We start from the raw sequence: 226,539 nt of genomic DNA, 5'->3' as shown, positions 1-226,539 counted from the left end.
CCGCAAGCGCACGCGAACCTTCGATGATCATGTCGTTCGATCCCGTCGCGAACAGGATCGGTTGGGTCGGGGCGTTGCTTGGATCAGGGTCGACGGTGCGGGTCTGACGCATGCCCTGGGCAAGGGCGAGCAGCGAGCGCAGGTCATTGCCCGAGACGCGTTCAGTGAGTGCAATGTAGTTCTGTGTCGTCTGATCGAGCACGGGTTCTTCGTGATCGATGTATGCGCGCACCTGATCGAGGTTGAGTCCTGAGAGTGGCATGCCATCGGGTACGCCACCCAGCACGGCACGGATGATGCGCTGTGGCAGGTCGCGCACAACTTCCCAACCCACGCGGGCGCCGAGCGAGTAACCCACGTAGAACGCCTCGTCGACGAGGTACTGATCCATGACCGTTTCGATGTCGGTCGCGAGCGTTTGGATGGCGTAGGCGTCAGGCTCATGCGGCTTGTCGCTGAGCCCGTGACCGCGCTGGTCGATCGCGAGAACGCGGTACCCGGCGCCGGTGAGGTTGCGTACCCACCCGGTCAGCACCCAGTTGTCGCGCACGTTCGATGCGAAGCCGTGGACGAGCACCACTACCGGGTCATTGAGATCGCCCCAGGTGTATGTCGCCAGCCGAGTGCCGTCGGGGGCATACACGCGCTGCGGTTCGGGCATGCGGGTTAGTTCATTCAGAGGAGCGGCCACCATCCCATCATCCTCCTTGCCCTGCACCAGTTGCGTAACATCATCCTCCCGATGGATGCGAATGTCGGTGATCCCTCGTACCGTAGGAGACACGGAGGCTGACCGGGGGGTCAAAATGTCATCACTAGGGGTCTTGAACGACTTAGCGGCGTTCTTCCTGCCGATCGGGTTCATCGGTGCGGCGATCGCCGTGCTGTGTGCGTTGGTCGCGGCAGTAGCGCTCGCGCGAGGCGCAGCCGGACTCACTGGTGGCGCGGTCGGGCTCTGGATCGTCGGTGCGATGCTCAGCGTCACCGCGGGCTTCTCCGGCAACTGGCTGCTTCTTGCGATCTCGGCGGGCTCGCTCATCGCGGCACTCGTCCTGGGCGTCGTTGCGCGTTCGCTGCTTCGCCTGATTCCGGAGCGACCCGCACGGGCAGTGGTCAACGAAGAACCAGCGCCAGCGTCGGTGGCTGTGCCGGTGGCCGTCTCACGGCCCCGTTTGGCTGAGCTGCGCGTCGGCGACGCGCTCGCCAAGACCGGTCACGCGTAGGCCGCTAGCAGGTTCGTTCAGCGGTAGTCGCGGTCGAGGTGTTGGCCCGCGGCGTTCCCTGTTGCGACGCGCTCGGCTTCGCGGGCGCGGAGGTCGACCCGGCGGATCTTGCCGGAGATCGTCTTGGGCAGCTCAGGCACAAACTCGATGATGCGCACGCGCAGGTGCGCCGACAGTCGTTCGTGCGCGAAGACGTAGATAGCTCGCGCTGCGTCTTCTTCAGAGGTCGCGGCATCCGCTCGCAGGCACACGTATGCCTTCGGCACCGAGAGCCGAGTGGGATCGGGGCTCGGGATCACCGCCGCCTCGACCACGAGGTCATGTTCAAGCAGCACCGATTCGAGCTCAAACGGCGAGATCTTGTAGTCCGACGCTTGAACACGTCATCCGCTCGGCCGACATAGGTGAGGTAGCCATCAGAATCACGTGAGGCGATGTCGCCGGTGTGGTGGTAGCCGCCGGCGCGTGACTCTGCGGTTTTCTCCGGATCGCCGTAGTAGCCCGCCATCAGACCGAGCGGCGGTTGTGCGAGATCGAGAGCGATCTCTCCCTCATTCTCGGCCAACTCTCCCGTGACCGGGTCCAGCAGCACGACCGGATAGCCGGGCAGTGCCCGACCCATCGAACCGTCCTTCACAACCTGGCCGGGGGAGTTGCCGACGCAGCAGGTCATCTCGGTCTGACCGAACCCGTCGCGGATGGTGCCGCCCCACGCTTCGCGCACGCGGCTGATGACCTCGGGGTTCAACGGCTCACCGGCGCCGACGAGCTCTCGCGGAGGATGCGTCAGACGCGACAGGTCGGCTTGGATCAGCATCCGCCACACCGTCGGGGGCGCGCAGAACGTCGACACGTGATGGGTGTCCATGACCTGCATCAGGGTGTTCGCGTCGAACCGGTCGTAGTTGAAAACGAAGACGGTCGCTCCGGCGAGGAACGGTGAATAGAAACTCGACCAGGCGTGCTTGCCCCACCCCGGCGACGAGATGTTCAAGTGCACATCTCCCGGTCGAAGCCCCAGCCACCACATGGTCGAGAGGTGACCGACGGGGTACGAGACCTGCGTGTGCTGCACAAGCTTCGGCCGACTGGTGGTGCCGGACGTGAAGTACAGCAACCCGGTGTCGGATGCTGGAGTCGCGCCGTCCGGTTCAAACTCAGTAGGCGCGCTCGTCGAGTCGGCGAAGTCGTGCCAGCCCGCCGGCACCTCGCCGGTTCCGATTCGGATCACCCTGTCGTCGATGTCGCTCAAACGGTCGGCGAGGGCACCCAGAGTGATGACCGCACGGGCCTCACCGTGCTCGACTCGATATGCGAGATCGGATGCCGACAGCAGAGTGGATGTCGGAATCGATACGGCGCCGACCTTGGTGATGCCGAGCATGACCTCCCACAGCTCGATCGTGTTGTTCAGCATCACAATCAGATGATCGCTCCGACCGATGCCGAGCTCGCGCAGCCAGCTCGCGACCTGGTCAGATCGACCCGACAGGTCGGCGTAGGTCCAGCTCTGAAGCGTGAGGTCGGCAGAAACAATCTGCACGGCAGGTCGGTCGGGGTTCTCGCCCGCCACGACGTCGAACCATTCCAGGCCGAAGTTGAACTCATCGAGCTCGGGCCACGCGAACCCGGACACCGCGCGTCGTAGTCGGTGGCGTGCGCGAAGAGGAAGTCCCGCATCTCGCGGATCGCAGAAGTGGCGGCGGTGGTGGTGCGGCTCATGCGTCCATCCTGCACCCCGCGCCACAAATTCGGCGGAAGGCTTCCGTTACCGAATCGATTCGATAGAATGGCCTGTCGCTGGATTCCGGCACATCGATCCCCATTCGCCCGCGTTCCGGAAGTACTTCTCCGCATGGCCACCTCTCTCACCACGGGCCGCCCCTGGCGCGTCATCCTCGCGTTCAGCGTGCCGCTACTCATCGGCAACATCGTGCAGCAGCTGTACCAGGTCGTCGATGCGATCGTCGTCGGCCGTGAGCTCGGCGTGAATTCGCTCGCTGCTGTCGGCGCGACGGGAAGCCTGTTGTTCTTGCTGCTCGGATTCGCGTGGGGGATGACGACCGGCTTCGCAATCCCGACCGCTCAGGCGTTCGGGGCCCGTAACTATGCCGCGGTTCGCCGCTCGGTTGCCACCGGCACCATCCTTACCGGCATCACGAGTGTGGTCATTACCGCCGCCGCTCCCTTCTTGTCTGAGCCCGTGCTGCGGTTGATGCAGACCCCGCCGGAGCTCTTGGCCGAGGCAACAGTATTCACGCAGATCAGCTTCATCGGCGGCAGCACGATGATGTTCTTCAACTACCTCTCGGCGATCATCCGCGCGATCGGCGACTCCCGCACGCCGCTGGTGTTTCTCACCATCTCCTGCGCGATCAACGTCGTTCTTGTCATCCTCATGGTCGGCCCGCTCGGCTGGGGCGTAGCGGGCGCGGCGCTCGCCACCGTCATTGCACAGCTGATCTCGGTGCTGCTCTGCCTCAACTACGTCCGGCGCCGGGTGCCGGTGCTGCATATCCATCGTGAGGACTGGAAGGTCACCCGCGCCGACATCGCCGAGCACTTGCGCCTCGGACTTCCGAAGGGCTTCCAGGCCTCGATCATCGCGATCGGCACTCTGGTTGTGCAGGTCGCGTTGAACTTGCTCGGCGCCGATGCGGTCGCGGCATACACCGCGGCCACCCGTGTCGACAGTCTCGCCAGCGCTTTGCTCGCGTCGCTCGGGCTCGCCGTTTCGATGTACGTGGCGCAGAACTTCGGCGGGCGGCGGCCCGACCGCATCCGCCTGGGTGTAGTGCAGGCGACCTGGATGGCGATCGCCGTATCGCTGCTGCTTGGTGTCGTACTCATCGCTTTCGGTACGAACTTGGTGCGACTGTTCGTCGGCGAGGGCTCTGATGAGGTTGTCAAGCTCGCGCACCTGATGCTGGTGATCAACGGTGCGACCTACTCACTGCTGGGCGTGCTGTTCGTGATGCGCGGCGCGCTGCAGGGCCTCGGCCACGCGCTGATTCCCACGATTACCGGTATCGTCGAGCTCTTCATGCGCGTGGGTGCGGCAGTGGTGCTCGGCGCGGCGCTGGAGTTTGGCGGAGTAGCGCTCAGCAACCCGCTTGCCTGGGTCGGTGCGGTCGTCATCCTGATTCCGGCATACGTGCGTGCGCACCGCGCGCTGGCACGCATGCCAATCGATCCGGACGAAATGACGCTCACCACCCCGATCGCGATCATCGGACCGAGTGACAGTTCCCTCAACGTGGATGCCTTGGTCACGCAGTCCGTGCCCGTCACCATGCAGCGTCGCTGGCAGAGGCTGCTCAAGCGCTGAGCCCGTTGGTCCCGGAGCCCAACGAGCACTGTTTCTCCCGAGGTGTGCAGGGGGTTTCGCTGAGGTTCAGCGCGCGAGCAGCCCGCTGCCGTCGCGAATCTCGAACACCAGCTGCGTCTCGGTACCGCGGACGACGGGATGGATGGTGATGTGATCCAGGACGATGTCACGCAGCGCCGTGGCATCCCTCACCGCAACGTGCACGAGAAAGTCATCGACGCCGGCGACGTGGAACACCTGCAGCACGCGCGGAATCGCGACCAGCGCGTCGAAGAGCGCATTGACTTTCGCACCGGTGTGATTCGCGAGCCGCACCTTGATGATCGCCTGCAGTCCGAAGCCGAGCGCCGCTTCGTCGAGGCGGATGCGCACATCGCGGATGATGCCGCGATCGCGCAGGGACCTCACGCGGTGCGCGCAGGTCGATTCGGCAAGTCCCAGCTGCTGTGCGAGGGCCTTGTTGGTCGTGTCGGCGTGGGCGCTGAGGGCGGCGAGGATCTCGAGATCGACGTCGTCGAGGGATGCCGGGGGCTGTTGTGTTTTCGACAATTCGCACGTCCTGGTTTCGGTGGTAATTGCTGAGAAATTCTCGTTTAGCAGTAAGGGCAGCGGATGCTGTCGAATTCTTGCACTTTCATTGTGATTTCGGCAATGTTGAAGGATGACTGCACCGCTGCATCCCGACACCGTCGCCGTCCACAGTGGCCGCGCCGACCTCGCTGAATTGGGCGTGCACGCGCTCCCGATCGACCTGTCGACGACGAACCCGCTGCCGGATATCGAGCGAGGCGGCGACTCCTATGAGGCGATGGCCACCGGCGGTCGCCCACCCGTCGACGGCAGCATGGTCTATGCGCGGCTGTGGAACCCCACTGTCGCCCGCTTCGAGGATGCGCTCGCCGAGATGGAGCACGCCGAAGCATCCGTCGCCTTCGCCTCGGGCATGGCAGCGATGACTGCGGTGATCCTCGCGCACACCGGCGCTACCGGGCTTCGCCATGTCGTCGCGGTGCGTCCGCTCTACGGCGGCACCGATCACCTGCTGGGTTCAGGGCTTCTCGGAGTGGAGACCACCTACTGTCATCCCTCAGAGGTGGGCATCAGCATCCGTCCCGACACCGGACTCGTCGTCATCGAGACGCCGGCGAACCCGACGCTTGAACTCGTCGACATTGCCGCGGTCGTTGCGGCGGCAGGTTCCGTCCCTGTGGTCGTCGACAACACTTTCGCGACACCGATTCTGCAGAACCCGATCGACCATGGTGCGGCGATGTCGCTGCACAGTGCGACGAAGTATCTTGGCGGCCACGGCGACGTGATCGCCGGCGTCGTCGCGTGCAGCGAGCAGACAGCCGAGGCGCTGCGCCGGGTGCGTGCCGTCACTGGCGGGTTGCTGCATCCGCTCGGCGCCTATCTGCTGCACCGCGGACTCACCACGCTGCCGGTACGGATGCGTCAGCAGCAAGAAAAACGCGCAGCAGATCGTGCAGTGGCTTCTGGATCAGCCCGAAGTGGCCGAAGTGTTCTTCCCTGGACTCGACGGTGACCCGGACGGGATTCTCGAGCGGCAGATGCGCGGTACCGGAGCGATGATCGCCTTCCGGTTGGCTGGCGGCTATGCGGCAGCCAGTGCGGTCGCGTCGGCCGTGCAGTTGTTCACGCACGCTGTGTCGCTTGGCGGGGTGGACTCGCTCATCCAGCATCCGGCCGCGCTCACTCACCGACCGGTGCCGCCCGAGGCGCGCCCGGCGGCCGACGTGCTGCGGCTCTCGATCGGGCTTGAGAATGTCGGTGACCTCATCGCCGATCTCGCGCAGGCGCTGGCCGGGTTGCCGGGCGATGCCGCGGCCTCTGCCGACGACGCGCTCGTCCGAGCTGACGCCGTTCATAACTCCTCCAGATTGGCCCCCGGCGGCGCTCAGCCGGCGGATTTCGGGGCGATCGGCCGCTTTCTGGAGGAGTTATGAACCGAACGACTCCGCCACAGGTGTCGGCCCACAACGCCCTGCCGCGGCGCGAACAGGTACACGAGCGCGAAGACGCACCCCTGCACGACGACCACCAGACCGCCGGATGCCGCGTCGATCCAGTAGCTGAGGTAGATCCCGATCACGCTGCAGAGCGCCGACATGACAGGCGCGATCACCAGCATCCGACCGAAGCGATCGGTCAGCAGATGCGCCGTCGCGCCGGGGATGATCAGCATCGCCACGACCAGTACAACGCCGACGACCTGCAGTGCGACGACTGCGGTGAGCGCGAGCACACCGAGCAATAGTGCACCGAGTAGACGCGGCGAGAGCCCGATCGCGAACGCATGCGTGGGGTCGAACGCATACAGCGTCAGATCGCGGCGCTTGATGATCAGCACGCTGAAGGCGATGGCGGCGAGGATCACGATCTGTAGAAGATCGCCCTCCGAGACACCGAGGATGTTCCCGAAGATGATGTGGTTCAAATCGGTCTGACTCGGGGTCACCGAGATCAGCACTAGCCCGAACGCGAACAGCGTCGAGAACACGATGCCGATCGCAGCATCCTCCTTCACTCGGCTCGTGCCGCGAATGAGGCCGATCAGCCCGACCGCGAGGAACCCGAACACCAGCGCACCGAGCGCGAACGGCGCCCCGAACATGTAGGCGAGCACGACCCCCGGAAGCACCGCGTGCGAGACCGCATCGCCCATCAGCGACCAGCCCACCAGCACCAGCCAGCACGACAACAGTGCGCACACGACCGCCGCGATGACGGTGGTCACGATCGCGCGCACCATGAAGTCGTATTGCAGTGGCTCGAGAATCCAGTCGAGAATCATGCCGCATCCTCCGAAACATCCGGAGAAGAATCTGGTGAAGAATCCGGAGAAGCGTCCAGCCCGAAGGCACGCGCCAGGTTCGAGGGCTTCAACGCCTCATCGACCGAACCGTGAAACAGCACCCGTCGCAACAGCAACACGGCCTCGTCCGCGAGCGTTGGCAGCGCATGCAGATCATGCGTAGAGACGAGCACCGTGCTGCCGGCTGCGGCCAGCTCGCGCAGCAGCCGAACGATCGTCGCTTCGCTGCGTTTGTCGACTCCCGCGAACGGCTCATCGAGCAGCAGGATGCCGGCACCTTGAGCGATCCCGCGAGCAACGAAAGCACGCTTGCGTTGTCCGCCGGAGAGCTGTCCGATCTGCCGATCCGCGAGGGCGGTGAGCTCCACCCGCTCGAGCGCCTCGTCCACCGCCGCCCGATCAGCCGGGCGCGCTCGCCGCATGAACCCCTGCGTTCCGTAACGCCCCATCATCACGACATCCCGCACCGAAACGGGGAACGTCCAGTCGACATCTTCGCTCTGCGGAACGTACCCGATGAGTCCTTTACGACGGGCGGATGCCGGATCCATGCCATCCAGTCGCACCTGGCCAGCGGCGGGCCGAACCAGCGAGATGATCGTCTTGAACAGGGTCGACTTTCCCGAGCCGTTCATGCCGATGAGTCCGGTCACGCGCCCCGCTTCGACGCTGAGCGACACATCATCCAACGCCAGCACTTCGCCGTAGCGGACGGTGACTCCGGTCACCTCGATCGCGCTCATGACCGGCTCCCGTCGTCTTCAGAGAGGCCGGTCAGCCCCGCGATGATTGTGTCGGCGTCGTGGCGGATCAGATCGAGATAGGTGGGAACGGGCCCGTCGGCAGTGGAGAGCGAGTCGACGTACAGGGTGCCGCCGAACGTGGCATCCGTCGCCTCGACGACTTGCCGCATCGCCCGATCGGATACCGTCGACTCGCAGAACACGGCTGGGACATCGTTGTCTCGTACGAACTCGATCACCGCGGCGATCTGACGCGGCGTCGCCTGCTGCTCAGCGTTCACGGCCCAGATGTATGTTTCGGTGAGACCGGCATCCCGGGCGAGATACGAAAACGCGCCCTCGCAGGTGACCAGCGCTCGCTCGTTCTTCGGAAGTGCAGCGAGCGAGGCGCTGAGGTCGTCCTGCACCTGCTGCAGCTCGGTCTTATAGGCCTCTGCGTTCGCGGCGAAGTCATCGGCGTGCGCGGGATCGAGATCGCTGAACGCGGTGACCATGTTGTCGACATACCGCTGCACGTTCGCGGGACTCATCCAGGCGTGCGGATTGGGCTTGCCTGCGTAGGCATCCTCGGTGATGTCGATCACTTTGATGCCCTCGGATGCTACGACGTGAGGGGCATCGAACGCCTCGACGAACTGCGCGAACCATACCTCAAGATTCAGGCCGTTGTCGATGATGAGGTCAGCATCCGTCGCCTTGCGGATATCTCCGGGGGTGGGCTCGTACCCGTGGATCTCGGCGCCGGGCTTGGTGATCGACTCCACGCGCAGATGATCACCCGCGACATTCTGGGCGATATCAGCGAGCACCGTGAAGGTCGTCAGTACGACGGGACGGTCGTCGTTGCCGTCGGCATCCGGACCTGCACAGCCGGCGAGCAACGCAACGCCCACGATGAGGGCAGCCGCAACGACGCGGATATTTTTAGGCACACCGAAAACCTATCTTTTAGGCACGCCGAAAACAACCGCGCTGACCAGGCATTTGTGGGTTCAGTACATAAAACGCAGTGTCACAGAGTATGAAACTTGGTCTCTGATCGCAAAGGGTGGCGGTCTTCGACATTTGCGCTCATACACTCACCGTGGCAATGACGCCACTGACCTCTGGAGCCTCATGACGAGTTCTACGCCCCACGCGCACGGCAACGGTATGCGCATCACTGTCATCGTTCTCAGCTTGTTGCTGACCGCGATGGTCGTGCTCTTCTTTGTAACCACAGGAAAGATCGCAGCTGGTGCTGCGGAGTTGTCTGATGGAACAGCGACAGCACAGGAAGGCTCAGCCGATCTCGCCGCGGGTGCTGAAGAACTTTCCGCGGGTGCGGACAAGCTCGCAACCGGTGCGGACGATCTCGCCACGGGTGCGACAAGCGCTGACGAAGGCAGCCAGAAGGTCTCGGCCGGAGCGCAGAGCGCATCCGCTGGTGCTGCTTCATTGGCCGCTGGCGCGGACACGCTGGCCACCGGTGCATCGACTGCAGAAGCTGGTGCAGGAAAGGTCAGCGCAGGCGCGCATAGTGCTCTTGATGGTGCCGAACAACTGGCGACTGGTTTATCGAAGGCGGATGCTGGAGCCCAGTCAGCACTCGATGGTGCACAGCGGGTGTCTGCTGGTGCTCAGCAGGTTGATGCCGGCGCGCAATCGGCCGTCGATGGCGCACAGCGGGTATCTGCCGGTGCTCAGCAAGTTGATGCTGGTGCGCAGTCGGCCCTCGCCGGTGCTCAGCAGGTCGCAGCCGGCGCGCAGCGCCTGGACGCTGGAGCGCAGTCAGTGCTCGATGGAGTAACAGGTCTTGCCGCCGGAGTCGCCGGAGCGCACCAGGTTGCCGGCCAAGTAAACGCAGGCGCCGCGCAACTCAGCGCGCAACTCTCGGGTGCCGTGACACCGCAGCTTCAGGCTCTTGCCAGCGACGAGGCGGCAGCTGCCATTACCGCGGCCGCCGCATCCGCGCCCGCAAATTCGCAGCAGTTGGCGGATGCGCTGGCACAGCTCGCAGCGGCGAACCCGGAAGACACGCAGCTTCAGCAGCTCGCCGCGCTCGCCGCTGGCGTTGACGCGCAGGTTGACGGCATCGCGGGCGCAGCTTCGGCTGCACCCGCGCTCGCCAAGGGAACTTTGGCAGCGGTGGCCGGTGCGCAGCAGATTGCGGGTGGCACGGACGCGCTGGTCAATGGCAACCTTGCGCAGGGCTGGCCCGGCACCGTGGCTCTCGTCGATCCCGCAAGTGGAGCGCCCGCACTGGTACAGGGCGCTCAGAACATGAAGGGCGGCGCTTCGGATCTGGCTACCGGTGCCTCGGATCTGGCGATCGGGATCGAACCTTTGCAGGTTGGCGCCACGCAAGTCGCCGCCGGGGCGGCTCAACTCGCGATCGGAGTCCAGCCACTGAAGGCCGGAACCTCACAGCTTTCCACCGGTGCGGTGCAACTTGCGATGGGACTGCAGCCGCTGAAGGACGGCACCGGCAACCTCGAATTTGGGGCACGCAACCTTGCGGGCGGCTTGACGACCCTCTCGGATGGCGCAGACTCACTGCACGCCGGCTCGATGAATCTCACCTCTGGCGCAACTCGTCTGGATGAGGGTGCGACTGCCCTCGCTGAGGGTGCTGCGACATTGGAAACCGGAGCTAGCGGACTCAGCACCGGTGTGAGCAAGCTCTCGGAAGGTGCTGCCGCCGTGGCTGAGGGTTCGAGTGCTCTCGCTGATGGTGGCGGAAAGCTTGAGACTGGTGCCGCCGACCTCGCCGCGGGAAACGGGCTTATTGCAGATGGTTCCGGCACGCTTGCGACGGCGACTGCCGGCGCTGCACCGTCGATGCTCCCGTGGATGCTCGGCGCCGTTCTCGCCGGTTTGGTCGCGATCGGCTTCTGGGTCGGACACCGGGTCAGTCACCGCCGAAACCTCGCTCTCGCGGCCTGACGTTCACGCCCCCAGTTATCTCCGACGCCCCCGGTTACAGGCGAACGGCGTTCCTCACCCCGCGAGCTGCTCGGCGAGGAACGCGCCTGCTTCTCCCAGTGGAGGCCCTGCCCGCCTTCGTGCTCGTTGAACGGGTAGTCGATGATCTCGCTCGTGCCGCCCCAGCGGTTGTAGGCGGCGTAGACCGTCGACGGCGGGCACACCGGGTCGAGCAGTGCAACAGAGAACAGCGTTGGCGCGGTCGCGCGCTTCGCGAAGTTGACGCCGTCGAAGTAAGAGAGTGTCTCGAAGACGGTGGCCGAAGCATCTCGGTGCACCGCCAAATACTTCACGATCTCGTTGTACGGGTCGTTTCCGGTCATGCCGACGGCACGTTCGAAGTGGCAGAGAAATGGCACGTCCGGCATCGCCGCGACCAACCCGTTGGAGAGCCCAGCCGCTGCGATGGCGATGCCGCCTCCTTGGCTGCCGCCGCAGATGGCAACGCGCGCGGCGTCGATGCGGTCGAGCGAGCGGATGGCGTCGATCGCCAGCACCGCGTCAGTGAAGACCCGACGGTAGTAGTAGTCGTGCGGGGATTCGATGCCCCGGGTCATGTATCCAGAAACTGCGGGACCTGAGCCATGCGGGTCGGCGGTCACGCCACCGGTACCCCATCCACTGCCCTGGCCGCGGGTGTCCATCAAGAAATACGCATAGCCGGATGCTGCCCATCCGAGTCGCTCGTGGGGCAGCCCACGACCGCCGCCGTAGCCGTTGAACTCGACCACTGCGGGCAACGGCTCATCAGTGTCAGCAGGCAGGAGCAGCCATCCACCGATCGGGTCTCCACCGAACCCGCTGAAGGTCACGTCGTAAACCTCGACCGACTGCAGTGGCGAGTCGATGCGACGCAACTCGATCGGCTGAGCCAGTGCACGAGATTCCTCAAGCGTCTGCTCCCAGAAATCATCGAAGTCGGCGGGCTCAGCGACCTCGGGGCGGTAAGAGCGCAGCTCTTCTGCTGGCAGGTCAAAACGCGGCATTGCGGCATCCTTAAATCAGGGTCGAGCGGTAGTTTATCGGCGCGATGAACAGGCGCATGAGATTCACAGCGTCGGGTGGTGCTGAACGGTTCCGGTGGAGCAGGCGCGCGGTTAGGCTGAGTGGCGAGGTTCGCTCCTCTCCCCCCAATTCCGCGAACCGACTCCTCTTGTACTGACGGTTTTCGTCGCGGAGGCTGTGCGGTGAGCATCCTTTCGAAAGGCGTTCCCCCTGTGAACAACTCCGCCGAAAACAGCGTCGATGAGCAGGGTTCCGATTTCTTCGATCAACTTGCTCAGGGCCAGACCCGCGAGCAGGGCGCCTTCACTGTGGGCTTCCGCGGGTACGACAAGGGTGAGGTGGATGCCGCGATCGCAGGGCTTCGCATGCAGGTGCAGCGCGCGGATGCCGAGATCGCCGAGGCGCGGGCTGACGTGAGCCGCGATGTTGAGACGGTACGTTCCGAGGTCGAGTCGGTGCGTACCGAGAGCGACGCTCGCATCGCGGAGCTCGAGGCAGACTTGGCCGCCGCCCGTGCGCAGGCCGCCGATGCCGACCAGCAGGTGTCAACGTTGACGAGTGAGCTCGTCGATGCCCCCAAGAGCGAGGCCGACACACAGGGGTCCCGCCTGCAGTTTGAAGCCGTGCTTCGCGTTGCAGAAGAGCAGGCCACGGTACTGATCCAGAACGCTGCGGTGCAAGCCGATCGTCTGCTCGAGGCTGCCCGCGAGGAGGCCGAGTCGCGGCGCGCAGAACTCGCCACAGAGGTAGAACGCATCACCACGCAGGCACAGCACGATGCCGACCAGGTACGTCTACGGATCGACACCGAGTACACCGCCCACGAGGCGCGCCTCGAGCGCGAGTCGGCGCATGCTGCCGAGAAGGTTGTTCAGGCCGAGCAAGAGGCTGCGACCGTCCGCACTGAGGCCGAGAAGGGCTCAGCGGCGTTGCGCTCGATGGTCACACGTGAGACGACCCAGCAGCGTTCGGATGCCGAGCGCGAGGTGCGCGAGATGAATGCTCGCGTGCTGGAGTTCGAAGAGACCCTGACGCGCCGCCAGGATGACGCCCAGCAAGAGTTCCTGCTGCTGCACAATCAGGCCGTCGCGCACGCCGAACGCATCACTACCGACGCGAACGAGCAGGTCGCGGCATCCCTCGACCACGCAAAGCGCATCTCGGCGAAGGCTGATGACTACGAGCGTCTGATGCGCTCGCAGGCGCAGGCCATCGAGGCCGACGCGCAGGTGCGCGCCCGCGAAACGCTTGACCGTTCGAGGGTGAAAGCGCAGAAGATCGTCAGCACGGTCACGGGTCACACCACCGATGTCCTCCGCGACGCGGAAGACCGCACTCGCCAGCTGCGCTGGCAGCAGCAGCAGTTGAACAGTTTCATGGCTGAGGTGCGCGAGCTCATCCGCCCCGACGGCGTGCTGAGCGCGGACCTCGCGGATGAGGAAGACGCTGATGTGAAGGGCGATGCGGACACCGACGTCGTCGTCGAGGAAACAGACGACGTCAAGGACTGATCCTCCTCAACGAGGTCGGTCAGCTCACCGTGACCGTCACGCTGTGCCATCCCTCAGCGCCGTCGGGCACGACCGGAACTGGTGTTCCGCTCTGCGTCTGTCCAGTCGAGTCCGTCGCTCGGACTTCGAGTTCATGGTTGCCCGCTGCGGCGTCCCATTCGTAGACCCACTGCACCCAGGTGTCAGACGAGATAGGTGTGGAAAGTCGCGCGGGCGCCCAGGCTCCGCCGTCGACGCGGACCTCGACCCCATGAATGCCGGTGTGCTGCGCCCAGGCGACGCCGGCAACCGCGACCGTCCCGGCCTTCACGCTCGCCCTGCTGGATGGAACATCGATGCGTGAGCCGATCTTGACGGGACCTCGCTCGGACCATCCGCGATCGGTCCAGTAGGCGCTGGCGCTATCGAAGGTCGTCACCTGCAATTCGGTTAGCCATTTCGTGGCGGAAACGTAGCCGAACAGCCCAGGCACGACCATCCGCACCGGGAACCCGTGAACCACCGGCAGCGTCGTTCCGTTCATGCCGAGGGCGAGGATGCTGTCGCGGCTCTCGTCCTGGAGTATTTCGAGCGGTGTGCCTGCGGTGAACCCGTCAACGCTGCGTGAGAGAACCATGTCGGCGCCGTCGAGGGGCTTCGCTTGAGCCAGCAGCTTGTGGATCGGGTAACCGAGCCACACGGCGTTGCCGATAAGGTCTCCGCCCACCTCGTTGGAAACGCAAGCAAGCGTGACGGTCGTCTCGATGAGAGGAAGATCGAGCAGCTCCTTGAACGAGATCTCGATCTCGTTCTCGACCATTCCGGTCACCCGCAGCCGCCAGGTTTCCGGGTCGACGGCGGGTACCTGCAAGGCGGTGTCAATGCGATAGAACTGGTCGTTCGGAGTGATGAGCGGCGAGAGGCCTTCCACATCGAGCATCGAGCCGGCGGCAATCGGCGGCGCGGGTTTCGCGGGCTTCGGGAGTGAGATCGCCTCACGGATCGTGTCGACCGCGAGGCTTGCGGCGTTGGCGACGCGTGATCCGATGCCGATAACGACGGCGGCCGCCGCAGTGCCGATGAGGAGTGTCAAGAAGCGGCGGCGCGTCGGCGTCGCCCGGGGGTCAGAATTCGCCCGGGGATCAGAATTCGACGCGGCTCCAGATTTCGACGGCATGCCAGACTCGGCGTCGTTCTGTTCGGATGCCGATGACCAATCACGGAGGCGTCGGATCGAGAGGCGCAGCACAAGACACGCACCGACGGCCCCGACGACCGCGGGCGCGGCCCACAGCCCGTTGGCTTGCGCCCTGGTTGTTACCGCCACGGTGGCCACACCGCTGAGCATGAGAAAGAGCACGGCGCCCCATGGCGGTTTCTTGAGCTCGAGATACCCGGCTCCCGCGGACACGATGGCAAGAACGACCAACAGCAGCGTCAGCAGGAACACTTTGTCGCCGGTGCCGAAAACCGCGATGACGGCATCCTTTACCCATGGCGGTGCAAGGTCGATGGTCAGTGATCCGATGGCGAGAACTGGGCTGCTTTGGGGGGCGATCATCAACGCGGTGAGCTCAGCGAGAGCGAGGCCGGCCGCCGCGCTGATGAGACCGGCGAGCCCCGCCCACCGTCTCTCCACTTTCGCGTGCACGTCGCAATGATAGGCGCGCAACCTTGAGCCAGACACCCTGATCTGAGATGGGGACTTCACGTGAGAAGGTGAGGCCGTAGCCTGGGAGCATGTCGCATCTGGTGAGCGTCGCCGAACTGTCCGATTTGATCAACGCGGGCGCGCGAGTTCTTGACGTGCGCTGGCAGCTCGGTCGATCAGACGGCCACGATCGGTACCTCGAGGGCCACATCCCCGAAGCCGTTTATGTAGACCTCGAAAACGAGCTCTCCAGGCACGGACGCCCCGAGGACGGCCGGCATCCTCTGCCCGACACCGAGACCGTGCAGGCCGCGGCTCGGCGCTGGGGCCTGAACGACGGTGACATCGTCATCGCGTACGACGACTGCCGAGGACTCGCCGCCGCACGGGCATGGTGGCTGTTACGACACGGGGGAGTGGATGTGCGGGTGCTCGACGGCGGCTGGCACGCTTGGCAGGGGGCTGGCGGTGCGATCGTGACAGGTGAGGTGATTCCCGAGCCGGGCACGGTGACGCTGACGGATGTCGATGGTGACAGTCTCACCATCGACGAGGCAGCCGCGTTCCCGGCATCCGGCGTCCTGCTCGACGTGCGTGCGCCGGAGCGCTTTCGTGGCGAGAGTGAGCCGTACGATCCGATCGGCGGCCACATTCCTGGGGCGGTAAATCTTCCGACCGGCGCGCACCTCGCGGACGATGGCACGCTACGTGGCCTCGTCGAGCTGCGCAACGCCTTCGCCGGTGCCGGAATCTCCGATGACACTCCGGTCGCGGCGTACTGCGGCTCGGGCATCACTGCCGCGCACACAGCCCTCGTGCTTGCCGAGGCGGGGATCGATGCGAAAGTCTTCCACGGCTCTTGGAGCCAGTGGTCAAACACCCCGGGTCGCCCGATCGCAACCGGCGCCTAGACGATCAGCGCTCGCCGTAGCCCCAGCGCAGCACGAGCATTCCCGGACCCCAACTGCGACGCACTTGGTGAATGGATGTGGCCCCGTCAAGGAAGAGTGGCGTCACAGTCGTCTTGGTCGGCGTCTCTTCTACCTCTTCGATCCAGGTAGGGAGGGCATCCGGGTGAAACCTGGTCCATAACAAAAGCTCACGACAGTGTCGGGCAACGCCGTGCCCGGTGTCTCGTGTAGTGGGGTACTCGGATGGGTACTCCAACCTCCACTCGAGCATCGTCGTCTGCGCCGGGCCCAGTGGGCGCTCGAGCTCGAACATCGCGCCGTGCACCTCGCCGCTCGAGTGTGAGTGCAGGCGCGAGATGTGTCCGCCGGCGACGACGCTGAAGTGTGGCGCGGGCGTGCGGACATCGGGGGTGAGGTCGAGGTAGGGGACGTTCGTGATGGTCCCGGATGTCGACTGCAGGAGTGTGCGTGTTGTGCGTGAGATGACGAAGCCGTCCGCGCCGACATCGGTGACGGCATGGGTAGATACGTCACGCCCTGGATCCATCACCGGCGCTCCCAATGCGATGAAGGTCTCGGCCACTGCCCGCTCGAGGCGATTTCCCTCGAGCGGATAATGGGCTGTCCCCAGCGGGCCTACGCGCTGGCTCGGGCCGATCAGTGACACCAGCGAGCCCTCATCCAGCTCGAGCAGTATCTCGATCTGTTCGATGGTGGCGATCGACTGCGGACCCTCGGGGCGTCGCGCACCGGATCGCCAATAGCTAAGGGCGGCAGCAGATACCGGATTTCCGGTCGCCGCCAGTCGCTCTCGCAGCCACGTGAGCGTGACCTGACGCTGAGTGATCGCCGTGCGCAGAGCGGTTGCGAAATCTGGGCGGGTATCTCCGCCGATAGATTTTTTTCCTTGCATCACAGGCCGCCCCCAGGTATGTGACAAGCATCGAAGTATTCTCGAGCATAAGACCAAACACCGACATCTCGGGCCGAGATGTAGTGTGCGGTCATGTGGTCGGATCTTTGCAGCTGGGGCCCGCCTCTGCACACGATCCAAGACCTGACGCAGCACCCCCCTGCGTGCGCTGCGGGGTTCGGCCGTTTGTCTGGGGACGCGCGTCGAACCTCGCAATTGCATCGCTGTGCTCTCCCGGTGCGTGCGCTCGCTACCCACGCGTAGACTGGTGGCAACACCCCGGAGGACCGAGGAATCGTCATGTCTGCCCCAGCTCGCACGTTTACCGTGCGCAATGTTCAGCTGTTGCGCGCCCTTTTCGCGGCGGCTTCGGCGCTCATGATCACCTTCTCGCCAGACCATTCGGCGGCGGTCGGTTTCGCCGTGTTCGGTGGTTTCGTCGCAGCGAGTGGATTCGTGCTGGCGCTCGGCGCCTGGCTTGCCGTTCCTGCTGGCTCCCGTTGGCCGCTCGTGCTCCTCGCTGTCATCGACATCCTGACCGCGATCGCCAGTGGTATCCCCACCTGGCGCACCGATGCGGCGTTCTTTGTCGTCGTGATCATCTGGCTGCGGCGACGGGTCTTGTTGAGCTTCTGGCCGGGTTGCGCGCGCGGCGCACCGATTCGGCCGCGAGGGATGCCATCACGGTCGGCGTCCTCGGACTCGTCCTTGCGATCATTCTGATCGTCATTCCTGCCGACTACGCGCAGCCGTACGCGGTGGGTGGCGAAGCACTGACGCTGAGCGGAATCATCCTTGCTGTCGGTATGTTCGGCGGCTACACCGCTATCGTCGCGGTCTTCCTTGCGATCGCCGGGTTCTCGCCGCGTCGGGCCGAACCGTTGAAGGATGCTGAGACCGCTGACGCTGCGACCGCAACGGTCGAGACTGGAGGAGCCGCGTGAGCGACAACAAGCCCAACCGCCGAGAGTTGCTGCGTCCACTGCACCTGCTGGGCATCGCCTGGTGTGCGGGATTTTCGCAGCGGTCGTCACGCTGGTGAGCACGGGTGCTTTCACATCACGCGTGAACTTGGCGATTGCTAGCGGCAACTATCACGGACTGACCCCGGTCGCCCTGGGACTCGTCGTCGGTGGAGGCGCGTTCATCGTGACACTGCTGATCATGTCGATGCTGATCCTCGCCATAGATCCCCGCGAATATCAGAGCAAGACGCTCGATCGTCCGGTGCTCTACGACGAAGAACCCGGCGAGAATCCCGCCGGGCCCTCGACCCCCGAAGCCCCCCAGCGCTAGCTGTTACTTCGCGAGCCGCTCCGCAATACCGGTGTAGGTCGCAGGTGTGAGGGCGAGCAGGCGCTGCTTCGCGGCATCCCCGATTTCGAGACCCTCGACGAACGATGCCAGCTCCGCTGCTCCCACGCGGTGACCGCGGGTGAGTTCCTTCAGCAATGCATATGGATCGCTGATGCTCGAGCGGCCAGCGATGACCTCGGCGCGGATGACCGTCTGGATCGCCTCGCCGAGCACCTCCCAGTTCACATCGAGGTCGGCGAGCAAGACGTCGCGCGCGAGCGAGATCTCGTTCAGCCCGCGGCGTAGGTTATCGAGTGCGAGCAGCGAGTGGCCGAATGCGACCCCGATGTTGCGCTGCGTGGTCGAATCGGTCAGGTCTCGCTGCAGACGTGAGGTCACCAGGGTCTGCGACAGCGAGCCGAGCAGGGCTGCGGAGAGTTCGAGGTTGGCCTCGGCGTTCTCGAAGCGAATCGGGTTGATCTTGTGTGGCATCGTCGACGATCCGGTGGCGCCTTCGACCGGAATCTGTGCGAAGTACCCGAGCGAGATGTACGTCCAGATATCGGTGGCGAGATTGTGCAGGATGCCGCCGACATGCGCGCGCGGTCGTAAAGCTCGACCTGCCAGTCGTGCGATTCGATCTGGGTCGTCAGCACGTTGAATCCGAGCCCCAGCCTCTCGACGTATTCGCGGGCGATCGTGGGCCAGTCTGCATCGGGGTCAGCGGCCAGGTGCGCCGACCAGGTGCCGGTGGCACCCGAGAACTTTGCGAGGTACTCGGACCCTGCGATCTGCGTTCGCACGCGCTCGAGCCGCGAGGCGAACACCGCGAGCTCCTTGCCCATCGTGGTCGGAGTTGCTGGTTGTCCGTGCGTGCGGGACAGCATCGCAGCATCCGCATGCTCGACGGCAAGCTCTCGCAGCTTCGCGATCACGCCATCCAACGCGGGCAGCCAGACGCTTTCGACGGCGCGCTTGACGGTCAAGGCGTAAGAAACGGAGTTGATGTCTTCACTGGTGCAGGCGAAGTGGGTGAGCTCGGCGATTTCATCGAGGCCGAGGGCGGCCAGACGATCGCGCACGAGATACTCGACGGCCTTCACGTCGTGGCGGGTGACCGCTTCCTTCTCGGCGAGCCACTCGATCTCGGCCTGACCGAAGTCGCGGTAGAGGCCGCGCAGGCGGTCTTTGTCACTCTCGGCCAGTGGCGTGGTGCCGAACAGCGAGCGGTCGGTCAGAGCGATGAGCCACTCGACCTCGACCTCGACGCGGGCACGGTTCAGCCCCGATTCGGAGAGGTAGTCGCCGAGCGGTGAGACGGTGGCGCGGTAGCGACCATCAAGGGGGCTCAGTGGCTGGACAGGGAAGGCATTCGGGGAAGTCAGGGCATTCCTCCTGATCGGGGCCCTCAAATGCGGGGCGACTCAGTTCTGGGTAACGTGCGGCTCTGACGCAGGGCGGGTTCGAGCTGGCGAAACAGGCCTCGGGTCGCGGTCTCAATCATAGCCAGCACGGAGTGGAACGTTTCCATGTCCGCGTAGTACGGGTCAGGGACGTCCATGTTTTCGGTATCGCGGTCAAATGACAGCAGCAGGGTGACCTTGCCCTCCTGGTCTTCATCACGGGCCCACTCGCGGAGAATTCTTTCGTGCGAGCGATCCAGCGCGACGACGAGGTCGCTTTCGGCGAAGGATGCCGCGGTGAACTGTCGTGCGCGATGGTGCGAACCGTCGTACCCACGACTTTCCAATGCCTCGAGTGTGCGCTGATCGGCGCGCTCGCCGACATGCCACTCTCCGGTGCCAGCGCTGCTTGACGCGATGCGAGGTCCGAGACCCTGCCGTTCTGCGAGGTCCCGGAACACCACTTCCGCCATGGGCGAGCGGCAGATATTGCCCGTGCACACGAAGATGACGCGGAAGGGCTCGGGCGGGGTCACGGATCCATTCTGCCCGCCAGGGCTGGACTTGCACAGTCCGCGGGTCTCTTTCTGCACAGTCGTGCGTCGGTACGGGCTGTGCACGATTCGTGGTTACCCCGCCTCTGCACCCTCGCTTTCCGTCGCATCCTGGACGCATGTTCAACTACGACTTAGCTGAGGCGTGGAGCGCAGACTCGCTCTTGGCCTGGTTTTCCGCGCAACGCGCTGTCGCCGAGGCAATCGATGCACTGGAGGATGGGGGTGCTGCACTGCTCCCGCTTGTCTCAGAGAGCGACTGGCATGCGCAGGGTATGCGGGCGTTGCATGAGCTGATCGTCGATCTCAAAGATCGCGTGGCTGCCGAGAGCGGCCAGCTGCACAGTCGGCTCTGGGAGCTCGAAGCGATGGAGCGGCTGTGAGCGACGACGTCAACATCACCCATGGCGGGGCGATCTCCGTTGATCCAGATGCTCTGCGGGCGGTAGCGAACGGGATGAACCTGGTCGCGGTGAAGTTCACGGATGCCGTGTCAGCGATCGGCAATGCGTACCGGATCATCGTCGACGAACCCGGCTTCAGCGATCGCATCGACACCGTGGCGCTCTGGGCCAGTAGTCAGCGCACGGGCCAGCTTCACGACGAGTGTCAGCTCGCGGCGGAGAACACGCTTTTGATGGCGGACGTGTTCGAACTCGTCGAGCTGAAAGCGCAGCTGGCGGCGTTGGCGGTGCAGGATGCCGCGGGCGCTGATGCGCTCACGGCGAGGATCGCCGAACTGGAGGCCTCGGACGAGCGACTCTCGATCATGGCGGACTACCTCGTGGGAGGTTGGGAGCAAGGTCGCTTTAAGGGTTTGGATGAGCAGTTCGACTTGGCCGGCGTGCTCGGACCCTGGGGACTGGCGCCAATAATCGCTGCGGCCGCGACCCTCGGCGTCGTCGGCGGACTCGGCGTGGTGCGGCAGGGAACGAAACTTGGCGGCACCGCTGATCCGGTCGCTGTCACTCCTCTGAAGACATCGAATCCGATCACGCCGCCGGCGAGCCTGGCGGATGCGTTCCGACGCTTCCCGAGCAGTGACGGGGCGCAGTTGAAAGTTGAGCGCTACACGATGGCCGACGGTACGAACCGGTTTGCGCTTTACATGAAGGGCACTCAGTCGGGGTACTACGGCAGTGGCAATCCTCTCGATATGAAATCGAATCTTGAGCTGTACACCAATCAACAGTCGGCGTCATATCAGGCGACCATCGAGGCGCTGGAAGCGGCAGGGGCTCAGCCAGGAGACCAGGTCGATGTCTACGCCCACTCGCAGTCGGGGATGATCGCTGCGCACTTGTCGATGGAGAGCGAATTTGACGTCAAGGTGCAAGTGACCGCCGGCAGTCCGGTCACACCGACACTGGATGGGGATCAGTTGCTGATTCAGCTCGGTCACACGGATGACGCCGTCAGATCACTCGCCGGTGGTGGATCGCCCGGGGGCACGGGTTCGCCTGACAGCTTCGTCGCCACCCGAGAGGGTTCGCCGGGTAAGCAATTAGAGGATGTGACGCTCGACGCGCACATGCTCGACACCTATATCGAGACGGCCGAGATGGTCGACGCGTCCGGAGACGTGCGTCTGCACGCCATCGAAGAGAACTGGCGCGAGCTTGCTGACGCGGTCGAGATCGAATCGACGGAGTACCGAGTCGACCGCACCGGTTGGTCGACCGAGTGATCAGTCGCGACGCGACTTCTTCTTCTGCGGTCGCAGGACGGCGCCGAACACCGCGTTGATGATCGAGATGATGATCGCGGCGACAACGCCCCACCAGAATGACCCGACCGTCAGACCCCAGCCGAAGCCAGAGGTGATTGCTGCCGTCAGCCACAGCAGGAAGCCGTTGATGATGAAGCCGATGAGCCCCAAAGTCAGGATGTACAGCGGAAACGCGACGATCTTCACGATTGTGCCGATGATCGTGTTCACGAGGGCGAAGATCGCACCAACAGTGAGCAACGTCAGCACGAGCTGCAAAGTCTCGCCGGGTGCGAACGCGGTGATCTGCACCTGCAGCGCAGGGATCAGCGTCACCACCCATAGGGCGAAGGCGTTGACGACAACTCGGATGATGAAACGCATGGTCCGATAAGTCTCGCACGGCGGATGCGAGTTGTCAGCGAATGTGTGCGCGGAAGATCTCTGCGATCTCTTTCAGGTCGATGCGGCTTTGCGCTACGGCGAGAACGAGGTCGAATGCCTCGTCGTTCGTAAACGTGAGCTCGAACCCATTGAGTCGAACGAACGCGAACGAGAGATAAAGGGAGAGCCGTTTGTTGCCGTCGAAAAGCGCGTGATTCTGTGCCAGAGAACTGATGAGCGCGGCCACCTTCTCTTCGAACGTCGGATAGGCATCGACGCCAAACATGCTCGCCGACGGCCGTGCGAGCGCAGAAAAAAGCAGGCCCTCGTCTCTGACGTGGAGTCCCAGCTTCTTGATGAGCGCGAGTGCTTGTTCGGGCTCGATGTACTCGGTCACTATTAGCGTGCTTCGTCAGGCGTCTTCGAGGCGTTTGATGGTCTCTGCGTATCGATCCGAGATTTCGTCGGCGATCGCGAGCACCCGGTCGGTCTTGGATTCGGTATTCACGAACCGGGTCGCGGCCTCGATGATCACCGCGTGCTTCGACGTGTGGCGCGCGCGCGCGATCGCCTCGAGTTTTGCATCGAGTTCATCGGGGAATCGCACATTCATAGCCATACCACAATGGTACCACTGGGGTTCGGTGGCAGACAGGCCGAACGCTCGTAGACTCAGACCGTGACCGAGCCGATTCTTCCCCGCATCCGCCCCGAGATCGCTGCTCTTGCGCCGTATAAGCAGGGCAAGCAGGCCGGAGCCGATGCCTTCAAGCTCTCGAGCAACGAGAACCCGTTTGAGCCGCTGCCGTCCGTGGTCGAGGCGCTGCAGCACGCGACTCCCATGAACCGCTATCCGGATGCCACGGCCACCCGTCTGCGCGAACGCCTGGGCGCCCGGTACGGCGTGGGCATCGACCAGGTGCATGTCGCCAGCGGCAGCGTCGCCATCCTCTATCAACTGGTGCAGGCCGCGGCATCCGTCGGCGATGAGGTCATGTACGCCTGGCGGTCTTTTGAGGCATACCCTGGCATTCCCCTGGTGGCGGGCGCTACCGGCGTGCCGATTCCGCTGACCGCCGATGCGCGCCACGACCTCGATGCGATGGCGGATGCCGTCACCGAGCGCACTCGCGCGATCCTGCTCTGCACCCCGAACAACCCCACCGGCCCGATCATCACGACCGCAGAGTTCGAAGCATTCGTCTCCCGCGTTCCGGCCGATGTGCTCATCATTCTTGATGAGGCATATGCCGAATTCGTCACCGCAGAAGACGCGGTTGATGGTCTCGGCGCACGCGTATTCGAGGCGCATCCGAACGTGGTGGTGCTGCGCACCTTCTCTAAGGCCTACGGCCTCGCTGGCCTTCGCGTCGGTTACGCAATCGGGCACGCAAAGGTACTCGACGCTGCGCGGGCCACCGGCATCCCGCTCTCGGTTACCGCCGCGGCAGAGACGGCCGCAATCGCCAGCCTCGACGCCGAGTCCGAACTCATGCAACGCGTCGCCGTGATTGTGGAGCGTCGTACCGCACTGGTGACGGCCCTGCGCGCGCAGGGCTGGAAGGTTCCGGACGCCCAGGCGAACTTCGTCTGGCTTCCCGCCGGATCTCACACCGACGAGGTCGCCGCGGCATTCGTCGCGGCTGACATCATCGTGCGGCCGTTCTCTGGCGACGGCATCCGTATATCCGTCGGAGAGCATGAATCGGTGGAGAAGGTCCTACAGGTTGCGGCATCCGTTGTGCAGACCCTCCAGCTCTCGACTGACGAGCTCGGCTAGCGTAGAACGGTGACCTCGTCAGAGCCCGATATCGTCCGCATGCTGCAAGCGGACGGTCGTTTCGCGCCCAGTCCGGCAGCCGAGCAGTACCTGCCGTTGCTTGATGCGATCAGTGACAGAGAGCTCGAGCAGTTCTACCGCGACATGGTCGTCATCCGTGCCATCGATACGCAGGCCACCAACCTGCAGCGTCAGGGGCAGCTGGCGCTCTGGCCGCCGAGCCGCGGGCAGGAGGCCGCCCAGGTGGGCTCGGCCCGCGCTGCGCGCCCGCAAGACACCCTGTTCCCCTCCTACCGTGAGCACGCCGTCGCCCGCGTTCGCGGCGTCGACCCGGTGGGCATCATCTCGCTGATGCGCGGTGTCACGCACGGCGGCTGGGATCCGACTGATCCTAAGAACGGCAATACGCGGTTGTACACGCTGGTGCTCGGCTCGCAGGTGCTGCACGCCACCGGTTACGCCATGGGCCTCACTTTCGATGGCAAGACTGGCTCGGGTGACCCCGAGCGTGACGCGGCAGTGCTCGTCTACTACGGCGATGGTGCGTCCAGCCAGGGTGATGTGCACGAGGCGATGGTGTTCGCCGCGAGCTACCAGGCGCCGACGGTCTTCTTCCTGCAGAACAACCAGTGGGCGATCTCGGTTCCGGTGGCGACGCAGACGCGTGTTCCATTCGCTCAGCGCAGCGCGGGCTACGGCATCGAGAGCATCCGGGTCGACGGCAACGACGTGCTCGCCAGCTACGCAGTCTCGCGCGTTGCCCTCGACGATGCACGCGCCGGTAAAGGTCCGCGGGCGATCGAGGCCGACACCTACCGGGTTGGCGCGCACACCACCAGCGACGACCCGACCAAGTACCGCGGAAGCGACGAAGAGCAGGGGTGGGCGCTTCGCGACCCGATCACGCGCATGCGCGCCTTCCTTACGGGCAAGGGCGCGGCAGGCACCTTCTTCGACGATGTGGATGCCGAGGCTGCCGATGCCGCAGAAGACCTCCGCGTCCGCACCCTGGCGCTCGAATCGCCGGGCCCGGGAAAGATCTTCGATCACGTCTACAGCGAGCCGCATCCGCTGATCGACGAGCAGCGCGCATGGCGCGCCCAGTACGAGTCGTCGTTCGAGGCTCCCACGCAGAATGGGGGGGCTCACGCATGACGCTCGAGACAATGCCCTTCAGCAGGGCACTAAATGCCGGCCTCCGCAAGGCGATGGAAGATGACCCGCGCGTCCTGCTCATGGGGGAGGACATCGGAAAGCTCGGTGGTGTATTCCGCATCACCGAGCACCTGCAGCGCGACTTCGGCGACAAGCGGGTGCTCGATACCCCGCTCGCTGAGTCCGGAATCGTGGGCACCGCAATCGGGCTGACTATGACCGGATTCCGTCCGGTTATCGAGATCCAGTTCGACGGGTTCGTGTTCCCCGCGTTCGACCAGATCACCACGCAGCTGGCAAAGCTGACCAACCGGCACGAGGGCACGATCACGATGCCGATCGTGATCCGCATCCCTTATGGCGGGCACATCGGTGCGGTCGAGCACCACCAGGAAAGTCCGGAGGCGTACTTCGCGCACACGCCGGGCCTTCGAGTCGTCTCGCCATCAACGCCGAACGACGCGTATTGGATGATCCAGGAGGCGATCCGATCGAACGATCCGATCATCTTCATGGAACCCAAGAGCAAGTACTGGCAGAAGGGTGAGGTCGATCTCGAGCAGTCCGCAGTGCCCCTGCACGCCTCTCGTGTGGTGCGCACCGGCACCGATGTGACCCTCGTCGGCCACGGCGCGATGGTGACGACCCTGCTCGAGGCCGCCGCGATCGCCGACGGTGAAGGCACGAGCTGCGAGGTCGTCGACGTGCGATCGCTGTCGCCGGTCGACTATGGCCCCATCCTCGATTCGGCACGCAAGACCGGCCGGATGGTTTACGCCCAAGAAGCGCACGGGTTCACCAGCCTCGGCAGCGAAATCGCTGCGACCGTGATGGAGCGCGCGTTCTACGCCCTCGAGGCGCCGGTGCTGCGCGTATCCGGCTATGACACCCCGTTCCCGCCCGCCAAGCTCGAGGGCACCTTCCTGCCAGATGCCGATCGCATTCTTGAGGCCGTCGACAGGTCACTGGCCTACTGACCCACACCCATCCGCTCCCTGAGCCTGTCGAAGGGCACCAAAAAATGAGCACGCAGAACTTCAATCTTCCTGATGTCGGTGAAGGCCTCACCGAGGCGGAGATCGTGACCTGGAAGGTCGCCGCCGGCGACACTGTCGCGATCAACGACGTGATCGTCGAGATCGAGACCGCCAAATCTCTCGTCGAGCTGCCGTCGCCGTATGCGGGTGTCATCGGCGAGCTGCTCGTCGCCGAGGGGACGACCGTAGAGGTTGGTGCCCCGATCATCAGTTTCGTGTCGGATGCTACGGCTTCTGCCGCCGCTTCGCCGGCTGCTCCGGGCACAGAAGCGGGCGGCGCAGTCCTGGTCGGCTACGGCACCGGCGCCGGTGCGACTTCTCGCCGTACTCGCCCGGCAGTGCGTCCGGTACGGTCCTCGGTCGGCGTCGTTGCGAAGCCCCCGATCCGCAAGCTTGCCCGCGACCTGGGCGTCGATCTGTCATCGGTCACCCCGACCGGCGCCGACGGCGAAGTGACGCGCGACGACGTCGTGAAGAGCGCCTCGCAGGAGAGTGTCTTCCGCAACATCGAGACCCCAGAGTGGGGAACCGTGCGCGAAGAGACCGTGCCCGCACCGAAGAGTGCGCCGGTGGGGCTTGCTCGCGGAACCGCCCCGAGTCAGGCGCGAGCATCCGACCCTTCACGCACCGAGTCGATCCCGGTGAAGGGCGTACGCAAGGTCAGCGCTTCGGCGATGGTGCAGAGTGCCTACAGCGCACCGCACGTGACGGTCTGGAAAGAGGTCGACGCGACGCGCACGATGGAGCTCGTGAAGCGTTTGAAGGCGTCGCCTGACTTCGCCGACATTCGGGTGTCGCCGCTGCTGATCGTCGCGCGCGCCGTGATCTGGGCCGTGCGCCGCAACCCCATGGTGAATGCCGCGTGGGTCGAGACGGATGACGGCGCGGAGATTTCCGTTCGTCACTACGTCAACCTCGGCATCGCTGCGGCGACGCCACGCGGCCTGCTCGTCCCCAACATCAAGGACGCTCAGGACCTCAACATGAAAGATCTCGCGCGGGCGCTGAATCGCCTCACGCTCACCGCGCGCGAGGGCAAGACGCCTCCGGCGGATCAGCATGGCGGGACGATCACCATTACGAACATTGGTGTGTTCGGGATGGATGCGGGTACCCCGATCATCAACCCCGGCGAGGCCGGCATCGTAGCGATGGGAACGATCAGCCAGAAGCGTGGGTCGTCGACGGTGAGGTGCGTCCGCGCTATGTCACTACGGTCGCCGGATCGTTTGACCATCGCGTCGTCGACGGCGACGGCATGAGCCGTTTCATCGCCGACGTCGCCAGCATCTTGGAAGAGCCGGCGCTGCTCGTCGAGTGAAACAGCCGCGGCACAGCGCCATGTTGAGAATGGTTATCATTAGCGTGTAGAGTCGCAACGTGAAGAAATCCGTTGCCGCTTTTGCGCTCGCATCCGTCTCCCTGCTCGTCCTCGCGGGATGCGCGGCTGACCCTGCGACGGGCGGCTCGGGTAGCGGGCTCATTCGGGTGACCGCATCCACGAATGTCTACGGTTCGCTGGCCGCACAGATCGGCGGCGATCGTGTCGAGGTGACCTCGATCATCGACTCCGCGAGCCAGGACCCGCATTCCTACGAGGCATCCGCTCGCGACCGACTCAGCGTCACGAAAGCCGACCTCGTCATCGAAAACGGTGGTGGCTACGACGCGTTCATCGATACGTTGCTCGACGGCTCGGATGCTCATGTGCTCACCGCGGTTGAGTTCTCGCATGATTACCCAGGCAACGAGGGGCACGGCGCCGAGCACGACCACGCCGAAGAGTCAGGTGCGCACGAGGGTCATGACCACGTCGAGGGCTTCAACGAGCACATCTGGTTCGACCCGCACACGATGATCCACGTCGTTGAGGGGATCGCCGCAGAGCTCAGCGAGATCGATCCGGCCGGAGAAGCCGACTTCACGGCTTCTGCCGATGAGATCATCGCCGAACTCGAAGGCTTCGAGACCGACCTCGAGACCCTCGCGACCGCGGCCAACGGTGCTGGCACCTTCATCACCGAGCCGCTTCCCGGTTACCTCGCGACAGCCGCTGGCCTCACGAACGTGACGCCCGATGGCTTTGCCGAAGCCGTAGAGGAAGGCAATGACGTCGCACCAGCCACGCTGCTCAAAGCGCTCGATGTGATCGACAGCGGCGAGGTAAAAGTGCTGCTCACCAACGCACAGACCGGTGGCGCCGAGACTCAGCGCGTCGAGGATGCGGCCTCGGCCGCCGGCATCCCCGTCGTCGCCTTTACGGAGCTAATTGAGGACGGATCGTCGTACGCTGAATGGATGCGCGACGCGATCCAGAACCTCGCCGCTGCACTCCACCCGTGAGCGCAGGCGAGCTGGCGCGCACCCCGGTCCTTGAAATCAAGGGTGCAGCGCTTCACCGTGGCCACCGCGAACTGTGGTCTGGTCTTGACCTGACGGTTGAGCCCGGCGAGTTCATCGCTGTGCTCGGCCCATCCGGATCAGGCAAGACGACGTTGATGCGGGCGATCCTCGGGCTGCAGCCGCTTAGTGCGGGCAGCATCCGAGTCGCCGGCGCTGCCGTGCACCGGGGTAACTCGCGGATCGGGTACATTCCGCAGCAGCGCCCGCTTCCTCCCGACACCAGCATGCGCGCCCGCGACGTCGTCGCGCTCGGTGTGAACGGCACCCGCTTCGGACTGCCGATCCCGCGCCGTGGCGACCGCGCCCGCGTCGACGCGCTGCTCGAAGGTGTGGGCGCCGCGCACTTCGCCGACCGCCGAGTCGGCCTGCTTTCCGGTGGCGAGCAGCAACGGCTCCGTGTCGGCCAGGCTCTCGCTGATGACCCGATGCTTCTCCTCTGCGATGAGCCGCTGTCGAACCTCGATCTCGCAAACCAGCTGGGCGTGACCGAGATCATCGACCGGCAACGGCGAGAACGCGGCGCCGCGGTGCTTTTCGTCACTCACGACATCAACCCGATTCTCGACCGGGTCGACCGGATCCTCTACATCGCCGGTGGCCGGTTCGTGCTCGGGACGCCGGAGGAAGTGCTCCGCAGCGAGGTCCTCACCGACCTGTACGGCACGCCTGTTTTCGTGCTGCGCGCCGGCGGACGACTCGTCGTCGTCGGAATCCCGGATGCTGAACCGCACCACGACCACGCCGACCAGGGCGAGGGCCACGACCACCACGAGTTGGGGGATGGCGCATGAGCGCCCTCTGGCAGACCGTCAACTGGAACGACGTCTTCTCCTTCCAAGACTACGGCGCGCTCGTTGCCCTGCTCGCGAACTCGATCATTGCGGGCGCCGTCCTCGGCATCGTCGGCGGACTGATCGGCGTCTTCGTCATGCAGCGCGACCTCGCCTTCGCCGTGCACGGCGTCAGCGAGCTGTCGTTCGCGGGTGCCGCGGCGGCACTGCTGTTCGGCGGCAGTGTGGTCGCGGGCTCGCTCGGCGGCGCGTTGCTCGCCGCGATCCTCATCGGAATCCTCGGGTCCAAAGCGCGCGACCGCAATTCGATCGTCGGTGTGCTGATGCCGTTCGGCCTTGGCCTCGGCATCCTGTTCCTGTCGCTTTATGACGGGCGCAGTGCGAACCGCTTCAGCCTGCTCACCGGGCAGATCGTCTCGGTATCGAGCCCCGACCTCGGCTGGCTGATCGGTATCAGCACGTTCGTGCTCATCGGACTGCTGCTGATGTGGAACCCGCTGCGGTTCGACTCCCTCGACGCGGTCGCAGCCAGTGCCCGCGGCATCCCGACCAGGGCGCTGAGCCTCGCGTTCATGGTCCTGCTCGGCCTTATTGTCGCGGTCAGCGTGCACATCATCGGTGCGCTGCTCGTGATGGCGTTGCTGGTGACTCCTGCTGCTGCGGCCATGCGCGTCGCCGCAGGACCGCTCACCGTCCCGCTGCTGGCTGCCCTGTTCGGCTTTGTGTCGGCGGTGGGCGGCATCCTGCTCGCCCTTGCCGGCACGCTCCCGGTGAGCCCGTACATCACCACGATCTCGTTCCTCATCTACGCCGGATGCTGGGTTGTGCAACGCGCACGCAACCGGGTGCGCCGCTCCTCCCAGCCGTCGACTAGCCTCTCGGCCTAGACTCGGAACATGGCTCAGCGCAACACATGGCAGCGCGAGCGAGTGCGTGACGCGCTCGCCGATGCGCATGGTTTCGTGAGCGCGCAGAGCCTGCACGCCACGCTCCGCGAAGAGAACACCGGCATTGGTCTCGCGACTGTGTACCGGGCTCTCGCCGGGCTTGCGTCGGCCGGCGATGCCGACTCGCTGCAGAGCCCCGAGGGGGAGGCTCTCTACCGTGCCTGTTCGACCCAGGGCCACCATCACCACCTGATCTGCCGATCCTGCGGACTGACCGTCGAGATCGAGGCGAAGGACGTCGAGGCATGGGCGCATCGCACCGCCTCGCTGCACGGCTTCAGCGCGGCCGAGCACGTCGTCGATATCTTCGGGCTGTGCACGGCATGCACTGACCGGCGCGCGGCGGCCGGGGAAACCGTTTCCGAGTGATCACCGGTACCTCGACACGCCAGACGGCCGCTGAGCGTCACGGTGACCGCGCCCCGCACTCGCCGTGGATTGCGCTCGCTGTGGGCATCGTCATCCTCGCAGTGCTCTTCCTTATCGACCGCTTCGCGCCTGCATTGTTCCAGGACGCTCTTCCCGATCGCGCACAGGACGGGCTGACGCTCGCGCTCAGCGTGCTCATCGAGGCGCTGCCGTTTGTGGTGCTCGGGGTCGTGCTGTCGATCGTTGTTCAGGTGTGGCTGCCGCCCGACCTCATCCACCGCTGGCTGCCCCGGCAGGGATGGGCGCGCCGCGCGGTGCTGTCGCTGCTCGGGATGCTGATTCCGGTGTGCGAGTGCGGCAACGTGCCGTTCGCCCGGGGGCTGATGATGCGCGGGCTTGCGCCTGCTGAGGCGATGACCTTCCTCATGGCCGCCCCCATCGTCAACCCGATCGTGATCATCACCACCCATGCCGCTTTCGGATGGGACGGCGGGATCCTCGTCGCTCGTCTCGTCGGCGGCTACCTGATCGCGAACCTCATTGGCTGGATCTACAGCCGCCACCCTTCGCCGGATGCCCTGCTCACGCAGCAGTTCACGGCCACCTGCGAGCGCGTGTCGCACGAGCACGGCTCACCCACCCGTCGCAGCCTGACGCAGTTCCTCATTGAACTACGCGCGGTCATGCCTGCTCTTGTGATCGGCTCGGCGCTCGCCGGGGCCGTGCAGGTGCTGATCCCACGCGACGTGCTGCTGTCGATCGGATCGAACCCGGTGCTGTCGATCGTCGCGATGATGGCACTCGCGATGACCGTCGCGATCTGCTCGAACGTTGATGCCTTCTTCGCGCTCTCGTTCGCCTCGACGTTCTCTTCGGGCGCGCTGATCGCTTTCCTGCTGGTGGGTCCGCTCGTCGACATCAAGATGCTGGCGCTGCTGCGCACCACCTTCACCGCCCGCACACTTGTGGGCGTCGTGGCTGTGGTGCTGGCAAGCGCCTTCGCGATCGGGATCGGGGTGAACGTCTTTGGCTGAGAACCACACACTCTCCCGTTCGCGGACCCTCGCTTCGCGCTGGCTCGGCCTTGGCCTCGCGGTCACCATCTCGGTCGTGACGCTCGGGCTCGCCGTCACTGGCCAGCTGACGCTCTACATCAGCCCTGAGTCGATCTGGTTCGCCTGCGCAGGAGCCGTCGTCGTGCTTGCTGGAGCAATCTGGTCGTGCACGCTACCGCTCGGCGAAGAACTGGATCACGGACATGATCACGGGCAGGCTCCGGCTGGTGACGCTGTGGATGCCACGGCATCCCGCCGCCGTTCGCTGACGGTCATCGGCACCATTTCGGCGGGCGTGCTCGCGAGTGGAGTCGTCGTCGCCGCCCTCGTACTACCACCGGCATCGTTGTCCGTAGAGCTGGCGATGTCACGCGCGGATGCCGGAGGTGCATTGTTCGCAGGAGCCGACGTCCCCACCCTCGGTGTCGCCGATACGACGACCTTTGGGATTGGCGAGTGGTCGAGCGTGTTCGCAACGGCCACGCGGCCAGAGGCCTACGACGGCTCTACCGTCACTCTGACCGGGTTCGTCACCCCTGGCGGCGATGCGGATGCCGTGAACCTCACCCGCATGATCATCACGCACTGTGTCATCGACGCGCAACCCGCCACCGTGCCCGTCAGCATCGACGCGAGCGAGTACGGTACCGGTCAGTGGGTTGAGGTCACCGGTACCGTCAAGGCAGATGCCGACGGGTCGTTGCGCGTCGTGCCGACATCGGTTGTCGCGATCGACGAGCCAGGGGATCCCTATGAGTACTGAGGATCCGAACGCGGCGCCGCGCACGCGTGCTGAGGCGAGGGCAGCGCGCGCGGCGACTGAAGCCGCGGTCGAGGCGAAGAAGGTCCCCGAGATTCCGGCCGCTGAGCCGATCGACGTTCCAGCCGTCCCGCCTGTCGCGGAGCCCGCACGCTCGGTCCCTGCGCCTGTCGAAGCGCCTGAGCCTGCCACACCATCCGCACCCAAGAATCGCCGCTTTCTCTACTCGCTGCTCGCCGTCATCGCAGTTCTCGTCCTCGTCGTCGCCGGGCTCGGTATCGTCAGTCTTTTCCAGGGGCCGCGGTTGAGCCAAGTGCAGGTCGACCCTGCCGAGGCCATTGATGTCTCCGGCAGCCGCGTCATCCTGACGGCAAATCAGTCGTTGCAAGAGATCGATGCCGCACAGGTCACGGTGGAACCGGCGGCGCCTTTCACTGTCGACGCGGCCGGCCGAAACGTTGGTATTCGCTTCACCGTTCCACTTGACGACGCGACCGACTACACGGTCAGCGTCGCCGGTGTCATCGGAACCGGTGGGGGACCGGCATCCAACCTTGAGACGAAATTTGCGACCCCCGCCGCCGAGGTTTTCCTGCTCAACCGCACGGCAGACGACGACACGATCTTCCGCACCGATCTCTCCGGCAACGGAGTGCCCGTCTTCACCCACGCGCGCATCAACGACTATCGGGCCACGCGCACCCACCTCGTCGTCGCGGTCGAGGACGGCGATACGTCGAAGATCCTGGTGATGGATCGCGACGGGAAAAACGAGCGCGAACTACCTTTGCCCGGCGACGGCCTGGTCAGCACCGTGCAGGTTTCCGACCGCGGCGGCTTAGTGGCCTATACCTATTCCGACCGCAAGATCAGTGAAACCAGTGGCCGAGCGAGCGTGCTCGTCACGCAGTCGATCACTGGCAATGATGAACCGCACATCGTCGCGATTGGCGGCAAAGAAGCCAGCATCGCAGAGTGGCAGTTCGTACCCGACTCCGCCGCTGTCGTGTTCATCGACTTTGCCGGCACGCTGTCGCTCGATGACCGCGCCGGTGACGCCGGCCCGCAGAACCTGGGCATCGCGATGCGCCTGCTCGGCGTCTCGCGCGGCACTTACACCGCCATCATCGAACGTGCGGATGGCAGCACGATCGAGCTGAACCTCGCTGATGGTTCAGAGATGCAGCTTTCGGCATCCGTTCCGGATTACGGGCCCGCGACCACCATCACGCCGTACCCCGGGGGTACCCTGCGTCACGTCGTCGCGCGCGATCCCTCCGGTCTGCCCACGGGACAGGCGACCCTCCGCGTCGACGACGACGGCACGGCGACCCCGCTCCTCGAAGTCGTAGCTGGCAATGCGATTCTTCAGGCGTGCGCTTCGCCGAGCGGACAGTACGCCGCGGTCACCGTCGCGCCGAAGCTGATCGAGAACGCCTACGACGACATGCACATGCCTCTACCGAAGACTCTGCAGACGCACCTCATGGACCTGCGCTCGGGCAAAGAGTTGGTCGTACTCACCGGCTTTGACGTCTCGTGGTGCCAAATGGCGCCCGGATTCTGAGAACATGACGCACCGACGCGCGACGAGAGCAGACCTCGAACGGTTGCCGCTTGAGGTCGCTCCTCGGCTGCTCGGGGCGGAACTTCGCACCACAGTCGATGAGATCGAGGTGCGACTACGCATTACCGAGGTCGAGGCGTATCACGGGCGCGATACTGGCGAACTGCCAGACCCCGGATCGCATGCGCGGATGGGACTCACTGCCCGGAACGCCACGATGTGGGGCGAGCCTGGGCATCTCTACGTGTACCTCAGCCACGGCATCCATTCGTGCGTGAACGTCGTATGCGGGCCCGAGGGTGTGGCCGGTGGTGTGCTGTTGCGTGCCGGTGAGGTGATCGGAGGGGCGGATGCTGCGACCGCACGATCCCGCCGGAGTGGGCGCGATCTCGCGCGCGGTCCCGGCCGACTCGGCCAGGTAATCGGGCTGCGGTATCCGATGCATGACGGCATCGACGCGGTCACAGGACAAGAGTTGGCCGGTGCCCGTGCGGAGCTGTGGCTCGGCGAGCCGCTCGCCGAGGTCGCAAGCGGGCCGCGCGTCGGAGTAGCTGGAGTGGCAGGGACTGGCGCCTTCCCCTGGCGGTTCTGGGTTCCCGGCGATCGGACGGTGTCGCCGTTTCGATGGGGGCGCGGGGCACGGGAAGCATCCGTGCTAAACTGATGGAGTCTGTGCACACTCCTGTGCGCAGTTCGTGTGCCGTGGTCCCTGAGTTTTTTCAAAGGGCGGCGCGCAGACAAGGGATCTTGGGTGAGGCCGTCCGGTCTCACGGTAATGAAGGAGTAATCACATGGCAGCAGTGTGCCAGGTGACAGGAGCTGTTCCCGGTTTCGGTCACACCATCTCACACTCGCACGTCCGGACGAAGCGACGCTTCGACCCGAACGTGCAGAAGAAGACCTATTTCGTGCCGTCGCTCGGCCGTAAGATCACCCTGAACGTGTCCGCTAAGGGCATCAAGGTGATCGACGTGCGTGGCATCGAGAACGTCGTCAAGGACCTCAAGGCGAAGGGTGTGAAGCTCTAATGGCTAAGAAGTCTCAGGACATCCGTCCGATCATCAAGCTGCGTTCGACGGCAGGCACTGGATTCACGTACGTGACCAAGAAGAACCGTCGTAACACCCCCGACCGCCTCGTGCTGAAGAAGTACGACCCGGTCGTCCGCAAGCACGTCGATTTCCGCGAGGAGCGCTAAACATGGCGAAGAAGAGCAAGATTGCTCGTAACGAGCAGCGCAAGGTTGTTGTTGAGCGCTACGCAGAGCGTCGCCTCGAGCTGAAGAAGACCCTGGTTGACCCGAGCGCGACCGACGAGGCCCGCGAGGCCGCTCGCCTCGGCCTGCAGAAGCTGCCGCGCAACGCGTCGCCGGTTCGCGTGCGTTCGCGTGACGCCATCGACGGCCGCCCCCGTGGAATGCTGACGAAGTTCGGCATCTCACGCGTGCGCTTCCGTGACATGGCACACCGTGGCGAGCTGCCCGGCGTGACCAAGTCCAGCTGGTAAGCAACGCTTTCTGAAAGGGGCGAGGTTCTTCGGAACCTCGCCCCTTTCGCGTGCCCGCCGGCGCCGCGCCGCTGCGTTGGGCGGAGTTCTCACGTTTGGGCGGAGGTTATGCCTATGATGCTCCGCCCAACGCAGCGTTCTCCGCCCAAGGGCGCGGGCCCGCCCAGCACAGCGTGCTCCACCCATGCCTGCGTTCTCCGCCGATGCCGGTGAGCCGGACAGCCGCGTGACTGCTTCTGCACATATCCGGCGCGAGCGCAGTTGTGCACCGACCACGCTTCGGCGGTAGTCGGGCGTCGGCGTAAAGATCGAGTATTCAAGGATGGACCCGATCCTGGAGTTGCAGAAGCGAGACGGTGTTGCTCGCATCGATACATTGCGTCGTGTTGGCGTCAGTGCGTATGCCTTGCGTACTGCGCGCGAGCGTGGGCATCTTCGCTCCGTTTGTCGCGGGTGGGTGGCACTCGCGGGAGCGGACGCCATGCTCGTCGCCGCGGCCCGGCGTGGTGTCGTGCTCAGCTGTGTCACTCTCGCCGCGCGCAAAGACTTGTGGGTGCTTGATTCGGCGGAGCCGCATGTGGCTGCACCACCGAATTCTGGGCATGCCCGTGTCGCTCGCGGCACGATCCACTGGAACATGCCGACCTTCCCGCGTGACCCGGACTCTTGCGAGGACTCGCTGGAGAACGCACTGATCCTCGTGGCCCAATGCCAACCGTACGAGGCGGCACTCGCAGTCTGGGAATCGGCGTTGAACAAGGGGATGCTGGACCTGGAGATGCTGCGGAGAGTGCCGTTACCTCCCGCCGCGCGACGTCTCGCCGCCGATGCGCAGCCTTTCGCGGATGCTGGAACGGAGACGATCTTCCTCGCTCGTCTGCGCTGGTTGGGAATTCCGATCTTCCCGCAGGCGTGGGTGCACGGACACCGCGTCGACTGTCTCATCGGCGACCGCCTCATCGTGCAGATCGACGGTGGACATCATGTCGGCGCGCAGCGCACGAGCGACATTCGTCACGACGCGACGCTCAAGCTACGCGGCTACCACGTCATTCGGGTGAGCTACGAGCAGCTGTTCGAGCGTTGGCCCGAGGTTCAGTCGTTGATCATGGCTGCAGTGGCACAGCGCCTGCACCTCGCAGCGTGATCTTGCCTCCGGCATCCGTGACTCCGCCCGCCGCGTTGGGCGGAGTTCTCACGCTTGGGCGGAGGTTGTGCCCAGGATGCTCCGCCCAACGCTGCGTTCTCCGCCCGAGGGCGCGGGCGGGAACCCCAAAATCTGTGACTGGAGTGACTAAAGTGACACGACACGCGCAGAAAAACACCGAAACCCGCGAAATGACGCGGAAATGTGGGTGGTGGTTGATACATTCGAGGCGGTCACTCGACCACGGGGGCGTACGCCACCCGAACCACCAACTGATGCGACACTTCGTCGCTGGAGGATCACATGGCTGACAAGTCCATCACCAAGACCGAGCTCGTCGCAAGCATCGCAAGCGCCACTGGCCAGAGCCAGGCCACCGTCTCCGGTGTCCTCGACGCTCTCTTCGGCACCGTCTCCGACGCCGTTGCCAAGGGCAGCAAGGTCTCGATCCCGGGCTGGATCTCGTTCGAGCGTGTCGACACCGCAGCCCGCACGGGCCGCAACCCGCAGACCGCGCCGAGATCAAGATCCCGGCCGGCCAGCGCGTCAAGGTCACCGCTGGTTCCAAGCTGAAGGCAGCCGTCAAGTAAGACAGCTCCTTTCGAAGGCCGTCCCTCCGGGGGCGGCCTTCGTGCTTTCTCCAGACGTGCTTTCTCCACGTGCTTTCTCACAACGCAGCAAGCATAGGCTGGAGGGGTGACTTCTCCCGGCCCTCGCACCGTCCGCACTACGGGCGAAACGCGCGCTCCCGCGTACCGCCTGGCCGGGCTCACGATTCTTGCGGTTACTGCGGCAGTCGCCCTGATTACGGCGCTGCTGTTCGGCGGCGGGGCTGCAGAGCAGCTGCTGCAAGACCCCGGAGCCTTGTGCGCTGGGGGCTTCCGATCGCCCGGACGATAAACAACATCAGCGCCGCGGCCATGATCGGCTCGATCGTTCTCGCGCTGTTCGCGCTCCGCGCCGGCGACAAATCGTTCGATATCGCTCTGGACACGGCATCCATCGGCGCGGCGGTGTTCACCGTGTCATCCGGTGCGACCGGTTTCCTCACCTTCCTCAACGCATTCGGCGGCACGACGTTCAGCCTTGACCAGCAGTTCGGGCAGGACCTCGGCCGTTTTCTGCTGGCGATCCCGCTCGGCCAGGCCTGGCTGATTACGACGATCATGGGCGCGATCATCACGATCCTCGCCTTCGCCTGGCGCAGCTGGACGCCCACTCTCATCACGGCTGTCATTGCCGTGGCATCCCTGTTGCCAATGGCCTCGCAGGGGCACTCCGGTGATCTCGCGGGCCACATCATCGCGGTGAACTCGATCCTGCTGCACACGGTGGGGGCCGCGGTGTGGCTTGGCGGCCTGATCCTACTGGTCGTGCTGCGCGGCAGAGAAGGCATCACCCCCACCGATCTCGTGCGTCGCTACTCGAGCCTCGCGATCGTGTCCTTCTTCGTCGTCGCGGTGTCGGGCGTGATGCGCTCGACCGTCGGGCTCGGCGGCTGGGACGGCCTGTGGACCCCGTACGGCTCATCATCATCGCCAAGGCCGTGCTGCTCTCGGCGATGGGCGGTCTCGGCGCCTGGTATCGCACGCGGCTGATTCCGAAACTTGACGGTGAGCGACCCGCACGCTGGTTCTGGATGCTGGTGCTCTGCGAAGTCGCCCTCATGGGGCTCGCATCCGGCGCTGCCGCCGCACTCGCGCGCACGCCTCCGCCCACTGGTGAGACCGCCGCGGTGCAGCAGACGCCGGCTCAGATCCTCACCGACTCCCCGCTGCCGCCGGAGTTCACGATCGACAAGTGGTTCACCGGCTGGGACGTCGACATTCTCTGGGCAATGGCCGGCGCCCTGGGCGTGTTCTTCTACCTCGCGGGGGTCTGGCGTCTGCATCGCCGTGGCGACCGCTGGCCGATCCACCGGACAGTGTTCTGGGTCCTCGGACTCTTGATGCTCGTATGGGTCACCTGCGGGCCGCTGAACCTCTACCAGGAGTACCTCTTCAGCGTGCACATGCTCGGGCACATGATGCTGGCGATGGCGATTCCGATGCTGCTCGTCTCTGGAGCGCCGATCACCCTGGCCCTGCGTGCGATCGATAAACGGGATGACGGCACCCGCGGCGGTCGCGAATGGATCATGTGGGCGGTGCACTCGCCGTTCTCACGTATCGTCACTCACCCGTTCGTCGCGGCTGGCATCTTCATCGGCTCGCTGTGGATCTTCTACTTCACCGACATCGTGCGCTGGGCGATGTACGAGCATCTGGGCCATGAGTGGATGATCATCCACTTCCTCATCTCGGGCTACCTGTTTGTGATGACTCTCATCGGTGTTGATCCGATTCCGTACCGGCTGCCGTACGCGGGTCGACTCATCACCCTGATCGCGGTGATGGCTATGCATGCGTTCTTCGGCATCGCGATCATGATGCAGGAAGGTCTCATGGTCGCCGAATGGTTCGGGTCGATGGGACGCACCTGGGGCCCGACGCCGATGGAGGATCAGTACACCGGCGGCGGCATCGCCTGGTCGATCGGTGAGATTCCGACCCTCATCCTGGCGATCACCGTGGCAATCCAGTGGAGCCGTGACGACACGAAGGTGCAGCGTCGCACCGACCGCAACGCCGATCGCACCGGAGAAGCCGAGCTCGAGGAATACAACGCTCAGCTCGCTGCCCTTGCCGAGCGGGATCGTCTTCAGGCTGAGCGCGCGGCGCGCTGACAGGGAGCGCCCGCAATAGCCGCAGCGCGGGGTATCCCGGAATGGATGCAGCGCGGGGCATCCTTCGTCGGCCGCCTCCCGAATCAGCCAGGGTCGGCCGCTGAGCCCACCCTGATCGATGCGGAACCGTCCGGCAGAATCGCGATCGTGCCACTGACGCGGAACGGGACATCTTCCGAGACGTGCTGAATCTCCCCGTCGAAGAGCGAGCGGATGTCGACCTCGATATGCGCGACGGCATCAGCCGGGGGAATTATCCACTGCGCACCGTCAGGCTCGACGGTGACGGCGGGCTGAGCAGAGATCGACCACTCCGGCAGGCTGTCGATGCGGTTGCGCACCTCCAAGCCAAACGGGCAGGACGTCGGTTGCAACACCTGTTGCGTCGTGCACTGGGTGAGGAACTCCTCGACCCTGGTCTGCACGACCTCGACGAATTCTTTGGTTGGCACCGTTTGCAGGCTGACCGGCGTCTGGGTCAGCGGTGAGTCGGCGAGGACGCTCACACCTGGTGAAGATGAGATCGGGGTGTCGACGGTGACCGAGTACACGCCGGGCGTAAACACGAGCAGGGGCAGCGGATCGAGTGGCGCGGCTTCTGCGCCTGCCGAGGACACCTGGCGTCGGTCAACCTCAAAACCGTTCACACTGAATTGGTCTGCCCCCAAGACCGTGAGAGATACCACCGCGAGAGGGGTGCGGGTGAATTTCCAGTTCGGGGTGACTCCGGTCCAACCGTCTTGGGCCACCGTGAATGTGGTGGAGCCGGAGTGAGAACCCGCCTGGTAAGAGACCTTGACGGACGTGACGCCGTCATCGTCGGTGGTCTCGGAGACCACCTCGATGTCGGTGAGCGGTGCAAGTGCGGCTTGGCGCAGCAGCGCTTCGGATGCCGTCACCTCGATGCCGGCGCTTTGAGGGTGGCCCGATCAACCGAGACACCTGGAACGCGCAGCGCATCGGCGGCGTGTCCGGTGGCGAGCAGGTCGAGGTACCGGGTGACGAACGATGAGGGACCGTAGAACTCTTTGTAGAGAACTGCACCTGCTGCACCGAGCGCGGCAAGAAGGAGGACGCCGATCACAGCGAGAGTTGTGAGATCCACCCAGAGACGGCGACGCCGAGGCGCCGTCGTCTCAGCCTGAATCATGGCGCCAGTCTAGGAGGACGGCCTGAGACAGTGCCGAGCGTTGCGGACGATGACGGCGAACGGGCACGTACCATGAGAGTCGTGTCTCTTCCCGACCTCTCCGCCGAGCAGCAGGAGCTGTATCGCCTCATCGAGGACACCAGAGAGCACGTCTTCATCACGGGCCGCGCGGGTACCGGCAAGTCGACGCTGCTGCAGTACTTCGCCTGGCACACCGAGAAGCAGATCGCGATCTGCGCGCCGACGGGTGTTGCGGCACTGAACGTCGAGGGCCAGACGATCCACTCGCTCTTCCGGTTGCCGATCGGTCTGATCGCTGAGAGTGAGATCGAGCAGAACGATGCGACCCGTCGCATCCTGAACGCCATCGACACGCTTGTGATCGATGAGATCTCGATGGTCAACGCCGACCTCATGGACGGTATCGACCGCTCTCTGCGGCAGGCGCGTGGCAGGCGGGCTGAGCCGTTCGGTGGGGTGCAGGTCGTGATGTTCGGCGATCCCTACCAACTGGCGCCGGTTCCGCCGCGCGGTGATGAACTCCACTACGTCCGCGATCACTACCGTTCGTTCTGGTTCTTCGATGCGAAGGTGTGGGCCGGAGCGACGATGGGAGAGTCCGACGGCCTCATGGATCTCGGCAGACACGGCGCAGAGCTGCACGTGCGCGAGCTCGTGCAGATCCATCGCCAGTCGGATGACGGTTTCAAATCGATGCTGAATGCCGTCCGTTACGGCCGGGTGACCGCCGAGATCGCCCACGTGCTCAATACGCAGGGAGCGCGAACTCCGCCTGATCCCGAGCCGGGTGAGATCCCGATGATCACGCTCGCCACCCGCAACGACATCGTCAACAACATCAACCGCCGCCACCTCACCGCACTTTCCGGCAAAGAGCAGACGGCGAAGGCTGAGATCAACGGCGACTTCGGGCGCGGCGACTCCTCTTACCCCGCGGATGCTGAGCTGAAGCTCAAGATCGGTGCGCAGGTGATGTTCCTGCGCAATGACACCTCGATGACGGGCGAGCCACCACGGTGGGTCAACGGCACGATCGGCACTGTCAAACGCATCCTCGGCGGTGCGGTCCGGGTCGAGATCGACGGTGAAGACGTCGATGTCGAGCCAGCCGTGTGGGAGCGATATCGGTATTCATACGATTCGAACTCGAAGACACTCAGCCGCGACGTGATCGCCGAGTTCATGCAGTTCCCGTTGCGGCTCGCTTGGGCGGTCACGATCCACAAGTCGCAGGGGAAGACCTACGACCGGGCGATCATCGATCTCGGCGGCGGGGCATTCGCTCCAGGACAGACATATGTGGCGTTGAGTCGGCTGACGTCTCTCGAGGGGCTGTATCTGTCGAGGCCGCTGCGGCCGAGCGACATCAGGGTCGACGAGGACGTGCGTCGATTCATGCGCGAGGCATGGGAGCGTGCCTCGACACCCGAGGTCGCTGGATCCTGACGCTCCGCGACCGGAAGTTAGGCGGCTGCGCGCGCCCGGTCGAGGTCTTCGAACAGTTCGGTGTTGAACCGGTAGGCCAGAAGCACCTCGTCGATCACGCGCTCGCGTTCTGCGTCATCCCAGGGCGCGGCATCCAACTGATCGCGGTAGACGTCCTTGAAGGCCTTTGGGTCGGCGATGTCGTCGAACAGATAGAAGCCGACGCCGTTCGTCTCGAATCCGAAGCGACGCTGCATGACGCGGCCGATGAAGACGCCACCAGAAAGATCGCCGAGGTAGCGGGTGTAGTGATGAGCGACGAACCCGCCAGGCCATACGGCGCCGACCTCGTTGATCCGCTCGACGTAGCGCTGTGTGGTCGGTAGCGGAGTGATCTCGTTGCGCCAGTTCGCCCCGAGTAGAAACTCGAGGTCGGCTTCGAGAGCGGGAAGCCGGGTCAGCTTGTCGCTGATGAACGCGGATGCGGTGGGGTCGCGGCGCATCCGCTCGGCGGCCGACTCGAGGGCCTCGTAGATGAAGTAGTGCTGCGCGACGAGGGCAACGTAGTCCTCGCGAGAGCCCTCACCCTTGAGGAGATCTGCCATGAAACCCGCGTGCTCGCTGCGCGAGTGCGAGCCCGAGGATCGTTCGCGCAGAGCAGCGGAGAAGGAGAGAGGTTCGACCATACGCTCAGTGTAAGGGCAACCTAACTTAATGAGAACCCTTCGACAGGCTCAGATGGCAGGGAAGCTCAGTGCGGTCGAGGCTCGATGCCCAACTTTTCACAGGCCACGTCGTAGAGAGCGACAATCTCTCGCCGCACGGCAGCGCGCTCGTCGATCGGGCCGCCTGGCCACGGCACGCGGAGTTCCTCCGGGATGCCCGCACGGGTGATCTGCCAGACACCGCTGTGACCGTCGAGATCTGTCATCACGGCATCCGTGATCTTGAGATCGGATGCCGTGGCGAAGGCGCGCGCGATGAGGAAGTTGTCGTCCGCGTGATCGACGTTCATGTGACGGAGGATGGCTGCGACCACGTCGCTTTCGAAGATGTGAGGCACGCCAATACTGTACGTCTCCCGGGAGCGCGGGGCCTCGATGCCGATTTTCGCGGCCTGAGCTTTAGACTCGGGAAGATAAATCACCCGGGAGCCTCTTTCATGCACCTTGTTTCGTCGCGCCGCTGGCGTGCAGCGGCCGCAGGCGCGGTCGCGCTCACGCTTGTCCTCGTCGGCTGCTCGGCCGAGGAGTCTTTTTCGTATACGCCGCCAGAGCAGGTGGACCAGGCGCTGCCTGATGACACCACCGCACAGCTTCAGGCCGCCGTCGACAACGCGATCGCGGAGACCGGTGCGAGCGGTGCGATCGTCGGAGTATGGGTGCCATGGAGTGGCACGTGGGTGACCGGCGTCGGGACGCAGTCGGTCGAGGACCAGACGCCCGTCACCACCGGCATGACTTTCCGCATCGCTGACGTCACCAGAATGATGACCTGTGACGTTCTCTACGGCCTCGTCGATGATGGCGTCGTCAAGCTGGACGCGCCAGTACCGGAGTATGTTTCGGGCGTCGCAGAGCTGGGCGACATCACTCTTCTTGACCTCTGTAATGGCACGAGCGGCGTGGGATCCTCCGAAAACGCGGTTCGCGGCATGTGGTTTAACACGCCCGAACGCGTGTGGGCACCGCTGGAGCTGGCATCCTTCGGGCTCGGCCAGGCTCCCGTCACCCCGCACACCACATTCCGCGATTCAGATTCCGGATATCTGCTGCTGGGACTCGCGCTGGAGCGTGCATCCGGCAGGAGTGCATCATCGCTCATCGCCGAGTACGTCGCGAAACCGCTTGAGCTCGCGGGCACGTCGCTACCCGGCGTTACCCCGGCGCCGCCCGCCGCAGAGAACTCCCTCACCGGAAGCTACCTCCCGGCGATCGAGGGTGGTTACGATTGCACGGCGCCGATCGACATCACGACAATCTCCTCCAGCACCGGGTTCACTGACTCAGGGGTGGTTTCCACGATCGACGACCTTGGTCGCTACGTGCAGGCAACAGCGGGACAGGCCCTGCGCGGCGATGGCGCTAGGCCCGATAAGTACGCGAACCCGCTTCCGGCATCCCCAACTGCACCGTCTTGGTACCAGGCAACGGGTGGCGCTTACCTCGTCGGTTCCATGGTCGGACAGTTCGGTTGGACTCCTGGCTACGCAACCGCGGCTTACTCAGACCCCGCGACAGGATTCACTGTGGCGGTCGTGCTGAATAACGCGACGGCCGGCAGCTCTCCCGCCGCCTACCTGGCGTGGGAACTCGCGGCGATCGCGTCGAAGGCTCCGGCCGCGAGCGGGCAGACGGCGCCAGAGTTCGGACTGCCGTTCACGGCCGAGCAGTACCACCAGTCGATCACTGACCTCGCTATCTGCGCCACGCCGCCCCCAGCAGAGTAGGCGCGGCGGTACAGTCCTCTACTCTGGGGGCATGTCCCAGACGGAGAAGTCTGACCGCGTTCGACGCGTCGTCGTCGCGCTGACGGTCGTTGGCGCAGTAGTGGCGGCCCTGTTCGGCTCTGGACTGCTCGGCGGCACGTCGATTAAGGATGCCGCGGGCGGTGCCTTTGCGGCAGATGCGACGGTGCTGTCTCCGGCGGGGATCGCCTTTTCGATCTGGTCGGTGATCTACCTCGGGCTCTTTCTCTACGCCCTCTGGCAGTTGGTGCCCGCACAGGCGGCGAAGCCGCTGCATCGCACCGTGGGCTACGGCATAGCGGCATCCGCTCTTCTGAACGCCGTGTGGATCGCATGTGTTCAGGCCTGGCGCATCGCCGAATCCTTCGTGATCATCGTCATCCTGCTCGGGGTGCTGCTGGTGGTGTTCGTGCGCGCGTGCCGGCGTCCGCGCCGCGGGACGATTGCAGAAATCGTGCTGGTCGACGGGACGCTCGGCCTCTACCTCGGATGGGTGACGGTGGCTGCGGCCGCGAATCTCGCGGCGTGGCTTGCCGACATCGGGGTGAGCGCGTGGACCCAGGCGCTGGGATCCCTGGAACCCTCACCCTCATCGGAGCCGGTCTTGTCGCGGTGTTCACTGCGTGGCGCACTGGCCGCTGGGCACCCGGGCTGGCGACCAGCTGGGGTCTGGTGTGGATCGCAGTCGGACGCTGGTCCGAGCAACCTGCGGCACCCGTCGTGGCGTCGACCGCGATCGTGCTCGCAGTGATCGTGTTGGCAACCACGGCGTGGCGGTTCCGAACGCGCACTAGCGCTCGCGCCGAGCGCGACGGTGCCGGTTCCGTCGAGGCCGCTCACACTCATTGAACTCGGTCGCGTCCGCTGTCAACCCCCGTGACGTATCTGGCAGAGCCTGTTAGCGTTCCTGGCAGGAGGTTAATCATGGCAACGCAAACGCATCCACAAAGAGAAATCGCAGTGCTCGAGGGGGCGCGGGGGACAAAACCACTCGACGCCAGAACGCCGAGAAGGGTTTCGTCGCCTCGAAGGAACTCAGCGCACATATGCAAGCTGTCCTCGTTGACCTGCTGGAGTTGTCCATGCAGGGAAAGCAGGCGCACTGGAACGTCGTCGGACGAAACTTCCGCGACACTCATCGTCAGCTGGACGAGATCATCGACGCAGCCCGGGAGTTCAGCGACGTCGTTGCCGAGCGCATGCGCGCCTTGCACGCTGTGCCGGACGGCCGAAGCGATACAGTCGCTGCCACCACCACGTTGCCCGAGTATCCGCAGGGCGAGATCGATACCTCAGAGACGGTCGATCTGATCACCGTTCGGCTGGAGTCGGTCGTTCACACCGTTCGCGAGGTGCATGACGACGTCGATGAGGCCGACGCCACGACCGCCGACATCCTGCATGGGGTGCTGGAAAAGCTTGAGCAGTACGCGTGGATGGTCAGCGCCGAAAACCGAAAGCCCGCCGCGAAGGCATAACTCCACAACGGTGGCGCATGGACCGGGTTTCACCGATCATGCGCCATCACTGTGTGGGGGTGCGCTCTGTCTCAGAGGCTCGGGGCGGAGTCCTCGCCCGTCCATCCGATGCCCTGGGACCCGCTGTTCTCGGCAATGCGCTCGAGGAGCGAGTGGATCGCATCGAGGCGTTCGCAGATCGCCTTCGTGTCGTTGCTGACCGGTTCTGTCCATGCGTTGTTGGTAGCCATGAGTTGATCATGGCGTGAAGTCGCCCGTTCTGGGTAGACCGTTGATGCCGATTCCCGAGAGTGCTAGTCGATCGGCCAACCGGTGTACGCCTCGGCCAGGTATGTGCGGCCTGCTTCGGAGTCGACGACCGAGCGCAGTTCGCCGAGTTGGCGCTGGCGGTCGAATTCGTTGTGTTCGGGCTGCAGGTGCAGCATGCTCGTCATCCACCAGGAGAAGTTCTGTGCCTTCCAAATACGCTGTGAGGCGAGATCGGCGTAGCCGTCGATAAGGCGGGCATCGTTCTCGCCCAGGAGCGCGTTCAGCGCGCGGGCGAGGAGCACGACATCGGCGATGGCGAGGTTCATGCCCTTCGCTCCCGTCGGAGGCACGGTGTGCGCGGCATCCCCGACCAGGGCGGCGCGGCCGTGACGAAGTTCACTGGCGACGAAGCTGCGGAAGCGCAGCACATCGCGCTGGAAGATCGTGCCCTCTTTGAGCGTCGTTCCGGGCACACGTGACTGCAGGGTCTCCCAGATCTCAGCTTCGTTCATCGCATTCGGGTCGCGGTCGGATCACACTGGAAGTACATGCGCTGAACCTCGGGGCTGCGCTGACTGACGAGCGCGAAACCGTTGGGTGAGTTGCTGTAGATCAGCTCGTCGGCGCTCGCCGGGGCTTCGCACAGGATGCCGAACCAGGCGAACGGGTACTCACGGAAGTAGCCGCTTCTCGAGTCACCGGTTACCGCCGGTCGGACCACCGGAGCGGGACGTCCGTCGGCGCCGACGACGAAGTCGGCATCGATCTCGAGCACCTCGCCGTCAGCGGTGGTGGCGGTCACCCGAGGGCGGTCGGTATCGACGCCCTCGACATGTGTTGCCGTGACGCCGAAGCGCAGATCCTGACCTGCGCCGAGGCGCAGCGCGAGCATGTCTTTGAGGACCTCATGCTGCGGGTAGAGCCAGACGCTGCGCCCGACGAGTCCAGGAAAGTCAATGCGGTGTCCTTCGCCCTGGAACCTCAGCTCGATGCCGTCGTGGCGATGGCCGACGGTGTGCACGCGCGTGTTCGGGTCGATGGCGGTGAGGAGGTCAACGGTGCCCTGCTCGAGGATGCCAGCGCGGATGGTCGACTCGATCTCTTCGCGTGAGCGCTGATCGATCACGATGGACTCGATACCGGCGTCGGCGAGCAGGTGGGAAAGGATCAGGCCAGCCGGGCCAGCCCCGACGATTGCGACCTGGGTGCGGAATGTGTGCGGGGTTGCGGCGTTCATGGTGTCTCCTTTGACGGCGGGCTGTTCGCCACCTGCGTGCAATGACCAGTGTGGGCCGCACGACGGGAGGACTTCCCAAACTCCCGTTGAATGAGACTCAACGGCTATCGTGCAAGCTCTTCTCGATGCGGCGGGCGGCCGTTGTCAGGGCGTCGATCGCCGGTTCCGTAGCGGTCTCGCGGGGAAGCACGACCGACAGAGCGGCGACGACTTCGCCGCGGTCGCGCACGGGAACCGCGACCCCCGTGGAGACTGCTTCGATAGATCCCGGTGCGACGACGAAACCGCGCCGGCGTATCGACGTCAGGAGCGTGCGGAGAGCGGATGGATCGGTGACTGTCTCTTTGGATACCGCGCGCAGGGGCGTCGAGAGCACGCGCTCGCGCACGTCGGGATGAGCGTATGCGAGTAACACCAGTCCCGAAGATGAGGCATGCACGGGCAGGCGACCCGCGACGCGGGTGATGTTGGCACCGGCATCCGGATGAGAGAGGCGCTCAAGAAAGAGAGCCTCGTCATGCTCGAGCACCGCGAGCTGAGTGTGCTCGCGGATCAGCATCTGCACCTGTTCCATGTGGGGCAGCGCGGCTTGGCGCAGGCGAAGCGCGCTGGATCCGCGCAGGGCGAGTTCCCACAGGCGCATGCCGAGGTGCACGCGATTCTCCTCATCGCGCTCGAGAAGCCCGGCGGCGATCAGATCGTTCACGATTCGGTGCGCGGTGGATGCCGGTAATCCGGCGCGCCGGGCGATGTCAGTTGCGGTCTGCGTCGTCCGATCATCGCTGAATGACTCGAGTACGCGCACGATGCGATCGGTCATCGAGTCGCCGGACGGGGAGTTCGCCATGTGGCTACTTTCTCACGCGCAGCCTGCCATCGAGTCGACGGTCAGCGGGTGAGGCGCCGACCGATGATCTCTTTCATGATCTCGGTCGTGCCGCCGAAGATCGTGGCTACGCGGGAGTCCATGTAGTCGTTAGCGACCGGATACTCGCGCATGAATCCGTAGCCCCCGTGCAGCTGCAGGGCACGCTGGATGACGCGCTGATGAAGTTCGGTCGTCCACCATTTGACCATCGCACCGGTGACTTCATCCATCTTGTGCTCTGACGCGTCCATGATGCATCGGTCGACGAAGGTCTGGGTAATCTCGATCTCGGTTGCGAGCTCTGCGAGGTAGAAGCGGTTGGCTTGGAAATCTGCGATGCGCTCGCCGAAGGCTCGGCGTTCGGTGGCGTAGGAAAGCGCCTGCTCGAACGTCGCGCGCATGCGCGCCATGGATGTGATGGCGATGCTGAGGCGTTCGATCGCAAGGTTCTGGCGCATGTTCTTCATGCCTGCGCCCTCGCCGCCGAGAACATTCGCACGGGGCACGCGCACGTCTGCGAACGACAGCTCGGCGGTGTCCTGTGCGGGCAAGCCGATCTTCTTCAGCGGACCGGAGCGGGTGAACCCGGCGGCTTTGGCATCCACGATGAGCAGGCTGATTCCCTTGCGTCCCGCATCGGGGTCGGTGCGCACTGCGACGATGAAGAAGTCTGCGAGCAGCCCACTGGAGATAAATGTCTTGGCACCGTTGAGGACGAATTCGTCGCCATCGAGGATTGCGGACGTCTTGATCGCGGCCAGGTCCGAGCCGGTGCCCGGTTCGGTCATCGCGATCGCGCCGATCTTCTCACCCGCGAGCATCGGCGCCAACCAGCGTTCGTTCTGCTGTGGGGTGCCAAAGGTCGACAGATACGGCGCAACGAGGTCGTTCTCGCCGCTGATCGACATCGAGACGTCGGTTGCTCCCGCGCGGGCAAACTCTTCGATGATGATTGCGTTATAGCGGAAGTCGGCCATGCCACCGCCGCCGAATTCCTCGGGGGCGTTGATCCCCAGTAGTCCGGTTTCGGCGGCCTTCTGGAACAGGCTGCGATCAACTCGGCCGGCCTCGATCCAGCTTTCACGGTGCGGGGTGACTTCTCGTTCGACGAATCGTTTGACGACGTTTCGGAACTCATCGTGTGAGTCATCAAAGATCGGGCGAGGAAGAGCGACGGTGGCCATACGCAGATTATACGAAACTTCAATGATTGAAATCAACAACTATCGCGTAAAGGTGTTGCCATGGTTAGCACGAGTAGCCTCAAGACATGGTCTCTTCTGCACGCACTGCCGCGACACCCTGGGCGCCGCTCGACGCCGAGGGTGTCGCCGGGCTGCTTGCTCGGACATCCGTCCGCTGGTGGCTTTCCGGCGGAGTCGCGCTCGATCGTTGGCTCGGTCGGGCGATCCGCCCGCGCCCGAACATCGACGTGAGTGTGTTGGCCCGAGACTTGGCAGCGTTAGTGGATAATTTGCCTGCCGGGTTCAGCGCGTGGGTGCCCGCGGAGGATGACGGCGATACGGTGATCCCCTTCGAGGATGCTCCGACTGACGCCGACCTGCAGCCCGTGCTGATCCGCGATGCTGCGAAGGATGCTTGGGTCCTGCAGATCAATGTCGAGGACGGCAACGATCGGGTCTGGGTCTACAAGCGCGACCCGCGTCTGCAAGTGCCGTGGGACCGCGCGGTCATCGACGCCGACGGCATCCCGACCGGTGCGCCTGAGGTGCAGTTGGTGTGGAAGGCGCTGCGGCCTCGGCCAGAGGACGACACGGACAAGGATGCCGTGCTGCCAGAGCTGTCTGACGCGGCGCGTGCCTGGTATGAGCGCGCAATTCTGTCGATCCACCCGCACTCGAACTGGTCAATCCACGTGCGCAGCCCCTTCGCCCCGGCGAAGGCGAGCTGGAATAAGAAGCAGCGCTAGCTGGAGCGCCGGTACTCGTCTGTGGTCACGGCATCCCGCACTACCGAACGGAACCATTTCTGCGCCGGTGACAGGCTGGCTTCGCGCCGCGTGTACAGCGACACCGGCGTGCTCTGACCCGGCCAGGGAAGCTCGGCAATCTGCAACCCAGGGAACCAGCCGCTGAACACCTCGGCCACGTGTCGGGGAAGCAGGACCACGAGGTCTGTCGCCTCGAGCACCGCGGGCACCGTCGCGTATTCTTCGACGGTCAGCGCCACCTGCGACATCAGGCCGTGCTCAGTCAGCGCCTGCAACGGAAAAACGTGTCCGCCGCGGGCCGAGACTCGCACGAAGCGGCGGCCGGCGAACATGTCGGGTTCCCCACCGCGCAGCGGATGCCGGCCGGATGAGAGTGCGACATACTCCACGGCGCGCACGTGCGTGCGCCACAGCCGTGGGCTGCCGATCATCGACACTGTCATCGCCAGGTCGATGGTTCCGCGGATGAGCCCGTCTTCCACCTGATCCGAGTCCAGTCGCGCCACCTGCAGGTGGGGGCTGGATGCCGCGCGGGCAAGGGCCGCCATGATTGGCGGCAAGAACGTCTGCTCGCCGATTGAGGTGAGCCCGAGAGCGAGTTCACCGCTGAAACCCGCCGGTTCGAAGGCGTCCGGGTCACTCACCGTCGCATCGATCTGCGCGAGTGCTTCGTGGAGTGGGGCGAAAAGCGCCGTGGCCTTCGCCGTCGGCACCATGTCGTGCCCTTCTCTGCGGAATAGGTCGTCGCCGAACTTCTCGCGCAGGCGTCGCAGCGTATAACTGACGGTCGGTTGCGTGACGTGCAATCGTTCGGCTGCGGCCGTTACGCTGCGCAGTTCGTAGAGCACAACGAAGGTGCGTAGCTGGTTCAAATCAGCCAGAGCCATCTATTGATCCTCTCTATGAACAACGCTTCCAACATCTATTGGACTATATACTTTGGTCGACTTAGAGTCATGATCAAGCATTCGAGTGACAAGGACGACACGCGTTGATCATCGACATTCACGGCCACTACACCACCGCTCCCGCACAGCTGGGCGCTTGGCGCGACCTGCAGATCGCCTTCACCAAGGGCGACGGCGAGGCCCCAGATCCCGCGGCTTTGCACATCAGCGATGACGACATCCGCGAGACGATCGAAGCCAACCAGCTCAAACTCATGAACGAGCGCGGCAGCGACGTCACGGTCTTCAGCCCGCGCGCCTCGTTCATGGCTCACCACATTGGCGACTTCGCCGTCAGCGAGACCTGGGCACGGATCTGCAACGACCTTGTCGCCCGTGTCAGCGAGCTCTACCCCGACCGCTTCCTGATGGGTGCGATGCTGCCGCAGTCACCCGGTGTCGACCAGGCGACCACCGTCGCCGAGCTGACCCGCGTCGTCGAAGAGCTCGGTGCGGTCACCGTCAACATCAACCCCGACCCGTCCGGCGGCAAGTGGTCAGCGCCGGCACTGACCGACCGCTCCTGGTACCCGATCTACGAAAAGCTCGTCGAGTACGAGATCCCCGCGATGGTGCACGTCAGCACGACCTGCAACCCCGGCACCTCGCACACCACAGGCGACCACTACCTGAACGCCGACACGACGGCTTTCATGCAGCTGCTCAAGGGTGACCTGTTCCAGGACTTCCCCGATCTCAAGCTCGTCATCCCGCACGGTGGCGGCGCGGTGCCGTACCACTGGGGACGCTTCCGCGGTCTCGCCATGGCGCTCGGCAAGCCTGAGATCGAAGAGCACCTGCTGAACAACGTCTTCTTCGATACCTGCGTGTACCACCAGCCCGGAATCAACCTGCTGACCGAGGTCGTCCCCACCGACAACATCCTGTTCGCCAGCGAGATGATCGGCGCCGTGCGCGATATCGACCCGCGCACCGGCCACTACTTCGACGACACCAAGAAGTACGTCGATGCCACTCCGAACCTCGACGACGCCCAACGCGCGCAGGTCTTCGAAGGCAACGCCCGCCGTGTCTATCCGCGCCTTGACCGCGCGCTCGCCGCTCGCGGACTTTGATCTCGCGGCCCTGAAACCTGAAGGAACAAAGAATGAGATTGAACAACCTCGGCATCGTCCGTACGAACATCGAACGCCCCGATCCGGATGACGTCGCTCGCCTCTCGCAGTTCGGCGTGGCCACGATCCACGAGGCGATGGGTCGCGTCGGCCTCATGCGTCCCTACATCCGCCCGGTTTACAACGGTGCGAAGCTCTGCGGGCCCGCGGTCACCGTGCTGCTGCAGCCCGGCGACAACTGGATGTTCCACGTCGCAGCGGAGCAGGTGCAAGAGGGCGATGTCATCGTCGCTGGCTGCACCACCGAGAGCGAAGACGGTTTCTTCGGCGACCTGCTCGCCACCTCGCTCACCGCTCGCGGCTGCAAGGGTCTCGTCATCGACGGCGGCGTGCGCGATGTCGAAGACCTCGAGAAGATGGGCTTCCCGGTCTTCTCCCGCGCCATCAACTCCAAGGGCACGGTCAAGGCCACGCTCGGCTCGGTGAACGTACCGGTCGTTGCGGCGAACGCGCTGGTTAATCCTGGCGACGTGGTTGTCGCCGATGTTGATGGCGTTGTCGTCGTGCCGCGTGAGCTCGTCGGTGCGGTGGCGGATGCCAGCCAGAAGCGCGAGGACAACGAAGCGTCAAAGCGAGACAAGTTCCGCGAGGGTGTGCTCGGACTCGACCTCTACGGCATGCGTGAGCCTCTGGCCGCCGCTGGCCTCGAATATGTGGAGGACTGAGCATGGCGCACGGCGACACCACCGGCGACTTCACCAAATCAGAAGGTTGGCTGGACTGGTACGACGGTCCCACCACGCCGACGTTCCAGCTCCCAGAGGCGCCGTCGACGCGCATTGCCACGTTTTCGGCCCTGGCGCGCAGTTCCCCTACGCTCCTGAGCGCAAGTACACGCCGTGCGACGCCTCGGCCGAGCAGCTCTTCGCGCTGCGCGACCACCTCGGCTTCGACCGCAACATCATCGTGCAGGCCACCTGCCACGGCGCCGACAACAGCGCCCTCGTCGACGCGCTACAGCGCAGCGAAGGTCGCGCACGCGGTGTCGCGACAGTGCGCCGTGACATCACCGACATGCAGCTCGCCCAGCTGCATGAAGCCGGCGTCCGCGGTGTGCGCTTCAACTTCGTCAAGCGTCTTGTCGACCGGGTACCGACCGACTCGCTGGAAGAGATCGTCGCGAAGATCGCACCTCTCGGATGGCACGTGGTCATTTACTTCGAGGCCGACGACCTTCCCGAGCTCTACGACTTCTTCTCCAGCATCCCGACCGACATCGTCGTTGACCACATGGGTCGACCTGACGTGACCAAGGACCCGGATGGCCCGGAGTTCGAACTGTTCTTGCGGTTCATGCGCGAGAATCCCAACGTGTGGACCAAGGTCTCGTGCCCCGAGCGCCTCAGCGTTACCGGTCCGCGCGCCCTGCCTGAAGAAATCGGAGACAGCGAACAGCACGCGAACACCGACCCCGGCTTTTATAAGGACGTTGTGCCGTTCGCCCGACGTGTGGTCGAAGAGTTCCCCGACCGCGTGCTGTGGGGAACAGACTGGCCCCACCCCAACTTGAAAGACCACATGCCCGACGATGGGCTGCTGGTCGACTACATCCCCCAGATCGCGACGACGCCCGCTCTGCAGCAGAAGCTGCTCGTGGACAACCCTCATCGCCTCTACTGGGCCGAATCTCTCACGACCGAAGGAGCATGACATGTCACTCGACAAGCCGTACAAGAACGTTCCCGGCACCACCATTTACGATGCCGAGCAGGCCCGTAAGGGTTTTCATTTGAACCAGTTCGCGATGTCGCTGATGAAGCCAGAGAACCGTGAGCGCTTCCTCGCCGATCAGGCAGCGTACCTCGCCGAGTGGCCGCTCAATCCGGTGCAGCATCAGGCCGTGCTCGACATGGACATGAACACCATGATCGACGAGGGTGGCAACATCTACTTCCTGGCCAAGATCGGCGCCACGCACGGGCTGAGCTTCCAGCAGATGGCCGGTTCCATGACCGGGATGAGTGAGGCGGCGTACCGCGACATGATGGTCGGTGGCGGACGCCGCCCTGAGGGTAATCGTCTCAAGGATTTGGATGGGTGGACGCCTCCGTCGACGGAGAAGTCTGAGGTGATGCGTCCGGATGCTCCGGCGCGGTTCACGTCGGCGGTGTTCACCTCGCATGTGCCGGCGATTGGTGCGGCGATGGATCTTGGTAAGACGGAGGAGCCGTATTGGAAGAAGGTGTTCGACGGTTACGAGTGGACCCGCAAGTGGGTCAAGGAGAACACTCCCGATGTTGTGATCCTTGTCTACAACGACCACGCGACGGCGTTTGATGCGAACATCATCCCGACGTTCGTGCTGGGTACGGGTGAGCATTACCCGGTCGCCGATGAGGGTTATGGTCCTCGTCCGGTGCCGGATGTGAAGGGGTACCCGGAGCTTGCCGCCCATATCGCCCAGTCGGTGATCCAGGATGATTTCGACCTCACCCTCGTCAACGAGATGGTCGTTGACCATGGGTTGACAGTGCCGCTGTCGCTGATCTTCGGTGACGTGGAGGAGTGGCCGTGCAAGGTCATCCCGCTGCCAGTGAACGTGGTGCAGTACCCGGTCCCCTCCGGACGCCGTTGCTACGAGCTGGGCAAGGCAATCCGTCGGGCCCTCGACAAGTGGGACGGCCCGGAGCTGAACGTGCAGATCTGGGGCACCGGTGGCATGAGCCACCAGCTGCAGGGACCGCGGGCGGGTCTCATCAACGAGGAGTGGGACAACGCGTTCCTTGATCACCTGATCGCTGACCCGAAGGGTCTGACGGAGTGGTCGCACATGGAGTACGTCGATGAGGCGGGCTCCGAGGGGATCGAGCTGGTGGACTGGCTGATCGCTCGTGGTGCGATGGATGACCAGTTCGGCGGAGAGGCACCCGAGTTGGATCACCGGTTCTATCACGTGCCGGCATCCAACACCGCCGTCGGCCACCTCGTCATCAGCAACCCGACACGCTAAGAAGCAGGCACCCACGATGGTTACCGAAACCGCAGATCCGGCATCCGCCATGAAACCCGCAACGGAACCTACCCTTGTCCTGGTGCACGGCGCCTGGGGTGGTGCCTGGGTCTGGCGTCGCATACTCTCGCCACTGCGCGACGCGGGCTACGAAGTGCATGCGGTCACACTCACCGGCGACGGCGAGCGGGCGCACCTGCGCCGACCTGACATCACCCTGCAGAGTCACATCGACGACGTCCTCGCCCTGATCGATGCCGAGGAACTCCACGACGTGGTCCTCGTCGGCCACAGCTACGGTGGAATGGTGATTACCGGCGCCGCGGCCGCGCTCCAATCGCGTCCCGTGTCTCCGTTGCGCGGGCTCGCCTATGTCGATGCGATGGCGCCCCTTTCCGGCGAAGGGTGGGGTGTCGCACACTCACCCGAGGTCGCCGCAGCACGCATCGCGGCTGCAGCCCTGCATGGCAACGCGTTACCGCCGCCGGACCCTGCAGAGGGTTTCGCCCTCAACGACGCCGACATCGAATGGCTGCGCCGCAGGCATGTTCCGCACCCCTTCGGCATGTACCGCGAGCCCCTCCACTACGACGAGGCGCTGCTGCAACCGCTACCGCGACTGTTCGTGGACTGCAACGAGCCGGCCTACCCGACGATCAACCCGATCCGCAAACGCGTGCGAGAGTCGCCTGGTTGGCAAGTGACAGAGATCGCCACCGGACACTTCCCCATGGTCACCGAACCTGAGCAGCTCGTCCGACAGCTGCTGACCTTCACCGACAGCATCCAGAACTGACCCGCTCGGGCGCCGTCATCCTGACTGGCACCCGTCATCAAGACGTGGACCGGGCGTCGGCGTCTCCGTGGATGACGAAGAACTGCCCGGATGAGCCTTCGATCGCCCGGGCTACTGTTGTGTAGAGCCAATCGAGCGCGGCGGTGTGCTGTGTCGTCGAGCGTCGATAGAGGGCGATGTCGACGCGAGGCATATCGAACGGGAGCGGGCGGACGACGAGGGGCCAAGTGGTCGCCCATCCCTCGGCGATCGTGTCTGGCACGCTCGCGATGAGCTCGTTGCTGGCGGCAAGCACTGGTGGCAGCGTTGCGACGTGGCGGAGCGCCACAGCGGGTTCGATCGAGATTCCAGCGCGGCGCTGGGCCATCGCGAGCACCGGTGCGCCGGAGTCGCCGCCGACCGTGACGTGCGGCGCCGAGACGTACGCATCGAGATCGAGCGGGCCCTGCGCGAGGGGATTCGAGGCGGACATCGCGACCGCATACGCCTGCGACTTCAGCACGCGTCTCTGGAACACCCCGGGTATGTGGGTCGTCGTCACGGCGAGGTCGACCGTTCCGCGGGAGAGCCACTCGGGGAGGAGGTCGACATCGAGGGGAACCACTTCGAGTCGCATGTGTGGTGCCCGCGAACGAAGAGCTGCAAGGATCGCCGGCAGCCAACCGATCTCGCCGAGTTCCGACAGCGCGATGCGCACCAGGCGACGGGACTGCGACGGATCGAAATTGTGCACGGCGTCGATCGCTCGATCGATGCTCGCGATCGCTTCGCGGAAATCCGCGAACAGGCTGTCGGCGAGCGGAGTCGGACGCATGACGCGCCCCTCGCGCTCGAAGAGGGGATCGTCGAGCTCGCGCCGCAGCCTGCCGAGCGCCTGACTGACCGCCGGCTGCGTCACGAACAGTCGAGACGCTGCCGTCGTCAGACTCCGTGTTTCGTGCACTGCTACGAACACCCTGACCAGGTTCAGATCCATGCGCTGCTCAGCCCGGCGCGGTGGCTTAGAACTGCTTCGCATGTCATAAGCAGAGCTTATCCAGATTCCCACCTGAAAGAACTCATGGTTACTAGCATGAACGATGGATGCCTGCGCATCCGGTCGTCGAACGAAGGAGTTCTCATGCCCGAAACCGCCGCGGAAGCGATCGCCCGCACCGGCAGCGCCGTTGAGTTGCTGCGCAATGCACAATCGCGGCCGACCATCTTCCCCGTCACGCCGGAGTTCACGAACTGGCGTTCCGAACAGCTGTCATGGCGAAAGAGTGTTGCGCTGCTCGATCAGTCGCACCACATGACCGACCTGTTCATCTCCGGCCCGGATGCGTTGCGCCTGCTGAGCGACACCGGCGTGAACAGCTTTGGGAACTTCGCTGTCGACAAGGCCAAGCAGTTCGTCGCAGTGAACCACGATGGATATCTGATCGGCGACGCGATCCTCTTCCACCTCGAGGAGGACGTGTTCGACCTGGTCGGCTGGTTCATGGTGCTCGACTGGGTCCAGTACATCGGCGAGTCCGGCGACTACGACGTCACCTTTGAACGCGACGCGAACTCCCTGATGCGCGAGCCTGGTGTTGCGCCGAAGCTGTACCGCTACGAGCTGCAGGGACCGAACGCGCTCGCGCTGATGGAGAAGCTGACCGGCGCACCGGTACCGCAGACCAAGTTCTTCCACATGGCGACGTTCACGATCGACGCACTCGAAGTGCGTTCGCTGCGGCATGGAATGGCGGGACAGCCGGGCTTCGAACTGTTCGGGCCGTGGGAGCAGGGCGAGCAGATCCGCGACGCGATCATCGCTGCGGGAGCCGAGTTCGACCTCGTGCTGGTCGGCGCGAAGGCGTACTCCTCGGCCAACCTCGAATCGGCGTGGGTGCCATCCCCGCTTCCCGCGATATTCACCGGCGAAGGCACCGCTGAATACCTGCAATGGCTTCCGGCGAACCGCATCGGCTCGCTGGCGGGAAGCTTCACGTCCGACGACATCGAGGACTACTACCTCACGCCTTACGACCTCGGCTACGGCCGCAGCGTCGCCTTCGATCACGACTTCATCGGACGCGAAGCGCTCGAGAAGCACGCGGCCGCGGTTCAACGGACGAAGGTCACGCTGGTGTGGAATCCGGAAGACCTCGCTGCTGCGCAGCGGTCGCTGTACGAACCGGGAACCCCGGCGAAGTACATCGAGTTCCCGAAGGCCCGTTACGGCGTGTACCAGGTTGACCGGGTGCTTGCGGATGGCGTTGCCGTCGGCATCTCCCATGACGCGGGCTACATCACGGGGGAGCAGGTCTTCGCCTCGCTCGCGAGCCTCGACGCCGCCCATGCCGAGCCAGGGACCGAGGTGGTGGTGGTCTGGGGTGAGGAGCCGAACTCGACGAAACCTGCGGTCGAGCCGCACCGTCAGATCGACATCCGTGCGACGGTGTATCCCGCTCCGTATTCTTCCTTCGCCCGAGAGAACTACCGCAAGAACTGACAGTCGCGATCGGGCGGATGCTCCGGCATCCGCCCCATCCGCATCTCGGGACGAAGGAGTGTTGCACGGCGTAACCGAAATCTGGATTTGGGGAACACGGTAGGTAATATCAGCCAGATGAGCACTGACGCCTCCCTTCCCTTCCGCGCCGACATCGTCGGAAGCTTCCTCCGCCCGAGCGCTGTCGCCGAGGCGCGGATCCGCTACGCAGCAGGCAACCTCTCGGCCGCATCGCTTCGCGAGACGGAGGATGGTGCGATCGCGGACCTGGTCGCGAAGCAAGCGAATGTCGGTCTGAAGGTCGCGAGCGACGGCGAGCTGCGTCGCTCGTGGTGGCACTTCGACTTCTTCGGATTGCTCGACGGCGTCGACATCGTCGAAGTCGATCACGGCATCCAGTTCCAGGCGGTGCAGACCAAGCCTCGAGGCATCCATATCTCAAGTCCCATCCGCTTCCCCCGGGCGCACCCATTCCTCGATCAGTTCGCACACCTTCGCGTGGAGGCTGAACGGGCCGGTGTCACGCCGAAGTTCACGATCCCGGCGCCCACCGTGCTCGACTTCCGCGTCGAGCGGGCGCACATCGACAGTGACGTTTACCCCGGCGGCCATGAGGCGATCGAAGACGATTTGGTCACGACCTATCGGGATGCGCTTCAGGGCCTGTACGACGTCGGCGCGCGGTACGTGCAGTTCGACGACACGGCCTGGGCGTACCTGTGTAGCGAGATCGAAGTCGACAAGGCCCGTGAACGTGGCGTTCCGACGGACGGCATCGCGGAGCGCTACGCGCGCCTGCTCAACCGCATCCTCGAAGGCAAACCCGACGACCTCGTCGTTACGACTCACGTGTGTCGGGGAAATTTCCGCTCCACCTGGATTTCATCGGGAGGCTATGAGCCCGTCGCAGAGCAGCTGCTCGGCGCGACGAACTACGACGGTTACTTCCTCGAGTACGACACCGAGCGCGCCGGGGGCTTCGAACCGCTGCGGTTCCTTCCCGCCGGCGACAAACGAGTCGTGCTCGGGCTCATCACCAGCAAGACCGGTGAGTTGGAAGATCCTGATGTCGTGAAACGGCGCATCGACGAAGCAACCCGTTTCGCACCGCTCGAACAGCTCGCGCTGAGTCCGCAATGCGGATTCGCGTCGACGGAAGAAGGCAACACTCTCACCGAAGACGAGCAGTGGGCGAAGGTGCGTTCGGTGGTCGAGATCGCCGCCGACGTGTGGCGGTAGCTCGACCCCGCGTGAGGGCTACCGCAGCGTCACTCGGATCGGCAGAGAGTGCCATGCACGCAACGTGTTGTTGAGATGGCGCTCTGTGGGACCGGCGATCTCGATGGTGTCGACGCGTTCGACCATCGCGCCGATCAGGCTCGCGGCTTCGAGCCGAGCGACATGCTGGCCTACGCACTGGTGAATTCCCATGCCGAAGCGACGTGTCCTGAGGGATCGCGGGTCAGATCGAACGCATCCGGGGTGTCCCAGCGGCGGTGATCACGGTTGGCCGAGCTCAGGAACATCAGGATCTTCTTGCCCTCTGGGATGAGGTGCCCGTCGATCTCCACATCGCTCTTCGCCGTGCGGAAGAACGTCTGAACGGGGGATTCGAGTCGGATCGTCTCGTCGAAGGCGGTCCTGACCAGGGACGGGTCGGCCTTGAGTGCTTCCCACTGCGCGGGGTTGGTTGCCAGGGCGTAGATCATCGCGCCGATCGCGTGCACTGTCGTGTCGACGCCCGCCGTGAGCAGCGAACGCACGATCAAGGGGGCCTGGTCGATCGAGATATCTCCGCGATCGGATGCCGCCCAGATGTCCGCGCCGAAGCCTGACTCGTCAAGCTGGTCGCGTGCGCACATCTGAGCAACTGCAGCCGAGAGTTCCTGCGTGTGCGGAGCGCCTTCTGCGACCAGGAAGTTCGCGGGTCCGAATGCATTGAAGGCATGGTTGCCGTAGGGGAGCAGTGCGTCGCGGCCCTCTTCGCGCAGGCCAACGGCATCGGGGAAGACCCTCAGCGGGTAAACCTCGGCGAGAGCAGGGACAGCGTCGAACTCGAGCGGGCCGCGGAGCACCTCATCGAGAAGAATGTGCGCATCTCGTTCCCATGCCGGTGCCATGCGCCGGATCGCGCGAGGGCTGAGAATCTTCTCGAGGGTTGCGCGCGGCGCATTGTGATGCGGTGGGTCTGCTTCGAGGAGCAGGCTCGGCGGTCGCCATGGCTTCTCGTACCGGAAGTTGCTGAGCCCGACACCCGCACTCGACTGGAGGCTCTGCCAGTCGACGAGAGCGGTGTGCACGGTGTCGTAGCGCCCCATCGCATATACGTCGTATTTCTCGAGGAGGACGACGGATCCGGCTTCCCGAAGACGCTCTTGGAACGGCAGCGGGTCGCGCAGGATCTCTTCGCTGAACGGGTCGTCATCGAGAACGGGGATCGCTCGCGTGGTTGTCGTTGAAGTCATGGCAGTCTCATTCCGTCTAGAGGTCGAGGACGAGGCGGTCGCTGCGAGAGCGGCTCACGCAGGGGAACATGCAGTCGTTGATCTCGCGCTCGGCGTCGGTGAGCAGCGAGTCGCGGTGGTCGGGCTCGCCCGAGATGACTGTCGCCTCGCAGGTGCCGCAGACGCCCTTGCTGCACGACGTCAGCAGCTTGACGCCGGCGGCGCGGATCGAATCGGCGATGGTGGCCTCAGGCGGAACCGTGACGACGAGGCCCGACGCACGCAGCTCGACGTCGAATGCAGTGGTGCGAGCGGGGGCTTCCTGCGCGCGAGCGGTGAACCGTTCCATACGCACCCAGCCCGGGCGGCGATCGCGGGTGGTCTCCTCGAGGGCGTCGAGGAGACGCGACGGGCCGCAGACATAGATCTTCGAATCGGAATCAGCTTCGCGGATCCATGCCGCGAGGTCTGCACGTCCACGCTCATCCGCAGCGTGGACGTCGATGCGATCGTCGCCGGTGAGGTCGTCGAGGAAAGCCATCGAGCGTCGGCTGCGGCCAAGATACAGCAGGCGCCACTCGGTGCCGATCTGGTCCGCCATGCGAAGCATCGGGAGCACGGGCGTGATGCCGACGCCGCCGGCGATGAACGAGTACCGGGGTGCGGGCACAAGCGCGAAGTTGTTGCGGGGCCCGCCGAAGCCGACGCGATCGCCCACCTCGAGACTGTCGTGGATGTAGCGCGAGCCGCCGCGACTGTCCTGCTCTCTGAGCACGGCGACGCGATACCGATGACTGTCGAACGGATCACCGCAGAGGGAGTATTGCCGGACGATGCCGTCACCGAGCACAACATCGATGTGTGCGCCGGGAGTCCAATCCGGGAGCCTGCCGCCGTCTGCGCGCACGAGCTCGAGTGCGACGAGTGCATCGGCCACGATGTCCTTCGCCGCAACCACGAGCATGTTGTCGCTTTCGGTCTGTGATGCCGGCATCATCGGCCCCTTCCTGGTCGTCATTGACGGGATGAGGCGAAGCTACCTGCCAAGTTCAGTGCGTGGTCGAACAATTCCATTGAAGGCAAGAGTTTGCATGAATGGAAGAACACCCGTGCTATGTTCCGAGGCATGGCACGCGGATCATCGGGCAGATCGAGCTTGAGCAGGCATCTGGCGATTCTCGACGCCTTCGATGTGGATGCCGCATTCCTCACGCTCTCGCAGATCGCGCGCCGCAGTGGCATCCCGATCTCCACGGCGCATCGCCTGGTGGCAGAGCTGGAAGAGCATCGCTTCATCGAGCGCCTCGACGATCGCACCTTTCGGCTCGGCGTGCGTCTCTGGGAACTCGCGGCGCGCACGCCGGGAGCGCTCGGCCTGCGCGAAGTCGCTCTGCCTCACATGCAGCAGATACATGCGGCGGTGCGACAGCATACGCAACTGGGAGTGCTCAGCGGATCGGAGGTGCTGTTCGTTGAACGCCTCTCGATGAAGGATGCAGTCGTCAATGCCACCCTCGTCGGCGGCCGGCTGGCCCTTCATGCGTCCTCCAGCGGTATCGTGCTGCTCGCGCATGCGTCTCTCGATGCCCAGGAGGCATACCTCGGCTCAGAGCTTGAACGCTTCACTGCTTCTACGCCGCAGGATCCAGCTGGTCTTCGGCTTCTGCTCGCCAAAGCTCGGCACGACGGCTTCGTCGTCGCGGATGGGTACATTCATGTCGATGCCCGCGGCATCGCGGTACCCGTGCACGGCCCCGAAGGCGCCGTGGTCGCCGCTATCGCCGTCGTGGTTCCCAACGATGAGACTGATCCGGCGTCGATTATCGCCATATTGCACAAGGCAGCGGAGCGAATCTCCGCAGAATTGCGCACGGCATATCTCTCACCGGATGATCCCGGCGCCGAGCCTGGAGGCGGGTTCCGTTCACTCGTCCACAGTTCCACGAAGTCGATGGAGTACCTCGTGTCATCGCGCGCTCTCGGTCGTCGGTAGGTCCCTCCGGCGATATCCGTTATGCATGGTGCGCAAAATTGCAGAGAATGCAATAATACCCATGTGCAACAACCGGAAGGCCTGAGAGCCCGCAAGCAGCGGCAAACGCGTGATGCGATCCATCGTGCGGCCGTGGACCTGGCGTTCGAACTCGGGCCAGATGCAACAACGGTCGCCGAGATCAGCGCGCGCGTTGACATCTCGCCGCGCACGTTCTTCAACTACTACCCGACTAAAGAAGATGCGTTCGTAGGTCTGCACGAGGGGTTGCCGAGCGATGACGAACTCGACGTCCTGCGCTCCGGAACCTCCGACGATCTCATCGGAGACATTCTGACGCTCATGCTCGGGGTCTTCACGCCCAGTGACGAAACGCTCCTCGAACAGCGCAAGGCGCTCATGGCGAAGCATCCGCAGCTCGTCCAGCGGCAGTGGGCACGCATGATCGGCGTCGAACAGCGCATCGCCGAGGTCGTGGCAGAGCGGATGCGAGCTGCAGGCACCTTCACGAATGTGCCGGACGCGAAGACGCCGCACGCGCACTGGTCGTGACTTGCAACGCGGTGCTGCGCCTCAGCATCCGCAAAACGATCATGGACCACACTTCGACCGCAAGCATCCGACCGCACGTGGACGAGAGTCTGCACACTCTTCGAGAGGTATTGCGCACACTGCCATGACCGCTTCCTCGGCTACCCCCAGGCCCCGTTCGCACGAGTCACGCAGGGGGATCGTTCTGCTCTTCATTGGGCTGGTGCTGGCAATGCTGCTCGCCTCGCTCAGCCAGACAGTGCTCAGTGCCGCGATGCCCACGATGGTGGGTGAGCTCGGCGGGGTCGACCAGATGCTGTGGGTGATGACCGCCTATATTCTTGCCTCCACGATCATGATGCCGATCTACGGCAAGATCAGCGACCTGATCGGCCGTAAGGGGCCGATGATCTTCGCGATCGTGACGTTCATGACGGGATCCGTCATCGGGGCGCTCGCTCCAGACATGACTGTGCTCATTGCGGCGCGAATTGTGCAGGGGCTCGGCGGGGGCGGACTCATCATCCTGTCGCAGGCGACCATCGCCGATGTCGTTCCGGCGCGTGAGCGCGGCAAGTACATGGGCATCATCGGCGCGGTCTTCGCAGTGTCATCGGTGGCCGGCCCGCTCATCGGCGGCTGGCTGACGGAAGAGGTCAGCTGGCGCTGGACGTTCTGGATGAACATCCCGCTCGGGTTGATCGCGCTCACAGCTGCGATCACCCTGCTGCACCTACCGAAAGGCACGAACTCGAGGCCGAAGGTCGATGTGCTCGGCATGATGACGCTGGCGGCCGCAACAGCGTGCCTGATTCTGGTCGCATCCTGGGGCGGCAATGATTATGAATGGACGTCGCCCGTCATCCTGTCGCTCATCGCGGCCACAGTGGTATTCGCCGTGCTGTTCGTCTTCGCCGAACGGCGTGCAGCTGAGCCGATCATGCCCCTTTCCCTGTTCCGGCATCGCAACTTCAATCTTGCGACCTCGGCGGGTCTGCTCATTGGCGTAGCGATGTTCGGAGCGATCGGGTACCTGCCGACCTACCTGCAGATGGCGTTCGGTGAGGATGCCACGACGGCTGGCATTCTCATGGTGCCGATGATGGGAATGATGCTGGTCACCTCTCTCGTTAGCGGCTGGCTGGTGAGCAAGTACGGACGATATAAATGGATGCCGATCGTCGGAGCGGCGCTGGTAGCACTCGGGCTCGTGTTTCTGGGCACGATGACCCCAGAAACTCCGCTGTGGCGGTTTTGCATCGACGTGGGGTTGCTGGGAATGGGACTCGGCGTCAACATGCAGATTCTTGTGCTGATCGTGCAGAACACCTTCCCGAACAGGGTGGTCGGTACCGCGACCGCGGCGAACAACTTCTTCCGTCAGATCGGTGCGTCACTCGGTAGCGCTGTGATCGGGAGCCTCTTCGCAGTGAGGCTGGTGGGCATCATCGGAGAACGGCTTCCCTCCGGTGAAGGAACAGCCCAGCTGGGAGACATTGCCTCGCTCACCCCGGACAGCGTGCGGGAATTGTCGGCGCCAGTGCGTGAGGTCGTTGTGCACGGATACAACGATGCGCTCACTCCGCTTCTGCTCGGGATGGCGCCTCTCGCGGTTGTCGCTGTCGTGCTGCTGTGCTTCATCAAGGAAGTGCCGCTGAAGACGACGGTTGAGCGTGACATCGTCCCTGACGCTCTCGGTGAGGGGCACCTCATCGAGCATGATGATAAGCCGGCGCACGACGCCCGCTGACCCTCCCCGCAAGCAGAACACGCCATTGCTGCTCGCGCGTAACCCGGTTGCGCGCGTGGGTCAAGGTCCTGGCCGCGCGCGCCGATCGCCTGTCATAGTGAAGCCCCAATGAAAGGAGTCCATGATGTCCGATGCAAAGGATCCAACTGAGGAGCAACAGATATCTGATGTGCGGCTCGAAGAAACGCGTGAGGATGACTCGGGTTTCGAGCCGATAACACCGGACGGCGTCGACAAGGGGAAGCCGGCTGTGGCAGACCCGAAAGATTCTCAGAATCCTCCTCCGCGACGTTTCTGACCGTCTGATGCGCAGAAACCATGTCAAGAGCCGAACATGACTGTGAGCAGTGAAGCCCTCGACTGAATCGATCGTTGGTAGCGCGCCGCGAACTACTTGAGCGTCGGGCAGATCAATCTGCAGGGTGACGCGATGCTCGCACAGCCGCTCATCCGCGAAGTCCGATGCAGACGACGATTCGCGCCAGTGAACGTCGATGGATTGTCAAGGGTCGTGATCACCGATCGAGCGCACACTATGTTTGAGCGATGACGAACGAGACTGAGGCGCCCTCACGACTGCGTCGTGCGATCACCGGACCGATGCTCTTCGCGTTCATTCTGGGAGACGTTCTCGGCGCGGGGATCTACGTCCTCATGGGGGTGCTCTCCGAGCAGGTGGGCGGAATGCTGTGGGCACCGCTGGTGCTGGCATTGTTGCTCGCGCTGCTGACGGCAGGGTCGTATGCCGAGCTCGTCACGAAGTACCCACGTGCAGGCGGTGCGGCAGTGTTCGCCGAACGTGCGTTCCGCAGTCGCATTGTGTCGTTCCTGATCGGATTCAGCATGCTTGCGGCCGGGGTGGTAAGCGCGGCCGGTCTCGCAATCGCCTTCGCGGGCGCTACCTTCAAACCTTTATCCCCGTACCGCCGATTCCCGCAGCCATGGTGTTCCTCGTCATCGTCGGTGCACTCACCGCCCGCGGCATCCGCGAGTCGATGAGCGCGAACCTCGTGATGACGGCGATCGAACTGAGTGGTCTTGTGATCGTCATCGCCGTCGTGGGCTTCTTCGTGGCAGGTGGCGGTGGCGACGTGTCGCGCGTCATGGAGACTCCCGAAGGTTCCGGCGTGGGGCTGGCGGTGCTGGGAGGCGCGATCATCGCCTACTACTCATTTGTGGGCTTCGAGACGTCGGCCAACGTGATCGAAGAGGTCAAGGACCCCTCGAGGACCTACCCGAAGGCGTTGTTCGCCGCGCTTCTCACAGCTGGTGCCGTTTACGTGCTGGTGGGTCTCGCCAGCGCAGTGGCACTGCCCGCCGATGAGCTGCAGCAGTCCACCGGGCCGCTTCTCGACGTCGTGGAGGCGACCGGTATCGGAGTGCCGTCCTGGCTGTTCAGCCTGATCGCCCTGATCGCCGTCGCCAACGGTGCGCTGCTCACCATGATCATGGCCAGCAGGCTGGCTTACGGCATGGCAGAGCGAACGCTCCTGCCGAGCGGGCTCGGACGGGTGCTTCCTGGTCGAAAGACGCCATGGGTGGCGATCGTGGTAACGATGATCGTGGCGATGCTGCTGACGCTGGTCGGCGATCTTGCGACGTTGGCAGAAACTGTGGTGCTCCTACTGCTGTTCGTCTTCCTCAGCGCCAACGTGTCTGTCCTGGTGCTGCGCCGCGACCGCGTCGAGCATGACCATTTCCACGTGTGGACGTTCGTGCCAGTGCTCGGTATTGCATCGTGCATTCTGCTTCTGACTCAGCAGCGCGCAATCGTCTGGCTGTTCGGCGGTGGTCTGCTTGTCATCGGGCTCGCGCTCTACGGCCTCACGCAATGGGCGCGACGGCGAAAGGCAGCGGCGCATGTCGAGTGAGTCGGAGGTCGTGCTGTCACGGATCTCACCTGCGGATGCCGGTGAGGTGTTGACGATCCAGCGTGCCGCTTTCGTTTCGGAGGCGCTGATCTACGGCACGGCCGACATGCCTCCGTTAACCCAGACTCTCGACGAAATGCGTGCCGAACTCGTCGACGCGAATGGGTGGGTGGCCAGGTCGGGAACGCGTCTCGTCGGAGCGATCCGCGTCAGGGAGACGGATGATCTGCTGCTCATCGGTCGCATCGCGATCGCCCCCGACATGCAGCGATCTGGGATCGGCAGAGAGCTGCTCGCCGCCGCCGAACACGGCTCGCTCGCGCCGGAGGCCGAGCTATTCACCGGCAGCCTCAGCGAGGCCAACGTGCGACTGTACGAGAGTTGCGGATATCGGATCAACGAGCGCGTGGATCAAGGCGACGGAACGACGCAGCTTTTCATGCGCAAAAGGCTCGGTGCAGCGCCGCGCTGAGCCGCCGCTGTCCGGAGCGGAGCTGAGCCGTTATGCCCCCGAAGGCGTTGCCGGCTAACCCGATCGGCGTCGTCGACGGCGGAGCCTAGCGTGAGGGCATCACACAACGGGTGCTCGAACGCCTCGATGCCGAATTGGGCGAAACGGATGCCGTGTTCTACCAGGCGCTCAACGACGTCGGTTTCACTGTGCCGGCGCAGGGCTGCGTGTACTGGAATGGCGAGGCGATGCACACCACCGACTACAAGGATCTGGAGCAGACGCCCGAGAAGGTGAGCGCGTCGATCACCACGGCGTTGACCAACGCGATCCATCTGACAGGGCTGCTGCGAAAGTCGAAATACCCCGCGTCCTAACCTCGGCGGTGCGGCTCCACGATCGACTTGATCGTGTCGGGATTCGCCGTGGATTCCAGCGCATCCTTGACCTGATCCAGGGTGAACGTGCCGGTCACCATGCCGTCAAGGTCTACCTGACCCGACGCGACGAGCGCGATTGCGGCAGGCCACGTATTCGCGTAACGGAATACGCCGGTCAGCACGAGCTCCTTGTTCTGGATCTGCGTGATAGGCAGTGCCAGCTCAGGCAACCCCATTCCGACGAGCACGGCGCGTCCGCCAGGGCGAAGAGCGTCGATCCCGCTGCGCACGGCAGCCGCGGCTCCGGAGGCATCAACGAACGAATCGGCCCCGACCGTACGGATCGCATCCGCATCTGCAACAGGATCGAGCGCTGATGTCGCGCCAAAACGCAGAGCGGCTCGGCGGCGAGCGTCACTGATGTCTGAGACCAGTACCTCGGAGGCGCCGGACGCTCTGGCGACCTGAGCGACGGCGAGGCCGACCGGTCCTGCTCCTGTGATCAGCACGCGGTCACCGACCGAGAACGCGGCCTTGCGGCCGGTGGCGACAGCCACTGACAGCGGCTCGAGCAGAGCGGCAGCCCAGTCGCTCACCGAATCCGGAATCGCGAATGCGAAATGGCTCTGGATCGTGACGTACTCCTGGAACGCGCCATCGGTGCCAGGCACGGCATAGAAGCGCATATGGGGGTCGAGGTTGTAGTCACCTCGCATCGTCTCGGGGGATGTGGTGGACGGATGCTGCGGCTCGATCGAGACTCGTTCGCCAACGCGCGCGGGCGAGACATCCGTGCCAACGGCGACGATCACGCCGCCGGATTCGTGGCCGAGCACGAGCGGCTCGTTCACGACCCAATCGCCCAGGCGTCCGTCGTGGAAGAAGTGCACATCAGAGCCGCACACGCCCACCGCAGTGACCTTAACGAGCACCTCGTCAGCGGCCGGTGACGGCACGCGACGCTCTTGCAACTCGACGCGGCCGGGCTCAACCAGCACATTCGCGAACATCGTCTCTGGCAGGTGCGTCGTTGCTGTCATGGTGCGCTCTTCTCGGTGCGGGCCGTCGCGCCCGTTGTGATGGACATACGCGCGGCATCCGCATCTTGACATTCGCAGATATCGCGACGTATGGTGAATCTAACGTGGCCATGTTACATTACCCGGGAACATAACACGAGAGTAGGAACGCGAAGATGCGAGCAGTTGTATTCACGGGCGAGGGGCAGCTGTCCCTCGAAGAGCGGCCAAAGCCGACGCCCGGCTACAAAGAAATCCTGATCGAGACAGCAGCGGTCGGTATCTGCGGAACGGACACGCACGTCTTCGACGGCGAGTTCGAGGGCACCATCTTTCCGCTCGTCCCCGGCCATGAGGCGACCGGCACGATCGTGGCACTCGGCGAGGGGGTCAACAGCGGTGTCTTCGACTTCAAGGTCGGCGACCGCGTTGCGATCAACCCGAGCACCACCTGCGGCGAGTGCGAGTTCTGTCTCAACGGACACCAGAATCTCTGTCGTTTCTGGAATGGCCTCGGCGTCGTGGCCTCCGACGGCGCATCACAGGAATTCTTCACTGCGCCCGCCAGCAACGTGTACACGCTCAAGCCTGAGACCAACATCTACGAGGCCGCGCTCATCGAGCCCCTGGCGTGCGCCATTCGCGGCTGGGACGTGCTGCCGCGACGCATAGGAGACCACGTTCTCGTATACGGAGCCGGCACGATGGGGCTGCTGATGGCCCAGCTGGCCACCCGCGCTGGCGCGGCCACCGTCAGTATCGTCGACCTGAACACGGATCGCCTCGCCGTCGCGGAGGAATGCGGCATCGAGTTGCGGTACACGTCTGCCGATGACGCCGATCGCGAGAAGTGGGATGTCGTCATCGATTGCACCGGAAACCTTCGCGCCATCGAAGATGGGCTGACGCGCGTCAAGCCCGCCGGATTCTTCCAGAACTTCGGCGTCGCTCCCGCCGACGGAACCGCGAAGTACTCTCCCTTCCGCGTCTATCGTGACGAGATCTCGATCGTCGGCACGATGGCGGTCCTGAACTCCTTCGGCCGCGCTGTCGAGATGTTCGAGGCGGGCGCGATCAACGCGACGGCGATGATCAGCCACTCCTTCGTGCTCGACGACTACGAAGAGGCGCTGGAGTTGTTCCGTCGCGGCTCCGGCCGCAAGCTTCAAATTCGACCGAACGACACCGAGTCCAGGGTGCTGATCCCATGAGCGCGTCTCGCACGGTGAGTTCTCCGGTCAAGGGACCGCGGCGGCCGCTGTCCACGGGCGCTAACGCGGCATCTGGATCGGTGTGATCGTGGTCGTGATCCTCGCAATGGTGCTGGGGACGCGAGTGGTGTCCGCCGATGACCCGCTCGCGCAGGGCACGGAGAAATTCGACCCGGCCACCTACGGTGCGGAGAACTTTCCTACCGTGCAGTCCGCCATCGTCGACAGTGCCGTCGATGCCGACGTGCTCGCGGCAGACATCGCGAAGGATCCCGCGGCGGCCGCTGAGGAGTACGCGGTGCAGAGCTCTGGCGGCCCCGTCTACACCACAACATTCACCGGCGTCGTCGGTGAAGGCCAGTCCGGCATCTATGAGGTGGCGGTCGAAGGACTTCCTGAGGGCCTCCTGATCCGGGTGCAGACCGGACCCGCCATCAACGGCACTGAGCTGCGCGATGCGACGGGTGAGATCGAGTTCGGACAATTCGTCAATCAGATCGACTTCCAAAACGCGGCTTCAGCGCTGAACGAAGAGCTGAAGACGCAGGTGCTCGCCGACATCGACACTGCCGCTCTGGCAGGGAAGACGATCGAGGTCACCGGAGCGTTCACTCTGATCAATCCGAGCTCGTGGCTCGTCACCCCCGTCGAGTTGAGTGTGCAATGAGCGATGGGTTCGACGACGTCGTCCTCGAGGCACGCAACGTCGTCAAGACATACGGCGGCACCCGGGCGCTGAAGGGTGTGAACTTCGAGATCCGTAGAGGAACGGTGACCGCCCTCTTCGGCGAGAACGGCGCCGGCAAATCGACGTTGATGAAGATCCTCTCCGGTGTCGAGCAGCCGACCGCCGGCGAGATTATCCTCGACGGCGAACCTGTCGTGTTCCATTCCACGAATGACGCGCGCGACCGTGGCATCTCGATCATCCACCAGGAGTTGAGCCTCGCCCCCAACCTCTCCGTACGCGACAACATCTTCATGGGCCGCGAGATCACGGGTGCGTTCGGGATCGACTTCGCAGAGGAGTCACGTCAGACGCGCGAGCTTCTCGCCGACCTGCTCCCGGGTGTCGAGCCGGACACGCAGGTCAACGATCTCCGTGTCGGCCAGCAGCAGATCATTGAGATCGCTCGGGCGCTTTCAGTGAACTCGCGCATCCTCATCATGGATGAGCCGACGTCGGCGCTCGCCGCGGCTGAGGTGGAGATCCTCTTCGGGATCATCCACGACCTCACCGCGCGAGGTGTGGCCATCGTCTACATCTCGCATCATCTCGAAGAGGCACTCGAGGTCGCCGATCACGCCGTCGTCCTGCGCGACGGCACCATGACAGCGAAGGATGAGCGTACGAACATCGATCTCGACTGGATCGTGCGAAACATGGTCGGCGACAACTTCGACCTCGGTTCGCCGCCTACCGGTTACGAGTTCGGTGACACGATCCTCAGCGTTCGCGAACTCATCGTGCTCGATCAGGAGAACCCCGAGCGGGCGATCGTGAACGGACTCAGCCTCGACGTCCGGGCCGGCGAGATCGTCTGCTTGTACGGGCTGATGGGCGCCGGGCGCACTGAACTGCTCGAAGCGGTCGCCGGGCGGGATCGGATCGACGGCGGAGAGATTCTGCTGGACGGTACGGCGCTCGGCAATGACACGATCGCGGAGCGCATCGCGCTCGGTGTCGGGCTCGTGCCGGAGGACCGGCAGCGTGACGGGCTCGTGCAGACATTCGATGTCGGTACCAACCTCACGCTCGCCAGCCTCGGCAATTCTCTGGTGAATGGTGTGCTCTCACGTCGCACCGAGAAGAAGATCGCCGAGGACCTCATCCGCACGGTGACCGTGAAGACCCCGGGGCCTGACCTGCCGATCGGTTCGCTCTCCGGCGGGAACCAGCAGAAGGTCGTCATCGGCAAGGTCATCGCGACCGATCCGCGCGTGATGCTGCTGGATGAGCCGAGCCGCGGTATCGACATCGGGGCCAAGGGCGAGGTGTTTCGTCTTCTCGCCGAACGCGCCCGCGGGGGCCTCGCCGTCGTGTATTCGACATCAGAGGTCGGCGAATGCCTCAGCATCGCGCATCGCATCATCGTCCTGCGACGCGGCCAGATCTCCGCCGAGTTCGGTCCGGACGCCACGAAGGAAATGATCATGGCCGCCTCCGGCGAAGCCGTGGCCGCTTAGGAATTTGAGAACGGATCGACAATGACGACGACAACGACCGCCATCATCGAGAACAAGAAGAAGTTCTCCCTCGCACGTGTGCTCATCGAGGGCAGGGCATTCCTTGCCCTGATCCTGATCATCGTGGTGTTCTCGCTGATGTCGCCGAACTACCTCACCTTCAGCAACCTTCTGATCATGGCCTCACACGTCGCGGTCTACGCCATCCTCGGACTCGGGATGCTGCTGGTCGTGCTCAACGGCGGCATCGACCTTTCGGTCGGATCGACGTTGGGTTTCTCGGCGGTGATCGCCGGCTTCTTGATGCAGGGGGTGCCGATCAACATCTTCGGCGTGATCCTCTATCCGAGCGTCCCCGTGGTTGTGATCCTCTCCTGCGGCGTCGGCGCAGCAGTCGGCGTGGTCAACGGCATCCTGATTTCCAAGTTTAAGGTCGCCCCTTTCGTGGCGACATTGGGCATGCTGTATGTGGTGCGTGGCCTGGCGCTGCTCATGACCAACGGCCTCACGATCAACGACCTGGCGGGCGATGAGGCACTGGGTAACACCGGCTTCAATTGGCTCGGCTTCAACCGCGTGCTGAACATCCCCATCGGCGTCATCATCATGGTGCTGATCGCGATCGTGCTCGGTTTCCTGCTCGGACGCACTCGCTTCGGGCGCTGGTTGTACGCGTCTGGTGGCAACGAACGTGCGGCTGAGCTCTCGGGTGTGCCGGTGAACGGCGTCAAGATCTGGGTGTACGTCATCTCTGGCATCTGCGCGGCGATCGCCGGTCTCGTCCTCGCCTCGACGCTCACCAGCGCCAGCCCCACTGCGGGCAACACCTACGAGCTGACAGCGATCGCCGCGGTCGTGATCGGTGGAGCATCTCTGATGGGCGGACGCGGCAACGTGCGCGGCACTCTGCTGGGCGCGTTCGTCATCGGATTCCTGTCGGACGGACTCGTGATCGTCGGCGTCTCCGCTTACTGGCAGATGGTCTTCATCGGCGCAGTGATCGTCGTGGCCGTGCTCCTGAACAGCCTGCAGTACGGACGCCGCCGCCGTCCTGCCGCAACAGGCACGAAGCACGCGTTGGCGACCGACAAGACGTCGGAGCCGGTAGGCACGAACTGACCAGCACACAGAACCCTGTAATACCCACCAAGAGAAAGGACGCATCAAAATGATGCGCAAGAAGGCAATTGCCTCGATCATCGCCACAGGCGCACTGATCATCTCGCTCGCCGGGTGCGCCGGAGGCAGCACGGACGCTGCTCCGACGGACGATGCCAAAGGCGCAGACGCCGGCGGCCTCATCACGATCATCGTGAACGACCCGGCGAACCCGTATTGGAAGACAGAGGGCGATGTCGCCGCCGCGGCGGCGAAGGAACTCGGCTACGAGTCCAGCGTCGGCGCCCACAAGGGCGACACCAACACCGAGAACACCCTCATCGACACGGCGATCGCGAACAAGTCCGTGGCGATCATCCTCGACCCCGCCAACGCAGATGGCTCGATCGCCGCGGTCAAAAAGGCCGACGCGGCGGGGATTCCCGTGTTCCTTGTGAACGCGGAGATCAACGAGGCCGGCATCGCGAAGGCGCAGCTGGTGTCGAACAACGCTCAGGGCGCCGCGATCGGAGCCCAGGAATGGGTCACGCAGATCGGTGAAACGGCCGAGTACGTCGAACTGTTCGGCGCGCCGTCTGACAACAACGCGCAGACCCGTTCCAACGGCTTCCAGACCGTCATCAGCCAGTACCCCGGTCTAGTCAAGGTCGGCGAAGAGGTCGCGGACTGGGACCGTACCAAGGGCCATGACAAGATGCAGTCGCTGCTGCAGTCGCACCCGACGCTGACGGGTGTCATGTCTGGCAACGACGAGATGGCTCTGGGCGCGATCGCAGCTCTCAAGGAGGCCGGAAAGCTGGATGGCGTCGTCGTCGGTGGCTTCGACGGCGCACCGGATGCTGTCTCCGCGGTCATCGCGGGTGAGATGGCGTACACCGTTCTCCAGCCTGTCGCGGTCTTCTCGAAGAAAGCCGTCGAACTCGCCGACGACTACATCCAAAACGGCACTGAACCTGAGGCGGAGAAGCAGTCGTTCGACTGCATCCTCATCACGAAGGACAATGCAGACAAGATGACGGAGCCTTTCACCTACTCCGGCTGAGTCCGCAGCACACGACCGCACTTCGTGCGGTGAACGCTGGGGCGGACGCCGAACGGCATCCGCCCCAGCCCACACACTTCGTCCGTACGACGAGAGGCACCATGAGTTACGTTCTGAACGATCCCGCCGATTTCGCCGACGAGTCCGTGATCGGCTTCGTCGCCGCACACGGCGCACTCGTGCGGCGGGTCACCGGCGGCGTCGCACGCGCGCAGGCCACGCCGCCTGGACAGGTCGCAGTCGTCATCGGCGGCGGATCGGGACACTATCCCGCCTTCGCTGGTCTCGTGGGCGCCGGTCTTGCGCACGGCGCGGCGATGGGCAATGTCTTCGCGTCACCGAGCGCGCAGCAGGTCTATTCCGTCGCCAAATCGGTCGCCACCGAGGCGGGCGTGCTCCTCAGCTACGGCAACTACGCCGGCGACGTGCTCAACTTCGATCAGGCCGAGAAGCGGCTGCGCGATGAGGGCATTGCATGTCGCACCGTGCGGGTCACGGACGATATCTACAGCGCGTCGCCTGCGGAGAAGTCCAAGCGGCGCGGCATCGCAGGAGATCTCGCGGTGTTCCGCGCAGCATCCTGGGCTGCTGAACAGGGGATGACGCTCGACGAGGTGGTCGAAGTCGCTGCCCGTGCCAACGAGCGCACCCGTTCGATCGGCGTGGCATTTTCTGGCTGCACCCTTCCCGGCGCGTCAGAGCCGCTCTTCACCGTTCCGGCCGGTCAGATGGCGGTCGGGATGGGCATCCACGGCGAACCGGGCATCTCCGTCGTGCCGCTGCCTTCGGCACGAGAGCTTGCGGCGCTCCTCGTCGAGGGATTGCTCGGCGAGCTGCCAGAGGACATCACAGACGTCGACGGCGCACGCGCGGCCGTCATCCTGAATGGCCTTGGCGCCGTCAAGTCCGAAGAACTGTTCGTGATCTACGCCACGGTGGCAGAGCTCCTGGCGAAGGCCGGGGTAACGATCGTCGAGCCGGAGATCGGCGAGTATGCGACAAGCTTCGAGATGGCGGGCGTCTCACTGACCCTGGTCTGGCTTGACGATGAGCTCGCAGAGGCCTGGGCGTCGCCCGCGTACACTCCGGCGTACCGCAAGGGCGCCGTCGAAGCGGCCGTCGCGGGCGCGACAGTCAACACTGCGCAGGATGCTGCGCCTGAAGCTGACGTCATTCCCCCCGCATCGCAAGAATCCATCGAGGTCGGCGCTGTCGCCCTTGCGATCGTAGAGTCCATTCGCGACATGATCGACCGCGACGTTGATGAGTTCGGTCGGCTCGATGCGATTGCGGGCGACGGAGATCATGGCATCGGCATGCAACGCGGCGCGCGTGCTGGTGCCGCGGCAGCCCGAGACGCGGTCGCCGCAGGCGCCGGAGCGGGCACAGTGCTCAGCCGTGCGGGTGATGCCTGGGCCGACAGGGCCGGTGGCACATCCGGTGCGCTCTGGGGTGCGGCGCTGCGTGCAGCGGGGGAGCGCCTCGGCGACGAGCTTCGACCGCACGCGACCGATGTCGCAGCTGCCGTCGATACCGCGCGAGAGGCGATTCAGAGCTACGGCAAGGCCGCCGTCGGCGACAAGACCATGGTCGACGCACTCGTGCCGTTCGCCGAAGAACTGACTGCGCGCGTCGCAGCGGGCGAAGCACTGGCGTCGGCGTGGGCGGCTGCGGCCGTCGACTCCACGAATGCCGCAGAAGCGACATCCGCTCTTCTTCCTCGTCTCGGGCGCGCGCGCCCGCACATGGAAAAGAGTCTGGGCACCCCAGACCCCGGCGCGATCTCGCTCGCGCGAGCAATGACCGTTGCGGGACAGGTACTCGCGGAGCAAGACAACAGCACAGAGAAGGACTGAACATGACACGCGAATGGCGAATCGTCATCGGATCGGACGATGCGGGCTTCGAATACAAGGAAGCTCTCAAGAAGGATCTGCAGAACGACCCGCGGGTCACCGAGGTCATCGACGTCGGCGTCGACTCCACCGGAGGAACCGCATACCCGGTCATCGCGATCGCAGCGGCCGAGAAGGTGCGTGACGGCGAAGCCGATCGGGCCCTGCTCGTGTGCGGCACGGGACTCGGCGTCGCGATCGCGGCGAACAAGGTGCCAGGAATACGCGCGGTCACAGCGCACGACAGCTACAGCGTCGAGCGGAGCGTGCTCAGCAACAACGCGCAGGTGCTCACCTTCGGGCAGCGCGTGGTGGGGTTGGAGCTGGCACGCCGACTCGCGCGCGAATGGCTCGGCTACGAGTTCGACGAGTCGTCGGCATCGGCGCAGAAGGTTGCCGTCATCAACGGCTACGAGGCCACGGGGAGCTGTGGCTGACGACGACGGGCCGTCTCACGGCCCACGGGGGGAATCCGTGCGTCCGATCCTGCTCGGAGCGAGCCTCAAGCTCTACCTCGACATCGACACGAGCGTCGCGTGGGCGCGATCTCTCTCAGAGATCGCGCGTACGCACGCCGCTGTGCTCTCGGGAGACGTACGCCTGTTCATCCTGCCGTCACTTCCTGCGCTGGATCGCGTCATCGCAGCGGTTGCCGATGCCCCGATCGCTGTGGGCGCTCAGGATCTGTTCTGGGAGGATCGCGGGGCGTACACCGGCGCCGTTAGCGGCGCTGACCTTGCGCGCCTCGGATGCCGGTATGTCGAGGTCGGGCACGCGGAACGGCGGCACGTCTTCGGCGAAGGCGACACGGTTATCCGACGAAAGCTTGCCGCTGCGGTGCGCAACAGCCTCACGCCGGTGTTGTGCGTCGGTGAAGAGGAGCGGGTGGATGCTGCGCTCGCGGCTTCGATCTGCATCGCGCAGATCGAGTCAGCGATCGCGGATGCCGGAGACCTCAACGACCTCGTCGTCGCTTACGAACCGGAGTGGGCGATCGGGCAGGCTGAGCCGGCATCTCCCGACCACGTGAGCGAGGTCGTCGCACTGTTGCGCTCTCATCTCACACAGCAAGGTCTGCAGGACGCGGCTGTGATCTACGGAGGCAGCGCGAAACCCGGACTGCTGAGTACGCTTTCCTCAGGTGTCGACGGATTGTTCCTCGGCCGATTCGCGCACGATCCGCAAGCATTCGCGAGCATCATCGACGAGGCCGCCCGCTTACGTTGATCGCACTACGTTGAGAGCGAGGAGATCCGAGATGACCAGCACTTCCCCCACCGCACCGTCACGAGCGGATCGACAGCAGTCGCGCCAGCTGGCCATCAGCGAGGCGGTGATGGTCGCAGGGTCCATGCGTATCGAGCAGATCGCTGAGCATTTCGACATCAGTGTGATGACGGTGCATCGTGATCTCGACGAACTCGAAGATCGCGGGCTGTTGCGCAAGAGCAGAGGTGTGGCGACTGCGAGTTCCACTGCGCTGGTGGAATCCAGCGATGTGTACCGGGTTGGTCGACAACAGGCAGAGAAAGAGGCGATGGCGGTGGCCGCCATGGAGTTCGTTGAGCCAGGGCAGGCGATCATGCTCGACGACTCGACATCGACGATGCATCTGCTTCCGCATCTGCATACGAAGACGCCCCTGACCATCATCACCAACACGCTCACGATCATGAACGATCTGCGCGGCATGCGCGGCATCGAGATGATCGGCCTGGGGGGCGAGTACTACAACTGGTGCAGCGCGTTCATGGGGCGCATGACTGTTCGTGAGATCGCCGAGCTGCGTGCTGATCTCTTCGTCATGTCGACGTCGGCGATCGTTGATGACATCTGCTTTCACCAGACCCTTGAGACCGTCGACGTGAAGCGGGCCATGTTCGAATCCGCGAGCAAGCGCGTGCTCCTGGCGGATCGGACCAAGTTCGACAAGCGCGCCCTTCATGCGATGCTGCCGCTGGCAGACTTCGACGTGGTCGTCGTCGACGCAGCCACGGATCGGCGACACATCGACCGGATGCAGGATGCCGGGGTCAACGTTCATATCGCGCGCCGCCCGACCGGCGCTCGCTAATTCGACCGGAGGCGCTTGCGCACAGCACAGTCCGGTCTCAGGTAGTGTCTCGGTCATGGCGACCGCATCGACGCAAACTCATAAGCGTGAGGCATTCGGCTCCCGCAACGTGTTCATCCTCTCGGCGATCGGCTCAGCCGTCGGCCTGGGCAACATCTGGCGCTTCCCATACGTCGCGTACGAGGGCGGCGGCGGAGCGTTCCTCATCCCGTATCTGTGCGCGCTTCTAACCGCCGGCATCCCGCTGCTTTTCTTTGATTACGCGATCGGTCACCGCTTCCGCGGCTCAGCGCCGCTTGCGTTCCGTCGCATGAAACGTGCCGCTGAGCCGCTCGGATGGTGGCAGGTTCTCATCTGCGTTGTGATCGCTGTCTACTACGCCGTCATCGTCGCATGGGCGGCGATGTACACCTGGTTCTCGGCCCAGCTCACCTGGGGCGCTGGCAATGAGAATGACTTCTTCTTCACCGATTTCCTGCAGTCTGCCGACGTTGCCGAGGTGGGCGTCTCAACCGAGTTCGTCCCGCAGGTCGGCATCCCGCTGATCGTCGTCTGGCTCGTCGTCATCGTGATCATGGCGCTCGGCGTCAAGCGCGGAATCGGCGCAGCCAACATGATCCTCATGCCGCTTCTCACGGTCATGTTCGTGATCCTCGTCGTGCAGGCGCTGTTCCTGCCTGGGGCGATGGACGGGCTCAACGCCTTCTTCACGCCGAACTGGGAAGCACTGGCTGACCCCGGCGTATGGGCCTCGGCCTACGGCCACATCTTCTTCTCTCTTTCGGTCGCGTTCGGCATCATGGTGACGTACTCGTCGTACCTCAAGCGCAAGACTGACCTCACCGGCTCCGGCCTAGTCGTCGCGTTTGCCAACTCGGCGTTCGAGATTCTCGCCGGCATCGGTGTGTTCGCTGCACTCGGGTTCATGGCTCAGGCGCAGGGGACTGACGTCGCGGGGGTCGCGACGTCAGGCATCGGACTCGCGTTCATCGCTTTCCCGACGATCGTCTCGCAAGCCACGGCCGGCTCGATCATCGGCGTGCTGTTCTTCGGTGCGCTGGTCTTCGCCGGCATCACCTCGATGATCTCCATCCTCGAAGTGATCGTCGCGGCCCTTCAAGACAAGCTCGGCTGGGGTCGGGTGCGCACGACGCTCACCGTGTCGGTACCGCTCGCGGTCATCTCGATGGCGCTGTTCTCAACGACCACAGCGCTGACGGTGTTGGATACCACCGACGCCTTCGTAAATGCCTTCGGCATCATGGCCGTCGCGCTCGTGGCCGTCATCGTCGTCGCTTGGGTGTTCCACAAGCTGCCCGCGCTGCAAGAGCACCTCAACCGCCGCTCGAGCTTCCGGGTCGGCTTTATCTGGAAGCTGCTGGTGGGTGCGCTCGCACCGATCGTGTTGGGATACTTGTTCATCAGCGAGATCATCGCCAAGATCTCTGAGCCGTACGGTGGCTACCCGGTCTGGTTCGTCTCGATCTTCGGGTGGGGGATGGTGATTGGTCTCATCATCTTCGCTCTGCTGCTCTCACTTATCCCGTGGGGCGCGCACTCGCATGCGAAGGATGATCCGGACTACGACGAGTTCCTCGACGAAGAGCATTACGGACCAGATGGGGAGACTGACACTATCCGTCTTCCCCTGTCCGAGGAGAAGGGAGCGAGCGCATGAGCGCCGCGGCCATCGTGTTTATGATCATCGCCATGGTCACGGTGTGGGGCGGGCTGATCGCCGCGATCGTGAATCTGGCGCGCCATCCCGAGGTTGCCGAGAGCGAGCCCGCCCCTCCCGTCGAACTCTGACGCAGAAGGGCTGTTGCTCGATGACATCTCGGGGCACACTGGTCTCATCAATCAACGATGAGGAGCGGTCATGTCGTACAAGGTCGGGTATTTCGTCGGAAGCTTGTCGTCCACGTCGGTCAACCGCGTTCTGTCAAAAGCGTTGCTTGAGGTCGCTCCGGATGATCTGGAGTTCACCGAGATCATCATCGGCAACCTACCCCTCTACAGTCCGGACTTCGATGGCGACTATCCGGCCGAGGCACGCGCACTGAAGGATGCGATCGCGGCGAGCGACGCGGTGCTATTCGTCACTCCCGAGTACAACCGCTCGATCCCCGGCGCGTTGAAGAACGCGATCGACTGGGCGTCACGCCCGTGGGGGCAGAACTCCTTCGACCACATGCCGACCGCCGTGATCGGGGCGTCCATCGGCGTGATCGGCACCGCCGTCGCCCAACAGAGCCTGCGCGCGGTTCTCGCGTTCTGCAATGCGCGTCAGATGACATCGCCGGAGGCGTACATCCACTTCACCAAAGAGGTGTTCCAGGATGACGGGACCATTACGAAGCCCGACACTGAAGACTTCCTTCGGGCATACATGGCCGAGTTCCGCGAGCACGTTCAGCGTGTGTTGACGGTGCTGCCTCGGCAGTGACCACAACGCTTTGCAGTGTGCCCGGCTACTCCTGAGAGATGCTTTCGACGGTGGTCCCGGTTGCCTCCGACGACAGTGCACGCGCCACGTCGGCTTGGCTGATGATCCCTACCAGCTTTCGATCCTCCAGCACCGGGAGTCGACGGATCTGGTGCTTCTGCATCCGCTCCAACGCCACATTCACGTCGTCGGAGACGTCCACGGTCACGGGCTTTCCGCCTGCGAGATCCCGTGCGGGCGTCGTCTCCGGATCAAGCCCAGCAGAAACGGCCTTGACGACGATGTCTCGATCGGTAAGCATGCCCTTCAGCTTGCGGTCTTCGCCGCAGATCGGCAGCGCGCCGACATCGAGGTCCTTCATCACGGATGCCGCGATGCTGAGCGAGTCGTTCTCGCCGATGCAACGCGGCGCTGGCGTCATGATGTCTCGGGTGAGCGTCATTTGTCCGTTCCTCTCGTTGGTCCTGTGTAGTCCGGGCGAGCTGGCTGCGGGGGCTGGTCTTCCAGCTCGCCACCCTCGCGGCCGCCGAAAGGGCGTCCGTGGTCAGCGAACTCTTCACGTCCGAACACGAGGGTCCACGGACCCGCGGTGAAGCGGGCCCCGGTACGAAGGATCTCGGATCTGTCACCGGCGCCCGTCTCGGCGGCTCTCGAACTCGCGTTCATCTCGCCCTCGCCGTGCAGAGTGAGGACGTACTCGTCGCGATCGTCGTGCACGACGGTCGCATGCACGGGATCGGTGTCTGCAAGACGCAACTCGTTGCCTTCAGCCGATCGACGCGCACTTCGTCCGTCGTCAGCTGATGGACGAAGCGATCATCGTCGCGCGTGACGCGAAGATGCGGGTTGCCGGCGCCCCATTCGGCATGGGTCGTCGTCGGTTCATGCTTCTGCGGATCGGTCATCTTCCTCAGCCCTTCAGCGTTGGGTGGTTGCGTGCGCGTTTCGAACAGGTGGTGGCGTGCGCGTTTCGAACGCTAGCGCGACACCAAGCGGATCGGCGAGGGGGTTGACCGCACGTCATCTCGATGATCTAAGCTCTCGAGCGGCTAGGCTGGGCATCGGGCACTAACCCGAGATTGCTTACCAGTTGATCTGTGCGGGGAGCGCAAACGGATGGGTAAATTCATTTACGAGGGCGGCGTCAAGGTCGAGATCGAAGACCGCGCCCTGACACACATCCAGCTCGTCATCAGCGCCAAGCTGCGTCGCGGCGAGCCATTCGCTTTCAGCTGGCGAGAAGACGCGAGCGTGGGTGGCGGACGCACTACCGTGTGGGTGCACCCGGGTAGCTCTATCGTCTACAAGTACTACGGGGGCAGACAGCCAGCCATCAATCGGGCATGGGTCGACGCGCTCGCCTTCACCGCCAGCACACCAGCCGGTCTTTACCTTGTCCCGGAGCCAGCGGAATCCACAGACCCGGTCGCAACCATTGACCTGCCTGCGATGCCTGCGACCAGCTGACCCCCACTCCGCACCCGCGCTGGAAGTGCGAGAAGATGGAAGACATGACTTCTTCCGCGCCTCAGATGCAGCGCAACGCACTCGCACCCGGCCTGCTCGCGGCGATCGCCCTCTTCCTCTCGCCGCTGTTCACGCAGGGGCTCGTTGCGACCATCATTCTTTATGTCGTCGCGATTCTCGCGGTGATCGTCGCCTGGTTTGCGTGGCAGGCGGGACAGTGGTGGTGGACGATCGTCTTCGTCGCGGTCGCGGTGATCTGGAACCCGGTCTTCCCCTTCGGGTTCAGTGGTGTGGTCTGGACGGTGGCGCAGTTCGTCGCCGCTGTCGCATTCCTCGCCGCAGCCGCGCTCATAAAGAATGACCCCCGATGAATACGGTGCCAATGGATGTCGCCCCACTGAGCGAAGCGGAAGTCCGTCGTATCCGCGAAGACTTCCCGATCCTCAACACCGAGGTCAACGGGCATCCGCTGGTCTACCTCGACTCGGGTGCCACTTCGCAGCGCCCCCGCGCGGTACTCGATGCAGAACGCGAGTTCGCTACGACTTTGAACTCCGCCGTGCATCGCGGAGCGCACACCCTCGCAGCCGAAGCCACAGAAGCTTTCGAAGACGCGCGCAGCACTATTGCGCGGTTCATCGGCGCCGATGACGATGAGATCGTCTGGACATCTAACGCGACAGAGGCCATCAACCTCGTTGCTTACGCCCTCTCGAATGCTTCTCTCGGGCGCGGGGGAGCAGCGGCCGAAAGGCTGCGTCTCGGGCCAGGTGACGAGATCGTCACCACTGAGATGGAGCACCACGCCAACCTGATCCCTTGGCAAGAGCTCGCGGCCCGCACCGGCGCGACGCTGCGGGTCATCCCGCTCGACGACAATGGCGCACTCCGCTTGGATGAGCCGGTGATCGGCCCGCGTACCACGCTCGTCGCGGTGACTCACGTCTCCAATGTGCTCGGCGTCATCAATCCGATCGAGCAGCTCATTGCGCTCGCGCACGAGGTCGGCGCGCTCGTGCTGCTCGATGCCTGCCAGTCGGCGCCGCACATGCCGCTCGATGTGCACGCTCTCGATGTCGACTTCGCCGTCCTTTCCGGGCACAAGATGCTCGGGCCCACCGGTATCGGCGCACTCTATGGCCGCCGTGAGTTACTCGAGGCCATGCCTCCGTTCCTCACCGGCGGTTCGATGATCACGACGGTCACCACAACCACCGCGGAGTACCTGCCGCCGCCCCAGCGCTTCGAAGCCGGCACCCAGCGGGTGTCGCAGGCCATCGCGCTCGCCGCCGCGATCGACTACCTCACGGCGGTAGGGATGCCGCGGATCGCTGCTCACGAGGCACTGCTCGGTCAGCGACTTCTTGATGGACTCACATCGATTGACGGCGTGCGTGTGCTCGGCGCGAACATCGACCTGCCCCGAGTGGGACTGGCGAGCTTCGACGTTCCCGGCATCCACTCACATGACGTCGGCCAGCTACTCGACGATCGCGGTATTGCCGTCCGTGTCGGCCACCACTGCGCCCAACCGCTGCATCGTCGGCTCGGCGTGACCGCTTCCACCCGCGCAAGCACATATCTCTACTCAACCGAGGCGGAGGTCGACGCTTTCGTTGAGGGTGTTTCCGCGACTATTGACTTCTTCGGAGTGCGCTCATGACATCCGGTGACCTGCAGAATCTGTACCAGGAAGTAGTGCTCGACCACTCGCGTACCCCGCACGGGTTCGGACTGCGCGACGAGATTGCAGCGCAGTCGCATCAGCTGAACCCCACCTGCGGTGACGAGGTGACGTTGCAGGTGCATCGCGCTCCCGACGGCACAATCGAGGCCATCGCGTGGGAGGGCCACGGATGCGCCATCTCGCAGGCATCCGCATCGATGCTGGCGGTGCTCGCCGAAGGACTCACCGTCCCAGAGCTCGAGCATCGCATCGATGTGTTCCGCGAGGCAATGCGCTCGCGCGGCAAGATCGAGCCGGATGAAGAGCTGCTCGGAGACGCCGCCGCCCTCGGCGGAGTCTCCCGCTACGTCGCGCGCGTGAAGTGCGCAATGCTCGGCTGGGTCGCCGCCGAAGACGCCCTGCACAAGCTCGGCTGAGCGACGCCGCCCGAGGCACTTCGTATGTGACGTCGTGTGTCGTTACGTGAACCGTCGTGTCGCAAGAGGGTGACGACTGATCACCGGGCGCGGATGCTGGGCAGATGAGCCACCTGGTCAGTGTGGCGCAGCTGATCCATCTGCAGCGCGCCGCAGAGCACGGCACCGGTCCCGCCGTCCGGTTGCTCGACGTGCGCTGGCGGCTCGATCGTCCTGAGGGGCGGCCGGAGTACGTTCGTGCGCATCTGCCCGGCGCTGTCTACGTTGACCTCGAGCGTGAGCTCACCCGACGCGGCGACCCGCAGGACGGCAGGCATCCGCTGCCCGCCTATGACGATCTGCAGCGCGCTGCGCGCAGCTGGGGCGTCGATGACGGCGACATTGTCGTCGCTTACGACGACAATCGCAGTGTTCCGGCAGCGCGGCTCTGGTGGATGCTGAGACGCGTCGGGGTCGACGCCAGAGTTCTGGATGGTGGGATCCGCGCCTGGGCATCCGAAGGCCTTCCACTCGCCAACGGTGACGTGCTTCCGGCGCCGGGTGGGGTCCTCCTCGGCGCGGACGAGACCTCCGAGGTGCTCACGATCGAGCAGGTCGATAAATTCTCCGAACGCGGAGTGCTGCTCGACGTGCGCACGCCAGAGCAGTACAGCGGTGTGCACTCGGGCAGCGATCCGGTCGGCGGGCACATTCCAGGGGCGGTGAATCTTCCCGCGATGGCGACGGTGGGAGGCGACGGACGGCTGCAACGGCCCGAAGTTCTGCGCCGCATTTTCGCCAGCGCGGGCGTAAGCGCTGACACCGAGGTTGCCGTCTACTGCAGCTCCGGGGTGGCGGCCATGCACTCGGCGCTGGCGCTCGCGCACACCGGCATCCGTGCGCGCGTTTATCCAGGGTCGTGGAGTCAATGGGCCAATACGCGAGGTCGGCGCGTTGCGGTCGGCATCCTGCCGTCGGGGCGGCTGACCACGGTATAGCCGTCAGCGGTGAGGGAATATAGTGCGCGTGCGCACGTTGCCCTAGACATGACAACTCTAGGAATTATCGGTGCAGGACACATCGGCAGCCAGGTCGCACGCGCGGCCGTCACTGCAGGCTACGACGTCGTGATCTCGAACTCACGCGGACCGGAGACGCTCTCGGACCTGGTCGCCGAACTCGGACCGAAGGCTCAGGCGGCCATCCCCGCCGAGGCTGGTGCCGCTGGCGATGTGGTCGTGGTAACCGTGCCCCTGCATGCGCTCGCCGACGTACCTGTCGAGCCGTTGTCCGGCAAGATCGTGCTCGACACCAACAACTACTACTTCGAGCGGGACGGTCACATCGACGCCTTGGACAAGGGCGAGACGACCAGCTCGCAGATGCTGCAAGAACACCTGCCCACCTCGAAGGTGGCGAAGGCCTTTAACCACATCCGCTCCGAAGACATCACTACCGATGTGGCGCCGGCCGGAACGCCGAACCGGCGCGCTCTGGCGACGTCGAGTGATTTCCCCGAGGCAGTTGAATTCGCGACCAAGCTGTATGACGAGTTCGGTTTCGACACGGTCAACGTGGGTCCGCTCAGTGAGTCGTGGCGCGTTGAACGGGATCGCCCTGCCTACGTGGTGCGACAGAATGCCGACGAGCTGAAGGCGAACCTCGCGAAGGCCAACCGCCTCCCCTGACTGATAACCCCGTCATATGGGATACCAATCTGGCGCAGAAAACAGATGAGTGCGAGAATGCGGATATGGCGGGGGTCGGAGGCAGTGAGCTTGAGTCGGTTCGCGTGACGAGGTTGTTGCGTGATGACATTGTGGCGGGCAGGAGATTGCCGGGGGCGCGCCTGGTAGAACGCGACATCGCGGCGGAGTTGGAGGTCTCTCGACTCCCCGTACGCGAGGCGATCCGCGCACTCGTCGCCGACGGCATTGTCGTCGCCCGACCGAGGAGCTGGGCAGTCGTGCGGGAGTTCACACTCCGCGACATTCAGGACTTCGCGGAAGTGCGGGCGTCAGTCGAGACGCAACTGTTCGTGTTGGCAGCTCAGCGTCATGACGAGGCAGGGCTTGCTGAGTTGAACCAGATCGTAGAGCGCGAGGAACTCGCGGCTATTGCGGGCGACACGCGTGAAGCCCGCGTGGCTTCGGGGATGTTTCACGAGCATATGGCCGTGCTCGCTGACAACGAGATGCTCATAGAACTGGTGAGTGTCTTCGCTACCCGGATGAAGTGGCTGTTCGGCATGCACAGCGATCTGATCTTGATGGCGGCGGAGCACCGCGAACTGTATGAGGCGATCGCGATGCGTGACACGGGTTTGGTGCGGACGATGGCGACGGTTCATCTTGCCTCTGGCAGCGAGATCGCAGAGGAACATTTCCGCAGTATGACGTCGCGGCCGGGAGCCTCGCAAGACTAGATTGAACCGTGCGAAGCAGACTCCTCGCACCGGGAAGACGTATGCGAATTCTTGCATTTGGCGTAGGCGGCCTTCTGCTTCTAGGCGGAGGCGCGCTCGTTGTGCTCGCCGATCAGGAGCAGGAAGCAGGGGTCGAGCGTGCGCGCCAGAATGTCGCTGAACTCGAACAGGACCTCGAAGATGCCAGGGCAGACAATCTGGCGCTTGCCGAGACCTTGACGTCGTTGCGCGCGGCAATCGCGGCGCAAGAGAACCAGGTCGCCGACACCGAAGGTTTTCTCGAGTGAGGTTTCGACGTGCGATCGCGATCGCCATGAGCGTCATGGTGATCAGTGGAGGCGCGATCACGGCGAAAACCGAGGCAGTGGCAGTCGAACGTGCAGCCCTGGTCGATCAGGGCGAGCAGTTGGCATCGCAGATCAGGACCACGACGGCTCGCGGTGAATACATCCGCGCTCTCATCGCGCACGACCAGCCAGCGCAGGATGGACTGGATGCTGTGCTCGCAGCGCGACCGGAATTCATCTCCGCACTCGCCACCCTTCGCACTGCGCTCGTCAACGCCGACGGCAAGATCGACACGGCAGTGCACCGCGCTGCAGCGCTTGCGACTCAGGAGACCGTGCGGGCCGAGACGCGTGACGCGACGACGATCACCAACGCCACAGCGACGATCACAGCGCTCGCTACGAAGATCGACGCCGAGGTCAAAGCCTGGCAAGTTGCGCAGCAGAGCGCCGGTGATGGCCGGCTCTCCACGAGCAGCAGTTCGGATGGCTACGCCAGAGTGCGGGCGGCACTCGATCGCGTCGGAGGCGGTGGCGTGGGGCTGTACGAGTCGTCATCCTGCGCTGGAGGCTCTGCACCGGCGTGCGCGAACAGCAATGGTTACATCAAGTACCGTGCTGACGTCGGTGACTGGAGCGAGTCGCGGATCAACTGGGCCATGGCGCATGAGCTCGGCCACATCTACCAGTTTCAAGTGTGGGGCGCGCTGAACGACTCGTCGGCCTATTACTCACTCTTCGATGGCGACCCCGAGTTTCTGGCGAACTGCATGGCGCTGGTGCGCGGATACCCGGGCTCCGTCGGCTGCGACGGCGATCAGCAGATTTGGGCATCCGCCATCTGGGTCGGCTCCGTGCGCTGAGCGCCTGCGGTCGCCCGTCAGGTAACCGGAGTCGTCGTATCGGTCGCCTGGCGGAGTGGTCCGCGCATCGCGCGCCAGTAGCTGACCGGAGCAAGCCGCACGAGCGCGTCGATGAGTCCGGCCTCACGACCGACCATCGCCCTGGCTTTTCGGCGCTGAGTCGCACGGATGATGCGCGCCGCGGCATCCCTGGGTTCGGTGTGATACATCGCGGCCTGCGCTGATGCCGCCCGCGCAGCGACAGCAGGGTCGATGGTGGCGGCGTAGCGTCCGTGCAGGATGATTCCGGTGCGCACCCCGGCGGGGTAGACCGCACCGACCGAGATTGTGCTGCCTTCCAATTCGTGACGCAGCGCCTCAGAAAAGCCGCGAACAGCGAACTTGCTCATCGAGTAGGGGACGCGTCCGGCGGGCGCTGCGAGGGCGTAGACGCTGGCGAGGTGGGTGATATGGGCGGCGGGTCGCGCGCCCAGAGCAGGCAGGAGCGCCTTCGTGATTGACACCGTGCCCCAGAGGTTGACGTCCATGAGCCAGCGCATCTCTTCCATCGTGAGCTGTTCGAGGCTGCCGAGCATAGACGAGCCGGCACAGGTGATGAGTGCATTGATTCGTGGATGGGCTGCGATCACTTCCGCCGCGGCGGCAGTGACCGCATCGTCATCGCGCAGATCGACGATGTGAGTGGTGACGGTTCCGGGGAGATCTTCGGCGACGGATGCCAGTGCCTCGGCGTTGTAGTCAAGCAGGGCGAGGTGCACTCCCGCTGAGGCGAGTTGGCGCGCGAGTTCAGCACCCATACCGCTGGCGGCACCGGTGATCACCGTGGTGTTTCCTGCAAGGGTGATCTGTCGCATACATCCTCCTGATGTCTCGCCCTATTCTGACTGAGACTGGCGTCAGACGGTAACGGTATTCTTTTGGGAGGAGGTTGTGGTGGGACGAAATGCGGATGCCATCGCCGAGGGCGTTGCCATCGCCACGGCCGCGGCACGCTTGACGGTGAAGAATCAGATCCTCGTCGGCACGATCGCTCAGGGCGGCGTTTTTGACTCTTCCCGATACCTCGATGACGCGCGTGACGCGCTGCTCGCGATGGCTGCCGAGTCGGATCAGGCGGCTGAGATGGTTACTGGGCTCCGCCGACGCGCGCGCGGCCGGCACTCCGATCCTTCGGGTACGCATGACTATCGCGACCGCGATGTGCGCAACCTTCGCGCCGGGCCCGGCAATCCACCGGAGTTGCAGAGAAGCTGAAGGCGATCGCTGAAGATCCCGAGAAGCTCGGTGCACTTGTTGAAGGTGCCCGCGAAGCCGCATGGGCAGACGTGCGCGGCAACCTCGATCGTCGACTCCGCGTTGAAGGTATGCGCCCCGATCAAGACCCCGAGTACGACACGATGCGAGAGGCACGCATGCAGGCGCTCCGGCTCGTCGATTTGCAAGCGCTCTCATCCGCTCAGCGCGCCAAGCGAAAGCGCGAGGCTGCGTCCTAGTCGGTGCTTCACCGCCTTAGATCTGGTTATCCAGCCGTTCGCTTGACCCTGTAACCTTTACGTCCTCAGCCAGCCGCACTACCGCGGGGCTCGTGACTGAAGAAGGTGTACCGATGGCGAAATCCACGAAGGCGGAGAAGTCGGCGGAATCAGCGCTCGAGGCGGCCGCTGCCGCCGCGAAGGACGCGAAGAAGCTGAGCAGAACTCTCCCGAAGAAGGACGCAAAGAAGCTCCGGGCCGTGGCCGACGAGGCGAAGGACGCCGCGAAAGTCTCGAAGAAGAAGATCAAGAACAAGCCGCGCAAGGTCGAGAAGAAGGCCGTTGCGGCGATCGAGGCCGTGGCAAAAGCATCCGACAAGGCTGAGGCGCGGATTGCCGTGAAGAAGGCTGCCGCAAAGGATGTTGCTGCCAAGTCGAAGAACGCTGCTGCCAAAGTGAAGGCCGAAAAGCCCGATCCGGCCAAGCCCGCAGTCCGCAAGCCCGCTGTTACCAAGCCTGCCGATCCGGCCGGCGGTCTGGACTCGCTCACGGTCGTGCAGCTGCGAGAGCGGGCGCGTGCCGGAGGTAAGACGGGCTACTCGCGCTTCTCTAAGGCGCAGCTCATCGCGCTGCTGACTGCCTGACGCGCGCCGCCGTGCAGGAGACCCTGGACCGCGCCTCGGATGCTCCGGAGCCGCGGACTCTTATTGATATTCTGCGCGACGCAACGAAGCGTCACCCCGAAGCATCGGCTCTTGAAGATGCTGACGGGGCCCTGAGTTACGCCGAACTTCTCGCCCAGGTGTGGCGCACAGCCGCACATCTGAGCGCGCAGGGCGTGCGCCGCGGCGACCGGATCGGGGTGCGGATGCCGTCCGGTGGGCGGCAGCTGTACATCTCGATCCTCGGGATCATGGCCGCGGGCGCAGCCTATGTTCCTGTCGACGCCGACGATCCTCAGGAGCGCGCCGACCTCGTGTTTGGCGAGGCGCACGTGCGGGGCGTCATCACCGGTGATGGAACGTACACGCCTCACGATGGTGAGTCTGCGAGCGAACTCTTCGACGGCGAGGCGCCGCATCCGGCCACCAGCTCGCTCGCAATCGTTCCGCCGCCGACGGTCGACGACGATGCATGGATTATCTTCACCTCCGGCTCGACCGGCGTGCCGAAGGGCGTTGCTGTCTCGCATCGCTCCGCCGCGGCGTTCGTCGACGCCGAAGCGCGGCTCTTTCTGCAAGACGTACCGCTTGGCCCTGGCGATCGCGTGCTCGCCGGCCTTTCGGTAGCTTTTGACGCCTCGTGCGAAGAGATGTGGCTCGCGTGGCGGTACGGTGCGTGCCTCGTGCCCGCGCCGCGCGCGCTGGTTCGCTCTGGCGAAGACCTTGGACCCTGGCTTGTCGGCCACAGCATCACCGTCGTCTCGACCGTGCCGACTCTCGCCGCGCTCTGGCCGCAGGACGCGATCGAGAACGTTCGCCTACTGATTTTCGGCGGCGAAGCATGCCCGCCCGAACTTGTTGCACGACTGGTGGGCGAAGGCCGTGAGGTCTGGAACACATACGGTCCGACCGAGGCCACCGTGGTCGCCTGCGCGGCTCTCCTCGACGGAGAGGGCCCTGTGCGCATCGGCCTGCCGCTGGAGGGCTGGTCTCTCGCGGTCGTGAACGAATCGGGTGAACGCGTTGCCGAGGGCGAAGTCGGTGAGCTGATCATCGGGGGCGTGGGACTTGCCCGCTACCTTGACCCCGCGAAGGATGCCGAAAAGTACGCTCCAATGCCGACGCTCGGCTGGGATCGCGCCTACCGCTCTGGCGACCTCGTCCGCTATGACACTGAGGGGCTCCTCTTCCAGGGTCGCGCTGACGATCAGGTGAAGGTCGGCGGCCGCCGTATCGAACTTGGCGAGGTCGAGTCCGCGCTCCAAGCTCTGACAGCCGTGAACGGAGCCGCCGTCGTCGTGCAGCGCTCCGACGCTGGCATCTCGCTGCTGGTCGGCTACGTCGTACCCGCTGAAGGCTTTGACCGTCAGGCCGCGCGAGCGGAACTTGCCGAGAAACTTCCGGCGCCGCTCATCCCGCTGCTCGCCGTCGTCGACGATCTGCCCGTGCGCACATCCGGCAAGGTCGACAAGGCTGCTCTGCCGTGGCCACTCACCGACACCGATGAGTCAGACTCGACTCTCACCGGTACCAGCACCTGGCTCGCAGAACAGTGGCAGTCGGTACTCGGCATCCGTCCGGCCGACGAGACCGCCGATTTTTCGAGCTGGGTGGTGGTTCGCTCGCCGCGGCGCAGTTGGTCTCGCGCATCCGCACGCGAGCGCCCGAATTCACCATGGCCGACGTCTACGATCTGCCGCGCCTGCGGCCGATGGCGAACGCAGTGGAAGCCGAAGCGGATGAGGACCATCAGCAGACCACCTTCAGCATCCCTCGTCCGACTCCGCGGCTGATGCAGTGGGTGCAGAGCATCGCCGGTGTGCCGCTGTTCATTCTCACCGGCATCCGCTGGACGCTGTGGCTGCTGACGGCGTCGTGGATTCTGCGACTCTTCCCTGGGTTCGAGATACTTCCGCAGGTGCCCGGGTGGGCGCTGGTCTTCGGTCTCGCGATCTTCGTGACCCCGTTTGGACGGATGGCGTTCTCCGCTGTTGCCGCACGTGTACTGCTCGCGGGTGTCTTGCCTGGTGACTACCCGCGCGGCGGCGGCGTGCATCTGAGGCTCTGGCTTGCCGAGCAGATCGCCCACCAGGTCGACCCGGTGGGGTTGGCCGGAGCACCATGGGTGACGTACTACGCCCGTGCGCTCGGCGCGAAGATCGGCCCGCACGTCGACCTGCACACGCTGCCTCCGGTCACCGGAATGCTCAACATCGCCGAGGGCGCGTCCATCGAGCCGGAGGTTGATCTCACCGGCTACTGGATCGATGGCGACACTGTTCGCATCGGTGGCATCCGGATCGGAGCCGACGCCGTCATCGGCGCACGCAGCACCCTCGCTCCTGGAGCGAAGATCGGCCGAGGTGCGGAAATCGCACCAGGCTCAGCAGTATTCGGCCGTGTGCGCGCGCACCAGCGTTGGGCAGGATCTCCCGCGGTGCGCGTCGGCGGGACATCCGCTCCGCTCGCGTCCGAAGCGCCACCGAACAAGCGCAGGTGGATGTGGGCGTATGCCGGCTCCTCGGCGTCCTCGGTCTTCTACCCTTCGTCTCTTTTGCGGTAGGCGGGGCGCTTCTTGCGCAGGGCATCCGCGGCGCCGATGCGATCGCGGATGCGATCCCTGGAGTTACCGCCTGGCTGGTGCCCGCGACGCTGTCCGTCGGAATCACATTCGCCGGCGCGGTCGTTCTCATCGTGAAGCTGCTCTCGATCGGGCTGAGCGAGGGCGTGCATCCGGTGCGCGGGCGTGTCGCGTGGCAGGCGTGGACGATCGAGCGACTGCTCGACTCTGCGCGTACCTTCCTGTTCCCGATCTACTCGAGTCTGTTCACCCCCGTATGGTTGCGGATGCTGGGTGCCGAGGTCGGGCGCAGTGTAGAAGCATCCACCGTCCTGCTGTTGCCGTCGATGACGACGATCGACGACGGCGCGTTCCTCGCCGATGACACGCTCGTCGCCACATATGAACTGCGATCCGGGTGGATGCGCATCGCGCATGCGCGCATCGGCAAGCGTGCGTTCATCGGAAACTCCGGCATGGCCGGTCCAGGGCACCGCGTGCCAAGGGATGGGCTTGTCGCCGTGCTCTCGGTTGCTCCGGAGAAGTCCAAGCGCGGGTCGTCGTGGTTGGGTTCGCCCGCTGTGCGGCTGCGTCGAATCGTGAACGACGCCGATCAGGAGCGCACCTACAACCCCCCGGTGCGACTACGCATCGCGCGTACTCTCTGGGAGCTGTGCCGCCTGTTTCCCGTCATCGTGAGCTGTGCGATCGGGGTCGGAGTGCTGTTCACTCTCGCGTGGCTGATCGATGTGACCGGTGTGATCGGCGCTGTCGTGCTCTCGGGAGTTGTCGTCATGCTCGCGGGTGCTGTAGCGGCGCTGGTGACCACGGCGGCGAAGTGGGCGTTCGTGGGACGGATTCGGGTGGGGGAGCATCCGCTCTGGTCATCGTTCGTCTGGCGCACTGAGGTTTCGGACACGTTCACCGAGATGGTCGCGGCACCGTGGTTCGCGAACGCCGCTGCCGGAACTCCGGCCCTCGCCATTTGGTTGCGGACGCTCGGCGCGAAGATCGGCCGAGGTGTCTGGACCGACAGTTACTGGTTGCCAGAACCCGACCTCGTCACGCTCGGCGACGGCGCCACAGTCAACCGCGGATGTGTGGTTCAGACGCATTTGTTCCATGATCGAGTGATGAGCATTGACAACGTCGTCCTCGAGGCCGGCGCAACCCTCGGGCCGCACAGCGTGATCCTGCCCGCGGCGAACATTGGCGCGAACGCCACCGTCGGACCCGCCTCACTCGTGATGCGCGGTGAAACGGTGCCCGTCGGCAGCCGCTGGAGTGGGAACCCCATCGGCCCGTGGCGCGCCGTCAAGGTCCGCGCCTACCAGGCTGCGGACAAGTGACCGGACAGGTGAACTCCGACGCGTACACCCCGCAAAGTGGTGACCCGCACATCTCGGTCAGCCACTATGACCTGACGCTGGACTACAAAGTCACCACGAACCGGTTGAGTGGCACGGCCGTGGTGCGTGGCACCGCTGTCGCCTCGACGAAGACGATCGCACTCGACCTCGTGGGGCTTCGCGCGACCAAAGTGCGCGTCACCGGTGCGAAGGCGGCATCCTTCCGGCAGACCGATCGCAAGCTGCGGATCACGCTTCCCAGTGAGTTGGCGCCTGGGGACGAGTTCGAGGCGACGATCTTGTATGCGGGTGCGCCCCGGCCACGTCGGACCCGCTGGGGCACGATCGGGTGGGAAGAGCTCGAAGACGGTGTGCTTGTGGCATCGCAGCCCACGGGGGCGGCGACCTGGTTCCCGTGCAACGACGTCCCCGCTGATAAGGCGATGTATCGCATCAGCGTGAGCACGGATGCGGGATACACCGTCGCCGTGACCGGGCGCGAGGTGTCTCGCACGACTCGTGGCGGCAAGACGACCTGGGTGTACGAGAGCGTCGCACCGACCGCGACATATCTCGCGACAGTGCAGATCGGTCGCTACACAACCGAGCAGGTAGCGCTGGGATCAGTGTCGGCACGTCTCATCTACCCGCAGCCGCTTGCGGCTCGAGTGCACGCCGACTTCGCCGACCTCGGGCAGATGATGTCGGTATTCGAAGAGACTTTTGGACCGTATCCCTTCGAGGACTACGTCGCCATCGTGACCGAGGACGATCTGGAGATCCCGCTGGAGGCGCAGGGGATGGGCATCTTCGGAGCGAACCACATCGATGGGGTCGGGGGTCTTGAGCGTCTCGTCGCTCACGAACTCGCGCACCAGTGGTTCGGGAACAGTGTCGGCATCGCCGCATGGCACGACATCTGGCTCAACGAAGGCTTCGCCTGCTACGCCGAATGGATCTGGTCAGAGCGATCGGGTGGGCCCACAGCGCATGCGAAGGCGCTCACGCACTATGGTCGGCTGAGCTTGCTGGAGAAGGATCTGCTGCTGGGTGACCCGGGCGCTGACCTGATGTTCGACGACCGGATCTACAAGCGCGGGGCGCTCACGCTGCACGCTTTGCGGCTCACGATCGGCGATGAGGCCTTCTTCTCGGCACTGCGTATTTGGACCGAGCGCTACCGGGGCGAGGCGACGAGCACGCCGGAGTTCATCGCGCTCGCCGAAGAGGTGTCCGGCATGGCCCTGGGTGGGTTGTTCGAGGAATGGCTTGAGCAACGCGAGCTGCCTGCGCTCCCTGCGGGTGCGGTTGTGGCTCCGGTCACCGCCGCGAGGCGACGGGGCTCAGGGCGAGGCTGACCACGAATCCGGTGGGTGCGGGGGCCGGGGTTGCGATGATTCCGGCATCCGTTCCGTCGATGTGTACGCTCAGCCAGCCCGGGTTCGCAGTCTCGGGGGCTGCGAACTGGAGTCTTTCCGGGCTTACCCGCAGGCCACGGCCGTCGGCTTTGAGGGCGGCTTCGATCATCGTCCAGGTGCGGGTGTCTGGCGGCGCACTGGGCGTGAAGAGGGCTGTGAGTTCTTCCCGCGGGGCTGATTCTCCGCCTGCGGGGACGGCTTCGATGTCGACCCCGATGGATGTCGCGTGATCGGATGCGACGGCGGCAGCCACCACCATGTCACCGACGTAGCTGACACTGATCACGACGGGCGCCGTCGTGTGCGGCTTGCCATGATCGGCGCTGCCGCAGTGCGCACAGAGGGTGAAGATCTCGTACATTGGCTCCGGTCTGCCGACGATTTCGTGCACCAGAGACGCGATGAGGCTGCGGCCAGCGATGAACCGGGCGGCGCGTGCTGGGGGCAGGCTTGCGTAGCGCTGGTGTTGGGCGGCGGTGAGCGTGCGGAGCACCTCGTCGGCCGTTGCGGGGGCCGTGCGTGCATCCGCCCAGGCGAGGCGAACTACCCCGACTGTTGCGCGCCCGACGTCCATGTCTTCAGACTATTGCCGGGGCCTGCAACCGGATGCCGCGGCCGGTTTCGCGTTGGGGCACTTCGTCATGTATTCTTGCTGAGGCCCGCTTCGCTGAGAAGCAGGCCAAAAGATGCGCCCGTAGCTCAATGGATAGAGCATCTGACTACGGATCAGAAGGTTAGGGGTTCGAGTCCCTTCGGGCGCACAGAGTGTTGAGACAGTAAACAAGAAAAAAGTGCCGGAATCCCGGCACTTTTTCTTGTTTCTCGCCTGGCGTCCCTGACGCGGTGCGCCACAGAACGCCACACGTATGTGCACCAACGTGTGCACTAAAACGATCCCGACAGCGGAGCGGTGGATGCCGGCGATCAGCTACTCGGATGCCTCGGTGCGACCGAGTCGCTCAGGGTGACCGGTGGTCAGGTAACGGTCGAGCGAGAGTCCCTCGCATCGTACTGTCGGTCGACGAGGCCCTTGTACGAATGGGGGGTGCCGGTGTCACTGCAGCGATTTTGTCCCCATGAACCACTTTCGGGAGGAGCTAGGGCTCACTGTCGTGATCGCGCGCGAACATCTCACGTACGTCCGCCTGACGCTGAGCACACAAAACCTGACAAACGCGTAGCTCATACCCGCAGACGGTTTGTGTGTGCGAACTGCCACGAGCGGGTGCTGCCACGACGCCACCGCAAGTGCGAGCAAGAACAGTGCCGGAAGCAGCTCCACCGAGGAGTCTTCCACCGCCATGTGAGAGAACAGCGCTCCAGTAAGCAGGAATCCGATCCCCGCGTACGCCCATTCCTTGACGATCGGGACCTTCGAGACGAGGATCGCGATCGCTCCCTTCGCTTCGACCCGGAATAGCTGTTGGATCCCGGATCCGAGCAGCCCGGACGAGAGCATCCCGGTAGTTGCCCAGCAGGTGATTGTTTTGGTCCGTGACATCGAACGGGTGCTGCTTGGCGATCGCACTCGGTCGTCAGCTTGCCGCCGTCTTCACGAGCCGCGACCACGCGTGCCCAGCACGAACCGGCTGGTCCCGTCCGGTGTCTTCTCCCAGATCCACTCGAGCATCAGCCTTGCTTTCCTTCGTGCATGTCTGCTTGGATGTGGCGGTCAAGATCGTCGAGTTCGGCCATCACTTCGGATGCCGCCCAGACGCGGTCCTTCTTGCGTCCCGTGATCTCCTCGATGAAGCCGGCGTCGACCAGCTGGTCGATCGCCCTGTAGGCGGCCGTGGGGGAACCGGCTGTGGCTTCGATCTCGTCGGTGCTCATGACGGGGTGGTCGTAGAACGCCTGGATGAGAGCAGCCGCAGCGGAGTTCGCGCGCGGCTTCAAATCTGCAGCCCACAGTGCGGGCATCGCCTTCAGACGGGCGATGGTCTCGCGGGAGCATTCGGCGGCCGCGCGCGTAGAGAGCGCGAACAGGTCGATGAGCGGTGCAGGGTCGCCGAGTCGGTGGGAGCCGAGGGCGGCGAAGTAGTCGTCGCGGCGGGCGAGCAGGCCGCTGGCGAGGGGGACCACCGCGTTTCGGGTGACGCCTCGACGCCGCAGCACGGCAGAGACGAGAGCGCGGCCGATGCGACCGTTGCCGTCGGTGAAGGCGTGGATGGACTCGAACTGGGCGTGACCGATCGTGGCCTGCGTCATCACGGGTACGTCGTCCCGGTTGAGGTAGGCGATGAGGTCGTCCATCAGTTCGGGCACGCGCTCGGGCGCCGGGGGAACGTGGAGTGCGCCCCGAGGGGAGTGGTCGCTGCCGCCGATCCAGTTCTGCATGTCGCGGAGGTGACCGGCGTAGTCGGCTTCCTGGGGATCGTCGGCCATGAGCGCGCGGTGGGCGCTCATGAGGTAGTCGAGCTCGAAGCGACCGCTCTCACCGACCTTGGTGATCAGCTCGTGGAGTGCGGCGGAGGCTGCGACCATGCTGGTGGCGGAGGTGTTTCCCTTGTTGCCGGCGAGCGCCTTGGCGTAGTCGCGGGCGGAAGCGTTGATGCGCTCGATCTTCGACGAGGCGGCGGACTCGGAACGGACCATGAAGCGGCTGAGGGCGGCGGAGTGCCCCTCGGCGTCGGTGTCGGCCTGGGCTACAGCTAGCAATGCGCGCTCGGTGTGGAGCATCACCTTCAGTGGCGGCATGTAGTCGAGCTCGCGGATGAACGGAGGGATGGTCGCATCTACGAACCGCATCATCCGGTCTTCGCGGGTGCCACCACGAACCTGCTGCTGCCAGGGAAGCGTTTCGACGCCGTGGCGCGGCCACTGCAAGATCCGATCTTCGTCCATAACCGATAGTTTACCTGCGCAAATTCCCACTTGGAATAGCTAACCGGTGATTTGCTGGGCGAAATTACCGATTTCGGTCACCACAATCGCGGGACCGCATCCGCAAGCGGCTGCAGAACGAGAACGCTGAGCGTCGCAAGGCCAACGAGATACTCAAGGCGGCGAGCACGCTTTTCGCGAAGAAGCTCGACCGCCCTGACCGAGATGATCTGGTTCATCAACGAGCACCGGGATCGTTTCGAGGTCGAGCTGATACAGATCCAGCTGATCGAAGCGGGATGCCTCCCTGATCGAATCCGCATGAATCCGCGAGACCGAGACGGAAGTGGGGCGTATGGGTTCAAATCCCACCGTAGGTCGGCGAGCGTGGCTCATTGCACCTGCCCGCGCAATGTGTGCACCTATGTGTTCACCGGGCACCAATACTCGCGGTCGTTGGTTGGCTTCGAGTTCTGCCATTGCATGAACGCACGGCAAGATCACACACAGCCACCTTGACGCGGAACATCGTCGTCAGCTCACGCTGAAGATGTCGACGGTCACTCGGTCGGCGCGGTGGGGTGCGCGCAGACTGCCGATGCACACGATGTCGTTGAGCCAGGCGACAGGTCCATCGAGGTCGACTTCGAAGTGGGGCTGGGTGCGGCAATACCAGCTGTCCGTATTCTGCTGCTCGCCGCTGAAGACGCGTTGCATCGTCGCGTCGTCCTGGGTGCCCCACCCTTCGTTGGTGATCATGATGTGGGCGCCGTCCTCGGTGCGAAGCGTGTAGCGTGCCCACAAGTGGGTGATTCCGTCACTGCGGGCAAGATTCCAGTCTGCACCGCCGGGCAGAATCGTTCCCGAAAGGGCGGGGCCTGCGAACGTTCCACCGAGTATTGGGATGACGCGGCGCGTCCCGGCCGCGACTCGTCCCACTTCGAGCGGGGTATCGAGGTCTACCTCAAGGGTGAACAAGGGCGATAGCTCCAGCGTCATGCGCTCTTCTCCTCGGTTGTGCTCTGAGCCGCCGCAGAAGTGTGGTGTTCGGCGAGGTCTGTCTCATCGGCGGAAAGCGGCGTAGTCGCCGCTGATCCCCTCATGACGATGAGCACGATGAGTGCTGAAATGATCGACAGTCCGGCCATCGTCAGCAACCCCAGATCGAACCCGTGCTCCAGCGCAGCTGTGGCGATAGGGGCGACCGCGTCGTGGATCGCTTCCGGGAGCGGCGCGTTGGCGACGGCGAGTGGGCCGCCTTGGGTGAAGACCTCATTTGCCACACCGGCAACTTCGGCCGGGAGGTCAGCGGAATTCAGTCCGTTTGCTGTCGCCGCTGATGCGCTTCCGAGCGCGACAGCAGCAACGACTGCCGGGCCCAAGGTCTGCCCCGTTTCGCGCACGAGGCTGGTCGCACCTGATGCCATGCCGATGTGCTCGTGGCTCACAGAGTTGACAGCCGCAGCAGTCAGAGAGGTGAACATCACGATGAATCCGACGCCGAGCAGAAGAATCGGAACTGCGAGGGCAAGAAGGTCGGTCGTGCCATCCGCCAGAACAGCAAGCCACACCTGACCGATCGCAAGAATCACGAGACCGAACACCAGCAGTGTGCGCGGAGAGATGCGGTGGATGAGCCCCGGTAGCCAGCGCGCCAGCACCAGGGGAACGAGTTGGATGAGCACGAACGGGAGTGCCACCATGAGGGGCGCTGCGTGAGCAATGGGACCCAGCTTGATCGCCATCGCGTAGGCGGTGCCCATGAAGCTCAGCATGCCGAGCAGGCCCACCGCAGCGGCTGCGGCGAATGCCGGAATCTTGAACAGACGCACCTGGAACATCGGGTTCTTGCTGCGGAACTCGACCCAAGCGAACACGACGAGGGCGACGATCGCCACAGCCAACGAGATGATGACCTCAGGACTGCCGAAGCCTGCTTCTGAGCCGTGGATGATTGCGAAGATGAACGCCAACAATCCGACGATGATCAGAATCTGGCCTGGAACATCGAAAGCCCGCTTCTGCGCCGAGCGACTTTCCTGCGCGAATCGGGTGACCAGAACGAACGCGATTACCGCGGCGACCAAGACGGGCGAGAATGCTCCCCCCAAGCCTGTCTGCTGGACCATGATCGCCGACAGCAGCGGAGACACCGCCGCGCCGATGGAGATCGCGATTGCCCACCGTGAGAGTGCGTGCGCACGCGACTCCGCATTGGGGGAGAACTCTGCCGCTGACGCGAGCGTTGAGGGCAAGAGCGTGGCAGCACCGAGTCCGAGAATGACCAGTGCGATCGCGAGCATGAGAAGCGAGTCTGCGAAGATCCCGACGACGGCACCGATTGCGACAAACCCAAGGCCGATTTGCATCAGCTTCTTGCGCCCGAACATGTCCCCGAGCACGCCGAAATTGAGCTCCAGGAGTGCTGTCGGTGCGAAGACGGCAGCAGTGAGCCAGGTGAGCTGTGTCGCGCTTGCACCGTAGGTCGATTGGATGACGTCGTTCAGTGGTGCGAGTACGGTCAAACACATCTGGGCGACGAGCACCGCTGCGGCTGAGACCCAGATGGTGGGGTTGTGAATAGGGCGCGTGACCGCGCCAGGGGTGGTGGATAACACGGTGGACTACTTCCTTGTAGTGGGGGAACGAACAATGTGAAGTACGGCACTCGCTGGGGAGTGCCGTACTTGCGTCTAGAAGGGGTACCTCTCGATTTCGGACTGCACGGTCACCCACTGCACATCGCAGAAGGTGCTGAGGTTGACAGAAGATCCGAACTGTCCCCCCGAGCCCGAGGCCTTCGTCCCGCCGAATGGTGCCGTGGCCTCATCGTCGACGGTCTGGTCGTTGATGTGGATCGCACCGGACTTGATCCGATCCGCCAACTCGAAAGCCTTGAACGGGTTACCGGTGAGAATCGAGACCGACAGTCCGTACTCTGACGCGTTGATGATGTCGATGGCTTCGTCGATCGTTTCGTACGTGGTGATGGGCGCGACCGGTCCGAAGATCTCCTGCGTGAACGCAACAGAATCCAGGGGAACATCGGCCAACACCGTCGGCCGGTAGAACAGATCCTCGTGGGAACCGCCCTCGCGGAGCGTCGCACCGGCGGCCACCGTCGCCTTCACGATCGAATCGATCTTCTTGAGCTGCGATTCGTCGATGATCGGCCCGAGCGCATTGGTGGGGTCTGTCGGGTCGCCGACGGTGATACGGGCGGCAATTTCGGAGAGCTTGGCGGTATACGCATCCGCAAGGCTCTTGTGTACGAGGTGGCGCCCCGTCGTCATGCAGATCTGGCCCTGGTGCAGGAACGAACCCCATGCACCCGCGGATGCTGCCGCGTCAACATCGGCGTCCGGAAGCACCAGAAGCGCGTTGTTCCCGCCGAGTTCGAGATGAACCTTCTTGAGGAGGGGAGCTGCGGCTTCGCCGATCTTTCGCCCCGCGGCGGTGGAACCGGTGAACGAGATGCACGGCACATCGGGGTGCGCCACGAGGGCTGCGCCGACGTCAGCGCCGCCGGGGAGTACGTGGAGGAGGCCATCGGGGAGGCCAGCGTCAGCGAAGATATCTGCCAGTGCCAAGCCGCCAGAGATCGGTGTACGAGGGTCCGGTTTCAGGATCACGGCGTTTCCGAGTGCGAGCGCAGGAGCGACCGAGCGCATCGACAGGATGGCGGGGAAATTGAACGGGCTGATCACGCCGACGACACCCACCGGAACGTGACGCCCCACTGAGAGACGCGGTTTCATGCTGCGAAGGAGCTGGCCGTACGGCTGCGATGCGAGACCGGCGCCTTCGGCGAGCTCGGATGTCACGAGGCCAGTTTCGAACGCGGCCTTGCCCTGTCCGGAGCCAGCCTCGGGCACGAGCCAATCCGTCAACCGCTCCGGCGCCTCGCCGAGGAGCGTTGCGGCCTTGGCCAGGACGGCGGCACGCTCGGTGTAAGGAAGGGCCGCCCAGGCGGGCTGCGCTCGGTTCGCCGCGGCGACGGCATCATCAAGATCCTGAATGTCTGCCCAGCCCACAGTGGCGATGACGTCGCCAGTGGCAGGTGCGGTGACGTTGGTGGTGCCGCCATGGCTGGTGACGAAACCGCCGGTGCTGTAGATACGGTTATCCCAGTTGTTGCTCATTGTGATGCTCCTGTCGTGTCGGCTGTGGGTCATAGGAATAGTCAGAGGACGGATGCTGCGCGCTGGGCCGCGACCGCCGCGTCGAGATGCTCCGCTTCTGCCCACGCCCGTGGAACCCGAAGGCACGCGTGCCGGGAGCTTGACTCGCGCGAGAGGCTCTGAGTCGAATGCGTCGGTGTCATGCACCAAGAGCTCCGACAGTCCGGTTGCGCGGTTCCACCACAACGTCAGTAGATATCCGTCGTTCTCGGCGGTGGCACCGCGACGTTGCACGAATACCGGTTCGCTGGGGTTGGTCAGGCCATCGACGCCCTCGATCACGATCGTCTGACCGGTTCCGAAGTCGAAGCGGGCGAGTCCGTCCGTCATCGTGTCGGAAGTGAGGTTGCGAGTCGTAGCAAAATAGCCGAACTGCAACTCTTGCCCGAGCAGGGCATCGTTGATCTTCGGGAACTCACCGGCGACGCCACTCAGCATGCGGTTCGTCGCCTTCTTCGTGGCATGATCCAGTGTGAAACGCCAGGCCATCGCTGGCGGGAACCACGTGTGAGACCCAACCGGATCGTCGGCGTGGTCGGCCGGGTTGCCGAGGCGCGCGATGACATGGAGATCGACGACGATCCCGGTCGGCGTCTCGAACGCGTTGAAGAAGTGCGTGGGCGCAAGCATGAGACCGGTGTCGTACCAGGTCACGCGCTTTGTGCGGCGGTCGAGCACCGCGAAACGGCTTCCGTCCGGGACGGCTGCTTCATCCCACAACACGCCAGGACGCCCCTGCATGATGCGGTCCATCCGAAACTGAGTCGGCGAGATGAGGAAGATTGCGTAGTGCTCGCTGACGATGTAGTCGTGAACCATCGCCGGGCAGCCCATGTCGAAGGTGAAACTGTCGACGATTCCTGCCGTCTTCGCGTCCGCTTCGTACCAGGTCAAGCTGGTGCCGACGGCGGCGAAGAACAGCATGTTGCCGCTGTGCGGATCGAGCTTGTAGTGCGCAGTGCACAGCACATCGATACCGCCGTCGAAATCGAATGCGCCGTAAGTCTCAAGACTCTCGGCGTTCATCGACGTCGGCAGCCCACCTTCGAAATAGACGAGAAGGTGGTCGGCGAACAGGCCGACATTGGTGTTGGCGACATTCTTTGCCGGGGGTGCGCCCACCGGCAGCATCCCGGGGCCTGCGGGGCCGGAGCCATTCACGAATCCGCTGTAGAGGGCTTCTCCGGCGGCCACCTCGATCTTCATTGAGTCGGTCTCGACCCACTTCATCCGAAACGATGCCTTGCCGTCACGGATGTAGGTCGCAGCGACACCGCCGTCACCCTCCCACCAGTGATAACGATCAAGGTCACGGGGTGCGAACCGGGGGTTGTTGGCGATCCGAAAGAGCGCCCCGGCGAGGTCGTCTGGAAGCGTGCCGAGCACAGGAAGATCGAACTCCGCGGACTCGTCGGTCCAGGGGGCAAACGGGCCGTTCAAGAATTTGTTGTCCGTATCCCAACGCACATCTGCCGGCTGCTGCTGTGTCGGGCGTGCGGCCCGGGGAATGATCATCGTGGGGGAGAGAGGAGGAACATCACGCATTTGGGTGCCTTTTCGTGGGAGTGGTGCGGGTCAGCGCTGAGCTCGGGCAGTGGACGGCCAGATGCCATGCCCACCTGGAGATAAAATGCCTGCCGGGTCGATCGCGTCTTTGAGGCGTGAGTAAAAACGGGGCAGCGCATCATCACCTGCGCTATAGAGGGAGGAGATCCGATCGTGGATCGTCACGTGACCGCGGTACTCGCTCCATCCCCACTCGGCAGCGCGAGCGATCATCTCGTCGACCGCGTTTCGGGCGCGAGCCGCTTCGTCCGGATCAGCAGAGTCGAAGATGACCATGCACGCGCCGATAAGTGAGCGAGACTGCGCGATCCATCCGAAGCCGGCGACGAGGTCGTAGCGGTCGAGGATCTCCATCACCATGCTCTCGTGGCGGGCCGCAGCTTCACCGGTGAACGGGAGGATTGGAGAGAAATCGAAATGACCGACCGATGCGCCGAAGTGCTTCTGCAGCATGTCGAGGAGGAACTGATTGGGGATGCCAGCAGGCACGAGATCTAGTGGATGCACGGTGGCCGGATCAACGTCGCCAGGGTAGTTGTGCAGCTCAACCGTCGCACCCGCGATGTGAGCGACGGCGTCACGGACGATCGTCTCGCGGGCGGCCACCAGGCTTGGGTGCCCGTAGAACCCGACGCGAGCGTTCACCCGCCCAGGAGGGAACACTGCTGACATCTTGTGCTTCTTCGATCGGCCGCTGGTGTCGTCGAGAGGACCGCAGCGTCCGCCCTCCGGCTCGGGAGAACTCACGATCAGTGGCATGCCCTGGATTGTTCCGTCCTGGACCAGAGGGGCGAGGACGTCGATCAGCGTGGGGATCTCGGCTGCATCATCGAGGATGACGGAGCCGACAGTGAACATCTCCGGCTCTGGGGTGAGCCAGATTCCCATCTTCGTGATGATGCCGAAGTTGGACTGGAGGAAGAGCGAGTCGATGGATGGGCCGAAGCCACGTTTGGCGCGTGCGCCGAGAGAGTTATTAGGTAAGGCCCATAGCCCGGTTCGCAGCAAGGTCCCGTCTGGCAGGACGACTTCCATGCCAGCTACCGCTGCCGCATGATCGCCGAACTGCGTATATCCGAGACCGTGCTCCGCGGTGTTTCCGATCACGCTGCCCCAGCCCAGATCCGGCGTCGAGACCCATAGTTTCGCGCCGCGAGCCTTGATCTCTCCGTGCAGCTGGGCAAAGGAGACGCCGGGCTCAAGGATCGCAAAGCCACCCTGCTCATCGATCTCGAGCACTTGGTTCATACGACGAAGATTGATACTGATCATTCCCGCCGAAACCGGGGCTGCCCCGCCATAACCATAATTTCGGCCCTGTGACGACACACTGATCGGGAGGCCTAGCTCGTTCGCAAGTCTGACGATCGCTTGAACCTCTTCGACGTCCTTCGGCTGGACGACAAAGGCGGGTAGCGGTGTTGGCGTCTGCGCCGTCGCCCACGGGTCATGGAATTCACGCGCCCGCGTTCCGGTCAGCACGTGTTCGTGACCGATCAGCTCGATGAGCCTTATGCGAGCTTCATCGATCGACGCGACTCGCTCCTTCGTATCGTGGGCGATTGACATAGAAAGCTCCAGTGTGTTCGGGTCGGGCGCTTCCCTCTTTGGATGCCGCCGTTGAACAGTCTCGCTGTCGCTTCGCGTGGAATTCTCCTACGCTGAAGATGAAGAATAGGCGGGCTATTGTTGTCAGACGATAAAGGGCCGAGGAGTCTAGATGCGTGAGTGGCTAGCCGCGTTGAACCCGTCACGGGACGTGCCCTCGGCAGCGTCGCCGGAGTTGCGGTCCTGGGCTGCGGAGAGGATCGGTTCGGAGGCAACGGCCTGGGCGGCCGAGGTGACGGACACAGTGGTTTCTCATCTCACGGCTGAGCTGCGCACGTCGGCGAGTCCGAGTGATGTGGGCGTATATCGCGGTTGCGAAGAGTGTCTGCTGACGAGTTTGGTCGGATTGAGCGAGGGGTCGCTGCACGTCGTCACGCCTGAGGCGGCGCTCGACGATGCAAGTGTCGCAGCGAGGACCGGCATCCCCCTCGATCGGCTCCTGCGGACAGTGTGGGCGTGTCACACCGCGGTGCAGCAGGCGCTTCTCGATGTCATCGGCGCGACGGTCCCGCCCGGTTCGCTGCTGCTCGAAATCCGGAGACAGAATGACATGCTCGCCACCTTCATGGATCGCTACGTCTCTGACATCAGCGCCACCTACGCAAGAGAGCGGTTGGAAAGCGAGAGCCGGATTCTGGTCGAGCGGCGCCGGGTAGTGGACTCGTTGCTCGACGGTGATGAACCGTCCTCCGAGGGCGAGCGTATTCTCGGGATTTCGTGGCGGGAGTATCATCTCGCCGCACTGGGCTGGGCGTCCGGCGGAAACCGGACGTTCGACTCCGATAACAGTGCGTTCCGCTTTGCGGAGCGTGTAGCGCTGCGGCATCGAGCAAGCGCATGGCTGATCATCGAACGTGGAGACCATGTGGAGTTTCACTGGTCCTTTATTCACGACGCTCCCATTGACGTCGACATCATTGAGCAAGAACTCCCGTCACGCATGAGGCTCGCCCTCGGCCTCGTGCAATCGGGCGCCAATGGCTTCCGATCAACCACCGTGGCTGCGCGAAGGACGCGGGACGTATGCCTCCAAATGCCCGGCGCGCAGATGGTCACTCATTACGACGACGTCAGCCTGCTCGCACTCGTGGCCGCAGACCAGGAGCACGCGCGCGCCTTCGTTCAGCGGGAGCTGACGGGATTGCTTGGCGAGGATCCGATGTCAGTGTCCATAAGGCAGTCGCTGCGGCTGTTTCTCGTCGCCGGGCGAAGCCGGCAGCTCGCGGCAGAAGCATCGCATGTCGCACCCACCACTATCGCGTATCGAGTGAAGCGAGCCGAAGAGAAGCTCGACCGCTCTACCCTCCTGCGTCCGCAAGAACTGCTCGCGGCTCTCGAGTTGGTGCACGCCTTTCCTCAACTCAGCGTTCCGACGAGCCCACGCGAATAGACCGCAATCGCCGCGCCCGGGGCGGTCCGGCGTAGCCTGGGGTTGTGACAGCGTACGTCTCAGCCTTTGACCTCTTCTCCATCGGAGTGGGGCCTTCGAGTTCCCATACCGTGGGACCGATGCGGGCTGCGCTCGATTTCGCCCGGCGGCTGAGCGCCACAGGCGTACTCGCCGAGGTACAGCGCGTGACCTGCACCCTCTACGGTTCGCTCGGAGCGACCGGAATCGGACACGGCACACCGGATGCTGTGGTGGCAGGGCTCCGTGGGCTGGCGCCTGAGTCGTGCGACCCCGCAGATGTGCGCACCGCGTGGGGCGAGTTCCCTGTTGGTGGCACGTTGCTTCTCGACGCAGTCACGAGATTCCGTTCGCGAAGGAAGACATCGAGTTCGCGCCGCGCACCCGGTTGCCTGGGCATCCGAATGCCATGACGCTCACGGCATACGACGCCAGCGGGGCAGCGCTCACGGAGGAGACCTACTATTCGATCGGCGGCGGATTCATCCGACGCGAGGGCGAAGAAGCGCGAGTTGCGACCGGATCCTTCCCGTACGGCTACGCAGATGCGGCCTCCCTGCTCGAACTCTGCGACGAACATGGCATCTCGATTGCCGACGTCGCGCGCATGAACGAGACGGCTCTGCGCTCGGAAGAGGACGTCGCTGCCGGGCTCGACGCGATCTGGGATGCGATGGCCAACTGCGTGGATGCTGGTCTGCACGCCGATGGTGTGCTCCCCGGCATCCTCAAAGTGAAGCGCCGCGCCCTCGCAATCCGCGAGCAGCTCGAAGAGGTCGAATCGGACGGTGCGCGAGAAATGCCGGGGGAGTGGCTCGGGGCCTTTGCGCTTGCCGTCAATGAAGAGAACGCCGCCGGTGGACGAGTCGTTACTGCTCCCACGAACGGTGCCGCGGGCATTCTTCCGGCCGTCGCGATGTACTGGTGGCGGTTCCTCGCCGACTCCGGGCTCGGATCCGGCAATGCGGTCACGCCGCACGGCGAGCTGGTCGGCAGTGCGCTGTTCGGGTTCGGGCGACCTGCTGGTTCGCCTCTTGAGCGCCATTTATCGACCTCTGAGCCCGTCGAAGGTCTCGCGCCGGACGAGGCCGCTCACGCCGAGGCGAACCGCCGCCGCGGCATCCGTCGTTTTCTACTGACGGCGACCGCTCTCGGCTCGTTGTTCAAGGCCAACGCATCGATCTCAGGTGCGGAGGGCGGATGCCAGGCCGAAGTCGGCTCCGCCTGTGCGATGGCGGCCGGCGGCCTGACCGCCGTCATGGGCGGTACGAACCGGCAGATCGAGAACGCCGCCGAGATCGCGATGGAGCATCACCTCGGTCTCACGTGCGACCCGATCGGTGGACTCGTGCAGATCCCCTGCATCGAGCGTAATGCGATCGCAGCATCCACCGCGGTGACCGCAGCGCGCCTCGCCATGCGCGGGGACGGGCACCACTACGTCTCACTGGATGCTGTCGTCGAGACGATGCGGCAGACTGGCATCGACATGTCGACCAAGTACAAAGAGACCAGCGAGGGCGGCCTCGCGGTCAACGTTATCGAGTGCTGAGACGCCACATGTGGGACACGTCGCGTCATTCCCGGGCGGCGCGACGCGTGGTGTGCCGGGTAGCGCGACGGACCAGGGATCTTCCGGCCACGGATGCTTCGGGTAGCGCCCGCGCATCTCTGCGCGCACCTGTGAGTATGGACCAGCCCAGAACGAGGCGAGGTCGTCGGTCACTGCGAGCGGGTGCCGCGCGGGGGAGAGCAGGTGAAACAGCACCGGTACTCGTCCTCCGACGAGACGCGGAGTCTCTGCCCATCCGAAACATTCCTGCAGCTTCACCGCGACGACGGGGCGGCCGGTTGGATCATCAACGGGCGGGTAGATGATGCGGACGTGCGATCCGCTCGGCACCTCGAGTCGTTCCGGAACAAGAGCATCGAGCTCGACCGCGGCGGGCCACGGCAGCACTCGCCGGAGCGCCGGTGCCAGATTGATCTGGGCGGCCGGCGTGCCGGTGGCGAGGGACGACAGCTCCGGACCCAGCCACGAATCGAGGGTGGGCAGGAGCGCGGCATCCGAGACGTCTGGCCAGGGGGCTCCGAGTTCACGATGCAGCAGAGCAAGCCGGCGCCGCAGACCGTCCGCGGCTTCTGACCAGGCGAACACTCCGAGTCCTTGTGCTTCGAGGGCGCGGCGAGCGGCATCCCGCCCGCCGTCGCCCGCCTGCACGCGCACAGGGACGGACGAGCGGACGATCGCCCCGATGCGACGTTCACGGCGGGCGACAACGCGTCCGTTCACGAACTCTGCTTCGACACGATCAGTGATCAGATGCGTCGCCGCCTGCTCTACCTGGCTCTCGGAGATGATAGCGGCGGTGCGGATGATCGCTCCGGTTCCTGCGGCCGCCCTCCCCTGCGCCCGGGTGACGTCGGCCACCGCCAGCCATTCGGCGCTCGCGAGCGGGCCGGTGATTCCCGCCCGGGTGCCGGAGGCGAGGAGGAAGGTCGCACCGTGGGGCGATTGATCGACGCGGCGTGCGATCCGCTCGGGGAATGCGAGGGCTATGACGAGTCCGGTCGGATCACTGGCGCCGAGCGTAGCGCCTGTCGAGGTGAACCGTGTGAGCCGCCGGACCTCCTGCTCCCACCGCCGGGAATCGTGGCTTCGCCCGTTTCTGAGTGCGGTGAGTGTGCTCGCGGCATCCCCATCGGTGACGCGAAGATCTCCGCTGAGCAGCGCGACAACCTCGGCCGCTTCACGCCCGCCGACCAGGGTGCTGCCGTCTCGGAGCGCACGGGCGAGACGAGGATCAGTCGGGATACGGGCGAGCTGTCGCCCCTCATCGGTGGCGCGGCCATCCGCATCGATCGCGCCAAGCCCGTGCAGCACGGCGATGGCATCACGCAGGCTGTCAGCGGGAAGCGGGTCAACCAGCCGAAGACCTATGCCGCCGGGTGCACCCCAGCTGGCAAGGAGCAGGGCGGCGTCGGTGAGATCCACCGCCACGATCTCGGGCGCAGGGCGCGCGGGTGCCGCGGCGAAGGTCCGTTCATCGACGCAGCGGACCACGACGCCCGGTCCTTGTCTGGTGGCGCGTCCTGCACGCTGGATGGCAGAGGCACGGGATGTCGGACCTGTCACGAGCCCGCTCATGCCGCGCGCGGCATCCCGTTGCGGAGCACGTGACAAGCACGTGTCGACGACAAGGCGCACGCCGGGTACGGTCAGCGAGGACTCGGCGAGTGAAGTTGTGACGATGATCCGCGCGGGCTGATCGAGGGCCCGCCCGGAGATCACGGCATCCTGCTCTGCGGCGGGGATCTGTCCGTGCAGTTCGCGCACGTCGAACTCCGGGGCGAGGCGACGGATGCGATTGGCGATCTCGGCGACCTCTCGCGCACCCGGCGCGAAGACCAGAGCATCGGCGGCAGGGTCTGTGCGCATCAAGTCTTGGTGTGCGGCAACCGCGGTGCTCGCGACGTGGTCGAGGAACGCCCAGGTTACTCCGCGCTCATCCAAGCGAGGTGCAGCGCTCGGCGCCCAGCGCACATCGAGCGGAAAAGCCGGCGCCGTCTGCGTGATGATCGGCACCGGAGACGCGTCCGTGCCGAGCACCGTCGCGAATCGGTCGGCGTCGAGCGTTGCCGACATTGCGACGAGGACGAGGTCGTCACGCAGTTCGCGGACCTCCCCGAGTAGGCCGATCAGCAAATCCGTCTCCAGGGCGCGCTCGTGCACCTCGTCGATGATCACTGCGCCGATCCCGTCGAGGCCGGGGTCATCGAGCAGGCGTCGAAGCAGCACACCGGCGGTGACGAATTCGATCCTGGTCGAGTCGGTGACGTGGCGCTCGCCGCGGACGGTGAACCCCACGCGGGAGCCGAGCGGCGATCCGTCGAGTTGCGCGAGTCGTCGGGCGCCAGCGCGGGCTGCGACTCGGCGGGGCTGGGTGACGATCACACGACCTGAGACGCGGTCAGCGATTATCGGGGGCACGAGTGTGGTCTTTCCTGTCCCGGGAGGGGCGCTGATGACGACGGAGGTGCTCCGCGCGAGCGCATCCTGCAGATCATCGACCGCCGACGCGAACGCGAGCCCGCGACCGATCCTTGACAGGTCGAAGGGGGTGGGGGTCACCTCTCCAGTCTCTCGCGTTCGGAAGACGTGCGTTCGCGAGTCGCTCTTGTTGTGATGGCGCCGCGGGCGGACAATCAGCACATGATGGATGCGCCGGCAGTTGAGGTCTCGCAGCTTCGCGTGCGTCGCGGCACACTGCGAGTGTTCGATGGCCTCGATGTGTCGATTCCGCGCGGGCAGATCACCGGGCTGCTCGGACCATCTGGCTGCGGCAAGACGACGCTGATGCGCTCGGTCGTCGGCGTGCAACGGGTCGAATCGGGCAATGTCACTGTTCTCGGGGAACCGGCCGGGTCGCGACGCCTACGGTGGCGGGTGGCATATGGCACGCAGGCGCCGCGGTGTACGACGATCTCACGGTGCGCCAGAATCTTCGGTACGTCGCGACGATCTTGCGCGCGTCTCGTGACGATGTCGAGCGCGTGATCGCCGAAGTCGGACTCACGTCACAGGCTGACCAACTCGTCGGATCGCTCAGCGGTGGCCAGGGCAGTCGCGCCTCACTCGCTATGGCGCTGGTGGGGTCGCCCGAGCTGATCGTTCTCGACGAGCCGACGGTCGGTCTTGACCCCCTGCTACGGGCGGAGCTATGGGGACTTTTCCGCGGCTTGGCAGAGCATGGAGTGACGCTGTTGGTCTCGAGCCACGTCATGGACGAGGCGCTGCGCTGTGACCGGCTGCTGCTGATGCGGTCCGGCCGCATCATTGCCGACACGACGCCGCACGCACTGCTCGCCGACACGGGCGCTGACGATCCGGATGCTGCGTTCCTCACCCTGATCGAGAGGGATCAGAAGCAGCATCGACGTCTCGTCGCGGATTGCGTGAGGAGGCCAGCGAGTGAACGGCCGCAACCTCTTCGCCACCGCGCGCCGCGTGCTCGCGCAACTGCGCCACGACCCGCGCTCGATCGCGCTGATGATCGTCGCGCCGAGCGTGCTCGTCGGGCTCTTCGCGTGGCTCTTCAGCGAGCAAGACGCTGTGTTCGACCGGTTCGGAGGGGCGATCCTCGCGCTGTTCCCGTTCATCGTGATGTTCCTGATCACGTCGATCACGACGCTCAGAGAGCGTAAATCCGGCACTCTCGAGCGGCTCATGACGACCCCGCTGGGCAAGGCCGACTTCATCCTCGGTTACGCGCTGGCTTTCGGAGTCATGGCATTGCTGCAGGCCGTCATCACCGTGTGGTTCGCGGTCTGGGTCTGCGGACTCGCCGTGGATGGACCGCTCTGGCAACTGGGACTCGTTGCGGTCGTCGACGCGCTGCTCGGCACGGCTCTTGGGCTGCTGGCGAGTGCATTCGCGCAGACCGAGTTTCAGGCGGTGCAGTTCATGCCGGTGCTCGTATTTCCGCAGATCATCCTCGGCGGGCTCTTCATGCCGCGCGACCAGATGCCAGACGTGTTGCATGCGATCTCGGATTGGTTGCCGCTGAGCTATGCGATCGACACCATCAATGCCGTCGCTGCCGGCAAGGAAGGTGGGGACGTGTTCGGTCCGCTGCTGGTAGTCGTTGCGTTCATGGTGGGTGCTCTCGTGCTGGCATCCCTCACCCTGCGCCGTCGCACGCGCTAACGTGCAGTGGCGCGCACACTGACTCGTTGCGCCGCGCACGCAGAAGGCGCCGGCCGGATCAGCTGATCCATGCCGGCGCCTTCTGACTAGTTACTCAGCCGCTGCGGGCGGGGGCGGCGGAGCAGCAGTCGACGTGGCGGCCTTCTTCGCCGCACGCTTCGGAGCCTCTGGCGACGTCTGCGCGTTCGCGATTCCGTCACCGATGCCACGGCCGACGGCCTGGCCTTGGATGATTCCAGCAAGGTCGAGGCCGGTCGCCGCACTCACGCTGTCGAACACCGACTTCAGTGCCTTCGCGCTGTCGGCGCCGATGACGCTCGAGGCGCCGTCTTCGCCGGAGCCGCCGATGATCGACACGCTTCCGATCGTTGCGTAGCCCTTCGCGAACTCGCTCATGATCGAGGGGAGCACATCGAGGACTCGCTGCGACAGGAATGCTTCCTGGTTCGACGCGATAGCCTTCGCTTCGGCCTCTAGGGCAGAGGCGCGGGCGTCACCCTCGGCGCGGATGGCGTCGGCTTCTGCGTTCGCGCGCAGGCGACGTGCCTCGGACTCTGCCTCGGCCAATGCGCGCAGCGCGTTCGCGTCACCGGTCGCCTTTGCCTCGGCGGCGGCCGCTTCACCTGCGGCACGGGCGCGGTCAGCATCTGCCTGCTGCTCAGCGATGCGAGTGCGAGCTTCAGCCTGCTTCACCTGCTCGATCGCGCTGGCCTCGGCCGCACGCTCGCGCGTGTACAGCTCAGCCTGTGCGCGGGTTTCCGCCTCGTAGCGCTGAGCGTCGGCGACGCGCTTGACGTCAGCATCCAGCTGCGCCTGACGGTTCTCAGCGTTCTGCTGAAGAACGGCCTGCTCGGCCTGTGCGCGTGCGAGGTGCTCAGCCTGCTCAGCCTCGGCGCGGGCCCGGCCGATGCCGGCGTTTGCGTTTGCCGTGTTCGTGTCGAGGGCGGTCTGTTCAACCAGGTTGGATTCCTGGTTGGTGATGACCTTCTGGTTAATTGCACGGTCGGCGTTGGTCTGCGAGATCTCGGCAGCCTGGCGCTTCGTCTGGATCTCGGGAGCCCCGAGGGAGCGGATATAGCCAACGGCGTCGGTGATGCCCTTGATCTGGAAAGAGTCGAGGATCAGACCCTGTTCGGCAAGGTCTTGCGAGACGTCGGCGGCGATCTGGTCGGAGAACTTCTTGCGGTCGCGCATGAGCTCAACGACCGACAGCGTTGCGACGATTCCACGCAAAGCGCCCTCGAGCTGTTCTGTGGTGAACTGCTCGATCGCTTTGTCCTGCGAAGCGAAACGCTCGGCGGCGCGGCGCACGTAGAGCGGGTCGGAGGCGATCTTCACAATCGCGACGCCGTCGACGTTCAGCGTCACGCTGTCGAGCGACTGCGCCTCAGCGTTTAGCGATACCTGGCGCGAGCGCAGCGAGATGATCTCGTGGCGCTGCGTGATCGGGTTGACGAGCGACTTGCCGTTGACGATCACGGTGACCGGCGATTCGACCATTTCGGGCTGGCCCGAGATGCTCCCGTCGGCGTTGCGCGTCTCGACGGTGCGCTGCACCTTTTGTTTGCGACCTGAGATGACAAGTGCCTCATCCGCGCGTGCGACCTTGATCCAGCTGCGGGCAAACAGCAGCACGATCAGGCCAAGCACGATCAAGATGACGACGCCGATGCCGACAAGAGTCAGAATGCCGACAGCTCCGGCGATCTCCATAGTGTTCCCCTCCGGGCCTCCGTCTTTCGCGGAGGCATCACGTTCGACTATGCCAGATATGCCCTGCCAAGCCGAGGGCAGTGGTGCCCGAATGAGGATGCCGTCAGGCTGAGGTGCCGTCAGGTCGAGGTGCCGTCAGGCGCCGCGGAGCTTCTGCGTCAACGAGTGGAGTGTGCGTAGCTCTTCGTTGCTGAGCGATGACATTCGCTCGGCGATCGAGCGCCCATGGACTGTTGCGACCGAGCGGAAGCTGTGGGCGCCGGCATCCGTTGCGGTGAGCAGTGAACCGCGACCGTCTTCAGGATCGGCGCTCTTTGTGAGCAAGCCGCTACTGACCATGCGGTCAACGAGACGTGAGACGCTCGGCTGGCTGATCAGCATATTCGCCGTCACATCGCGGAGGCGTGCCGTCATCTCAGGCGAGCGGGTGACGGTCAGCAGCACGTCGTACTCCGCCTGCGTGATCGTGGTGCCCTCGAAGTCGGCACCCATTGCGGCGAGGAGCTCATGCTGGGCGCGGAACAAACTTTCCCATGCTTCAAGGGCGAGCTTGCGATCAGTCATGCACTCAGGGTACTGGAATAGTGAAGGGCCGGTCGGAGAGGCTCCCGACCGGCCCTTGTCCCTTGCACCAAGAGTGTCCTGCAATCACATTCGGTGGATGCCACAGCAAACATTCACCGTGTAATTACTGTATAACGACGCGGTAACGAATGCAACGGTTTGGTCACGAAAGTTTGGGGGTGTGGACTTTTGTCCAATCGCACTCGGCCTGAGGTCCATCCCTGCCGCTCGGGAGCTCGTTGTTCTGTCTCACGAAACCTGCGCTCCGGGGTGAGTGCAGCCAGCAGCCGTAGGCGGTCTTCGTGACCAGGTCGGGGTGTCATGACGATCATGGTGGCTCCGCCGGCGAGGCTGTAAGCATCCCATTCGACATCGATGTCGCCGACTCGAGGATGGCGAATGGTCTGGCGTCCTTCAACGTGGTCCCGGACATCGTGTCGAGCCCAGAGGGTGCGGAACTCGGCGCTGCGAACGGAGAGCGCACCGACGATTGCGATGGCACGGGGATGCTCGGGGTCCCGCGCGATAGTGGATCGGAGCATCCCGATGTACTCGATCGCCATGGCGCGACAGTCGGCGAAACGCAGCTGAGCCTCGTCGTGAAAAAGCGTGAGCAACACGTTTCGTTCCGCAGGGGGCAGATCTTCCGGGTCGCCGAGGAGCTCGGCGGCAAGCGGATTCCAGGCAAGGACGTCCAGGTGTTCACTGACGATGAACGCGGGCAGCTCTGTTGCGTCGAGGAGGGCGCGGGCGTTCCGCGGCACGCGGGCGGGGTGGCGTCGGGGCGTCGCCGAAGGGTTTCGTGAAGCCTGGGCGAGGCGCGTCAGGTGGGAGCGTTCGACCTCGTCGAGGTCCAAGGCGTCGGATATCGAGTCAAGGATCGCATCGGACGGGTGGGCATTTCTGCCCTGTTCCAACCGCTGGTAATAGTCCGTGCTGAGGCTGGCCAGCGCGGCGACCTCTTCACGTCGAAGGCCAGCGACGCGACGTCTGCCGCCCGGCTCGAGTCCGAGCTGCGCCGGGGTCGTCTGCTCACGTCGAGAACGCAGGAACAGGCCAAGTTCACGGGCCGGTGACGATTCGATGGTCATAGCACCATTCTCGTCTTCGATCACACGAGCAGGGTCGTCCTGCCAGACCTAGGCAACGCAGGACGACGGAGATCATGCGTTTCTTTCGTAGCGTCGGTGACCATGACCCATTGGACAGCAGCAGAGATTCCCGACCAGACCGGACGAACCGCGATCGTAACCGGCGCGAACTCCGGGCTCGGACTCGTCACCGCCACCGAACTCGCGCGACACGGCGCCCAGGTGATCTTGGCCGTCCGTAAGCCCGCGTCCGGCGAAGACGCAGCCGACGGTATTCGTGCGAAGGTTCCGGGAGCACGACTCCAGGTCCGCGCCCTCGACGTCGCCTCGCTCGCTTCTGTGCGGATCTTCGCCACGGAAATTGCAGCAGACTTCGGAGCGATCGACCTTCTCATCAACAATGCCGGCGCCGAGAACCTCGCTGGCCGTCAAAACACAGTCGATGGGTTCGAGTTCCACCTCGGAACCAACATGCTCGGTCACTTCGCCCTCACCGGACTCCTGCTCGACACGATTGCCCGAGGTCGCGAACCACGAGTCGTCTCCCTCAGCTCCATCACCCACAAGGTTCCCATCTCGACTTCGACGACCTCCAGTGGGAGAAACGCTTCAACGCGAACCGGGCATACGGGGCGTCGAAACTCGCCACAACGACATTCGCAATCGAACTCGACCGTCGACTGAGCAGGGCCGGGTCACCGATCCTCAGCGCCCTCGCCCACCCCGGATTGTCCCGCTCCAACTTCATCGACAGTGCGTGGAAAGACCGCGGCGCCGCGGCGCAGATGATGGGGAGGATCTTCTCCGCGATCGCCACACAGCCCACGGAACAAGGCGCCTTGAATCAGCTCCACGCTGCGACGGCGCCGATCGTCCGAGGCGGCGACTTCTTTGGCCCCAGCGGAAGTGGAGAACGCAAGGGCAACGTGACACCCGTTGAAGCATCGAACGAGGCGAAAGATCCCACCGTCGGCAAGCGCCTCTGGAGTGCCGCCGAAAAGCTCACCGGCGTCACATACCTCTAACACCACCACCCTCTACGAAAGGAAGCCCCGTCATGACCGACCACGCCGGAGAAACCGCTCTCATCACCGGAGCATCCAGCGGCACTGAGGCCATCGCACCAGGAAGCGTGGGCACCGACCTTCTGGACACCACGAGCGACCCCAGCTCTGCAACGTCCTCCGTGCGCACGCCTCCACCCAGCAAACGCTCGCCCTGGCCGACATCGGTAATGTCGTCGTCTACGCAGCCCAGGCACCATCGCACGTAACGTCGCCGATCTCTTCATCCTGCCCACGACACAAGCCTGAATTTGGCGTTTGAGGAGGTGGTGCCCGGGCACGCACGGCGCAGTATGGCCAAAGAGAGAAACTGCAATAGAGCGTCGCTTCGCATCGCATGAACGGTCACGACCGATAACGATCAGTTTCGGGCGTCGGCGCGAATCTCCGAGTGCTCGCGGGTCGTCTACTAAGCTGGCGCGATGGCTGCCGCTTTCGAAGAGATCACTTCTTCGTTGGTTCGCTCGCTTGTGTCGGAGCAGTTCCCTCAGTGGTCGGAGTTGCTGATCCGACCTGTGGAAGTTCAGGGGTGGGACAATCGCACGTTCCGGCTTGGTGACCGAATGACTATCCGCCTCCCGAGCGCTGACGGCTACGTCGCCGGCCTAGTCCGGGAGGAGCAAACCCTCGCGATCCTCGTGTCCAGCTTTCGCGTCGCGATCCCCCGCGTAGTAGCGACCGGGGCCCCCTCGGCGGCATTCAACCGACCTTGGTCCGTTCGCGAGTGGATTGAGGGGCACACTTTAACCGCGGTTGAAACGCGCGAGCGCGAGAGCGCCATCAGTAGCTTGGGCGACGCCTGAGGGAGTTGCAGGCCTGCGACACGGTCGGAGGCCCATGGGCGGGGAGCGCATCTGCTTACCGCGGCTGTCACATCAGCGCGGTTGGCGAGGAGATACAGGGCAGGCTCCCCCTCCTGGCCAGACGTCACGCTGAGGGATGTCGGGCGCTCTGGGATGCGGCTGTGGCCACAGCGTGGACCGAGCCGCCGGTGTGGGTCCATGGCGATGTCGCGCCAGGCAACATGTTGTTCAAGAGCAGCGGCCAATTGGCGGCGCTTATCGACTTCGGACAGACGTGCGTTGGTGATCCCGCCTGCGACCTGGCCTTCGCATGGTTGAGTTGCAGTTCTCGCGAACGTGATCGACTGCACGACCGGCTAGAGCTGCCGGAGGATGCATGGTTACGAGGAGCTGCGTGGGCGCTGTGGAAGGCCCTCATCAGTTCCCCCGAAGAGGTGCTTACCAAATACGGGCGCTCACGTGATGCCGTGCTGAGCGACGTGGACGACCTGACGACGGGATAAGAACGACCCTCTTTTCCCGTGCCTCCCACTAACGATCGTATTCGGCAGGCGCGCCGGGGCGCGGGTCGACCGCACTACACGCCGATCGCGTACGATCTTCGTGTTGTGTGCTCATCGTTCGCTTCCTTTCGACGATTCTCGACATGAGTGACCTTCCGGTTTGTGCGGACGCAGAGGTTTCATGCGGCCGTCACAAGCTATGACCGGACGCATGTCGTCGTTGTGACGACCGTGATGAACTTCGCGGTCCGGCGGTGCAGTCCTGGGAACCAGCGGCGTTGCCTGAGAACCAGCTATGAGTTGCCTATTGAGGACTGTTCCTTAGATCTGTCTCAGAGTCGGGCCAGCACGATGACCCTATGACCACTCTGACGACGAGACCCGGTGCGGCCGTCCCCTCCCCGTCTCCGACGCCTCGGCGGGCGACCCATCGTCGAGCGAAGGCGTGGCGTGCAGCCGCGATCACGGTGATCTGGGCGACCAGCCTGTTCGTCGTCGCTCTATGGGTCGCCGGCGGCGGAGTGGTCGCCGTCCTCGGGCTCAACGCCGAGACCGTCACGACATTTGGACGCCTCACCGGGCTGGTCGCGGCGAACCTACTGCTCTTTCAAGTGCTATTGATGGCGCGCGTTCCGCTGTTCGAGCGTGGATTCGGTCGCGACGGGATCACGCGTCTGCATCGCTTCGTCGGATTCTGGTCGTTCTGGTTGATGGGCGCGCACATCGCGCTGCTCGCGGTGGGCTACGCGATGGCCGCCGGCATCAACCCGCTCGCCCAGCTGTGGAGTTTCATCTGGGAGTACCCAGGCATGCTGCTGGCGACTGCCGGCACTCTGCTGATCCTGCTCGGGGTCGTGACCTCGATCCGGCGCGCTCGTCGGCGCCTGCGGTACGAGTCCTGGCACCTCCTGCACCTTTATGCCTACCTGGGCGTGGGCCTCGCGCTGCCGCACCAGCTGTGGACGGGTGCGGACTTCCTGTCCTCGCCGATCGCGACCGCCTACTGGTGGTCGATCTGGGCGCTCGCCGCGGGATCGGTGCTGCTCTTCCGCATTGGGATGCCGGTGCTGCGGTCCTCGCGTCAAGCCTTGCGTGTGGCGGGGGTGGAACCGGACGGCGCGCGGGCCATCACTATCCGCGTCGCCGGCCGGAACCTTCCCTCGCTCGGTGCCAAGGCCGGCCAGTTCTTCGTCTGGCGGTTCCTTGATGGGCCTGGCTGGACCCGCGGGCATCCCTTCTCGCTCTCCGCTGCGCCGGGCCGGGAGCTGACGTTGACCGCCCGCGTGGTCGGTGACGGTACTCGAGGGCTCACCGCGCTCGTCCCAGGCACCAGGGTCATCGTGGAAGGACCTACGGGGAGATGACCGGCGAGTGCCGCACCGGAACCAAACTGCTCATGATCGGCGCGGGCGCCGGCGTCGCACCACTCGTCGCCCTCCTCGAGACGGAAGACTACGGACCGGGAGACGCGATGCTCATCGCCCGGGAGTCCGCCGCAGAGGACGCGCTTCGGCAGCAGGCGATCGCCGACCTCGTCAGCGTCCGCGGCTTGAGCTACCTGCCGTTCGTCGGGCCGCGATCGTCCGGCGCATCGAGCTGGATCCCCGCCACGCACGAGGCGTGGACCGGCGCGGATCTCCTCCGCCACCTCGTGCCGGACCCCGAAGACCACGACGTGTTCATCTGCGGCGCTGAAGCCTGGATGAAGGACCTCCGACGAGACCTGGTGCACGCCGGGTTCCCAGCCCACCGCATCCATTCCGAGTCGTTCACGATATGAGCCGGGAGACCGCCATGAAGAAGATCCTCTACACGCTGCTCGCGACCGTCAGCGGTCTCGTGCTGCTGTTCAGCTATCGCACCTCGTTGGACGCGGTCACACCGACAGACGCCAGCGCGACGACAGCGACCGCGGGCGGTTCGGCGACGACCACCGACACCGGAGCGAGCGGCACGGGAACCACATCGGGCACGGGAACCAGCTCGAACTCGACCACCTCGAGCACCGGCCTCGCGGACGGAACCTACACCGGCCAACCGTCGCAGACGCGCTACGGTCCTGTGCAGGTGCAGATCACTGTGTCCGGTGGACAGGTCAGCGATGTGCAGGCAGTCAACTACCCCAACAGCAACGGCCGGGACCGTCAGATCAACGGCACCGCGATTCCGAGGCTCGTCTCGGAGACGATCCAAGCGCAGAGCTCGCAGATCCAAATGGTGTCCGGTGCCACCTACACGAGCGGTGGCTACCTCTCCTCGCTGCAGAGCGCGATCGACCAGGCGCAGAGCTGATGCGTACCGCGAACGAAGCGAAGCGGGTATGGGTCGAGGAGATCATGGGAATCCCGATGAGCATCCATCTGATCTCGCCGGGAAGAGCGAGCGTTGCGAACGTCGAGCAGGCGGTCCGGGAGTGCTTTGATGAGCTTCGCGAAGTCGACCGCGTCTTCTCGACATATCGCGCTGATTCCGACATCAGTCGCATCCGCCGCGGTGAGCTCGCCGTGGCGGATGCGGATGAAAGAGTGGCGCTGGTCGCGGATGCCTGCGAGCACGCCGAGCAGGCGACCGGCGGCCTGTTCTCAGCGCGGTGGCGGGGATGGTTCGATCCCACGGGATATGTGAAGGGTTGGGCTGTGGAAGAGGCGAGTCGTCGGCACCTTGAGCCGCTGCTGTCATCTGCGGCCGCAGTCGGGATCAACGCCGGGGGAGACCTGCAGCTGTTCACGGCCGCTGGAGCCGACTGGCGATGGCAGGTGGGAATTGCCGATCCTCACGACCGCGGGCAGATGATCGCGGTGGTCGATGTGCTCAACGGCGCCGTCGCGACCTCGGGAACGGCGGAGCGCGGGCATCACATTCTCGACCCGCGCACCGGTCGACCCGCCACGGGCGCGCGTCTGCCACGATCGTGGCCGACGGACTCACGCAGGCGGACGTCTGGGCGACGGCCGCAGTGGTGGCCGGTGCCGTCGATCACTCGTGGATCGCGGCCGCGGAGTCCCGCACCGGGATCGTCGTCGACGATGATGCTCGGGTGACCCGCTGGCTCGGCACGACGATGGTCGATGTGCACACGGTGGTGGATCCGCAGTCGCTCAGCGGCGTGCAGGCAGCGTGAGCAGGAAGGTCGTCCCGGTAGATGTCGACCGCTCTACCTCGATGGAACCCCCGGCATGGCGAGCGACATCCCGCACGAGCGACAGGCCAAGCCCGAAGCTGCGGGGGCGTCCGCTCTCGCGGGGACGCGCGAACCGCTCGAAGACCTGCCCCGGCGAGATCCCCTCGATCCCGGAGCCTTCGTCGATGACGCGTACCGTCGCGTTTCGGACATCCCGCCCGATGCGGATCGAGACGGTGCCTCCGGCAGGCGAATGCTGCACGGCGTTGTCGAGCAGGGCGACCAGGATGCGAACGAGCGTCACGGTCGGTATCTGCGCCTGCACCTCCTGATCGACATCGATGGTGAGCGTTACCTGGGACTCCTGCGCGAGCGTCGTCATCGCGGCGACAGCCGCGGCTGCCGTCGTCGCGAGATCCGCATCCCCGTCGGCAGCGGATTCGCCCTCGGCCGCAATCAGTAGGTCGTTGAGTACGTCGGCCATCATGTCCGCATCATGCCGTAGATCGGTGAGGCCTGGTCCGACGTCTTCGCCGCGATCATGGCGGCGCTGCAGCACCTGGATACGGCTCGTCAGCGTGGTCAACGGCGTGCGGAGCTCGTGACTGGCGTCCGCCACGAAGTTCCGCTGCCGGCGCAGAGCCTCGCCGAGCGGACGCACTGATCGGCGGGCGGCGACGGCGGCGACCGCGGCAAGTAGCACCACGCCGATCACTCCGAGGATGATCACAGCCGGCACGACCACGTCGATGTCGACGATGAAGTCGTCCCTCGGGCCGGTAGGCCCGCCGAACCAGCCCCCGCCATGCTCCTCACCCTCGCGTCGCGAGGTCGCGAGCACCACGGCGATGAGTATCCCGATGCCGATCGCGATGATCACGCCGGACGCGACTCCCACCCAGAGCCCGATTGACAACGCTGCGCGACGCACGCGTCTCGTGTCATCGTCGCTCATGAGGGCGTTCCTGCTCGGTAGCCGCGTGCACGGACGGTCTCGATCATCTCGGGGGTCGTCTTGCGCCGCACATAGTGCACATAAGTGTCTACCGAGCTCGCCGTGTCTCCTTCGTGGAAGACGGCCCGGAGGATCTCCTCCCGGGTGAACACGTGCTCGGGGCTGGCGCTGAGCAGCTCCAGGAGCGCGCTCTCGGTCGCGGTCAACGCCACCCGGATTCCAGAGGGGTCATACGCAGCCTGCGCGTCCGGCGTGAACACCCATTCGCCGAGTTGCCGTCGTGCACCATGAGCGCGGAACGCACGTCGCAGCGCTCGAAGGCGCGCCAGCAGCTCGTCGTAGTCGAAGGGCTTCACCAGATAGTCGTTCGCCCCGCCGTCCAAACCAGTGACACGATCGTCCACGCTGCCCAGCGCCGTCAGCATCAGGACCGGAGTCGTGATGTGCGCGGTGCGCACGGCACGGATGAAGTCGACGCCGTCCATTCCAGGCAGCCGCCGATCGACGACCATCGCGTCATACCGCTTGCTCAGCGCGAGCCGGAGCGCGGTCTCGCCGTCGGCGGCATGATCAACGTCGTACACGTCTTCCAGCACCTCGACCGTCAGCGCGGCGATCTCCGCGTCATCCTCCACATAGAGGAGCGAACCGCGCGGTCCCTGTGCCGTGTCGTCCATCGTCGTCGTCCTGTCGTCCGCGATCGAAATCACCAGCGTACGCCCGACTTCCGGCTCAGTCGCGTCTCACCGCGGCGGTCTCCTCTCCTAGCTGGGAGGTTGGGCGCGCGAGCGCCTGGCGGCTGCTCGCCGTCTATCGATGAGTATGCCGATTGCAAGGCAGCTAGCGACTACGACGGTAGCGAGTAGGTAAGCGGTCACAGTTTGGTTACCCGCGAACGCTGGCATGCAATACTGCCACCCGCTACCCAGCCGGTAAGTGTCCATGTCGCTAAGTGGAAGTGCCCACACTGTTTCCAGTTTTGGCCCAAATTGTTCAGGGCCGCACACTCGCCAGCTTTGAACCACCGCCCATATCGTGACCGTCCCGCCCAGCCCCGTGATCAGGCCCCAAGCGTTCCGGCATGGTCCATCGCTGACTCCTGGGAGGACCCGGGCGGCGGAACAGTCATGATGCTCCCAAGGCTTCCGCTTTCTTGAACAAACCGTATTGATTCTCGGCATCGTTCATGACGAAATTTCAGACGTCGTGCTCGATACGAAAGTCACGCGCTGGTATTCCGTGCGCGTGCTTCCATTCTTGGAAGTCCCGCGATCGAAGGGACCTCACCAGGGCATTTAGTGTCATGTCTGTCGCGCTAAGAAGGCCGGCGAGTTGGTGAGTGCGTGCGCAGCGTCAGTCGCCGACATCCACGGGTCGCCGAGCATGAGCACTCCAGACTGATTTGCAGCAGACCACCGCTGTTGCAACTGTGTCCACAAGCCTCGGTAGGTCGTTTCCGGTGCGGTCTGCAGGACTTCCAGGATCTGTGATGTGTACCAGCTGGAAATGAATGGTCCATCGCCTAGCTCGAGAGCAGTTTCACCCTCGCCCGCTGCGGCGAGCGACAGTCGGGCGATCCCCGGTCGACGTGAGCGATGGAGCGGTTTGGGATCGGGCACTATGAGTGCGTCAGCATCGAATGGTTCGATGGCGAGCAAAACAGTCGCGCTGAAACAAGTATCGGCACAGGTGATCCACTCGCTCCCCTCTGTGACACCGGGCCAGAACGAGTCGTGGAACCAATCATCCGGAAGAAGTCCGTCGGACAACACGAGACACTCGTCGTAGCCGTCGCCCGCCTCGTCTCCGCTGCTGTCGGGTATGCGGTAGCCGTGGCCGCTTATGTAAACCACGGCTTGGTCCTCAGCCATTGTTTCGGCGCGCAGCTCGAGCAACTGCGTGGTGAACGCATCGCACGTTAGGCCATTCGGGAAAGTGCGGTCGGCGACGTACCCACGGTCACGCAGTAGAGCGCCGATGGCGACCGCATCGCGCGACGCACCCTCTAGCTCGGGGAGCCCGGTTACCTCGGTTTTCGGTACACCGACCACAAGCGCGCGCGACGTCACGAGATCGGCCCCGGCGAAAACGATTCAACTGGCGCCGGCACTGGCCCAGACGGGTCAATGCTAGGAGCATCATCGATCGCCGTCGATGCAGATGGGTCAGGAGTGGGGGCTGTCGAGCTGACTGTCGCCGACACCATCCATGCGACCGAGAGGATCAGCACGATCCCTCCGATGACGACCAGATTCGCGCCTTTCAGATCCTTGAGCGCGCCGACGGCCGCCGCGAAGACGCCATCTGAAAGACCCTTCGTCCTTGGTCTATCAGCGAAGGCCCCGCGCCATTCGACGGCAATCATCCAGATACCGATCGCCAGCATCGCCGTGCCAATCACGAGGATCGGACCCATCACCTTCGCGGCAAGCGCCGCACGAGGATCGTTCTCGGCCACATCGTCCGCGAAGGAAACCGAGAGCGACAACAGGTCGGATTTCCACACAAACACGATCAGAACGAGCAGCAGCACGAGGAGTGATGACAGAGCGAACCAGGATTTGAAAATCAAGGGCACGGCGGGAGTCGCCGGAGACGGTGTTGGCGCCGTACCCGGAGCGCGGATCGTTACCTTGACCATTGCGGGTTGAGCGCCCGCGATGGGGTTCGAATCCTTATCCAGTGGTGTTGCTCTATATGTGAAGTTGCCAACAATAAGGTTGTTAGCATTCACCGACGCGCTTGATTCGCTGAGTGAAACCCAATCGTCCTCTGACTTGTAATCCCATTGCCACGCTGGTGGTTGGTGAGGGGCGTCGTCCAGCTCGAGTGTCGCGGTGATCGTCAACGTACCGCCCTTGTCTATCTCAGGCGATTGTGGATTCGTCGACAATGTTGTCGTGTATGTCATTGTGAGCCCCAGCTCTCTACATGCTATGAAGCGAAACATACACCTGGGACTGCTGCACGTATAGGCGACATCTGATCTGGCTTGCCAGGGAGGGTGGCCTGAAGACACGGGATATCTCCGCCTCTACGTTTCACAACTTCGTATGAAGCTCGGAGTCGATCCCGCCCGCGCCGCCGATATCATCACTGATCCCGGAATGGGCTACCGCCTCGACGGTCTGCTCACCTAACATGGCGCTCATCGACGACGGCATCTATGTCGATGGGGTGCTGAGCGCTTCATCGTTGACCAGACAAAACAGACCAGACAAAACAAGGGAGCAAGCCATGTCCTCCACTGACAACAGCCATCACATTCCTGCACCGGACGAGCCGAGCGTTCCCGAACTCGAGGAGGACGAGAACATTGCGCCGCGTCCCGAAGAGGAACTCGCCGACATCTTGCGCCAGGCACCGGACGTCCAGGATCACCGCGACCGATAGATCACATCGCGCTCTCCGCAGAGCTTCGGCGGGACCGTGATGTTCGATCTGACCGCGAAGCCCGCCTCAGCCGCGTCTAGGGGCGGGTCGAAGTAACAGTCACAGCAGGGAAACTGACGTCGATTCGCAGCCCGGCTCCCGGGGAGTTCGTCAATGAAACAGTGCCTCCCGCGATCGTGGCGATACCCGCGACGATCGATAGACCCAATCCAGCGCCAGCACGCGTGCGAGCTTCGCTCTGACGTGAGAAGCGATCCAGCGCGAAAGGCACGAATGCCTCATCCATCCCCCCCGCCGGTGTCAGCCACCGACAGGCAGACTCCGTCATCGTCTCCGGTGAGTCGGAGCTCGATATCACCCTCGTGTCCGATCGCTGCCACAGCGTTGCCCACGAGGTTGTCGCAGACGCGTCCGAAGTCCTCGACGCTGACGCTGACAGTGGCACCGGGCGTGGTGGTGGCATCTGTGTACTCGATGCGGATGCGGAGGGAAGTCACGCGCATTCGACCGCGATCAGCTGCCTCGGCGAGCTCGATCGCCAGCTGGTCAACCGTCGCGCTTCCGCGCTCCGTTTGCGCGTCGATGCGCGAAAGCTCCAGCAGTGAGGTGGCGAGCGAGGAAAGTCGGGCCAGGGTCCGCTGAGCTGCCGAGACCTCGACTCTCATCTCGTCCAGCGTCGTTGCTTGCTGCTGCGCGAGTTCGAGGCGTGTCTGGATGATCGCCAGCGGTGTCCGGAACTCATGGCTCGCGTCGGAGACGATCTGGCGCTCGCGATCGGCAGAGGCGCGCAGTTCCTGGATCAGCTCGTTCAGTGTCACGGCGAGATCGGCGATCTCATCGCGTGCAGGGCCAACGGGGAGGAGGTCCGCGCCCCGTGTGTCTACGAGCTCGGCGGCACTGCGCCGCAAGCGTGCAACAGGGCTGAGAGCCGCTGTTCCGATCATCCACGATGCAGCGCCGAATGCCAGGTTGATTCCCGCGATACTCGCGATGAGGAGAAAGGCTACCCGGTCGAGGACTTCTGATTCTGCGCCGCTCGCCGTAAGCACCTGCCACGTGCCCGCGTCCGCCTCGACCGATGCGGACCGCACGAGATAACCCGCGGAGTCTTCTTTCACCGTCTGAAGGCCGTCGGGTGCGGCTGCGAACTCTGGCACGCGGTCGGCGAGCACGTCCGGCAGCCTGTCGAGGACGACTGTTCCGGACGGGTCGATCACAGCGACGAATTGCTGCGGTCCAGGCAGATCCAGTTCCTGGGTGTCGCCCATCATGATGGCTGTTACGTATGGACCTTCGATGCCCTTGAGGACCCTCACCTGCTCGTCGCCGATGATCCTCGCCACTTGGCTGTAGATGATGATCCCGGCGAGATGGAGATCAGGATCGCGATCAGCAGGCTACCGCCGGTGATGCGCACCCGGATCGTCAGCCTCGAGAAGTTCACCGCTCAGCCCGGATCAGCTCAAAATCCACTTCGAAGCGCAGAGCCACGATCGACCTCCTTGTGGTGATTCTACGGCGCGCTTACCGCGAGTGATGGTGCGATGGTGCTGAGTGCGTCCGCGCGCTGCCGCCGTGTTTTGATTCCGAGGTAGGTCGCAACAATGACGATGATCATGAGGAACACCGCGCTGGTGACCGTCGTTCCCGCACCCAACCCACCGTCGGCGGGTGACTGCGACAGGAGGTCTCCGATCGAGGCGCCGAGGGGACGGGTCAGGATGTACGCGGCCCAGAAGCAGAACACCACGTTCATACTGAACGCGAACCGTGCGATGGCGATGACGCCGATCAGCGCGGAGAACAGAATCGTCGCGAACACGTAGCCGAGACCGAGTCCCTCCGAGATTAGGTCTCCGGCAGCGGTACCGAGCGCGAAAGTGAACAGGATCGCGATCCAGTAGAACACCTCACGCCGACGAGTGAAGATCGTGTGAATCGACAGAGTCCGCTCACGCGCGAACCAGACGCCGAACGTGAGGGCGAGGACGGCACTGAAGATGAGGGTACTCACCCAGAGTTCGATGCCCAGCACATCGGTCATGTTGTCGGTCACGAGCGTGCCGACGATGCTGATCAGCACGACGACGGTCCAGTAGATGCCGGAGTTGTATCGTTTCGTCACGAACTGTGCGATCAGGGCGATCACGAGGAGTCCGCTCATCACCCACGTGGTGATGCTCAGCCCTAAGCCCAGCTGAACATTCAGGTAGTCGGCGAAGGTTTCTCCGGTGGTGGTCGAGAGAATCTTGATCACCCAGAAGGCGAAAGTGACCTCCGGCACCCTGTTGAACAGATGGTGCGAATGTGTGTGGGCATTGAGCTTGTCATGCACCTATATTCGCGATGACTCCTTAGCGTTCGCCCGCAGTTGAGGCGTCCATGGATGAGTGTTCTCTCAGGGAACGTCTGCGTTCAGCCGAGGATGCGAGCTTTTGCACCGCAACCCACATGAGCAGCGCGACCGATGCCCCGAGGACTGCTCCACAGAGCGTGTCGGTGAGCCAATGCGCTGCGAGGTACGTGCGGCTCCATGCCATCAGCACGATCCACGCTGCCGCCAGTATCCAGCTCGCTTTCCGACCCGCGAGAAGCGCGATGGTGATGGCGACGGCGGCGGCCAACGTCGTGTGCCCAGAAGGGAACGACGTGAAGCCCGTCTCGGTGAGCGAATCCGGTGGTCTCTGACGCGCGAAACCCACCTTCATGACCGCGGTGATGGTCTCAGAGGCGAGCATTGCCGCCGCGGCCGTCAGCGCACTCCAGGGGCTTCTGACGCTCAGGAGCGTGACGATGAGGAGGAGGCCGATGATGATCATCCACATGACGCCCCCGATCACAGCGAGGGCACGCGCGATCGCGAGTCCAGCATCCGTCCTGCTTGCCAGCATCAGCGAGTGCCACCAGGAGTCGACCGCGGGCAGTTGATCAGCGAGCAGCACAATACTCAGACCGACCAGAACCACGGTCGCTAAGCCAGCCCAGGCTGCGGTTCGAAGCGATGGTGATGCGACGTGTCTGACCCTCACTTGAGGCTCCCGACAGCACGCACAGGCACGCGGGGACGCTCACGCACAGCGATCGGCGCCGCCCGAAACACCCAACTGCGGCTTGCGATAAACCTGAACATCGATCCCAGGAGCAGGCCGATCACATTTGCGGAGATGTTGTCTGCGAGCGGCGAAGTGAATCCCAGCGCGTAGTGACTGATCCCGAGGCAGACGAGGGCAATCGCGCTGCCAGCCAGGCTGACGCCGAAGAATGACACGGCTTCGGCGAACGCGCGATCGTGTCGACGGTCTCTGAATGTCCACCACCGGTTGCCGGCCCAGTTCGCAAGAATCGCGATGGACACTGAGATCGCCTTCGCGACCAGGGCGGCGCCCACCATTCTTCCGTCGGTCAGCACCGTCACCCTGAGCAGGTTGAAGACTCCGGCATCGATGATGAAACCGACCCCGCCCACGACCGCGAATCGTGCAAGATCCGAGGTCATCCGATGGGTCCGTAGCTCAGGCATGGCTTGTCACCGCCACGACGGCAGCGGGATGGCGTGGCATCGGGGTCAGCCCCCAAACAGTTACCCTTCAACTGTTCGAGCGCCGTGGCGCGGTAGGCGCGGTATCCGCTCGTCATGTCTCTCTGCGGGACCCTGAGCATGAGGCGCGCGTATCCGCTTCCCGCCCGCGAGAGCAGTCGCCGATGCCATGGCCAATTCACGACTGCTCCGCCTTCAACCCACCGCGAGCCAATCGCCACGTCGGCGGAGTGGATCGCCTCGAGAAGCCTGGGCAGCTCTTCCGGATGGTGTGAGCCGTCGGCATCGCATTCGACGACGACGTCGAATCCTTGTCGCATCGCCCAGTCAAACCCCGCAAGGTACGCAGCGCCGAGCCCGTCTTTCTCTCGACGATGCATTACCTGCAGCAGAGGATCACCCAGAGCGAGAGCCTGCGCAAGCTCACCGGTGCCGTCAGGTGAATTGTCATCGACGACGAGGATGCATACATCGGGCGTGGTGCGACGGATGCGCGAAACCATTGACTCCAGGTTCTCGCTCTCGTTGTACGTAGGCAAGATCACTACGGTTCGTGCGCTCATGGTTCACTCCTTGATCAGGTGATAGACAGTCGTGCGATGAACGCGCTCTGTCGATTCGATGCGATACCCGTGTTGCTCGAGCAGCACGACGTCATCCGCTTTTGCTGCGTTCGTCGTCAGTTCGACCGCCCAGACATCGCTCACTCCGAAGAGCAGATCGACAGCATCCCGATTCGGAATCACCGAGTCCCACAACCATGCACGGTCGGCATACGGCGTCTTGAGTGCGACGTCGAGTAGGCCGGCAAACTCGGCGGGACGCAGGTTCATCGCGAGGCGTGGGTTGCGTGACGGTTTGGTGGACTGATCGAAGACGATCGCCTGACCGGCGCCTGCATGATCGTGGACGTAGGTTGCGACGGCGCGCCAATCGCTGCCGCCATCCTTGGCGAATGGTCCGCGTTGGCTGACATAGGCAGGTGCGCAGGCAGCAGCCAGGAGGGCGAGGAGCAGCACCGTGGTCGTCAATTGCGTCTTCGAGGTCAGACGTTCTGTCAGAGTCACGACTCCGAGCGAGATGAGAATAGCTGCCGCCGGCGTGCAGAAGGTCAGATACCTCACGTTGTAGACGGGGGAGACCGTCGTGTTGACAATCAGAAGAATTGCGGTTGGCAGTGCCAACCAGACCACACCCGCGATCGTCAGATGCGCCCGGTCACGCCATGCCCAAGCATCCCGACGCGTAAGCCGCCAGATCAGCCAACCGATGGCCGCCACGATCAGAACCCAACTGATAATCGCAATTAATGGTGCGTCAAACCACTGTTTGATCAGCACATTCGAAGCCGTCGCGTAGGAGCGCCGTGCGAGAAAACTGATCTGTGATCTCTGCAGGAAGCCGACGATGATGATCGGCAAAGCCAGCACCACGGTGATGACCGCTGAGAGCCCCCATCGCCTGAGCTCGCGGCGGTAAAGCGTTGCGGCCACCACGCCGTGGACGATCAAGAGCAGCCCCAGATAGAGGAACAGATACATCGACGCCGCAGCGGCGATGGCATAGGCAATCCATCCGCGTCGCGTGCCACCATTGCGCAGCAGCCGAAGCACTAGGACGCTCACCCACACCGCCGCGGCGGCACCGATGGCATAGGATCGCGCTTCGACGGCCATGTACATCGTCCGCGGTAAGAGGATGCTGATGATGCCAGCGACTACCGCCGTCTTCGTCCCCACAACGTCGCGCACCAGGACGACCGTTCCCGCGATCATGAACCCGGCACCGATCGCGCTCGGCAGTCTCGTAGAGAACTCGGATGACCCAAACACGCCAACCCAAAGGTGAAGGAACGCGTAATAGAGACCATGCACGCCATCGACGTTCGTGAGCAGGGTTGCGAGACTCCCCCACGTGCGGTTCGCGGACATCACGCTGGCTGCTTCATCACCCCAGTACGAGGGGATCCACGAGCCTGCGATACCGATGAGTGCGCCGATAGTGCCCAGGATCGTCGCCGGGTACGCAAGTCGCATTCGGCGGACGGGTGCCGTCCTGACCGGAGCCGAGGTCACTTCCAGCATCATGCTCTCCCCCCCGGCATATCGCGGTTGTTGTGAGTCAGAGTCCCGCGCGAAGCTCGGAAGACACCCTGCAAGAAGGTGAGCGAGGATGAGAAACCTCTCAGAGTCGGAACAAGTTGCTGACCGCAGCGATCGGCGGGGTGGCTTTGTTCTAAGCTCTGGGAAAAGGGGTTGAGCATGGCGATACGAGTGCTCGTCGTCGACGATGAGTTCGAGATGGCAGACCTGATCTCTCGCGGACTGCGCGGCGAGGGCTACGACGTCGACACCGCGACGGACGGGCTCTCGGCCATGGCGCTCGCCAACGAGAGCGAATACGACTTCGCCGTGCTCGATGTGATGCTTCCCGGGATGTCAGGCTTCGAACTGTGCCGGTGGCTTCGCCAGCAGCACGTCGCGCTTGCGATCATCCTGCTCACCGCCCGCGACGCGGTCGATGACCGAGTCAGGGGCTTGGATGCTGGCGCCGACGACTACTTGACGAAGCCGTTCGAGTTCATTGAACTCGCAGCTCGATTGCGTGCGCTTCGCCGCCGAGATTCGCTAGGTATGCCCCGACTCGACGTCGGCGGACTGCTGATCGATCTCACCCGTCATGAGATCTCGGCGGGCGGCAAAGAACTGCGACTCAGCCGCACTGAGTTCGACCTGCTCCGCCTTCTCGCCGAACACATCGGGCAGATTCTTCCCCGCGAGATGATCCTCGAAACGATTTGGGGATCGGGTGCATACATTGACGCGAATATCGTCGACCAGTACGTCAGCTACGTTCGGCGCAAGCTGGAATCGGTGGACGCACCGGCTCGCATCGTCAACGCGCGCGGCGTGGGGTTCCAACTGATTGCGGTCAGTGAACTCAGTCCGTGACAACCTTTCGCGCGAGAGCGATCGCGCGCTGCAGCAGTTCGTCTGCGTTGTCGAATGAACCGCTGGCGATCAAGTCGCGGGCAAGGTAGTGCGTGATGCCGAAGGTCATCGACACGATCATCCGCGCTTCCTCTTCGACGCCCCTGCGGTCACGGGCGGAGTCGTCGGAGCGCAGCCTCGCATCAACCAGCTCGACGATTGAAGTCTGCGCTTCTTCCATGCGGGCGAATTCCTTGAGCGCAAGGCCAGGATTCGCTTGAACAATCTGGTGACGTTTGCCGAACAGTGCGGCGTCAACACCGCCGAGGGGCGAGAATGCGGCAACCATCGTCGCGATGAGATCCTGCAGGGGCGACCCGCCCTGCCCGGCGATGTACTCCTTGCGGAGCGCTTCGCCGGGCAGGGGAGTGTCGATGCCGAGGACTGCGCGTTCCTTCGAACCCGCGTAGTTGAAAAAAAAAAAAAAAAAAAAAACGTGCGCTGCGAGATCATCGCGCTCTCGCAGATCATCTCCACCGTGACGTTCTCGTAGCCATGCTCGAGCGCGAGTTCGATCGCACCCCGCTCGATCGCCTGCTTCGTGGCACGTTTTTTGCGCTCACGCAGCCCTACGGCATCCGCTTCACTCATACGATCGATTCTCCGTCACTCATAGCGGAGAGCGTCGATCGGGTTCTGCTTTGCAGCGCGCCGCGCAGGCAGTGTGCCAGCGAGGAACGCGATCAGCATCACGACGAGGATGACGGTGATGATCGAGGCCGGCTCAAAGAGCATGATGTGCAGACCCGGCAGGCCAGAGAGCAGCGAATTCGCCAGCGCAGAACTGATCGCAGACCCGGCAAGGATGGCGACCCCGGCGCCGATGGCGCTACCGAGGAACCCGATGAACACCGCCTCCCAGCTGAACAGCCCGAAGACCTTGCTGCTGCTCATACCCATCGCTTTCATCAACCCGATCTCGCGGGTGCGCTCTTGCACGCTCATTAGCAGGGTGTTTACAATGCCGAAGCCGGCCGCGATGAGCGCGATGACGGCGAAGGCGTTGAGCACGCCGATGATGCCGCTGATCACGGTCTGGAATGCGCCGATCTGATCTTCGGTGGTTTGAGCCTGGAAACCCTGATCCGCGAGGTCAGCCTTGATCGCCGAGACCTGCTCATCGGACGCGTTGGGGTCGAAGTGCGCAACCGCTGAGACGTAGCCGACCGGGGCCGCGGTGATGCGTCCCGTCTCTTGCGCCTTGACCAGCTCATCTGTCAGGTGCTCGTTGATTCCCGCGCCGAGCGCAATCAATGACGCATTCTGTACGCCGACGATCTTTGCTGTGACCTCGTGCTGCTCGCCGACGGCATCCGTTGCTCCGAGCGTGGCGGTCGCGCCGATGGCATCCTTCGCGTCGGCGAATCCGAGCGCGTCGAGGAAGCTGTCGGGGAGGAGGATCTCGCTCCGATTCCCGTCGGAGAGCTTTTCGCCCGCGGCGAGGTCTGGAACGGTCGCCGCAGACACCGGGTTCAGGGTCACTTCAAACTTGTCGGCGCCGTCGGTAGTGATGAAGTCGGCAGTGACGAAAACGGTGGGCTCGACGCCGGTGATGCCATCGATGGCCTCGATCGCGTCAATATCGGACGTGCTCAGCGCTCCGCCACCGAAAGGAGAGCCCCCGCCGGGAACTCCGCTGCCGGCCGTGGCCTTCTCCGGATCGTACGGGGTCGGCCCATCGTTGCCAGCGAGAGCCGCATCGTCGGGTGCGAGGGTGACGGTCAACACCCCTTCGGCGCCGATCGCTCCGAGCTGATTGTCAATGTAGTTCGAGATGCCCGCGCCGATGGCGCTCGTGATCGTCAGCGTGAACGCGCCGATGAAGATCGCGATGACCGTGAGGCTGGTGCGCAGCTTGCTGCGGAACGTGTTCTGGATGGCGCTCTTGAGCACATCTGCGGTCTTCATGCGGAGACCTCCAGTCCATCGCGGAGGAAGATTTGTCGGTCGCAGCGTGCGGCCAAATCGGTGTCATGAGTCACGATGATCAGCGTGATGCCCTTCTCGCGATTGAGATCGAACAGGATGTCTTCGACCACCTGCCCTGTGGCGGTGTCGAGGTTGCCTGTCGGTTCATCGGCGAAGATCACCTTCGGGTTGTTCACCAGTGCGCGGGCGATGACAGCGCGCTGCTTCTGCCCGCCAGACAAGTTCGTTGCCTTGTTCTTGGCCTTGTCGTCCAGTTCTAGCGCGCGCAGCGCTGCCATGCCGCGCTCGTTGCGCTCACGCGCACTGACACCAGCGATCTTGAGCGGCAGGATCACGTTCTCGAGCACTGAGGCGTTCGGGATGAGGAAGAACTGCTGGAACACGAACCCGAAATCCTGGTTGCGCAGCCGGTTCATGTCGCGTGCGCGCATGCCCGAAGCATCCGCTCCTTCGATCGTGATCGCGCCCTGATCAGGCTCGTCGAGCAAAGCGAGGATGTGCATCAGCGTCGACTTGCCCGAGCCGCTCTTGCCGACGATCGCGACGGATTCACCTTCTTTTACCGCCAGCGAGACGCCTTTCAGCGCATCGAAACGGCTTGTGCCGCTGCCGTACGACTTGTGGATGTCGACGGCATCGAGGATCGAACCAGTCACGAGATTCCCTTCAATAAGTGCAGGGCTGCAAATTTATACCTACTGCACTATTGATTGGCTGGGAATCAGGTGCGGGCGCCTGTGCGCGGGCGTGCAGGCTTTCCGGTTCATTTTGCCGATCGTGAGACCAGGGATCGGTTGGATGAACGCGTGCACGATCAGACGAGTTCGCATCGTTCACGTCGGGAGAAAACCCGGACCAATTGCTCGATAGGCGGAGTGTCGGATGTTGACACGCCGGGGCGCGCGCGGATGATCCGGGTTTTCCGGCCGCTTCCCCGCGGCTCCGGCGGCTCCGGCCGCTTGCCCGGCGGCAGCTAAGCCTCAGTCCAGCCCGACCATCTTCGCGCTGATGTTCCAATGGCGTTCTGCGAGTGCAGCATCCGATGCCTGGGCGTTCGTCTTCGCTGGCTTGCGCTTCACGTAGTACTCGCCAGACTCCCAGTCATCACCTGGGATGCCTTCGGTGAGCCAGACCAGAGTGTCGGCGCCTTTTTCGGGAGACGTCATGCGCATAAGACGGCGCAGGGGCGACTGATAGATGATGCGCATGGGGCTGCTCGTATCGTGCGCGAAATTTGTCGAGACGATTCCCGGATGGAACGCGGCTGCGGACAACCCCTGCGAGTGATACCGGCGATGCAGTTCTTTCGTGAAGAGGATGTTGCCGAGCTTCGCATCGCCGTATGCCTTGTTCGGTGAGTAGTTGTTGTCGTTGCTGAGATCGTCGATATTGATGTTTCCGAAGAGCTTGGCGGCGGCGCTCGAAGTATTCACAACGGATGCTTGGCTGGCGAGCAACGTCTCCATCAGCAGATTCGTGAGAAGAAACGGTGCGAGATGGTTGATCTGCAGCGTCCGCTCGAAGCCGTCGACGGTGCGTTGCTGGTCGAAGATGCCGCCCGCGTTGTTGGCGAGAACATCGATGCGCGGGTACTGCTCTTTCAGCTCCGCAGCCAGTCGACGCACCTGATCGAGGTCTGCGAAGTCAGCGAGGAACGAGTCGGCGTGCAGCTCGCTTGCGACCGCCTCGGTCTTAGTGGGTGAGCGGCCGATGAGCACGACGGTGTGGCCATCGGCCTGCAGCGCGCGGGCAGCGGCGGCACCAATCCCGTCGCTTGCTCCGGTAATGAGGATGACTTTGGTGGTCATGCTCGCCTGCTTCCCGCCGTGTGCCGCTGCCGCGTTGCCTCGTAGAGGATCGCGGCGGTGGCATTCGCCGCGTTCAGCGATGACGCGTGGCCGGTCATCGGGATGCGCGTCAAGACGTTGCACGCCTCTTTCCACGCGGCCGACATGCCAGAATGCTCGTTTCCGGTGACGATCAGCGTCGGGCCGGTGAGATCGACATCCCACACGTCCTGCGTGCCATCCTCGTCTGTCCCGACAATTTGCACGTTCACGCCGTTCGCGCGCATCTCCTCAACCCAATCAAGTGCAGGGCGGATGCTGGGCAGCCGAACAGTCGGCGTCATGATCGTCGATCCGGTCGAAGCGCGCAACGCTTGCGGGTCATAGGGGTCGGCAGCGTGTCCGGTGACGATGACGCCGTGACCGCCGAGAGCATCGACAGAGCGCACGATCGAGCCGATATTGCCGGGGGAGGCCGGGCGGTCGAGAGCGACATAGAGGCATTGGCCGGTGTGGGAAGGCGGGACAGGTCGTCCGCGGGGATCGCCACGATCAGGAGGAGCTCCGGAGGCTCATCGCCCTTCTCGCCTAGCTCGACCATCAGTTCTGGGGCGACCAGATAAGGCTCTGCACCGCCGCGCTCGGCTGTAGCGCTGGTCTCGGACGCCCACCGCGACCGACCATCGGCGTGCGTGATCAGGACTGCTCGCAACTGCAGCTCGGATTCGAGTGCGAGATTGATTGGCCGTACGCCCTGCACGATCATCTCGCCGGCGCGGTTGCGCTTGGTCCGGTTGCCGAGAAGCGTCTCCCAGTACTGGAACGTAGCGTTCCTGGTTGACACGGCCTTCGTTCGATGCGGTCGAGACTCGGGGGACATCGTGCGGCCTGCGCCTCTCTTTGTGCGGATGCGTCGCTGTGGCAGCGACACACTCGAGCGTACCGAGTGCCGGCGTCAGTACCAGTTCATCGACTGCGAGTGACCCCAGGCTGCGCAGGGGGAGCCGTAGCTGCCCTGAATGTACTGCAAGCCCCAGCGAACCTGGGTGACGGCGTTGGTCTGCCAATCGGCACCAGCGCTGGCCATCTTGTCTCCGGGGAGCGACTGCGGGATGCCGGTGGCTCCGCCGTCATCGTTGTAGGCCAGGTAGTTCCAGCCTGACTCCTTCTCCCAGAGCGAGCTCAAGCACGAGAACTCGCCGTCGCCCCAGCCGTACTGGTCAGCGGCGATCTGTCGGGCGGCGGCCTTGGCGCCATCCGGCGTGTTCGCATTGGCGAGGGAGGCCGCTGCCTCGACCGCCGCCTGCTGAGCGGCCTGTTCTGCGGCTTGCTGCGCTGTTGCGGCATCCAAGCGTCCGCGCAGCTCGGCAGTCTGAGCGGCGACCTGCTCGGTCTGCGCGTCGATGCTCGTCATCAGCGCGGGCAGCAAAAGCACGGAAGGGTTCTCTGCGTCTTCGAGATGCGCCATCGTGCTTACGAGTGGTGTGGCATCGATCGCGGTGCCCTGGGCGCCCAAGTCGATCCCGCTGCTCTCGGCAGCAATGACCGTGGATGCAGCATCCGTCAGCGCAGTGCGAGCCGCCGCGATCGCTACCTCCGTGTGGGCGGGATTGGCGGTGAATGTCGCCGCACCTACGCTCGCCGCGCGCGCGGGGACGCTTGCGAAAGCGGGGGCGGCTGCGGCGATTCCCGCAGTGGCGACGATGCCGAGGGCGGCGCCGACGGCGAGCGTGATGGCGGCGGTACGGCGGTGGGCAGGGGAAAGCGACAGGGTTTTATGCATAGTGAACGTATTGATCCTTCGGGTGATCAGTGCTGAAGCAAAAGCAACAGGCGCGCCCTTCGGGTGGACGCAATGCACGTCCTCGGGTGGACGCACAAGATAACGATCCTGCATCATTACGCCTGTGCGGAAGCTCCGTGCCGACTGGGCAGGTGGTGTGAGGCGAGTCGGCACAAACACCCGTGGACAGCCGTCGGATGCAGTGGAAGTGTTGACCCTGCACGCGATATCGTCCCGCGGCAGACTGAGGAAGTAGCGAGATGTTCGAGAACTCCGAAGCGTTCAGCGGCATGTCATCCAACGACGTCGCAGCTCGCGCGACTTCTACGAAAACGTGCTCGGCCTTACCGTCAGTGACCAAGGCGGCGGCATGATCACCGTTCAACTTCCGAAGGGCGGTAGCGTGCTCGTCTACCCGAAAGGCGACCACCAGCCCGCGGCATTCACCATCCTCAACTTCCCGGTCGAAGACGTTGATGCAGTCGTAGATGAGCTTCTCGCCAAGGGCGTCACCATGGAGCGATACGACGGCGCGGGCCAGGACGAGAAGGGGATCGCGCGAGGCAAAAGCGTTGGCCGCGGCCCCGATATCGCGTGGTTCAAGGATCCCGCGGGCAATATTCTCTCGGTGCTCTCGCAGTGACGCGGGACTGACCAGGAGGCAACCCTCACTCCACGAGCTTGCCCTCTGATGACACCTCGCGCATGAGCGCCGCGATCTCGGCGGGAACGGGCGGGATGCCCTCACGCGTGACGCCGGCAGCTGGCGACCAGACGAGGTTCACCTGCAACGCGGGGTCGGTCTCGGGAAAGTCGCTGCGGTTGTGGCATCCGCGGGTCTCGCGACGCTCCAGTGCAGCTTCCAGCGTCGCGCGGGCCGCGATCGCTGAGCCCTTCAGGTCGAACGCATGCGCGAGGTCTTGGAAACCGGCGATGTCGGGGTGGATGCCGACGTCCTGCATCCGTTCCTCGATGAGATCCAACTCAGCGAGACCTGCGAGTAGCCCCTCTTCGGATCGCACGACCCCGGCGTGCTCGGTCATCGTGTTGCGGATCGCACGCTGCAGCGCGCGGACGTTTTCGCGACCGTCAGCCGCGAGAAGGTCGTCGATCTCTGCACGCGCCTCGGCGACTGCCGCGGGGGAGCGACGCTGTGCGTCGAGTCCTGCCGCGTGTGTGACCGCGGCCTGCCCGACCAGGCGCCCGTATACAAGCAACTCGATCAGCGAATTACCGCCCAGACGGTTCGCGCCGTGCAGTCCGCTGGATGCCTCACCGATCGCGTAGAGCCCGTCGACATCGGTGCTGTGATCCTCTGGACGCACCCACACCCCGCCCATCGAATAGTGCGCGGTCGGCGCGATCTCGATTGGATCGACCGTGATGTCGAGCATCTGCAGCTCGAGCATCGTCTGGTAAACGCGTGGCAGGCGGGTCATGATCGTCTCACGCGGCAGGTGCGAGACATCGAGCCATACGCCGCCATTCTCGGTGCCGCGGCCCTCCTTGATCTCGGTGTACGCCGCGAGCGCGACTCGGTCGCGGGTCGACAGTTCCATGCGTTCCGGATCGTACTTCTCCATGAAGCGCTCGCCGAGGGCGTTGCGGAGAATGCCGCCCTCGCCGCGCGCCGCCTCAGAGATGAGAGTGCCGGCCGCGTTCTCCGGCTCGATGATGCCAGACGGATGAAACTGCACCAGCTCGGGGTCACGCAACCGCGCACCCGCATCGACCGCGAGACGGAATGCGTCGCCGGTGTTCTCATCACGACGTGACGACGTACGGCGCCAGATGCGGGTGTGCCCGCCGGCAGCGAGGATCACGGCATCCGCATGGATCAGGTAGCGCGTGCCGTCGTTCTGATCGAAGCCATACGCGCCGAAAACGACGTTGTCTCTGACGAGAATTCGGGTGATGTAGACGTGATCAAGGATCGGGACGTTCAGCTTCTGGGCCTGGCGCACGAGCGTGCGCTGGATTTCCAGCCCGGTGTAGTCACCGGCGAACGCCGTGCGTCGAAAAGTGTGCGCGCCGAAGAAGCGTTGTGAGATGCGCCCGTCTTCTTCGCGGGCGAAGTCCATGCCCCAGCGCTCCAGATCCCGGATGCCGCGTTCTGCGCCCTGTGCGACGACCTCGACCGTGTGCGGGTTCGCGAGAAGGTAGCTCTCCTTGATCGTGTCGGCGGCGTGCTGTTGCCAGGTGTCCTCCGCATCCATCGTGCCGAGTGCGGCGTTGATGCCGCCAGCGGCGAGCGCGGTGTGCGCATCCTGTAGCGGTCGCTTCCCTACCGCAAGCACATCAACGCCGCGCTCGGCGACCTCGATGGCCGCGCGCAATCCGGAGCCGCCGGTGCCGATGACGAGGACGGCGGTGGAGATCTGACGTTCGCGTGTGCTCATTTCGTCCACGCTACGACTGCCACGTTGATAACTCCAATGAATTATCGCTCTAGTCTCGATAGACTGGATGCATGAACTTGGACCAGTTGCGTGGCTTCGTCGAGGTCGCGAACCTTGGTCACTTCACCCGGGCGGCCGAGAATCTGCACCTCGCCCAGCCCTCGTTGAGCCGCCAGATCTCGACGCTGGAAACGGAACTCGGCACCGAACTGTTCCGACGCGTCCGCGGCAACATCTCGCTCACCGATGCGGGTGAGGTGTTGCTGCCGCGTGCCAGACGGATGCTGGCGGATGCCGCCGCCATTCACACCGAGATGGCAGAGCTCGCAGGGCTCCAGCGCGGGCGCGTGCGACTCGGCGCGACACCGACGCTGTGCATCAGCCTCGTCGCAGAGGTGATGAGTGCCTTTCACGCCTCGTACCCCGGTATCGAGCTGTTGCTGACCGAGGCTGGATCGCACCTGCTCATTGAGCAGCTCACTGCCGGCGCGGTCGACATGGCGCTGATCACGACCTCGGAGGGGATGCCAGTTGCAGGCACCGCGCTCGTGCGAATGTCGCTGCTGAGTGAAGAACTTGTCGTGGTCTCGTCGGCGGCGCAGCCGCCGGTCAGCGACACATCGAGCATCAGCCTCGAGCGGCTGGCCCAGTTGCCGCTGATCGCCTTCCATGAGAGCTACGACCTTCGGGCGGCGACCGATGCGGCCTTCCGCGCCGCGGGCCTCACTCCATCGCCGGTTGTGGAGGGCGCCGAGATGGATGCTGTGCTGCGCTTCGTCGAGCGCGGACTCGGAGTGGCGGTCGTGCCGGCGATGGTGCTGCTTGATCGGCCGACGCTGCGATCGGTGCGTCTTGAGGATCCGCGCCTGTCGCGTACCGTCATCCTCGCGCATCGCTCGGACGTGAACCCGACCCGCGCCGGCGCCGCCATGCGCCGGGTGATCGTCGACACGGCTCGCGAACTGGCGGTGCGCGACCCGGCGACGATGAGTTTGGTGGAATAAGGCAGCTAGTGCGCAACGCGCCGATGAGCCGCCAGGGCTCCGCCAGGATCCCGCCACCTCATTCTTCCGCCTCTTCCGTGACTTCGAACCGGTCGCTCTCGGGAGTGGGTTTCGGATGCAGCACACCAGATACCGCACCCAGACCCGCGCCGATCAGCGTGTCGAGGATCCGCTCAGCAGCGACGTCAAGCGATACCGGTTGGCCGGATGCGGCCCCGCTGAGGATGAGCACCAGCGGGGTGATGAACATGAGCGCCAGGGCGTAGTGGCGCACGACGACGAGCTCGATAGTGAACTGCATCGCCGCGAGGATGAGCGCGAGCCAGATTCCATGCGGGACGAAGGCAGCGATCAGCACGTAGACGCCTGCGCCGGCGAGTGAGCCGACCATGCGGTGCAGGCCGCGTTGGAATGCCGTGCGCCGCACAGCGGCGAGTCCGATCACGGCGACGGCTGCACCGACGATCCAGTAGGTCCGATCGGGATGCAGGAAGTAGCCGATCAGCGCACCGATCACAGCGACGATCGCGACGCGGAGCAGCAACATCCGGCTGTCGAGGTCTAGTGAGGGTCCGGGCAGCAACTCGCGCAGTGGTCGAGCTTTCACTGCGCGGGCGTGGGACAGGACGAACGGCGTGAGCGCGAGCAGGTACGAAAAGAGGCATCCCGCGGTGTACGCGGCGAGGTACATCGGGCCTGTTACCGGCGCGATGCCGACAACATAGGCGGTCAGACCGTAGACCAGCACGAAGAACACCGGGCCAGGGGCGCCGAGCCGGAATGCGAAGGCGACCCCAGCCCGATGATCGCGACGACGGCGACGCCGATAACTGTCAGCACGGGGTTCCCAGACACCAGGATGCCGAGCGCCGCGCAGATGATCAGACCCACAGCCGGGAATGGCAGGATCTTCGCCCGCTCGACCACGGGAGACGCGCTTGCGAAGAGGACCGTGAACGCGCCGGTTCCGGCGATGTATCCGAGCTGGGGGTGACCCAGCAGCGTCAAGACGATGATCGGCACCGCCATGCCGAGAGCCGCTTGGATGCCGATCGGCCAGCGAGCCACTGGATTGGGCGCGAACGCGAAGAAGCTCACCTGTCTATTCTCCACCGTTGCGAGCTCGTCGATGCTTCTGATCGTGCCAAGGCTCATGCACTCGGGTAGCGCCGGACCCAAGAGCGGTGCATAACTCAGCTCACCCGGGCGTCGGTGCAGAAGAGTGTCTCAGCGCGCCGCGATCCACTCCGCGAAAGTCTGACGACCGAGGTCGGCATCCGGACCGGGTAGTGCCAGCCCCGCGCGCATGCCTTGCATCTGCTTCGTGGGGATGCTGATCGATGGAACCCAGCCCCGGTAGCCACGCGCCCTCGCGTATGACTTGACCATCTCATCGAGTGCCTCTTCGCGAGGTCCGGCGAGATCGCGTGCTCTCTGCTGCGGCGCGCCCACGGCCAGAGTAGCGAGTCGTTCGCCCACCTCGGCGGCGGAAATCGGCTGCGTGCGGGCGCGAGGTGCCAGATGTAACGGGCCGGCCTTCGCCCGCGCGAACATCTGCGCGGCGAACTCATGAAATTGCGTTGCGCGTTGAATCGTCCACGGCACCGGTGAGGACTCGACGACATTCTCCTGTGCAACCTTGCCGGCGTAATAGTCGAACGGCATCCGATCGATCCCGACGATCGACAGCAGAATGATGTGGCCACGCCGCGTCGGCGGCAGCATTGATCAGGTTCCCGGACGCGGTAGTGAAGAACTCGATGGCAACGTCTGCCTTCAGCGTCGAAACGTTCGCGGTATCGATCACGGCTTCCACGCCGACGAGCGCATCGTCCAGCCCGTTTCGTGTGATGAGGTCGACATGATGAGAGCGGCTCAGTACTACGGCTTCATGCCCGGCGTTTCTGACCGCGTCGACTGTGTGCTGTCCGACGACGCCGGTTCCTCCCGCGATTGCGATCTTCATCGGAGCAGACTACCTCGGAGGCTGAAGATGTTGCCTGGCACTACTGATCCTGGCGAGACAAGCCTCGCGCGCACGTCTCGCCGCCCGGTCGGTACACTCACACCGTGAGCACAACGACCGTGCGCCCCGGCATCGCCGAGCGACTTTCCCGGATGATTCAGCTGCCGACCGTGTCGGCCGAACTGGAGGAGCGCGGCACCGCTCCGTTCGAAGAGTTCGTCGCGCTGATTGCCGAACTGTATCCGCTCACGCACCAGCATCTGACGCTCGAGCGTCACACCGAGTTCGGACTCCTCTTTCATTGGAAGGGCGCATCCGATGCAGGTCCGCTCGTTCTGATGGCACACTACGACGTTGTCCCAGTCGATGAGAGTGACGACTGGACCCACCCGCCGTTTGCCGGGGTGATCGCCGATGGCTGGGTGTACGGCCGCGGCACCCTCGACGATAAGGGCCCGCTCATCGTCGTGCTCGAAGCTGTCGAGAATTTGCTCGCTACAGACTTCACGCCCGCCCGCGACGTGTATCTGTCGTTCGGTGGCAACGAAGAGACCTTCGGCGCCGCCGCGGTCGAAATCGCGCAGGTGCTGAAGGATCGCGGAATCATGCCGTGGCTCGTGCTGGACGAGGGTGGCGCTGTGGTCGACGCGCCGTTGTCGTTCGTAAAGGGTCGCGCCGCAATGATCGGTGTCGGTGAGAAGGGCGTGCTGACCCTGAAACTCAGTGCTCGAGGCCAGGGCGGGCATGCCTCGGCCCCGCCCACGCTCACCGCTGTCCGCCGCATCGCCCGCGCCGTGAACCGGCTCGCCCCCGGCACCTTCCGCCCGCGCACACCCAAGGCCATCTCCCGGATGCTGTCGCAATTCTCCGCGCAGTCCAGTGGGCCGTCGCGGCTGCTGTTGAAGGTGCTGAGCCGCGTCCCGTTCCTCACCGCACGAGTATTCGCGGCGCTGGGCGGAGAGCCGGCCGCGATGGTGCGCACTACGGTCGCGCCCACGATGCAATCCGGTGGAACGGCGGTGAATGTCATCCCGTCTCAGGCATCGGCCACCGTGAACCTGCGCATCGCGCTGGGGGAGACCGTGGCGAGGGCGGTTGCTCGTGTCCGCCGGCGCATTCATGACCCCCTGGTATCGATCGAGGTATTGGAAGGCAGCGAACCCTCGCCGGAGTCGCCCACCGACAACGCCCAGTTCGCACTGCTCGGACGCGCGCTCGAAGAGGCATTCCCTGGCGTTCCGCCGGTGCCATACGTGATGATGGCGGCCACCGACTCGCGACACTTCCACCGGTACTCACCGGCGGTATATCGGTTCGCGCCGCTCGAGATGTCGAATGCGCAGCGCGCGGCGATCCACGGTGTTGACGAGAGCGTCGAGATTGCGACACTCGAGCGCGGCGAGGTCTTTCATCGCGCACTGCTCGAGAACCTGAACGGAACGGATCACTGATGTCTCGCACCGTCACCCTCGGCGCGCTTGCGTCAGTCGTCGGATTCCTCGCGTTCGTCGAATTCACGAGTGGGGTTTTGCAGGGGTACTACACGCCCATGCTGACCGATATCGCTCGGCATCTCGGCATCCATGACGCTGACGTCAACTGGTTCGAGGGCACGCAACTCATGCTGTCGGCGCTCGTCGTGCCAGCTTTCGCGAAACTCGGCGACATGGTCGGCCACAAGCGGATGCTGTTGATCTCCACAGCCCTCACCGCAGCCGCCGCCCTGGCGCTCCCGTTCACGGACTCGTTCTGGGTGTTCTTGGTGGCATGGACGCTGATGGGTTTCTACGTCGTCTGGCTTCCGCTCGAAATTGCACTGATCTGGTCGCGGTCACGTCGCATGGAAGGGCGTTCCCTCCTCACCGCTCGAGCCGCAGGCCTGCTGGTTGCGGCGCTGGAGCTCGGTGCCATCTCCGGCGCGCTCATCGGCGGCTCACTCGTCGACGTGCTGCCGCTCACTATCGTGCTGCTGATTCCCGCGCTGCTGGTGATCGTGTGCTTCTTCGTGATCCTGTTCGGCGTGAAAGAGTCGCCGGAGTCCACCGGAGGTGTGCTGGACACCGTCGGGCTGGTGCTCATTTCGATCGCCCTGATTTGCTTCACCGGTGGGCTCAGCCTGTTGCGTCTCGAGGGTGGACTCGTCAATCCCTGGTCCTGGGCTGTCGTCGTGCTTGGCCTCGCGCTCATCGTGCCGTTCGCCCTCTGGGAACTGCGGCATGATGACCCGCTCATTGATGTGCGGATGTTCCGTTCGCCCGCACTCGGACCAGTGTTCCTCACCGCAGGTCTGTTCGGGGTGAGCGTTCTCGGCGCTCAGGCGCCGCTGTCGACGTTCGCTCGCACAGACCCGGCGGTCTACGGCTACGGACTCGGAACGACCGGGTTTGCAACCTCGCTCATCATCGGTATTTACCTGATCGGCATGATCACCGGAGCGCTGCTGTTCTCCGTCATCGCTCGCCTCACGACCCCACGGATCACCCTCATCGGCGCGTCGATCCTCGTTGGCATCGGGTTCCTGTTGTTCTTGCCGTTCCACGACGCGTACTCGCAGGTGATCACGAACATGGTGATCGTCGGGCTCGGCTCCGGAGCGCTTGTGGCTGCGTTGCCGGCGGCCGCGGCATCGGCTGCTCCCGCGACGCAGACCGGGGTCGCTACCGGGCTGACCAACTCGGTGAAGACCGTCGGTGGAGCGATTGCGTCGTGCGTCTTCGGTATCGCGCTGCTGAGTGGGGTTGCGGGCGTGGCGGGTGGGGCGGAGGGCACGGCCGGATCGCTCACGGGGTACTTCACCGTCTGGATCGTCTGCGGCGTCACCGCCCTCGCGGCCGCTGTGCTGCTGCTCTTCGTGCCGAAGCAGGCGTTCACGGACCGCGCGAGCGAGCTCGAAACCACCCCGATGGCGTGACCCTTGGCTAGTGCGGGGCGTGGTACTCGGCTTCGTCGCGCTTCCAGTAACCCTTCACCACAGCCTGAGCGATGTCGACGCCCCAGCGCTGGAGAAGCGCTCGGCCCGGCTTGACGACCTGCTGTTCGGCGGCGATGAAGACGAAGGGGTCTACGCCCACGGCATCCGCTTCGCCGAGCCCGTCAAGGAACGCGACGAGCGCCGAACCCGCCAGCGCATCGCCACGATGCAGCCATTCGACGTCGACGGGTGCGTCGATCTTGATCTCGTCGGCGGCGCCGCGCACCTCGATGATGATGCGTGCGGGCTGGTCGCCGACCAGCGACGCGAAGCGACGAATCGCGGGAATCGCGGTTTCGTCGCCCACCAGGAACCATGCCCCGGGCGTGCCGGTCATTACGGCCGAGCCGCGTGGGCCACCTGCACCGATCTTCGATCCGATCGGCGCGTTCGCCGCCCACGGTGCTGCCACACCCTCGTCGCCGTGCACGGCGAATTCGACTTCGAGCCAGTTTTCGCCCCATGCGAGAGGCGTGTATTCGCGGTTCGGTGACGCCCGCATCTCTTCCACCGTCTCGGGGGAGCCCTCGGGGAAGAACAGCCGCATGTGGTCGTCACTGCCTCGGGAGTCGAACCCTGCGAGCTCGTCGCCCTCGAGCCGCACCCGCACGTAGTTCGGCGCGAGCTGTACACGCTCAGTGAGCGTCACCGTGCGGAACTTCAGTTCGAGCATTTCACGCTCAAGAGAGAAGGACGATTTAGGAGTGGTCATGAAGTTAGGCTAGCCTACCTAACGGCGCAGTTAGGGTTCCCTTACCTAAAGCCCACACCCCCTTTCCCGCTTTCCGAGGAGCACACATGTCATTGCGCCGCCCGCTCGCTGCAGCATCCGCCATTCTCGTTTCCGCGCTCGCGCTCGCCGCCTGCGCCGCGACGCCAGCTGCAGAACCCGAGGCGCCGACATCGAAGGCCGAGCCCACCACGGTCACGGTCGAAGACAACAACGGCAGCTACACTCTCGATCTGCCCCTCGCTTCTGTCGTCGCGACCGACAACCGCACCTTCGAAACCCTCGACTCGTGGGGCATCGAGTTGAAGGCGGCCGCCGTCTCTCTCATGCCGAGCACGATCTCGTACACGAAGGATGCGTCGATCATCGACCTCGGCAGTCACCGTGAGCCCAACCTCGAAGCCATCGTTGCCGTCGCGCCTGACCTCATCATCAACGGTCAGCGCTTCGCCCAGTTCCACGACGACTTCGTCGCTTACGCACCGGATGCTGTGGTGCTCGAGCTCGATCCTCGTGAGGGTGAGCCGTTCGAGGAAGAACTCAAGCGTCAGACCAGCGTGCTCGGTGAAATCTTCGGCAAGCAGGCCGAGGCAAAGAAACTCAATGACGATCTTGACGCCGCAATTGCACGGGTCAAGGCCGCATACGACGATGACGAGACCGTCATGGCCGTCAACACATCCGGCGGCGCGATCGGCTATATCGCTCCTGGCCTCGGCCGTACCCTCGGCCCGGTGTTCGACTTCTTGAAGCTCACCCCCGCGCTCGAGGTCGATGACGCCACGGACGATCACCAGGGCGACGACATCGCTGTCGAGGCGATTGCCGACTCGAACCCGGACTGGATCCTTGTGCTCGATCGCGACGCCGCCGTCAGCGCCGATGACCCGAACTACTCGCCGGCGGCTGACGTGCTTGAAGGTTCGGAGGCACTGGCAAAGGTCACCGCAGTGACCAAGGGCAACATCGTCTACATGCCGGCCGATACCTACACGAACGAGGGAATCCAGACGTACACGGAGTTTCTCAACGACTTCGCCGACGCTCTCGAGGCACGCGCCTAAACGCAGAGTGACGCAGGGGTCGGTCGGCGCAGGGCCGGCCCCATTCGTGCGAGAGAATTGACTGAACGAAGATGACGCGACCGATCCTGAACGCCGAACCGCGAACGCGCGGGCGGCTGTTTGACCCCAAACTGCTGATCGGGATCGTGGTCGTCGCCCTGCTGCTGGTCGCATCGCTGTTCGTCGGGGTCTATGACATCTTCGGTGCCGATGACGGCGCGGAGATGTTCGCCATCACCCGCATCCCGCGCACGATCGCCTTGATGTTGGCAGGCGCAGCGATGGCGATGTCGGGTCTTGTCATGCAGTTACTGACACAGAACCGCTTCGTCGAGCCGACCACCACCGGCACCACCGAGTGGGCAGACCTCGGCCTGCTGACGGTCATGATCATCGCCCCGACCGCAGGCATCGTGCCGAAGATGACCGGCGCGATCATCGCGGCCTTTATCGGCACGATGGTGTTCTTCCTGTTCCTGCGGCGGGTATCGCTGCGTTCCTCGCTGATCGTCCCCATCGTCGGCATCATGCTCGGTGCTGTTGTCGGCTCGGTCGCTACGTTCATCGCCCTGCAGACTGACACCCTGCAGAACCTCGGCGTCTGGTTCGCGGGCAGTTTCACCTCGGTGCTGCGCGGACAATACGAAGCACTCTGGATCGTCGCCATCGTGGGAGTCGTCATCTTCCTCGTCGCCGACCGGTTCACCGTCGCTGGCCTCGGCGAAGAGATCGCCACGAACGTCGGACTGAACTACAACCGCGTCGTCCTTCTCGGTACAGCACTCATCGCAGTAGCGACCGGTGTCGTCACGGTGATCGTCGGCAACCTTCCCTTTATCGGGCTCATCGTGCCCAACATCGTCTCGATGATCCGCGGCGACGACCTGCGCAGCAACCTGCCGTGGGTGTGCCTGCTCGGCATCGGGATCGTCACGGTGTGCGACATCATCGGACGAACGATCATCATGCCGTTCGAGGTGCCGGTCTCGCTCATCCTCGGCGTCGTCGGATCGGTCGTCTTCATCTTCCTTCTGCTGAAGCAGCGTCGTCGTGCTTAGGGCTAGCGGCACTTTGTCTGCCGCGGGTATCAGCGAGCGCCGGTCCGGTCCGCTTCCGACGGGCCGCGCGCGCCGGAAGTACTTCATCATCCTCAGCATCCTGATCGTGCTGGCTGTCGGCTTCGCATTCGGGCTCCTGGCGTGGGACAACCCGATGCCGCTCGGCAGCGAAGGTTTCTGGCTCATCGCGCAGATGCGCGGCACCAGCATCGTCGTCATGGCGGTGGTCGCGTTCTGTCAGGCCATCGCGACGGTGAGCTTCCAGACCGTGACCGAGAACCGCATCATCACCCCGTCGATCATGGGGTTCGAGGCGCTTTATATCGCGGTGCAGACCGCGGCGGTGTACTTTCTCGGCATATCTGGACTCGTCGCGCTGCAGGGAAACGCCCAGTTCGTGCTGCAGATCGCGATCATGGTCGCGCTCTCTGTGCTGCTGTACGGCTGGCTGCTGTCGGGTCGCTACGCGAACGTGCAGGTCATGCTGCTCGTCGGCATTATCATCGGGGGCGGGCTCGGCTCGATCTCGGCATTCATGCAACGACTGCTCACGCCCAGCGAGTTCGATGTTCTCACCGCGCAGATGTTCGGTAGCGTCTCAAACGCTGACCCCGACCAGTTGCCCATCGCCATTCCGCTCTGCCTGGTTGCTGGCATCCTGCTGTGGTCAAACGCCAGGCGACTCAACGTGCTCGCGCTCGGCAAAGACATCACGATGGGTCTCGGCGTGAATCATCGGCGCGAGCTGATTCGCGTGCTGGTGCTGGTGTCGATCCTGATGGCCGTGTCGACGGCGTTGGTCGGACCAATGACCTTCCTCGGCTTCCTCGTGGCGACACTGGCGTATCAATTCGCCGACACCTACGATCACCGCTACGTCTTCCCGATCGCGGCACTGACCGGATTCGTCGTGCTTGCCGGCGCCTACTTCGTCATGAAGAACGTCTTCTACGCGCAGGGCGTCGTCTCGATCATCATCGAACTCGTCGGCGGCACGCTGTTCCTCATCGTCATCCTCAGAAAGGGCCGACTGTGATCAACCTCACTGACGTGCGCAAACAGTACAGCGACGAGGTCGCGATCGGACCGGTCGATCTGCAGATCCCGGCCGGGGGAGTGACGGCGCTGGTCGGACCCAACGGCGCCGGTAAATCGACGCTGCTCACGATGATCGGCCGCCTGCTCGGCCTGGATGCCGGAACCATCGAGATCGGCGGCTATGACGTCGTCAGCACCCCGTCTAAAGACCTCGCCAAGATCGTGTCGATCCTCCGGCAGGAGAACCACTTCATCACGCGGCTGACTGTGCGCCAGCTCGTCGGCTTCGGCCGCTTCCCGCACTCCCAGGGGCGGCTCAACATCGAAGACGAACGTGTGATCAGCGAGGCGATCGACTTCCTCGGCCTGCAAGAGCTCGAGGGGCGCTACCTCGACGAGCTCTCTGGCGGGCAGCGGCAGCGCGCGTACGTGGCCATGGTGCTCGCGCAAGACACCGACTACGTGCTGCTGGACGAGCCGCTGAACAACCTCGACATGCGCCACTCCGTGCAGATGATGCAGCACCTGCGCCGCGCCGCCGCCGAGCTCGGACGCACCATCGTCATCGTGCTGCACGACATCAACTTCGCGGGTCACTACGCCGATCACATCTGTGCGGTGAAAGACGGCAAAGTGGTGCACTTCGGCCCGCCGGAAGAGATCATGACGGATGCCGTACTCAGCAGTGTCTTCGACACCACGGTGCAGGTGATCCAGGGGCCGCGAGGGCCGCTGGCGGTGTACTACTAGCGACTACAGTTCGATGCCGTGCGACTCGTCGTTTACGCCGGTATTGCCGCCCTTGCGCGACTCGACCGCGATCAGCCAGACGAGCGAGACGATCGCCGCAAGCAGAAGCCCCAACCATACGTTCTGCAGGATGAGGCCGATGACGATGCCGAGGATGAGCAGCACAACCGTGCCGCTGAGCCACGTCCAGCGCTGTTTCTTGGAACCTGCCATGGCGCCAGCCTAGAGGAATCAGCGCTTGCGGTGATCTTCTGGTGCGAGACGCGGGCCGCGACGCGGCTCCTGGATGCCGCTGGCGAGGATGAGCCGGATGACGCGTTGACGGTGTCCCCGCCACGGCTCGAGCAGTTCGAGCATCCCATCGTCGTCGACTCGCTCGCCGATCAACGCGAACCCGACCTGGTGGGCGAGGTGATAGTCGCCGACGCTGACGGCGTCCGGGTCGCCCAGTGCGCGGATGCGCGTCTCAGCTGAAGTCCACACTCCGATGCCGGGCAGGCTGGTGAGGATGCGCTCGCGGTCTGCGCCAGTAGCAGCAGCGAGGACTGCGTCGGCGACACGCTGACCGCGCTCGGCGGTGCGCGCGATCGCCCGCGACTGCGGCGGCTCAACGCCAGCCTGGTGCCAGTTCCACGAGGGGATGCGACGCCAGCCATCGATCGACGGCGGGGCGAACATCGGTCGCGGCGTCGGGCCCGGTGCCCGCTCGCCGAAACGAGCGATCAGCACCCGCCACGCGCCGAACGCTTGTAGCGATGTGACCTTCTGCTCGATCACGGCGCTGGCGAGGGCGTCGAAGACGAGATCGGTGCGGGTGAGCCTTGCCGCGCGCGTGCGGCGGGCGACCTCGGCGAGGAGAGGATGCCCCGACACATCAAAGCCAGTTGCGTCGTCGTTTGCGCCGCAGAGGTCGGGCAGCTGGGCGAGTGCCCACTCAGCACCAGGGCCCCACGCTGTGGCCCTTATTTCGCCTGCGGCGGAGCGCAGCGCAAGCGTGGCAACACCCTGCGGGGTGCGGCTCGCGCGCCACAGTGTCGCCCCGTCGATGAGCATCGTCGGATCCTTGGGCCCGCGCATCAGCACACCGACGGTGCGGAACACGTCGAGGGGGAGCGCAGGGCGGTAGACGGTCTCGACCGCTCGGGCTGACGCGGCGGCAGTGGCCGTGGCATCCGCGGTCGTCGTCATGCGAACACCCTACGTCGAGCGGCTGACACTGCTTGTGTTCATAACTCCTCCAGATCCGTGCGGAACGGGGCGGATCCGGCTCAAACGAGCACGAACGCGCTGTTTTTGGAGGAGTTGTGAACCGTGAAAGCGGCTAACAAGCCAGGCGAGGCTCAGAAGCGGTCGGGCGAAGGCGTGCCGTGGCCGTAGCGGATGACGACGTCTGCGTGACGGTCGAAACGATAGCCGACGCCGCGCACGGTGCGAACGATGTCTTCGTAGCGCCCGAGCTTGGCGCGCAGGCGCCGCACGTGCACATCGATGGTGCGCTCACCAGGTGTCTCGTCATCCGGCGACTGCCAGAGCGCGCCGACCAGCTCGGTGCGCTCAATCGTGCGCCCCTCGCGCAGCACCAAGTACTGCAGCAGTTCGAACTCCTTGTAGGTGAACGCGGCGGAGTCGCCGTCGATCAGCACGCGCTTGCGGGAGATGTCGACGGTGACGCCGTAGTCCTCGTTCTTGTCTTCCTCCTCGGCGGCCTTGGTGCGAGCGATCGCACCCGGCTCCTGCAGGGCAAGGCGCACGACGTCGAGGTCGCGTCCGCCAGAACCGTGCTGTGCCAGCGCCACGGTGGCGTGAGTCTCGGCACCAGGCGCGAGCTCAGCGAGCGTGCGGCGGAGTGCATCAACGAGAAGCGGAAGGCTGACGCCGGCTTCAGCGGCCTTGATCTCGTCGAGGCCGACGTAGAGGGCGAAGCCGCGCGGAGAACGGGTGGCGGGCAGATCGGCGACGGCAGGTGCGACGGCAACGGGTGCCTGCGCCGAGAGCGGCGGAACAGCACGCAGATGAGGGGCGCGGGTGGCGGGACGCTCGAGGGTGGCGATGTTCGACATGATGATGAAGTCCTTCAGAGGGTGAGCCGATACGGCTCGGATGTGTTGCGAGAATGACCAGAGGGCCGGGGATGAGCACGCAGGTGGGTGCTCATGGGCTCGAACGTCGCAGATGGCGATTCGCCGAACCGGCAGGTAGTCGCTGAGGGTCAGCTACACATTCGGCAACACATGCCAACGCAGCCGGGCATCATCATCCCGGCAGTCCTGTTCGCCTCCTGGGCGGACAAAGGGCGCGCGTTGGTGGTCATGGGTGGATTATGTCCGACGATGACGCCCGGTGTCAAAACGAGTCTCGGTGCGTCTGTGGGCCTTAGCCTGGAGGAGTGACCGATTCCACCATTGTCGACGGCTTCATTCTTACTGATGAGAAGGATGCCTCGCGCTACACACTCATGCGCGACGGAGTGCTCGTCAGCGTTCTCGACTACCGCGACGACGGACAGACTCTTGCCCTCACCAGGGCCTTCACTATCCCGACTTTCCGCGGGCACGGGCATGCGGCGCGGGTCGTGCAGGGTGCTGTCGCAGACATTGACAGTCGCGGCGACCGCAAGGTCGATGCGGTCTGCTGGTATGTCTGCGAGTGGTTCGAGCAGAACCCCGAGCATGCCGGGTTGCTGCGCCACCGCTGAATTCGAGAAATGTGACGCTCTGTTACTACTCATGTCGTGTCCTGCAAAGATGAAGACATGAAGATCGCCGAGGCACTGACCGCACGGGCCGACCTGCAACGCCGCATCGAACAGCTGCGTGCGCGCATCAACGCGAACGCTCGCTATCAAGAGGGCGAAGAGCCGTCGGAAGACGCCGCAACACTCCTGGGGGAGGCAGAGTCTGATCTCGGTCACCTGCGCGAGCTCATCCGCAGGATCAATGCGACCAACGCCCGGCTCGACCTCGGCGCGGACGGGACTATGACCGATGCGCTCGCCGCGCGCGATGTGCTGCGCCTGCAGCATTCGTTGTTGTCGGATGCTGCGGTCGCGGCATCCGGAGCGAACTCGGTAGGCATGCGACAAATGCGATCCGAGCTCCGGCAGATCGCGGCGCTAAACGTCGGCCAGCTGCGTGAGCGAGCTGATGCGGTCGCACAGAAGCTGCGCGAACTGGACAACCGGATCCAGCAGGCAAACTGGACGCACGACCTGGAGGATTAGAGCGGAAGTCGGTAACCACGACGAGGCGGACACAAGCCCTGCCGGAGGGTCAAATCCGGCCCCTGTAGGGCGGAGGGCAGCCCAGATCTCGCATCGCGCAGCCCCGCACGCCGAACAGGTGAATGCGCACAGCGCAATTTGCACAACCGCGTGTCGATCGTCGAGGTGAGGGTGGGTCAGGGGACCTTCCGGCTCGAATTCACAGGATTGTGCGGGGTATGATTGAGGTCTGCTCAGCGCCGCTAGCTGAGGTGGTCAGATGCTCCCTTGCGGGTACTGGTCCGAGGCTTGAAACCTCCGGCATCCGTCACAAGACACCGGAGGTTTTTCCATGTCATCGACCCCGCAAACCCAGACCCTGCGATCCCACCCCAAAGCCAATGGTGGGCCCTGTTCGTCATCTCTCTGACTCAGCTCGTCGTCGTCCTTGACGGCACAATCGTCAACATCGCACTTCCGCAGGCGCAGCTCGCCCTGGACATGGACGACCACCTGCGTCAGTGGGTTGTCACCGCCTATGCCCTCGCCTTCGGAGCGCTGCTGCTTCTCGGCGGGCGCATCGCCGACTTCTGGGGTCGCAAGCGCACCTTCATGGTCGGAATGGTCGGCTTCGGGCTCGCTTCGCTGTACGCCGGCATGGCGAATGCCGGGTGGGAGCTGATCCTCGGACGGGCGTTGCAGGGTGTCTTCGCCGCGACGTTGGCTCCGGCTGCGCTCGCACTGCTGACGACGCTGTTCCCGTCCGGCAAGGAGCGCAACGTCGCCTTCGCCGTATTCGGCACGGTGGCTGGCGCTGGAGCTGCGGTAGGCATGGTGCTCGGCGGCTTCTTGACCGAGTTCCTGGACTGGCGCTGGTGCCTGCTCGTCAACATCTTCTTCGTGGCCGTCGGCCTGATCGGCGGCGCGCTGTTCCTCACCGAAAGCAAGGCGGGTGGCGACAACCGTTACGACATGTGGGGCGCGCTTCTCGTGACGGCGGGCCTGGGATCGCTCGTCTACGGCTTCACCCTCGCTGAGACCGGCTGGGACAGCCCGCTCACCATCACTTTCATCGCGGTCGGTGTCATCGTGCTCGCCGTATTCGTGTGGGTCGAGATGAAGGTCAGCAATCCGCTGCTGCCGTTGCGTGTCGTCACGCATAGGGTCCGCGGTGGGGCGTTCCTCATCCAGGCGGTGGCCGGCAGCGTCATGATCGGCGCAACGCTCTACCTCACATTCCACCTGCAGATCGTGCTCGGTATGGGCGCGCTTGAAGCGGGCGTCGCGAGCCTGCCGCTGCCGCTGGGCACCATGGTGCTCGCCGGTCTCGCTACCAAGATGCTCGGCACAGTGGGCCCGCGCCCGATGCTCATCGGTGGTCCGCTCGTCGTCGCTGCCGCGCTGATCTACCTGTCGTTCATCACACCCGGCGGCAACTATTTCGTCCAGGTCGCTCCCGCGCTCCTGGTGATGGGTATGGGAATGGCGTTCGTCTTCATTCCACTGCAGAACGTCGCACTCACCGGCGTTGCGCCGCATGACGCTGGCGTGGCCTCGGCGGTCACCAACTCAGCCATGCAGATCGGCGGATCCATCGGCTTGTCGGTGTTCACCGCGGTGTATGCGGCTGCCGTTGGCGGTCACGCGCAGGGCGAGGTCGGCCTCGACACGCTCGCCGGTGGTTACAGCGGGGTGTTTATCGCCGCGGCAGTCGGGATGCTGTTGGCATCTGTCATCGCCATCACGATGGTGCGCGGACGCAAGGAAGACCTGCTGCCGCAGGGTCCGGTCTCGGGGGATGCGCCCGTCTCGTCGGACGAGCCTGTCTCGTCAGACACGTTCACCTCGGAGGATACAGACACAGGCACGTTCTCGCTGGCGCGCTGATCGGATGCCACGGCACGCCTCAGAGGGAATGTCAGTGGCCATCCGTACGGTGTGAATATGCGAATCCTGCACACCTCTGACTGGCACATCGGCCGCACGTTCCATGGCAACTCGACCATGGACGCGTTGGCCGAGGTGCTCGGTGCGCTGGTGGCTCAGGTACGCGAGAGCGATATCGACGTGGTGATTGTCGCCGGCGACGTGTTTGACTCCGCCACACCGGCGGGTCCCGCGTACAGGTTGCTCGGCGACACGCTGCTCGCGCTGCACGAGACCGGTGCTCGAGTGATTGTCACGAGCGGCAACCACGACTCTGCCGCCCGACTCGGGTTCCAGGCGCGTCTGTTGCGTGATGGTATCCACGTGATGACCGATCCACTGTCCGTAGGCATGCCTGTGACGCTTGACGACGCAGACGGACCGGTGCACTTCTACGGAGTTCCGTACCTTGAGCCCGCGGTCGTGCGACAGTACTGGCCAGAGGTTCCGCTGCGCTCTCAGGCGCAGACCATGGCGCACGCGATGAATCTCGTGCGGGCCGGGATGGCGGAGCACGGCGGCCGCTCTGTTGCGATCGCACACTGCTTCGCCGCGGGTGTCGATGCCACGGTCGGCCTCGAACGTGAAGTGCGTCAGGGCGGACTCGACGTCGTGCCGCTGAGCGTCTTCGACGGGCCAGACTACGTGGCTCTCGGCCACATCCACGGGCGCCAGGCGCTCAGTGAGCGCGTGCGCTATGCCGGTGCTCCGCTGCACTACAGCTTCGGTGAGCAGCATAAAGAGCGCGGCTCCTGGCTGATTGATCTTGACGCCACCGGACTTGCTTCTGTCGAATGGCTTGCACTGCCGGTTCCACGTCGGCTCGTGACGCTGACCGGTACGTTGGACGAGATCCTCGCGGACGAGAACGTCGCCGCGCACGTCGGTGACTGGGTGTGCGCGGTCTACACCGATGCTCTGCCGCAGGCTGAGCCGATGCGTCGTCTGAAAGAGCGGTTCCCGCACTGCGCGATGGTGCAGCACACTCCGGTCGGCGGGCCTGAGCAAGAAGAGCGTTCCTACTCGGCGCGGCTGAAGTCGGCGGTCACCGACACCGAACGCATCGAGGCGTTTCTCGAGCACGTGCGTGCGGGCCAGGGCGCCAGCGAGCGTGAGAGCGAGCTGATCCGCGAGGTCCTCAACGAGCGCGTGGTCGCAGAGGCCCTCGTCTAGTGCGACTGCATCGCCTCGAGATCGAGGGGTTCGGCCCGTTTCTTGATCGTCAGATCGTCGACTTCGACAGCTTCGCCGACGATGGGATCTTCCTCATCGCGGGGCGGACCGGTGCGGGCAAGTCGAGCATTCTGGATGCCGTCTGCTTCGGGCTCTACGGCGGGGTGCCGCGGTACGAAGGCAGCGACAAGCGGCTGCGCAGCGACCATTGCGAACCCGATGACCCCAGCGAAGTCGTCGTCGAATTCAGCACGACAGCTGGTCGCTATCGGGTGACGCGCTCGCCCGAATACATGCGGCCTGCCAAACGCGGCGGGGGCCTCACAAAACAGGCGCCAACCGTCGCGCTTGAAGAGCACACTCCCGACGGATGGATCGGTCGCGCAGCGCGCGCCGTCGATGTTGCCAGCGAGTTGGACGAGATTCTGCAGCTGAACCAGCAGCAGTTCCTGCAGGTGATTCTGCTCGCGCAGAACCGGTTCGCACGCTTCCTCCTCGCCGACAGCAAAGAGCGACAGTCACTGCTTCGCAAGCTGTTCGGCACCGAGCGCTTCGAAGATGTGCAGTCCCGCTTCGATGAGCGCCGTCGCGCATCTGAGCACGCACTCGGGGCGCGTCTTGCCACGGTGACGGCGCGTATTGAAGAGGCCGAGCGCGTCGCGACTGCTGCCGATCTCTGGGGCGAGCATCCTGCCGGTGATGCTGCCGCGGCTGAACCAGGCAGCGGCACCACCGATGTGCGTCTCGAAGCCCTTAGTCGGGCTCTCACCCGCGCTGAATATCAGTCCGAACGACGCGTCGCCGAACGCGATGATGCCGAGAAGGCTCTCACAGCGGCGGATGCTGCGCTGACGGCCGCGCGCGATGAGCAGAAGTCGCAACAAGAGCGGGATCGCGCCCGTACAGCACTCGCTCGACTCGACGATGAAGAGCCGCAGATCGCCGAAGCCCGACAGGCGCTCGCACATGCCCGCGCCGCTGAGGCCTTACGTCCCACCATCACCGCAACAACTCGTGCCGAATCGGCGCGGTCCGCCGCGTCCGCGGCGGAAGAGTCGGCGCGTACGCGCTGGGATGCGACGGAAGTCGTCCTTCCCGAGGTGAATGCCGCGGCGCTCGAGGCCTGGACGGCCGATCGTACGCGCGAAAGCGGGGCCTGGGCCAAGGCTGCTGAGCACGAGCAGCACGCACCTGCGCTCACCGCCGAGCTTGTCGCGGCGGGGGAGCAGGTAGCTGCGTTATCCACGCGAGTTGCCGAGCGCGAAGCAGAGCGCGAAACGTTGCCTGTCCGTCTCGCCGCGCTGGCCGATCAACGGAACGAGATTCGCCGCAAAGCCGACCGGATCGACGACCTTGCCCATGCGCACGAGGCCGCCAAAGCTCGGCGGGAGGCCGCTGCACAGGTCGTGCAACTCACGACAGAGTTCGACACTGCCGAACGTGCGCTCGCAGAGGCGAGTACTGCGCTCGCCGAGGCACAGACCGTGCTCGCAGACCTGCGTCAGCGCCGGCTGAGCGGCTTCGCCGGAGAACTTGCCACGGCACTCGTCGGCGGCGAGCCGTGCGCGGTGTGCGGGTCGACCGCGCACCCCGCTCCGGCCGCGCACACCGACCCTGTCTCTGCTGAAGATATTGAGGCCGCCGAAGCTGTCCGCGATACGGCGACACGCACCGAGCGTGCAGCTGCCGATCGCGTCGGCTCGGTGCGAGCAGAACTTTCCGTGGCCGTCGCTCGTGCGGAGTCTCGCTCGAGCGAGCAGGCTGAAGCCGAAGTCATCGCGGCCACGGCCGCTCATACCGAAGCAGTCGCTGCCGCGAACACGCTGACCGGCATCGAGAAGCAGCTCATCGAGGCGAACGAGCGAGCGTCACAGCTCGACGAAGAGCGCACTGAGTTGGCCGCGGCACTCGCTGCGGCACGAGAGACGTTGGTGCTCACCGCGCAGCGAAACACTGAAGCTCAGGCGCTGATCGCAGAGGCACGTGGGGATTTCGACACCGTCGCCGAACGCCTCGCTGCTGCCAGCGCGCAGGTTGAGGCCGCGCAAGCGCTCGCGCTCGCCTTCGCAGAACACGCCCGCCGGGCGACGGCGCTGGCAGAGGCTACGGCAGAGCAGTCGGCGGCTCTCGCCGCTTCCGACTTCGACGACGTCGCCGCTGTTCAGCAGGCCCTGCGATCGGTCGCCGAACAAGAAGCTCTTGATGATCGCGTCACAGGGCACGCGGCGCAGCGTCAAAAAGAGCGCGCGACCCTGCTCGAGCTTGAGCTGCGTACGCTTCCCGAAGAGTTGATTGACCTTGCCCCTGTCGAGCAGGCCGCGGTCGTGGCTCAAGCGACGTGGAAGACAGCGGTTGACACGGCAGGGCGGGCTGCGAGCACGGTCGAGAGTCTGGGGGGACTGATCTCGTCCGCAGCATCCGAGCACGCGGTCAGCGCCGAGCAGGCGGCTGATCATGAGGTCCTTCAAGGCCTCGCCGACACAATCGCCGGCCGAGCAGGCAACACGCACAGGATGCCGCTAGAGACCTTCGTGCTGGCCGCCGAACTCGAAGAGATCGTTGAGGCGGCCAACCGCCGACTCAACGACATGTCGACCGGGCGCTACCAACTGCAGCACTCCGACGCGCGCGCCTCGCGTGGCGCGACATCCGGCCTCGGCATCGTCGTCTTCGACGCGTTCACCGGGCAGACGCGTCCCGCGCAGTCGCTTTCCGGCGGAGAGACCTTCCTCAGCTCGCTCGCCCTCGCCCTCGGCCTTGCCGAGGTCGTGACGGCGCGCGCGGCGGGATCCAACTCGACACTCTGTTCATCGATGAGGGCTTCGGCTCTCTGGACGGCGACACCCTCGACATCGCCATGCGCACGCTCGACGAACTGCGCTCCGGCGGACGCACCGTCGGAATCATCAGCCACGTCGAGTCCATGCAAGAGCAGATCCCTGCACAGCTGCTCGTAGAGCAGACCGGCCGGGGCCCGAGCCGCATCGCTTCGGGTCGCTAGCCCCTGGCTCTCACTGGCCCCGCAACTTCCCAGACATGCGCGGCAAATGACCTGGCTCAGACCTTCGCAGGGCTCCACTCCGACACGCTGTCCAGTGCGCGCACCTCATCTGCGGTGAGCTCGAGCGTCATGCTCGCAAGCAGATCCGGCACCTGTGCCACGCGCGATGCGCTGGCGATGGGTGCCACCACCGTCGGCTGAGCGCGCAGCCACGCGAGGGCGACGGAGCTGATCGACGCATCGTGCTCGCCGGCGATGCGCTCCAACTCGTCAATGACCTGAAGGCCCTGCGGCGTGGCGTACTTCGAGGCGCCGCCGGCGCGCGGCGAATCCACGGCCGCGGCATCCGTCGATCGATACTTGCCGGTAAGGAATCCGCTCGCCAATGCCGAGTAAGGCACGAGGCTGATTCCGAACTCCTCGGCAACCGGAATGATGTTCTCCTCGACGGCATTGCGGTGCACGAGGTTGTAGTGCGGCTGCACAGCGACGGGGAGGGGGATGCCAGCATCCTCGGCAAGAGCGATCCACGAGCGGAGGCGATCGGCCGAATAGTTCGACACCGCGATGTGGCGGATCAGGCCGTCGTCGACGAGCTGCCCGAACGCGGCGACAGTCTCTTCAAGCGGCGCCTCAGCGTCGTCGAAGTGGGCGTAATAGAGGTCGATCGTGTCGGCGCCGAGCCGCTGCAAAGATGCCTCCGCAGCACGTCGGATGTTCTTCGCGGACAGTCCTTTGAATTCCGGATGCTGACTGACCTTGGTAGCAACGAGCAGCCCGTGTGGTTTGCGCGATGCGAGCCACTCGCCAATGATCGTCTCACTCTCGCCGCCGCTGTTTCCGGGCACCCAGGCGCTGTAAGAGTCAGCGGTGTCAATGAAATTGCCTCCGCCTGCCACAAATGCATCGAGGATCTGGAAGGAGGCATCACGATCGGCGGTCCATCCAAAGACGTTGCCACCGAGGGCAAGTGGGCGGACATCGAGGTCGCTGCGGCCGAGAAGGGTCATGTGGGGTCTCACTTTCGTCGTCCCTGAAGTTAATCAGAGGCGGAGGCTGGCTATTCCCACGCTCTCGTTCTGCGTCATCGCTTCGTAACATGCAGGGGCGATACTGGAGGCATGACCCTTCAGCAGGAGATCGCGCAGACGCTCGGTGTACAGGCCGAGATCGACCCCACTCTCGAGATCGAGCGACGAGTGCAGTTCCTCGTCGACTACCTTGCTCGGACTGGCGCCAAGGGCTATGTGCTGGGTATCTCTGGCGGGCAGGATTCCACGCTCGCCGGACGCCTCGCGCAGCTGGCCGTCGAGCGGGTTCGCGACTCCGGTGCGGAGGCATCGTTCATCGGTGTGCGGTTGCCCTACAAGGTGCAACATGACGCGGATGACGCCGTCGCTGCTCTTGCATTTATCGCCGCTGACCGCACCGTTGAGGTGAACATAGAGCACGGCGTTGACGGGGTGGAGAAAGATATCGAACAGGCCGCTGGCGCCGATATCTCAGACTTCAACCGCGGCAATATCAAGGCACGGATCCGCATGGTCACGCAGTACGCGCTCGCCGGGCACGACGGCCACCTGGTGATCGGCACCGATCACGCTGCCGAGGCGGTCACTGGCTTCTATACAAAATTCGGCGACGGGGCAGCCGATATCCTGCCGCTCGCCGGCCTCACCAAACGGCAGGGCAAGCAGCTGCTGCGCGAGCTGGACGCACCGGATCGCCTCTGGATGAAGGTGCCCACCGCCGACCTTCTCGACGGGCAGCCCGGCCGTGCCGATGAGGATGAGCTCGGTCTCACCTACGAGCAGATCGACGACTACCTTGAGGGCAAGCCGGTGGATGCTGATGCTGCAGCGCGACTCGAGGGCAAGTATGTCGCGTCGCAGCACAAGCGCCACCTGCCGGTGACGCCCGACGACACCTGGTGGCGCTGAGGCGCTCGCTGAGCCTGTCGAAGTGCGCGAGCGCCTCAGCGCGCGGACGATGTCTGCCGCCCCGGCTACTCTCGAAGCATGCGGATCGACACTCAGGCGCAGCGCGTCATATGGAGCGCCAGCGACCTGAAAGCGGCCGCCGAGTGCGAGTTCGCCTGGGCGCGCGCTATCGACGCGAAGCTCGGTCGCGTCCCCAAGGTTGAAGAGCCCGAAGACGCCACCCTTGCCCGCGCCGCCAAGCTCGGCGACGTGCATGAAGTGCGGGTGCTCGAGTCGTATCGCGAGCGCTTCGGGGCGGATGCCGTGCATGAAGTCTCGAAAGTCTCGTCTGCCGATGCATCCTCTCTCGCAGCGGTCGTAGAAGAGAGCCTTGCGGCGCTCCGCTCCGATGCCAGAGTCGTGTTCCAGGCGGCATTCTCCACCGAAGAGTTCGTCGGCTTTGCAGACTTTCTGCTGCGTGAAGACGATGGTCGCTGGCGCGTACAAGATTCCAAACTCGCCCGCACGGCGCGGGTGACGGCGCTTATGCAGCTGGCGGCATACGTCGATCAGCTCGATGGTCTGGGGATCCCTCGGTCCGATGAAGTCGACCTCATTCTCGGCGATGGCACGATCAGCACGCACGCGGTAGACGATCTTCTGCCCCTGTTTCACGTTCGGCGCGCCGCCTGCGCACCGTCATCACGGATCGGCGGGTTCAAGACGGTGCAGCCGGGGCGCCGCTGGCGTGGGGCGACGATCGGGGTGACCTCGACATCACCGCGTGCGGCCGATGCGCGACGTGCACCGAGCAGGTCGACGCATCCCGTGACCTGCTGATGGTCGCACGCATGCGTCCCGTGCAGCGTGCTCGCCTGCGCGCGGCCGGCATTGAGACGATCGATGATCTCGCCGCTGCCGAAGATGCCCCGCACGGCATGAATACCGACACGTTCGAGTCTCTCCGCGCGCAGGCACGGTTACAGTTGCGCGCCGATGCCGACGACGAGCCAACGTTCGACGTTTATCACGCGGCGGCGATCCACACTCTTCCTCGGCCGAGCCGCGGCGACATCTTCTTCGACTTCGAAGGCGACCCGCTCTACACCGAGCCAGCGGCAGACGGCCACGCACAGTGGGGGATCGACTACCTCTTCGGCTGGGTCGACAACGAAGATCAGTACACGCCATTGTGGGCGCACAACTTCGCAGACGAGAAGCGTGCGCTCGAGCAGTTCCTCGACTTCGTGAATGCCCGTCGGGCCGCTCATCCCGACATGCATATTTACCATTACGCGCCTTATGAGACATCGCATCTCGTCGCGATGGCAGCGCGCTACGGCATTCGCGAAGGTGAGGTCGACAAGCTTCTGCGCGAGGGGGTGTTCGTCGACCTGTACCCGTTGGTGCTGCGTACCGTTCGAGTGGGGTCGCGGTCGTATTCGATCAAGAAGCTCGAGCCGCTGTACATGGGCGAAGATGTGCGCACCAGCGACGTGCAGAAGGGCGACGATTCAATCGTGCAATACGTCGCCGCACGCGAACTCGCCGACGGCGGCGCGACTACCGAGGCTCAAACTGTGCTCGACGACCTTGCCGACTACAACCGCTTTGACTGCGTCTCCACCCGGCGCCTGCGCAACTGGCTGATCGAGATCGCCAAGGAGAAGGGCGTCGACCCGGCGCCGCCAGATGAGTCCGAAGAGCTGATTTACGAGCCTTCGCACCGTTCGGTCGCGCTCCTCGCCGATGCAGAGCGCGATGTTGAGGCTGGCGGCGACGGCGAAGTGCACCGCGTCGCCGCAGCCGCGATCGACTACTACCCGCGTGAGGCGAAGAGCTTCTGGGTCGGGCATTTCCAGCGACTTCGTGAGCCGGTGTCGATGTGGGATCAGACCCGCGACGTCGTGCGGGTAGATTCCACGCAGAGCGTGCTCCGGCGTGACTGGAGCGTTGAAGAGGGGCGTCGCGTCTCCTCGAGAGAAATTGAGATCCGCGGCGAGATCTCACCGGGAACGACACTGGGTGAGGGCGCGAATCCGTTCGCGCTGTATCCGTTCCCGGCGCCTTTCGCGTCGAGGCGCCGTCGCGGGCGGTACATGTTCCGCGAACCGTGACGGTCACGGAGGTGCTTGACGACGGGTACGTGATCGCCGAGACCGCGGTCGGTGGGCAGACCTGGGACGAATTCCCTCTCGCGCTCACGCCGGCGGCGCCACCACGGGTCGTCTCCTTGCAGGGCGCGATCGATGAGTGGGCGGACGCCGTACATGCCGCAGCCCCGTCGTTCCCTGTAGATGCCGCCACAGATATCCTGCGCCGTATTCCTCCGCGTACCCGTTCGGGCGCTCCGCTACCGGCCTCCAACGACGACGTGATCGATGCCATCGTCCGCGGCATCCTCGACCTCGACAACAGCTATGTCGCAGTTCAAGGCCCTCCCGGCACGGGGAAGACATATACCGGCTCGAGGGTGATCGCTCGGCTCGTGAACGAGCACGGCTTCCGCGTGGGCGTCGTTGCTCAATCGCACGCGATCATCGAGACGCTGCTCGACCGCATCGTCGTCGACGGCGTGCCGCCCGGCCAAGTGGCAAAGGCGCCCAAAGACAAAAACAGCGACCCGAAATACACGGTGATCCCGAAAGCGGGCATGTCCGCGTTCCTCGCCGAGCGCGCCGGCCAAGGCGTGGTGGTCGGGGGCACAGCCTGGGACTTCAGCAACACCGGCCGTGTCGAACGACAGGGGCTCGATCTGCTCGTCATCGACGAAGCAGGCCAGTTCTCGCTCGCCTCTACGATCGCCGTCGCGGCCGCAGCTCAGCGGCTGCTGCTCTTGGGGGACCCGCAGCAGCTGCCGCAGGTCAGCCAGGGCGCACACCCCGAGCCGGTCGATACCTCTGCGCTCGGGTGGGTGATGCGCGGCGACGCCGTTGTTCGCGCCGAGTTCGGATACTTCCTCGACCGCAGTTGGCGGATGCATCCGGCTATCGCGGCTCCGGTTTCGCGGCTGTCGTATGCCGGTCAGCTGGCTTCGGCTCCCGGTACTGAGCGACGATCGATCGCTGGCGTCGAGGCGGGCGTGCACATCGTTCCGATCAGGCACCGCGGCAACGCGACGCAGTCCGTTGAGGAAGCCGCAGAGGTTGTGCGCATCGTTCGAGAATTTCTCGGAAGAGAGTTCACCGACATGGACCCAGCCGCCGCGACCCGGCCACTTGTGGAGTCGGACTTCATCGTTGTCGCGCCCTACAACGCGCAAAAGCAGCTGGTCATCGACACGCTTGCCGCGGCCGGGCTGCCAGGTGTGCCGGTCGGAACGGTCGACAACTTCCAGGGCAAAGAAGCAGTCGTCTCGATCACGACGTTGGCGGCATCCAGCGGGCGTGACGCGCCACGCGGACCAGAGTTCCTGCTGCTGCAGAACCGACTCAACGTCGCGATCTCGCGCGCTCAAGTGGCGGCATACCTGATCCACTCGCCGGCCCTGCTGAACGACCTGCCCCGCACTCACGAAGCGTCGCGCGCCTCAGCGCCTTCGCCCGACTGGTCGGTGCCGACCACGACTGATCCGGCCGGCTAGCGCGAATGATCCAGACGCTGCGTCAGACGGTGCCGTACAACCGGTCGCCGGCATCGCCGAGCCCGGGAACGATGTAACCCTTCTCATTGAGGCGCTCATCGAGCGCACCCAAGACGATGGTTACATCGCGGTCGCCGACGATTTTTTCGATCGCAGCAAGGCCTTCCGGGGTACCCAGCAGGCAGATCGCGGTGACATCCTTCGCGCCCCGGTCGAACAAGAACTGGATCGCAGCGCCGAGCGATCCACCGGTCGCGAGCATCGGATCGATAGCGAAGCACTGGCGATCGCTGAGATCATCCGGAAGGCGCTCGGTGTAAGTGGTCGGCTTGAACGTCGTCTCGTCACGCACCATTCCAAGGAAACCAACCTCGGCGGTGGGGAGAAGCTTCACGAGCCCCTCCAGCATCCCGAGGCCTGCCCGCAGGATCGGCACGACAATCGGGCGCGGCTCGGAGATCTTCACACCCATGGTCTTCGTGACCGGGTGGTGATCTCGATCGGAGAAACGCGGACATTCCGCGTCGCCTCATAGGCGAGCAGTGTCACCAGCTCCTCCGTCAGCTGCCGGAAGACAGGCGACGGGGTGCGCACATCGCGCAACACCGAGAGCTTGTGAGTGACGAGAGGATGGTCGGCGACGTGAACACGCATGACTACAGGGTAATGCGCCGCGCGTCTTCGCCACGACCCACGAGCCTGAACAGGCCTGAGAACTAAGCTCGACGCATGACCGACCTTGACGAGCGCGCGATGCGGCGCGCGCTTGAGCTCGCCGCAGAGGCTGCGGCCGCGGGGGAGATTCCCGTCGGCGCCGTTGTGCTCGACTCCGAGGGCCAGATCATCGGTGAGGGCCGCAACATCCGTGAGGAGACGCACGATCCCACCGGGCATGCCGAGATCGTCGCACTGCGGCAGGCCGCGGCATCCGTGGGTTCATGGAATCTTGAGACTCATACCCTCGTCGTCACTCTCGAGCCGTGTGTGATGTGTGCCGGAGCGATTCTGCAGGCGCGGATCGGACGGCTCGTGTTCGGCGCCTGGGATGACAAGGCGGGCGCGGCCGGTTCGATGTACGACGTGCTGCGCGATCGACGGCTGCCGTACCGTGCCGAGGTCATCGGTGGTGTCGCCGAGGATGCCGCGACCGCACTGCTGCGCGAGTTCTTCGAACAGCGCCGCTGACGCGAACTGAACCCCGCTAGTCGGCGGACTTGAACACGAACGCGTCGGTCGGAGGCGTCGGATCGATCGCTGGACGGTAGATGTCAGGCTCGATGTAGATCATGCGTGCGATGGGGACAGCATCCCGAATCTGCTTCTCGATGTGGTTGATGTCGTCGGCGGCCTCGCGAACCGTCTTGTCGGACTTCAGGGCGATCTTCGCGGCGACGAGCAGCTCATCCGGGCCCAGGTAGAGCGTCTTCAGGTGGATGAGCTTCTCAACGTCCGGGCAGCCTGCGATGGCATCTTCGATCAGGTCGAGATCGGCTTGATTCGCGCCCTCGCCGACGAGCAGACTCTTCGTTTCAATACCAAGGATGACGGCGATCAGTACGAGCAGCACGCCGATGGCGAGAGTGCCGAGCGCATCGAAGACGCTGTTGCCGGTGATCACGGTGAGTCCGACACCGAGCAGCGCGAACGCGAGTCCGATAAGTGCACCGACGTCTTCCAACAGCACGACCGGCAGCTCGGGTGCCTTCGAGCGTCGCACGAACGACACCCACGACTGCCCGGGCTCACGCACGAGGTTGCTCTCTTTTACGGCGGTGCGCAGCGAGAACGACTCCAGGCCAATCGCGATGACGAGCACGACGATCGGCAGCCACCACCACACCGGATCGAGTGCGTGCGGGTGGGTCAGCTTGTCAATGCCCTCGTAGATCGCGAACAGTCCACCGACCGAGAACAGGATGATGGAGACGACGAATGCATAGACGTACCGCTCGCGTCCGTAGCCGAATGGGTGCTCGCGGTCGGCTGAGCGCTTCGATTTGCGTCCGCCGAGCATGAGCAGCAACTGGTTGCACGAGTCGGCGACCGAGTGGATCGCCTCCGCAAGCATCGACGCCGACCCCGAGAGGGCCCACGCTACAAACTTCGCAATCGCGATGCCCAGGTTCGCCAGGAACGCCGCGACAATCGCCTTGTTGCCACCGGATTCACTCATGCCGCGAGTCTACTTCGGCTGATTGTGGATGCGTGGGAGACCCTCGGCGCTGTCGGATGCCGCGAATAGGATGGCCGCATGGCTGAATCACTTCCTTCCCTCGCGTTTCTCGGTGCCGGTTCCATGGGAGGCGCCATTCTGCGAGGCGTCGTCGCCTCGGGAGTCGATGTCGATGGCGGCATCGTCGCTACGAATCGCACCGCAGAGAAGGCGGCGGCCCTCGCCGGCCTCGCTGGTGTGACCGCGATCGCCTTGGACGAGCTGCCGACCGGCAATACGGATGCCGCAGCCGCTGCCCGCATCATCCTTGTCGGCGTGAAGCGGCTATGGTCCCCGACCTGCTCCGCGAGATCGCCCCGGTGCTGCGCCCTGATGCCATCGTCGTGAGCCTTGCCGCTGGCGTGACGCTCGGCACTTTCGCCGAGGTGCTCGGTGCCGGCGTCAGGGTCATTCGTTCGATGCCGAATACTCCCGCGACCGTGGGCAAGGCCGTCACCGGTCTTGCCGCTGGCGCCGCGGCATCCGCCGAAGACCTCTCGATCGTGCGTCGCCTTTTCGAGCTCGTTGGGGTTGTCGTCGAGGTATCAGAAGAAGAGATGATCGATGCCTTGGGTACGATCTCCGGCTCAGGCCCGGCTTATGTGTTCCTGCTCATGGAAGAGCTTTCAAAGGCCGCTGTTGGCAAGGGGTTCAGTGAGGAAGACGCCAAGCTGATGGTCGAGCAGACGTTCATCGGCGCGACGGCGCTCCTTGAAGCATCCGGTGACGATCCGGCAGAGCTCCGCCGCCGCGTGACCAGCCCGAAGGCACCACCGAGCGCGCGATCGCCGTGCTGCAAGACGCCCACCTCGACCAGATCTTCGCCAAAGCGACGGATGCCGCGCTCGCCCGCTCGCGCGAGCTCGCCTCGGGAGCCTGACGCACGCAGGTTTCTTGCGAACGCGGCACCGGTTCAGCCCGCGGAGTACCCAATCCGCTCGAGCAGCGCCGCGCGGAACTCGGCGGGCTGCTCAAGATGCGGTGAGTGTCCGACGCCTTCCCAGGTCAGTTCGGTGACCGCGCCGCCCGCTGCGGCGTATGCATCGAGCACGTCACGGGTCTGCGACACCATCTGCTGCGCTGGTGCGACATCTGCCCCCGGCCAACCGGGAATGGCGCCGACCGCGCCGAGGTGGTTGAGGTCGAAGAACGATGCATCAGACACGATCGCATCGGCCGTGCCGTGCACCCACAGGATGGGCGGTTTCGCGGCGAGCTCGACGATGCGCGAGACGTTGAAGTGCTTTGGGGCCATGGTGTTCAGCACCCCGGTATCGCCGGCGCCAAAGCCGGGCCAGTTCGCGGTCACGACACTGTCGCCGGGGTAGTTGCCCGGTGCCGTCGAGGTGGTGTTCATCGAGGCGACCCAGATGTCCTCGTGTTCGCTCGTGTAGCCGGGGGCGACGTAGCTGGAGCGGAAGACGTTTCGTGGTGACGTCTGTGCGTCCGTCGACGTATCGCCTGAGCGCATCCGTTCGATGAAGTCGGGGTTTGCGCCTCCTCCGCCACATCCGGCATCGTCGTCCGCCAGGCGAGACCCGTCACGGCGCGTGCCGCCGAAACCATACGGTGAGACGGGTGCCTGCAGGGTGAGACTGAGCGCGGGGTAGTCAAGCGCGTACTGCATCACGACGCCGCCGCCCATCGACCATCCGACGAGATGTGCGCTGGTGATGTCTAGCGCTTGCAGTGTCGCGTGCACATCATCGCTGAAGTCGCTGAGGCCGCGTGTGGCATCCACCGGCAACGATTCGCTGTCACCGAAGCCGCGCAGGTCGATCGCGATCGCGCGAACGTCAGCGGGAAGGTCGAGCATTGCCGGCTGCCAGAACAGCGCAGACGATACGTTGCCGTGCACGAAGACGACGGTTCGCTCCGGGGGAGTGGCGCTGCCATCCGTCGCGCGTTCGAGGATGTTCACTCGCAGTCGTGTCGTATCGATCACGCGTGCGGTGATGCCGTCGAGAAGCAGATCTTGAATGCGCGCCATGTCCGGTCCTTTGTGCACAGACCCGGCGCCGATGCCGCGTCTTGCTTGACTCTAGCGGCACTATCGGAATATGTGAACCATCTTTCAGGTTCCGCGCAGAATTAGCGGTCCAGCGCGGCGAAGCGTTCGATGTCGCTGTTGGTTCCCGAGACGATGATGAGGTCGTGGTTCGTTACAACCGTATCGGCCTCGGCGTAGCGGAACGGCTTGCCCGGGCTCTTCACGCCGACGACAGTGACCTTGTACTTCGAGCGCACGCCCGACTCGTTCAAGCCGACTCCGCGGATGAACTTCGGCGGGTACATCTTGGCTAGCACGAAGTCATCATCGAAGCGGATGAAGTCCAGCATCCGCCCACTGACGAGGTGCGCGACGCGCTCGCCGGCTTCGCGCTCTGGGTAGATGACGTGGTTCGCGCCGACACGAGCGAGGATCTTGCCGTGTGACTGCGAAACGGCCTTCGCCCAGATCTGCGGCACCTTGAGATCGACGAGATTCGCAGTGATCAGAACGGATGCTTCGATGAGCGAGCCCACCGCAACCACAGCCACCTGGAAGTCTTGCGCCCCGATCTGACGCAGCGCGTCGATGTTGCGGGCATCGCCCTGCACGGTGTGCGTGACGCGGTCCGACCACTTCTGCACCAGCTCAAGGCTCTCGTCCATCGCGAGCACGTCGCGGTGGAGCCGGTCGAGCTCGCCGGCACAGGCGGCGCCGAAGCGACCGAGTCCGATCACGAGGACAGGGGCGTCGCCCCGGAGGACTTCAACCAACGATCGGCCTTTCCACGGGCAGCGAGTAGAGCTGCGAACGCGATGTCGCGGCGATCGCCGCGGCGAGAGTCACTGTACCAATGCGCCCCATGAAGATGGTGGCGGCCATGACGTACTTGGCAGAATCCGGCAGCGCTTCGGTGAGTCCGGTGCTGAGTCCGACCGTGCCGAAAGCAGAGATCACATCGAAAAGGACATCCTCGGTGGGGGCCTTTGTGATCTGGGTGATGATGATGGTGGCGAGGGCAACGATGGTCGCGCCCCACGCCACGACGCTGAGGGCGACGCGCTGGACGTCGCTGGGGATCCGGCGGCCGAAAGCCTCGACCGACTGGCGCCCGCGCGCCTCGGACCAGACCGCGATGGCGAGCACAGCCAGCGTCGTCACCTTGATACCGCCAGCGGTGGATGCTGAACCGCCACCGACGAACATGAGCATCGAGATCACCAGCTTCGACGAGCCGTTGAGGCTGTCGATATCGATCACGCTAAAGCCGCCCGACCGGGTCATCGCAGACAGGAAGAAGGCCTGGAACGTGGTGTCGCCAGCATCCATCGATCCGAAAGTTCGCGGATTGTTGAACTCCAAGGCGATGAATGCGACCGCCCCGGCAACGAACAAGATCGCTGTGGTGATCAGAGTGAGCTTGGAGTGCAGTGACCAGCGCTTCACGTGGAAATGGTGTTTCGCGAGCGTGTAGATCACCGGGAAGCCGATGCTGCCGAGAAACATGCTGATCATCAGCAGAGTCAGGACGAAATAGTCATCTGCGAACTCGCCGATGCCGCCAGCGTTCGGGGTGAAGCCCGTGTTCGTGAACGACATCGCCGAATAATAGGGGGCCTCCCAGAGAGCGGCGAGCGGCGGGATGCCGGCCATCACGAGTCCTGGGTACAGCAGCACCGCGACGATTCCCTCGATCAACAGCAGCGACATCGCCACTGTCTTCAGTAGCTGACCAACCTCGCCGAGTCGTACGGTCTGACCCTCGTTGACCACACCGCCGTGTGCGCGCAGCGGATTGCTGTCACCGGCGGCGAGTAGCTTGGCGCGCAGGCCGAGCTTCTTCGAGATAACGAGGCCGAGGACCGATGCCAGCGTCAGCACGCCCATGCCGCCGATGTTCACGCCCAAAAAGGTGAGGACATGCCCGAATGGGGACCAGTGCGCTGACATATCGACGGTGGCGAGCCCGGTGACGCAAATCGTCGACACTGCAGTGAAAAGTGCATCGCTGATCGGAGTGATGGTGCCGGATGCTGACGCGATCGGCAGCGAGAACAGTGCGGTGAACAGCAGAATCAGCGAGGCGAAGATGAGAATCGCGAAGCGCGACGGTGAGGAGGTGACAATGTGGCGAATAGTGCGCCAGACGTCGCGTGCTTTGCTGCCCGAGGAAAAGGACGATCCGATGCTCGACACGCGTCCCTCCCTGAGCTTCGTCTGCGAAGGCCCGCTGAGCAGATCTCAGAGAGCCTTCGTCATGGTACTCCGCACGTGAGACGACTAGCCTAATCACATGACCGACATCTTCGACGTGATTGCAGACGGCACGAGGCGCGATATCCTCCAGCTGCTTTTACGGCGTGCCACCGATGGCGATGCCGGCACCAGCGTCTCGCAGATCGTCAGTGAACTTGGCATCAGCCAACCCACCGTCTCGAAGCATCTGAAGGTGCTGCGCGACGCAGAGTTAGTCAGTGTTCGCGAAGACGGCCAGCGCCGCTTCTACAGCATTGAGGTCGAGGCACTCGAAGTCGTCGACGACTGGCTGGTTCCCTTCCTCGTAGATGCTTTCGGTGATAGTGCTCCTGACATCGATCTGTCGCTCATTCCGCTGAATGACGGCGCAGCGCACGCGGCTGAAGTTGTTGGCCGCGCCGCGGCATCGGCAAAGCACGTCGTCACCACGGCGCTTCGCCGCCTCGGCGCCTGAGCAGACGCGCCGACGCTCGCCGACGCAGCGGACGGGACGCCAGTCACACAGGCCACAATCGCCACATGGGTTTACACGCGTCGCATGTTCCCCATAGAGTGTGCATCAGCAGAAAGGGGTATGGGGATGCCCGAAGTTCCTGACGTTCGATTCTTGACGGTCGCCGAAGTCGCAGAGATCATGCGCGTTTCGAAGATGACCGTCTATCGACTCGTGCACTCCGGCGACCTGCCTGCGATTCGGTTTGGACGCAGTTATCGTGTGCCGGAGTCGGCGGTCGCGACGCACTCCAGCTCCCGATCTCCGACGTGGGCTGATCCAATTCAGTGCGGCTGCACCGGTGCACTTCGCACCGGTTGTGGTTTGCTAGACTGATCCGAGGCATTTTTCCGTGCCGCGCCCGGGCGTTTGTCATCCTGCGACGCCCAGCAACTGACTTAGTGAGGTTTCCGTGGGTTCAGTCATCAAGAAGCGCCGCAAGCGCATGGCGAAGAAGAAGCACCGCAAGCTGCTTCGTAAGACTCGCCACCAGCGTCGCAACAAGAAGTAAGCGGCCTGACACGAGCGCCCCTGACCTGCTCTTTGAGCTCGTCAAAGGGGCGCTTTGTGTCTCTGCGTTCAACGCGTTTCAGCGCCCAGTCCGGAGGTTGTCATGAAGTCGATCACCATCGCAGATCTCGCGGCCCGCGAGAGTACGCCACTCATTGATGTGCGCGAGCGTGACGAGTATGCCGCTGGCCACGTACCTGGCGCCGTGAATATCCCGATGTCAGAGATCGGCGATCGCCTCGAGGAACTCCCTTCCGAGGCGTTCGACGTCATCTGCCAGGCAGGTGGGCGTTCCGCACGCGTTGTTGAGGCACTCGAGCCACGTGGCTACGACGCCACGAATGTTGAGGGCGGCACCGGCGAGTGGATCGCCGCAGGCAACCCTGTTGAGGTCCCCTCGGCGTGACGACCGTCACTGTGATCGGCAAAGCCGGGTGTCACCTGTGCCCCACAGCACTGGAAATCGTCGAGACGGTCGTGGCAGAGCTTCCCGATGAAATCGGCGACAGAGTCGAGATCGTGCAGCAGTCGATCCATGACGATCCTGCGTTGCACGAGTTGTGGTGGGAAAAGATTCCCGTCGTGCTGATCGACGGTGAACTGCACGCGCACTGGCGGGTCTCGCCCGACCGCCTGCGCCAAAGACTGGAGACAGTATGACGATCCGACACGTAGTCACCTGGAAGCTCAAGAACGAGGATGCCGCCGAGCGCGGCGCAGAGGCCGCAGAAGTCGCGCGGCGTCTGAACGCTCTCGATGGCGTGGTTCCGCAACTGCGCTCAATCTCGGCCGGCGCGAACTCGCTCTATGCCGACGCGAACTGGGATGTCACGCTCGTAGCCGACTTCGACTCTGTTGAGGCGCTGGAGCAGTATGTGGTGCACCCGGCGCATGAAGAGGCCGCGGACTACATTCGTTCGGTCGTCGCCTCTCGCGTGGCTGTCGACTTCGAGGTCTGATCCCGCCCATACCGGGCGTTCTGCGTGACTCCAGTTAGCGGAGTGAAACGCAAATGTAACCTCTGGGGTGCCCTGAACATGCGATTTGTGTGTCCGACCATGTCAAGATGAACCTCATACCTGTCCGCGGGCACTGCTGCCCCGTCCCACTGGAGTGGTCATGTCACGTCGCAACATCATCTTCGGCATCGCGCTCGCCGCGACTGCCACCCTCGCTCTTGCCGGCTGCGCCGGCGGCAGTGACGCGGGCGGCGGCGACGCCAGCACCGCAGGCAACGACTACGGACTGGTTGAAGCGGGCACCCTCACGGTGTGTTCCGAAATCCCCTACGCTCCCTTCGAGTTTGAAGACTCGTCGACCGAAACCGGATACACCGGCTTCGACATTGACCTGGTCTCTGCGATCGCCGACAACCTCGGCCTGAAGCTTTCTGTGCAGGACGTGAGCTTCGAAGCTCTGACCTCTGGCACTGTCCTGGTCGCTGGCAACTGCGACATGGGCGCCTCCGCGATGACGATCACCGACGAGCGCAAGGCGAACCTCGACTTCTCCGACCCGTACTACGACTCGCTGCAGTCGTTGCTGGTTCGCTCGGATTCGGGAATCAAGTCGATCGACGACCTCGCGGGCAAGACCGTCGGTGTGCAGCAGGGCACCACAGGTGAGACGTACACAACCGACAACGCACCGGCCGACACTGAGATCATTCGCTACCCCGGTGACGGCGAGCTGTGGCCGGCGATTCAGGCCGGTCAGGTCGACGCCATCCTCCAGGACCAGCCGGTGAACATCGAGCACGAGAAGGCTGACAGCACCTACAAGATCGTCGAGGAGTACAAGACCGACGAGGCGTACGGCTTCGCGTTCGAGAAGGGTGCGAGCGACGCACTGGTCAAGGCAGTCAACGGTGCCCTGAAAGAACTCAAGGACAGCGGCGATTACCAGACTATTTACGACACCTACTTCGCGGCCAAGTGATCCGCGCTGACGAGCGCTGACGAACACAGATCACGATGGCGATGAAACGCAGGACCCGTCAGCGGCTCTATCGCCTGGCGATGTACGCGATCTTCGTCGCGGTCATCGCCTGGGCGGTGCTGTCTACCGACTGGGGTCGGTTTAGCAAGCAGTTCCTTGACCCCGCGGTTGCGGTGAAGCTCTTCCCCGAGATCATCACGGTCGCTCTGTTCAATACTCTGTGGTTCACGCTTGTGGGCTTTGTGGGCGGTGCGCTTCTCGGCATCCTGTTCGCGGTGATGAAGCTGTCCAGCATCCTGCCGTATCGGTGGTTCGCGACGGCGTGGATCGAGCTGTTCCGTGGCCTGCCTGCGCTGCTGACGATCTTCGCTGTCGCGTATATGCTGCCGATCGGTCTCGGGATCAAGATCCCAGGGGGACCGGCAGCATCCGGTCTTGTGGGTTTGATCCTGGTGTCCTCGGCGTACATGGCTGAGGTGATTCGTGCCGGCATCCAAGCCGTGCCGAAGGGGCAGATCGAAGCATCTCGTTCGCTCGGCATGTCACCGCTGAAGACGATGATTTGGGTGACGCTTCCGCAGGGCTTCCGCATCATCATCCCGCCGCTGACTAATGAATTCGTGCTGCTGCTGAAAGACACCTCGCTGGTGTTCATCGCCGGCACCACGCTGATGACACGAGAGCTCACCACGTTCGTTCGTGACCTCTCGAATCAGAATGCTAATGGAACGCCCCTCATCATGGCGGCGATATTGTACCTCATGGTGACGATTCCGCTCACACGACTGGCAGCGTGGCTTGAACGACGATTGGCGAGGCAGCGATGAGCACGGACTTGATCGACATTCATGCGCCCGCCATCGAAGTGCGCGCACTGGTCAAGAGCTTCGGTGACAACGAGGTGCTCAAGGGCATCGACCTCACCGTGCAGCCGGGCGAGGTCGTCTGTGTGATCGGACCTCCGGGTCAGGAAAGTCGACGCTGCTGCGCTCGGTGAATCTGCTCGAAGAGCCCAGCGGCGGTAGCATTCTCATCGAGGGCATCGACATTACCGATCCCGACATCGACATCGACCGTGTGCGCACCCGCATCGGAATGGTCTTTCAGAGCTTTAACCTGTTCCCGCACATGAGCGTGCTCGGAAACCTCACGGTCGCGCAGCGTCGGGTGCTCAAGCGCTCCAAGGCAGATGCCGACAAGGTCGCACAAAAGATGCTCGCCCGCGTTGGGCTGTCGGACAAAGCGGATGCGTATCCCGGGCACCTTTCCGGTGGTCAGCAGCAGCGCGTGGCGATCGCCAGGGCGCTGTGCATGAATCCCGACATGATGCTGTTCGACGAGCCGACCTCTGCGCTCGATCCCGAACTCGTCGGGGAGGTGCTGCAGGTGATGCGCACGCTTGCCGACGAAGGGATGACGATGCTCGTCGTCACGCACGAGATGGGCTTTGCCCGTGAAGTCAGCTCACGCCTGATCTTTATGGATGGCGGCGTCATCGTCGAAGAGGGCGACCCGCGCGAGGTGCTCGCGCACCCGCAGCATCCGCGCACCCAGGACTTCTTGGCACGCGTTCTCTAGCGCGAATCGGACCCTTCGACAGGCTCAGGGGCCGATCCGCTACAGGCTCAGGGACGATCTGCGGGAAGACCCGCTCAGCCCTTCGTCCGGACGGCCACCGGCACCGGCTCAATAGCCAGGTGCACTCGGTCTCCGAAGGCAGGATGGAACTGCGCGTCGTGCTGCACGCGCACGAGCTCACCGGCATCCGTCTTGACGAGGGTGCGACGGATGCTGCCGAGGAACGTACTCTCCTCGACCACGCCGCTGGTCGCGGCATCCGCCTCGCCCGTAAAGCGCAGGTTTTCGGGCCGTAGGTGCACTTCGACCTCACCGTTGGCGGGAGTGTTGGTGGGAAGGTCGTGCCCCCACACCGTCACACGTCCGCCCGAGGCGATCCCAGAGACCATGCTGGAGAGCCCGACGAATGCTGCGACGTGGGCGGTGGCAGGCCGCAGGTACAGCTCTTCGGGGGTGTCGATCTGGTCGATGCGTCCGGCATCCATTACGGCGATTCGGTCGGAGACGGCCAGCGCCTCTTCCTGGTCGTGCGTGACGAAAACCGTCGTGATGCCGAGGCGCAGCTGGATGCGACGGATCTCGTCACGCAACTGCACGCGAACCTTCGCATCAAGCGCAGAGAGCGGCTCATCGAGCAGCAGTACGCGAGGCTCAGTGACCAAGGCACGGGCGAGAGCAACTCGCTGCTGCTGGCCACCGGAGAGCTGGTGGGGGAAGCGGTCGGCGAAGCCCTCGAGCCCGACGAGCGCGAGGGCATCGAGCGCACGCTTCGCTGCCTGTACCTTGCCGACTCCTCGCCGGCGCAGGCCGAATGCGGTGTTGTCTGCGACGTTCAGGTGCGGGAACAGCGAGTACGACTGGAAGACCATGCCGATGTCGCGCTTGTTGGTCGGGACGCGTGAGACATCCTGTCCGCCCAGCAGAACGGCACCGCCGTCGGCGCTCTCGAGGCCTGCGAGCACGCGCAGCGCGGTGGTCTTTCCGCAGCCAGACGGCCCGAGCAGTGAGACGAACTCGCCCGGTGCGATGTCGAAGTCGACACCGTGCAGCACCTTGTTCGAGCCGTAGCTCTTCTCGATTCCCTGGAACTGCACGCGGGTGCCTTCGCCAGCTTCAGCGAGCAGCAGATTGTCTTTCGTGGCGGGGAGGACGTCGGGGTGGTCATGAGCGGGCCTTTCGGTTGCCGCGGGCGGCGCGGCCGATGATGAGCAGCAGCAAGAAACAGAACAGCAGCGCCAGCAGGGTGAAGATCGCCGGAGCGTAGGCGTCTTGTTTTTGCACGACAACCATTGCGGTCTGGAAGACCTGACGGTTCAGCAGAGAGGCGATCGTGAACTCGCCCAGTACGACGGCGATGGAGATGAGGGATGCTGCGAGCAGGCCCTGGCGGATGTTCGGTGCCAGCACCTTCAACACGACGGTCGGCCAGTTCGCCCCGAGCGAGCGAGCGGCCTCCGCGAGCGTGCGAAGGTCGGCCGCGTCGATGGATGCCTGGATCGAACGGAACGCGAACGGCAGCACGGTGACGCCGTAGGCGAATGCCAACGTCCACGTGCCGGTGCCGAGGGTGCGTCCGATCTGCAGGTAGATCGGAGCGAGCCCGACGACGAGCACGATCGCAGGGATCGAGATCGGCAGCAGCACCGCGAACTCGAAGAACGGCTTCAGTTTCGGAAAGCGCAGGTTGACGAGGATCATCGTCGGCGCCAGCAGCAGAAGCACGATCGCGACCGTGACAACGGCGAGCACGAGCGAGTTGCCCAGGCCTGTCCAGATCGGCTTGATCGCCGCGGATGCTGCGGGGTCGAACAGCGCAGCCCAGCGTTCGAACGACAGCCCGCCCTCGGTGCCGCGCAGCGTGTAGAGGAACGTCGAGACCAGAGGGATGGCGAAGAACGCACCTACAACGATGCCGATGATCCAACGGGTGAGCCGCGAGGGCGCGAGACCATTCATGACTGCCACCTTGCGGCTCGGCGCTGCACGAGCGAGTACAGGCTCATCACGATGCCGACCACGATGATCATGCCGAGCGCCAGCGCGCCGGCGAGGTTCTCTCGCCCCAGCACGGTCTCGCTGGTGAGCGCCGCGCGGATCTGCAGCGGCACGATCTGTGACCCCTGGCTGGCAAGCGCTGCGGCGGTGGCGTACGACGAGAACGCGTTCGCGAAGAGCAGCAGGAGACTCGCGAGGAACGATGGGGCAAGGACCGGGATGCCGATCCGCAGCCAGAAGCTGGCGCGCGTGCCACCGAGCGTGAGGTTCGCCTCTGTCCACTGCGGCTTCAAGGCTGCGAGGGCCGGCATGAACGTGATCACCATCAGCGGCACCTGGAAGTAGATGTACGGCAAGATCAGGCCGGGCAGCTCGTACAGCCACATGCCATTTTCGAAAATGTTCAGGCCGAGCGCGTCCTTCAAGAACAGCGTCATCACGCCCTGCGCGCCGATCGTAGCGATGAACGCGAAGGCGAGCATGACGCCGCCGAACTGTGCGAGTACCCCTGCCGCGGCATCCACGGTTGAGCGCACCGCGCCCTGAGGGTTCATGCCGAGCAGGGCATAACAGACGAGCGCACCGAGCACGGCGCCGACGATGGCGGTCAGCAACGACAGTCCGGCCGAGTTCGCGAACGTGTTCAGAACAACGGGATCGGCGAGGGCCGTGACGTTTGTCCAGGTGAACGAGCCGTCTTTCGCGAAGAAACCTGAGCCGATGGCGAGGACCGTCGGCAACGCGAGAAAGAGCAGGACGTACGCGGCGAAGGGCACGAGTCCCAGCCACGCCGTAGATATGCCGGACCGCCGGGCCGTCTTGGACGGCCCGGCGGTGGAGGGGGCGGATGCCGCGGCATCCGCCCCCAGGGTCATCGAGGTCACTGGACCGCCGCAGCCCACTTCTCGCCGAGCAGCGTGCCGGCGTCGGTGCTCTGCTTTTCGGTCGGGACGACGGTGTCGGCCGGAACCTCAGGAAGAGCCGCTGCGAGGTCGGCGTCGATCGTGCCGGCCGCGGTCATGGCCTCCATGCGAGCCGGACGTGCGCCGCCCTTCAGCCACAGATTCTGCACGTCGTCGCTGTAGAGGAATTCCTGCCACAGACGAGCAGCTGCCGGGTTCGGGGCATCCTTGTTGATCGCCTGGTTGTAGTAGCCGGCGTAACCGGTGCCGTCGAGGACGACGACCTTCCAGTTCTTGTTGTCAGCGCCGGCTGCGGCGTGAGGTAGTCCCAGTCGAAGACGACCGGGGTCTCGCCGCTGGTGATGGTCGCGGGCGTCACGTCGACCTTGAGGAAGTTGCCGGCCTTCTGCAGTTCGCTGAAGAAGTCGATGCCGGGCTGGAAGTCATCCAGCGTTCCCTCGGACTGGATCGTGGCCAGCCCGACGGCGGCGAATGCTGCACCAGCCTGGGTGGGGTCACCATTGATTGCGACCGCACCCTTGTAGTCGGCGCTGAGCAGGTCCTTGAGAGCGGTGGGCTCATCGAACTTCGACGAGTCGTAGCCGATCGACATGTATCCGCCGTAGTCGCCCACGAACAGGCCGGTCGATTCTTTCAGCGCGTCGGGGATGTCATCCCAGTTCTCCACCTGGTACGGGGCGAAGCTGTCGGTGCTTGAGAGGGCGACGGCGAGACCGAGGTCAAAGACGTCGGGTGCCGTGTCGAGGCCCGCGTTGGTCTTCGCGGCCTGGATCTCTTCAGCGCTGGAGACGTCGGGGGACTGCTCGTTGATCGTGATCTCTGGGTAACGCTCGGCGAACAGGTCAAGGACCTCACCGTAGTTGGCCCAGTCGCGGGGGAGGGCAATGACGTTCAGCTGGCCCTCGGCCTTGGCCGCCGTCTCAAGGTCTGCCAATGTGCCGAAGTCGCTGAGCGAGGTCGCGGTTGCAGCGTCTGCTGCAGTGCTGTCGCCGGTGTTGGAAGCGTCTGTGGTGCCGCTGCAGGCAGACAGAGCGAGGGCTGCAGTCGTGACCAGCGCGATGCCGGCGCGATGCGCGCGCGGCGGGTAATGCGTGCCATGGGTATGTCCTCTCGGGGTCCGGCCGGGTGCCGGGGTGCGAGAGCACGCTATGCCCCGACGGTTACCGATTAAAGCGACTCGGGTTAACGAGAGGTGACCGACGGATGGTGTGCGTGTCCCCACGGTGGCACCCTAGCGCCGAACGGGCGCGGACTTCTACTTCTGCCGAGGTTTCGACCGTCAATCGGTGACCTTGGCATCTGGCAGTCTTATCGGATGGAGATCGGCCAGCTACTCGGGCTCGAACAGCTGACCTGGGGCATGCTCGTGTTCGTCGTGCTCGCAGCGTTTTGCGCTGGCTGGATCGACGCGGTGGTCGGCGGCGGAGGTCTGCTGCAGTTGCCGGTGCTACTGCTCATTCCGGGCATCGCTCCCGTGCAGGCGCTCGCGACCAACAAGCTCGCCTCGGTGTTCGGTACAGCAACGAGCAGTGCTACCTACTATCGGCGGGCGAAGCCCGACATCCGTACGGCGCTTCCGATGGCAGTTATCGCACTGATCGGCTCATTCGGCGGCGCGGGAGTGGCCACAGTGCTGCCGTCATCCGCGTTCAAGCCCATCATCGTGCTGGCGCTGCTCGCGGTGGTGACCTTCACCGCGTTCAAGCCGGAATTGGGCGCCGCGACGAGGCTGCGCTTCAGCGGACACAAGCACCACATCATGGCTGGCGCCGCGGGACTGGTGATCGGCTTCTACGACGGGATGATCGGGCCTGGCACGGGAACGTTCCTCGTGATCACGCTTGTCGCGCTGCTCGGCTACGACTTTCTGCAGTCAAGCGCGAAGGCGAAGATCGTCAACCTCGCCACGAACATCGGTGCTCTGCTGCTGTTCATTCCGCACGGATCGGTGCTGTGGCTGCTCGGCGGAATTCTCGCCGTCGCCAACGTCGCGGGCAGCTACCTCGGCTCGCGGATGGCGATCTCGCGTGGCACGAAGTTCATCCGCGTCGTATTTCTCGTCGTCGTCATCGCGCTCATCGCAAAGCTCGGCGTCGACGTGTGGAACGAAAACATCGTCCCCGGGCTTGCGCTGCTCGCGCGCTGAGCCCGGGGACGCTGTCTAGGCTTCGTCGTCCTCCGGGGAGTAGTCGACGCCGGCCTCGGCGCGCTGCTCAGGCGTGATCGGTGCGGGTGCTGAGGTCAGCGGGTCAAAGCCGTTGCCGGTCTTCGGGAACGCGATGACCTCGCGGATCGAGTCCGCCTTCGTGAGGTGCTGCAGCACGCGGTCCATGCCCAGCGCGATTCCGCCGTGCGGCGGGGCGCCGAACTTGAACGCCTCCAGCAGGAAGCCGAACTGCTCGTTGGCGACCTCTTCCGAGATGCCCATCACTTCGAAGACGCGCTTCTGCACATCCTCGCGGTGGATGCGGATCGATCCGCCGCCGAGCTCAGAGCCGTTGCAGACGATGTCGTACGCGTAGGCGAGTGCCGAGGCCGGGTCGGTGTCGAAGGTGTCCTCGAACTCTGGCTTCGGTCCCGTGAAAGCGTGGTGAACGGCGGTCCACTTTCCGGCGCCGACGGCGACATCACCGGATGCCACGGCATCCGCCGCAGGCTCGAACATCGGGGCATCCATCACCCAGGTGAACGCGAAGATGTCGGGGTCGAGAAGGCCGAGGCGGCGTCCGATCTCGACGCGGGCCGCACCCAGCAGTGCGCGGCTGTCCTTCGTGGAACCGGCAGCGAAGAAGACGCAGTCGCCGGCCTGGGCACCGACGAGGTCGGCAAGGCCGGCCTGCTCAGCGTCGGACAGGTTCTTGGCAACGGGGCCACCGAGCGAGCCGTCCTCGTTGAACAGGACGTAGGCGAGGCCACGCGCGCCGCGCTGCTTGGCCCAGTCCTGCCAGGCGTCGAGCTGCTTGCGGGGCTGGCTCGCACCACCGGGCATCAACACGGCGCGACGTACTCGGACTGGAACACCCGGAACGGGGTCTCGGCGAAGTACTCCGTTGCCTCGACGAGTTCGAGGCCGAAGCGCAGGTCGGGCTTGTCAGAGCCGTACTTCGCCATCGCGTCGGCGTAGGTGATGCGCGGCAGTGGAGTCTGCACCTTGACGTCGATGGTCGCCCACATCGCAGTGATGACGTCTTCCATCATTTCGATGACGTCTTCTTGGTCGACGAAGCTCATCTCGATGTCGAGCTGCGTGAACTCCGGCTGGCGGTCGGCGCGGAAGTCTTCATCACGGTAGCAACGAGCGATCTGGTAGTACTTCTCGATACCGCCGACCATGAGCAGCTGCTTGAACAGCTGCGGGCTCTGCGGCAGGGCGTACCAGCTGCCAGGGTGCAGGCGCGCGGGCACGACGAAGTCGCGAGCGCCCTCAGGGGTCGAGCGAGTCAGGGTCGGAGTCTCGACCTCGACGAACTCGCGCGTCGAGAGCACATCGCGCACCGCCTTGTAGACCTGCGAGCGCAGTCGAAGAGCGGATGCGGCGGCCGGGCGCCGCAGGTCAAGGTAGCGGTGCTTGAACCTGACGTCTTCGCCGATCGGGTCGGTGTCGCCGAGGCCGGTGGAAACCTGGAACGGAAGAGGGGCGGACTCGTTGAGCACCTCGACCTCGGTCGCGATGACCTCGACCTCGCCGGTGGGCAGGTTCGGGTTCTCGTTGCCAGCGGGGCGCGCGGAGACCGTGCCGGTGACCTTGAGGACGAACTCGCTGCGCAGCGGGTGTGCAGTCTCTTCATCGCGGATGACCACCTGGGCGATACCGGAGGCATCGCGGAGATCGATGAACGCGACTCCTCCGTGATCACGACGACGATCGACCCAACCCGAGAGGGTGACGGTCTGACCGATGTGTTCGGCGCGCAGGGAGCCGATCGTGTGAGTGCGAAGCACGGAAGATTCCTCCAGTTCAGTAAAGGGAACTCCGCCATTCTACGTGGGCGCGGGTGGCAGGCTTGCGGCTCGAAACGAGGCATCGATAGACTCTCGATCATCGGCTTCGGTTCGGCACAGTACCGTCGGGTCTAGTCAGGCCCACCTGTTCGGCGGGCATGGGTCCCTACACTGGAACCATGCCCGCCGAACGTCTTCACCTTGTCCGCCATGGCGAAGTGCATAACCCGGAGCGCGTGCTGTACGGGCGGCTTCCGCACTACCGGTTGAGCGAGGACGGACGACGGATGGCGCGTGCCGCCGCCGAGCACATCGCAGAGCAGGGCCGACCGGTGACCTCGCTGCGTAGCTCTCCGTTGCAGCGTGCGCAGGAGTCGGCCGAGCCGTTCACCGAGATCTTCGGGCTCGACGCTGTCATCGATGATCGGGTGATCGAGCCGACGAACGTGTTCGAAGGCACGCGAATGAGTAAGTCGCTGCGCGATCCGCGCAACTGGTGGTATCTGCGCAAGCCGTCGCTTCCCAGCTGGGGTGAGCCATACGTGTCGATTGCGGATCGAATGGAAGCGGCGATGAACAGCGCCTGGCACGAGACCGACGGTGGCGACATCGTCATCGTCTCGCACCAGGCACCGATCTGGATCACGCACCTGCACGTCGCTGGGCTCCCGCTGCGCCACGATCCGCGCACCCGCCGCTGCGCCCTCTCGAGCGTCACCTCGTTCGAGCGCGTCGGCGATGTGTGGCGCGAGGTCGCCTACGCCGAGCCCGCCGCGACCGGCAATGCCGTCGACGTTGGGGCCGTGTGAATATCCGCTAGATCCTATATCGCGGGAATGATATATTCGATCTATGCGATGGTCGGTTGAATTCTCCGATGAGGTGCGGGACTGGTATTTCGCTCTATCACCCGAGGGCAAAGCCGCCACCCAGCGCATTGTCGCCCGTCTCGAAGATCGTGGGCACATGCTGTCAATGCCGCATTCGCGTCAGCTCGGAGACGGGTTGCGCGAGTTGCGCTTCACCTGTGAAGGTGTCGCCCGCCGCATTACGTACGTCCTTGATCCCGACCGTTCAGCAGTCACTCTGACGACCTTTCGCAAACAACGCAACAACGAACGACACGAAGTGCTGCGCGCACGCCGCGCCAAGACCGCGCACCAGAGCCGAATCGATGAGAAGAAGGGAACGAATCTATGACTACGCCGTTTCGCGAGTTGGAGACCAATGCGCTCGCCGCTATGCCCGCTGAGGAGCGCGCACGCTTCGATGCTGCGGTGGAGGAAGAGGAAGCCCGACTGCGTCTGGCGGAGCTGGTCTACACCGCACGCACTGGAGCGGGCCTCACGCAGACGGCACTCGCCGCTCGCGTCGGCACCAGGCAGTCTGTTATCTCAGCCATTGAGAACGGTGCTCAGGTGCCGACGATTCCGATGCTCCGACGAATCGCTCGTGCCGTGGATCAGGATCTGAACATCGAGTTCGCGGCCGCGAGTTGACGCGGTCCGCGTGAGGCTCCTGCTCAAGGATTAAAGCTCGTTCAGACGCTGAGCTCTTGCACGATTCCGGAGGCTGCCAGCTGGCCGGCGGCAGCCGACTGAATCACGGATGCCATCGGCCCCGGCATTGACGCGCGGTGAGCGAGATCTCCCGCGGCGAAGACGCCGGCAACCGAGGTGCGGCCGAAGTCGTCGATCTCGATGGAGCCACTGGCCAGCATCCGCGTTCCGAGCTGTTCGGCGAACGGTGCGCGTTGCCGGAAGCTTCCGGCCGCGACGAAGAGCCCGGCGACCTCGGTGTCGACTCCAGCCGCGGTGACAATCACCCCGCCACGCGTCGCTGAGCGGACGGCGGTTGCTGCGCCGGCAGCCACGCGTGCTCCGGCGGCCTCAAGCAGTGCGGTGTCGTCATCGGCTGCATCGAGTGAAAACACCGTGATGCCGCCAACGACGGGACCTAGCAGCGCGAGAAGATGCCCAGCGCGCGGACCCGCCCCGATGATGCCGATCTGAGAGCCAGCGAACTCGTGTCCGTCGCAGAACGGGCAGGCGAAAGCGTGCTGCCCCCAGAGCTCATCGAGACCAGGAACATCAGGGAGTTCGTCGGCGACGCCCGTCGCGAGGATGATCCGTCGCGCGCTCTCGCGGTGTCCATCGGATAGCGCCACGGTGAAGTCATCCGCAGCGCCGGTGATGCTCGCAGCGGTTGCGCGGCGGAACTCCACATCGACGTACGCGGCCAGCTGCGCGCGGGCGCGAGAGCGGTATTCGTCCGGTGCGGTGCCGTCGTCGCCGATCACGTTGTGCATATGCGACACAGTGCCGTTGCGGTACGCGCCAGAGTCGAGAACGAGCATCGAGCGATGCATCCTGCCGAGAGTGAGAGCGGCCTGCAGGCCTGCGGGGCCGGCGCCGATCACGATTGCGTCATACATGAATAAGCCTCCTAGATCTTGCGTTCTCGATCAGTCTGTGACTTCATGTCAACATGAAGTCAAGTTCTGTACATCCCTGGTCCGTCGGCGAGGTCGCTGAGCGGTTCGATCTGCCCACAAATGTGCTCCGGCACTGGGAATCGGTCGGGCTCCTCCGGCCAGAGCGCGACGACGCGGGGCGGCGGAGGTACGGCGAGCCGGAGATCGTGCGGATCGCCGTCATCCAGCGCAGCAAGGCGGCCGGGATGACGCTCGAGCAGATCGCTATCCTCCTCGATGACGGCAGGCGCGGGCGGCATGAAGTGCTCTACGCGCACATCGCCGACCTTGACCGAAGGATGGAGGAGATGCGTCTTTCCAAAGAGATGACTGAGCACGCAGTGCGGTGCACTGCGCACGACATCACTACCTGCCCGAGGTTCCGCGCTGGGGTCGACGACGTGCTCGCGCGGTTCTGACACCGGGCACTTCGACAGGCTCAGTGACCGCTGTCATCCAGAACACCCATAGATTCCCGCGCGTAGACTGAAGATGTGCCACTCGCCTCGACGATTCGACCGATTCGTAGCGGCCGCCTCTCCCGTATCCGACGGTCTCGTCGTGTGCTCGGAGCCGCGCTCGCCGCGGTGGTTGCCGTCTCCTTGACAGCGTGCGCGCAGGACCCTGTCGCAGAGCAGTACCTCGAAGGCAACGACAAGGGCTACATCTCGGCGGACTTCACTGTCGTCGAGATCGCGCCGGCCGATCGTGGTGAACCGGTCGAGTTCCAGGGCATCACCGAATCCGGTGACGAGTTCACCAGCTCCCAGATCGCCGGCGACGTCACCGTCGTCAACTTCTGGTACGCGGCATGCGGCCCGTGCCGTGTCGAGGCGAAAGACCTCGAGTCGGTCTGGCAGAAGTACGAAGGTAAAGATGTCTCGTTCGTCGGCGTCAACACCTATGACCAGGCCGACACCGCCCGCGCCTTCGCCGACGAATACGGCATCACCTACCCGAGCCTCATCGACGTAGACAAGGGAGAGGCGAAGCTCGCATTCGCCAGCGTCACCCCGATTCAGGCGACGCCGACCACCCTCGTGCTCGACAAGCAGGGGCGCGTTGCCGCCCGTATCATCGGCCAGCTCGACGGCCCCAGCATCCTCTCCACGCTCGTGGGGGACGCCCTCGCGGAGAGCGAGTGAACTCCCAGGAGCTGATCGGCTCCGGCGCACTCTGGCTCGCGATCCCGGTCGCGATGCTCGCAGGACTCGTTTCATTCCTGTCGCCCTGCGTGTTGCCCCTCGTGCCCGGGTATCTCGGGTTCATCGGGGGAGCCGTAGCGCCACGCGGGGGCGGCGCCGATGCTGCGGTCAACCCCCGCCGCGGCCGCCTCGTGCTCGGCGTCTTGCTGTTCATCCTCGGCTTCAGCATCGTGTTCGTCGCCTGGACGATCTTCGGCGGCGCGACCGGAATGTTCTTCCTGCAGTGGGGTGAGCTGATCACTCGCGTCCTTGGCGGCGTCATCATCCTCATGGGCCTGATCTTTCTCGGACTCTTCGGATTCGCGCAGCGCGAGTTCCGTTTCCAGGTCGACTCGAAAGCGGGCTTCATCGGGGCTCCGCTGCTCGGCATCGCGCTCGGCATCGGCTGGGCGCCGTGCATGGGCCCGACGCTCGCGGCGATCGTGGCCTTGTCGATCAACGTCGGCGATCCGGTGCGCGCGGGCTTCCTTGGCCTCGCGTACAGCCTCGGACTCGGCATCCCGTTCCTGCTCGTTGCTCTTGGCTTCGGATGGGCGACGAAGGCAGTCGGATTCCTGCGTCGTCACATCCGCGTCGTGAACATTGTCGGCGGCATCCTGCTCGTCGTACTCGGCATCCTGATGGTCACTGGCCTGTGGACCGACATCATGTCTCGCCTCGGGGCGGTGATGGGCAGTGTCATCCTCCCGCTCTGATTCTGATTCCGGCTCGAAAATGAAGAACAGGGATGCCGTGAACAACGACGCCTCCGATCCGCTGCGCCCGCCCGACCATGTCGACGGCGACGGCGGGTCGATCAATCAGCCCCGGCTCGGGCTTATCGGCTGGCTGAGGTGGGGGTGGCGTCAGCTCACCTCGATGCGCACCGCGATCATCCTGCTGCTGATCCTCGCGATCGCGGCGATCCCAGGCTCGATCTTCCCGCAGCGGATGGCCGACCCGAACGGTGTCACGCAGTGGCAGCAGAACAACCCTGATCTGTTCCCCGTGCTCGACGCGATGAACATGTTCGACGTGTACCTGTCGCCGTGGTTCTCCGCGATCTACCTGCTGCTGTTCATTTCGCTCGTCGGCTGCGTCATCCCGCGCATCAAGCACCACCTCAAGGCCCTTCGCGCTCGCCCGCCGCGGACGCCCGCCCGCTTGCAGCGCCTCGACGATCACCGCGAAGTCACGCGTGAAACCGCGGATGCTGACGCCGAAGCATCCCGCTCGGTCGAGATCGCACAGAAGCAGCTCAAGGCCCTCGGTTATCGCGTCGAGCGCTACGACACCGCTTCCAAATCCGGCCGCACCTTCTCGGTGTCGGCTGAGCGCGGCTACTGGCGTGAGACGGGAAACCTGATCTTCCACCTCGCGCTCGTTGGCGTACTCATCACTGTCGGCGTGGGTGGCAGCTTTGCTTACACGGGGCAGCGCGTCGTCGTCGAAGGGCAGACTTTCGTCAACACGCTGCTCGATTACGAGTCGATGAACCGCGGACGCTTCGTCGGCGACGATGCCCTCAACCCCTACGCGCTGACCCTCGACTCGTTCGATGTCACGTACCAGGAGTATGGCTCTGCGGCATCCGGTCAGGCGGGCAACTTCTCGGCCAACATGTCGGTGCGTGAGAACGGTGAAACCCGCAAGGATGCAGTGCGGGTGAACCATCCGCTGAACATCGCTGGTGACAAGGTCTACCTGCTCGGAAACGGCTACGCCCCCACAGTCACGGTGCGAAACGCCGACGGCGACGTCGTGTACAGCAACTCGGTGCCGTTCCTGCCGCAGGACAACAACATGACCTCGCTCGGCGTCATAAAGGTCACCGACGGGATGCCGGAACAGCTCGGCATGGCCGCATTCTTCTACCCCAGTGCAGGCAAACTCGATACTGGGGCCTTCACCTCCGTGCACGGAGACCTGCTGTCGCCGCTGCTCACGCTCGATGTCTACGAGGGTGACCTCGGCATCAACGAGGGCACCCCCCGATCGGTCTATGTGCTCGACACCCAAGAGCTCACGAAGCTCACCGGCCGCACTACCGATGTCGATTCGATTGAACTGCAGCCAGGTGAGACCGCTGACCTGCCGAACGGGCTCGGGACGGTCACGTTTGAAGACGAGTCGCCCGCCTCCGCGACCAACTACTCGCAGTCGGTGAAGCGATTCGTATCTCTGCAGATTCACCACGATGACTCCGCGGTCTGGGTGCTGGTGTTCGCATTGCTCGCGCTCGGCGGACTCATGCTTGCGCTCTTCGTGCCGCGTCGCCGCATGTGGGTCAAGGCGACGGCTCACGGTGATGCCGTGCGGCTCGAGTACGCCGGACTCGCCCGCGGCGAAGACCCGACGATCGCCACAGCGCTCGATGACCTCGTCGCCGGTCACGCCCGATTGCTGGACGATCCCCGTCGCGGCGTAGCGTTTCAGAATCCTCTGTACCTGAGAAACCTGTACCTGAGAAACCCCGAAAGTAGACTGGGACAATGCCCGACTTCGATTCCCTCTCAATCCTGTTCCTCTGGACAGCGATTGCGATCTACGCCGCTGCCTTCATCGCGTACGCGTTTGACCTGGCACGCCGATCAGAGGTCACCGCCGATGCCCGGCTCGCTCGCGAGTTGGAGCTCGTTGGTGCGGCGACCGGTTCGGGATTAGCGGGATCGTCGGGATCACCGTCGAGCGGCGCTGGGGCAGGGGGCGCGGCATCCGCTACACCTGCGAAGCCGCGCTACCTGATGGCGCGGATCGGCACAACGCTCACCGGGCTCGGATTCTTGTTCCACCTGGCTGCGACCGTGTTGCGCGGAATCGCCGCCGAGCGTGTGCCATGGGCGAACCTCTACGAGTTCGCGATGACCGGCACACTGCTGATCATGTTCGTCTACTTGCTGGTGAACACGCGCATGGATCTTCGCTTCCTCGGCACGTTCATCACCGGTCTCGTCATTTTGTTGATGGGCACGGCTGCGCTGAGTTTCTATGTCGGCGTTGTGCCGCTGATGGATCCGCTGAAGAGTGTTTGGCTTGTCATCCACGTCTTCGTCGCGTCGCTGGGCACGGCTTTCTTCGCTCTCGCGGGGTCGCTGTCCGTGTTGCAGTTGATGCAGAGTCGCCGTGAGCGCCGCCTCGCCGAGCAGGCAGAGAAGCCGGGGCCGCGGTTCTTGGGCACGCTGCCCGGATCAGACAAGCTCGAAGGCATGGCGTTCCGCTTCGCGATTGTCGGCTTCATCTTCTGGACGTTCACGCTCATCGCTGGATCCGTCTGGGCACAAGATGCCTGGGGCCGCTACTGGGGCTTCGATGTCAAGGAGACCTGGACGTTCATCGTCTGGGTCCTCTACGCCGGGTACATCCACGCGCGTGCGACGCGCGGCTGGCGCGGCAACCCCTCCGCATGGCTGGCAATCGTCGGCTTCACCGCGGTGATCTTCAACTTCACGATCGTGAACGTGTTCTTCAAGGGTCTGCACGCGTACTCCGGCCTGAGCTAGGTCGAGCTGAGCACATCCAAGTCGGAGATCGCCCACCCCCGCCGACTTTCATGGATATGCTCAAGCCCGAGCCGTGATTCTCGCGGCATTGTCTGCGTGACCAATGCAAGGAGCACGGTAAAGCTATGTCTTTCTGGAGCACAATCTGGGATGTTATCTGGTGGTTTCTGACCATCTTCGTATTTGTCGCCTACCTCATGGCGCTGTTCTCGATCATCACCGATCTGTTCCGTGACCGGAAGCTCAACGGTGTCGCCAAGGCGGTGTGGTTCATCTTCCTGATCTTCCTGCCGTTCGTCACCGCGCTGGTGTACCTCATTACCCGTGGACGCGGCATGGCAGAGCGCGCTCATGCGCAGGCCGCTGCCGCACAGACGGCAACCAACGACTACATCCGCTCCGTCTCTGGGGGCACGGCAACACCGGTAGCTGAGATCGCTCACGCGAAGCAGTTGCTGGATGCCGGCACAATCACGGCTGCAGAATTCGACAAGCTGAAGCAGTCAGCCCTCGACAAGGCCTAACCGGCTAGGGGTTCGCGAATGCGTGGCGCGCGGGCGCGAACCCCAATTCCGATAGGAACTCCATGGCTGATGCCTCTGCTCCGCTCAGCACGCCTGCTGTGACGTCCCGCCGCGCGTCCCGCCGCGCGTCCCGCGTGGGAAAGATTGCCCTCTCGACTGAAGGCATCTACGGCTCATCATCGTTGCCGGGATGATTCTTGTCAGCCGCAATGCGGCGGCAAGCTCTGGCGAAGCACTCCTCTCGGTCGTCGTGACACTGCTGGTGTTCTATGCCGCGCATGCCTACGCATCGGCCATGTCGTGGTTGGCAAGCGGTCAGGGTGAACGTCGCACGCTGGGTGAGGCGCTCCGGCGAGGGGCGAGCGATTCAGTAGGGATGGTTGTGGTCGGAGCGGTTCCGATCGTGATCCTGGCTCTCGGCGTCATCGGCATCGTCCGTGAAGCCAATGCCGTATGGCTGGCACTGGGCACCGACATGCTGCTGCTGGGTTTACTGGGCTGGTTCGTCGCCGTGACGCGTACCGGCAACATCTGGATGCGCTTAGGCAGCGCCCTCATTACTGCCGCATTCGGGGGCATTCTGATCGCACTCAAGGCGCTCGTTCACCACTGAAGCGCGAGGCGGATGCTACGCCGTGGCGAGGACCGCCTTGGCCGAGGTCGTCCGGCGCAGCGTGACCGCGATCGTGGTGGCGACGAGCGCCAGCACCGCCCAGACGACAAGCGCAGCGACCGCACTGCCGTTGGCGGCAATGAGCCCCGTGAAAGCCGGAGCGGTGGGTAGCAGTCCGCCGAGATCGGCGAGCCAGCCCGGCACCGTCGAGATCAGCCCCGTCGCCACAGCGATTACGCCGATGAGTGCGCTCACCCAGCGCCCGATCCCGCCGAACAGGGCGACGAGCGCCTGGTTGACTGCCGCGAATGCGAGGCCGACGAGCACCGCTGTACCAGCAAACGCCCACCAGGCACCGGCGTCGTACTGCGCGACGAACTGCACGATGAGGGCCACCAACAGGCCCTGTCCTGCACCAATAAGCGCGGCAGGAGCAAATGCCCGCAGCGTCAATCCCGCCGACGAGCGGCGTGAAGTGAGAGTGCGCTCGGTGTGCGCGCGCATCACGATGAACGACGCCAGAGCGCCGAACCACAGCACGACCGCGGCGAGCAGTGGGATCGCTGTCGGCCCGAAAATCGTGTTCATCGACGAGTTCGTCGACACCGGGTCTGCAATAACGGAGGCAAGCGACGACGACTCCTGATCGTCGAACGACGGTAGCGAATCAGCGGCGGTGCGGAGGCCGCCAGCAAGGTCACCGGTTCCGGTGGCGAGGCTGTCAACGCCGGTTGCCAACTTGGATGCCCCGTCGGCGAGAGCGGTTGCGCCGCTGCTCAAAGACGTTGCCCCGCTGCTGAGCGAGTACGCGCCAGCGGCAGACTGGTCGACGCCGGATGCAAGCTGGCTGAGGCCGCCGGCAAGTGATGTGGCGCCTGCGCCAGCTTCGGACATGCTCGAAGCGAGCGTGCTGAAGGTGTCGGGTAGCGCAGCGACACCATCCGCGACCTGCGGCGCGTTCAGCGTGCCATAAGCGGTTCCCGCCGAGGTGGCGGCAGCAGACGCAGTGGCCGCGGCCGCGGCCAGGTCATCGCACATGCTTTGTCCGGACACCGCCGGGACACAAGTAGCGGCCATGGTGGCGAGAGTCGTTGCCAGTTCGCTGGTCTGCGTGGCTGCCTGACCTGCTGAGGCCGCGCTGGCCTGGATGGCGCCGACGAGCTGGGTCATGCCTGCGACGTTCTTCTGCAGTTCTGCAGCCCCAGTCGTGAGCCCTGCCCCAATCGCCCCCGCACCGTTTCCGGCGTCCCGGGTGCCAGTCGCAATCGTGCCGAGCCCACCGGCAAGATCCGATGCCCCTGTGCCGAGCTGCGCTGCGCCATCGGCCAGCTTTGTTGCGCCATCGGGCAGCGCGGCAGCACCATCCGCGGCGCTCCGTGCGCCGTTTGCCAGCTCGAGCGCGCCGGACGCGGCCTCGCCAATCTGGTCGCCGATCGTTGTGAAGCCGACCAGCACGTTCTCCATGGTTGCTTCAGAGAGCATCGTGCCCATCGTGGATGCCGCAGCCGTCGCGATCTGCCCGGTGATGAGGTCATCGGCGACGAGCCCATCGTCTGGTGTGGCGACACTGATTGTGGCCTGTTCGGCCTTCCCTCCGCCATCGGAGATCGCTTGACCAGCCGAGGTCGCGGCGGCCGAGAAATTGCCGGAACGGTGATGACGGCCTGGTAGCTACCATCGGCGAGGCCCTTCGCAGCGTCCTCTTCGTTAGAAATCACCCACGAAAGGTTGGAGTCGATGTCGTCCGAACCCTCCACGAGACCGGCGGCGAGTTGGCGGCCAAGCGGCGTGTACTGGTCGTTGATCGTAACCGGCTCATCGAGGTTCACGATCGCGGCAGTCATGCTGTCGAGGCGCTCGGTGGGGTTCTGCAGAGCGGCGACCAGGATGCCGCCGACCGCGGCCGGCAGCAGCAAGACGCCGAGCAGCGTCAGCCAGGTGATAGGACGGCGGGAGCGAGCCCGTTCGATGGAAAGGGTCATGCGTTCACCTCGGTGGAATCGGTGCGGCGCGCATGCGCAGCGGTGGTGATGTCGATCATGTGGGCGCTCGGCCAAGCGGCCTCCGCGAGGATGGTGCGAGCGGCGTCCGCGTCGGATGCCGTGGCGAACACCGCGAGCGTCCTGGACGCCGCAGCATCCTGCAGCATCGCGGTGATCTGATCGCGCTGACCGCCGGTGAACCGGTCGATCCCGTCGATCACGACGAGCTTGGACTTGCCGCGGAGCGCCTCTTTGAGGTCGTTGAGGGCGGCATCCGTGTCATCCACCAGCACGCAGCCGACGTGATTGCGCACCCAGGCCGCCCGACCAGGCAAGAGGTGCCCGACGACGCGGAGGCGTCCGTCATCCGGAGCGATCCTGCCGGCGACCGCCAGCGCGAGTGCGCGTCGCACTCGCGCGTTACGACCGGTGGCGATCAGCGCCTCACCGGGCGCGACCCGCAGCGATAGGCCTTCGAGGATCGGCGCATCCGCGCTGAGGACCAGCTCATCGGCGGCCACGACCGAGTCATCGCCGGGCCACGACTTCAGGTGACGCTCGCGCTCCACCGCCTCGCCCTCGATGTCGACGCGGGGGAGGATCTTCTCCAGCCACGCCGGGATCTCCCAGGCGCGCTCGCCGAGGATCGCCATGAGCGCGGGGATCAGCGTCATGCGCACCAGGAACGCGTCGATTGCGATGCCGGATGCCAGGCCCAGCGCGATTGGCTTGAGCGAAGAATCACCCTCAGGGACGAACGCCACGAACACGGCGAACATGATGAGACCGGCGGCCGTGACGACCTTGGCCGAGCCGGTGAAACCGCTGCGCGTGGCGCGGATCGCCGCAGCACGACGCACGGCCCGGTTCGGCGACTTCGAGTCTGGATCATGCACGTACTCCTCCCGCATGCGCGAGACGAGGAACACCTGGTAGTCCATCGCAAGGCCGAACAACACACCCATCAGGATGATCGGCATAAAGCTGATGATGGGCCCGACCTTCGCGACGTGCAGAACGTCGGCGAGCCAGCCCCACTCGAATACGGCACCCACGATTCCGAATGCGGCGATGATCGACAGCAGGTATCCGAGTGCTGCGGTGATCGGCACCCAGAGTGAGCGGAACACGATCGTCAGCAGGATGAGCGAGAGTCCGATGACGAAGACTCCGAAGGGAAGCAGTGCCCCGCCGAGCTGGTCGGAGATGTCGATCGCGACGGCGGTGAAGCCGGTGACCTTGATATCGATGCCGAACTTCTCGAGCCATTCATCGTGGTGCGAACGGAGCTCTCGCACGAGGTCGCTCGTTGCCGGGTCATCCGGTGCGGTCTCGGGAATCACCTGCACGATGCCGGTGTCGGCGGTCTCGTTCGGGGTGGCGAGGGCCACTTCTTTGACGCCGTCGATTTGGGCGACAGCATCCCCAAGGTTTTCCATCAACACCAGCGGATCAGTTGATGTGACGATTGTCCCGGTGAGGATGAGGGGGCCGTTGAATCCGGCGCCGAACTCTTCTCCGACGAGGTCGTAGCTCTGGCGGGCCTCACTGTCCTTGGGCAGTACGCCGGCGTTCGGGAGCGCCAGGTTCAGGCTGAGTGCCGGGATTGCGACGATGCCGAGGCCGATGATGACGGCAAGTGAGGAGAGCACCGGATGCTTCGTCACGCCGCCGACCCAGCGTTCGCTGAAGCCGCGACGGGGGCCCTTGCCCTTCTTCGGCTCGCGTACCTTTTTGGGGCGTCCGACGATTCGACCCTTCAGGAACCCGAGCACTGCGGGCGTGAGGGTGACGGCGATCACAACCGCGACGGCGACCGCTACTGCGGCCGCAATCCCCATCGTCGTCAGGAACGGGATGCCGGCGAAACCCAAACCGATGAGCGCGATGAGTACCGTGATGCCGGCGAACACCACGGCGGAACCGGCCGTTCCGACCGCCCGAGCGGCCGACTCTTCCGGGTCGACGCCTTCGCGCACCTGGTCTTGATGCCTGGCCATGATGAACAGCGCGTAGTCGATGCCGACAGCGAGTCCCAGCATGAGGGCGAGTAGTGGGGTGGTCGAGGAGACGCTCGCGAAGGCGGTTGCGGCGAAGATCCCGGCCATTGAGATGCCGACGCCGAGCATGGCGGTCAGCAGCGGGAGGCCGGCAATTACGAACGAACGGAACGTGACGATCAGCACGAGTAGGGCGATGATGAGTCCGACGGCTTCGGTGAGCGTGATGCCAGGGATGGAGACGGCGAAGAGGTCGCCGCCGAGTTTCGTCTGCGAGCCGGTGGGGAGGTCGGCAGCGAGTGTGTCGACCGCTGCGGTGAGGGTGTCTTTGGTCTCGCTGGGGACGTCGGTGGACTGTCCCTCGAACTGCAGTTGCACAATCGCTGCGGTCTTGCCCTCGTTGATCATTCCGGTGATCATCTCGTCGTACGGGGAGGTGACCGCGAGCACGCCGTCGAGGTCCGAGAGCTCGGCTACGGCATCCTCGATCGGCTTGCGGTAGTCGTCATCGGTAATCTTGTCGCCCGCGTCTGCCACCACGATGAACTGCGCGTTTGTGCCACTGACCTGCGGGAAAGAGCGCGAGAGCTGTGCAAGCCCCTCCTGCGATTCGGTGCCGGGGATCGAGAACGCATTGTCGGTGCCGCTGTTGAGCACGAGCGCGCCGCCGCCGGCGATGCCGAGAACGAGCAGCCAGGCTGCGAGCACGCGCCAAGGGTGCACGAATGACCAGCGTCCGAGCGACGACAGGAGTGTGGACACAGAATCCTCCGGGATGCGGATGGGGTTTGGATACAGAGATGTATCCGATACACCTGTGTATCCTACGGGGAGTTGTACGCTGAAAACTGTGCGCTGGATGTGTAGGAAGGCCAGATGACGATCCCCGTGACGAAACGACGCGAGAACACTCGTGCTCGACTGTTGGATGCCGCCGCCGAGGTGTTTGCCGAGGTGGGCCTTGAGGGCGCCAGCGTCGAAGCGATCTGTGAACGCGCTGGCTTTACTCGCGGCGCGTTCTACTCGAATTTCGACTCCAAGGATGAGCTGTTTTTGCAGCTCTCTGCGGCGGTGGCCGAGCGGCGCATCACGATGGTGCGCGCGCGCATCGACGAGTTCGTCGGATCAGGTGTCCTGAGCGGAGATGCCAACCCCATCGACCTCGTTCAGCGAGTGATGGAGTCGGGTGAGGACGATCGGTTGAGCGTGCTTCTGATGAGTGAGATTCGTATTCGTGCGCTGCGTGACGCGGCGTTCGGTGCGGCCTATCTTGTGCAGGAATCGGCGATGATCACAAGCATTGAAGGCATCATTCAGGGCATCGTCGACTCAGGACTCTTTGCCCTGCGAGTAGACGTGGCAACAGCGGCTCAGATGCTGATGGTGCAGTGGGAAGGCTGTATGGGCCGTGGGGTGATCTCGGGGTACGACGGTGAACAACTGCACCGCGTTGGTGCTGAGGCGCTCGGCCGCCTCGTCGAGCTGATCATTGCTCCTGCTCAGGGCTGACTAATCAGTCCGAGAGCAGCGCGTGGCAGCGGGTCAGGCGCTCGCGCCACCAGTCCTGACGATCGGCGGATGCAGCGAGCCGCTCGAGCCGCGCCTCATCTGGCGTGATGCGTCCGACGGGAATCGAGCCGTCGACCGGTGAGAGCTTGGCGACGTTCTCGACGAACAGGGCCCCTGTTCCGAGACCGCAGTCGAAGTCGAGCTGGGGGAGGGCGGCGGCGAGAGCCGCACCCTGGCTGAGGCCGATCGCTGTATCGAGCGCACTGGAGACCACTGCTGGCAGCCCTGATTCGGCGACGATATCGAGCGCGCGGCGGATGCCGCCGAGCGGCTGCGCCTTGATCACGATGAGGTCGGCAGCCCCGGCGCGCGCAACCGCGATCGGGTCTTCCGCCTTGCGGATGCTCTCGTCGGCGGCGATCAGGATGCCCATGTACTTCACTCGTGCGCGCACCTCGGCGAGCTCTTCGACGGTCGCGCACGGCTGCTCGGCGTACTCGATGTCGAACTCAGCGAGGGCGTGGAGAGCTCGTTCGGCTTCGTCGACGTTCCAGGCCGCGTTCGCATCGATGCGCACGCGCCCCAGAGGGCCCATGACATCGCGCACTGCGCGCACCCTGGCGATGTCATCGCTCAGGTGCTGACCGGCTTCGGCGACCTTGACCTTGGCGGTGCGGCATCCGGGAAAGCGTGCGAGCACCCCGACGACGTCGGCCGCGGCAACCGCCGGCACCGTGGCGTTCACCGGGATCCGGTCGCGCAGCGGTGCGGGTTGCTCGTTCCAGGCGAAGTCGATCGCTGAGGCGAGCCAGACGGATGCCTCAGCATCCGCATATTCGACGAACGGCGAGAACTCGGCCCAGCCTTGCGGACCCTCGAACAGCAACGCTTCGCGCACATCCACTCCGCGGAAGCGCGTGGTCATGGGTAGGGCAACCACCCGGGCCGTATCGAGCAGCTCTGCAATCGACGGAGTCATGCCCCCATCATGCCCCGAACCGCGCCCGTCGCCTCGATTCAGGTCGCACTTTCTGCCGCTTTGGTGCGCTCAGAACGGCGAGAAGTGCGACCTGGAGGTCCGCGATCTGCAACGTTCGCACCGCGCACACACGCCTCGGATGGCATCGGCAATAGGCTGGGGTCATGGTCTCCGAGCTCTTCGATCCTGCGGAATGGGTGCTTGCGCCCGGTGCCGAGGAATACACCGACATCACCGCGCACGTCACTCATGACGGCGGCGTCGCCCGCATCGCGTTCAACCGGCCGGAGGTGCGAAACGCCTTCCGCCCGCATACGGTCGACGAGTTGTATCGGGCGCTCGATATTGCCCGCCAGGACCCGAAGATCGGTGCTGTGCTGCTGACCGGCAACGGTCCGAGCGCAAAGGATGGTGGATGGGCGTTCTGCTCGGGCGGCGACCAGCGCATCCGCGGACGCGATGGTTACAAATACTCCGACTCCACCGATTCCGTGGGAGACCCGGCCCGCGCCGGGCGCTGCACATCCTCGAGGTGCAGCGACTGATCCGCTTCATGCCCAAGGTCGTCATCGCTGTGATTCCGGGGTGGGCCGCTGGCGGGGGACACTCGCTGCACGTGGTCTGCGACCTCTCGATCGCATCACGCGAGCACGGCAAGTTCAAGCAGACGGACGCGACGTCGGCAGCTTCGACGCCGGATACGGTTCCGCGTACATGGCCCGTCAGACCGGACAGAAGATCGCCCGCGAAGTGTTCTTCCTCGCTGAGGAGTACTCCGCGCAGCGCGCCTTCGAAATGGGTGCGGTTAACCGCGTCGTGCCGCACGTCGAGCTCGAGCGTGAGGCGCTCAAGATGGCTCGCACGGTGCTGACGAAGTCGCCGACAGCGATCCGGATGTTGAAGTTCGCCTTCAACGCCGTCGACGACGGGATCGTTGGACAGCAGGTGTTCGCCGGTGAGGCGACCCGCTTGGCGTACGGCACGGATGAGGCAGTTGAGGGTCGCGACTCGTTCCTAGAGAAGCGCGCCCCGGACTGGACGTCATTTCCCTGGCACTTCTGAGGGCCTCCCGATGACTTTAGAATCGCGCAAGTTGCTGCATTCAGGGGCTCCGACGAGCAATTTAAGCGATTCGAATGCCGAGGTGTCCATAGCGGCCGTGCGGGCGGCGCTGGATGGGGAGACAGTGCTCCGCGTGGGAATGCTGGGAGATGAGACTGGGGACGTACCAGAGGGTACGGCGGTGGTCATCGCGACCTCGGGCTCTACCGGAATCCCGAAGCACGTGATGCTGAGTGCAGAGGCGCTGCGCGCCAGCGCGGAGGCAACGGCCACACGAATCGGCAGTGGTCGATGGCTGCTCGCTTTGCCGTCCGGGTACGTCGCGGGGCTGCAGGTTCTCGTGCGCTCGGTGCTCGCCGGTACCGAGCCGGCGGTGCTCGAGGATGGGTTCTCTGCTCGAGCTTTCGCCGAGGCGACGCTTCCGATGCTGCGCCCCGTGTCTGGCTCCGGGGGCGAGTTGGAACGGCTGTATACCTCCCTCGTTCCCGCACAGATCGCGACGCTGTTGGATGCCGCGGATGATCCGACTGTGCTTGCCGCGCTTCAGGCCTACACGGCGATCCTCGTCGGTGGGCAAGCGTTGCCCGAACCAGTGCGCGAGCGGGCCGCCGAGCTCGGCGCGCGACTCGTGCGCACCTACGGTTCGTCCGAGACGAGCGGCGGATGCGTGTACGACGGCACCCCGCTTGAGACGGTCGCCGCCCGCACGGTTGACGGCGAACTCTGGATCGCAGGGCCCATGATCGCTGATGGATACCTCGGTGATCCGGAACTCACTGAGCGCACGTTCGTGCGTGATGAGCACGGCATCCGCTGGTATCGCACGGGGGATCTCGGCATCGTCGAGGATGGCGTCGTGCGCGTGCAGGGGCGCGCCGACAACGTGATCGTCTCGGGGGGAATCAACATCTCCCTCGATCGGGTCGAGCGCATTGTTCGCGACGTCCCCGGGCTTGCGGCAGCGGTCGTTGTCGGCGTCGATGATGAGCGGTGGGGCGAAGCATCCGTCATCGTTGTCCCGCGCGGGGAAACTCTCCGGCGCAGCGAATCAGACCAGCTGGAGAGCGCCCGCGAGGCGGTGGCTGCTGAGCTCGGCAAGCCCGCTCGTCCGGCTCGACTGATCCTCGTCGATGAGATCCCGGTCCTGGCATCAGGCAAGCCCGATCGCGAGAGCATCCGCCGCATGGCCGCCGAGCTGCGCTGACGGCAGCCGCCGCCGCTGCCGCTGCCGCCGTCGCGTCGCCCGCCGCCGAAACGGCTGCTACGTACGTCGAGGGTGTGACGCCTGTCGGATGTTTTCGGACAATTTCTCCGACGTGCGCAACATCCTCCGACGGGCGTAACGCGACAAGCCCCGCCCACCTGCAAGACTGAACGCATGGCCGCCTACACTCACGGACACCATGAGTCGGTGTTGCGCTCGCACAGCAACCGCACGATCGCGAACTCGGCGGAGTACCTGCGCCCGCACCTGAACCCCGACGTCCGACTCCTCGACGTGGGAGCGGGCCCGGGCACGATCACGGCAGATTTCGCCGCCCATGTCGCCCAGGTCACCGCGACCGAAATCGGCGACGCCGAACTCGGGCTGTCGCGGGCGCTCGCCGCGGAGCACGGTATCCAGAACATCGATTTCTCGGTCGAGGATGTGCACGCGCTGAGCTTTCCCGACGACTCCTTCGACATCGTGCACGCGCATCAGGTGCTGCAGCATGTCGCTGATCCGGTGCAGGCGCTGCGGGAAATGAGGCGTGTCGCAAAGCCCGGCGGGCTCGTCGCTGCGCGAGACGCCGACTACGACGGTTTCATCTGGTTCCCGGTGCTGCCAGAGCTCGATGAGTGGCTGCGCCTGTACCGCGAAGCCGCTCGCGCGAACGGCGGAGAACCGGATGCCGGCCGACGACTGCTCTCGTGGGCACGGGCTGCGGGCTTTACGGATGTCACGGCGACAGCATCCACCTGGTGCTACGCGACGCCAGAGGAACGAGCGTGGTGGGGCGGGATGTGGGCCGACCGCATCCTCGAATCTGCGCTCGCGCGCCAGCTCGTCGATACCGGGATGGCGACCACCACCAACCTTCAGCGCATCAGCGCGACATGGCGCACCTGGAGCGATGCCGAAGATGGCTGGTTCCTCGTTCCGCACGGTGAGATCCTCTGCCGCGTGTAAAGCCTCTCGTGCGCCCCGCGGGGAATACATCTCTAGACGGATGCCGCAGCCAACACCCTCGCGTAGCGTAAGAGGGTGATTCGTCCGCTGTCCCGCACCGCGCTCGTGCTCGACGTAGTCGGTGCGATCGTGGTTTTCGCGATGCTCATGCCCATCTCGCTCGTGTTGTACGCGCCCGGCGCCATGAGTACTCGCGTCCCCGAGACCGTGGCCATCGCAGCACTCGTTGGGGCAGCAATCCTGCAGTGCGGCGCGCTCGCGATCGGACGCCTCGCTCCCGGAATTGCACTCGCGGTGGCGTGGGTCGGAGCCCTCGTGCAGATGGCCGCGGGGCTCTCACCACTGCCGATCAACGTCGCGATCCTGGGTGTGCTGTACGCCACCGCGGCATGGGGTTCGAAACGGATTCTCTGGGCAGGACTCGCCTCAGCAGGCCTCGGCGCCATCATCGCTGGCTTCTACATCACGTTCGCCGACAGTGTGGCGTCGTTGGCGACTGCGCATTCGCTCGGGGTTCTGGCGCTGCTCATCTTCTCCTCGGTGCTCGCACTGGGTACCGCATGGCTCGCCGGGTTCCTCTGGCGCATGGTGCTGCGCTCTCGTCGTATTCGACAGGCTCAGGCGCACGCCGAAATGCAGACCGTCGAAGAGCAGGAACGGGTGCGCATAGCCCGTGACATGCACGACGTCGTTGCTCATTCGCTCGCCGTCGTGATTGCTCAGGCCGATGGCGCCCGCTACGCGGCGGCGACCGATCCGGATGCCGCAACTGCAGCCCTCGGCACAATCTCGCAGACCGCGCGCGGCGCGCTCTCTGATGTGCGGATGCTGCTCACCCAGCTGCGACACCGACAGGGCGATGGCCCCCAGCCGACGCTCGCGGATCTGGAGGCGCTGTTCGCGCAGGTGCGCCAGTCAGGCATCGAGCCGCAGGTCACGGTCGATCCGATGCCGCCGGGAGAGCCACCGATGGCGACCCAGCTGGCTGTCTACCGAATTCTGCAGGAGGCGCTGACCAATGTCATCCGCCACGGTGCAGGCGGCGAAGTCGACGTGCAACTGGCGTGGCAGACAGACTACGTGCAGATCCGAGTGAGCAATGCGATCGACGCCGCAAGGGTCGGAGTCGGCGGTGGCCACGGAATCATCGGCATGCGCGAGCGCGCACAGCTCGCCGGCGGAGTGTTGCGCGCAGAGCGCGATGGCGAGAGATTCGTCGTACGCGCGCGGCTGCCGATCGGGGCTGTCCGGGGCGAACCCGACGTGGTGAGCCCGGATGCTGTGGTGAGCCAAGGCGCCGAAATCGATTCCGAACCGACCACCGCCGAAAGGAATGGCTCATGATCCGCGTGGTGCTCGTCGATGATCAGGCACTGTTCCGTGCCGGCATCCGCATGCTCGTCGATTCGCAGCCTGACCTCGAGGTCGCGGGCGAAGCCGGTGACGGGCAGGAAGCGCTCGCGGTGATCTCCGAGGCGAAGCCGGATGTCGTGCTGATGGACATTCGGATGCCGGTGATGGACGGGCTCACCGCCACCGCCGAGCTGCTCACACGCCCGAATCCGCCCCGCGTGGTCATGCTCACGACGTTCGACCTCGATGAGGCCGCGGCGCGCGCGATCCGTCAGGGGGCGAGCGGGTTTTGCTGAAGGACGCGGATCCGGAGTTTCTGCTCGCCGCGATCCGCACCGTGCATTCCGGGTCGAGCGTGATCGCGGCATCCGCCACTCGCGAGCTATTCGCGCACTTCACCGAGGCGGCAAAGCCCACCCCGCCACAGTTCGCGGCTCTCACGGATCGTGAGCGAGAGATGTTCGCGCTCGCAGCCCGTGGACTCTCCAACGCCGAGATCGCCGGCCGAGAGTTTCTCAGCGAGGCCACGGTGAAGACGCACATCAGCCGCATCCTGACCAAGCTGTCGCTGCGCGACCGCGTGCAGCTGGTGGTCTTCGCGTTCGAGCACGGCCTGAACTGACGGCCCAGGGGTTTCTCCGCAGAGCCCCGTAATCATCCTTGAGAGGTAGACGGATGCTACGACAGGGCGATGCGGCGACCACCCTGCAATTCCTAGCGTTGTGGGTATGGAAATCAGCACCAGCGACCTCGGGCTCGCGGCCCGCGTCCAGCACCTGACGAAGTCGTACGGCTCGGGCGAAGGCGAAGTCCACGCGCTCGATGGCATCAGCGTCGGCATCCGCCGTGGGCAATTCACGGCGATCATGGGGCCGAGCGGATCGGGCAAGTCGACGCTCATGCACATCATGGCCGGACTCGATGCGCCAACCGAAGGGCGGGCGTGGATCGGCGACACCGAGATCACCGGTCTCGGCGACCTCGATCTGACGATCCTGCGCCGCCGCCGCGTCGGCTTCATCTTCCAGGCATTCAACCTAGTGCCCACGCTCGACGCACTCGGCAACATCCTGCTGCCGTTCGAGCTTGACGGACGTCGCCCGAGCGCGATCGAGCGCGCACATGTCGAGGGGCTGATCGAGACGCTCGGCCTCGGCGGCCGGCTGCATCATCGTCCGCACCAGCTCTCCGGCGGGCAGCAGCAGCGGGTCGCAATCGCTCGTGCGCTCGCCACCTCACCAGACCTCGTCTTCGCCGATGAGCCGACCGGAAACCTCGACTCGGCGACCGGGCGCGAGGTGCTGCAACTGCTTTCCGCGGCGAGCCGCGAGCACGGCCAATCGATCGCGATGGTCACTCACGACGCGATCGCGGCCAGCCACGCCGACCGGGTGCTGTACCTGGGCGACGGACGCATCGTCGCCGATCATCCGCGACAGAGTGCCGAGCAGATCGCGGCGTACATGCTCGCCGCGGAGGTGGCAGCATGAGCGCCGTCGCCTCCCTCCCGACCATCCCCGATACCGTCGCCACCGGACCCCGCTTCACCTGGCTGCGCGAGCGCGGCATGGGTGCGAGCGTTCTGGTTGCCGCTCTGTCGTCGGCACTCGGCGTCGTGCTGGTCGAGGCGACCTCTTACATCGGGGCGATGCTGAAATCTGACCCATACATCGGCGACAGCGGCACGCTCGGGGTCGTGGTCGCCTTGCTGTCAGTGCTGCTGATCGGTGTCGCGCTGTATGTCGGTGCGATCGTCACGGCGAACACGTTCTCGACGATCATCGCCGGCCGTACCCGACACATCGCCCTTGTGCGACTCATCGGCGGAAGCGCGCGTTCGCAGCGAATCGAGGTGGCGCGTCAAGGCCTGGTAGTTGGTGCGATCGGCGCAATCATCGGTGTCGTTTTCGGGTTGCTGATCGTCGTGGGCGGCCTCGCGGTCGCCGATCGCCTGCTCGGTTCGGTGCCTTCGTTCACAATGATGCAGCCGACGATCCTGGTCCCGGCGCTCGGTGTCGCGCTGACCACATGGGCGGCAGCCTGGATCGGATCGCGCCGAGTGCTTGCGGTGACGCCGTTGCAGGCGATCGCCGGTTCCGTAGAGCGTTCGCATGAGGATGCTGCGACCCGCCCCGCGCGTCATGTCGGCGCTCTGCTGCTGCTCATCAGCGGCCTTGCGCTGTTGGTCTTCGGTATTTTCGTCGGGCTCGTGACGCCGCTGGGCGTGGTGGTCGCGTTCTTCGGCGGGCTGCTGTCGTTCACCGGGCTGTCGCTGGCCGCGGTGCTTGTGATGCCGCCCATGCTGCGTCTCGTCGGACGGCTGTTCGGACGCTCAGCGACCGCGCGCCTTGCGGCCGAGAACGCGCTGCGGTATCCGGAACGCTCCAGCCGCATGGCGATCGGCGTCGTGAATGGGAGTGACGCTCGTGACCATGTTCGCCGTCGCGCTGGAGTCGGTGAAGTTACTGCTGACGAAGGCCGCGGGTGGCGAGCTTGATCCGCAGTTCTCGATCATCATGGACAGTTTCTCGACCGTCATGATGGTGCTGGTCGGTGTCTCTGCGATCATCGCCGCGGTCGGACTGGTCAACCTGCGCACGATCGGCGTCGTTCAGCGCAAGCGTGAGTTGGGGTTGCTGCGGGCGATCGGTCTGTCGAACCGGCAGGTGCGCGGCATGATCATGCTCGAGGCCGTGCACATCACGGTCACGGCCACCGCGATGGGCCTCGTGCTCGGGGTGCTGTACGGCTGGGTTGCTGCGCAGTCGTTGCTCGGCTCGGTGCGGATGCCGCCGTTCTTTGAGGAGACCGCGGGCCTCGTGGCGCCGGCCGTGCCGTGGATTCCGGTGGTCGTGATCGTCGTCGCGACCGCCGTGCTCACGCTGGTCGCCGCGGCGACCCCGACGCGGCTGGCGACTCGGGTTGCGCCGGTGGAGGCGCTGGCCGTCGATTGAAGTGAACGGCGGCGGCCTAAGCTTGAGGGATGTCGTCGCCGTTCGATCAGTCCTCGTACCAAGTTCGCTTCGAGTGGGGCATTGCTGGCCTTCACCGCCTCGCGCCCGCGGATGTCGTGATTGTGGTCGACGTGCTCCGCTTCTCGTCGACAGTGACGGATGCCGTGGCATCCGGTCAGAGCGTCGCATTAGCGGATGCCGCGGGTTGGTCCCGAAACGGCGCAGCCGTCGCTGCCGCGGCAGGGGAAGCGACCGTGCTCATCGGGTCGCTGCGCAACGCCTCGGCCGTCGCTCGCGCGGTGCTCGACCTGCAGAATCAGCGCGAGCAGCGCACCTCGGTGTCGGTGATCGCGGCGGGCGAGCTGACGGATGCCGGCGACCTCCGCTTCGCCGTCGAAGATCAGCTGGGGGCGGGGTCGATCATCGCCGCACTCAGCGACCTGGGCATTGATCACACCTCGCCAGAAGCTGCAGCCGCGTGCGAATCAGCGCGTGGACTGCGGCGGGCGATGCGGCATCTGCTCACGGCATCCGGATCGGGCAAAGAACTCGCGGCCGGAGTCGAAGCCACCGCGCGCATCGAAGCATCAGGACTCGTTCCCACTAGTGCTACGGCAGCCGCCGAAGTCGACGCAACCGATGCGGTGCCCGTCCTTCGCGACGGCAGTTTCGTGGCTTTCGACGCGTCGCGCGGCTTCAGCGCTTCGCTCAGCTAAACCGAGAAGCTCCTACTGCTCGCGCGGCATCTGCGCGGCGAGTCGCACGGCGGAGGTGATTTCGCGACGAGTCCAGACGAACTCATACTTCGGATCGAACGTCCGCGAGCACTTCGCGCACGACGTCGGACGGGTGCTGCGACGATGGCGGTAGGTGACGTGACCTGCGGGGCACGTTCCCACCCACGGGGCGAGTTCGACGGCCGTCTCACCGTGATGCGTGGTGCCGCCGACGTAGCCGAGGTCGAGGGCGATGCGCTTCCACTTCGGTCCGTGGGCGGCTCGGTGCCCTGCCAGCGCGTGCGCAACTTCGTGTAGCAGCACCTGGTGGATCTCGTCATCTTCGAAGCGCGCGGCAAGATAGCGCGACACCGTGATGCGCTTCTCGCGGAAGTCGCACTGCCCGGCACGACGCTTCGCGTGGTCGAAGCCGAACGACCAGCTTTCGTCGAGGTGCATCTGCAGCAATGCCTCGCCCCAGATGCGCACACGGTTCAGATCCGCCATGCGCCTAACCTAAATCATCCCGCCGACATTCGGCTTGTTCGGGTGCCGAAACGGACTCAGCCCGCGACGAGCTGCCCGCTGCGACGCTTCTCGGCAGCTTCGATTGCCAGCAGTGCAGTCTCGAGCTCTGCGTCGGGAGCGCCGGCTTCACGACGCAAGAACAACGCTCGCTTGAAGCTCTCACGAGCGATGTCGAAGTCACCCGCGTCGTAGGCGTTTTTGCCGTGGTTCTGGTGAGCGAACGCCGCGATCGACGCCCATCCCTGACCCTCTGCTTCTGAGGCGCAGGTCGCGAGCTCCTGCTCTGCGGCGGCGTACGCGCCGCGGTACTGCAGGACCGTCGCATGCAACACACGCGAACGCAGCACGTCTTTGCGAGTGCCAGCCATCCGAGCAACGCGCACCGACTCGTCGGAGAGCGACAGCGATTCATCGAGGCGACCGAGCACCTTCAGCAGCCAGACGCGCTCAAGCAACGCGGGAAGACTCCGCTGCGACTCAATCTCAGCCAGTCGCTCTGCACAGGCGGTCTCGTCGACCAGTTCACGAAGAGTGTCTGAGTCGTACCCCTTGATGTAACCCATGTGCTCTCCTTCCGCGGTGTCCTCCCCAGTCTGCCTCGGACCTTGCAAGAGACCCAGTCGGCACGCCATAGAGCGCGGGAACAGCGGGCTCGATCAGCGTAGAAAGAGTGACGCGTCGGGCTTGGGAGATGCCACGGCATCCGCATCTGTGACAATCCGTGCCCCCTGCGCGAAGGCGGTGACCTCAGCATCCTGAGCGATCTTCGCCGGATGGGGGCCTGCGGCCAGCATCCGTGGCAGCCATTCGGTGGGCAGGCGAGAAGCGGATGCCGCAATCACGAGATTTCCGAATCGCCGACCTTTCAGCACCTGGGTGTCGGCCAGCACGGCGACCTCCGGAAGCACGTGGGCGATCGTGGCGACCTGTCGCCGGGCGAACGCCAGTCCAGGGCCGTCGGCAACGTTGACGAGGAGCACTCCGGTCGGAGAGAGGAGCGTCCGCAGTTCGGTGTAAAACTCGACGCTCGTGAGGTGCGCCGGTGTCTGCGCGCCGGAGTAGACGTCCGAGACGACAAGGTCGCATGCGCCAGTGAGAGCCGGCGGCAGTTTCTTTGCTCCCGAGCGCGCATCCCCGATGCGGATGCGAATCGAGGCCCCGCGCGGCAACGGCAGATGCTCGCGCACGAGCGCCGCCAGCGGCGCCTCTAACTCGATCACCTGTTGACGTGATCCTGGCCTGGTCGCGTCAATGTAGCGGGGGATGGTCAGCGCCCCGGCCCCGAGGTGCACGGCCGTCAGTGCCGCACCGGGTGAGGTGAGTTGGTCGATCACCGCGCCCATCCGCACGATGTACTCGAAGTGCAGGTGCGTGGGGTCGTCGAGGTCTACGTGGGATTGCGGGGTGCCGTCGACGATCAGTTCGAAGCCGCTCGTGAATTCCGAAGGCTCGATCCGCGCGATTCCGCCGTGATCGAGGCGCGCCTGCGGATGCTCGGTGTCCTTCGCGCGCGTTCTTCCCATGTCTCTGAGCCTATGCGCGAACCTCTGCGCGCACGGCGCGAGACGTGTCCGTGGCATGAGCTCGAGCATCCGTACGTACACGAGCGTTATCGAGCCGATACCGGATCGAAACACGGATGCGTTTGGATTCTATGAGCGGGCTGGGTAGCGTCAGAGCATCGCCGTGTTACGGCTGCGACGACGCAGTCGGCACGCGCAAAGAAGCGCCCCAACAGGGAAGGTACACAGCATGCACCACTCATCCATGCGCCGACGAGGGCTTATTGCCGTCACCGGCACCGCTATTGCAGCAATGCTGCTCGCGGGCTGCGTCGCGAGCGACCGCGGAGACAAGACCGAAACGGCATCCGGCGACGTCGACAGCACGTTCGTCTTCGCCGCATCCTCCGACCCGGCAAGCCTCGACCCCGCGTTCGCGCAGGACGGCGAGACGTTCCGCGTCGCGCGACAGATCTTCGAGGGTCTCGTCGGCACTGAGCCCGGCACCGCCGACCCCGCTCCGCTCCTCGCCGAGTCGTGGGAGTCGAGCGAAGACGGCATGAGCCACACCTTCACGCTGAAGGAGGGCGTCACGTTCCACGACGGCACCCCGTTCAACGCCGAAGCCGTTTGCTACAACTTCGACCGCTGGTACAACTGGACCGGCCTCGCTGCATCTGAGGCGTTCGGGTACTACTACTACAAGCTGTTCCAGGGCTTCGCAGACAACCCAGCGGATGCGGTCTACAAGTCGTGCGCTGCGGATGGCGACTACTCGGTCACCGTCGAGCTGAACAAGCCGTTCGCTGGCTTCATCCCGGCACTTTCGCTGCCGGCGTTCTCGATGCAGAGCCCTTCCGCGATGGAAGAGTTCGGCGCTGACGCCGTCGGCGGCTCGGCCGAGGCTCCGCAGATGTCCGAGTACGGCATGGCACACCCGGTCGGCACCGGCCCCTTCCAGTTCGATGAGTGGGCACCGGGCGAGCAGGTCACGCTCAAGTCCTACCCCGACTACTGGGGCGACAAGGGTCAGATCAACGAGATCATCTTCCGCACGATCGATGACCCGACCGCCCGCCGCCAGGCGCTCGAGTCTGGCGCGATCGACGGATACGACCTCGTCGGACCGGCTGACACGAAGGCGCTCGGCGACGATGGATTCACCATGGTCTCTCGCCCTCCGTTCACGATCCTCTACCTCGCGTTCAACCAGGCGGTCCCCGAACTGCAGGATCACAAGGTGCGCGAAGCGCTCTCCTACGCGATCGACAAGGACGCACTGATCACCCAGGTGCTGCCTGAGGGCACGCAGAAGGCCATCGAGTTCATGCCGCCGGTTGTCAACGGTTACAACGATGCCGTCACGACCTACGATTTCGATGTGGACAAGGCCAAGGCACTGCTGGCGGAAGCCGGCTACAACGAGGCCAACCCGCTGAAGCTGACCTTCAACTACCCGGTCAACGTCTCGCGTCCGTACATGCCAGACCCCGAGCAGATCTTCACCGTGCTCGCGACTCAGCTCAAGGCTGCCGGCGTCGAGACCACCCCGGTTGCTGAAGAGTGGGGCGAGTACCTTGACCGCACGACCGGCACTTCGGATCACGGCATCCACCTGCTCGGCTGGACCGGTGACTACAACGACACCGACAACTTCGTCGGCGTCTTCTTCGGCCAGCAGAGCTCCGAGTGGGGCTTCGACAACCAGGAGCTCTTCACAAAGCTTGCCGAGGCACGCGGAATCCCGAACCTCGAAGAGCAGAGTGCCCTGTACGAGCAGATCAACGAGGATGTCGCGCAGTTCATCCCCGGCGTTCCGCTCGCGCACCCGGCGCCCACGCTGGCCTTTGACCCGCGGGTCAAGAGCTTCCCGGCCAGCCCGGTGAACGACGAGGTCTTCACAGACATCGTCCTCACCAAGTAAGGAATCACGCGGCGGCGTCCCCTGAACCTGTCGAACGGTTCAGGGGACGACGCCCGCACCTGAAAAAGCTGGGAGTACTTCTTGCTGCGCACCATCGGCAGGCGACTGCTGTTCCTCATCCCGACCCTGATCGGCCTCAGCATTCTGCTGTTCGCCTGGGTCAGAGCCCTCCCTGGCGGTCCTGCGGTCGCCCTCCTCGGGGAGAAGGCGACGCCAGATGCTGTCGCGCGAATCAACGAGCTGTACGGCTTCAACCGACCGCTCATCGAGCAGTACTTCATCTGGATCGGCCGGCTCCTGCAGGGAGACTTCGGTACCTCGATTCAGACGAACCGACCCGTCCTGGAGGAGTTCCTCCGCCGGTTCCCCGCGACGATCGAACTGTCGATCACCGCGCTGATCTTCGCCATCGGAGTCGGCATCCCACTGGGCTATTGGGCCGCCCGCCGGCACGGCAAGTTCAGCGACCACGCCGCCGTCGTGCTGAGCCTGGTGGGCATCACGATTCCGGTGTTCTTCTTGGCCTTCATCCTGAAGTACATCTTCGCGGTGCAGCTGGGCTGGTTGCCTTCCGACGGCAGGCAGAGCCCGCGAATCGATGCCACCCATCCCACCGGGTTCTACGTGTGGGACGGCATCATCACCGGCGAGTTCGACGCATCATGGGACGCGCTCCTGCACCTCGTCCTCCCCGCTCTCGCGCTGGGGACGATTCCGCTAGCGATCATCGTGCGCATCACCAGGGCCAGCGTCCTGGAAGTGCAGAACGCCGACTATGTGCGCACCGGCCGCGCGAAGGGCGTTGCCCCATCGACACTGCGCACTCGCTTCATTCTGCGCAACGCGATGCTTCCGGTGATCACGACAATCGGACTGCAGACCGGTCTGCTCATTTCTGGCGCAGTCCTCACCGAGACCGTATTCGCCTATCCCGGGATCGGGTCGTTCCTGGCGAGGGCGATCTTCACCCGTGACTTCCCCGTGCTGCAGGGCTTCATCATCTTCATTGCGATCGCGTACGCGCTGATCAACCTCGCGGTGGATGTCTCCTACAGCCTGATCGACCCGAGAGTGAGGGTCCAATGAGTATTCCGCTTCCCCCTGCACAGGGGGGTGAGATCATCGACACGGTCGCCATCTCGCAGACCGAGTTGAAGGATGCCAGCGGCGGGTTCTGGCGCGACGTCTTCCGTCGCTTGCGCCGTAGCCCCACGGCGTGGATGGGCGCAGTCATCGTGCTGCTGTTCATCCTGGTTGCCGCTCTCGCGCCGCTTCTCGCGCCGTTCCCCGAGACGGCCCTTCCTGGTGCGAAGTTCATCACTCCGACGCACATCCCCGGGCCCGGGGAGATTGCAGAGTTCCCGCTCGGCCTTGACCGTTTCGGCGGCGACGTGCTGTCGAAGCTCATCTGGGGTGCGCAGGCATCACTCCTCGTCGGCGTGATCTCCACCGCCATCGGACTCCTCGGCGGCATGATTCTCGGACTCCTTGCCGGCACCTTCGGCGGCTGGGTCGACACGCTCATCATGCGCATCGTGGACATCATCCTGTCGGTGCCGAACCTGCTGCTCGCCGTCTCTATCGCTGCGATTCTCGGCCAAACGCCGTCGGCCGTGATGATCGCTATCGGTGCATCGCAGGTGCCGATCTTCGCGCGGCTGCTTCGGGCGTCGATGCTGCAGCAGCGCTCGAGCGACTACGTGCTCTCCGCGCAGACACTCGGCCTTGGCCGTGGGCGCATCACGATGTCGCATGTCCTGCCAAACGCGATCGGCCCGGTCATCGTGCAGGGCACGCTGACGCTTGCCACCGCCGTGATCGACGCGGCAGCGCTGTCCTTTCTTGGCCTCGGTGGCGGACGCCCCGAGACGGCCGAGTGGGGGCGGATGCTGACCTACGCGCAGAACGAGCTGGCAATTGCCCCGTGGCTGGCGTTCCTACCCGGTATCTGTATCGCGGTGACCGCGCTCGGTTTCACCCTGTTCGGTGAGGCGCTGCGCGAATCCATGGACCCAAGGACGAGGGCACGCTGATGTCGAAGGCTGAGATGTCGAAGGAACAGAACACGAGCATCCCGCTGCTATCGGTCAAAGACCTGGCAGTCGACTTCAACACTATGGACGGCGTCGTGCACGCAGTCGAGGGTGTGGACCTGGAGATCTCCGCGGGCGAGACTGTGGCGATTGTGGGGGAGTCTGGCTCTGGCAAGTCGACGACCGCGATGGCGATCATCGGGCTTCTCGCTGGCGGCGGACGCATTGCTGGCGGCAGCATCCGTCTCGACGGGCGCGAGATCACGACAGCATCCGAGCACGAGATGCGGGGTATCCGCGGACGCGACATTGGTCTCGTGCCGCAGGACCCGATGTCAAACCTCAACCCGGTCGCCAAGATCGGCACGCAGGTCTCTGAGACATTGCTCGCGCACGGGCTCGCCAACCGGCAGAACGTTTCGAAGAAGGTTGTCGAGGCGCTGGAGGCGGCGGGGCTTCCCGACGCAGCACAGCGCGCCAAGCAGTACCCGCACGAGTTCTCCGGCGGCATGCGCCAGCGCGCGCTCATCGCGATCGGTCTGGCGTGCAAGCCGCGTCTGCTGATCGCGGACGAGCCCACGAGCGCCCTGGATGTCACGGTGCAGCAGACCATCCTCGACCAGATCGGTGTGATGACCCGTGAGCTCGGCACCGCCGTGCTGCTGATCACGCACGACCTCGGACTCGCCGCAGAGCGTGCGGAGCGGGTCATCGTGATGCACCGCGGCAAGGTCGTCGAGCAGGGCGATGCGAAGCAGATCCTTGAGGATCCGCAGCATCCCTATACGAAGTCGCTGGTAGCAGCAGCACCCTCCGTTGCGGTGGCGCGCCTGCAGCCGGCGGCGTTCTCGGCCCCGAGGACGCCGGCCCCTCGACCGGATGCCGCGGCATCCGGCGACCCGAAATCCGACAACCCGAAATCCGACAACATCGTCGAGTTCGAGCACCTCACCAAGGTGTATCCGGTGCGCGGGCGCGGCGAAGACTTCGTCGCAGTGAACGACGTCTCACTCGCTATCCCGCGCGGCGAGACCGTCGCGATCGTGGGGGAGTCGGGCTCCGGTAAAACCACGACGGCACGGATGCTGTTGAAGGTCGTCGAGCCGACCAGTGGTCTCATCAAGTACGAGGGCAAAGACATCTCGACGCTGAACCGCGCCGAGACGCGCGACTTCCGTCAGCGGGTGCAGCCGATCTTCCAGGATCCGTACTCGAGCCTCAACCCCATGTTCACGATCGAGCGCCTGATCGCCGAACCGTTGGAGTTCTACAAACGCGGCAGCAGCACCGAACGCCGAAAGCGCGTCCGGCAGCTTCTCGACGATGTGGCGCTGCCGCAGTCGATGCTCAGGCGGTATCCGTCCGAACTCTCTGGCGGTCAGCGGCAGCGCATCGCCATTGCTAGGGCACTTGCGCTGTCTCCCGACCTGATCGTTTGCGACGAGCCGGTGTCTGCGCTGGACGTACTGGTGCAGGATCAGATTCTGCGACTGCTCGGCGATCTGCAGCGCGAGTACGGGCTCAGCTACCTCTTCATCTCGCACGACCTCGCGGTGGTGCGGTTGATCAGCGACTACGTCTGCGTCATGAAGGACGGCAGCCTCGTGGAGGCGGCATCCTCTGAGGAGATCTTCACGAACGCACGTGATCCGTACACGCGTCGCCTGCTGGCATCCATCCCGGGTAACGAGCTGAACATCGCCTGATCTAGGGGTGCACGAGCGTGATCTAGGGGTGCACGAGCGAGGTTGACGGATGCTTTTACCGCAGCATCCGTGATTGGTCAAGGACTGCGCTTGCCATGTCGCAGAATAAGTCGTATAGTGGTTCTTTGCGCCTCGGTTCTCCCTGCCCTCATATGGTGGTCGGCAGTAGTTGAGCAGACGAGTGCGCACTCCACCTGACGACAAAGGAATCGAGAAGCCCTGCGGGGCTCACGGAGGTTATTCCCTTGGCTGCTGCTCGCAACGCATCCACATCCACCACCAACAAGAACGGACGCGGATCATCGCGTCTTTCGTTCGCCAAGATCTCCGACACGCTTGAGGTTCCTGACCTTCTCGCGCTGCAGACGGAATCGTTCGACTGGCTCGTCGGGAATGAGACGTGGAAGACACGTCTCGCCGAGGGCAAGAAGGCCGGCCGCAAGGATCTCAATGAGTTCAGCGGTCTGGAGGAGATCTTCGAGGAGATCTCGCCGATCGAAGACCTCAGCGAGACGATGCAGCTGAGCTTCACGAACCCGTACCTTGAGCCGGAGAAGTACTCGATCGACGAGTGCAAGGAGCGCGGTAAGACGTACGCCGCCCCCCTCTACGTCGAGGCCGAGTTCATGAACCACCTCACCGGTGAGATCAAGACTCAGACCGTCTTCATGGGTGACTTCCCGCTGCAGACCGGTCGCGGAACGTTCATCATCAACGGCACCGAGCGTGTCGTTGTCTCCCAGCTCGTGCGCTCCCCGGGTGTCTACTTCGACAAGTCCCCGGACAAGCGTCCGACAAGGACATCGTCTCCGCTCGCGTGATCCCCAGCCGTGGTGCATGGCTCGAGTTCGAGATCGACAAGCGCGACCAGGTCGGTGTGCGCATCGACCGCAAGCGCAAGCAGTCCGTCACCGTGTTCCTTAAGGCGCTCGGCATGACCAGTGAGGAAATCCTCGTTGAGTTCGCCGGCTTCCCCTCCATCGAGGAGACCCTGGCGAAGGACACCATCCTCACCAAGGAAGATGCGCTTCGCGACATCTACCGCAAGCTGCGTCCGGGCGAGCAGGTTGCCGCTGAGGCTGCCCGCGCGCTGCTCGACAACTTCTACTTCAACTCGAAGCGCTACGACCTTGCGAAGGTTGGTCGCTACAAGATCAACCAGAAGCTCGGCCTGAACCAGCCGCTCGACTCTTCGGTGCTGACCGTCGAAGACATCGTCGCGACCATCAAGTACCTCGTGCGTCTGCACCGTGGCGATGAGACCTTCGATGGTCTGCGCAACGGCAAGAAGGCCGAGATCCGGATGTCGACCGATGACATCGACAACTTCGGCAACCGTCGTATCCGCGCCGTCGGCGAGCTCATCCAGAACCAGGTCCGCACGGGTCTGTCTCGTATGGAGCGCGTCGTTCGTGAGCGTATGACCACGCAGGACATTGAGGCGATCACGCCGCAGACCCTGATCAACGTGCGTCCTGTCGTCGCCGCGATCAAGGAGTTCTTCGGAACGTCGCAGCTGTCGCAGTTCATGGACCAGAACAACCCGCTCGCGGGTCTGACCCACAAGCGTCGCCTTTCGGCGCTGGGCCCTGGTGGTCTGTCCCGTGACCGCGCAGGTGTTGAGGTTCGTGACGTTCACCCGTCGCACTACGGCCGCATGTGCCCGATTGAGACCCCTGAAGGCCCGAACATTGGTCTGATCGGCTCGCTCGCAACATTCGCGCGCATCAACTCCTTCGGTTTCATCGAGACCCCGTACCGTCGCGTCGTCGAGGGCACCGTCACCGATGACATCGACTACCTGACCGCCTCCGAGGAGAGCGACTTCATCGTCGCTCAGGCCAACGCCCCCCTCAAAGCGAACGGTCGCTTCCGCGAAGACCGCGTTCTGGCTCGCCGCCCCGGTGGTGAGGTTGACCTCTTCGCACCGGAAGAGATCGGCTACATGGATGTCTCGCCGCGCCAGATGGTGTCGGTCGCGACTTCGCTTGTGCCGTTCCTCGAGCACGATGACGCGCAGCGCGCGCTCATGGGCGCCAACATGCAGCGTCAGGCTGTGCCGCTGCTTCGCAGCGACTCGCCTCTCGTCGGAACCGGTATGGAAGGCTACGCGGCTATTGACGCCGGCGACGTCATCTCCGCCGACAAGGCCGGTGTGGTCCTCGAGGTTTCTGCAGACCGCGTCGTCCTCCAGTTGGATGAGGGCGGCACGCAGGAGTTCTTCCTCCGCAAGTTCGACCGCTCCAACCAGGGCACCTCCTACAACCAGAAGGTCGTCGTCTCTGCAGGCGAGCGCGTCGAGGTCAACGAGGTTATCGCTGACGGTCCCGCCACCCAGAACGGTGAGCTGGCTCTTGGTAAGAACCTGCTCGTCGCGTTCATGACGTGGGAGGGCTACAACTTTGAGGATGCGATCATCCTCAGCCAGGACCTCGTGAAGGACGACACGCTCTCCTCGATTCACATCGAAGAGTACGAGGTCGACTCTCGCGACACGAAGCTCGGCAAGGAGGAGATCACCCGTGACCTCCCCAATGTCAGCCCTGAGTTGCTGAAGGACCTCGACGAGCGCGGTATCATCCGCATCGGCGCCGAGGTTCGCCCCGGCGACATCCTCGTCGGCAAGGTCACGCCGAAGGGCGAGACCGAGCTGTCTGCTGAAGAGCGACTGCTGCGCGCGATCTTCAACGAGAAGAGCCGCGAAGTCCGTGACACCTCACTGAAGGTTCCCCACGGCGAGCAGGGCACGATTATCGCTGTCAAGGAGTTCAACGCTGAAGATGGCGACGACGAGCTCGGCTCGGGCGTCAACCGCCGCGTTGTGGTCTACATCGCCCAGAAGCGCAAGATTACCGAGGGTGACAAGCTCGCCGGTCGTCACGGCAACAAGGGTGTCATCGCGAAGATCCTCCCGATCGAGGACATGCCGTTCCTTCCGGACGGCACCCCGGTCGACATCGTCCTGAACCCGCTCGGTATTCCTGGTCGAATGAACTTCGGTCAGGTGCTGGAGACCCACCTCGGGTGGATCGCCAAGCAGGGCTGGAAGGTCGAAGGAAACCCGGAGTGGGCAGCCACGTTGCCGAAGGATGCCTTTGAGGCAGCCCCGGGCACCAAGGTCGCGACCCCGGTGTTCGATGGTGCGGAAGAGCACGAGATCGCTGGTCTCCTCGACTCCACACTGCCGACGCGTGATGGTGACCGCCTGATCGACTCGACCGGTAAGACGATCCTGTTCGACGGCCGCTCCGGCGAGCCGTTCCCGGCACCGATCTCGGTGGGATACATGTACATCTTGAAGCTCCACCACCTGGTGGACGACAAGATCCACGCACGTTCCACTGGTCCGTACTCGATGATCACCCAGCAGCCGCTCGGTGGTAAGGCGCAGTTCGGCGGACAGCGCTTCGGTGAGATGGAAGTGTGGGCCCTCGAGGCCTACGGCGCCGCATACGCGCTCCAGGAACTCCTCACGATCAAGTCCGACGACATCCTCGGCCGCGTCAAGGTGTACGAGGCGATCGTCAAGGGCGAGAACATCCAGGAACCCGGCATCCCCGAGTCTTTCAAGGTGCTCATGAAGGAAATGCAGTCGCTCTGCCTGAACGTCGAGGTCCTCTCGGCCGACGGTACGACTGTCAACCTCCGCGACACCGACGACGAGGCATTCCGCGCAGCGGAGGAGCTCGGTATCAACATCTCCAGCCGATTCGAGTCTGCCTCGATCGACGAGATCTGATCCGGCCGACAACGAATTCTTATTGAGACACAGGAGAACTAGTGCTCGAGTCAAACACTTTTGATGAGCTTCGCATCGGCCTGGCCACCGCTGACGACATCCGCGGATGGTCTTACGGTGAGGTCAAGAAGCCGGAAACCATTAACTACCGCACGCTCAAGCCCGAGAAGGATGGCCTCTTCGGAGAGCAGATCTTCGGCCCCAGTCGTGACTGGGAATGTGCCTGCGGTAAGTACAAGCGAGTCCGCTTTAAGGGCATCGTGTGCGAGCGTTGCGGCGTGGAGGTCACCAAGAGCTCCGTCCGTCGTGAGCGCATGGGGCACATCGAGCTCGCTGCCCCCGTCACGCACATCTGGTACTTCAAGGGTGTGCCGTCGCGTCTGGGTTACCTGCTGGACATGGCGCCGAAGGACCTCGAAAAGGTCATCTACTTCGCTGCCTACATGGTCATTTCGGTCGATGAGGATGCTCGTCACCGCGACCTTGCCACGCAGGAGAACAACATCCGCCTCGAGCTGAAGACGCTGGGGGATCGCCGCGATGCGAAGATCGCCGAGCGCCTGTCGCGCCTCGAGGAAGAGCTCGCAGCCCTTGAGGCTGAGGGTGCCAAGGCGACGCCAAGAAGAAGGTGAAGGACGCTGCTGAGAAGGAGATGACCCTCACCCGCAAGGGCGCCGACGAGCAGATCGCCAAGCTCGAGCGCGTGTGGGAAGACTTCCGCACCCTCGAGGTCGGTGCGCTTCGCCCCGAGGATGACGTCTTCCACGAGCTGCAGGACCGCTTCGGTCAGTACTTCGAAGCCCACATGGGTGCCGAGTCGATCCAGCGTCGCCTCGCAGCGTTCGATCTGAAGGCCGAATCCGAGAACCTGCGCCTGCAGATCTCGGAGGGCAAGGGCCAGCGCAAGATCCGTGCGATCAAGCGTTTGAAGGTCGTCAACTCGTTCCTGGAGACCGGCATGAGCCCGGCCGCCATGGTTCTTGATGTCGTTCCGGTCATCCCGCCTGAGCTGCGCCCGATGGTGCAGCTTGACGGTGGCCGCTTCGCCACTTCTGACCTCAACGACCTCTACCGTCGTGTGATCAACCGCAACAACCGTCTTCGTCGTCTGATCGATCTCGGTGCCCCCGAGATCATCGTCAACAACGAAAAGCGGATGCTGCAGGAGGCCGTCGACGCACTGTTCGACAACGGTCGCCGTGGTCGTCCCGTCACCGGTACTGGTAACCGCGCTCTCAAGTCCCTCAGCGACATGCTGAAGGGTAAGCAGGGTCGTTTCCGCCAGAACCTGCTCGGCAAGCGCGTTGACTACTCTGGCCGTTCGGTCATCGTTGTCGGCCCGCAGCTGAAGCTGCACCAGTGTGGTCTGCCTAAGCAGATGGCTCTGGAGCTCTTCAAGCCGTTCGTGATCAAGCGCCTGATCGACCTCGGTCACTCGCAGAACATCAAGGCCGCCAAGCGTGCCGTCGAGCGCGCTCGTCCCGAGGTCTGGGACGTGCTCGAAGAGGTCATCCGCGAGCGTCCGGTGCTGCTTAACCGTGCACCTACGCTTCACCGTCTCGGCATCCAGGCGTTCGAGCCGCAGCTCATCGAGGGTAAGGCCATCCAGCTTCACCCGCTCGTGTGCGCCGCGTTCAACGCTGACTTCGACGGTGACCAGATGGCTGTGCACCTGCCGCTGTCCGTCGAGGCTCAGGCTGAGGCCCGCGTGCTGATGCTCGCATCGAACAACATCCTGAAGCCGTCTGACGGCCGTCCGGTCACCCTGCCTTCGCAGGACATGATCATCGGTCTTCACCACCTCACGGTGGTCAAGGGTGGCGCCAAGGGTGAGGGCCGTGCGTTCGGCTCTGTCTCGGAAGCGATTCTCGCCAAGGACGAGGGCACCCTCGACCTGCAGGCGAAGGTCCGCATCCGCATTCCGAATCTGACGTTCCTCGAGGGTGAAGCACCTGAGGGCTACGAGCGTCACCACCTGGTGGATGCCTCGCTGGGTCAGGCGATCTTCAACGACACGCTCCCGAAGGGCTACCCCTTCGTGCGTGAACCGGCCGACAAGGGCAAGCTGTCGCAGATCGTCAACAAGCTGGCTGAGGAATACCCCAAGGTCGAGACGGCCGCCACGCTGGACCGCATCAAGGATGCCGGTTTCTACTGGGCTACTCGCTCCGGTGTGACCGTCGCCCTGAGCGACATCCTCACTCCTCCGAATAAGAAGGAGATCGTCGCGCGCTACGAGAAGCTGGCCGCGAAGGTTCAGTCCCAGTACGAGAAGGGTCTCACCACCGATACTGAGCGTCGTCAGGAGCTCATCAAGATCTGGACTGAGGCTACGGACGAAGTTCAGGTCGCGATGCGCGAGAACTTCCCTGAGGACAACAACATCAACCGGATGGTGACCTCCGGTGCTCGTGGTAACTGGCTGCAGATCCGGAACATCGCCGGTATGCGTGGTCTGGTGAACAACCCGAAGGGTGAGATTATCCCTCGCCCGATCATCTCCTCGTACCGCGAGGGGCTGAGCGTTGCGGAGTACTTCATCGCGACGCACGGTACCCGTAAGGGTCTTGCTGACACCGCTCTGCGTACCGCTGACTCGGGTTACCTGACCCGTCGTCTGGTGGATGTTTCGCAGGACGTCATCATCCGCGAAGAGGACTGTGGCACATCGAAGGGCCTCGAGCTCCCGATTGCTATTGCGAACTCGCAGGGTGAACTGGTGCGCGACGCGAACGTCGAGAACTCGGTGTTCGCTCGCACGCTGTCCTCCGAGGTCGTCAACGAGAAGGGCGAAGTTCTCGCCACTGCCGGTGAAGACGTCGGTGACGTGCTCATCGACAAGCTCGTCGGACTCGGTGTTGAGAGCATCAAGGTCCGCTCCGTGCTCACGTGTGACTCGGCTGTTGGTGTGTGTGCACAGTGCTACGGCCGTTCACTCGCAACCGGTCAGCTCGTAGACATCGGTGAGGCCGTTGGCATCATCGCTGCACAGTCGATTGGTGAGCCCGGTACCCAGCTGACGATGCGTACGTTCCACACTGGTGGTTCGGCATCGGCGGATGACATCACCCAGGGCCTGCCCCGTGTGCAAGAGCTCTTCGAAGCTCGTACCCCTAAGGGTGCGTCGCCGATCGCTGAGGCCGATGGCCGCATCACGATCGACGAGAACGACAAGGGCAAGAAGGTTATCCTCACACCCGATAACGGTGACGAAGAAGTGATCTACCCGGTGCTTCGCCGTGCGACTCTCCTCGTTGAGGACGGGCAGCACGTCACGGTCGGTCAGCCGATCCTGGTGGGCACCTTGGACCCCAAGGAGGTCATGCGCGTCATGGGCGCCCGCGAGGTACAGCGTTACCTCGTCAACGGTGTTCAGGGCGTGTACCGCTCGCAGGGTGTGCCGATTCACGACAAGCACATCGAGGTCATCGTTCGCCAGATGCTCCGCAAGGTCACGGTCGTCGATCACGCCGACACGAACCTGCTGCCGGGCGAGATGCTCGATGCGCGACGTTACCGCGACATCAACCGCGAGACTGTGGCAGCGGGCAAGCGCCCGGCGTCTGGTCGTCCGGAACTGATGGGTATCACGAAGGCGTCGCTTGCGACCGAATCGTGGCTGTCGGCCGCCTCCTTCCAGGAGACGACCCGCGTGCTCACCGAGGCTGCGATGCAGGGCAAGCGCGACCCGCTGGTCGGTCTCAAGGAGAACGTCATCATCGGTAAGCTCATCCCCGCCGGAACCGGTCTTGCGAGGTACCGCAACGTCACGGTCGAAGCAACTGAAGAGGCCAAGAGCGAGCGCTACCCGAACCGGATCTTCGCGTCCGACGGTGCGTACGCTGAGGGCGACTTCGGCTACGTCGACTTCGACGCGTTCTCGACGGATGACGTCACGCCCGGTACTTATAACTGAGCGTTAGTCCACTGAAGAAGGCTCCAGGGTTCGCCCTGGGGCCTTCTTCGTGTCTGGGTGGGCGGGCGCTAGTCGAACATGTACGCAACGATGCTCGAGGTGTAGCCGCTCGGCGCGAGGTTCGAGTAGGTGGTGTCGATGAGCACTTCGTCGCGCCAGAACAGGGTGCGCCCGTCGGTGACTGGGTAGGTCGGATCCGGCCAGGTCTTCTCGCACCGGGTGCCACCGTCGGGCGTGAAACAGGTGAATCCCTCGTTGTTCGCGAGGCCGTTCAGCATGTCGAGTGCTGGCCCTCGCGACATGTACAAGATCTTGGTTGCCATCGCCGTCGTGTCCGTACGCGGATCGCGCCAGACACAGAGCAGAGACCCATCGGCCTGCACCCCGCTCGGTCCGACGCCCGGGTCGTGAGGGGCACGCCTTCCAACTGCGCGAGCACGTCCTCGGTGAAGAGCGCTCGGCAGTCGTCTGGGATTGCGATCGCCTCCGCTGATGGGGATGGACTTGGCGTAGGCGTTGCTGCGGGCGTGGGGCTTTCGGATGCCGCGGCCGACGCACTCGCGTCCGGCGAAGCCGCCCCCGTGCTCGCTGGCCCGGCACCCGCTCCGTCGCATCCTGCCAATACTCCGGTGAGGAGCAGCATCGCAGTGGTGACGGTGACGAGGCGTAAGACGTTCATGCCCACAACGTAGCGCGGTGCTGCCATCCCGCCTGGATCCCGGCCGATGGAAGGAGAAAGATGCATGGCTGCTTCGCGCGAGTGTGACATCTTTCTCCTTTCACTGGGTCTCCGCACGAAACAGAGAAGCGCGGGGCAGAAGCAGGCACCGGATGCGCGACAATGGCAGGATGCAGCAGAAAGCTCAGAGCGCCGTTGTGATCGGCGACGCCCTCATCGATGAGATCCATGACGCAGGTGGAGTGCGCGAATTGATCGGCGGTGCGGCGCTCAACGTTGCCGTCGGGCTTCGCCGACTCGGCGTGCCGACGACACTGATCGCCATGGTCGGCGACGATGAGGCCGGCGCGCACATCCGCGAGTATCTGAGTGACCACGATGTGCAGTTGGTCTCCAGCCCGGCGCCGCTCGGTTCTTCGCGTGCGGTGGTGCAGCGCGCCGCGAACGGCGAGCCGACCTACGTCTTCAATGAGGCGGCTCAGCGCCGTAGCATCCGATATGGCGATGAGGCGCGGCAGGTTCTGGCTGCAGCAGACCTCGCGGTGATCAGCTGCTTCCCGTTTGACGTCCCGGCCGAGGTGGATGCCGTCGCTACGGCGCTGGCCGGCGTACGGGTCGCGATCGATCCGAACCCGCGTGCGGGCATGCTGAGCGACCGCGCAGAGTTCGTGCGCGGTTTCGAGCGCGTCGCCGCGAACGCCGCGATCGTTAAGGTCGGCGCCGATGACGCAGCCCTGCTCTATGACGGAGATCTCGACGCGTTGCGGACGCGCCTGCGCACGCTTGGCGCCGAAGCGGTGCTGGCGACCGCGGGTGCTGACGGCGCCGTGCTCGAGACGGATGCTGGCACCTTCACTGCCCCGATCGCACACCTTCCCGGCCCGATCATCGACACGGTCGGTGCGGGGGATGCGACGCTGTCTGGTGTCGCAGAAGGACTTGTAGGCACCAGGCCAGACACCGCGGACGAGTGGCAACGGTTGCTCGATCGGGCGATGGATGTCGCCGCTGCGACCTGTCGCGCCGAGGGCGGGTTGCTGCGCACACCGGAGTCGATCGAGGACGGCGAACACGGGGTCCACGGCAGCTGAGCCGCCGATTTCTTGCACCCGCTTCTGACGGGTATGCTTGATTCTCGCGCCCCCGATTGGCTGTACAAGTTGGACGGGTGTGCACCTGGCAAGTTACCCAAGCGGCCAAAGGGATCTGACTGTAAATCAGACTGCATCGCATTCGGGGGTTCGAATCCCTCACTTGCCACCACACAAACCCCCTGTTATCAGGGGGTTTTTCTGGTCATGCGACCACTTGCTCTCGTCACGCCGCTCTTTCATAGACTGGGTGGATGCGAGCGCTCACCGAACCCGACGTCAGGGCGTCTTTCGTCAATTCCGACCCGGAGGAATTGCGGCTCATCGAGATGCCGCACGACTTCGTCCTCATTGACTGGGACTTCCACGACTTTCTTGCATGGCGCGATCCAGCATCCAGCAAGCGCGGCTGCGTCGTCGTCGAACTCGAGGGACGCCTCGTCGGCATCGTGCTGCGCTCGACCGACCCCGGTCGCAACCGTACCGGCATGTGCAATATCTGCCACACGATGCAGCCCGGCAACCAGATCGCACTGTTCTCTGCGAGGCGGGCAGGGGATGCTGGACGCCGAGGCGACAGCGTCGGAACATACATCTGCGCAGACCTCTCATGCCACGAGAATGTGCGGCTCGCGCATCCGCTCGCTCCGAATGAGGTCCGCGTCGCCGGCCAGGTCGACATACGACTCGACGGCACGAGGCGCCGTATGGAGGGTTTCGCCAACCGAGTTCTCGACGGGCTGAGCTGACGGTTACGCTGACCACGACTGTTCCATTTTGCGCTTCGAAGGAGATGCCATGAGCGACGCCATCCTGTTCTCTGTCGATGAAGGGATGGCGCGGCTGACGCTGAATCGTCCTGCTCGCCTCAACGCGTTCAACGCAGATCTCGCCGAGGCGTGGCGCGATGCGACGACCGAGGCGACGTCGCGCGATGACGTTCGTGCGATCCTGTTGGATGCGTCCGGCCCCGCATTCTGCGCCGGCGGCGACGTGCTCGATATGGCGACCACTATGGGCGAGGGGTCGCAGATCGCCGAGCTCGCCGGAGTCATCAACCTCGGCATCCGCGCTTTGACCGAATCTTCGATCCCCGTCGTCGCGGCAGCTCACGGCACGACCGCCGGCGGCGGGCTCGGCATCCTGCTCTGCTCGGACTATGCCGTCGTCGGTAGCCGCTCGAAGATCGGCAGCCTCTACGCGAACATCGGGCTCACTCCCGACCTGTCTGTTTCTGCGCAGCTCGCGCACGCCATCGGACAGCGCCGAGCTCTGCAGCTTGTGCTGCAGGATCGCCTGCTTTCCGCAGAAGAGGCACAGGAATGGGGTCTCGTAGCCGAGGTCGTGAGCGGTGAGGATGCCGCAGCCGAAGCCGACCGCGTACGCGAACGTGCCGAGGAGGTCGCGCGATTCTGGCTCGCCGGCGCTGCTGGTGCCTACGGGCAGGCGAAGCGCCTGGTGCGTTCGCGCCCCGAGCGCACGTTCGTCGATCAGCTCGGCGAGGAAGCGCGTTCTATCGGCGCGGCGTTCGACACTCCGGATGCCAAGGCGCGAGTGGCGGCGTTTGCCGCAGCATCCACGAAGAAGGCGCGCTGACGCAGCGCATCGAGTTCCGCACAATCGGCGGAGCGCCCGCATAAGCGCTCCTCTGCGTGGCAGGATGAGAGCTACGCAGGTCGACGAGGGGAACGCAATGTCAGAGGTCACCACTGAGCCCAAAGGGAAGGCCAACGCCTCCCTCTTGATCAGAGGGGCGATCTGGATCGCCATCGGTGCGCTGATCGCGGCCGCTCTCGTGTGCGTCATCTGGGTGCTGATCGGCGACCAGGACGGCATCATCGGCCGAGCGTTTCTGACGATCCTTCTTCTCGCGGGGTTCGCAGGCATTGCGATCCTCGAAGCGGGGCTCGCCACGAAGCGTCCGGACTGGCTCGCGCTCGCGAGCATGATCACCTGGATCGTCGCGCTCATCGTCGGTGCGATCCAGATCTGGCTGCCGTTCGAGCCAGGTGAGTTCGCTGGTGGTCTCGGACGGTTCTTCCAGCTGCTTCTCGTGATCGGCATCCTGCAGCTGGCGCTGCTGCACGTGCGACTGTTCACGTCGTCGGCTCGCCGCCATGTGACAACGTTCACCACCGTCATCTACTACGTCACGATCGCTATTCTCATCATCCTGGTCGCGATGCTGGTCTTCTTCCTCACGCTGCCTGACACGTTCGAGTACGGCGACGTCTACTGGCGCATCGTCGTGGCCTTGGCGATTCTTGCCGCCGTCGGCACCATGCTCATTCCGCTGCTGAATGCGCTTTTCGCGCCGAAGAAACCGGCTGCGCCGGCAGCTTCCGTTCAGTATGCCCAGCAGGGGTACACGCAGCAGGGGCAGGGATATGCGCAGCAGAATCAGGCGTACGCCGCTCCGGGATATTCCTCGCAGCCAGCCGTCGCTGCGCCGGT

General features: G+C 64.3%; 219 protein-coding genes, 2 tRNA genes and 25 pseudogenes (2 of these 246 only partly in view). 153 read left to right on the top strand and 93 right to left on the bottom strand.

Translation table 11 applies throughout. From position 1 onward, the window contains the following. Nucleotides 1-661, bottom strand: partial view of an alpha/beta fold hydrolase gene (locus tag DC31_RS13765; RefSeq protein ID WP_235201528.1) — the 5' portion only. The gene continues 119 nt to the left of window position 1, outside the view; 661 of the gene's 780 nt are visible here — the first part of the coding sequence; it begins with the start codon at nt 659-661; the stop codon falls past the left edge of the window. Nucleotides 662-824: 163 nt separating this feature from the next. Between DC31_RS13765 and DC31_RS13760 the strand changes: the two genes are divergently transcribed. Then, nucleotides 825-1,223: a hypothetical protein gene (locus tag DC31_RS13760; protein WP_152545437.1), complete on the top strand. Its 399-nt coding sequence runs from the start codon at nt 825-827 to the stop codon at nt 1,221-1,223. A gap of 17 nt (nt 1,224-1,240) precedes the next feature. Here the strand turns inward: DC31_RS13760 and DC31_RS19700 are convergent, their stop codons facing one another. Next, nucleotides 1,241-1,558 (bottom strand): AMP-binding enzyme, encoded by a 318-nt coding sequence (locus tag DC31_RS19700; RefSeq protein WP_235201527.1) that lies wholly within the window; start codon nt 1,556-1,558, stop codon nt 1,241-1,243. Next, nucleotides 1,519-2,859, bottom strand: coding sequence for an AMP-binding protein (locus tag DC31_RS13755; protein WP_235201526.1), 1,341 nt, complete (start codon nt 2,857-2,859; stop codon nt 1,519-1,521). Before DC31_RS13755 ends, DC31_RS19700 begins: the two co-directional genes overlap by 40 nt. Nucleotides 2,860-3,078: 219 nt before the next feature. On the opposite strand from DC31_RS13755, the gene DC31_RS13750 reads away from it, so the two are divergent. After that, nucleotides 3,079-4,551, top strand: coding sequence for an MATE family efflux transporter (locus DC31_RS13750; protein WP_036280917.1), 1,473 nt, complete (start codon nt 3,079-3,081; stop codon nt 4,549-4,551). A 66-nt stretch (nt 4,552-4,617) separates the two neighbouring features. Here DC31_RS13750 and DC31_RS13745 read toward each other — a convergent pair whose 3' ends face one another. Beyond that, the gene (locus DC31_RS13745) at nt 4,618-5,100 is read right to left on the bottom strand and encodes an Lrp/AsnC family transcriptional regulator (protein WP_036280915.1); all 483 of its coding nucleotides are present in this window, start codon (nt 5,098-5,100) and stop codon (nt 4,618-4,620) included. Between the two features lie 112 nt (nt 5,101-5,212). Here DC31_RS13745 and DC31_RS13740 point away from each other — a divergent pair. Beyond that, nucleotides 5,213-6,518 (top strand): annotated as a pseudogene (locus DC31_RS13740) (trans-sulfuration enzyme family protein). Here the strand turns inward: DC31_RS13740 and DC31_RS13735 are convergent. From DC31_RS13735 to DC31_RS13725, 3 genes are read right to left on the bottom strand one after another with little or no spacing between them, the layout of a single operon-like run. Next, nucleotides 6,470-7,366 (bottom strand): metal ABC transporter permease, encoded by an 897-nt coding sequence (locus tag DC31_RS13735; protein WP_036280913.1) that lies wholly within the window; start codon nt 7,364-7,366, stop codon nt 6,470-6,472. The pseudogene DC31_RS13740 and the gene DC31_RS13735 overlap by 49 nt on opposite strands. Then, nucleotides 7,363-8,130 carry a metal ABC transporter ATP-binding protein gene (locus DC31_RS13730; RefSeq protein WP_036280911.1) on the bottom strand — a complete coding sequence of 256 codons (768 nt, stop codon included), beginning with the start codon at nt 8,128-8,130 and terminating at the stop codon, nt 7,363-7,365. The genes DC31_RS13735 and DC31_RS13730 overlap by 4 nt, the downstream gene beginning before the upstream one ends. Beyond that, nucleotides 8,127-9,062 (bottom strand): metal ABC transporter substrate-binding protein, encoded by a 936-nt coding sequence (locus tag DC31_RS13725; protein ID WP_036280909.1) that lies wholly within the window; start codon nt 9,060-9,062, stop codon nt 8,127-8,129. Before DC31_RS13725 ends, DC31_RS13730 begins: the two co-directional genes overlap by 4 nt. Before the next feature lie 184 nt (nt 9,063-9,246). On the opposite strand from DC31_RS13725, the gene DC31_RS13720 reads away from it, so the two are divergent. Next, entirely contained in the window at nt 9,247-11,055 is a 1,809-nt protein-coding gene (locus tag DC31_RS13720; RefSeq protein ID WP_160173246.1) for a hypothetical protein, read from the top strand. Here DC31_RS13720 and DC31_RS13715 read toward each other — a convergent pair. Then, nucleotides 11,025-12,080 (bottom strand): acetylxylan esterase, encoded by a 1,056-nt coding sequence (locus DC31_RS13715; protein ID WP_081813866.1) that lies wholly within the window; start codon nt 12,078-12,080, stop codon nt 11,025-11,027. The two genes, DC31_RS13720 and DC31_RS13715, sit on opposite strands and share 31 nt — an antisense overlap. 201 nt (nt 12,081-12,281) lie before the next feature. Here DC31_RS13715 and DC31_RS13710 point away from each other — a divergent pair, with 201 nt between their 5' ends. Beyond that, nucleotides 12,282-13,610, top strand: a complete 1,329-nt coding sequence (locus DC31_RS13710) for a cell division initiation protein (protein WP_235201525.1) — start codon at nt 12,282-12,284, stop codon at nt 13,608-13,610. A 19-nt stretch (nt 13,611-13,629) separates the two neighbouring features. Here the strand turns inward: DC31_RS13710 and DC31_RS13705 are convergent, their stop codons facing one another. Further along, nucleotides 13,630-15,240, bottom strand: coding sequence for a molybdopterin-dependent oxidoreductase (locus tag DC31_RS13705; protein WP_235201524.1), 1,611 nt, complete (start codon nt 15,238-15,240; stop codon nt 13,630-13,632). Between the two features lie 89 nt (nt 15,241-15,329). Here DC31_RS13705 and DC31_RS13700 point away from each other — a divergent pair, with 89 nt between their 5' ends. Beyond that, nucleotides 15,330-16,151: a sulfurtransferase gene (locus tag DC31_RS13700; protein WP_036280905.1), complete on the top strand. Its 822-nt coding sequence runs from the start codon at nt 15,330-15,332 to the stop codon at nt 16,149-16,151. A 4-nt stretch (nt 16,152-16,155) separates the two neighbouring features. Here the strand turns inward: DC31_RS13700 and DC31_RS13695 are convergent, their stop codons facing one another. Further along, nucleotides 16,156-17,064, bottom strand: coding sequence for a hypothetical protein (locus DC31_RS13695; protein ID WP_051606980.1), 909 nt, complete (start codon nt 17,062-17,064; stop codon nt 16,156-16,158). A gap of 300 nt (nt 17,065-17,364) precedes the next feature. Between DC31_RS13695 and DC31_RS13690 the strand changes: the two genes are divergently transcribed. From DC31_RS13690 to DC31_RS19690, 3 genes are all read left to right on the top strand, one after another. Beyond that, nucleotides 17,365-17,787: a hypothetical protein gene (locus tag DC31_RS13690; protein ID WP_235201523.1), complete on the top strand. Its 423-nt coding sequence runs from the start codon at nt 17,365-17,367 to the stop codon at nt 17,785-17,787. Next, nucleotides 17,706-18,008 carry a hypothetical protein gene (locus DC31_RS19695; RefSeq protein WP_235201522.1) on the top strand — a complete coding sequence of 101 codons (303 nt, stop codon included), beginning with the start codon at nt 17,706-17,708 and terminating at the stop codon, nt 18,006-18,008. Before DC31_RS13690 ends, DC31_RS19695 begins: the two co-directional genes overlap by 82 nt. Before the next feature lie 121 nt (nt 18,009-18,129). Next, a complete protein-coding gene (locus tag DC31_RS19690) occupies nt 18,130-18,360 on the top strand; it encodes a hypothetical protein (protein WP_235201521.1) in 231 nt (76 codons plus the stop codon). A 3-nt stretch (nt 18,361-18,363) separates the two neighbouring features. On the opposite strand, the pseudogene purB reads toward DC31_RS19690, so the two are convergent. Both purB and DC31_RS13675 read right to left on the bottom strand, forming a co-directional pair. Beyond that, nucleotides 18,364-19,745: pseudogene (gene purB, locus DC31_RS13680) on the bottom strand (adenylosuccinate lyase). Nucleotides 19,746-19,768: 23 nt separating this feature from the next. Further along, on the bottom strand, nt 19,769-20,299 hold the full coding sequence (locus DC31_RS13675) for a low molecular weight protein-tyrosine-phosphatase (protein ID WP_036281265.1): 531 nt from the start codon (nt 20,297-20,299) through the stop codon (nt 19,769-19,771). A 137-nt stretch (nt 20,300-20,436) separates the two neighbouring features. Here DC31_RS13675 and DC31_RS13670 point away from each other — a divergent pair, with 137 nt between their 5' ends. Then, nucleotides 20,437-20,700 carry a hypothetical protein gene (locus DC31_RS13670; RefSeq protein WP_036280901.1) on the top strand — a complete coding sequence of 88 codons (264 nt, stop codon included), beginning with the start codon at nt 20,437-20,439 and terminating at the stop codon, nt 20,698-20,700. Beyond that, nucleotides 20,697-22,004, top strand: coding sequence for a hypothetical protein (locus DC31_RS13665; protein WP_036280899.1), 1,308 nt, complete (start codon nt 20,697-20,699; stop codon nt 22,002-22,004). The genes DC31_RS13670 and DC31_RS13665 overlap by 4 nt, the downstream gene beginning before the upstream one ends. On the opposite strand, the gene DC31_RS13660 is transcribed toward DC31_RS13665, so the two are convergent. Genes DC31_RS13660 through DC31_RS13650 form a run of 3 tightly spaced genes read right to left on the bottom strand, consistent with a single transcriptional unit; the run spans nt 22,005 to nt 23,028 of the window. Then, complete coding sequence (locus DC31_RS13660) at nt 22,005-22,409, bottom strand: phage holin family protein (protein ID WP_036280897.1); 405 nt, start codon at nt 22,407-22,409, stop codon at nt 22,005-22,007. 34 nt (nt 22,410-22,443) lie between these two features. Next, complete coding sequence (locus tag DC31_RS13655; protein ID WP_036280895.1) at nt 22,444-22,806, bottom strand: type II toxin-antitoxin system death-on-curing family toxin; 363 nt, start codon at nt 22,804-22,806, stop codon at nt 22,444-22,446. A gap of 15 nt (nt 22,807-22,821) precedes the next feature. Beyond that, complete coding sequence (locus tag DC31_RS13650; RefSeq protein WP_036280893.1) at nt 22,822-23,028, bottom strand: ribbon-helix-helix protein, CopG family; 207 nt, start codon at nt 23,026-23,028, stop codon at nt 22,822-22,824. A 60-nt stretch (nt 23,029-23,088) separates the two neighbouring features. Here DC31_RS13650 and DC31_RS13645 point away from each other — a divergent pair, with 60 nt between their 5' ends. The 18 genes and pseudogenes from DC31_RS13645 (at nt 23,089) to DC31_RS13560 (ending at nt 39,651) form a co-directional block, all read left to right on the top strand. Then, the gene (locus DC31_RS13645) at nt 23,089-24,189 is read left to right on the top strand and encodes a histidinol-phosphate transaminase (protein WP_036280891.1); all 1,101 of its coding nucleotides are present in this window, start codon (nt 23,089-23,091) and stop codon (nt 24,187-24,189) included. A 39-nt stretch (nt 24,190-24,228) separates the two neighbouring features. Next, a complete protein-coding gene (locus tag DC31_RS13640; RefSeq protein ID WP_051607043.1) occupies nt 24,229-25,344 on the top strand; it encodes a thiamine pyrophosphate-dependent dehydrogenase E1 component subunit alpha in 1,116 nt (371 codons plus the stop codon). Further along, nucleotides 25,341-26,321 (top strand): alpha-ketoacid dehydrogenase subunit beta, encoded by a 981-nt coding sequence (locus tag DC31_RS13635; protein ID WP_036280887.1) that lies wholly within the window; start codon nt 25,341-25,343, stop codon nt 26,319-26,321. The genes DC31_RS13640 and DC31_RS13635 overlap by 4 nt, the downstream gene beginning before the upstream one ends. Before the next feature lie 44 nt (nt 26,322-26,365). Next, nucleotides 26,366-27,702, top strand: a pseudogene (locus tag DC31_RS13630) (dihydrolipoamide acetyltransferase family protein). Nucleotides 27,703-27,761: 59 nt separating this feature from the next. After that, on the top strand, nt 27,762-28,724 hold the full coding sequence (locus DC31_RS13625) for a metal ABC transporter solute-binding protein, Zn/Mn family (protein ID WP_036280885.1): 963 nt from the start codon (nt 27,762-27,764) through the stop codon (nt 28,722-28,724). Then, nucleotides 28,721-29,575 (top strand): metal ABC transporter ATP-binding protein, encoded by an 855-nt coding sequence (locus DC31_RS13620; RefSeq protein WP_235201520.1) that lies wholly within the window; start codon nt 28,721-28,723, stop codon nt 29,573-29,575. Before DC31_RS13625 ends, DC31_RS13620 begins: the two co-directional genes overlap by 4 nt. Then, nucleotides 29,572-30,462, top strand: coding sequence for a metal ABC transporter permease (locus DC31_RS13615; RefSeq protein WP_036280883.1), 891 nt, complete (start codon nt 29,572-29,574; stop codon nt 30,460-30,462). Before DC31_RS13620 ends, DC31_RS13615 begins: the two co-directional genes overlap by 4 nt. A 9-nt stretch (nt 30,463-30,471) precedes the next feature. Beyond that, nucleotides 30,472-30,891 carry a Fur family transcriptional regulator gene (locus DC31_RS13610; protein ID WP_036280881.1) on the top strand — a complete coding sequence of 140 codons (420 nt, stop codon included), beginning with the start codon at nt 30,472-30,474 and terminating at the stop codon, nt 30,889-30,891. A 68-nt stretch (nt 30,892-30,959) separates the two neighbouring features. After that, the gene (locus tag DC31_RS13605) at nt 30,960-31,925 is read left to right on the top strand and encodes a permease (protein WP_051607041.1); all 966 of its coding nucleotides are present in this window, start codon (nt 30,960-30,962) and stop codon (nt 31,923-31,925) included. Further along, nucleotides 31,918-32,709 carry a TIGR03943 family putative permease subunit gene (locus DC31_RS13600; RefSeq protein ID WP_036280877.1) on the top strand — a complete coding sequence of 264 codons (792 nt, stop codon included), beginning with the start codon at nt 31,918-31,920 and terminating at the stop codon, nt 32,707-32,709. The genes DC31_RS13605 and DC31_RS13600 overlap by 8 nt, the downstream gene beginning before the upstream one ends. Further along, nucleotides 32,699-34,273, top strand: a complete 1,575-nt coding sequence (locus DC31_RS13595) for a hypothetical protein (protein WP_235201519.1) — start codon at nt 32,699-32,701, stop codon at nt 34,271-34,273. The genes DC31_RS13600 and DC31_RS13595 overlap by 11 nt, the downstream gene beginning before the upstream one ends. A gap of 4 nt (nt 34,274-34,277) precedes the next feature. Then, nucleotides 34,278-34,937, top strand: coding sequence for a DNA-3-methyladenine glycosylase (locus DC31_RS13590; RefSeq protein WP_036280875.1), 660 nt, complete (start codon nt 34,278-34,280; stop codon nt 34,935-34,937). A gap of 127 nt (nt 34,938-35,064) precedes the next feature. Next, nucleotides 35,065-35,301, top strand: coding sequence for a 50S ribosomal protein L28 (gene rpmB, locus DC31_RS13585; protein WP_036280873.1), 237 nt, complete (start codon nt 35,065-35,067; stop codon nt 35,299-35,301). Beyond that, a complete protein-coding gene (gene rpmG, locus DC31_RS13580) occupies nt 35,301-35,471 on the top strand; it encodes a 50S ribosomal protein L33 (protein WP_036280872.1) in 171 nt (56 codons plus the stop codon). Before rpmB ends, rpmG begins: the two co-directional genes overlap by 1 nt. Before the next feature lie 2 nt (nt 35,472-35,473). Then, nucleotides 35,474-35,779 (top strand): 30S ribosomal protein S14, encoded by a 306-nt coding sequence (gene rpsN / locus DC31_RS13575; protein ID WP_036280870.1) that lies wholly within the window; start codon nt 35,474-35,476, stop codon nt 35,777-35,779. A gap of 322 nt (nt 35,780-36,101) precedes the next feature. Continuing rightward, nucleotides 36,102-36,926, top strand: a complete 825-nt coding sequence (locus DC31_RS18800) for an endonuclease domain-containing protein (protein ID WP_036280868.1) — start codon at nt 36,102-36,104, stop codon at nt 36,924-36,926. Nucleotides 36,927-37,229: 303 nt separating this feature from the next. Further along, nucleotides 37,230-37,516 (top strand): annotated as a pseudogene (locus tag DC31_RS13565) (HU family DNA-binding protein). 169 nt (nt 37,517-37,685) lie between these two features. Then, nucleotides 37,686-39,651, top strand: a pseudogene (locus tag DC31_RS13560) (cytochrome c oxidase assembly protein). Between the two features lie 83 nt (nt 39,652-39,734). On the opposite strand, the gene DC31_RS13555 reads toward DC31_RS13560, so the two are convergent. Both DC31_RS13555 and DC31_RS19685 read right to left on the bottom strand, forming a co-directional pair. After that, nucleotides 39,735-40,550, bottom strand: coding sequence for a hypothetical protein (locus DC31_RS13555; RefSeq protein WP_235201518.1), 816 nt, complete (start codon nt 40,548-40,550; stop codon nt 39,735-39,737). Then, nucleotides 40,547-40,801, bottom strand: coding sequence for a hypothetical protein (locus tag DC31_RS19685; protein WP_235201517.1), 255 nt, complete (start codon nt 40,799-40,801; stop codon nt 40,547-40,549). Before DC31_RS19685 ends, DC31_RS13555 begins: the two co-directional genes overlap by 4 nt. 72 nt (nt 40,802-40,873) lie before the next feature. Between DC31_RS19685 and DC31_RS13550 the strand changes: the two genes are divergently transcribed. Then, nucleotides 40,874-42,268, top strand: a complete 1,395-nt coding sequence (locus tag DC31_RS13550; RefSeq protein WP_036281259.1) for an AAA family ATPase — start codon at nt 40,874-40,876, stop codon at nt 42,266-42,268. 17 nt (nt 42,269-42,285) lie between these two features. On the opposite strand, the gene DC31_RS13545 is transcribed toward DC31_RS13550, so the two are convergent. Together DC31_RS13545 and DC31_RS13540 are read right to left on the bottom strand one after the other, a co-directional pair. Continuing rightward, nucleotides 42,286-42,933 carry a biliverdin-producing heme oxygenase gene (locus DC31_RS13545; RefSeq protein WP_036280866.1) on the bottom strand — a complete coding sequence of 216 codons (648 nt, stop codon included), beginning with the start codon at nt 42,931-42,933 and terminating at the stop codon, nt 42,286-42,288. A gap of 65 nt (nt 42,934-42,998) precedes the next feature. Continuing rightward, nucleotides 42,999-43,310: a DUF2470 domain-containing protein gene (locus DC31_RS13540; RefSeq protein ID WP_036281257.1), complete on the bottom strand. Its 312-nt coding sequence runs from the start codon at nt 43,308-43,310 to the stop codon at nt 42,999-43,001. A 99-nt stretch (nt 43,311-43,409) separates the two neighbouring features. Here DC31_RS13540 and DC31_RS13535 point away from each other — a divergent pair, with 99 nt between their 5' ends. The 3 genes and pseudogenes from DC31_RS13535 to DC31_RS13525 form a co-directional block, all read left to right on the top strand. Then, nucleotides 43,410-44,696: a serine hydrolase domain-containing protein gene (locus DC31_RS13535; protein WP_036280864.1), complete on the top strand. Its 1,287-nt coding sequence runs from the start codon at nt 43,410-43,412 to the stop codon at nt 44,694-44,696. Between the two features lie 31 nt (nt 44,697-44,727). Continuing rightward, the gene (locus tag DC31_RS13530) at nt 44,728-45,465 is read left to right on the top strand and encodes a tryptophan-rich sensory protein (RefSeq protein WP_051606976.1); all 738 of its coding nucleotides are present in this window, start codon (nt 44,728-44,730) and stop codon (nt 45,463-45,465) included. A gap of 226 nt (nt 45,466-45,691) precedes the next feature. Then, nucleotides 45,692-46,192, top strand: a pseudogene (locus DC31_RS13525) (DNA starvation/stationary phase protection protein); the annotation flags it as partial. 71 nt (nt 46,193-46,263) lie between these two features. Here the strand turns inward: DC31_RS13525 and DC31_RS18500 are convergent. The 4 genes and pseudogenes from DC31_RS18500 to DC31_RS13510 form a co-directional block, all read right to left on the bottom strand. Beyond that, on the bottom strand, nt 46,264-46,422 hold the full coding sequence (locus DC31_RS18500) for a hypothetical protein (RefSeq protein WP_160173244.1): 159 nt from the start codon (nt 46,420-46,422) through the stop codon (nt 46,264-46,266). 63 nt (nt 46,423-46,485) lie between these two features. After that, a pseudogene (locus tag DC31_RS13520) lies at nt 46,486-47,678 on the bottom strand (4-hydroxybenzoate 3-monooxygenase). 97 nt (nt 47,679-47,775) lie between these two features. Continuing rightward, nucleotides 47,776-48,525: an IclR family transcriptional regulator gene (locus DC31_RS13515; protein ID WP_036280862.1), complete on the bottom strand. Its 750-nt coding sequence runs from the start codon at nt 48,523-48,525 to the stop codon at nt 47,776-47,778. Between the two features lie 41 nt (nt 48,526-48,566). Beyond that, the gene (locus DC31_RS13510; protein ID WP_036280860.1) at nt 48,567-49,730 is read right to left on the bottom strand and encodes an acyl-CoA dehydrogenase family protein; all 1,164 of its coding nucleotides are present in this window, start codon (nt 49,728-49,730) and stop codon (nt 48,567-48,569) included. A gap of 86 nt (nt 49,731-49,816) precedes the next feature. On the opposite strand from DC31_RS13510, the gene DC31_RS13505 reads away from it, so the two are divergent. Further along, nucleotides 49,817-50,476, top strand: a complete 660-nt coding sequence (locus tag DC31_RS13505; protein WP_036280858.1) for a hypothetical protein — start codon at nt 49,817-49,819, stop codon at nt 50,474-50,476. Here the strand turns inward: DC31_RS13505 and DC31_RS13500 are convergent. Next, nucleotides 50,473-51,384 carry a LysR family transcriptional regulator gene (locus tag DC31_RS13500; RefSeq protein ID WP_036280856.1) on the bottom strand — a complete coding sequence of 304 codons (912 nt, stop codon included), beginning with the start codon at nt 51,382-51,384 and terminating at the stop codon, nt 50,473-50,475. The two genes, DC31_RS13505 and DC31_RS13500, sit on opposite strands and share 4 nt — an antisense overlap. 104 nt (nt 51,385-51,488) lie before the next feature. Here DC31_RS13500 and DC31_RS13495 point away from each other — a divergent pair, with 104 nt between their 5' ends. The 5 genes from DC31_RS13495 to DC31_RS13475 are packed head-to-tail and all read left to right on the top strand — an operon-like array spanning nt 51,489 to nt 56,326. Then, complete coding sequence (locus tag DC31_RS13495) at nt 51,489-52,520, top strand: amidohydrolase family protein (protein ID WP_036280854.1); 1,032 nt, start codon at nt 51,489-51,491, stop codon at nt 52,518-52,520. A gap of 32 nt (nt 52,521-52,552) precedes the next feature. Continuing rightward, entirely contained in the window at nt 52,553-53,245 is a 693-nt protein-coding gene (gene ligK, locus DC31_RS13490; RefSeq protein ID WP_036280852.1) for a 4-carboxy-4-hydroxy-2-oxoadipate aldolase/oxaloacetate decarboxylase, read from the top strand. 46 nt (nt 53,246-53,291) lie between these two features. After that, nucleotides 53,292-54,230 (top strand): amidohydrolase family protein, encoded by a 939-nt coding sequence (locus DC31_RS13485; RefSeq protein ID WP_327036876.1) that lies wholly within the window; start codon nt 53,292-53,294, stop codon nt 54,228-54,230. Nucleotide 54,231: 1 nt separating this feature from the next. Further along, nucleotides 54,232-55,530 carry a protocatechuate 4,5-dioxygenase subunit alpha/beta gene (locus tag DC31_RS13480; RefSeq protein ID WP_036280850.1) on the top strand — a complete coding sequence of 433 codons (1,299 nt, stop codon included), beginning with the start codon at nt 54,232-54,234 and terminating at the stop codon, nt 55,528-55,530. A 16-nt stretch (nt 55,531-55,546) separates the two neighbouring features. Further along, entirely contained in the window at nt 55,547-56,326 is a 780-nt protein-coding gene (locus DC31_RS13475; RefSeq protein ID WP_081813865.1) for an alpha/beta fold hydrolase, read from the top strand. A 37-nt stretch (nt 56,327-56,363) separates the two neighbouring features. Here DC31_RS13475 and DC31_RS13470 read toward each other — a convergent pair whose 3' ends face one another. Further along, nucleotides 56,364-57,344 carry a LysR family transcriptional regulator gene (locus DC31_RS13470; protein WP_081813864.1) on the bottom strand — a complete coding sequence of 327 codons (981 nt, stop codon included), beginning with the start codon at nt 57,342-57,344 and terminating at the stop codon, nt 56,364-56,366. 102 nt (nt 57,345-57,446) lie between these two features. Between DC31_RS13470 and DC31_RS13465 the strand changes: the two genes are divergently transcribed. Next, nucleotides 57,447-58,805: an aminomethyltransferase family protein gene (locus tag DC31_RS13465; protein WP_036281249.1), complete on the top strand. Its 1,359-nt coding sequence runs from the start codon at nt 57,447-57,449 to the stop codon at nt 58,803-58,805. 117 nt (nt 58,806-58,922) lie between these two features. Next, nucleotides 58,923-60,044: a 5-methyltetrahydropteroyltriglutamate--homocysteine S-methyltransferase gene (locus tag DC31_RS13460; RefSeq protein WP_036280848.1), complete on the top strand. Its 1,122-nt coding sequence runs from the start codon at nt 58,923-58,925 to the stop codon at nt 60,042-60,044. Nucleotides 60,045-60,062: 18 nt separating this feature from the next. On the opposite strand, the gene DC31_RS18795 is transcribed toward DC31_RS13460, so the two are convergent. Genes DC31_RS18795 through DC31_RS13450 form a run of 3 tightly spaced genes read right to left on the bottom strand, consistent with a single transcriptional unit; the run spans nt 60,063 to nt 62,267 of the window. Beyond that, complete coding sequence (locus DC31_RS18795) at nt 60,063-60,236, bottom strand: hypothetical protein (protein ID WP_200872936.1); 174 nt, start codon at nt 60,234-60,236, stop codon at nt 60,063-60,065. Beyond that, entirely contained in the window at nt 60,215-61,270 is a 1,056-nt protein-coding gene (locus tag DC31_RS13455; protein WP_200872935.1) for a cytochrome P450, read from the bottom strand. The genes DC31_RS18795 and DC31_RS13455 overlap by 22 nt, the downstream gene beginning before the upstream one ends. 16 nt (nt 61,271-61,286) lie before the next feature. Next, nucleotides 61,287-62,267 (bottom strand): PDR/VanB family oxidoreductase, encoded by a 981-nt coding sequence (locus DC31_RS13450; RefSeq protein ID WP_081813863.1) that lies wholly within the window; start codon nt 62,265-62,267, stop codon nt 61,287-61,289. Nucleotides 62,268-62,375: 108 nt separating this feature from the next. Here DC31_RS13450 and DC31_RS13445 point away from each other — a divergent pair, with 108 nt between their 5' ends. The 6 genes and pseudogenes from DC31_RS13445 to DC31_RS13420 all read left to right on the top strand — a co-directional run bounded on the left by DC31_RS13445 (nt 62,376) and on the right by DC31_RS13420 (nt 68,222). Then, entirely contained in the window at nt 62,376-63,242 is an 867-nt protein-coding gene (locus DC31_RS13445) for an IclR family transcriptional regulator (RefSeq protein WP_081813862.1), read from the top strand. A 132-nt stretch (nt 63,243-63,374) separates the two neighbouring features. Then, complete coding sequence (locus DC31_RS13440) at nt 63,375-63,794, top strand: TetR/AcrR family transcriptional regulator (protein ID WP_051606971.1); 420 nt, start codon at nt 63,375-63,377, stop codon at nt 63,792-63,794. A gap of 124 nt (nt 63,795-63,918) precedes the next feature. Then, entirely contained in the window at nt 63,919-65,523 is a 1,605-nt protein-coding gene (locus tag DC31_RS13435) for an MDR family MFS transporter (RefSeq protein ID WP_036280846.1), read from the top strand. A 546-nt stretch (nt 65,524-66,069) separates the two neighbouring features. Continuing rightward, nucleotides 66,070-67,220 (top strand): annotated as a pseudogene (locus tag DC31_RS13430) (APC family permease); the annotation flags it as partial. Nucleotides 67,221-67,383: 163 nt separating this feature from the next. Further along, nucleotides 67,384-67,866, top strand: a complete 483-nt coding sequence (locus DC31_RS13425; RefSeq protein ID WP_051606969.1) for a GNAT family N-acetyltransferase — start codon at nt 67,384-67,386, stop codon at nt 67,864-67,866. 110 nt (nt 67,867-67,976) lie between these two features. Further along, nucleotides 67,977-68,222, top strand: a complete 246-nt coding sequence (locus tag DC31_RS13420; protein WP_442921906.1) for a hypothetical protein — start codon at nt 67,977-67,979, stop codon at nt 68,220-68,222. On the opposite strand, the gene DC31_RS13415 is transcribed toward DC31_RS13420, so the two are convergent. Then, a complete protein-coding gene (locus DC31_RS13415) occupies nt 68,219-69,265 on the bottom strand; it encodes an NAD(P)-dependent alcohol dehydrogenase (protein ID WP_200872934.1) in 1,047 nt (348 codons plus the stop codon). The two genes, DC31_RS13420 and DC31_RS13415, sit on opposite strands and share 4 nt — an antisense overlap. A gap of 155 nt (nt 69,266-69,420) precedes the next feature. Here DC31_RS13415 and DC31_RS13410 point away from each other — a divergent pair, with 155 nt between their 5' ends. From DC31_RS13410 to DC31_RS13360, 12 genes are all read left to right on the top strand, one after another. Next, nucleotides 69,421-70,455 carry an alcohol dehydrogenase catalytic domain-containing protein gene (locus tag DC31_RS13410; protein ID WP_036280844.1) on the top strand — a complete coding sequence of 345 codons (1,035 nt, stop codon included), beginning with the start codon at nt 69,421-69,423 and terminating at the stop codon, nt 70,453-70,455. An 88-nt stretch (nt 70,456-70,543) separates the two neighbouring features. Then, nucleotides 70,544-71,122, top strand: coding sequence for a DUF2291 family protein (locus DC31_RS13405; protein ID WP_200872933.1), 579 nt, complete (start codon nt 70,544-70,546; stop codon nt 71,120-71,122). Further along, nucleotides 71,119-72,642 (top strand): sugar ABC transporter ATP-binding protein, encoded by a 1,524-nt coding sequence (locus DC31_RS13400; protein ID WP_036280840.1) that lies wholly within the window; start codon nt 71,119-71,121, stop codon nt 72,640-72,642. Before DC31_RS13405 ends, DC31_RS13400 begins: the two co-directional genes overlap by 4 nt. A 21-nt stretch (nt 72,643-72,663) precedes the next feature. Next, the gene (locus DC31_RS13395) at nt 72,664-73,761 is read left to right on the top strand and encodes an ABC transporter permease (protein WP_036280838.1); all 1,098 of its coding nucleotides are present in this window, start codon (nt 72,664-72,666) and stop codon (nt 73,759-73,761) included. Between the two features lie 49 nt (nt 73,762-73,810). Continuing rightward, the gene (locus DC31_RS13390) at nt 73,811-74,803 is read left to right on the top strand and encodes a D-ribose ABC transporter substrate-binding protein (protein WP_235201516.1); all 993 of its coding nucleotides are present in this window, start codon (nt 73,811-73,813) and stop codon (nt 74,801-74,803) included. A gap of 101 nt (nt 74,804-74,904) precedes the next feature. Continuing rightward, the gene (locus DC31_RS13385) at nt 74,905-76,659 is read left to right on the top strand and encodes a dihydroxyacetone kinase family protein (protein ID WP_036280836.1); all 1,755 of its coding nucleotides are present in this window, start codon (nt 74,905-74,907) and stop codon (nt 76,657-76,659) included. Between the two features lie 2 nt (nt 76,660-76,661). Then, nucleotides 76,662-77,135, top strand: a complete 474-nt coding sequence (locus tag DC31_RS13380; RefSeq protein WP_036280834.1) for a ribose-5-phosphate isomerase — start codon at nt 76,662-76,664, stop codon at nt 77,133-77,135. A gap of 37 nt (nt 77,136-77,172) precedes the next feature. Next, entirely contained in the window at nt 77,173-77,925 is a 753-nt protein-coding gene (locus tag DC31_RS13375) for a triose-phosphate isomerase family protein (RefSeq protein WP_036281235.1), read from the top strand. Between the two features lie 31 nt (nt 77,926-77,956). Continuing rightward, the gene (locus DC31_RS13370) at nt 77,957-78,772 is read left to right on the top strand and encodes a DeoR/GlpR family DNA-binding transcription regulator (RefSeq protein WP_036280832.1); all 816 of its coding nucleotides are present in this window, start codon (nt 77,957-77,959) and stop codon (nt 78,770-78,772) included. Nucleotides 78,773-78,827: 55 nt separating this feature from the next. Further along, nucleotides 78,828-80,450, top strand: coding sequence for a sodium-dependent transporter (locus tag DC31_RS13365; RefSeq protein WP_036280830.1), 1,623 nt, complete (start codon nt 78,828-78,830; stop codon nt 80,448-80,450). Beyond that, a complete protein-coding gene (locus DC31_RS17785; protein WP_081813860.1) occupies nt 80,447-80,581 on the top strand; it encodes a methionine/alanine import family NSS transporter small subunit in 135 nt (44 codons plus the stop codon). Before DC31_RS13365 ends, DC31_RS17785 begins: the two co-directional genes overlap by 4 nt. A gap of 70 nt (nt 80,582-80,651) precedes the next feature. After that, on the top strand, nt 80,652-81,218 hold the full coding sequence (locus tag DC31_RS13360; RefSeq protein WP_036280828.1) for an NADPH-dependent FMN reductase: 567 nt from the start codon (nt 80,652-80,654) through the stop codon (nt 81,216-81,218). 25 nt (nt 81,219-81,243) lie between these two features. Here DC31_RS13360 and DC31_RS13355 read toward each other — a convergent pair whose 3' ends face one another. Next, nucleotides 81,244-81,660 carry a CBS domain-containing protein gene (locus tag DC31_RS13355; protein ID WP_036280827.1) on the bottom strand — a complete coding sequence of 139 codons (417 nt, stop codon included), beginning with the start codon at nt 81,658-81,660 and terminating at the stop codon, nt 81,244-81,246. Further along, nucleotides 81,657-81,974: a hypothetical protein gene (locus DC31_RS17780; RefSeq protein WP_235201515.1), complete on the bottom strand. Its 318-nt coding sequence runs from the start codon at nt 81,972-81,974 to the stop codon at nt 81,657-81,659. The genes DC31_RS13355 and DC31_RS17780 overlap by 4 nt, the downstream gene beginning before the upstream one ends. A 360-nt stretch (nt 81,975-82,334) precedes the next feature. Between DC31_RS17780 and DC31_RS13340 the strand changes: the two genes are divergently transcribed. The 9 genes from DC31_RS13340 to DC31_RS13300 all read left to right on the top strand — a co-directional run bounded on the left by DC31_RS13340 (nt 82,335) and on the right by DC31_RS13300 (nt 88,342). Then, nucleotides 82,335-82,685 (top strand): DUF7882 family protein, encoded by a 351-nt coding sequence (locus tag DC31_RS13340; RefSeq protein WP_036280821.1) that lies wholly within the window; start codon nt 82,335-82,337, stop codon nt 82,683-82,685. Nucleotides 82,686-82,729: 44 nt separating this feature from the next. Next, nucleotides 82,730-83,056 carry a DUF6804 family protein gene (locus tag DC31_RS13335; RefSeq protein WP_152545434.1) on the top strand — a complete coding sequence of 109 codons (327 nt, stop codon included), beginning with the start codon at nt 82,730-82,732 and terminating at the stop codon, nt 83,054-83,056. Beyond that, a complete protein-coding gene (locus tag DC31_RS13330; RefSeq protein WP_036280818.1) occupies nt 83,053-84,348 on the top strand; it encodes a cysteine desulfurase in 1,296 nt (431 codons plus the stop codon). Before DC31_RS13335 ends, DC31_RS13330 begins: the two co-directional genes overlap by 4 nt. Then, on the top strand, nt 84,345-84,788 hold the full coding sequence (gene sufU / locus DC31_RS13325; RefSeq protein WP_036280817.1) for a Fe-S cluster assembly sulfur transfer protein SufU: 444 nt from the start codon (nt 84,345-84,347) through the stop codon (nt 84,786-84,788). The genes DC31_RS13330 and sufU overlap by 4 nt, the downstream gene beginning before the upstream one ends. Nucleotides 84,789-84,892: 104 nt before the next feature. Beyond that, nucleotides 84,893-85,765 carry a sulfurtransferase gene (locus DC31_RS13320; RefSeq protein WP_036280815.1) on the top strand — a complete coding sequence of 291 codons (873 nt, stop codon included), beginning with the start codon at nt 84,893-84,895 and terminating at the stop codon, nt 85,763-85,765. A 9-nt stretch (nt 85,766-85,774) separates the two neighbouring features. Then, nucleotides 85,775-86,455 carry an NADPH-dependent F420 reductase gene (locus DC31_RS13315; protein ID WP_268748247.1) on the top strand — a complete coding sequence of 227 codons (681 nt, stop codon included), beginning with the start codon at nt 85,775-85,777 and terminating at the stop codon, nt 86,453-86,455. A gap of 65 nt (nt 86,456-86,520) precedes the next feature. After that, nucleotides 86,521-87,192: a GntR family transcriptional regulator gene (locus DC31_RS13310; protein WP_036280811.1), complete on the top strand. Its 672-nt coding sequence runs from the start codon at nt 86,521-86,523 to the stop codon at nt 87,190-87,192. A gap of 41 nt (nt 87,193-87,233) precedes the next feature. Then, on the top strand, nt 87,234-87,479 hold the full coding sequence (locus DC31_RS13305; RefSeq protein WP_036280809.1) for a hypothetical protein: 246 nt from the start codon (nt 87,234-87,236) through the stop codon (nt 87,477-87,479). Next, complete coding sequence (locus DC31_RS13300; protein ID WP_235201514.1) at nt 87,476-88,342, top strand: hypothetical protein; 867 nt, start codon at nt 87,476-87,478, stop codon at nt 88,340-88,342. Before DC31_RS13305 ends, DC31_RS13300 begins: the two co-directional genes overlap by 4 nt. A 17-nt stretch (nt 88,343-88,359) precedes the next feature. Here DC31_RS13300 and DC31_RS13295 read toward each other — a convergent pair whose 3' ends face one another. Further along, nucleotides 88,360-89,196 carry an SDR family NAD(P)-dependent oxidoreductase gene (locus DC31_RS13295; RefSeq protein WP_036280807.1) on the bottom strand — a complete coding sequence of 279 codons (837 nt, stop codon included), beginning with the start codon at nt 89,194-89,196 and terminating at the stop codon, nt 88,360-88,362. 79 nt (nt 89,197-89,275) lie between these two features. On the opposite strand from DC31_RS13295, the gene DC31_RS19680 reads away from it, so the two are divergent. The 7 genes and pseudogenes from DC31_RS19680 (at nt 89,276) to DC31_RS13275 (ending at nt 95,743) form a co-directional block, all read left to right on the top strand. Continuing rightward, on the top strand, nt 89,276-89,596 hold the full coding sequence (locus tag DC31_RS19680; protein ID WP_235201513.1) for a hypothetical protein: 321 nt from the start codon (nt 89,276-89,278) through the stop codon (nt 89,594-89,596). Between the two features lie 352 nt (nt 89,597-89,948). After that, a complete protein-coding gene (locus tag DC31_RS13285) occupies nt 89,949-90,458 on the top strand; it encodes a hypothetical protein (RefSeq protein WP_036280805.1) in 510 nt (169 codons plus the stop codon). Nucleotides 90,459-90,469: 11 nt separating this feature from the next. Continuing rightward, a pseudogene (locus tag DC31_RS19675) lies at nt 90,470-91,879 on the top strand (amino acid adenylation domain-containing protein); the annotation flags it as partial. 149 nt (nt 91,880-92,028) lie between these two features. Then, nucleotides 92,029-92,139, top strand: a pseudogene (locus tag DC31_RS19670) (phosphopantetheine-binding protein); the annotation flags it as partial. 48 nt (nt 92,140-92,187) lie between these two features. Then, the gene (locus DC31_RS19665) at nt 92,188-93,039 is read left to right on the top strand and encodes a hypothetical protein (protein ID WP_235201547.1); all 852 of its coding nucleotides are present in this window, start codon (nt 92,188-92,190) and stop codon (nt 93,037-93,039) included. Further along, a complete protein-coding gene (locus DC31_RS19660) occupies nt 92,973-94,385 on the top strand; it encodes a Pls/PosA family non-ribosomal peptide synthetase (protein WP_235201512.1) in 1,413 nt (470 codons plus the stop codon). The genes DC31_RS19665 and DC31_RS19660 overlap by 67 nt, the downstream gene beginning before the upstream one ends. After that, entirely contained in the window at nt 94,382-95,743 is a 1,362-nt protein-coding gene (locus DC31_RS13275) for a M1 family metallopeptidase (protein WP_235201511.1), read from the top strand. Before DC31_RS19660 ends, DC31_RS13275 begins: the two co-directional genes overlap by 4 nt. Here DC31_RS13275 and DC31_RS13270 read toward each other — a convergent pair. Next, nucleotides 95,706-96,377: a 4'-phosphopantetheinyl transferase family protein gene (locus DC31_RS13270; RefSeq protein ID WP_051606967.1), complete on the bottom strand. Its 672-nt coding sequence runs from the start codon at nt 96,375-96,377 to the stop codon at nt 95,706-95,708. The two genes, DC31_RS13275 and DC31_RS13270, sit on opposite strands and share 38 nt — an antisense overlap. A gap of 114 nt (nt 96,378-96,491) precedes the next feature. Here DC31_RS13270 and DC31_RS13265 point away from each other — a divergent pair. Then, a tRNA-Arg gene (locus DC31_RS13265) sits at nt 96,492-96,564 on the top strand. A gap of 293 nt (nt 96,565-96,857) precedes the next feature. On the opposite strand, the gene DC31_RS17195 is transcribed toward DC31_RS13265, so the two are convergent. From DC31_RS17195 to DC31_RS20010, 8 genes are all read right to left on the bottom strand, one after another. Further along, nucleotides 96,858-97,304 carry a DoxX family protein gene (locus DC31_RS17195; protein WP_081813859.1) on the bottom strand — a complete coding sequence of 149 codons (447 nt, stop codon included), beginning with the start codon at nt 97,302-97,304 and terminating at the stop codon, nt 96,858-96,860. Nucleotides 97,305-97,432: 128 nt separating this feature from the next. Continuing rightward, on the bottom strand, nt 97,433-98,647 hold the full coding sequence (locus tag DC31_RS13255) for a Fic family protein (RefSeq protein ID WP_036280803.1): 1,215 nt from the start codon (nt 98,645-98,647) through the stop codon (nt 97,433-97,435). Nucleotides 98,648-98,724: 77 nt separating this feature from the next. Then, on the bottom strand, nt 98,725-98,865 hold the full coding sequence (locus DC31_RS18495; RefSeq protein ID WP_160173243.1) for a hypothetical protein: 141 nt from the start codon (nt 98,863-98,865) through the stop codon (nt 98,725-98,727). Nucleotides 98,866-99,160: 295 nt separating this feature from the next. Further along, nucleotides 99,161-99,625: a DUF3237 domain-containing protein gene (locus tag DC31_RS13250; protein WP_051606963.1), complete on the bottom strand. Its 465-nt coding sequence runs from the start codon at nt 99,623-99,625 to the stop codon at nt 99,161-99,163. Beyond that, nucleotides 99,622-101,244: an MFS transporter gene (locus DC31_RS13245; RefSeq protein WP_051606960.1), complete on the bottom strand. Its 1,623-nt coding sequence runs from the start codon at nt 101,242-101,244 to the stop codon at nt 99,622-99,624. The genes DC31_RS13250 and DC31_RS13245 overlap by 4 nt, the downstream gene beginning before the upstream one ends. Before the next feature lie 75 nt (nt 101,245-101,319). After that, on the bottom strand, nt 101,320-104,352 hold the full coding sequence (locus tag DC31_RS18790; RefSeq protein WP_200872932.1) for an aldehyde dehydrogenase family protein: 3,033 nt from the start codon (nt 104,350-104,352) through the stop codon (nt 101,320-101,322). 30 nt (nt 104,353-104,382) lie between these two features. Then, nucleotides 104,383-105,942 carry an FAD-binding oxidoreductase gene (locus DC31_RS13230; RefSeq protein WP_036280798.1) on the bottom strand — a complete coding sequence of 520 codons (1,560 nt, stop codon included), beginning with the start codon at nt 105,940-105,942 and terminating at the stop codon, nt 104,383-104,385. A 147-nt stretch (nt 105,943-106,089) separates the two neighbouring features. After that, entirely contained in the window at nt 106,090-106,224 is a 135-nt protein-coding gene (locus tag DC31_RS20010) for a hypothetical protein (RefSeq protein WP_268748246.1), read from the bottom strand. Between the two features lie 103 nt (nt 106,225-106,327). Here DC31_RS20010 and DC31_RS13225 point away from each other — a divergent pair, with 103 nt between their 5' ends. The 3 genes and pseudogenes from DC31_RS13225 to DC31_RS17775 all read left to right on the top strand — a co-directional run bounded on the left by DC31_RS13225 (nt 106,328) and on the right by DC31_RS17775 (nt 108,941). After that, the gene (locus DC31_RS13225; RefSeq protein WP_160173242.1) at nt 106,328-107,371 is read left to right on the top strand and encodes a helix-turn-helix domain-containing protein; all 1,044 of its coding nucleotides are present in this window, start codon (nt 106,328-106,330) and stop codon (nt 107,369-107,371) included. Between the two features lie 119 nt (nt 107,372-107,490). Then, nucleotides 107,491-107,828, top strand: a pseudogene (locus tag DC31_RS19655) (serine dehydratase beta chain); the annotation flags it as partial. A 168-nt stretch (nt 107,829-107,996) separates the two neighbouring features. After that, nucleotides 107,997-108,941, top strand: a complete 945-nt coding sequence (locus DC31_RS17775; RefSeq protein WP_442921909.1) for an L-serine ammonia-lyase, iron-sulfur-dependent, subunit alpha — start codon at nt 107,997-107,999, stop codon at nt 108,939-108,941. Here the strand turns inward: DC31_RS17775 and hrpB are convergent. Continuing rightward, on the bottom strand, nt 108,834-111,521 hold the full coding sequence (hrpB, locus tag DC31_RS13210; RefSeq protein ID WP_081813857.1) for an ATP-dependent helicase HrpB: 2,688 nt from the start codon (nt 111,519-111,521) through the stop codon (nt 108,834-108,836). The two genes, DC31_RS17775 and hrpB, sit on opposite strands and share 108 nt — an antisense overlap. A gap of 54 nt (nt 111,522-111,575) precedes the next feature. On the opposite strand from hrpB, the pseudogene DC31_RS20630 reads away from it, so the two are divergent. Continuing rightward, nucleotides 111,576-112,018, top strand: a pseudogene (locus DC31_RS20630) (ATP-binding cassette domain-containing protein); the annotation flags it as partial. A 90-nt stretch (nt 112,019-112,108) separates the two neighbouring features. Here DC31_RS20630 and DC31_RS20625 read toward each other — a convergent pair. Beyond that, on the bottom strand, nt 112,109-112,324 hold the full coding sequence (locus DC31_RS20625; RefSeq protein WP_442921912.1) for a hypothetical protein: 216 nt from the start codon (nt 112,322-112,324) through the stop codon (nt 112,109-112,111). 37 nt (nt 112,325-112,361) lie between these two features. On the opposite strand from DC31_RS20625, the gene DC31_RS13200 reads away from it, so the two are divergent. Further along, a complete protein-coding gene (locus tag DC31_RS13200; protein WP_036280791.1) occupies nt 112,362-113,096 on the top strand; it encodes an ABC transporter permease in 735 nt (244 codons plus the stop codon). A gap of 90 nt (nt 113,097-113,186) precedes the next feature. Here the strand turns inward: DC31_RS13200 and DC31_RS13195 are convergent, their stop codons facing one another. The 3 genes from DC31_RS13195 to DC31_RS13185 all read right to left on the bottom strand — a co-directional run bounded on the left by DC31_RS13195 (nt 113,187) and on the right by DC31_RS13185 (nt 116,464). Beyond that, nucleotides 113,187-114,809, bottom strand: a complete 1,623-nt coding sequence (locus tag DC31_RS13195) for an SPFH domain-containing protein (protein WP_036280789.1) — start codon at nt 114,807-114,809, stop codon at nt 113,187-113,189. A 135-nt stretch (nt 114,810-114,944) separates the two neighbouring features. Further along, entirely contained in the window at nt 114,945-115,373 is a 429-nt protein-coding gene (locus DC31_RS13190; protein ID WP_036280788.1) for a MarR family winged helix-turn-helix transcriptional regulator, read from the bottom strand. A 113-nt stretch (nt 115,374-115,486) separates the two neighbouring features. Then, nucleotides 115,487-116,464 carry a helix-turn-helix transcriptional regulator gene (locus DC31_RS13185; protein WP_081813883.1) on the bottom strand — a complete coding sequence of 326 codons (978 nt, stop codon included), beginning with the start codon at nt 116,462-116,464 and terminating at the stop codon, nt 115,487-115,489. A gap of 102 nt (nt 116,465-116,566) precedes the next feature. Here DC31_RS13185 and DC31_RS18785 point away from each other — a divergent pair, with 102 nt between their 5' ends. The 8 genes and pseudogenes from DC31_RS18785 to DC31_RS13160 all read left to right on the top strand — a co-directional run bounded on the left by DC31_RS18785 (nt 116,567) and on the right by DC31_RS13160 (nt 121,875). Further along, the gene (locus tag DC31_RS18785; RefSeq protein WP_200872931.1) at nt 116,567-117,148 is read left to right on the top strand and encodes an SDR family NAD(P)-dependent oxidoreductase; all 582 of its coding nucleotides are present in this window, start codon (nt 116,567-116,569) and stop codon (nt 117,146-117,148) included. A gap of 155 nt (nt 117,149-117,303) precedes the next feature. Continuing rightward, a complete protein-coding gene (locus DC31_RS18780; protein WP_200872930.1) occupies nt 117,304-117,489 on the top strand; it encodes a hypothetical protein in 186 nt (61 codons plus the stop codon). Nucleotides 117,490-117,521: 32 nt separating this feature from the next. After that, the gene (locus tag DC31_RS18220; RefSeq protein WP_152545433.1) at nt 117,522-117,737 is read left to right on the top strand and encodes a hypothetical protein; all 216 of its coding nucleotides are present in this window, start codon (nt 117,522-117,524) and stop codon (nt 117,735-117,737) included. Between the two features lie 213 nt (nt 117,738-117,950). Further along, nucleotides 117,951-118,834 (top strand): annotated as a pseudogene (locus DC31_RS20620) (aminoglycoside phosphotransferase family protein). A 359-nt stretch (nt 118,835-119,193) separates the two neighbouring features. Next, nucleotides 119,194-120,198 carry a ferric reductase-like transmembrane domain-containing protein gene (locus tag DC31_RS13170; RefSeq protein WP_235201509.1) on the top strand — a complete coding sequence of 335 codons (1,005 nt, stop codon included), beginning with the start codon at nt 119,194-119,196 and terminating at the stop codon, nt 120,196-120,198. Next, on the top strand, nt 120,195-120,614 hold the full coding sequence (locus DC31_RS19650; RefSeq protein ID WP_235201508.1) for a hypothetical protein: 420 nt from the start codon (nt 120,195-120,197) through the stop codon (nt 120,612-120,614). The genes DC31_RS13170 and DC31_RS19650 overlap by 4 nt, the downstream gene beginning before the upstream one ends. A 14-nt stretch (nt 120,615-120,628) precedes the next feature. After that, nucleotides 120,629-121,126 carry an FMN-binding protein gene (locus tag DC31_RS13165; RefSeq protein WP_036280786.1) on the top strand — a complete coding sequence of 166 codons (498 nt, stop codon included), beginning with the start codon at nt 120,629-120,631 and terminating at the stop codon, nt 121,124-121,126. Continuing rightward, on the top strand, nt 121,126-121,875 hold the full coding sequence (locus tag DC31_RS13160) for an FAD:protein FMN transferase (protein WP_235201507.1): 750 nt from the start codon (nt 121,126-121,128) through the stop codon (nt 121,873-121,875). The genes DC31_RS13165 and DC31_RS13160 overlap by 1 nt, the downstream gene beginning before the upstream one ends. Before the next feature lie 57 nt (nt 121,876-121,932). Here the strand turns inward: DC31_RS13160 and DC31_RS13155 are convergent, their stop codons facing one another. From DC31_RS13155 to DC31_RS18215, 4 genes are all read right to left on the bottom strand, one after another. Continuing rightward, entirely contained in the window at nt 121,933-122,910 is a 978-nt protein-coding gene (locus DC31_RS13155) for a sensor histidine kinase (RefSeq protein ID WP_036280784.1), read from the bottom strand. Then, a complete protein-coding gene (locus tag DC31_RS13150) occupies nt 122,907-123,587 on the bottom strand; it encodes a response regulator transcription factor (RefSeq protein ID WP_036281215.1) in 681 nt (226 codons plus the stop codon). Before DC31_RS13150 ends, DC31_RS13155 begins: the two co-directional genes overlap by 4 nt. A gap of 624 nt (nt 123,588-124,211) precedes the next feature. After that, nucleotides 124,212-124,979, bottom strand: coding sequence for a caspase family protein (locus DC31_RS13145; RefSeq protein WP_036280782.1), 768 nt, complete (start codon nt 124,977-124,979; stop codon nt 124,212-124,214). After that, entirely contained in the window at nt 124,976-125,929 is a 954-nt protein-coding gene (locus DC31_RS18215) for a hypothetical protein (RefSeq protein WP_152545431.1), read from the bottom strand. Before DC31_RS18215 ends, DC31_RS13145 begins: the two co-directional genes overlap by 4 nt. On the opposite strand from DC31_RS18215, the pseudogene DC31_RS19645 reads away from it, so the two are divergent. Together DC31_RS19645 and DC31_RS18490 are read left to right on the top strand one after the other, a co-directional pair. Next, nucleotides 125,925-126,050 (top strand): annotated as a pseudogene (locus tag DC31_RS19645) (DNA-binding response regulator); the annotation flags it as partial. The gene DC31_RS18215 and the pseudogene DC31_RS19645 overlap by 5 nt on opposite strands. A 97-nt stretch (nt 126,051-126,147) precedes the next feature. Next, nucleotides 126,148-126,303, top strand: coding sequence for a hypothetical protein (locus DC31_RS18490; RefSeq protein WP_160173240.1), 156 nt, complete (start codon nt 126,148-126,150; stop codon nt 126,301-126,303). A 76-nt stretch (nt 126,304-126,379) separates the two neighbouring features. On the opposite strand, the gene DC31_RS20615 is transcribed toward DC31_RS18490, so the two are convergent. From DC31_RS20615 to DC31_RS13105, 7 genes are all read right to left on the bottom strand, one after another. Next, on the bottom strand, nt 126,380-126,589 hold the full coding sequence (locus DC31_RS20615; protein ID WP_051606954.1) for an ATP-binding protein: 210 nt from the start codon (nt 126,587-126,589) through the stop codon (nt 126,380-126,382). Next, a complete protein-coding gene (locus DC31_RS13130; protein WP_051606952.1) occupies nt 126,582-127,646 on the bottom strand; it encodes a histidine kinase dimerization/phospho-acceptor domain-containing protein in 1,065 nt (354 codons plus the stop codon). The genes DC31_RS20615 and DC31_RS13130 overlap by 8 nt, the downstream gene beginning before the upstream one ends. A 170-nt stretch (nt 127,647-127,816) precedes the next feature. Then, nucleotides 127,817-128,587 (bottom strand): COG4705 family protein, encoded by a 771-nt coding sequence (locus DC31_RS13125; protein WP_235201506.1) that lies wholly within the window; start codon nt 128,585-128,587, stop codon nt 127,817-127,819. 70 nt (nt 128,588-128,657) lie between these two features. Continuing rightward, nucleotides 128,658-129,269 carry a phosphatase PAP2 family protein gene (locus DC31_RS13120; RefSeq protein WP_051606950.1) on the bottom strand — a complete coding sequence of 204 codons (612 nt, stop codon included), beginning with the start codon at nt 129,267-129,269 and terminating at the stop codon, nt 128,658-128,660. 59 nt (nt 129,270-129,328) lie between these two features. After that, entirely contained in the window at nt 129,329-129,799 is a 471-nt protein-coding gene (locus DC31_RS13115) for a GtrA family protein (protein WP_036280772.1), read from the bottom strand. After that, nucleotides 129,796-130,404 carry a polyprenol monophosphomannose synthase gene (locus DC31_RS13110; protein WP_051606946.1) on the bottom strand — a complete coding sequence of 203 codons (609 nt, stop codon included), beginning with the start codon at nt 130,402-130,404 and terminating at the stop codon, nt 129,796-129,798. The genes DC31_RS13115 and DC31_RS13110 overlap by 4 nt, the downstream gene beginning before the upstream one ends. 3 nt (nt 130,405-130,407) lie before the next feature. Further along, nucleotides 130,408-131,928 (bottom strand): glycosyltransferase family 39 protein, encoded by a 1,521-nt coding sequence (locus DC31_RS13105; protein WP_036280770.1) that lies wholly within the window; start codon nt 131,926-131,928, stop codon nt 130,408-130,410. Between the two features lie 174 nt (nt 131,929-132,102). Between DC31_RS13105 and DC31_RS13100 the strand changes: the two genes are divergently transcribed. After that, entirely contained in the window at nt 132,103-132,792 is a 690-nt protein-coding gene (locus DC31_RS13100; protein ID WP_081813853.1) for a response regulator transcription factor, read from the top strand. Here DC31_RS13100 and DC31_RS18770 read toward each other — a convergent pair. The 8 genes from DC31_RS18770 to DC31_RS13065 all read right to left on the bottom strand — a co-directional run bounded on the left by DC31_RS18770 (nt 132,782) and on the right by DC31_RS13065 (nt 138,330). Continuing rightward, complete coding sequence (locus DC31_RS18770; protein ID WP_036280768.1) at nt 132,782-133,012, bottom strand: hypothetical protein; 231 nt, start codon at nt 133,010-133,012, stop codon at nt 132,782-132,784. The two genes, DC31_RS13100 and DC31_RS18770, sit on opposite strands and share 11 nt — an antisense overlap. Further along, the gene (locus tag DC31_RS17755; RefSeq protein ID WP_081813852.1) at nt 132,910-133,422 is read right to left on the bottom strand and encodes a TetR/AcrR family transcriptional regulator; all 513 of its coding nucleotides are present in this window, start codon (nt 133,420-133,422) and stop codon (nt 132,910-132,912) included. Before DC31_RS17755 ends, DC31_RS18770 begins: the two co-directional genes overlap by 103 nt. 15 nt (nt 133,423-133,437) lie before the next feature. Next, nucleotides 133,438-134,739: an ABC transporter permease gene (locus DC31_RS13085; protein WP_036280764.1), complete on the bottom strand. Its 1,302-nt coding sequence runs from the start codon at nt 134,737-134,739 to the stop codon at nt 133,438-133,440. After that, nucleotides 134,736-135,416 carry an ABC transporter ATP-binding protein gene (locus DC31_RS13080; RefSeq protein ID WP_235201505.1) on the bottom strand — a complete coding sequence of 227 codons (681 nt, stop codon included), beginning with the start codon at nt 135,414-135,416 and terminating at the stop codon, nt 134,736-134,738. The genes DC31_RS13085 and DC31_RS13080 overlap by 4 nt, the downstream gene beginning before the upstream one ends. 324 nt (nt 135,417-135,740) lie before the next feature. Then, nucleotides 135,741-136,568, bottom strand: a complete 828-nt coding sequence (locus DC31_RS13075; protein WP_036280759.1) for an SDR family NAD(P)-dependent oxidoreductase — start codon at nt 136,566-136,568, stop codon at nt 135,741-135,743. Beyond that, entirely contained in the window at nt 136,565-136,996 is a 432-nt protein-coding gene (locus tag DC31_RS20360; protein WP_327036875.1) for a TrmH family RNA methyltransferase, read from the bottom strand. Before DC31_RS20360 ends, DC31_RS13075 begins: the two co-directional genes overlap by 4 nt. Next, nucleotides 136,888-137,391 carry a hypothetical protein gene (locus DC31_RS20355; RefSeq protein ID WP_327036882.1) on the bottom strand — a complete coding sequence of 168 codons (504 nt, stop codon included), beginning with the start codon at nt 137,389-137,391 and terminating at the stop codon, nt 136,888-136,890. The genes DC31_RS20360 and DC31_RS20355 overlap by 109 nt, the downstream gene beginning before the upstream one ends. Before the next feature lie 111 nt (nt 137,392-137,502). Beyond that, nucleotides 137,503-138,330 carry a hypothetical protein gene (locus DC31_RS13065; protein WP_051607026.1) on the bottom strand — a complete coding sequence of 276 codons (828 nt, stop codon included), beginning with the start codon at nt 138,328-138,330 and terminating at the stop codon, nt 137,503-137,505. Nucleotides 138,331-138,700: 370 nt separating this feature from the next. On the opposite strand from DC31_RS13065, the gene DC31_RS13060 reads away from it, so the two are divergent. Further along, nucleotides 138,701-138,973, top strand: a complete 273-nt coding sequence (locus DC31_RS13060) for a VOC family protein (protein WP_327036874.1) — start codon at nt 138,701-138,703, stop codon at nt 138,971-138,973. A 25-nt stretch (nt 138,974-138,998) separates the two neighbouring features. Here DC31_RS13060 and DC31_RS13055 read toward each other — a convergent pair whose 3' ends face one another. Then, nucleotides 138,999-140,729, bottom strand: a complete 1,731-nt coding sequence (locus tag DC31_RS13055; protein ID WP_036280757.1) for an L-aspartate oxidase — start codon at nt 140,727-140,729, stop codon at nt 138,999-139,001. Between the two features lie 71 nt (nt 140,730-140,800). Here DC31_RS13055 and DC31_RS13050 point away from each other — a divergent pair, with 71 nt between their 5' ends. Further along, a complete protein-coding gene (locus DC31_RS13050) occupies nt 140,801-141,733 on the top strand; it encodes a LysR family transcriptional regulator (protein WP_036280755.1) in 933 nt (310 codons plus the stop codon). Nucleotides 141,734-141,791: 58 nt separating this feature from the next. On the opposite strand, the gene DC31_RS17175 is transcribed toward DC31_RS13050, so the two are convergent. The 4 genes and pseudogenes from DC31_RS17175 to DC31_RS20350 all read right to left on the bottom strand — a co-directional run. After that, nucleotides 141,792-142,490 (bottom strand): FUSC family protein, encoded by a 699-nt coding sequence (locus DC31_RS17175; RefSeq protein ID WP_051606942.1) that lies wholly within the window; start codon nt 142,488-142,490, stop codon nt 141,792-141,794. Beyond that, complete coding sequence (locus DC31_RS17170; protein ID WP_152545430.1) at nt 142,463-142,831, bottom strand: hypothetical protein; 369 nt, start codon at nt 142,829-142,831, stop codon at nt 142,463-142,465. The genes DC31_RS17175 and DC31_RS17170 overlap by 28 nt, the downstream gene beginning before the upstream one ends. Nucleotides 142,832-142,960: 129 nt before the next feature. Beyond that, nucleotides 142,961-143,458, bottom strand: a complete 498-nt coding sequence (locus DC31_RS13040) for an SDR family oxidoreductase (RefSeq protein WP_327036881.1) — start codon at nt 143,456-143,458, stop codon at nt 142,961-142,963. 100 nt (nt 143,459-143,558) lie between these two features. Then, nucleotides 143,559-143,699, bottom strand: a pseudogene (locus DC31_RS20350) (NAD-dependent epimerase/dehydratase family protein); the annotation flags it as partial. A gap of 104 nt (nt 143,700-143,803) precedes the next feature. Between DC31_RS20350 and DC31_RS13035 the strand changes: the two are divergent. Further along, the gene (locus tag DC31_RS13035) at nt 143,804-145,150 is read left to right on the top strand and encodes a M20/M25/M40 family metallo-hydrolase (protein ID WP_036280753.1); all 1,347 of its coding nucleotides are present in this window, start codon (nt 143,804-143,806) and stop codon (nt 145,148-145,150) included. Further along, on the top strand, nt 145,150-146,610 hold the full coding sequence (locus DC31_RS13030; RefSeq protein WP_036280751.1) for an MFS transporter: 1,461 nt from the start codon (nt 145,150-145,152) through the stop codon (nt 146,608-146,610). Before DC31_RS13035 ends, DC31_RS13030 begins: the two co-directional genes overlap by 1 nt. 7 nt (nt 146,611-146,617) lie before the next feature. On the opposite strand, the gene DC31_RS13025 is transcribed toward DC31_RS13030, so the two are convergent. Next, nucleotides 146,618-147,382 carry a siderophore-interacting protein gene (locus DC31_RS13025; RefSeq protein WP_036280749.1) on the bottom strand — a complete coding sequence of 255 codons (765 nt, stop codon included), beginning with the start codon at nt 147,380-147,382 and terminating at the stop codon, nt 146,618-146,620. An 86-nt stretch (nt 147,383-147,468) separates the two neighbouring features. Between DC31_RS13025 and DC31_RS13020 the strand changes: the two genes are divergently transcribed. The 4 genes from DC31_RS13020 to DC31_RS13005 all read left to right on the top strand — a co-directional run bounded on the left by DC31_RS13020 (nt 147,469) and on the right by DC31_RS13005 (nt 151,310). After that, complete coding sequence (locus tag DC31_RS13020) at nt 147,469-148,464, top strand: siderophore ABC transporter substrate-binding protein (RefSeq protein ID WP_036280747.1); 996 nt, start codon at nt 147,469-147,471, stop codon at nt 148,462-148,464. 71 nt (nt 148,465-148,535) lie between these two features. Further along, nucleotides 148,536-149,522: an ABC transporter permease gene (locus DC31_RS13015; protein WP_051606937.1), complete on the top strand. Its 987-nt coding sequence runs from the start codon at nt 148,536-148,538 to the stop codon at nt 149,520-149,522. After that, nucleotides 149,515-150,558, top strand: a complete 1,044-nt coding sequence (locus DC31_RS13010) for an iron chelate uptake ABC transporter family permease subunit (protein WP_051606934.1) — start codon at nt 149,515-149,517, stop codon at nt 150,556-150,558. The genes DC31_RS13015 and DC31_RS13010 overlap by 8 nt, the downstream gene beginning before the upstream one ends. Next, complete coding sequence (locus DC31_RS13005; RefSeq protein ID WP_036280743.1) at nt 150,555-151,310, top strand: iron ABC transporter ATP-binding protein; 756 nt, start codon at nt 150,555-150,557, stop codon at nt 151,308-151,310. Before DC31_RS13010 ends, DC31_RS13005 begins: the two co-directional genes overlap by 4 nt. A 3-nt stretch (nt 151,311-151,313) precedes the next feature. On the opposite strand, the gene DC31_RS13000 is transcribed toward DC31_RS13005, so the two are convergent. The 3 genes from DC31_RS13000 to DC31_RS12990 all read right to left on the bottom strand — a co-directional run bounded on the left by DC31_RS13000 (nt 151,314) and on the right by DC31_RS12990 (nt 153,370). Further along, nucleotides 151,314-151,523, bottom strand: coding sequence for a hypothetical protein (locus tag DC31_RS13000; protein WP_036280741.1), 210 nt, complete (start codon nt 151,521-151,523; stop codon nt 151,314-151,316). 18 nt (nt 151,524-151,541) lie between these two features. Continuing rightward, nucleotides 151,542-152,498 carry a DNA-3-methyladenine glycosylase family protein gene (locus DC31_RS12995; protein ID WP_036280739.1) on the bottom strand — a complete coding sequence of 319 codons (957 nt, stop codon included), beginning with the start codon at nt 152,496-152,498 and terminating at the stop codon, nt 151,542-151,544. Between the two features lie 152 nt (nt 152,499-152,650). Next, entirely contained in the window at nt 152,651-153,370 is a 720-nt protein-coding gene (locus tag DC31_RS12990) for a winged helix-turn-helix domain-containing protein (RefSeq protein WP_036280738.1), read from the bottom strand. Nucleotides 153,371-153,696: 326 nt separating this feature from the next. Here DC31_RS12990 and DC31_RS12980 point away from each other — a divergent pair, with 326 nt between their 5' ends. The 5 genes from DC31_RS12980 to DC31_RS12960 all read left to right on the top strand — a co-directional run bounded on the left by DC31_RS12980 (nt 153,697) and on the right by DC31_RS12960 (nt 160,565). Next, the gene (locus tag DC31_RS12980; RefSeq protein ID WP_235201504.1) at nt 153,697-154,005 is read left to right on the top strand and encodes a GNAT family N-acetyltransferase; all 309 of its coding nucleotides are present in this window, start codon (nt 153,697-153,699) and stop codon (nt 154,003-154,005) included. A gap of 57 nt (nt 154,006-154,062) precedes the next feature. Further along, nucleotides 154,063-154,530 (top strand): DIP1984 family protein, encoded by a 468-nt coding sequence (locus DC31_RS12975; protein WP_036280734.1) that lies wholly within the window; start codon nt 154,063-154,065, stop codon nt 154,528-154,530. Nucleotides 154,531-154,797: 267 nt separating this feature from the next. Continuing rightward, nucleotides 154,798-156,396 (top strand): MFS transporter, encoded by a 1,599-nt coding sequence (locus DC31_RS12970; RefSeq protein WP_200872929.1) that lies wholly within the window; start codon nt 154,798-154,800, stop codon nt 156,394-156,396. A 57-nt stretch (nt 156,397-156,453) separates the two neighbouring features. After that, nucleotides 156,454-157,608, top strand: a complete 1,155-nt coding sequence (locus DC31_RS12965; RefSeq protein ID WP_036280732.1) for an exonuclease SbcCD subunit D — start codon at nt 156,454-156,456, stop codon at nt 157,606-157,608. Beyond that, nucleotides 157,608-160,565, top strand: a complete 2,958-nt coding sequence (locus DC31_RS12960; RefSeq protein WP_051606932.1) for an AAA family ATPase — start codon at nt 157,608-157,610, stop codon at nt 160,563-160,565. The genes DC31_RS12965 and DC31_RS12960 overlap by 1 nt, the downstream gene beginning before the upstream one ends. Before the next feature lie 100 nt (nt 160,566-160,665). Here the strand turns inward: DC31_RS12960 and DC31_RS12955 are convergent, their stop codons facing one another. Beyond that, nucleotides 160,666-161,619 carry an aldo/keto reductase gene (locus DC31_RS12955; RefSeq protein WP_036280730.1) on the bottom strand — a complete coding sequence of 318 codons (954 nt, stop codon included), beginning with the start codon at nt 161,617-161,619 and terminating at the stop codon, nt 160,666-160,668. Nucleotides 161,620-161,730: 111 nt separating this feature from the next. Between DC31_RS12955 and nadE the strand changes: the two genes are divergently transcribed. The 4 genes from nadE to DC31_RS20335 all read left to right on the top strand — a co-directional run bounded on the left by nadE (nt 161,731) and on the right by DC31_RS20335 (nt 166,111). Then, entirely contained in the window at nt 161,731-162,549 is an 819-nt protein-coding gene (gene nadE, locus DC31_RS12950; RefSeq protein ID WP_036280728.1) for an ammonia-dependent NAD(+) synthetase, read from the top strand. A gap of 78 nt (nt 162,550-162,627) precedes the next feature. Beyond that, nucleotides 162,628-163,368 (top strand): hypothetical protein, encoded by a 741-nt coding sequence (locus DC31_RS20345; RefSeq protein WP_327036873.1) that lies wholly within the window; start codon nt 162,628-162,630, stop codon nt 163,366-163,368. After that, nucleotides 163,368-164,645 (top strand): TM0106 family RecB-like putative nuclease, encoded by a 1,278-nt coding sequence (locus DC31_RS20340; protein WP_327036872.1) that lies wholly within the window; start codon nt 163,368-163,370, stop codon nt 164,643-164,645. Before DC31_RS20345 ends, DC31_RS20340 begins: the two co-directional genes overlap by 1 nt. Beyond that, nucleotides 164,642-166,111, top strand: coding sequence for a DEAD/DEAH box helicase (locus DC31_RS20335; RefSeq protein WP_327036871.1), 1,470 nt, complete (start codon nt 164,642-164,644; stop codon nt 166,109-166,111). Before DC31_RS20340 ends, DC31_RS20335 begins: the two co-directional genes overlap by 4 nt. A gap of 22 nt (nt 166,112-166,133) precedes the next feature. Here DC31_RS20335 and upp read toward each other — a convergent pair. Then, nucleotides 166,134-166,765: pseudogene (gene upp, locus DC31_RS12940) on the bottom strand (uracil phosphoribosyltransferase). Nucleotides 166,766-166,840: 75 nt separating this feature from the next. Between upp and tadA the strand changes: the two are divergent. Further along, a complete protein-coding gene (tadA, locus tag DC31_RS12935; RefSeq protein WP_036280726.1) occupies nt 166,841-167,296 on the top strand; it encodes a tRNA adenosine(34) deaminase TadA in 456 nt (151 codons plus the stop codon). A gap of 16 nt (nt 167,297-167,312) precedes the next feature. Here tadA and DC31_RS12930 read toward each other — a convergent pair whose 3' ends face one another. Continuing rightward, on the bottom strand, nt 167,313-168,284 hold the full coding sequence (locus DC31_RS12930; protein WP_036280724.1) for a cation diffusion facilitator family transporter: 972 nt from the start codon (nt 168,282-168,284) through the stop codon (nt 167,313-167,315). A gap of 78 nt (nt 168,285-168,362) precedes the next feature. Between DC31_RS12930 and proC the strand changes: the two are divergent. Further along, nucleotides 168,363-169,203, top strand: a pseudogene (gene proC, locus DC31_RS12925) (pyrroline-5-carboxylate reductase). Between the two features lie 33 nt (nt 169,204-169,236). Here proC and DC31_RS12920 read toward each other — a convergent pair. From DC31_RS12920 to DC31_RS12910, 3 genes are all read right to left on the bottom strand, one after another. After that, nucleotides 169,237-170,313: an alpha/beta hydrolase gene (locus DC31_RS12920; RefSeq protein ID WP_036280722.1), complete on the bottom strand. Its 1,077-nt coding sequence runs from the start codon at nt 170,311-170,313 to the stop codon at nt 169,237-169,239. A 101-nt stretch (nt 170,314-170,414) separates the two neighbouring features. Beyond that, complete coding sequence (locus DC31_RS12915; RefSeq protein WP_036280720.1) at nt 170,415-171,086, bottom strand: potassium channel family protein; 672 nt, start codon at nt 171,084-171,086, stop codon at nt 170,415-170,417. After that, nucleotides 171,079-172,449, bottom strand: coding sequence for a TrkH family potassium uptake protein (locus DC31_RS12910; RefSeq protein WP_235201541.1), 1,371 nt, complete (start codon nt 172,447-172,449; stop codon nt 171,079-171,081). Before DC31_RS12910 ends, DC31_RS12915 begins: the two co-directional genes overlap by 8 nt. Before the next feature lie 157 nt (nt 172,450-172,606). On the opposite strand from DC31_RS12910, the gene DC31_RS12905 reads away from it, so the two are divergent. From DC31_RS12905 to DC31_RS12870, 9 genes and pseudogenes are all read left to right on the top strand, one after another. Then, nucleotides 172,607-173,023: an ArsR/SmtB family transcription factor gene (locus tag DC31_RS12905; RefSeq protein ID WP_036280718.1), complete on the top strand. Its 417-nt coding sequence runs from the start codon at nt 172,607-172,609 to the stop codon at nt 173,021-173,023. A 126-nt stretch (nt 173,024-173,149) separates the two neighbouring features. Next, nucleotides 173,150-173,398 carry a helix-turn-helix domain-containing protein gene (locus DC31_RS12900; RefSeq protein WP_327036870.1) on the top strand — a complete coding sequence of 83 codons (249 nt, stop codon included), beginning with the start codon at nt 173,150-173,152 and terminating at the stop codon, nt 173,396-173,398. Nucleotides 173,399-173,474: 76 nt separating this feature from the next. Then, nucleotides 173,475-173,573, top strand: a complete 99-nt coding sequence (locus tag DC31_RS17750; protein ID WP_003792170.1) for a 30S ribosomal protein bS22 — start codon at nt 173,475-173,477, stop codon at nt 173,571-173,573. Nucleotides 173,574-173,675: 102 nt separating this feature from the next. Then, on the top strand, nt 173,676-173,978 hold the full coding sequence (locus DC31_RS12895) for a rhodanese-like domain-containing protein (protein WP_036280716.1): 303 nt from the start codon (nt 173,676-173,678) through the stop codon (nt 173,976-173,978). Then, nucleotides 173,975-174,232 carry a glutaredoxin family protein gene (locus DC31_RS12890; RefSeq protein ID WP_036280714.1) on the top strand — a complete coding sequence of 86 codons (258 nt, stop codon included), beginning with the start codon at nt 173,975-173,977 and terminating at the stop codon, nt 174,230-174,232. The genes DC31_RS12895 and DC31_RS12890 overlap by 4 nt, the downstream gene beginning before the upstream one ends. After that, nucleotides 174,229-174,531: a Dabb family protein gene (locus DC31_RS12885; RefSeq protein ID WP_036280712.1), complete on the top strand. Its 303-nt coding sequence runs from the start codon at nt 174,229-174,231 to the stop codon at nt 174,529-174,531. The genes DC31_RS12890 and DC31_RS12885 overlap by 4 nt, the downstream gene beginning before the upstream one ends. A 160-nt stretch (nt 174,532-174,691) precedes the next feature. Then, nucleotides 174,692-175,510: a transporter substrate-binding domain-containing protein gene (locus DC31_RS12880; RefSeq protein ID WP_036280710.1), complete on the top strand. Its 819-nt coding sequence runs from the start codon at nt 174,692-174,694 to the stop codon at nt 175,508-175,510. A 41-nt stretch (nt 175,511-175,551) separates the two neighbouring features. Further along, nucleotides 175,552-176,337 carry an amino acid ABC transporter permease gene (locus DC31_RS12875; RefSeq protein WP_235201503.1) on the top strand — a complete coding sequence of 262 codons (786 nt, stop codon included), beginning with the start codon at nt 175,552-175,554 and terminating at the stop codon, nt 176,335-176,337. After that, nucleotides 176,334-177,088, top strand: a pseudogene (locus DC31_RS12870) (amino acid ABC transporter ATP-binding protein). Before DC31_RS12875 ends, DC31_RS12870 begins: the two are co-directional and overlap by 4 nt. A 74-nt stretch (nt 177,089-177,162) precedes the next feature. Here DC31_RS12870 and DC31_RS12865 read toward each other — a convergent pair. The 4 genes and pseudogenes from DC31_RS12865 to DC31_RS12850 form a co-directional block, all read right to left on the bottom strand. Next, nucleotides 177,163-178,182 (bottom strand): ABC transporter ATP-binding protein, encoded by a 1,020-nt coding sequence (locus tag DC31_RS12865; protein ID WP_235201502.1) that lies wholly within the window; start codon nt 178,180-178,182, stop codon nt 177,163-177,165. 67 nt (nt 178,183-178,249) lie between these two features. Beyond that, nucleotides 178,250-179,044 carry an ABC transporter permease gene (locus DC31_RS12860; protein WP_036281191.1) on the bottom strand — a complete coding sequence of 265 codons (795 nt, stop codon included), beginning with the start codon at nt 179,042-179,044 and terminating at the stop codon, nt 178,250-178,252. Continuing rightward, nucleotides 179,041-179,958, bottom strand: coding sequence for an ABC transporter permease (locus tag DC31_RS12855; RefSeq protein ID WP_200872939.1), 918 nt, complete (start codon nt 179,956-179,958; stop codon nt 179,041-179,043). The genes DC31_RS12860 and DC31_RS12855 overlap by 4 nt, the downstream gene beginning before the upstream one ends. Before the next feature lie 5 nt (nt 179,959-179,963). After that, a pseudogene (locus tag DC31_RS12850) lies at nt 179,964-181,066 on the bottom strand (ABC transporter substrate-binding protein). A 255-nt stretch (nt 181,067-181,321) separates the two neighbouring features. Between DC31_RS12850 and DC31_RS12845 the strand changes: the two are divergent. Next, the gene (locus tag DC31_RS12845; RefSeq protein WP_051606930.1) at nt 181,322-182,152 is read left to right on the top strand and encodes a sulfite exporter TauE/SafE family protein; all 831 of its coding nucleotides are present in this window, start codon (nt 181,322-181,324) and stop codon (nt 182,150-182,152) included. Nucleotides 182,153-182,167: 15 nt separating this feature from the next. Here DC31_RS12845 and aspS read toward each other — a convergent pair. Then, nucleotides 182,168-183,948 (bottom strand): annotated as a pseudogene (aspS, locus tag DC31_RS12840) (aspartate--tRNA ligase). A 179-nt stretch (nt 183,949-184,127) separates the two neighbouring features. Between aspS and DC31_RS12835 the strand changes: the two are divergent. From DC31_RS12835 to DC31_RS12825, 3 genes are read left to right on the top strand one after another with little or no spacing between them, the layout of a single operon-like run. Next, nucleotides 184,128-184,757, top strand: a complete 630-nt coding sequence (locus tag DC31_RS12835) for a histidine phosphatase family protein (protein WP_036280704.1) — start codon at nt 184,128-184,130, stop codon at nt 184,755-184,757. 43 nt (nt 184,758-184,800) lie between these two features. Next, nucleotides 184,801-185,148: a type II toxin-antitoxin system RelE/ParE family toxin gene (locus tag DC31_RS12830; protein WP_036280702.1), complete on the top strand. Its 348-nt coding sequence runs from the start codon at nt 184,801-184,803 to the stop codon at nt 185,146-185,148. Beyond that, entirely contained in the window at nt 185,145-185,447 is a 303-nt protein-coding gene (locus tag DC31_RS12825; protein WP_036280701.1) for a helix-turn-helix domain-containing protein, read from the top strand. Before DC31_RS12830 ends, DC31_RS12825 begins: the two co-directional genes overlap by 4 nt. Nucleotides 185,448-185,488: 41 nt before the next feature. On the opposite strand, the gene DC31_RS12820 is transcribed toward DC31_RS12825, so the two are convergent. Further along, nucleotides 185,489-186,382 carry an NAD(P)/FAD-dependent oxidoreductase gene (locus DC31_RS12820; protein ID WP_036280699.1) on the bottom strand — a complete coding sequence of 298 codons (894 nt, stop codon included), beginning with the start codon at nt 186,380-186,382 and terminating at the stop codon, nt 185,489-185,491. Nucleotides 186,383-186,435: 53 nt separating this feature from the next. Between DC31_RS12820 and DC31_RS12815 the strand changes: the two genes are divergently transcribed. The 7 genes and pseudogenes from DC31_RS12815 to DC31_RS12785 all read left to right on the top strand — a co-directional run bounded on the left by DC31_RS12815 (nt 186,436) and on the right by DC31_RS12785 (nt 192,242). Continuing rightward, nucleotides 186,436-186,840: a MerR family transcriptional regulator gene (locus DC31_RS12815; protein ID WP_036280698.1), complete on the top strand. Its 405-nt coding sequence runs from the start codon at nt 186,436-186,438 to the stop codon at nt 186,838-186,840. A gap of 75 nt (nt 186,841-186,915) precedes the next feature. Then, nucleotides 186,916-187,566 carry a TlpA family protein disulfide reductase gene (locus DC31_RS12810; RefSeq protein WP_081813850.1) on the top strand — a complete coding sequence of 217 codons (651 nt, stop codon included), beginning with the start codon at nt 186,916-186,918 and terminating at the stop codon, nt 187,564-187,566. Continuing rightward, entirely contained in the window at nt 187,563-188,321 is a 759-nt protein-coding gene (locus DC31_RS12805) for a cytochrome c biogenesis CcdA family protein (RefSeq protein WP_036280697.1), read from the top strand. Before DC31_RS12810 ends, DC31_RS12805 begins: the two co-directional genes overlap by 4 nt. A gap of 19 nt (nt 188,322-188,340) precedes the next feature. Next, nucleotides 188,341-190,014, top strand: a pseudogene (gene resB, locus DC31_RS12800) (cytochrome c biogenesis protein ResB); the annotation flags it as partial. Between the two features lie 83 nt (nt 190,015-190,097). Further along, a complete protein-coding gene (gene ccsB / locus DC31_RS12795) occupies nt 190,098-191,105 on the top strand; it encodes a c-type cytochrome biogenesis protein CcsB (RefSeq protein WP_036280696.1) in 1,008 nt (335 codons plus the stop codon). Between the two features lie 125 nt (nt 191,106-191,230). Beyond that, nucleotides 191,231-191,629, top strand: coding sequence for an SHOCT domain-containing protein (locus tag DC31_RS12790; protein ID WP_036280694.1), 399 nt, complete (start codon nt 191,231-191,233; stop codon nt 191,627-191,629). Between the two features lie 190 nt (nt 191,630-191,819). Further along, complete coding sequence (locus DC31_RS12785) at nt 191,820-192,242, top strand: hypothetical protein (RefSeq protein ID WP_051606928.1); 423 nt, start codon at nt 191,820-191,822, stop codon at nt 192,240-192,242. Between the two features lie 15 nt (nt 192,243-192,257). Here the strand turns inward: DC31_RS12785 and DC31_RS12780 are convergent, their stop codons facing one another. Both DC31_RS12780 and DC31_RS12775 read right to left on the bottom strand, forming a co-directional pair. After that, nucleotides 192,258-193,724 (bottom strand): hypothetical protein, encoded by a 1,467-nt coding sequence (locus tag DC31_RS12780; RefSeq protein WP_235201501.1) that lies wholly within the window; start codon nt 193,722-193,724, stop codon nt 192,258-192,260. 496 nt (nt 193,725-194,220) lie between these two features. Further along, entirely contained in the window at nt 194,221-196,986 is a 2,766-nt protein-coding gene (locus DC31_RS12775; RefSeq protein ID WP_051606927.1) for an MMPL family transporter, read from the bottom strand. 114 nt (nt 196,987-197,100) lie between these two features. On the opposite strand from DC31_RS12775, the gene DC31_RS12770 reads away from it, so the two are divergent. Then, complete coding sequence (locus DC31_RS12770) at nt 197,101-197,733, top strand: TetR/AcrR family transcriptional regulator (RefSeq protein WP_036280692.1); 633 nt, start codon at nt 197,101-197,103, stop codon at nt 197,731-197,733. A gap of 4 nt (nt 197,734-197,737) precedes the next feature. Here the strand turns inward: DC31_RS12770 and DC31_RS12765 are convergent, their stop codons facing one another. After that, a complete protein-coding gene (locus DC31_RS12765) occupies nt 197,738-198,712 on the bottom strand; it encodes an o-succinylbenzoate synthase (RefSeq protein ID WP_036280690.1) in 975 nt (324 codons plus the stop codon). 164 nt (nt 198,713-198,876) lie between these two features. On the opposite strand from DC31_RS12765, the pseudogene DC31_RS12760 reads away from it, so the two are divergent. From DC31_RS12760 to DC31_RS12725, 9 genes and pseudogenes are all read left to right on the top strand, one after another. Continuing rightward, a pseudogene (locus DC31_RS12760) lies at nt 198,877-199,774 on the top strand (1,4-dihydroxy-2-naphthoyl-CoA synthase). Between the two features lie 139 nt (nt 199,775-199,913). Continuing rightward, nucleotides 199,914-200,978, top strand: coding sequence for an AMP-binding protein (locus tag DC31_RS12755; protein WP_036280688.1), 1,065 nt, complete (start codon nt 199,914-199,916; stop codon nt 200,976-200,978). A 174-nt stretch (nt 200,979-201,152) separates the two neighbouring features. After that, on the top strand, nt 201,153-201,944 hold the full coding sequence (locus DC31_RS12750) for a class I SAM-dependent methyltransferase (protein ID WP_036280687.1): 792 nt from the start codon (nt 201,153-201,155) through the stop codon (nt 201,942-201,944). A gap of 75 nt (nt 201,945-202,019) precedes the next feature. Beyond that, on the top strand, nt 202,020-203,288 hold the full coding sequence (locus tag DC31_RS12745; RefSeq protein ID WP_051606923.1) for a sensor histidine kinase: 1,269 nt from the start codon (nt 202,020-202,022) through the stop codon (nt 203,286-203,288). Further along, nucleotides 203,285-203,919: pseudogene (locus tag DC31_RS12740) on the top strand (response regulator). Before DC31_RS12745 ends, DC31_RS12740 begins: the two are co-directional and overlap by 4 nt. Nucleotides 203,920-204,025: 106 nt before the next feature. After that, a complete protein-coding gene (locus DC31_RS12735) occupies nt 204,026-204,787 on the top strand; it encodes an ABC transporter ATP-binding protein (protein WP_036280685.1) in 762 nt (253 codons plus the stop codon). After that, nucleotides 204,784-205,794: an ABC transporter permease gene (locus DC31_RS12730; protein WP_327036869.1), complete on the top strand. Its 1,011-nt coding sequence runs from the start codon at nt 204,784-204,786 to the stop codon at nt 205,792-205,794. The genes DC31_RS12735 and DC31_RS12730 overlap by 4 nt, the downstream gene beginning before the upstream one ends. Next, nucleotides 205,730-206,251, top strand: coding sequence for an ABC transporter permease (locus DC31_RS20330; RefSeq protein WP_327036880.1), 522 nt, complete (start codon nt 205,730-205,732; stop codon nt 206,249-206,251). Before DC31_RS12730 ends, DC31_RS20330 begins: the two co-directional genes overlap by 65 nt. A gap of 29 nt (nt 206,252-206,280) precedes the next feature. Next, nucleotides 206,281-206,967: a 2-phosphosulfolactate phosphatase gene (locus DC31_RS12725; RefSeq protein WP_036280682.1), complete on the top strand. Its 687-nt coding sequence runs from the start codon at nt 206,281-206,283 to the stop codon at nt 206,965-206,967. A gap of 12 nt (nt 206,968-206,979) precedes the next feature. Here DC31_RS12725 and DC31_RS12720 read toward each other — a convergent pair whose 3' ends face one another. From DC31_RS12720 to DC31_RS12710, 3 genes are all read right to left on the bottom strand, one after another. Further along, entirely contained in the window at nt 206,980-207,474 is a 495-nt protein-coding gene (locus DC31_RS12720; RefSeq protein WP_036280680.1) for a SprT-like domain-containing protein, read from the bottom strand. A gap of 56 nt (nt 207,475-207,530) precedes the next feature. Further along, complete coding sequence (locus DC31_RS12715) at nt 207,531-208,058, bottom strand: hypothetical protein (RefSeq protein ID WP_036280679.1); 528 nt, start codon at nt 208,056-208,058, stop codon at nt 207,531-207,533. Between the two features lie 93 nt (nt 208,059-208,151). Continuing rightward, complete coding sequence (locus tag DC31_RS12710) at nt 208,152-209,018, bottom strand: spermidine synthase (RefSeq protein ID WP_036280677.1); 867 nt, start codon at nt 209,016-209,018, stop codon at nt 208,152-208,154. Nucleotides 209,019-209,247: 229 nt separating this feature from the next. Here DC31_RS12710 and DC31_RS12705 point away from each other — a divergent pair, with 229 nt between their 5' ends. The 6 genes and pseudogenes from DC31_RS12705 (at nt 209,248) to rpoC (ending at nt 222,315) form a co-directional block, all read left to right on the top strand. Beyond that, nucleotides 209,248-210,921, top strand: coding sequence for an ABC transporter substrate-binding protein (locus tag DC31_RS12705; protein ID WP_036280675.1), 1,674 nt, complete (start codon nt 209,248-209,250; stop codon nt 210,919-210,921). 81 nt (nt 210,922-211,002) lie between these two features. After that, nucleotides 211,003-212,007 (top strand): ABC transporter permease, encoded by a 1,005-nt coding sequence (locus DC31_RS12700; RefSeq protein ID WP_036280673.1) that lies wholly within the window; start codon nt 211,003-211,005, stop codon nt 212,005-212,007. Then, nucleotides 212,004-212,954: an ABC transporter permease gene (locus DC31_RS12695; protein WP_036280671.1), complete on the top strand. Its 951-nt coding sequence runs from the start codon at nt 212,004-212,006 to the stop codon at nt 212,952-212,954. The genes DC31_RS12700 and DC31_RS12695 overlap by 4 nt, the downstream gene beginning before the upstream one ends. Beyond that, nucleotides 212,954-214,660, top strand: coding sequence for an ABC transporter ATP-binding protein (locus DC31_RS12690; protein WP_235201500.1), 1,707 nt, complete (start codon nt 212,954-212,956; stop codon nt 214,658-214,660). Before DC31_RS12695 ends, DC31_RS12690 begins: the two co-directional genes overlap by 1 nt. Before the next feature lie 245 nt (nt 214,661-214,905). Further along, a pseudogene (rpoB, locus tag DC31_RS12685) lies at nt 214,906-218,399 on the top strand (DNA-directed RNA polymerase subunit beta). A gap of 41 nt (nt 218,400-218,440) precedes the next feature. Next, nucleotides 218,441-222,315, top strand: a pseudogene (gene rpoC / locus DC31_RS12680) (DNA-directed RNA polymerase subunit beta'). A gap of 68 nt (nt 222,316-222,383) precedes the next feature. Here the strand turns inward: rpoC and DC31_RS19640 are convergent. Beyond that, complete coding sequence (locus DC31_RS19640; protein ID WP_235201499.1) at nt 222,384-222,638, bottom strand: hypothetical protein; 255 nt, start codon at nt 222,636-222,638, stop codon at nt 222,384-222,386. A gap of 123 nt (nt 222,639-222,761) precedes the next feature. Here DC31_RS19640 and DC31_RS19635 point away from each other — a divergent pair, with 123 nt between their 5' ends. From DC31_RS19635 to DC31_RS12650, 6 genes are all read left to right on the top strand, one after another. After that, nucleotides 222,762-223,007: a hypothetical protein gene (locus tag DC31_RS19635; protein WP_235201498.1), complete on the top strand. Its 246-nt coding sequence runs from the start codon at nt 222,762-222,764 to the stop codon at nt 223,005-223,007. A 157-nt stretch (nt 223,008-223,164) separates the two neighbouring features. Continuing rightward, the gene (locus DC31_RS12670) at nt 223,165-224,085 is read left to right on the top strand and encodes a carbohydrate kinase family protein (protein ID WP_036281177.1); all 921 of its coding nucleotides are present in this window, start codon (nt 223,165-223,167) and stop codon (nt 224,083-224,085) included. An 87-nt stretch (nt 224,086-224,172) separates the two neighbouring features. After that, nucleotides 224,173-224,257: transfer RNA gene (locus DC31_RS12665), tRNA-Tyr, on the top strand. Between the two features lie 82 nt (nt 224,258-224,339). Then, entirely contained in the window at nt 224,340-224,834 is a 495-nt protein-coding gene (locus DC31_RS12660; RefSeq protein ID WP_036280669.1) for an FBP domain-containing protein, read from the top strand. A gap of 49 nt (nt 224,835-224,883) precedes the next feature. Then, nucleotides 224,884-225,681: an enoyl-CoA hydratase/isomerase family protein gene (locus DC31_RS12655; RefSeq protein WP_036280667.1), complete on the top strand. Its 798-nt coding sequence runs from the start codon at nt 224,884-224,886 to the stop codon at nt 225,679-225,681. 97 nt (nt 225,682-225,778) lie between these two features. Further along, nucleotides 225,779-226,539 carry the 5' portion of a hypothetical protein gene (locus DC31_RS12650; RefSeq protein ID WP_051606918.1) on the top strand. It continues 400 nt past the right edge of the window, so only the first 761 of its 1,161 coding nucleotides appear in the window; its start codon is at nt 225,779-225,781; its stop codon lies beyond the right edge, outside the window.

It is taken from the genome of Microbacterium sp. CH12i, from assembly GCF_000685355.1.
Lineage (GTDB): Bacteria > Actinomycetota > Actinomycetes > Actinomycetales > Microbacteriaceae > Microbacterium.
Note: the sequence above shows the minus strand (reverse complement) of the source record. Positions and strands in the feature narration are given on the sequence as shown.

What these genes read in the sequence shown, in the direction of transcription:
- DC31_RS13750 (WP_036280917.1), top strand. Translation starts at nt 3,079, where the DNA reads ATGGCCACCTCTCTCACCACGGGCCGCCCCTGGCGCGTCATCCTCGCG.
- DC31_RS13735 (WP_036280913.1), bottom strand. Translation starts at nt 7,366, where the DNA reads ATGATTCTCGACTGGATTCTCGAGCCACTGCAATACGACTTCATGGTG.
- DC31_RS13730 (WP_036280911.1), bottom strand. Translation starts at nt 8,130, where the DNA reads ATGAGCGCGATCGAGGTGACCGGAGTCACCGTCCGCTACGGCGAAGTG.
- DC31_RS13720 (WP_160173246.1), top strand. Translation starts at nt 9,247, where the DNA reads ATGACGAGTTCTACGCCCCACGCGCACGGCAACGGTATGCGCATCACT.
- DC31_RS13715 (WP_081813866.1), bottom strand. Translation starts at nt 12,080, where the DNA reads ATGCCGCGTTTTGACCTGCCAGCAGAAGAGCTGCGCTCTTACCGCCCC.
- DC31_RS13700 (WP_036280905.1), top strand. Translation starts at nt 15,330, where the DNA reads ATGTCGCATCTGGTGAGCGTCGCCGAACTGTCCGATTTGATCAACGCG.
- DC31_RS13695 (WP_051606980.1), bottom strand. Translation starts at nt 17,064, where the DNA reads ATGCAAGGAAAAAAATCTATCGGCGGAGATACCCGCCCAGATTTCGCA.
- DC31_RS13690 (WP_235201523.1), top strand. Translation starts at nt 17,365, where the DNA reads ATGTCTGCCCCAGCTCGCACGTTTACCGTGCGCAATGTTCAGCTGTTG.
- DC31_RS13670 (WP_036280901.1), top strand. Translation starts at nt 20,437, where the DNA reads ATGTTCAACTACGACTTAGCTGAGGCGTGGAGCGCAGACTCGCTCTTG.
- DC31_RS13660 (WP_036280897.1), bottom strand. Translation starts at nt 22,409, where the DNA reads ATGCGTTTCATCATCCGAGTTGTCGTCAACGCCTTCGCCCTATGGGTG.
- DC31_RS13650 (WP_036280893.1), bottom strand. Translation starts at nt 23,028, where the DNA reads ATGGCTATGAATGTGCGATTCCCCGATGAACTCGATGCAAAACTCGAG.
- DC31_RS13640 (WP_051607043.1), top strand. Translation starts at nt 24,229, where the DNA reads ATGCTGCAAGCGGACGGTCGTTTCGCGCCCAGTCCGGCAGCCGAGCAG.
- DC31_RS13635 (WP_036280887.1), top strand. Translation starts at nt 25,341, where the DNA reads ATGACGCTCGAGACAATGCCCTTCAGCAGGGCACTAAATGCCGGCCTC.
- DC31_RS13615 (WP_036280883.1), top strand. Translation starts at nt 29,572, where the DNA reads ATGAGCGCCCTCTGGCAGACCGTCAACTGGAACGACGTCTTCTCCTTC.
- DC31_RS13610 (WP_036280881.1), top strand. Translation starts at nt 30,472, where the DNA reads ATGGCTCAGCGCAACACATGGCAGCGCGAGCGAGTGCGTGACGCGCTC.
- DC31_RS13595 (WP_235201519.1), top strand. Translation starts at nt 32,699, where the DNA reads ATGAGTACTGAGGATCCGAACGCGGCGCCGCGCACGCGTGCTGAGGCG.
- DC31_RS13590 (WP_036280875.1), top strand. Translation starts at nt 34,278, where the DNA reads ATGACGCACCGACGCGCGACGAGAGCAGACCTCGAACGGTTGCCGCTT.
- rpmB (WP_036280873.1), top strand. Translation starts at nt 35,065, where the DNA reads ATGGCAGCAGTGTGCCAGGTGACAGGAGCTGTTCCCGGTTTCGGTCAC.
- rpmG (WP_036280872.1), top strand. Translation starts at nt 35,301, where the DNA reads ATGGCTAAGAAGTCTCAGGACATCCGTCCGATCATCAAGCTGCGTTCG.
- rpsN (WP_036280870.1), top strand. Translation starts at nt 35,474, where the DNA reads ATGGCGAAGAAGAGCAAGATTGCTCGTAACGAGCAGCGCAAGGTTGTT.
- DC31_RS18800 (WP_036280868.1), top strand. Translation starts at nt 36,102, where the DNA reads ATGGACCCGATCCTGGAGTTGCAGAAGCGAGACGGTGTTGCTCGCATC.
- DC31_RS19685 (WP_235201517.1), bottom strand. Translation starts at nt 40,801, where the DNA reads ATGATTCAGGCTGAGACGACGGCGCCTCGGCGTCGCCGTCTCTGGGTG.
- DC31_RS13550 (WP_036281259.1), top strand. Translation starts at nt 40,874, where the DNA reads ATGAGAGTCGTGTCTCTTCCCGACCTCTCCGCCGAGCAGCAGGAGCTG.
- DC31_RS13545 (WP_036280866.1), bottom strand. Translation starts at nt 42,933, where the DNA reads ATGGTCGAACCTCTCTCCTTCTCCGCTGCTCTGCGCGAACGATCCTCG.
- DC31_RS13535 (WP_036280864.1), top strand. Translation starts at nt 43,410, where the DNA reads ATGCACCTTGTTTCGTCGCGCCGCTGGCGTGCAGCGGCCGCAGGCGCG.
- DC31_RS13530 (WP_051606976.1), top strand. Translation starts at nt 44,728, where the DNA reads ATGTCCCAGACGGAGAAGTCTGACCGCGTTCGACGCGTCGTCGTCGCG.
- DC31_RS18500 (WP_160173244.1), bottom strand. Translation starts at nt 46,422, where the DNA reads ATGGCTACCAACAACGCATGGACAGAACCGGTCAGCAACGACACGAAG.
- DC31_RS13515 (WP_036280862.1), bottom strand. Translation starts at nt 48,525, where the DNA reads ATGGCGAACTCCCCGTCCGGCGACTCGATGACCGATCGCATCGTGCGC.
- DC31_RS13510 (WP_036280860.1), bottom strand. Translation starts at nt 49,730, where the DNA reads ATGGCCACCGTCGCTCTTCCTCGCCCGATCTTTGATGACTCACACGAT.
- DC31_RS13505 (WP_036280858.1), top strand. Translation starts at nt 49,817, where the DNA reads ATGGTCTCTTCTGCACGCACTGCCGCGACACCCTGGGCGCCGCTCGAC.
- DC31_RS13500 (WP_036280856.1), bottom strand. Translation starts at nt 51,384, where the DNA reads ATGGCTCTGGCTGATTTGAACCAGCTACGCACCTTCGTTGTGCTCTAC.
- ligK (WP_036280852.1), top strand. Translation starts at nt 52,553, where the DNA reads ATGAGATTGAACAACCTCGGCATCGTCCGTACGAACATCGAACGCCCC.
- DC31_RS13480 (WP_036280850.1), top strand. Translation starts at nt 54,232, where the DNA reads ATGTCACTCGACAAGCCGTACAAGAACGTTCCCGGCACCACCATTTAC.
- DC31_RS13475 (WP_081813865.1), top strand. Translation starts at nt 55,547, where the DNA reads ATGGTTACCGAAACCGCAGATCCGGCATCCGCCATGAAACCCGCAACG.
- DC31_RS13470 (WP_081813864.1), bottom strand. Translation starts at nt 57,344, where the DNA reads ATGCGAAGCAGTTCTAAGCCACCGCGCCGGGCTGAGCAGCGCATGGAT.
- DC31_RS13465 (WP_036281249.1), top strand. Translation starts at nt 57,447, where the DNA reads ATGCCCGAAACCGCCGCGGAAGCGATCGCCCGCACCGGCAGCGCCGTT.
- DC31_RS13460 (WP_036280848.1), top strand. Translation starts at nt 58,923, where the DNA reads ATGAGCACTGACGCCTCCCTTCCCTTCCGCGCCGACATCGTCGGAAGC.
- DC31_RS18795 (WP_200872936.1), bottom strand. Translation starts at nt 60,236, where the DNA reads ATGGGAATTCACCAGTGCGTAGGCCAGCATGTCGCTCGGCTCGAAGCC.
- DC31_RS13455 (WP_200872935.1), bottom strand. Translation starts at nt 61,270, where the DNA reads ATGACTTCAACGACAACCACGCGAGCGATCCCCGTTCTCGATGACGAC.
- DC31_RS13450 (WP_081813863.1), bottom strand. Translation starts at nt 62,267, where the DNA reads ATGACGACCAGGAAGGGGCCGATGATGCCGGCATCACAGACCGAAAGC.
- DC31_RS13445 (WP_081813862.1), top strand. Translation starts at nt 62,376, where the DNA reads ATGGCACGCGGATCATCGGGCAGATCGAGCTTGAGCAGGCATCTGGCG.
- DC31_RS13435 (WP_036280846.1), top strand. Translation starts at nt 63,919, where the DNA reads ATGACCGCTTCCTCGGCTACCCCCAGGCCCCGTTCGCACGAGTCACGC.
- DC31_RS13425 (WP_051606969.1), top strand. Translation starts at nt 67,384, where the DNA reads ATGTCGAGTGAGTCGGAGGTCGTGCTGTCACGGATCTCACCTGCGGAT.
- DC31_RS13415 (WP_200872934.1), bottom strand. Translation starts at nt 69,265, where the DNA reads ATGACAGCAACGACGCACCTGCCAGAGACGATGTTCGCGAATGTGCTG.
- DC31_RS13410 (WP_036280844.1), top strand. Translation starts at nt 69,421, where the DNA reads ATGCGAGCAGTTGTATTCACGGGCGAGGGGCAGCTGTCCCTCGAAGAG.
- DC31_RS13400 (WP_036280840.1), top strand. Translation starts at nt 71,119, where the DNA reads ATGAGCGATGGGTTCGACGACGTCGTCCTCGAGGCACGCAACGTCGTC.
- DC31_RS13395 (WP_036280838.1), top strand. Translation starts at nt 72,664, where the DNA reads ATGACGACGACAACGACCGCCATCATCGAGAACAAGAAGAAGTTCTCC.
- DC31_RS13390 (WP_235201516.1), top strand. Translation starts at nt 73,811, where the DNA reads ATGATGCGCAAGAAGGCAATTGCCTCGATCATCGCCACAGGCGCACTG.
- DC31_RS13385 (WP_036280836.1), top strand. Translation starts at nt 74,905, where the DNA reads ATGAGTTACGTTCTGAACGATCCCGCCGATTTCGCCGACGAGTCCGTG.
- DC31_RS13380 (WP_036280834.1), top strand. Translation starts at nt 76,662, where the DNA reads ATGACACGCGAATGGCGAATCGTCATCGGATCGGACGATGCGGGCTTC.
- DC31_RS13370 (WP_036280832.1), top strand. Translation starts at nt 77,957, where the DNA reads ATGACCAGCACTTCCCCCACCGCACCGTCACGAGCGGATCGACAGCAG.
- DC31_RS13365 (WP_036280830.1), top strand. Translation starts at nt 78,828, where the DNA reads ATGGCGACCGCATCGACGCAAACTCATAAGCGTGAGGCATTCGGCTCC.
- DC31_RS17785 (WP_081813860.1), top strand. Translation starts at nt 80,447, where the DNA reads ATGAGCGCCGCGGCCATCGTGTTTATGATCATCGCCATGGTCACGGTG.
- DC31_RS13360 (WP_036280828.1), top strand. Translation starts at nt 80,652, where the DNA reads ATGTCGTACAAGGTCGGGTATTTCGTCGGAAGCTTGTCGTCCACGTCG.
- DC31_RS13355 (WP_036280827.1), bottom strand. Translation starts at nt 81,660, where the DNA reads ATGACGCTCACCCGAGACATCATGACGCCAGCGCCGCGTTGCATCGGC.
- DC31_RS13340 (WP_036280821.1), top strand. Translation starts at nt 82,335, where the DNA reads ATGGGTAAATTCATTTACGAGGGCGGCGTCAAGGTCGAGATCGAAGAC.
- DC31_RS13335 (WP_152545434.1), top strand. Translation starts at nt 82,730, where the DNA reads ATGACTTCTTCCGCGCCTCAGATGCAGCGCAACGCACTCGCACCCGGC.
- DC31_RS13330 (WP_036280818.1), top strand. Translation starts at nt 83,053, where the DNA reads ATGAATACGGTGCCAATGGATGTCGCCCCACTGAGCGAAGCGGAAGTC.
- sufU (WP_036280817.1), top strand. Translation starts at nt 84,345, where the DNA reads ATGACATCCGGTGACCTGCAGAATCTGTACCAGGAAGTAGTGCTCGAC.
- DC31_RS13320 (WP_036280815.1), top strand. Translation starts at nt 84,893, where the DNA reads ATGAGCCACCTGGTCAGTGTGGCGCAGCTGATCCATCTGCAGCGCGCC.
- DC31_RS13310 (WP_036280811.1), top strand. Translation starts at nt 86,521, where the DNA reads ATGGCGGGGGTCGGAGGCAGTGAGCTTGAGTCGGTTCGCGTGACGAGG.
- DC31_RS13305 (WP_036280809.1), top strand. Translation starts at nt 87,234, where the DNA reads ATGCGAATTCTTGCATTTGGCGTAGGCGGCCTTCTGCTTCTAGGCGGA.
- DC31_RS13295 (WP_036280807.1), bottom strand. Translation starts at nt 89,196, where the DNA reads ATGCGACAGATCACCCTTGCAGGAAACACCACGGTGATCACCGGTGCC.
- DC31_RS13285 (WP_036280805.1), top strand. Translation starts at nt 89,949, where the DNA reads ATGGCGAAATCCACGAAGGCGGAGAAGTCGGCGGAATCAGCGCTCGAG.
- DC31_RS19665 (WP_235201547.1), top strand. Translation starts at nt 92,188, where the DNA reads ATGGCGAACGCAGTGGAAGCCGAAGCGGATGAGGACCATCAGCAGACC.
- DC31_RS13270 (WP_051606967.1), bottom strand. Translation starts at nt 96,377, where the DNA reads ATGGACGTCGGGCGCGCAACAGTCGGGGTAGTTCGCCTCGCCTGGGCG.
- DC31_RS17195 (WP_081813859.1), bottom strand. Translation starts at nt 97,304, where the DNA reads ATGTCACGGACCAAAACAATCACCTGCTGGGCAACTACCGGGATGCTC.
- DC31_RS13255 (WP_036280803.1), bottom strand. Translation starts at nt 98,647, where the DNA reads ATGGACGAAGATCGGATCTTGCAGTGGCCGCGCCACGGCGTCGAAACG.
- DC31_RS18495 (WP_160173243.1), bottom strand. Translation starts at nt 98,865, where the DNA reads ATGAACCAGATCATCTCGGTCAGGGCGGTCGAGCTTCTTCGCGAAAAG.
- DC31_RS13250 (WP_051606963.1), bottom strand. Translation starts at nt 99,625, where the DNA reads ATGACGCTGGAGCTATCGCCCTTGTTCACCCTTGAGGTAGACCTCGAT.
- DC31_RS18790 (WP_200872932.1), bottom strand. Translation starts at nt 104,352, where the DNA reads ATGCGTGATGTTCCTCCTCTCTCCCCCACGATGATCATTCCCCGGGCC.
- DC31_RS13230 (WP_036280798.1), bottom strand. Translation starts at nt 105,942, where the DNA reads ATGTCAATCGCCCACGATACGAAGGAGCGAGTCGCGTCGATCGATGAA.
- DC31_RS17775 (WP_442921909.1), top strand. Translation starts at nt 107,997, where the DNA reads ATGAACGAGACGGCTCTGCGCTCGGAAGAGGACGTCGCTGCCGGGCTC.
- DC31_RS20625 (WP_442921912.1), bottom strand. Translation starts at nt 112,324, where the DNA reads ATGCTGCTTCTGATCCCTCTCGATCAGGGTGAGGAACGCAGCATCCGG.
- DC31_RS13195 (WP_036280789.1), bottom strand. Translation starts at nt 114,809, where the DNA reads ATGGAGATCGCCGGAGCTGTCGGCATTCTGACTCTTGTCGGCATCGGC.
- DC31_RS13190 (WP_036280788.1), bottom strand. Translation starts at nt 115,373, where the DNA reads ATGACTGATCGCAAGCTCGCCCTTGAAGCATGGGAAAGTTTGTTCCGC.
- DC31_RS13185 (WP_081813883.1), bottom strand. Translation starts at nt 116,464, where the DNA reads ATGACCATCGAATCGTCACCGGCCCGTGAACTTGGCCTGTTCCTGCGT.
- DC31_RS18785 (WP_200872931.1), top strand. Translation starts at nt 116,567, where the DNA reads ATGACCCATTGGACAGCAGCAGAGATTCCCGACCAGACCGGACGAACC.
- DC31_RS18220 (WP_152545433.1), top strand. Translation starts at nt 117,522, where the DNA reads ATGACCGACCACGCCGGAGAAACCGCTCTCATCACCGGAGCATCCAGC.
- DC31_RS13170 (WP_235201509.1), top strand. Translation starts at nt 119,194, where the DNA reads ATGACCACTCTGACGACGAGACCCGGTGCGGCCGTCCCCTCCCCGTCT.
- DC31_RS19650 (WP_235201508.1), top strand. Translation starts at nt 120,195, where the DNA reads ATGACCGGCGAGTGCCGCACCGGAACCAAACTGCTCATGATCGGCGCG.
- DC31_RS13165 (WP_036280786.1), top strand. Translation starts at nt 120,629, where the DNA reads ATGAAGAAGATCCTCTACACGCTGCTCGCGACCGTCAGCGGTCTCGTG.
- DC31_RS13160 (WP_235201507.1), top strand. Translation starts at nt 121,126, where the DNA reads ATGCGTACCGCGAACGAAGCGAAGCGGGTATGGGTCGAGGAGATCATG.
- DC31_RS13155 (WP_036280784.1), bottom strand. Translation starts at nt 122,910, where the DNA reads ATGAGCGACGATGACACGAGACGCGTGCGTCGCGCAGCGTTGTCAATC.
- DC31_RS13150 (WP_036281215.1), bottom strand. Translation starts at nt 123,587, where the DNA reads ATGGACGACACGGCACAGGGACCGCGCGGTTCGCTCCTCTATGTGGAG.
- DC31_RS18490 (WP_160173240.1), top strand. Translation starts at nt 126,148, where the DNA reads ATGTCCTCCACTGACAACAGCCATCACATTCCTGCACCGGACGAGCCG.
- DC31_RS20615 (WP_051606954.1), bottom strand. Translation starts at nt 126,589, where the DNA reads ATGGATGAGGCATTCGTGCCTTTCGCGCTGGATCGCTTCTCACGTCAG.
- DC31_RS13115 (WP_036280772.1), bottom strand. Translation starts at nt 129,799, where the DNA reads ATGACCTCGGATCTTGCACGATTCGCGGTCGTGGGCGGGGTCGGTTTC.
- DC31_RS13110 (WP_051606946.1), bottom strand. Translation starts at nt 130,404, where the DNA reads ATGAGCGCACGAACCGTAGTGATCTTGCCTACGTACAACGAGAGCGAG.
- DC31_RS13105 (WP_036280770.1), bottom strand. Translation starts at nt 131,928, where the DNA reads ATGATGCTGGAAGTGACCTCGGCTCCGGTCAGGACGGCACCCGTCCGC.
- DC31_RS13100 (WP_081813853.1), top strand. Translation starts at nt 132,103, where the DNA reads ATGGCGATACGAGTGCTCGTCGTCGACGATGAGTTCGAGATGGCAGAC.
- DC31_RS18770 (WP_036280768.1), bottom strand. Translation starts at nt 133,012, where the DNA reads ATGGAAGAAGCGCAGACTTCAATCGTCGAGCTGGTTGATGCGAGGCTG.
- DC31_RS17755 (WP_081813852.1), bottom strand. Translation starts at nt 133,422, where the DNA reads ATGAGTGAAGCGGATGCCGTAGGGCTGCGTGAGCGCAAAAAACGTGCC.
- DC31_RS13085 (WP_036280764.1), bottom strand. Translation starts at nt 134,739, where the DNA reads ATGAAGACCGCAGATGTGCTCAAGAGCGCCATCCAGAACACGTTCCGC.
- DC31_RS13075 (WP_036280759.1), bottom strand. Translation starts at nt 136,568, where the DNA reads ATGACCACCAAAGTCATCCTCATTACCGGAGCAAGCGACGGGATTGGT.
- DC31_RS13065 (WP_051607026.1), bottom strand. Translation starts at nt 138,330, where the DNA reads ATGCATAAAACCCTGTCGCTTTCCCCTGCCCACCGCCGTACCGCCGCC.
- DC31_RS13060 (WP_327036874.1), top strand. Translation starts at nt 138,701, where the DNA reads ATGATCACCGTTCAACTTCCGAAGGGCGGTAGCGTGCTCGTCTACCCG.
- DC31_RS13055 (WP_036280757.1), bottom strand. Translation starts at nt 140,729, where the DNA reads ATGAGCACACGCGAACGTCAGATCTCCACCGCCGTCCTCGTCATCGGC.
- DC31_RS13050 (WP_036280755.1), top strand. Translation starts at nt 140,801, where the DNA reads ATGAACTTGGACCAGTTGCGTGGCTTCGTCGAGGTCGCGAACCTTGGT.
- DC31_RS13040 (WP_327036881.1), bottom strand. Translation starts at nt 143,458, where the DNA reads ATGCTGCCGCCGACGCGGCGTGGCCACATCATTCTGCTGTCGATCGTC.
- DC31_RS13030 (WP_036280751.1), top strand. Translation starts at nt 145,150, where the DNA reads ATGTCTCGCACCGTCACCCTCGGCGCGCTTGCGTCAGTCGTCGGATTC.
- DC31_RS13025 (WP_036280749.1), bottom strand. Translation starts at nt 147,382, where the DNA reads ATGACCACTCCTAAATCGTCCTTCTCTCTTGAGCGTGAAATGCTCGAA.
- DC31_RS13020 (WP_036280747.1), top strand. Translation starts at nt 147,469, where the DNA reads ATGTCATTGCGCCGCCCGCTCGCTGCAGCATCCGCCATTCTCGTTTCC.
- DC31_RS13015 (WP_051606937.1), top strand. Translation starts at nt 148,536, where the DNA reads ATGACGCGACCGATCCTGAACGCCGAACCGCGAACGCGCGGGCGGCTG.
- DC31_RS13000 (WP_036280741.1), bottom strand. Translation starts at nt 151,523, where the DNA reads ATGGCAGGTTCCAAGAAACAGCGCTGGACGTGGCTCAGCGGCACGGTT.
- DC31_RS12995 (WP_036280739.1), bottom strand. Translation starts at nt 152,498, where the DNA reads ATGACGACGACCGCGGATGCCACGGCCACTGCCGCCGCGTCAGCCCGA.
- DC31_RS12990 (WP_036280738.1), bottom strand. Translation starts at nt 153,370, where the DNA reads ATGTCGAACATCGCCACCCTCGAGCGTCCCGCCACCCGCGCCCCTCAT.
- DC31_RS12975 (WP_036280734.1), top strand. Translation starts at nt 154,063, where the DNA reads ATGAAGATCGCCGAGGCACTGACCGCACGGGCCGACCTGCAACGCCGC.
- DC31_RS12965 (WP_036280732.1), top strand. Translation starts at nt 156,454, where the DNA reads ATGCGAATCCTGCACACCTCTGACTGGCACATCGGCCGCACGTTCCAT.
- DC31_RS12955 (WP_036280730.1), bottom strand. Translation starts at nt 161,619, where the DNA reads ATGACCCTTCTCGGCCGCAGCGACCTCGATGTCCGCCCACTTGCCCTC.
- nadE (WP_036280728.1), top strand. Translation starts at nt 161,731, where the DNA reads ATGACCCTTCAGCAGGAGATCGCGCAGACGCTCGGTGTACAGGCCGAG.
- DC31_RS20345 (WP_327036873.1), top strand. Translation starts at nt 162,628, where the DNA reads ATGCGGATCGACACTCAGGCGCAGCGCGTCATATGGAGCGCCAGCGAC.
- DC31_RS20340 (WP_327036872.1), top strand. Translation starts at nt 163,368, where the DNA reads ATGGTCGCACGCATGCGTCCCGTGCAGCGTGCTCGCCTGCGCGCGGCC.
- tadA (WP_036280726.1), top strand. Translation starts at nt 166,841, where the DNA reads ATGACCGACCTTGACGAGCGCGCGATGCGGCGCGCGCTTGAGCTCGCC.
- DC31_RS12930 (WP_036280724.1), bottom strand. Translation starts at nt 168,284, where the DNA reads ATGAGTGAATCCGGTGGCAACAAGGCGATTGTCGCGGCGTTCCTGGCG.
- DC31_RS12920 (WP_036280722.1), bottom strand. Translation starts at nt 170,313, where the DNA reads ATGGCGCGCATTCAAGATCTGCTTCTCGACGGCATCACCGCACGCGTG.
- DC31_RS12905 (WP_036280718.1), top strand. Translation starts at nt 172,607, where the DNA reads ATGACCGACATCTTCGACGTGATTGCAGACGGCACGAGGCGCGATATC.
- DC31_RS12900 (WP_327036870.1), top strand. Translation starts at nt 173,150, where the DNA reads ATGCCCGAAGTTCCTGACGTTCGATTCTTGACGGTCGCCGAAGTCGCA.
- DC31_RS12895 (WP_036280716.1), top strand. Translation starts at nt 173,676, where the DNA reads ATGAAGTCGATCACCATCGCAGATCTCGCGGCCCGCGAGAGTACGCCA.
- DC31_RS12885 (WP_036280712.1), top strand. Translation starts at nt 174,229, where the DNA reads ATGACGATCCGACACGTAGTCACCTGGAAGCTCAAGAACGAGGATGCC.
- DC31_RS12880 (WP_036280710.1), top strand. Translation starts at nt 174,692, where the DNA reads ATGTCACGTCGCAACATCATCTTCGGCATCGCGCTCGCCGCGACTGCC.
- DC31_RS12875 (WP_235201503.1), top strand. Translation starts at nt 175,552, where the DNA reads ATGAAACGCAGGACCCGTCAGCGGCTCTATCGCCTGGCGATGTACGCG.
- DC31_RS12860 (WP_036281191.1), bottom strand. Translation starts at nt 179,044, where the DNA reads ATGAATGGTCTCGCGCCCTCGCGGCTCACCCGTTGGATCATCGGCATC.
- DC31_RS12855 (WP_200872939.1), bottom strand. Translation starts at nt 179,958, where the DNA reads ATGACCCTGGGGGCGGATGCCGCGGCATCCGCCCCCTCCACCGCCGGG.
- DC31_RS12845 (WP_051606930.1), top strand. Translation starts at nt 181,322, where the DNA reads ATGGAGATCGGCCAGCTACTCGGGCTCGAACAGCTGACCTGGGGCATG.
- DC31_RS12835 (WP_036280704.1), top strand. Translation starts at nt 184,128, where the DNA reads ATGCCCGCCGAACGTCTTCACCTTGTCCGCCATGGCGAAGTGCATAAC.
- DC31_RS12830 (WP_036280702.1), top strand. Translation starts at nt 184,801, where the DNA reads ATGCGATGGTCGGTTGAATTCTCCGATGAGGTGCGGGACTGGTATTTC.
- DC31_RS12825 (WP_036280701.1), top strand. Translation starts at nt 185,145, where the DNA reads ATGACTACGCCGTTTCGCGAGTTGGAGACCAATGCGCTCGCCGCTATG.
- DC31_RS12820 (WP_036280699.1), bottom strand. Translation starts at nt 186,382, where the DNA reads ATGTATGACGCAATCGTGATCGGCGCCGGCCCCGCAGGCCTGCAGGCC.
- DC31_RS12815 (WP_036280698.1), top strand. Translation starts at nt 186,436, where the DNA reads ATGAAGTCAAGTTCTGTACATCCCTGGTCCGTCGGCGAGGTCGCTGAG.
- ccsB (WP_036280696.1), top strand. Translation starts at nt 190,098, where the DNA reads ATGCCCGACTTCGATTCCCTCTCAATCCTGTTCCTCTGGACAGCGATT.
- DC31_RS12790 (WP_036280694.1), top strand. Translation starts at nt 191,231, where the DNA reads ATGTCTTTCTGGAGCACAATCTGGGATGTTATCTGGTGGTTTCTGACC.
- DC31_RS12785 (WP_051606928.1), top strand. Translation starts at nt 191,820, where the DNA reads ATGATTCTTGTCAGCCGCAATGCGGCGGCAAGCTCTGGCGAAGCACTC.
- DC31_RS12780 (WP_235201501.1), bottom strand. Translation starts at nt 193,724, where the DNA reads ATGCTCTCTGAAGCAACCATGGAGAACGTGCTGGTCGGCTTCACAACG.
- DC31_RS12770 (WP_036280692.1), top strand. Translation starts at nt 197,101, where the DNA reads ATGACGATCCCCGTGACGAAACGACGCGAGAACACTCGTGCTCGACTG.
- DC31_RS12765 (WP_036280690.1), bottom strand. Translation starts at nt 198,712, where the DNA reads ATGACTCCGTCGATTGCAGAGCTGCTCGATACGGCCCGGGTGGTTGCC.
- DC31_RS12755 (WP_036280688.1), top strand. Translation starts at nt 199,914, where the DNA reads ATGCTGGGAGATGAGACTGGGGACGTACCAGAGGGTACGGCGGTGGTC.
- DC31_RS12750 (WP_036280687.1), top strand. Translation starts at nt 201,153, where the DNA reads ATGGCCGCCTACACTCACGGACACCATGAGTCGGTGTTGCGCTCGCAC.
- DC31_RS12735 (WP_036280685.1), top strand. Translation starts at nt 204,026, where the DNA reads ATGGAAATCAGCACCAGCGACCTCGGGCTCGCGGCCCGCGTCCAGCAC.
- DC31_RS12730 (WP_327036869.1), top strand. Translation starts at nt 204,784, where the DNA reads ATGAGCGCCGTCGCCTCCCTCCCGACCATCCCCGATACCGTCGCCACC.
- DC31_RS20330 (WP_327036880.1), top strand. Translation starts at nt 205,730, where the DNA reads ATGTTCGCCGTCGCGCTGGAGTCGGTGAAGTTACTGCTGACGAAGGCC.
- DC31_RS12725 (WP_036280682.1), top strand. Translation starts at nt 206,281, where the DNA reads ATGTCGTCGCCGTTCGATCAGTCCTCGTACCAAGTTCGCTTCGAGTGG.
- DC31_RS12720 (WP_036280680.1), bottom strand. Translation starts at nt 207,474, where the DNA reads ATGGCGGATCTGAACCGTGTGCGCATCTGGGGCGAGGCATTGCTGCAG.
- DC31_RS12715 (WP_036280679.1), bottom strand. Translation starts at nt 208,058, where the DNA reads ATGGGTTACATCAAGGGGTACGACTCAGACACTCTTCGTGAACTGGTC.
- DC31_RS12710 (WP_036280677.1), bottom strand. Translation starts at nt 209,018, where the DNA reads ATGGGAAGAACGCGCGCGAAGGACACCGAGCATCCGCAGGCGCGCCTC.
- DC31_RS12705 (WP_036280675.1), top strand. Translation starts at nt 209,248, where the DNA reads ATGCACCACTCATCCATGCGCCGACGAGGGCTTATTGCCGTCACCGGC.
- DC31_RS12695 (WP_036280671.1), top strand. Translation starts at nt 212,004, where the DNA reads ATGAGTATTCCGCTTCCCCCTGCACAGGGGGGTGAGATCATCGACACG.
- DC31_RS12690 (WP_235201500.1), top strand. Translation starts at nt 212,954, where the DNA reads ATGTCGAAGGCTGAGATGTCGAAGGAACAGAACACGAGCATCCCGCTG.
- DC31_RS19640 (WP_235201499.1), bottom strand. Translation starts at nt 222,638, where the DNA reads ATGGCAACCAAGATCTTGTACATGTCGCGAGGGCCAGCACTCGACATG.
- DC31_RS12670 (WP_036281177.1), top strand. Translation starts at nt 223,165, where the DNA reads ATGCAGCAGAAAGCTCAGAGCGCCGTTGTGATCGGCGACGCCCTCATC.
- DC31_RS12660 (WP_036280669.1), top strand. Translation starts at nt 224,340, where the DNA reads ATGCGAGCGCTCACCGAACCCGACGTCAGGGCGTCTTTCGTCAATTCC.
- DC31_RS12655 (WP_036280667.1), top strand. Translation starts at nt 224,884, where the DNA reads ATGAGCGACGCCATCCTGTTCTCTGTCGATGAAGGGATGGCGCGGCTG.